The sequence below is a fragment of the Pseudomonas sp. TH41 genome, from assembly GCF_016650695.1.
GTDB lineage: Bacteria > Pseudomonadota > Gammaproteobacteria > Pseudomonadales > Pseudomonadaceae > Aquipseudomonas.
In genome coordinates this window covers 1-230686 of sequence record NZ_JAEKFH010000007.1, presented here as the reverse complement: position 1 = coordinate 230686, position 230686 = coordinate 1, and the positions used below count along the sequence as shown (strand labels likewise).

General features: G+C 58.6%; 204 protein-coding genes, 7 tRNA genes, 3 rRNA genes, 6 pseudogenes and 1 riboswitch (1 of these 221 cut by a window edge). Of the genes and pseudogenes, 136 read left to right on the top strand and 84 right to left on the bottom strand.

The genetic code is table 11. From position 1 onward, the window contains the following. A protein-coding gene (mltF, locus tag JFU37_RS28075; RefSeq protein WP_201120382.1) for a membrane-bound lytic murein transglycosylase MltF crosses the window boundary here: on the bottom strand, positions 1 to 307 show its beginning. Its footprint begins 1154 nt before the window's first position; 307 of the gene's 1461 nt are visible here — the first part of the coding sequence; the start codon lies at positions 305 to 307; the stop codon falls past the left edge of the window. Between the two features lie 273 nt (positions 308 to 580). Between mltF and purL the strand changes: the two genes are divergently transcribed. Together purL and JFU37_RS28065 are read left to right on the top strand one after the other, a co-directional pair. Beyond that, positions 581 to 4477 (top strand): phosphoribosylformylglycinamidine synthase, encoded by a 3897-nt coding sequence (purL, locus tag JFU37_RS28070; protein ID WP_201120381.1) that lies wholly within the window; start codon positions 581 to 583, stop codon positions 4475 to 4477. Between the two features lie 5 nt (positions 4478 to 4482). Continuing rightward, positions 4483 to 4794 (top strand): YqfO family protein, encoded by a 312-nt coding sequence (locus tag JFU37_RS28065; protein ID WP_201120379.1) that lies wholly within the window; start codon positions 4483 to 4485, stop codon positions 4792 to 4794. Positions 4795 to 4959: 165 nt separating this feature from the next. Here the strand turns inward: JFU37_RS28065 and JFU37_RS28060 are convergent, their stop codons facing one another. From JFU37_RS28060 to JFU37_RS28050, 3 genes are all read right to left on the bottom strand, one after another. Next, complete coding sequence (locus JFU37_RS28060) at positions 4960 to 5556, bottom strand: superoxide dismutase (RefSeq protein ID WP_201120378.1); 597 nt, start codon at positions 5554 to 5556, stop codon at positions 4960 to 4962. 176 nt (positions 5557 to 5732) lie between these two features. Next, a complete protein-coding gene (locus JFU37_RS28055; protein ID WP_201120376.1) occupies positions 5733 to 6335 on the bottom strand; it encodes a LysE/ArgO family amino acid transporter in 603 nt (200 codons plus the stop codon). A 7-nt stretch (positions 6336 to 6342) separates the two neighbouring features. Then, positions 6343 to 6744 carry an ACT domain-containing protein gene (locus JFU37_RS28050; RefSeq protein ID WP_201120374.1) on the bottom strand — a complete coding sequence of 134 codons (402 nt, stop codon included), beginning with the start codon at positions 6742 to 6744 and terminating at the stop codon, positions 6343 to 6345. Positions 6745 to 6840: 96 nt separating this feature from the next. Here JFU37_RS28050 and JFU37_RS28045 point away from each other — a divergent pair, with 96 nt between their 5' ends. The 4 genes and pseudogenes from JFU37_RS28045 to JFU37_RS31415 form a co-directional block, all read left to right on the top strand. Then, positions 6841 to 7734: a LysR family transcriptional regulator ArgP gene (locus tag JFU37_RS28045; protein ID WP_201120372.1), complete on the top strand. Its 894-nt coding sequence runs from the start codon at positions 6841 to 6843 to the stop codon at positions 7732 to 7734. 54 nt (positions 7735 to 7788) lie between these two features. Beyond that, the gene (locus tag JFU37_RS28040) at positions 7789 to 8781 is read left to right on the top strand and encodes an NAD-dependent epimerase/dehydratase family protein (protein WP_201120368.1); all 993 of its coding nucleotides are present in this window, start codon (positions 7789 to 7791) and stop codon (positions 8779 to 8781) included. A gap of 107 nt (positions 8782 to 8888) precedes the next feature. Beyond that, complete coding sequence (locus tag JFU37_RS28035; protein WP_201120366.1) at positions 8889 to 9758, top strand: ATPase; 870 nt, start codon at positions 8889 to 8891, stop codon at positions 9756 to 9758. 151 nt (positions 9759 to 9909) lie between these two features. Next, positions 9910 to 10023, top strand: a pseudogene (locus tag JFU37_RS31415) (cache domain-containing protein); the annotation flags it as partial. 170 nt (positions 10024 to 10193) lie between these two features. Here the strand turns inward: JFU37_RS31415 and JFU37_RS28030 are convergent. Further along, entirely contained in the window at positions 10194 to 11711 is a 1518-nt protein-coding gene (locus tag JFU37_RS28030; RefSeq protein WP_201120364.1) for a DHA2 family efflux MFS transporter permease subunit, read from the bottom strand. A 79-nt stretch (positions 11712 to 11790) separates the two neighbouring features. Further along, entirely contained in the window at positions 11791 to 12984 is a 1194-nt protein-coding gene (gene pobA, locus JFU37_RS28025) for a 4-hydroxybenzoate 3-monooxygenase (RefSeq protein ID WP_201120362.1), read from the bottom strand. 180 nt (positions 12985 to 13164) lie between these two features. Here pobA and JFU37_RS28020 point away from each other — a divergent pair, with 180 nt between their 5' ends. Continuing rightward, entirely contained in the window at positions 13165 to 14061 is an 897-nt protein-coding gene (locus tag JFU37_RS28020) for a helix-turn-helix domain-containing protein (protein WP_201120360.1), read from the top strand. A gap of 9 nt (positions 14062 to 14070) precedes the next feature. Here the strand turns inward: JFU37_RS28020 and JFU37_RS28015 are convergent, their stop codons facing one another. Together JFU37_RS28015 and JFU37_RS28010 are read right to left on the bottom strand one after the other, a co-directional pair. After that, positions 14071 to 14247, bottom strand: coding sequence for a hypothetical protein (locus JFU37_RS28015; protein ID WP_201120358.1), 177 nt, complete (start codon positions 14245 to 14247; stop codon positions 14071 to 14073). Between the two features lie 206 nt (positions 14248 to 14453). Continuing rightward, complete coding sequence (locus tag JFU37_RS28010) at positions 14454 to 15359, bottom strand: LysR family transcriptional regulator (protein ID WP_207201754.1); 906 nt, start codon at positions 15357 to 15359, stop codon at positions 14454 to 14456. Between the two features lie 211 nt (positions 15360 to 15570). On the opposite strand from JFU37_RS28010, the gene JFU37_RS28005 reads away from it, so the two are divergent. Continuing rightward, positions 15571 to 16452, top strand: a complete 882-nt coding sequence (locus tag JFU37_RS28005; protein ID WP_201120356.1) for an MBL fold metallo-hydrolase — start codon at positions 15571 to 15573, stop codon at positions 16450 to 16452. Between the two features lie 160 nt (positions 16453 to 16612). Beyond that, positions 16613 to 17227 carry an NAD(P)-dependent oxidoreductase gene (locus tag JFU37_RS28000; RefSeq protein WP_201120354.1) on the top strand — a complete coding sequence of 205 codons (615 nt, stop codon included), beginning with the start codon at positions 16613 to 16615 and terminating at the stop codon, positions 17225 to 17227. Positions 17228 to 17344: 117 nt separating this feature from the next. On the opposite strand, the gene JFU37_RS27995 is transcribed toward JFU37_RS28000, so the two are convergent. Beyond that, positions 17345 to 18226 carry a LysR substrate-binding domain-containing protein gene (locus JFU37_RS27995; protein WP_201120352.1) on the bottom strand — a complete coding sequence of 294 codons (882 nt, stop codon included), beginning with the start codon at positions 18224 to 18226 and terminating at the stop codon, positions 17345 to 17347. Positions 18227 to 18385: 159 nt separating this feature from the next. On the opposite strand from JFU37_RS27995, the gene JFU37_RS27990 reads away from it, so the two are divergent. The 6 genes from JFU37_RS27990 (at position 18386) to JFU37_RS27965 (ending at position 25760) form a co-directional block, all read left to right on the top strand. Continuing rightward, a complete protein-coding gene (locus JFU37_RS27990) occupies positions 18386 to 20023 on the top strand; it encodes a 5-guanidino-2-oxopentanoate decarboxylase (RefSeq protein WP_201120350.1) in 1638 nt (545 codons plus the stop codon). Then, positions 20020 to 21468, top strand: a complete 1449-nt coding sequence (locus JFU37_RS27985) for an aldehyde dehydrogenase family protein (protein ID WP_201120348.1) — start codon at positions 20020 to 20022, stop codon at positions 21466 to 21468. The genes JFU37_RS27990 and JFU37_RS27985 overlap by 4 nt, the downstream gene beginning before the upstream one ends. Positions 21469 to 21686: 218 nt before the next feature. Continuing rightward, positions 21687 to 22790, top strand: coding sequence for an extracellular solute-binding protein (locus JFU37_RS27980; protein WP_201120346.1), 1104 nt, complete (start codon positions 21687 to 21689; stop codon positions 22788 to 22790). 145 nt (positions 22791 to 22935) lie between these two features. After that, entirely contained in the window at positions 22936 to 23844 is a 909-nt protein-coding gene (locus tag JFU37_RS27975) for an ABC transporter permease (protein WP_201120345.1), read from the top strand. Continuing rightward, positions 23841 to 24689, top strand: coding sequence for an ABC transporter permease (locus JFU37_RS27970; RefSeq protein ID WP_201120343.1), 849 nt, complete (start codon positions 23841 to 23843; stop codon positions 24687 to 24689). Before JFU37_RS27975 ends, JFU37_RS27970 begins: the two co-directional genes overlap by 4 nt. 15 nt (positions 24690 to 24704) lie before the next feature. Next, positions 24705 to 25760 (top strand): ABC transporter ATP-binding protein, encoded by a 1056-nt coding sequence (locus tag JFU37_RS27965; protein ID WP_201120341.1) that lies wholly within the window; start codon positions 24705 to 24707, stop codon positions 25758 to 25760. Positions 25761 to 25913: 153 nt separating this feature from the next. Here the strand turns inward: JFU37_RS27965 and JFU37_RS27960 are convergent, their stop codons facing one another. Then, positions 25914 to 26843: an AraC family transcriptional regulator gene (locus tag JFU37_RS27960; protein WP_201120340.1), complete on the bottom strand. Its 930-nt coding sequence runs from the start codon at positions 26841 to 26843 to the stop codon at positions 25914 to 25916. Between the two features lie 333 nt (positions 26844 to 27176). Between JFU37_RS27960 and JFU37_RS27955 the strand changes: the two genes are divergently transcribed. Both JFU37_RS27955 and JFU37_RS27950 read left to right on the top strand, forming a co-directional pair. Continuing rightward, positions 27177 to 27530 (top strand): putative quinol monooxygenase, encoded by a 354-nt coding sequence (locus JFU37_RS27955; RefSeq protein WP_201120339.1) that lies wholly within the window; start codon positions 27177 to 27179, stop codon positions 27528 to 27530. Between the two features lie 41 nt (positions 27531 to 27571). After that, positions 27572 to 27802, top strand: a complete 231-nt coding sequence (locus JFU37_RS27950) for a hypothetical protein (protein WP_201120338.1) — start codon at positions 27572 to 27574, stop codon at positions 27800 to 27802. Position 27803: 1 nt separating this feature from the next. On the opposite strand, the gene JFU37_RS27945 is transcribed toward JFU37_RS27950, so the two are convergent. Then, complete coding sequence (locus tag JFU37_RS27945) at positions 27804 to 28433, bottom strand: flavin reductase family protein (RefSeq protein WP_201120337.1); 630 nt, start codon at positions 28431 to 28433, stop codon at positions 27804 to 27806. A gap of 208 nt (positions 28434 to 28641) precedes the next feature. On the opposite strand from JFU37_RS27945, the gene JFU37_RS27940 reads away from it, so the two are divergent. Beyond that, positions 28642 to 29397: a COG4705 family protein gene (locus JFU37_RS27940; RefSeq protein WP_201120336.1), complete on the top strand. Its 756-nt coding sequence runs from the start codon at positions 28642 to 28644 to the stop codon at positions 29395 to 29397. Positions 29398 to 29619: 222 nt separating this feature from the next. Here the strand turns inward: JFU37_RS27940 and JFU37_RS27935 are convergent, their stop codons facing one another. From JFU37_RS27935 to JFU37_RS27915, 5 genes are all read right to left on the bottom strand, one after another. Beyond that, the gene (locus JFU37_RS27935; protein ID WP_201120331.1) at positions 29620 to 29811 is read right to left on the bottom strand and encodes a hypothetical protein; all 192 of its coding nucleotides are present in this window, start codon (positions 29809 to 29811) and stop codon (positions 29620 to 29622) included. Between the two features lie 314 nt (positions 29812 to 30125). Beyond that, complete coding sequence (locus tag JFU37_RS27930) at positions 30126 to 31445, bottom strand: MFS transporter (RefSeq protein ID WP_201120329.1); 1320 nt, start codon at positions 31443 to 31445, stop codon at positions 30126 to 30128. A gap of 317 nt (positions 31446 to 31762) precedes the next feature. Then, positions 31763 to 33097 (bottom strand): sigma-54-dependent transcriptional regulator, encoded by a 1335-nt coding sequence (locus tag JFU37_RS27925; protein WP_201120327.1) that lies wholly within the window; start codon positions 33095 to 33097, stop codon positions 31763 to 31765. After that, positions 33091 to 34857 carry a sensor histidine kinase gene (locus JFU37_RS27920; protein ID WP_201120326.1) on the bottom strand — a complete coding sequence of 589 codons (1767 nt, stop codon included), beginning with the start codon at positions 34855 to 34857 and terminating at the stop codon, positions 33091 to 33093. Before JFU37_RS27920 ends, JFU37_RS27925 begins: the two co-directional genes overlap by 7 nt. A 251-nt stretch (positions 34858 to 35108) precedes the next feature. Next, positions 35109 to 36632, bottom strand: coding sequence for a fumarate hydratase (locus tag JFU37_RS27915; protein ID WP_057960547.1), 1524 nt, complete (start codon positions 36630 to 36632; stop codon positions 35109 to 35111). A 450-nt stretch (positions 36633 to 37082) separates the two neighbouring features. Between JFU37_RS27915 and JFU37_RS27910 the strand changes: the two genes are divergently transcribed. Together JFU37_RS27910 and JFU37_RS27905 are read left to right on the top strand one after the other, a co-directional pair. Beyond that, on the top strand, positions 37083 to 38189 hold the full coding sequence (locus JFU37_RS27910) for a GGDEF domain-containing protein (RefSeq protein ID WP_201120324.1): 1107 nt from the start codon (positions 37083 to 37085) through the stop codon (positions 38187 to 38189). Continuing rightward, a complete protein-coding gene (locus tag JFU37_RS27905; RefSeq protein WP_201120319.1) occupies positions 38182 to 39117 on the top strand; it encodes an iron-sulfur-binding ferredoxin reductase in 936 nt (311 codons plus the stop codon). The genes JFU37_RS27910 and JFU37_RS27905 overlap by 8 nt, the downstream gene beginning before the upstream one ends. Positions 39118 to 39318: 201 nt before the next feature. Here JFU37_RS27905 and pyk read toward each other — a convergent pair whose 3' ends face one another. After that, complete coding sequence (gene pyk, locus JFU37_RS27900; protein ID WP_201120318.1) at positions 39319 to 40770, bottom strand: pyruvate kinase; 1452 nt, start codon at positions 40768 to 40770, stop codon at positions 39319 to 39321. Between the two features lie 157 nt (positions 40771 to 40927). On the opposite strand from pyk, the gene JFU37_RS27895 reads away from it, so the two are divergent. From JFU37_RS27895 to sbcB, 3 genes are all read left to right on the top strand, one after another. Then, positions 40928 to 41302, top strand: coding sequence for a tetratricopeptide repeat protein (locus tag JFU37_RS27895; RefSeq protein WP_201120317.1), 375 nt, complete (start codon positions 40928 to 40930; stop codon positions 41300 to 41302). A 237-nt stretch (positions 41303 to 41539) separates the two neighbouring features. Beyond that, on the top strand, positions 41540 to 41899 hold the full coding sequence (locus tag JFU37_RS27890) for a PilZ domain-containing protein (RefSeq protein WP_201120316.1): 360 nt from the start codon (positions 41540 to 41542) through the stop codon (positions 41897 to 41899). 248 nt (positions 41900 to 42147) lie between these two features. Further along, a complete protein-coding gene (sbcB, locus tag JFU37_RS27885) occupies positions 42148 to 43578 on the top strand; it encodes an exodeoxyribonuclease I (RefSeq protein ID WP_201120314.1) in 1431 nt (476 codons plus the stop codon). Between the two features lie 99 nt (positions 43579 to 43677). On the opposite strand, the gene mvaT is transcribed toward sbcB, so the two are convergent. Continuing rightward, on the bottom strand, positions 43678 to 44055 hold the full coding sequence (gene mvaT / locus JFU37_RS27880) for a histone-like nucleoid-structuring protein MvaT (RefSeq protein WP_008058684.1): 378 nt from the start codon (positions 44053 to 44055) through the stop codon (positions 43678 to 43680). Between the two features lie 338 nt (positions 44056 to 44393). On the opposite strand from mvaT, the gene purU reads away from it, so the two are divergent. Both purU and JFU37_RS27870 read left to right on the top strand, forming a co-directional pair. After that, positions 44394 to 45242, top strand: coding sequence for a formyltetrahydrofolate deformylase (gene purU / locus JFU37_RS27875; protein ID WP_201120312.1), 849 nt, complete (start codon positions 44394 to 44396; stop codon positions 45240 to 45242). An 86-nt stretch (positions 45243 to 45328) separates the two neighbouring features. Next, positions 45329 to 45526 carry a hypothetical protein gene (locus JFU37_RS27870; protein WP_201120311.1) on the top strand — a complete coding sequence of 66 codons (198 nt, stop codon included), beginning with the start codon at positions 45329 to 45331 and terminating at the stop codon, positions 45524 to 45526. A gap of 824 nt (positions 45527 to 46350) precedes the next feature. Here JFU37_RS27870 and JFU37_RS27865 read toward each other — a convergent pair. The 4 genes from JFU37_RS27865 to JFU37_RS27850 all read right to left on the bottom strand — a co-directional run bounded on the left by JFU37_RS27865 (position 46351) and on the right by JFU37_RS27850 (position 51292). Beyond that, on the bottom strand, positions 46351 to 47346 hold the full coding sequence (locus tag JFU37_RS27865) for a lysylphosphatidylglycerol synthase transmembrane domain-containing protein (protein ID WP_201120309.1): 996 nt from the start codon (positions 47344 to 47346) through the stop codon (positions 46351 to 46353). Further along, on the bottom strand, positions 47343 to 48119 hold the full coding sequence (locus JFU37_RS27860; protein ID WP_201120307.1) for a DUF2334 domain-containing protein: 777 nt from the start codon (positions 48117 to 48119) through the stop codon (positions 47343 to 47345). The genes JFU37_RS27865 and JFU37_RS27860 overlap by 4 nt, the downstream gene beginning before the upstream one ends. Further along, complete coding sequence (locus tag JFU37_RS27855; protein WP_201120306.1) at positions 48112 to 49236, bottom strand: glycosyltransferase family 4 protein; 1125 nt, start codon at positions 49234 to 49236, stop codon at positions 48112 to 48114. Before JFU37_RS27855 ends, JFU37_RS27860 begins: the two co-directional genes overlap by 8 nt. A gap of 166 nt (positions 49237 to 49402) precedes the next feature. Next, entirely contained in the window at positions 49403 to 51292 is a 1890-nt protein-coding gene (locus JFU37_RS27850) for a methyl-accepting chemotaxis protein (protein WP_201120304.1), read from the bottom strand. 185 nt (positions 51293 to 51477) lie between these two features. Between JFU37_RS27850 and JFU37_RS27845 the strand changes: the two genes are divergently transcribed. Next, complete coding sequence (locus JFU37_RS27845) at positions 51478 to 52965, top strand: helicase HerA-like domain-containing protein (RefSeq protein WP_201120302.1); 1488 nt, start codon at positions 51478 to 51480, stop codon at positions 52963 to 52965. A gap of 104 nt (positions 52966 to 53069) precedes the next feature. Here the strand turns inward: JFU37_RS27845 and JFU37_RS27840 are convergent, their stop codons facing one another. Further along, complete coding sequence (locus tag JFU37_RS27840; protein WP_201120301.1) at positions 53070 to 53525, bottom strand: DUF721 domain-containing protein; 456 nt, start codon at positions 53523 to 53525, stop codon at positions 53070 to 53072. 307 nt (positions 53526 to 53832) lie between these two features. Here JFU37_RS27840 and secA point away from each other — a divergent pair, with 307 nt between their 5' ends. The 4 genes from secA (at position 53833) to JFU37_RS27820 (ending at position 59643) form a co-directional block, all read left to right on the top strand. Then, positions 53833 to 56568: a preprotein translocase subunit SecA gene (gene secA / locus JFU37_RS27835; protein ID WP_201120299.1), complete on the top strand. Its 2736-nt coding sequence runs from the start codon at positions 53833 to 53835 to the stop codon at positions 56566 to 56568. Between the two features lie 120 nt (positions 56569 to 56688). Then, positions 56689 to 57906 carry a bifunctional glutamate N-acetyltransferase/amino-acid acetyltransferase ArgJ gene (gene argJ, locus JFU37_RS27830; RefSeq protein WP_201120297.1) on the top strand — a complete coding sequence of 406 codons (1218 nt, stop codon included), beginning with the start codon at positions 56689 to 56691 and terminating at the stop codon, positions 57904 to 57906. Positions 57907 to 58069: 163 nt separating this feature from the next. Further along, positions 58070 to 58702: a glutathione S-transferase family protein gene (locus JFU37_RS27825; RefSeq protein ID WP_201120295.1), complete on the top strand. Its 633-nt coding sequence runs from the start codon at positions 58070 to 58072 to the stop codon at positions 58700 to 58702. Next, positions 58699 to 59643, top strand: coding sequence for a Nudix family hydrolase (locus JFU37_RS27820; RefSeq protein WP_201120293.1), 945 nt, complete (start codon positions 58699 to 58701; stop codon positions 59641 to 59643). Before JFU37_RS27825 ends, JFU37_RS27820 begins: the two co-directional genes overlap by 4 nt. Positions 59644 to 59776: 133 nt before the next feature. Here JFU37_RS27820 and JFU37_RS27815 read toward each other — a convergent pair whose 3' ends face one another. The 3 genes from JFU37_RS27815 to JFU37_RS27805 are packed head-to-tail and all read right to left on the bottom strand — an operon-like array spanning position 59777 to position 63360. Continuing rightward, positions 59777 to 60358: a cob(I)yrinic acid a,c-diamide adenosyltransferase gene (locus tag JFU37_RS27815; protein WP_201120291.1), complete on the bottom strand. Its 582-nt coding sequence runs from the start codon at positions 60356 to 60358 to the stop codon at positions 59777 to 59779. A 2-nt stretch (positions 60359 to 60360) separates the two neighbouring features. Beyond that, positions 60361 to 62397, bottom strand: coding sequence for a sensor histidine kinase (locus tag JFU37_RS27810; protein ID WP_201120289.1), 2037 nt, complete (start codon positions 62395 to 62397; stop codon positions 60361 to 60363). Positions 62398 to 62442: 45 nt separating this feature from the next. Then, positions 62443 to 63360, bottom strand: coding sequence for a putative 2-dehydropantoate 2-reductase (locus JFU37_RS27805; protein WP_201120281.1), 918 nt, complete (start codon positions 63358 to 63360; stop codon positions 62443 to 62445). Between the two features lie 141 nt (positions 63361 to 63501). Here JFU37_RS27805 and JFU37_RS27800 point away from each other — a divergent pair, with 141 nt between their 5' ends. Together JFU37_RS27800 and JFU37_RS27795 are read left to right on the top strand one after the other, a co-directional pair. Next, on the top strand, positions 63502 to 63987 hold the full coding sequence (locus JFU37_RS27800; RefSeq protein WP_060539637.1) for a YajQ family cyclic di-GMP-binding protein: 486 nt from the start codon (positions 63502 to 63504) through the stop codon (positions 63985 to 63987). A 151-nt stretch (positions 63988 to 64138) separates the two neighbouring features. After that, a complete protein-coding gene (locus tag JFU37_RS27795; RefSeq protein ID WP_201120280.1) occupies positions 64139 to 64981 on the top strand; it encodes a mechanosensitive ion channel family protein in 843 nt (280 codons plus the stop codon). A gap of 63 nt (positions 64982 to 65044) precedes the next feature. On the opposite strand, the gene JFU37_RS27790 is transcribed toward JFU37_RS27795, so the two are convergent. Beyond that, complete coding sequence (locus JFU37_RS27790; protein WP_201120278.1) at positions 65045 to 66376, bottom strand: OprD family porin; 1332 nt, start codon at positions 66374 to 66376, stop codon at positions 65045 to 65047. 915 nt (positions 66377 to 67291) lie between these two features. On the opposite strand from JFU37_RS27790, the gene JFU37_RS27785 reads away from it, so the two are divergent. Both JFU37_RS27785 and JFU37_RS27780 read left to right on the top strand, forming a co-directional pair. After that, positions 67292 to 67717, top strand: coding sequence for an HIT domain-containing protein (locus tag JFU37_RS27785; RefSeq protein WP_201120268.1), 426 nt, complete (start codon positions 67292 to 67294; stop codon positions 67715 to 67717). 3 nt (positions 67718 to 67720) lie between these two features. Beyond that, positions 67721 to 67927 carry a SlyX family protein gene (locus JFU37_RS27780; protein ID WP_201120259.1) on the top strand — a complete coding sequence of 69 codons (207 nt, stop codon included), beginning with the start codon at positions 67721 to 67723 and terminating at the stop codon, positions 67925 to 67927. 74 nt (positions 67928 to 68001) lie between these two features. Here the strand turns inward: JFU37_RS27780 and JFU37_RS31090 are convergent, their stop codons facing one another. Beyond that, complete coding sequence (locus tag JFU37_RS31090; protein ID WP_201120257.1) at positions 68002 to 68604, bottom strand: cold-shock protein; 603 nt, start codon at positions 68602 to 68604, stop codon at positions 68002 to 68004. A gap of 353 nt (positions 68605 to 68957) precedes the next feature. Here JFU37_RS31090 and JFU37_RS27770 point away from each other — a divergent pair, with 353 nt between their 5' ends. The 18 genes from JFU37_RS27770 to nadA all read left to right on the top strand — a co-directional run bounded on the left by JFU37_RS27770 (position 68958) and on the right by nadA (position 83386). After that, a complete protein-coding gene (locus tag JFU37_RS27770) occupies positions 68958 to 69296 on the top strand; it encodes a ribbon-helix-helix domain-containing protein (protein ID WP_201120255.1) in 339 nt (112 codons plus the stop codon). A gap of 136 nt (positions 69297 to 69432) precedes the next feature. Continuing rightward, positions 69433 to 69654, top strand: coding sequence for an FmdB family zinc ribbon protein (locus JFU37_RS27765; protein WP_010457489.1), 222 nt, complete (start codon positions 69433 to 69435; stop codon positions 69652 to 69654). Between the two features lie 120 nt (positions 69655 to 69774). Continuing rightward, the gene (gene aspS, locus JFU37_RS27760; RefSeq protein ID WP_201120253.1) at positions 69775 to 71550 is read left to right on the top strand and encodes an aspartate--tRNA ligase; all 1776 of its coding nucleotides are present in this window, start codon (positions 69775 to 69777) and stop codon (positions 71548 to 71550) included. A 120-nt stretch (positions 71551 to 71670) separates the two neighbouring features. Next, complete coding sequence (locus JFU37_RS27755; protein ID WP_201120251.1) at positions 71671 to 72417, top strand: YebC/PmpR family DNA-binding transcriptional regulator; 747 nt, start codon at positions 71671 to 71673, stop codon at positions 72415 to 72417. 127 nt (positions 72418 to 72544) lie between these two features. Continuing rightward, a complete protein-coding gene (gene ruvC, locus JFU37_RS27750; protein WP_201120249.1) occupies positions 72545 to 73069 on the top strand; it encodes a crossover junction endodeoxyribonuclease RuvC in 525 nt (174 codons plus the stop codon). 116 nt (positions 73070 to 73185) lie between these two features. Beyond that, the gene (gene ruvA, locus JFU37_RS27745) at positions 73186 to 73803 is read left to right on the top strand and encodes a Holliday junction branch migration protein RuvA (RefSeq protein ID WP_201120248.1); all 618 of its coding nucleotides are present in this window, start codon (positions 73186 to 73188) and stop codon (positions 73801 to 73803) included. Then, positions 73804 to 74865 (top strand): Holliday junction branch migration DNA helicase RuvB, encoded by a 1062-nt coding sequence (gene ruvB / locus JFU37_RS27740; protein ID WP_201120247.1) that lies wholly within the window; start codon positions 73804 to 73806, stop codon positions 74863 to 74865. Positions 74866 to 74992: 127 nt separating this feature from the next. Next, positions 74993 to 75460 (top strand): tol-pal system-associated acyl-CoA thioesterase, encoded by a 468-nt coding sequence (ybgC, locus tag JFU37_RS27735; protein WP_131059803.1) that lies wholly within the window; start codon positions 74993 to 74995, stop codon positions 75458 to 75460. Next, positions 75450 to 76145: a protein TolQ gene (gene tolQ, locus JFU37_RS27730; protein ID WP_201120246.1), complete on the top strand. Its 696-nt coding sequence runs from the start codon at positions 75450 to 75452 to the stop codon at positions 76143 to 76145. The genes ybgC and tolQ overlap by 11 nt, the downstream gene beginning before the upstream one ends. 23 nt (positions 76146 to 76168) lie before the next feature. Then, a complete protein-coding gene (gene tolR / locus JFU37_RS27725) occupies positions 76169 to 76621 on the top strand; it encodes a protein TolR (protein ID WP_161807482.1) in 453 nt (150 codons plus the stop codon). After that, complete coding sequence (tolA, locus tag JFU37_RS27720; RefSeq protein ID WP_201120244.1) at positions 76621 to 77700, top strand: cell envelope integrity protein TolA; 1080 nt, start codon at positions 76621 to 76623, stop codon at positions 77698 to 77700. Before tolR ends, tolA begins: the two co-directional genes overlap by 1 nt. Further along, the gene (gene tolB / locus JFU37_RS27715; RefSeq protein ID WP_446739613.1) at positions 77697 to 78998 is read left to right on the top strand and encodes a Tol-Pal system beta propeller repeat protein TolB; all 1302 of its coding nucleotides are present in this window, start codon (positions 77697 to 77699) and stop codon (positions 78996 to 78998) included. Before tolA ends, tolB begins: the two co-directional genes overlap by 4 nt. 53 nt (positions 78999 to 79051) lie before the next feature. Next, entirely contained in the window at positions 79052 to 79549 is a 498-nt protein-coding gene (gene pal / locus JFU37_RS27710; RefSeq protein ID WP_003178634.1) for a peptidoglycan-associated lipoprotein Pal, read from the top strand. Positions 79550 to 79555: 6 nt separating this feature from the next. After that, positions 79556 to 80407, top strand: a complete 852-nt coding sequence (gene ybgF / locus JFU37_RS27705) for a tol-pal system protein YbgF (protein ID WP_201120241.1) — start codon at positions 79556 to 79558, stop codon at positions 80405 to 80407. A gap of 166 nt (positions 80408 to 80573) precedes the next feature. Further along, entirely contained in the window at positions 80574 to 81221 is a 648-nt protein-coding gene (gene queE / locus JFU37_RS27700; protein WP_201120239.1) for a 7-carboxy-7-deazaguanine synthase QueE, read from the top strand. 1 nt (position 81222) lies between these two features. Then, on the top strand, positions 81223 to 81915 hold the full coding sequence (gene queC, locus JFU37_RS27695) for a 7-cyano-7-deazaguanine synthase QueC (RefSeq protein WP_201120237.1): 693 nt from the start codon (positions 81223 to 81225) through the stop codon (positions 81913 to 81915). A gap of 63 nt (positions 81916 to 81978) precedes the next feature. Continuing rightward, positions 81979 to 82054 (top strand) — tRNA-Lys (locus JFU37_RS27690). A gap of 273 nt (positions 82055 to 82327) precedes the next feature. After that, entirely contained in the window at positions 82328 to 83386 is a 1059-nt protein-coding gene (gene nadA, locus JFU37_RS27685; RefSeq protein WP_201120232.1) for a quinolinate synthase NadA, read from the top strand. A gap of 97 nt (positions 83387 to 83483) precedes the next feature. Here nadA and JFU37_RS27680 read toward each other — a convergent pair whose 3' ends face one another. The 12 genes from JFU37_RS27680 to arcD (JFU37_RS27625) form a co-directional block, all read right to left on the bottom strand. Beyond that, entirely contained in the window at positions 83484 to 83972 is a 489-nt protein-coding gene (locus tag JFU37_RS27680; RefSeq protein WP_201120231.1) for an RDD family protein, read from the bottom strand. 94 nt (positions 83973 to 84066) lie between these two features. Further along, positions 84067 to 84279 carry a cold-shock protein gene (locus JFU37_RS27675; RefSeq protein WP_003175786.1) on the bottom strand — a complete coding sequence of 71 codons (213 nt, stop codon included), beginning with the start codon at positions 84277 to 84279 and terminating at the stop codon, positions 84067 to 84069. Positions 84280 to 84669: 390 nt separating this feature from the next. After that, a complete protein-coding gene (gene gcvT, locus JFU37_RS27670) occupies positions 84670 to 85794 on the bottom strand; it encodes a glycine cleavage system aminomethyltransferase GcvT (RefSeq protein ID WP_201120230.1) in 1125 nt (374 codons plus the stop codon). Between the two features lie 39 nt (positions 85795 to 85833). Next, a complete protein-coding gene (locus tag JFU37_RS27665) occupies positions 85834 to 87210 on the bottom strand; it encodes an L-serine ammonia-lyase (RefSeq protein ID WP_201120229.1) in 1377 nt (458 codons plus the stop codon). Positions 87211 to 87453: 243 nt separating this feature from the next. Then, complete coding sequence (gene gcvP / locus JFU37_RS27660) at positions 87454 to 90306, bottom strand: aminomethyl-transferring glycine dehydrogenase (protein WP_201120227.1); 2853 nt, start codon at positions 90304 to 90306, stop codon at positions 87454 to 87456. Positions 90307 to 90318: 12 nt separating this feature from the next. Then, positions 90319 to 90702 carry a glycine cleavage system protein GcvH gene (gene gcvH / locus JFU37_RS27655; protein WP_201120225.1) on the bottom strand — a complete coding sequence of 128 codons (384 nt, stop codon included), beginning with the start codon at positions 90700 to 90702 and terminating at the stop codon, positions 90319 to 90321. A gap of 852 nt (positions 90703 to 91554) precedes the next feature. Then, the gene (locus JFU37_RS27650) at positions 91555 to 93063 is read right to left on the bottom strand and encodes a sigma-54-dependent transcriptional regulator (protein ID WP_201120223.1); all 1509 of its coding nucleotides are present in this window, start codon (positions 93061 to 93063) and stop codon (positions 91555 to 91557) included. 214 nt (positions 93064 to 93277) lie between these two features. Beyond that, positions 93278 to 93640, bottom strand: coding sequence for a DUF5064 family protein (locus JFU37_RS27645; RefSeq protein ID WP_201120221.1), 363 nt, complete (start codon positions 93638 to 93640; stop codon positions 93278 to 93280). A 12-nt stretch (positions 93641 to 93652) separates the two neighbouring features. Beyond that, positions 93653 to 94582, bottom strand: coding sequence for a carbamate kinase (gene arcC, locus JFU37_RS27640; RefSeq protein ID WP_201120219.1), 930 nt, complete (start codon positions 94580 to 94582; stop codon positions 93653 to 93655). A 160-nt stretch (positions 94583 to 94742) separates the two neighbouring features. Then, a complete protein-coding gene (locus JFU37_RS27635) occupies positions 94743 to 95753 on the bottom strand; it encodes an ornithine carbamoyltransferase (RefSeq protein ID WP_201120212.1) in 1011 nt (336 codons plus the stop codon). An 82-nt stretch (positions 95754 to 95835) separates the two neighbouring features. Beyond that, the gene (arcA, locus tag JFU37_RS27630) at positions 95836 to 97092 is read right to left on the bottom strand and encodes an arginine deiminase (protein ID WP_201120210.1); all 1257 of its coding nucleotides are present in this window, start codon (positions 97090 to 97092) and stop codon (positions 95836 to 95838) included. Between the two features lie 36 nt (positions 97093 to 97128). Further along, positions 97129 to 98556 carry an arginine-ornithine antiporter gene (gene arcD, locus JFU37_RS27625; RefSeq protein WP_201120207.1) on the bottom strand — a complete coding sequence of 476 codons (1428 nt, stop codon included), beginning with the start codon at positions 98554 to 98556 and terminating at the stop codon, positions 97129 to 97131. Positions 98557 to 99019: 463 nt separating this feature from the next. Here arcD (JFU37_RS27625) and arcD (JFU37_RS27620) point away from each other — a divergent pair, with 463 nt between their 5' ends. Together arcD (JFU37_RS27620) and JFU37_RS27615 are read left to right on the top strand one after the other, a co-directional pair. Continuing rightward, positions 99020 to 100447 (top strand): arginine-ornithine antiporter, encoded by a 1428-nt coding sequence (arcD, locus tag JFU37_RS27620; RefSeq protein ID WP_201120205.1) that lies wholly within the window; start codon positions 99020 to 99022, stop codon positions 100445 to 100447. Further along, positions 100444 to 101307: an AlkA N-terminal domain-containing protein gene (locus JFU37_RS27615; RefSeq protein ID WP_201120203.1), complete on the top strand. Its 864-nt coding sequence runs from the start codon at positions 100444 to 100446 to the stop codon at positions 101305 to 101307. The genes arcD (JFU37_RS27620) and JFU37_RS27615 overlap by 4 nt, the downstream gene beginning before the upstream one ends. Positions 101308 to 101437: 130 nt before the next feature. Here the strand turns inward: JFU37_RS27615 and JFU37_RS27610 are convergent, their stop codons facing one another. The 5 genes and pseudogenes from JFU37_RS27610 to JFU37_RS27595 form a co-directional block, all read right to left on the bottom strand. Further along, positions 101438 to 102769, bottom strand: coding sequence for a CoA transferase (locus tag JFU37_RS27610; RefSeq protein WP_201120201.1), 1332 nt, complete (start codon positions 102767 to 102769; stop codon positions 101438 to 101440). A gap of 169 nt (positions 102770 to 102938) precedes the next feature. Further along, the gene (locus tag JFU37_RS31410; protein WP_446739615.1) at positions 102939 to 103694 is read right to left on the bottom strand and encodes a methyl-accepting chemotaxis protein; all 756 of its coding nucleotides are present in this window, start codon (positions 103692 to 103694) and stop codon (positions 102939 to 102941) included. 102 nt (positions 103695 to 103796) lie between these two features. Beyond that, positions 103797 to 104804 (bottom strand): annotated as a pseudogene (locus JFU37_RS31405) (PDC sensor domain-containing protein); the annotation flags it as partial. A 452-nt stretch (positions 104805 to 105256) separates the two neighbouring features. Then, on the bottom strand, positions 105257 to 105640 hold the full coding sequence (locus tag JFU37_RS27600) for a YbaN family protein (protein ID WP_201120197.1): 384 nt from the start codon (positions 105638 to 105640) through the stop codon (positions 105257 to 105259). Between the two features lie 121 nt (positions 105641 to 105761). Further along, a pseudogene (locus tag JFU37_RS27595) lies at positions 105762 to 106181 on the bottom strand (biliverdin-producing heme oxygenase); the annotation flags it as partial. 206 nt (positions 106182 to 106387) lie between these two features. On the opposite strand from JFU37_RS27595, the gene JFU37_RS27590 reads away from it, so the two are divergent. The 5 genes and pseudogenes from JFU37_RS27590 to JFU37_RS27575 all read left to right on the top strand — a co-directional run bounded on the left by JFU37_RS27590 (position 106388) and on the right by JFU37_RS27575 (position 112338). Continuing rightward, positions 106388 to 107233, top strand: a complete 846-nt coding sequence (locus JFU37_RS27590; protein ID WP_201120195.1) for a hypothetical protein — start codon at positions 106388 to 106390, stop codon at positions 107231 to 107233. 11 nt (positions 107234 to 107244) lie between these two features. After that, positions 107245 to 108569 (top strand): annotated as a pseudogene (locus tag JFU37_RS31185) (lipase family protein); the annotation flags it as partial. A gap of 21 nt (positions 108570 to 108590) precedes the next feature. After that, the gene (locus JFU37_RS31175) at positions 108591 to 109403 is read left to right on the top strand and encodes a lipase family protein (protein WP_342214996.1); all 813 of its coding nucleotides are present in this window, start codon (positions 108591 to 108593) and stop codon (positions 109401 to 109403) included. Between the two features lie 32 nt (positions 109404 to 109435). After that, positions 109436 to 111493, top strand: a complete 2058-nt coding sequence (locus tag JFU37_RS27580) for a type VI secretion system Vgr family protein (RefSeq protein WP_201120193.1) — start codon at positions 109436 to 109438, stop codon at positions 111491 to 111493. After that, complete coding sequence (locus tag JFU37_RS27575; protein WP_201120191.1) at positions 111490 to 112338, top strand: DUF4123 domain-containing protein; 849 nt, start codon at positions 111490 to 111492, stop codon at positions 112336 to 112338. The genes JFU37_RS27580 and JFU37_RS27575 overlap by 4 nt, the downstream gene beginning before the upstream one ends. Before the next feature lie 14 nt (positions 112339 to 112352). On the opposite strand, the gene JFU37_RS27570 is transcribed toward JFU37_RS27575, so the two are convergent. Both JFU37_RS27570 and gap read right to left on the bottom strand, forming a co-directional pair. Further along, positions 112353 to 112817 (bottom strand): methylglyoxal synthase, encoded by a 465-nt coding sequence (locus JFU37_RS27570; RefSeq protein WP_201120189.1) that lies wholly within the window; start codon positions 112815 to 112817, stop codon positions 112353 to 112355. Between the two features lie 172 nt (positions 112818 to 112989). Then, positions 112990 to 113991, bottom strand: coding sequence for a type I glyceraldehyde-3-phosphate dehydrogenase (gene gap, locus JFU37_RS27565; RefSeq protein WP_201120187.1), 1002 nt, complete (start codon positions 113989 to 113991; stop codon positions 112990 to 112992). 220 nt (positions 113992 to 114211) lie between these two features. On the opposite strand from gap, the gene edd reads away from it, so the two are divergent. From edd to JFU37_RS27510, 11 genes are all read left to right on the top strand, one after another. Further along, positions 114212 to 116038 carry a phosphogluconate dehydratase gene (edd, locus tag JFU37_RS27560; RefSeq protein ID WP_201120182.1) on the top strand — a complete coding sequence of 609 codons (1827 nt, stop codon included), beginning with the start codon at positions 114212 to 114214 and terminating at the stop codon, positions 116036 to 116038. Further along, a complete protein-coding gene (locus JFU37_RS27555) occupies positions 116035 to 116985 on the top strand; it encodes a glucokinase (RefSeq protein WP_201120181.1) in 951 nt (316 codons plus the stop codon). The genes edd and JFU37_RS27555 overlap by 4 nt, the downstream gene beginning before the upstream one ends. 176 nt (positions 116986 to 117161) lie before the next feature. Further along, on the top strand, positions 117162 to 117893 hold the full coding sequence (locus tag JFU37_RS27550; protein ID WP_201120180.1) for a response regulator: 732 nt from the start codon (positions 117162 to 117164) through the stop codon (positions 117891 to 117893). Then, positions 117883 to 119352, top strand: a complete 1470-nt coding sequence (locus JFU37_RS27545) for an ATP-binding protein (protein ID WP_201120179.1) — start codon at positions 117883 to 117885, stop codon at positions 119350 to 119352. The genes JFU37_RS27550 and JFU37_RS27545 overlap by 11 nt, the downstream gene beginning before the upstream one ends. A 222-nt stretch (positions 119353 to 119574) precedes the next feature. After that, on the top strand, positions 119575 to 120834 hold the full coding sequence (locus JFU37_RS27540) for a D-mannose isomerase (protein ID WP_201120178.1): 1260 nt from the start codon (positions 119575 to 119577) through the stop codon (positions 120832 to 120834). Between the two features lie 117 nt (positions 120835 to 120951). Further along, a complete protein-coding gene (locus JFU37_RS27535) occupies positions 120952 to 122259 on the top strand; it encodes an ABC transporter substrate-binding protein (RefSeq protein ID WP_201120177.1) in 1308 nt (435 codons plus the stop codon). 133 nt (positions 122260 to 122392) lie between these two features. Further along, positions 122393 to 123301, top strand: a complete 909-nt coding sequence (locus JFU37_RS27530; RefSeq protein ID WP_007934720.1) for a carbohydrate ABC transporter permease — start codon at positions 122393 to 122395, stop codon at positions 123299 to 123301. Then, positions 123294 to 124139, top strand: coding sequence for a carbohydrate ABC transporter permease (locus tag JFU37_RS27525; protein ID WP_201120176.1), 846 nt, complete (start codon positions 123294 to 123296; stop codon positions 124137 to 124139). Before JFU37_RS27530 ends, JFU37_RS27525 begins: the two co-directional genes overlap by 8 nt. 4 nt (positions 124140 to 124143) lie before the next feature. Then, positions 124144 to 125304 carry an ABC transporter ATP-binding protein gene (locus JFU37_RS27520; protein ID WP_201120175.1) on the top strand — a complete coding sequence of 387 codons (1161 nt, stop codon included), beginning with the start codon at positions 124144 to 124146 and terminating at the stop codon, positions 125302 to 125304. 161 nt (positions 125305 to 125465) lie between these two features. Then, positions 125466 to 126812, top strand: a complete 1347-nt coding sequence (locus JFU37_RS27515) for a carbohydrate porin (RefSeq protein ID WP_201120174.1) — start codon at positions 125466 to 125468, stop codon at positions 126810 to 126812. A 305-nt stretch (positions 126813 to 127117) separates the two neighbouring features. Next, a complete protein-coding gene (locus JFU37_RS27510) occupies positions 127118 to 127972 on the top strand; it encodes a D-hexose-6-phosphate mutarotase (RefSeq protein WP_201120173.1) in 855 nt (284 codons plus the stop codon). A 127-nt stretch (positions 127973 to 128099) separates the two neighbouring features. Here JFU37_RS27510 and JFU37_RS27505 read toward each other — a convergent pair whose 3' ends face one another. Next, positions 128100 to 128960 carry a MurR/RpiR family transcriptional regulator gene (locus JFU37_RS27505; protein WP_177318169.1) on the bottom strand — a complete coding sequence of 287 codons (861 nt, stop codon included), beginning with the start codon at positions 128958 to 128960 and terminating at the stop codon, positions 128100 to 128102. Positions 128961 to 129187: 227 nt separating this feature from the next. Here JFU37_RS27505 and zwf point away from each other — a divergent pair, with 227 nt between their 5' ends. From zwf to JFU37_RS27485, 4 genes are all read left to right on the top strand, one after another. Further along, positions 129188 to 130657, top strand: coding sequence for a glucose-6-phosphate dehydrogenase (zwf, locus tag JFU37_RS27500; RefSeq protein WP_201120172.1), 1470 nt, complete (start codon positions 129188 to 129190; stop codon positions 130655 to 130657). Beyond that, complete coding sequence (gene pgl, locus JFU37_RS27495) at positions 130644 to 131357, top strand: 6-phosphogluconolactonase (protein WP_201120171.1); 714 nt, start codon at positions 130644 to 130646, stop codon at positions 131355 to 131357. Before zwf ends, pgl begins: the two co-directional genes overlap by 14 nt. A gap of 17 nt (positions 131358 to 131374) precedes the next feature. Next, entirely contained in the window at positions 131375 to 132040 is a 666-nt protein-coding gene (locus tag JFU37_RS27490) for a bifunctional 4-hydroxy-2-oxoglutarate aldolase/2-dehydro-3-deoxy-phosphogluconate aldolase (protein WP_201120170.1), read from the top strand. Positions 132041 to 132310: 270 nt separating this feature from the next. Continuing rightward, the gene (locus JFU37_RS27485; RefSeq protein WP_201120169.1) at positions 132311 to 133036 is read left to right on the top strand and encodes an intradiol ring-cleavage dioxygenase; all 726 of its coding nucleotides are present in this window, start codon (positions 132311 to 132313) and stop codon (positions 133034 to 133036) included. Positions 133037 to 133038: 2 nt separating this feature from the next. Here the strand turns inward: JFU37_RS27485 and JFU37_RS27480 are convergent, their stop codons facing one another. Both JFU37_RS27480 and JFU37_RS27475 read right to left on the bottom strand, forming a co-directional pair. Then, positions 133039 to 134220, bottom strand: coding sequence for an aminotransferase class V-fold PLP-dependent enzyme (locus tag JFU37_RS27480; RefSeq protein ID WP_201120168.1), 1182 nt, complete (start codon positions 134218 to 134220; stop codon positions 133039 to 133041). Positions 134221 to 134238: 18 nt separating this feature from the next. Continuing rightward, positions 134239 to 134475 (bottom strand): DUF3820 family protein, encoded by a 237-nt coding sequence (locus tag JFU37_RS27475; RefSeq protein ID WP_003213031.1) that lies wholly within the window; start codon positions 134473 to 134475, stop codon positions 134239 to 134241. A gap of 2 nt (positions 134476 to 134477) precedes the next feature. Between JFU37_RS27475 and JFU37_RS31085 the strand changes: the two genes are divergently transcribed. The 5 genes from JFU37_RS31085 (at position 134478) to JFU37_RS27455 (ending at position 138440) form a co-directional block, all read left to right on the top strand. Beyond that, positions 134478 to 134606, top strand: a complete 129-nt coding sequence (locus JFU37_RS31085) for a hypothetical protein (protein ID WP_274609967.1) — start codon at positions 134478 to 134480, stop codon at positions 134604 to 134606. A 73-nt stretch (positions 134607 to 134679) separates the two neighbouring features. Next, complete coding sequence (locus tag JFU37_RS27470) at positions 134680 to 135147, top strand: ferritin-like domain-containing protein (RefSeq protein ID WP_201120167.1); 468 nt, start codon at positions 134680 to 134682, stop codon at positions 135145 to 135147. 239 nt (positions 135148 to 135386) lie between these two features. Continuing rightward, entirely contained in the window at positions 135387 to 137375 is a 1989-nt protein-coding gene (locus JFU37_RS27465; protein ID WP_201120166.1) for an FUSC family protein, read from the top strand. Further along, positions 137362 to 137568, top strand: coding sequence for a DUF1656 domain-containing protein (locus JFU37_RS27460; RefSeq protein WP_201120165.1), 207 nt, complete (start codon positions 137362 to 137364; stop codon positions 137566 to 137568). The genes JFU37_RS27465 and JFU37_RS27460 overlap by 14 nt, the downstream gene beginning before the upstream one ends. Before the next feature lie 11 nt (positions 137569 to 137579). Further along, positions 137580 to 138440 carry an efflux RND transporter periplasmic adaptor subunit gene (locus JFU37_RS27455; protein ID WP_201120164.1) on the top strand — a complete coding sequence of 287 codons (861 nt, stop codon included), beginning with the start codon at positions 137580 to 137582 and terminating at the stop codon, positions 138438 to 138440. 146 nt (positions 138441 to 138586) lie between these two features. Here JFU37_RS27455 and JFU37_RS27450 read toward each other — a convergent pair whose 3' ends face one another. Together JFU37_RS27450 and JFU37_RS27445 are read right to left on the bottom strand one after the other, a co-directional pair. Beyond that, a complete protein-coding gene (locus tag JFU37_RS27450; protein ID WP_201120163.1) occupies positions 138587 to 139057 on the bottom strand; it encodes a MaoC family dehydratase in 471 nt (156 codons plus the stop codon). A gap of 42 nt (positions 139058 to 139099) precedes the next feature. Continuing rightward, positions 139100 to 140044: an alpha/beta hydrolase gene (locus JFU37_RS27445; RefSeq protein WP_201120162.1), complete on the bottom strand. Its 945-nt coding sequence runs from the start codon at positions 140042 to 140044 to the stop codon at positions 139100 to 139102. Between the two features lie 246 nt (positions 140045 to 140290). On the opposite strand from JFU37_RS27445, the gene fadD2 reads away from it, so the two are divergent. After that, entirely contained in the window at positions 140291 to 141979 is a 1689-nt protein-coding gene (gene fadD2 / locus JFU37_RS27440; protein ID WP_201120161.1) for a long-chain-fatty-acid--CoA ligase FadD2, read from the top strand. A gap of 383 nt (positions 141980 to 142362) precedes the next feature. Next, complete coding sequence (fadD1, locus tag JFU37_RS27435) at positions 142363 to 144063, top strand: long-chain-fatty-acid--CoA ligase FadD1 (protein ID WP_201120160.1); 1701 nt, start codon at positions 142363 to 142365, stop codon at positions 144061 to 144063. 122 nt (positions 144064 to 144185) lie between these two features. Here the strand turns inward: fadD1 and JFU37_RS27430 are convergent, their stop codons facing one another. Continuing rightward, positions 144186 to 144563, bottom strand: a complete 378-nt coding sequence (locus tag JFU37_RS27430; protein WP_109634211.1) for a hypothetical protein — start codon at positions 144561 to 144563, stop codon at positions 144186 to 144188. A 200-nt stretch (positions 144564 to 144763) separates the two neighbouring features. On the opposite strand from JFU37_RS27430, the gene JFU37_RS27425 reads away from it, so the two are divergent. The 3 genes from JFU37_RS27425 (at position 144764) to def (ending at position 146617) form a co-directional block, all read left to right on the top strand. Continuing rightward, positions 144764 to 144955, top strand: a complete 192-nt coding sequence (locus JFU37_RS27425; RefSeq protein ID WP_201120159.1) for a CsbD family protein — start codon at positions 144764 to 144766, stop codon at positions 144953 to 144955. A gap of 169 nt (positions 144956 to 145124) precedes the next feature. Next, positions 145125 to 146075 carry a YihY/virulence factor BrkB family protein gene (locus tag JFU37_RS27420; RefSeq protein WP_201120158.1) on the top strand — a complete coding sequence of 317 codons (951 nt, stop codon included), beginning with the start codon at positions 145125 to 145127 and terminating at the stop codon, positions 146073 to 146075. A gap of 2 nt (positions 146076 to 146077) precedes the next feature. Then, positions 146078 to 146617 (top strand): peptide deformylase, encoded by a 540-nt coding sequence (gene def, locus JFU37_RS27415; RefSeq protein WP_201120157.1) that lies wholly within the window; start codon positions 146078 to 146080, stop codon positions 146615 to 146617. A gap of 135 nt (positions 146618 to 146752) precedes the next feature. Here def and JFU37_RS27410 read toward each other — a convergent pair whose 3' ends face one another. Next, complete coding sequence (locus tag JFU37_RS27410) at positions 146753 to 147178, bottom strand: GNAT family N-acetyltransferase (RefSeq protein WP_201120156.1); 426 nt, start codon at positions 147176 to 147178, stop codon at positions 146753 to 146755. Positions 147179 to 147591: 413 nt separating this feature from the next. Between JFU37_RS27410 and JFU37_RS27405 the strand changes: the two genes are divergently transcribed. The 6 genes and pseudogenes from JFU37_RS27405 (at position 147592) to JFU37_RS31395 (ending at position 153194) form a co-directional block, all read left to right on the top strand. Then, a complete protein-coding gene (locus JFU37_RS27405) occupies positions 147592 to 148533 on the top strand; it encodes a fatty acid desaturase (protein WP_201120155.1) in 942 nt (313 codons plus the stop codon). Between the two features lie 128 nt (positions 148534 to 148661). Continuing rightward, positions 148662 to 149453 carry a phosphate/phosphite/phosphonate ABC transporter substrate-binding protein gene (locus tag JFU37_RS27400; RefSeq protein WP_201120154.1) on the top strand — a complete coding sequence of 264 codons (792 nt, stop codon included), beginning with the start codon at positions 148662 to 148664 and terminating at the stop codon, positions 149451 to 149453. A 239-nt stretch (positions 149454 to 149692) separates the two neighbouring features. Further along, positions 149693 to 150235, top strand: coding sequence for a sigma-70 family RNA polymerase sigma factor (locus JFU37_RS27395; RefSeq protein WP_201120153.1), 543 nt, complete (start codon positions 149693 to 149695; stop codon positions 150233 to 150235). Then, on the top strand, positions 150232 to 151245 hold the full coding sequence (locus JFU37_RS27390) for an ABC transporter substrate-binding protein (protein WP_201120152.1): 1014 nt from the start codon (positions 150232 to 150234) through the stop codon (positions 151243 to 151245). Before JFU37_RS27395 ends, JFU37_RS27390 begins: the two co-directional genes overlap by 4 nt. 623 nt (positions 151246 to 151868) lie before the next feature. Beyond that, positions 151869 to 152651, top strand: a pseudogene (locus JFU37_RS31400) (PAS domain-containing protein); the annotation flags it as partial. Continuing rightward, positions 152625 to 153194: a methyl-accepting chemotaxis protein gene (locus JFU37_RS31395; protein ID WP_446739614.1), complete on the top strand. Its 570-nt coding sequence runs from the start codon at positions 152625 to 152627 to the stop codon at positions 153192 to 153194. The pseudogene JFU37_RS31400 and the gene JFU37_RS31395, both read left to right, overlap by 27 nt. Before the next feature lie 128 nt (positions 153195 to 153322). Here JFU37_RS31395 and JFU37_RS27380 read toward each other — a convergent pair whose 3' ends face one another. The 5 genes from JFU37_RS27380 to JFU37_RS27360 all read right to left on the bottom strand — a co-directional run bounded on the left by JFU37_RS27380 (position 153323) and on the right by JFU37_RS27360 (position 158148). Continuing rightward, complete coding sequence (locus JFU37_RS27380) at positions 153323 to 153862, bottom strand: hypothetical protein (RefSeq protein WP_201120150.1); 540 nt, start codon at positions 153860 to 153862, stop codon at positions 153323 to 153325. A 153-nt stretch (positions 153863 to 154015) separates the two neighbouring features. Further along, complete coding sequence (locus JFU37_RS27375) at positions 154016 to 155440, bottom strand: MFS transporter (protein ID WP_201120149.1); 1425 nt, start codon at positions 155438 to 155440, stop codon at positions 154016 to 154018. A gap of 143 nt (positions 155441 to 155583) precedes the next feature. Then, positions 155584 to 156216, bottom strand: a complete 633-nt coding sequence (locus tag JFU37_RS27370) for a glutathione S-transferase family protein (RefSeq protein WP_201120148.1) — start codon at positions 156214 to 156216, stop codon at positions 155584 to 155586. A gap of 74 nt (positions 156217 to 156290) precedes the next feature. Beyond that, the gene (locus tag JFU37_RS27365) at positions 156291 to 156791 is read right to left on the bottom strand and encodes a hypothetical protein (RefSeq protein ID WP_201120147.1); all 501 of its coding nucleotides are present in this window, start codon (positions 156789 to 156791) and stop codon (positions 156291 to 156293) included. 325 nt (positions 156792 to 157116) lie between these two features. Then, the gene (locus tag JFU37_RS27360; RefSeq protein ID WP_201120146.1) at positions 157117 to 158148 is read right to left on the bottom strand and encodes a LacI family DNA-binding transcriptional regulator; all 1032 of its coding nucleotides are present in this window, start codon (positions 158146 to 158148) and stop codon (positions 157117 to 157119) included. A gap of 215 nt (positions 158149 to 158363) precedes the next feature. Here JFU37_RS27360 and JFU37_RS27355 point away from each other — a divergent pair, with 215 nt between their 5' ends. Both JFU37_RS27355 and JFU37_RS27350 read left to right on the top strand, forming a co-directional pair. Beyond that, a complete protein-coding gene (locus tag JFU37_RS27355; RefSeq protein WP_201120145.1) occupies positions 158364 to 158897 on the top strand; it encodes a gluconokinase in 534 nt (177 codons plus the stop codon). A gap of 82 nt (positions 158898 to 158979) precedes the next feature. Further along, positions 158980 to 160332, top strand: coding sequence for a GntP family permease (locus JFU37_RS27350; RefSeq protein WP_201120144.1), 1353 nt, complete (start codon positions 158980 to 158982; stop codon positions 160330 to 160332). 283 nt (positions 160333 to 160615) lie between these two features. Here the strand turns inward: JFU37_RS27350 and alaC are convergent, their stop codons facing one another. Beyond that, the gene (gene alaC / locus JFU37_RS27345) at positions 160616 to 161833 is read right to left on the bottom strand and encodes an alanine transaminase (protein WP_201120143.1); all 1218 of its coding nucleotides are present in this window, start codon (positions 161831 to 161833) and stop codon (positions 160616 to 160618) included. 139 nt (positions 161834 to 161972) lie between these two features. On the opposite strand from alaC, the gene JFU37_RS27340 reads away from it, so the two are divergent. From JFU37_RS27340 to JFU37_RS27330, 3 genes are all read left to right on the top strand, one after another. After that, the gene (locus JFU37_RS27340; RefSeq protein WP_201120142.1) at positions 161973 to 162635 is read left to right on the top strand and encodes a LysE family translocator; all 663 of its coding nucleotides are present in this window, start codon (positions 161973 to 161975) and stop codon (positions 162633 to 162635) included. A gap of 66 nt (positions 162636 to 162701) precedes the next feature. Continuing rightward, entirely contained in the window at positions 162702 to 163190 is a 489-nt protein-coding gene (locus JFU37_RS27335; RefSeq protein ID WP_201120141.1) for a GyrI-like domain-containing protein, read from the top strand. A 41-nt stretch (positions 163191 to 163231) separates the two neighbouring features. Continuing rightward, a complete protein-coding gene (locus tag JFU37_RS27330) occupies positions 163232 to 163720 on the top strand; it encodes a GNAT family N-acetyltransferase (RefSeq protein ID WP_201120140.1) in 489 nt (162 codons plus the stop codon). A 138-nt stretch (positions 163721 to 163858) separates the two neighbouring features. Here the strand turns inward: JFU37_RS27330 and JFU37_RS27325 are convergent, their stop codons facing one another. Further along, a complete protein-coding gene (locus JFU37_RS27325; protein WP_201120139.1) occupies positions 163859 to 164344 on the bottom strand; it encodes a GNAT family N-acetyltransferase in 486 nt (161 codons plus the stop codon). Positions 164345 to 164483: 139 nt separating this feature from the next. On the opposite strand from JFU37_RS27325, the gene JFU37_RS27320 reads away from it, so the two are divergent. From JFU37_RS27320 to JFU37_RS27305, 4 genes are all read left to right on the top strand, one after another. Further along, on the top strand, positions 164484 to 164918 hold the full coding sequence (locus tag JFU37_RS27320) for a YybH family protein (protein WP_201120138.1): 435 nt from the start codon (positions 164484 to 164486) through the stop codon (positions 164916 to 164918). 80 nt (positions 164919 to 164998) lie between these two features. Beyond that, a complete protein-coding gene (locus JFU37_RS27315) occupies positions 164999 to 165343 on the top strand; it encodes a YciI family protein (RefSeq protein ID WP_201120137.1) in 345 nt (114 codons plus the stop codon). A 27-nt stretch (positions 165344 to 165370) separates the two neighbouring features. Next, positions 165371 to 165862: an SRPBCC family protein gene (locus JFU37_RS27310; RefSeq protein WP_201120136.1), complete on the top strand. Its 492-nt coding sequence runs from the start codon at positions 165371 to 165373 to the stop codon at positions 165860 to 165862. Continuing rightward, positions 165862 to 167097 carry an RNA polymerase sigma factor gene (locus tag JFU37_RS27305; RefSeq protein ID WP_201120135.1) on the top strand — a complete coding sequence of 412 codons (1236 nt, stop codon included), beginning with the start codon at positions 165862 to 165864 and terminating at the stop codon, positions 167095 to 167097. Before JFU37_RS27310 ends, JFU37_RS27305 begins: the two co-directional genes overlap by 1 nt. Positions 167098 to 167201: 104 nt before the next feature. Here the strand turns inward: JFU37_RS27305 and JFU37_RS27300 are convergent, their stop codons facing one another. Further along, positions 167202 to 168056 carry a LysR family transcriptional regulator gene (locus tag JFU37_RS27300; RefSeq protein WP_201120134.1) on the bottom strand — a complete coding sequence of 285 codons (855 nt, stop codon included), beginning with the start codon at positions 168054 to 168056 and terminating at the stop codon, positions 167202 to 167204. Between the two features lie 90 nt (positions 168057 to 168146). Between JFU37_RS27300 and JFU37_RS27295 the strand changes: the two genes are divergently transcribed. Then, positions 168147 to 168584: a multidrug/biocide efflux PACE transporter gene (locus JFU37_RS27295; RefSeq protein WP_201120133.1), complete on the top strand. Its 438-nt coding sequence runs from the start codon at positions 168147 to 168149 to the stop codon at positions 168582 to 168584. 186 nt (positions 168585 to 168770) lie between these two features. Here the strand turns inward: JFU37_RS27295 and JFU37_RS27290 are convergent, their stop codons facing one another. The 4 genes from JFU37_RS27290 to JFU37_RS27275 form a co-directional block, all read right to left on the bottom strand. Then, on the bottom strand, positions 168771 to 169493 hold the full coding sequence (locus JFU37_RS27290) for a TylF/MycF/NovP-related O-methyltransferase (protein WP_046049529.1): 723 nt from the start codon (positions 169491 to 169493) through the stop codon (positions 168771 to 168773). Beyond that, complete coding sequence (locus tag JFU37_RS27285; protein WP_201120132.1) at positions 169490 to 170356, bottom strand: hypothetical protein; 867 nt, start codon at positions 170354 to 170356, stop codon at positions 169490 to 169492. The genes JFU37_RS27290 and JFU37_RS27285 overlap by 4 nt, the downstream gene beginning before the upstream one ends. Positions 170357 to 170615: 259 nt before the next feature. Beyond that, positions 170616 to 172232 carry an inorganic phosphate transporter gene (locus JFU37_RS27280; protein ID WP_201120131.1) on the bottom strand — a complete coding sequence of 539 codons (1617 nt, stop codon included), beginning with the start codon at positions 172230 to 172232 and terminating at the stop codon, positions 170616 to 170618. Between the two features lie 240 nt (positions 172233 to 172472). Next, on the bottom strand, positions 172473 to 173495 hold the full coding sequence (locus tag JFU37_RS27275) for a transporter (protein WP_201120130.1): 1023 nt from the start codon (positions 173493 to 173495) through the stop codon (positions 172473 to 172475). A gap of 384 nt (positions 173496 to 173879) precedes the next feature. Between JFU37_RS27275 and JFU37_RS27270 the strand changes: the two genes are divergently transcribed. Beyond that, on the top strand, positions 173880 to 175502 hold the full coding sequence (locus JFU37_RS27270; RefSeq protein ID WP_201120129.1) for a methyl-accepting chemotaxis protein: 1623 nt from the start codon (positions 173880 to 173882) through the stop codon (positions 175500 to 175502). A 112-nt stretch (positions 175503 to 175614) separates the two neighbouring features. Further along, the gene (locus tag JFU37_RS27265) at positions 175615 to 176049 is read left to right on the top strand and encodes a hypothetical protein (RefSeq protein ID WP_201120128.1); all 435 of its coding nucleotides are present in this window, start codon (positions 175615 to 175617) and stop codon (positions 176047 to 176049) included. A 69-nt stretch (positions 176050 to 176118) separates the two neighbouring features. On the opposite strand, the gene JFU37_RS27260 is transcribed toward JFU37_RS27265, so the two are convergent. Both JFU37_RS27260 and JFU37_RS27255 read right to left on the bottom strand, forming a co-directional pair. Continuing rightward, complete coding sequence (locus JFU37_RS27260; RefSeq protein ID WP_201120127.1) at positions 176119 to 176427, bottom strand: PepSY domain-containing protein; 309 nt, start codon at positions 176425 to 176427, stop codon at positions 176119 to 176121. A 195-nt stretch (positions 176428 to 176622) separates the two neighbouring features. Further along, on the bottom strand, positions 176623 to 177750 hold the full coding sequence (locus tag JFU37_RS27255; RefSeq protein ID WP_201120126.1) for a glycerophosphodiester phosphodiesterase: 1128 nt from the start codon (positions 177748 to 177750) through the stop codon (positions 176623 to 176625). Between the two features lie 235 nt (positions 177751 to 177985). Between JFU37_RS27255 and JFU37_RS27250 the strand changes: the two genes are divergently transcribed. Further along, entirely contained in the window at positions 177986 to 178312 is a 327-nt protein-coding gene (locus JFU37_RS27250) for a DUF2025 family protein (protein WP_201120125.1), read from the top strand. 125 nt (positions 178313 to 178437) lie between these two features. On the opposite strand, the gene JFU37_RS27245 is transcribed toward JFU37_RS27250, so the two are convergent. Both JFU37_RS27245 and JFU37_RS27240 read right to left on the bottom strand, forming a co-directional pair. Beyond that, the gene (locus tag JFU37_RS27245) at positions 178438 to 178761 is read right to left on the bottom strand and encodes an antibiotic biosynthesis monooxygenase family protein (protein ID WP_201120124.1); all 324 of its coding nucleotides are present in this window, start codon (positions 178759 to 178761) and stop codon (positions 178438 to 178440) included. Then, positions 178758 to 179465: a CTP synthase C-terminal region-related (seleno)protein gene (locus tag JFU37_RS27240; protein ID WP_201120123.1), complete on the bottom strand. Its 708-nt coding sequence runs from the start codon at positions 179463 to 179465 to the stop codon at positions 178758 to 178760. The genes JFU37_RS27245 and JFU37_RS27240 overlap by 4 nt, the downstream gene beginning before the upstream one ends. Before the next feature lie 15 nt (positions 179466 to 179480). Between JFU37_RS27240 and JFU37_RS27235 the strand changes: the two genes are divergently transcribed. Beyond that, complete coding sequence (locus JFU37_RS27235) at positions 179481 to 180422, top strand: LysR family transcriptional regulator (protein WP_201120122.1); 942 nt, start codon at positions 179481 to 179483, stop codon at positions 180420 to 180422. 6 nt (positions 180423 to 180428) lie between these two features. Here JFU37_RS27235 and JFU37_RS27230 read toward each other — a convergent pair whose 3' ends face one another. Continuing rightward, entirely contained in the window at positions 180429 to 180968 is a 540-nt protein-coding gene (locus tag JFU37_RS27230) for a DUF1003 domain-containing protein (RefSeq protein ID WP_201120121.1), read from the bottom strand. 126 nt (positions 180969 to 181094) lie between these two features. After that, entirely contained in the window at positions 181095 to 181706 is a 612-nt protein-coding gene (locus tag JFU37_RS27225) for a TetR/AcrR family transcriptional regulator (protein ID WP_201120120.1), read from the bottom strand. A gap of 214 nt (positions 181707 to 181920) precedes the next feature. Here JFU37_RS27225 and JFU37_RS27220 point away from each other — a divergent pair, with 214 nt between their 5' ends. Then, a complete protein-coding gene (locus JFU37_RS27220; RefSeq protein WP_201120119.1) occupies positions 181921 to 182961 on the top strand; it encodes an MBL fold metallo-hydrolase in 1041 nt (346 codons plus the stop codon). A gap of 160 nt (positions 182962 to 183121) precedes the next feature. Then, entirely contained in the window at positions 183122 to 184576 is a 1455-nt protein-coding gene (locus tag JFU37_RS27215) for an amidase family protein (protein ID WP_342214995.1), read from the top strand. A 67-nt stretch (positions 184577 to 184643) separates the two neighbouring features. On the opposite strand, the gene JFU37_RS27210 is transcribed toward JFU37_RS27215, so the two are convergent. Both JFU37_RS27210 and JFU37_RS27205 read right to left on the bottom strand, forming a co-directional pair. Continuing rightward, on the bottom strand, positions 184644 to 184961 hold the full coding sequence (locus JFU37_RS27210) for a helix-turn-helix domain-containing protein (RefSeq protein ID WP_201120118.1): 318 nt from the start codon (positions 184959 to 184961) through the stop codon (positions 184644 to 184646). 93 nt (positions 184962 to 185054) lie between these two features. Next, positions 185055 to 185822, bottom strand: coding sequence for an AraC family transcriptional regulator (locus tag JFU37_RS27205; RefSeq protein ID WP_201120117.1), 768 nt, complete (start codon positions 185820 to 185822; stop codon positions 185055 to 185057). A 112-nt stretch (positions 185823 to 185934) separates the two neighbouring features. On the opposite strand from JFU37_RS27205, the gene JFU37_RS27200 reads away from it, so the two are divergent. Further along, complete coding sequence (locus tag JFU37_RS27200) at positions 185935 to 186750, top strand: sulfite exporter TauE/SafE family protein (protein ID WP_201120116.1); 816 nt, start codon at positions 185935 to 185937, stop codon at positions 186748 to 186750. Positions 186751 to 186756: 6 nt separating this feature from the next. Here the strand turns inward: JFU37_RS27200 and JFU37_RS27195 are convergent, their stop codons facing one another. From JFU37_RS27195 to JFU37_RS27170, 6 genes and pseudogenes are all read right to left on the bottom strand, one after another. Further along, positions 186757 to 187731: a hypothetical protein gene (locus JFU37_RS27195; protein WP_201120115.1), complete on the bottom strand. Its 975-nt coding sequence runs from the start codon at positions 187729 to 187731 to the stop codon at positions 186757 to 186759. Between the two features lie 370 nt (positions 187732 to 188101). Beyond that, positions 188102 to 188818, bottom strand: coding sequence for an HNH endonuclease (locus JFU37_RS27190; protein WP_201120114.1), 717 nt, complete (start codon positions 188816 to 188818; stop codon positions 188102 to 188104). A 120-nt stretch (positions 188819 to 188938) separates the two neighbouring features. Continuing rightward, positions 188939 to 189472, bottom strand: a pseudogene (locus JFU37_RS27185) (BRO-N domain-containing protein). Between the two features lie 408 nt (positions 189473 to 189880). Then, the gene (locus tag JFU37_RS27180) at positions 189881 to 191131 is read right to left on the bottom strand and encodes a ribonucleotide-diphosphate reductase subunit beta (protein WP_201120113.1); all 1251 of its coding nucleotides are present in this window, start codon (positions 191129 to 191131) and stop codon (positions 189881 to 189883) included. Between the two features lie 526 nt (positions 191132 to 191657). Then, positions 191658 to 191972, bottom strand: coding sequence for a hypothetical protein (locus JFU37_RS27175; RefSeq protein ID WP_201120112.1), 315 nt, complete (start codon positions 191970 to 191972; stop codon positions 191658 to 191660). A 188-nt stretch (positions 191973 to 192160) separates the two neighbouring features. Next, positions 192161 to 192424, bottom strand: a complete 264-nt coding sequence (locus JFU37_RS27170; protein ID WP_201120111.1) for a DUF2790 domain-containing protein — start codon at positions 192422 to 192424, stop codon at positions 192161 to 192163. Positions 192425 to 192887: 463 nt separating this feature from the next. Between JFU37_RS27170 and acs the strand changes: the two genes are divergently transcribed. From acs to argR, 7 genes are all read left to right on the top strand, one after another. Then, the gene (acs, locus tag JFU37_RS27165) at positions 192888 to 194843 is read left to right on the top strand and encodes an acetate--CoA ligase (protein ID WP_201120110.1); all 1956 of its coding nucleotides are present in this window, start codon (positions 192888 to 192890) and stop codon (positions 194841 to 194843) included. Between the two features lie 645 nt (positions 194844 to 195488). Continuing rightward, positions 195489 to 196262 (top strand): ABC transporter substrate-binding protein, encoded by a 774-nt coding sequence (locus JFU37_RS27160; protein ID WP_201120109.1) that lies wholly within the window; start codon positions 195489 to 195491, stop codon positions 196260 to 196262. Between the two features lie 90 nt (positions 196263 to 196352). After that, positions 196353 to 197042 (top strand): ABC transporter permease, encoded by a 690-nt coding sequence (locus tag JFU37_RS27155; RefSeq protein ID WP_090187128.1) that lies wholly within the window; start codon positions 196353 to 196355, stop codon positions 197040 to 197042. After that, positions 197039 to 197737 (top strand): ABC transporter permease, encoded by a 699-nt coding sequence (locus JFU37_RS27150; protein ID WP_201120108.1) that lies wholly within the window; start codon positions 197039 to 197041, stop codon positions 197735 to 197737. Before JFU37_RS27155 ends, JFU37_RS27150 begins: the two co-directional genes overlap by 4 nt. Position 197738: 1 nt before the next feature. Beyond that, positions 197739 to 198863 carry a M14 family metallopeptidase gene (locus tag JFU37_RS27145; RefSeq protein ID WP_201120107.1) on the top strand — a complete coding sequence of 375 codons (1125 nt, stop codon included), beginning with the start codon at positions 197739 to 197741 and terminating at the stop codon, positions 198861 to 198863. Between the two features lie 27 nt (positions 198864 to 198890). Then, positions 198891 to 199655 carry an ABC transporter ATP-binding protein gene (locus JFU37_RS27140; protein ID WP_201120106.1) on the top strand — a complete coding sequence of 255 codons (765 nt, stop codon included), beginning with the start codon at positions 198891 to 198893 and terminating at the stop codon, positions 199653 to 199655. Positions 199656 to 199923: 268 nt separating this feature from the next. Beyond that, positions 199924 to 200904 (top strand): transcriptional regulator ArgR, encoded by a 981-nt coding sequence (gene argR, locus JFU37_RS27135; protein ID WP_201120105.1) that lies wholly within the window; start codon positions 199924 to 199926, stop codon positions 200902 to 200904. A gap of 8 nt (positions 200905 to 200912) precedes the next feature. Here argR and JFU37_RS27130 read toward each other — a convergent pair whose 3' ends face one another. Further along, positions 200913 to 205628, bottom strand: a complete 4716-nt coding sequence (locus JFU37_RS27130) for a leucine-rich repeat domain-containing protein (protein ID WP_201120104.1) — start codon at positions 205626 to 205628, stop codon at positions 200913 to 200915. 286 nt (positions 205629 to 205914) lie between these two features. On the opposite strand from JFU37_RS27130, the gene JFU37_RS27125 reads away from it, so the two are divergent. The 7 genes from JFU37_RS27125 to astE all read left to right on the top strand — a co-directional run bounded on the left by JFU37_RS27125 (position 205915) and on the right by astE (position 213755). Further along, on the top strand, positions 205915 to 207135 hold the full coding sequence (locus tag JFU37_RS27125; RefSeq protein WP_201120103.1) for an aspartate aminotransferase family protein: 1221 nt from the start codon (positions 205915 to 205917) through the stop codon (positions 207133 to 207135). A gap of 198 nt (positions 207136 to 207333) precedes the next feature. Then, positions 207334 to 208353 carry an arginine/ornithine succinyltransferase subunit alpha gene (aruF, locus tag JFU37_RS27120; RefSeq protein ID WP_201120102.1) on the top strand — a complete coding sequence of 340 codons (1020 nt, stop codon included), beginning with the start codon at positions 207334 to 207336 and terminating at the stop codon, positions 208351 to 208353. 54 nt (positions 208354 to 208407) lie between these two features. Further along, a complete protein-coding gene (gene astA / locus JFU37_RS27115; RefSeq protein ID WP_201120101.1) occupies positions 208408 to 209433 on the top strand; it encodes an arginine N-succinyltransferase in 1026 nt (341 codons plus the stop codon). Continuing rightward, entirely contained in the window at positions 209430 to 210899 is a 1470-nt protein-coding gene (gene astD, locus JFU37_RS27110) for a succinylglutamate-semialdehyde dehydrogenase (RefSeq protein ID WP_201120492.1), read from the top strand. The genes astA and astD overlap by 4 nt, the downstream gene beginning before the upstream one ends. A 140-nt stretch (positions 210900 to 211039) precedes the next feature. After that, positions 211040 to 212386, top strand: a complete 1347-nt coding sequence (astB, locus tag JFU37_RS27105) for an N-succinylarginine dihydrolase (RefSeq protein WP_201120100.1) — start codon at positions 211040 to 211042, stop codon at positions 212384 to 212386. Between the two features lie 58 nt (positions 212387 to 212444). Continuing rightward, on the top strand, positions 212445 to 212732 hold the full coding sequence (locus JFU37_RS27100) for a hypothetical protein (protein ID WP_033056735.1): 288 nt from the start codon (positions 212445 to 212447) through the stop codon (positions 212730 to 212732). Between the two features lie 12 nt (positions 212733 to 212744). Next, positions 212745 to 213755 (top strand): succinylglutamate desuccinylase, encoded by a 1011-nt coding sequence (astE, locus tag JFU37_RS27095; RefSeq protein WP_201120099.1) that lies wholly within the window; start codon positions 212745 to 212747, stop codon positions 213753 to 213755. 130 nt (positions 213756 to 213885) lie between these two features. On the opposite strand, the gene JFU37_RS27090 is transcribed toward astE, so the two are convergent. Further along, positions 213886 to 214395, bottom strand: coding sequence for a 6,7-dimethyl-8-ribityllumazine synthase (locus JFU37_RS27090; protein ID WP_007943897.1), 510 nt, complete (start codon positions 214393 to 214395; stop codon positions 213886 to 213888). Between the two features lie 102 nt (positions 214396 to 214497). After that, positions 214498 to 214669: riboswitch (FMN riboswitch) on the bottom strand. A 196-nt stretch (positions 214670 to 214865) separates the two neighbouring features. Between JFU37_RS27090 and ltaE the strand changes: the two genes are divergently transcribed. From ltaE to JFU37_RS27055, 7 genes are all read left to right on the top strand, one after another. Further along, positions 214866 to 215870 carry a low-specificity L-threonine aldolase gene (ltaE, locus tag JFU37_RS27085; protein ID WP_201120098.1) on the top strand — a complete coding sequence of 335 codons (1005 nt, stop codon included), beginning with the start codon at positions 214866 to 214868 and terminating at the stop codon, positions 215868 to 215870. Between the two features lie 146 nt (positions 215871 to 216016). Continuing rightward, the gene (gene alaS, locus JFU37_RS27080; RefSeq protein ID WP_201120097.1) at positions 216017 to 218641 is read left to right on the top strand and encodes an alanine--tRNA ligase; all 2625 of its coding nucleotides are present in this window, start codon (positions 216017 to 216019) and stop codon (positions 218639 to 218641) included. 91 nt (positions 218642 to 218732) lie between these two features. Beyond that, on the top strand, positions 218733 to 219974 hold the full coding sequence (locus tag JFU37_RS27075) for an aspartate kinase (protein WP_031319071.1): 1242 nt from the start codon (positions 218733 to 218735) through the stop codon (positions 219972 to 219974). Positions 219975 to 220161: 187 nt separating this feature from the next. Further along, a complete protein-coding gene (gene csrA, locus JFU37_RS27070) occupies positions 220162 to 220350 on the top strand; it encodes a carbon storage regulator CsrA (RefSeq protein WP_002554426.1) in 189 nt (62 codons plus the stop codon). A 62-nt stretch (positions 220351 to 220412) separates the two neighbouring features. Further along, positions 220413 to 220503, top strand: a tRNA-Ser gene (locus JFU37_RS27065). Positions 220504 to 220610: 107 nt separating this feature from the next. Continuing rightward, positions 220611 to 220687: transfer RNA gene (locus JFU37_RS27060), tRNA-Arg, on the top strand. 71 nt (positions 220688 to 220758) lie between these two features. Beyond that, positions 220759 to 220835: transfer RNA gene (locus JFU37_RS27055), tRNA-Arg, on the top strand. Positions 220836 to 220854: 19 nt separating this feature from the next. Here JFU37_RS27055 and JFU37_RS27050 read toward each other — a convergent pair. Then, complete coding sequence (locus JFU37_RS27050; protein WP_201120096.1) at positions 220855 to 221370, bottom strand: cell envelope protein SmpA; 516 nt, start codon at positions 221368 to 221370, stop codon at positions 220855 to 220857. Between the two features lie 320 nt (positions 221371 to 221690). On the opposite strand from JFU37_RS27050, the gene mgtE reads away from it, so the two are divergent. Continuing rightward, a complete protein-coding gene (gene mgtE / locus JFU37_RS27045; protein ID WP_201120095.1) occupies positions 221691 to 223133 on the top strand; it encodes a magnesium transporter in 1443 nt (480 codons plus the stop codon). A gap of 106 nt (positions 223134 to 223239) precedes the next feature. Here the strand turns inward: mgtE and JFU37_RS27040 are convergent, their stop codons facing one another. After that, entirely contained in the window at positions 223240 to 223566 is a 327-nt protein-coding gene (locus JFU37_RS27040) for an Arc family DNA-binding protein (protein ID WP_003178899.1), read from the bottom strand. A 384-nt stretch (positions 223567 to 223950) separates the two neighbouring features. Between JFU37_RS27040 and phnN the strand changes: the two genes are divergently transcribed. The 7 genes from phnN to rrf all read left to right on the top strand — a co-directional run. Then, on the top strand, positions 223951 to 224523 hold the full coding sequence (gene phnN, locus JFU37_RS27035) for a phosphonate metabolism protein/1,5-bisphosphokinase (PRPP-forming) PhnN (protein WP_201120094.1): 573 nt from the start codon (positions 223951 to 223953) through the stop codon (positions 224521 to 224523). A gap of 239 nt (positions 224524 to 224762) precedes the next feature. Next, positions 224763 to 224839 (top strand) — tRNA-Arg (locus tag JFU37_RS27030). Between the two features lie 682 nt (positions 224840 to 225521). Beyond that, positions 225522 to 227060, top strand: a 16S ribosomal RNA gene (locus JFU37_RS27025). Positions 227061 to 227142: 82 nt separating this feature from the next. Continuing rightward, positions 227143 to 227219: transfer RNA gene (locus JFU37_RS27020), tRNA-Ile, on the top strand. Positions 227220 to 227249: 30 nt separating this feature from the next. Next, positions 227250 to 227325: transfer RNA gene (locus JFU37_RS27015), tRNA-Ala, on the top strand. A gap of 235 nt (positions 227326 to 227560) precedes the next feature. Beyond that, positions 227561 to 230452 (top strand): 23S ribosomal RNA (locus JFU37_RS27010). Positions 230453 to 230613: 161 nt separating this feature from the next. Continuing rightward, positions 230614 to 230686 (top strand): 5S ribosomal RNA (gene rrf, locus JFU37_RS27005); the annotation flags it as partial.

Sequence of the window (230686 nt, the reverse complement as noted above, 5' to 3'; positions counted from 1 at the left end):
GTACCGGGCCGTTGGGTTTGCCCACCTGACTGAACAGGTCGTCGAGGTTGTCGGCGGTTTCGATTTTGAGTTCGACCCCCAGATCTTCGGCGAAGCGCTTCACCAGCTCGTATTCGAAGCCGGTTTCACCGTTGCGATCCTGAAAGTAGGTGGCGGGGCTGTTACGGGTAACCACCCGCAGCACGCCATCCTCCTTTACGCGCTCCAGCGTGTTGGGTTTATCAACACAGCCACTGAGCATCAGGAAGAGTCCGGTTGCGATCAGCCATTTGGCGTACCGCGGACGCAAAGCCGTTGGGGAAAACATCTGCGCAGTATACGCAAAGGACCACGAGCGCCATATCTCGACAGCGAAGGGCTTGTCTGCTAGAGAGCTGGAAACCCGCTTGGAGCCCGCAGGAATGGGCTCAAATGGCAATTTATGAGCGTAAAAATAACCCCCGGCGAACCGTTGATTAGCGCCCAAATCCCCGGCCCGACGTTCGGGTACAGCCTCGCGTACCGTTTCGGGTGATGTCGCGGGCGGTTTAGGCTAGAATGCACGGCCTCAAAGCACACCCCTCCCGAGGCTGTCCCGAAGATGTTGATCCTGCGCGGCGCTCCTGCCCTTTCTGCCTTTCGCCACAGCAAACTCCTTGAGCAACTGAGCCAGAAGGTCCCGGCTGTCAGCGGCCTGTATGCTGAGTTCGCTCACTTCGCCGAAGTTACCGGCGTCCTGACCGGCGACGAACAGCAGGTGCTTGCGCGCCTTCTGAAGTACGGCCCAAGTGTTCCGGTTCAAGAACCGACCGGTCGTCTGTTCCTGGTGTTGCCACGGTTTGGCACTATCTCTCCATGGTCCAGTAAAGCCAGCGACATCGCTCGCAACTGCGGCCTGAGCAAGATCCAGCGCCTGGAGCGCGGCATCGCGTTCTACGTGGCCGGCCAGTTCAGCGACGCCGAAGCACAGCTGATTTCCGATGCCTTGCACGACCGCATGACCCAGATCGTCCTCGGTAACCTTGAACAGGCTGCCGGTCTGTTCAGCCACGCCGAACCCAAGCCGCTGACCGCGATCGACGTGCTGGGTGGCGGCCGCGCCGCGCTGGAAAAAGCCAACACCGAGCTGGGCCTGGCCCTGGCCGAAGACGAGATCGACTACCTGGTCAATGCCTTCGTCGGCTTGAAACGCAACCCGCATGACATCGAACTGATGATGTTCGCCCAGGCGAACTCCGAGCACTGCCGTCACAAGATCTTCAACGCCAGTTGGGACATCGACGGTCAGAGCCAGGAAAAAAGCTTGTTCGGCATGATCAAGAACACCTACGTGATGCACAGCGAAGGCGTTCTGTCGGCTTACAAGGACAACGCCTCGGTGATCGTCGGCAACGTTGCCGGCCGTTTCTTCCCGGACCCTGAAACCCGCCAGTACGGCGCGGTGCAGGAACCGGTGCACATCCTGATGAAAGTCGAAACGCACAACCACCCGACCGCGATTGCCCCGTTCCCGGGCGCATCCACCGGTTCCGGTGGCGAGATTCGCGACGAAGGCGCTACCGGTCGCGGCGCCAAGCCGAAGGCTGGCCTGACCGGTTTCACCGTGTCCAACCTGCAAATCCCGGGCTTCGAACAGCCGTGGGAAGTGCCGTACGGCAAGCCGGAGCGCATCGTCACCGCGCTGGACATCATGATCGAAGGCCCACTGGGTGGCGCCGCGTTCAACAACGAATTCGGTCGTCCGGCCCTGACCGGTTATTTCCGTACCTTCGAACAGTCGATCACCACTCCGCGTGGCGACGAAGTTCGCGGTTACCACAAGCCGATCATGCTGGCCGGCGGCATGGGTAACATCCGTGCCGAACACGTACAGAAAGGCGAGATCACCGTTGGCTCCAAGCTGATCGTGCTCGGCGGCCCGGCGATGCTGATCGGTCTGGGCGGCGGCGCGGCTTCCTCCATGGCCACCGGCACCAGCTCGGCGGACCTGGACTTCGCATCGGTACAGCGCGAAAACCCTGAGATGGAACGTCGCTGCCAGGAAGTCATCGACCGTTGCTGGCAATTGGGTGACAAAAACCCGATCAGCTTCATCCACGACGTCGGCGCGGGCGGTCTGTCCAACGCCTTCCCGGAGCTGGTCAACGACGGCAACCGTGGCGGTCGCTTCGAGCTGCGCAACATTCCAAACGACGAGCCGGGCATGGCCCCGCACGAAATCTGGAGTAACGAATCCCAGGAACGTTACGTTCTGGCGGTGGGCCCGGCCGACTTCGACCGCTTCCAGGCGATCTGCGAACGTGAGCGTTGCCCGTTTGCTGTCGTCGGTGAAGCCACTGCCGAACCGCAACTGACCGTCACCGATAGCCACTTCGGCAACAGCCCGGTGGACATGCCACTCGAAGTGCTGCTGGGCAAAGCGCCACGCATGCATCGTTCGGCCGTTCGTGAAAACGAACTGGGCGACGACTTCGATCCAAGCACGCTGGAAATTGCCGACTGCGTCGAGCGCGTCCTGCATCACCCGGCCGTGGCCAGCAAAAGCTTCCTGATCACCATCGGCGACCGCACCATCACCGGCCTCGTGGCCCGTGACCAAATGGTCGGCCCGTGGCAGGTTCCGGTGGCTGACGTTGCCGTCACCGCCACCAGCTTCGACGTTTACACCGGTGAAGCCATGGCCATGGGCGAGCGGACTCCGCTGGCACTGCTGGACGCTCCGGCGTCGGGCCGCATGGCCATCGGCGAAACCCTGACCAACATCGCCGCTTCGCGTATCAACAAGATCTCCGACATCAAACTGTCGGCCAACTGGATGTCCGCTGCCGGTCACCCGGGCGAAGATGCGCGTCTGTATGACACCGTGAAAGCGGTCGGCATGGAACTGTGTCCTGACCTGGGCATCACCATTCCAGTGGGCAAGGACTCGATGTCCATGGCCACGCGCTGGAATGACGAAGGCGTCGACAAGACCGTGACGTCGCCGATGTCCCTGATCGTGACCGGTTTCGCGCCAGTGGCTGACATTCGTCAAACCCTGACGCCGGAATTGCGCATGAACAAAGGCACCACCGACCTGATCCTGATCGATCTGGGCCGTGGCCAGAACCGCATGGGCGCCTCGATTCTCGCTCAGGTTCACGGCAAGCTTGGCTCGCAAGCGCCGGACGTCGATGACGCCGAAGACCTGAAAGCCTTCTTCGCGGTGATCCAGGGCCTCAACGCCGATGGTCACCTGCTGGCTTACCACGACCGTTCCGACGGCGGTCTGCTGACCAGCGTGGTGGAAATGGCGTTCGCCGGCCACTGCGGTCTGAGCCTGAACCTCGACGGTCTGGCAGAAACGTCCGCCGACATCGCTGCCATCCTGTTCAACGAAGAACTGGGTGCGGTGATTCAGGTTCGTCAGGACGCCACACCGGACATCCTCGCGCAGTTCAGTGCTGCCGGTTTGGGCGACTGTGTGTCGGTGATCGGTCAGCCGATGAACAACGGCCAGATCAACATCACCTTCAACGGCGAAACCGTGTTCGAAGGTCAGCGCCGTCTGCTGCAACGTCAGTGGGCCGAGACCAGCTACCAGATCCAGCGTCTGCGTGATAACGCCGACTGCGCCGAGCAAGAGTTCGACGTGCTGCTGGAAGAAGACAACCCGGGCTTGAGCGTCAAGCTGAGCTTCGACGTCAACCAGGACGTCGCCGCGCCTTACATCAAGAAAGGCATCCGCCCACAAGTTGCCGTGCTGCGTGAGCAGGGCGTCAACGGTCAGGTGGAAATGGCGGCCGCGTTCGACCGCGCCGGTTTCAACGCGATCGACGTGCACATGAGCGACATTCTGGCCGGCCGTGTCGACCTGAACGAGTTCAAAGGTCTGGTGGCGTGCGGCGGTTTCTCCTACGGCGACGTTTTGGGTGCCGGTGAAGGCTGGGCCAAGTCCGCGCTGTTCAACAGCCGTGCTCGCGATGCGTTCCAGGGCTTCTTCGAACGTAACGACAGCTTCACCCTCGGCGTGTGCAACGGTTGCCAGATGATGTCCAACCTGCATGAACTGATCCCGGGCAGCGAGTTCTGGCCGCACTTCGTGCGTAACCGTTCCGAACAGTTCGAAGCACGCGTGGCGATGGTTCAGGTTCAGGAATCGAATTCGATCTTCCTGCAGGGCATGGCCGGTTCGCGCATGCCGATCGCCATCGCTCACGGCGAAGGTCATGCCGAGTTCGCCAGCGAAGAAGCGTTGCTGGAAGCTGATCTGTCGGGTTGCGTGGCCATGCGTTTCGTCGACAACCATGGCAAGGTCACCGAGCAATACCCGGCCAACCCGAACGGCTCGCCACGCGGGATCACCGGGCTGACCAGCCGTGACGGTCGCGTGACCATCATGATGCCGCACCCGGAGCGTGTGTTCCGCGCAGTGCAGAACTCGTGGCGTTCGGAAGACTGGAACGAAGACGCACCTTGGATGCGTATGTTCCGTAATGCTCGCGTGTGGGTGAACTAAGCGCCGTGTACAAGCTCAGCTTTTTTGTTCCGGACAGTCATGTAGAGCTGGTCAAAAGTGCCGTGTTCGCTGCCGGTGGTGGGCGAATCGGGGCTTATGATCACTGCGCGTGGCAGGTGCTTGGGCAAGGTCAGTTTCGGCCATTGGACGGCAGTCAGCCGTTCATTGGCGAAGCGGGGCAGGTCGAGCACGTTGAGGAATGGAAAGTTGAGCTGGTGGTGGCGGATGAGTTGATTCGTTCGGTGGTGATGGCTCTGAAAGCGAGTCATCCCTACGAGACACCGGCTTACGAGGTGTGGCGGTTGGAGGATTTCTGATCCTGCAACAGGCAATAAAAAACCCGCTGATTCGTCAGCGGGTTTTTTTATGGCCTGTTGTAGGAGCGAGCTTGCTCGCGATGGACTCAAGAACGCCGCGTTTAGCCAGTAAACACGCGTTATCGTTAACGTCTATCGCGAGCAAGCTCGCTCCTACAGTCGATCTTAAGCGGTGAAGGTTTTGCCCTCGAACTGCTCAGCCACGAATTTCCAGTTGACCAGGTTCCAGAACGCTTCGACATACTTTGGACGAACGTTGCGGTAGTCGATGTAGTAAGCGTGTTCCCAGACGTCGCAGGTCAGCAGCGGGGTGTCGCCGCTGGTCAGCGGGTTGCCGGCGCCGATGGTGCTGGCCAGGGCCAGGGAACCGTCAGCCTTTTTCACCAGCCAGCCCCAACCGGAACCGAAGGTGCCGATGGACGTCTTGCTGAACTCTTCCTTGAACTTGTCGAACGAACCGAAGGCTGCGTTGATGGCTTCAGCCAGCGCGCCGGTTGGTTGACCGCCGGCGTTTGGCGCCATGCAGTTCCAGTAGAAAGTGTGGTTCCAGACTTGAGCAGCGTTGTTGAAGATGCCACCCGAGGAAGTCTTGACGATTTGTTCCAGAGTCTTGCCTTCGAACTCGGTGCCTGGCACCAGGTTGTTCAGGTTCACGACGTAGGTGTTGTGGTGCTTGTCGTGGTGGTATTCCAGAGTTTCCTTGGAAATGTGCGGCTGCAGGGCATCGTGTGCGTAAGGCAGCGGCGGCAATTCGAAAGCCATGATGATTCTCCTAATCAGGTCAGTTGCGGTGAGCGCAAGGCCGATCACGGGCGGCCAGACAAGCGCCGGGGAGTTTGTACTCTTTGCGGCGCAGCGAACCGGATCATAGCACCGGGGGGACGGCATAACCACGCAACAACTGTGTGGGATAGAGGTTCCAGAGCCTTTTGGAATAATCAGGGCGTGGTGATTAATTGAAAGGCCACAGTGAACATCATCACCGCCACCAGCAAATCGAGGATTCGCCAGGTACTCGGCCGCGCCAGCCAGGGTGCCAACCAGGCCGCACCCAGCGCCAGTGTGAAAAACCACAGCAACGATGCGCTGGCCGCGCCGACGACATAAGCGCCGGGCTCAGTCTGTTGAGCGCCGAGGGAGCCGATCAGCAGCACCGTGTCCAGATAGACGTGCGGGTTGAGCAGCGTCACGGCCAGGGCGCTGAGCATCACCGCTCGCAGTGAGCGTACGGTCTGGTGCTCACCCTGCTGTAAACTTTGTTTCGAACAGGCCCGACGCAGCGCCTGACTGCCATACCAGATCAGAAATACGGCGCCCCCCCAACGGGCAACGGCCAGCAAGGTCGGGTTTTGCGCCAGCACCGTCGCCAGGCCGAATACGCCGGCGGCGACCAATAATGCATCGCACGTCACACAGAGCGCTGCCACCGGCAGGTGATGTTCGCGCCGAAGGCTTTGAGCGAGCACAAAGGCGTTCTGAGTGCCGATCGCCATGATCAGCCCGGCGGCCACTAACAGGCCGTTTACATAACTTTGCCACATAAGCTGTTTACTCCCCGTTGGCTGCCAGATCGCGCAGCACTTGCATCGCGCGTTGGGCATGGGACTGACCGACGAATAAGTGGTCGTGGTAGTAACCGGCGATCACATTGCAGCTGATGCCGGCGTTGCCCAGTGCCGTCGCGAACGCGGCGGTCAGGCCGACGGCTTCGAGGGCCGAATGCACGTTCAAGGTGATCCACGCGGCGATGTAATCGAAACTGAAACCGGCCTTCTCGGCATGGGAGCGCTCGAGAATCACCGTCAGACCTTCCTGTTCGCGAAAGCTGCCGATGATCTCAAGGTCCGCCGGTAGCTTGCCGTCGCGCAGGGTGCAGAACACGTAATCGCCAGCGTTGAGTTGCGGGCTCATGCTGCGCAAAAGAGTGGCCAATGACGTTTCGCCAGCCATGTCGGTATTCCTTGTTCAAGAGTTCTTGTCGGGCATTCTCCGCTGCTAACCTGTATAAGAAAAACCAATCATGCTGATCGCTCATTAGGAAAACTGATGTTCGACTATAAATTGCTGTCTGCCTTGGCCGCCGTGGTCGAGCAGGCTGGTTTCGAACGTGCCGCGCAGGTGCTCGGCTTGTCGCAATCGGCGATCTCCCAACGCATCAAATTGCTGGAGGCGCGGGTCGGTCAACCGGTGCTGGTGCGGGTCACTCCGCCCGCGCCAACGGAAATTGGCCGACGGCTGCTCAACCATGTGCAGCAGGTGCGGTTGCTCGAACGGGATTTGCAAACGCTGGTGCCGGCGCTCGACGAAGAAGGCCTGCCGGAACGTCTGCGTATCGCACTGAACGCCGACAGCCTCGCCACCTGGTGGGCAGAGGCGGTGGGGGCATTTTGCGCGGAGCAACACCTGCTGCTCGATCTGGTGGTGGAGGATCAGACCGTCGGCCTCAAACGCATGCGCGCCGGTGAAGTGGCGGCTTGCGTCTGTGCCAGCGAACGTCCGGTGGCCGGTGCGCGCAGCGTGTTGCTGGGCGCGATGCGCTATCGAGCGCTGGCCAGTCCCGCCTTTATTGCCCGGCATTTCCCGGAAGGTGTTCGCGCCGATCAGTTGTCGAAAACCCCGGCGCTGGTCTTCGGTCCCGACGACTTCCTGCAACATCGCTACCTTGCGTCCCTCGGTGTGGATGGCGGTTTCGAACACCATTTATGCCCGTCGTCCGAAGGCTTTATCCGCCTCACGGAAGCAGGACTTGGCTGGGGGCTGGTGCCTGAATTACAGGTGCGCGAGCAACTGGAACGGGGCCTATTGGTAGAGCTTTTGCCAGATAAGCCCATCGATGTGCCGCTGTACTGGCATCATTGGCGCAATGGCGGCCAGTTATTGGGGTTACTGACCGACCAATTGGTGCGCTCGTCGAAGCAATGGCTGGTGCCGTTGGACTGATGGGCAGCGTCAAGACTCACGCATTACGCAAAACGAAAGACATCGGAGCTCTACATGAAAATTCTGGTTACCGGCGCAAGCGGCTTCATCGGCGGACGCTTTGCGCGTTTTGCCCTGGAGCAGGGCCTGGACGTGCGGGTCAATGGTCGCCGGGCCGAAAGCGTCGAACACCTGGTGCGCCGTGGCGCCGAGTTCATTCAGGGCGACTTGAGCGATCCGGAACTGGCGCGTGAGCTGTGCTCAGACGTTGAGGCCGTGGTGCATTGCGCCGGCGCGGTGGGTGTGTGGGGGCGTTATCAGGACTTCCATCAAGGCAACGTGCAAGTCACCGAAAACGTGGTCGAGGCCTGCCTGAAACAAAGGGTGCGCCGCCTGGTGCATTTGTCGTCGCCCTCGATCTATTTCGATGGTCGCGATCATCTCGGGTTGACTGAAGAACAAGTCCCCAAGCGGTTCAAGCATCCCTACGCCGCCACCAAGTACCTGGCCGAGCAAAAAGTCTTCGGTGCCCAGGAGTTCGGCCTCGAAACCCTGGCCCTGCGCCCGCGCTTCGTGACCGGCGCCGGTGACATGAGCATCTTTCCGCGGCTGCTGAAGATGCAGCGCAAGGGGCGCCTGGCGATTGTCGGCAATGGCCTGAACAAGGTTGATTTCACCAGCGTGCAAAACCTCAATGAAGCGTTGCTCAGCAGTTTGCTGGCCAGCGGTTCGGCGTTGGGCAAGGCGTACAACATCAGCAATGGCACGCCGATTCCGTTGTGGGATGTGGTCAATTACGTCATGCGCAAAATGGAAGTCCCACAAGTAACCCGCTATCGTTCCTACGGTTTGGCCTACACCGTCGGGGCGCTCAATGAGGGCGTGTGCAAGCTGTGGCCCGGTCGTCCCGAGCCGACGTTGTCGCGACTGGGCATGCAAGTCATGAACAAAAATTTCACCCTGGACATCAGCCGCGCCCGGCATTATCTGGATTACGATCCGAAGGTCAGTCTCTGGACGGCCCTGGATGAATTCTGTGGCTGGTGGAAGGCCCAGGACCTCCACTGACAATCCCGGTAATGAACCGAGTTCGGGGTTGAGGGTCAATCGGTGCGGCAGTGGGGTTTATACTGCGCCGCATCAAGCCATCACCGCGTTCCACAAAGGTTGACTCAATGTCCATGCGTAACGATGCCAACGACGATTTCGACAATGTACCCAGCCTGCGCGCCGACAGCCTCGACGACGATGATTTTGTACCCACCGCTCGCACCTCCGTGCATTCGCGGCCGGCACCGGTCGTCAAGGTCAAAGGGCCGAGCACCGGGCCGTTGTGGGCGCTGGTCGGCGCTTTGTTCTTTGCGTTCGCCGGCCTTGCCTGGTGGAGCTTTCAGCAGCTCTCGCTGATGGAGCAGCAATTGGTGGCGACCCAGGAAAGTTTCGCGCGCATCAGTGAGGATGCGGCGGGGCGCTTGCAGGACATTTCCGGCAAGGTGGTGGCCAGCCAGACCAACGTCACCAGCGACAGCGAAGCGCTGAAACTGCAAATCAAACAACTGGAAAGCAAACTCCAGGATCAGAGCCAGCAACAGCAAGGCGTTGCAGGCCAGACTTCGGATCTGGACAAGCGTCTGGCACAGATGACGGCGCAAACCACTGATCTGGATAAGCGCCTGGCGCAGGCAACCGCTCAGAACACCGAGTACCAGACCGCCAACACGCAATTGCAGGCGCAGGTCAAAGCCTTGAGCAGTGACCTGGCCGCATTGAAAAGCGCCCCGGCCGATACCGGCAAAGTCGATGCGGAGCTTAAAAGTCTCAACGCCGACATCGCCGCATTGAAGAAGCAAGGCAACCCGAGCGCTGCCATCGAGCGTCTGGAACAAGACATGATTGTGCTGAAAAGCCAGCAGGACAACCGCCCCCAAGGCGCGACCAACACCGCCGAGTTCGACGCTTTCCGCGCGCAGGTCACCCGCACCATCAACACCCTTCAAGCGCAGATCCAGAACCTGCAGCAACAACTTCGCGCCCGGCCACAATAATCCGGCCCCCCTGTAGGAGCTGCCGAAGGCTGCGATCTTTTGATCTTGATTTTGATCTTTTCGAGACCGCCGAAGATCAAGATCAAAAGATCGCAGCCTGCGGCAGCTCCTACAGGGCGACGCAGGCTACACCAGCGGCTACAAAGGATATTCGTTCAGCCGCCAGGGCGATTTTGTCGACAAGGATCGTTATGTCTTTGTGGTCGATACCAAGGGCGTGATGCTCGCCAGCGGCGGGCCGTCCTCGGCGTTGATCGGACGTGAGCATTTTCTGGTGGCTGTCGGGTATTACAGCCCTTGATGATGCGGTGTCTGTTATGACGCTTTCGCGAGCAGGCTCGCTCCCACATTGGATCTCCAGCAGCCACACATTTTGTGTACGACACCAATCACTGTGGGAGCGAGCTTGCTCGCGATGGCTGCGACTCGGTCTTCCTATCGGACCTTATCCTCACGCCCACGCAACACCATGTTCGGCATGGCAATCGCCGCCGCCAATCCCAACAACGATACCGCCGTGCTGACCATCAGCAAATGCCGGAAGGTCAGCAGCAGCTCGGCGCGCAACGCGTTCTGCGCATCCCCCGGCGCGGCGTTCAAGCCGTCCAGCAAGACACTCCCCGAACTGCCCTCGGCAATCATCGACGAACCGGCCAGGTGGGCGAAGCTCGAATCCTGCAACAACGCCAGCAGCAGCGCCGACATCAACGCCACGCCCACTGCGCCGCCCAACGAACGGAACAGGTTGGTGGTGCTGGTGGCGACACCGATGTCCCGTTGTGCCACCGAATTCTGCGTCCCGACCAATGACGTCGGGAACTGCATGCCCGAGGCAATCCCGCTGAGCAGCATGAACACGCTGCTCAGCAGCACAGCCTGCGGCGGGCTGAACGCCATGCCGATGATCGAGATTGGCATGAGTATGGCGCCGCTCAGGATCATCGGTTTGTAGCGCCCGGTCACCGAGGTCCGGCGGCCGGCGAAATACGCGCCAATCGGTAAACCAATGGCCAGCGGCAACAGATGCAGGGCGGCGCTGTCAGCCCCGGCACCAGTGACGCTCTGGAAGCGCAGCGGCATCAGCACAATCAACGAGATCGCCTGGAAACTGGTGAAGAAAATCGTGCACCAGCACAGGATCGCATTGCGATTGGCGAACAGGTGCATCGGCAGCAACGGTTCCCGTGCCCGGCGCTCGTGCCAGACGAACAATGCCAGAACGACTACCGCGCAGACGAGCAAGCCCAACACGTCGGCACTGCGCCACGAATGGCCCTGACCGACCTGGGTGATGCCCAGCAACAAGGCCGTCAAACCGATGATCATCAGCAAGGTGCCGAGGTAATCGATGACGGGTTTGCGTTGCGGTATAGGCAGTCCCACCAACGTGCGATTGGCCACCAGCCAGGCGCCAAGGCCCAGCGGCAGATTGATCAGGAACACCCAGCGCCAGGACAGGTATTCGGTCATGTAACCGCCAAGCACCGGGCCGGCCACACTGGCCACCGCGTACATGCTGCTGAAGTAACCTTGATAGCGGCCGCGTTCCCGAGGCGGCACGATGTCGCCGATGATCGCCTGGCTCACCGAAACCATCCCGCCGGCACCAATGCCCTGGATAATCCGCGCCAGCACCAGTTGCTCCATGCTCTGGGCCATGCCACAGAACAACGAAGCGAGCGTGAACACGCCCAAACCGAACAGCATCAACTTGCGGCGGCCGTACAGATCGCCGAGTTTGCCGTAGATCGGCACGGCCACCGTCATCGCCACCATGTAGCCGGAAATCACCCAGGCCAGCAGATTGACGTCCTTGAACTGCGCGGAAATGGCCGGCATCGACACGGCGACGATGGTCTGGTCCAGCGCGGCGAGAAAGATCGCCAGCATCAGCGCCATTAGCACACTGCGAATGGCTGATTTTGGCGTTTCAGGCTGGTTGAGATTGGTCACGGGTAAAACCTGCAGGCAGTGATTGACCCGCAAGGAGCAAGGCGAGCGGGGATGCTCGCCAGTGTAAGTCGGTAGCAGGCTATTCGATAGCCTCGTATGGAAGACCGACGTAATTTTCTGCAATGGTCTTTCGACCGGCCTCAGAGTCGACAAAGTAGGCCAACTCCGACTCGGTGATCCGCTGGCTGAAGGCGTCGTGATCGTCGAAGCGGTGCAGCATCGACGTCATCCACCAGGAAAAGCGCTCGGCTTTCCACACCCGGCGCAGGCACACCTCGGAGTATTTCTCCAGCAAGTCGACACGGCCTTCGCGGTAAACCTTCAGCAGGATATTGAACAACGTACTGACGTCGCTGGCCGCCAGGTTAAGGCCTTTGGCACCCGTCGGCGGGACAATGTGTGCGGCGTCACCGACCAGGAACATTCGCCCGTATTGCATCGGTTCGGCCACAAAACTGCGCAGCGGCGCGATGCTTTTTTCGATGGACGGTCCGGTCACCAATGACTCGGCCAACGCGCCAGGCAGGCGGCATTTGAGTTCATCCCAGAAGCGCTGATCGGACCAGTTTTCCACCTGTTCATCGGCTGGCACCTGTAGGTAATAACGAGTGCGCGTCGCCGAACGCATGCTGCACAGGGCAAAGCCGCGTTCGTGGCGGGCGTAGACCAACTCGTCATGGACCGGAGGGGTGTCGGCGAGAATCCCGAGCCAGCCAAACGGGTAGACCCGCTCGAACACCTTCAGGCTCTCGGCGGGAATCGACTGCCGTGCCACGCCATGGAAGCCGTCGCAACCGGCGATATAGTCGCAATCGAGCCGATACGTCTCACCGTCCTTTTCGAACGTGACAAACGCTTCATCGGTTTTCATGCCGTGAGGCACGACGTTTTGCGCCTCGTAGATCGTCATCGCCCCGGCGATCTGACGAGCGGCCATCAGGTCGCGCGTGACGTCGGTCTGGCCGTAGATCATCACGGTTTTGCCACCGGTCATGGCGCGCAGATCGATGTGCACCCGACGCCCCTCGAGGGCCAGTTCAAACCCGCCATGCACCAGCCCTTCGGCGTCCATGCGCTGCCCCACGCCGGCCTGGCGCAGCAGCTCTACCATGCCTTGTTCGAGAACACCGGCACGGATTCGACCGCGCACATAATCCGGCGTTTGGCGTTCGAGGATGAGGGTGTCGATGCCGGCGTTGTGCAGCAATTGGCCGAGCAGCAAGCCGGAAGGGCCAGCACCGATAATGGCAACTTGGGTTTTCAGGGTTTTCATTGTTTTTATGACTCGCAAGTTCCACGCGACCAAGGCCGGTGAATGATTTTTATGGATCGAGTGCTTGCATTTTTCACTTGCGAGTCTGTCAATTGAAGGTGAAAACTGAGCCGATACCTGGACATTCTGCCAATCGGTGCGATTATCGCCCGCCACATCCCCGAGGCCTGGATTGAAGTGATGAACAAGCCTGCCCTGCCTTCGATTCCGGTGTTCAAGCTCTATGGTGAAAGCCTCGACTGGCCGACCCCGGACTTGCTGCACTGTGAAACCATTTCCAAACGCAGCCGCGAACATCAATGGGAAATCAAACCCCATCGCCACGCCGATTTGTGTCAACTGCTCTTCGTTTTCAAAGGTCAGGCAGAGCTTGAAATCGAAGGCAAACGCACGCAATTGAGCGAACCGGCGATCCTGGTTTTGCCGCCGTTATCGGTGCATGGCTATCGTTTTTCCGAAGATGTCGAAGGGTTTGTCGTCACCCTGGCCACGCCGCTGATTGCGCATCTTCAAGCGCAACTGGGTCACTCGGTGAATGCCCTGGCCCACGCCGAAAGTTATCCGGCGGGCAAGGACAGCGACTACTTGAATAGCCTGTTTTCGGCGCTGCAAAGCGAATACACCGGCCATCAACCCGCGCGGGAAATGCTCATGCATTCGCTGGTCAGCGTGATCATGGTGTGGGTCAGCCGCCAGGTGCTTCAGCGCCGCTCGGCCACTCAGCGTCCGCAGCGTGCCCGGGAATACCTCAACGGTTTTATTCAATTGGTGGAGGAGACTTATCGCCAGCACGTCAAGGTCGAGGACCTGGCCCATCGATTGGGGATTTCCGTGTCGCACCTCAACGGCACCTGCCGTGAATTGGCGGGACAACCGGCGTTGCAGATCATGCACGAGCGTCAATTGCTGGAGGCCAAGCGTTTGCTGACCTACACCAGCATGACCATTTACGAAATGTCCGACGTGTTGGGGTTCTCTGATCCGACCAACTTCACGCGTCTTTTCCGGCGCCGAGTGGGGATCTCGCCCAAGGCTTTTCGCGACCGCTTGAAGGCCGATCAGGACAACCAAGCCTGATCCCCTGCGTTACCGGAGGGCGTTGAGGGTCGCGTTGTGGGGGATGCAGCGTTCAAAGTTGCAGCTCGCGTATTCACGGGGCAAGTTGCGTAGCTGTTCGACGCGCCAGGCGGCAGCGCCATACAGCCCGAGCGTGACGGCGCAGGTGACAAAAATCGCGAGGTATCTTCTTGTTTTGATGTTCATGGCGCTGACCTCTGAACGAATACCCTTCGGTATTACTTTAAGCATAGGTCAAGCCGGTAATATGTGTAGGAGCTGCCGAAGGCTGCGATCTTTTGATCTTGATTCTGATCTTCAGCGGTGCCGAGAAAGGCAAGATCAAAAGATCGCAGCCTTCGGCGGCTCCTACAAGGTGTATGCATTCCAAATCCAGGAGTTGGCGGGGTCTCTTAAAGACCCACATCCCACGCGGGTTCTTCGGGGAACCTCAACACCAGAAAATCCAGCAGGCTGCGCAACGCCGCCGGCATGTGTTTGCGTGAGGCATACACCGCGTACACGTTCATCTGTCTTGGTTCAGCCAGGGGCAGCAAGCGGATCAGTTCGCCGCTGTGGATATGCACGCCGGCCTGATAACTGGGGAGCATGGCCACGCCGGCACCGGCCATTGTCGCGCGCAGCAGGGTGCTGGCCTCGTTGGCGCTGATATTGCCCTGCACCGGCACCGAGACCGGTTCGCCGTCCTGCTCGAAATGCCAGAGGCTTTTGCCGAAATAGGAATGGGTCAGGCAATTGTGCAGGCTCAAATCCTCCACCCGCTGCGGTGTCGGGTGTTCGCGCAAGTAAGCGGGGGAGGCGCAGATCACCGAGCGGCAGACCGTCAGTCGCCGGGCGATCAGGTTCGGGTCGAGGTCGTTGCTGGTGCGAATCGCCAGGTCGATGCGCTCATCCACCAGGTTCACCGTGCGGTCGAGCATCTGCATGTCGATGCTGACGCCAGGGTAGCGCTTGACGTAAGCCGCCATGGCGTCCGCCAGTTGCGCCTGGCCGAACGAGGTGCTGACGCTGATGCGCAGCAGGCCACGCGGGGCATCATCCGGTTCGCTGACGGCGGCTTGCATGTCTGTGGATAAGTCGAGCATTTGTCGGCATCGGGGCAGGATTTCGTTGCCGGCAGCGGTCAGGCTCAATTTGCGGGTGGTGCGGTGCATCAGGCGCGCGCCGACCCAGTCCTCCAGTTCCGCCAGATACCGGGACACTACCGGGCGTGACAGGTCCAGATGATCGGCGGCGGCCGACTGGCTGCCGAGGTCAACGACCGTGACGAACACGCGCATTGCTTGTAGACGATCCATGATTTGCCCGCTTTTAGAAACAAACTATGTTCCAGCTTCGCATTTTTTGTACTGAGTCAGGCAACTAAGCTCTGTTCCTCTGTAGGAGCGAGCTTGCTCGCGATGGTCGCAAGAGCACCGCATTTACCCGGTTAAGCACGCGTTATCGTTAACGACCATCGCGAGCAAGCTCGCTCCTACAAAGGGTACTCATCAACCTACGGAGCAACACATGATCGGCTTCACTTCTCTCAAACGCCTATTGCTGGCCACCGCCATTCTCGGCTTCGCGGCCCACGCCGCGGCGGCCTCGACGCTGACGCTGGACGTGTACAACCCGGGCGAAAAAGCGATTTTCCCGGTGACCTCGGTATTGGTCAGCGGTGAGAAGGACGCAATCCTGGTCGACGCGCAATTAGGCAAATCCCAGGCCGAGCAGGTGGTGGAGAAGATCCGCGCCAGTGGCAAGCACCTGACCACCATTTACATCAGTCACGGCGACCCGGATTACTACTTCGGCCTCGACACCCTGACCCGCGCATTCCCGCAAGCCAAGGTGCTGGCCTCGCAGCCGACAGTTGATCACATCAAACAAACCGTCGACGGCAAACTGGCGTTCTGGGGACCGAAAATGGGGGCTGACGTGCCGACCAAGACTATCGTCCCGGACGTCCTTCAAGGTGACAGCCTGATCCTCGAAGGGCAGAAACTGCAGGTGGTGGGACTGGAAGGCAAGCAGCCAGATCGGACGTTCGTGTGGATCCCGTCGATCAAGGCCGTGGTCGGTGGCGTGGTCGTCGCAGAAAACATCCACGTCTGGATGGCCGACACCCAAACGGCGCAGTCCCATACCGACTGGTTGGCTACGCTGCACTCAATCGAGACCTTGAAACCGAAAACCATCGTGCCGGGCCATTACCTCGGTGACAGCGCCCGTTCGCTGACCGCTGTGCAGTTCACCGCCGATTACATCAAAGCCTTCGACGAAGAAACCATCCAGGCAAAAGATTCCGCCGCGTTAATCGCCGCGATGAAAAAACGTTACCCGGCACTGGGCGAAGAGAGCTCGCTGGTGCTGAGCGCCAAAGTCGCCAAGGGCGAGATGAAGTGGTAATTCGCGATAGCAGATGTTTTACGTCAAGCGCTTGACCCTGTAGGAGCTGGCGAAGCCTGCGATCTTTTGATCTTGCCGTTGCCGCAGCTGCCTAAAGATCAAAAGATCGCAGGCTTCGCCAGCTCCTACATAGGCACACCCAATTTCACTGGAGAATGTCATGAGTAAAATCGCAATCATCGGGGCCACCGGTCGTGCCGGTAGCCAGCTAGTGGAAGAGGCCCTGCGTCGTGGCCATAGCGTCACCGCCATCGCTCGCGATACTTCTAAAATCGGCGAACGTGTTGACATGGTCTGCAAAAACGTCGATGCGCTCGACCCACAAGCCTTGCAAGCGGCAATCGCGGGCAATGATGTGGTGATCAGCGCGGTGCATTTCTCGACGCTGGCGGCCAGCGCCGTGATCGGGCCGGTGAAGGCGGCCGGGGTGAAACGTCTGCTGGTGGTGGGCGGAGCCGGCTCGCTGTTGCTGCCGGACGGAACCCGCGTTATCGACAGCAAGGGCTTCCCGCAGGCGTACAAGGCTGAGGCGAGTGCCGGCACGGTATTTCTTGAAAACCTGCGTCAGGAAAAGGATCTGGACTGGTCCTTCCTGTCGCCGTCGGCGGAGTTTGTCGAAGGCGAACGCACCGGCAAGTTCCGGATCGGTAACGATGATTTGCTGGTGAGCAGTGCAGGGCGAAGCTGGATTACGTTCGCCGATTTTGCGATTGCAATGATCGACGAAGTGGAAGCGCCGAAGCATTCACGGCAACGGTTTACAGTCGGGTACTGAATCCCGCAACACCGCAACCCTGTTGTAGGAGCGAGCTTGCTCGCGATGGAGTGTCAGACACATTGATGTCGACTGACACACCATCGCGAGCAAGCTCGCTCCTACAGGGTGCTTGGTTTACCTGGATTGCGCTTGTGCCACCAACCACCCCAACAATTCCTGCAACTTCGGCGAAGGTGCTGGCTTCTGCGGAAGCACCAGGTAATACGCCAACCCTGTTTTTACCTTCAATTCGAACGGCATCACCAGGCGCCCGGCGCTCAGGTCATCGCCAATCAACGACCAATCCCCAATCGCCACGCCCGTCCCTTGTGAGGCCATCGACATCGCCAGGTCCAGCGTTTCGAAATGCTGACCTTTACTGACATTGCTCAAACGAACATCAGCGGTGGCCAGCCACGCCTTCCAGTCCCGTTCATCCCGGGTCGGGTGCAGCAGCATGTGCTGCTCCAGGTCCTTCGGCGTCTGCAGCGGCACCGGGCCTTCGAGCAGAGGCTTGGAACAGACGGGGGTCAGTTGTTCATCGAACAGAAGTTGGGACGCCATTGAATGGTCCGGCGGTGCGCCGTACATCACCGCAGCATCGAATTGTTCACGATGAAAATCCACGCCGTGTTTGACCGTGGTGGTCAATTCCACCGGCACGTCCGGGCGCTCCCTTTGCCACTGCAACAGACGCGGCAACAGCCAGCGCATGACACAGGTCGGGGCCTTGAGTTGCAGGGTTTCGCGCTTCTCGCCGATCTGTTCTACAGCGTCGTCGATCAGCTCGAAAATCTGCTGGACCCGTGGCAGCCATTCCCGTCCCTCAGCGGTCAGGTCAAGGCCTCGGGCCTGACGAATAAACAACTCATAACCCAGATGATCTTCCAGCCCTGCAATCTGCCGACTCACCGCGCCTTGGGTGATGTGCAGTTGCTCGGCGGCGCGCGTGAAGTTGCAGCACTGCGCGGTGATCAGAAAGGTGTGCAGCGCCGGCAGGGGAGGGAGTCGTTTCATTGGGATCCAAGGTATGACGTGAGGACATGGCTAGTATGACTTTTTATCCATTGTTGCGGCTACCTGTCGCCCGTTCCAATGAGGCCATCCCTGGACCTGCGAATCCATCATAAACACTGCGCAGGCCCGGCGTCTCAAACGAACAAGAAGGGCAATGACATGGCGACGTGCGGCGAAGTATTGGTCAAGTTACTCGAAGATTACGGGGTTGAGCAGGTATTCGGCATTCCCGGGGTTCACACCGTGGAGCTGTACCGCGGGCTGGCCCGTTCGAGTATCAACCACGTCACTCCGCGTCACGAACAAGGCGCCGGTTTCATGGCCGACGGTTATGCTCGCACCAGCGGCAAGCCGGGTGTCTGCTTCATCATCACCGGCCCAGGCATGACCAACATCACCACAGCGATGGGTCAGGCGTACGCCGATTCGATCCCGATGCTGGTGATCTCCAGCGTACAGTCCCGCAGCCAATTGGGCGGTGGTCGCGGCAAGCTCCACGAGCTGCCGAACCAAAGCGCATTGGTCGGCGGCGTGGCGGCGTTCTCCCACACCCTGATGTCGGCGTCCGAACTGCCGGGCGTTTTGGCCCGTGCTTTCGCGCTGTTCCAGGCAGGCCGTCCGCGTCCGGTGCACATTGAAATTCCTCTGGACGTGCTGGTGGAAGAAGCCGATGACCTGCTCGCCAGCCTTCCGGTCACCATCGACCGTGCCGGTGCTTCGCCGAGCGCGATCAGCCGCATGACCGAATGGCTGGCCGGCGCCAAACGCCCGCTGATTCTTGCCGGTGGCGGCGCCATTGATGCGGCTGCGGAGCTGACTGAGCTGGCCGAATTGCTGGACGCGCCAGTGGCCCTGACCATCAATGCCAAAGGCATGCTGGAATCCGCCCACCCATTGCTGATCGGCTCAACCCAGAGCCTGGTCGCCACCCGCGCCCTGGTGGCCGAGGCCGACGTGGTGTTGGCCATCGGCACCGAACTGGCCGAGACCGACTACGACGTCACCTTCGCCGGTGGTTTCGAGATTCCCGGTGTGCTGCTGCGTGTGGACATCGACCCAGACCAAACCGTGCGCAACTACCCGCCGAAGGTCGCGCTGGTGGCTGACTCGCGCAACGCCGCTCAAGCGTTGCTGAGCGAACTGTCCCGTCACTCGCTGGCCGAACGCCGCAACGATTGGGGTCAGGTCCGCGCCGCACGTTTGCGTGAAGAGCTGGCCGCCACATGGGACGCTCCGACACTGGCCCAGACCCGTTTCCTTGAAACCGTTCTGCACGAATTGCCGGACGCGGTTTTCGTCGGCGATTCGACCCAACCGGTGTACACCGGCAACCTGACGTTCAACCCGGAGCGCCCGCGCCGCTGGTTCAACTCATCGACCGGTTACGGCACCCTCGGCTACGCATTGCCGGCGGCGATCGGCGCCTGGCTCGGCGGTAGCGCCGAAGAGGGAACACGTCCACCCGTGGTGTGCCTGATCGGCGACGGCGGCCTGCAATTCACCCTGCCAGAACTGGCCAGCGCCGTTGAAGCGCGCACCCCGGTCATCGTCCTGCTGTGGAATAACCAGGGCTACGAAGAAATCAAAAAGTACATGGTCAACCGCGCCATCGAGCCAGTCGGCGTGGACATCTACACCCCGGACTTCATCGGCGTGGCCAAGGCCCTGGGCTGCGCGGCCGAGGCCGTCAACGGTGTAGAGCAACTGCGTATCGCACTGCGTGCCGCTGCCGATCGTCAGGGCCCGACCCTGATTGAAATCGATCAGACCCACTGGATGACGGCGGTGTCGAAATGAGTTTCCCAATCACTCTGGACGGCCTGTATATCGACGGCCAATGGTCGGCGGGCGACGAACACTTGCGCGTGATCAACCCGGCGACCGAAGCCTTGTTGACCACCGTTAACGGCGGCGATGCACAGGCCGTCGATCAAGCCGTGAATGCGGCGACCGAAGCCTTCAAGGGCTGGTCGCAAACCACCGGCGCCGAGCGCGGCGCGATCCTGCGCAACATCGCCGCAGGCGTGCAGGCCCGTCGCGAGCAGTTGATGCACGTACAGTCGAGCAACAACGGCAAACCGTTGTTCGAAGCGGCCATCGATGTCGATGACGTGATCGCCACGTTCGAGTATTACGCCGGTCTGGCCGAAGGCCTGGACGCGAAACAGGACAGCAACGTCGAGCTGCCAACCGACGACTTCAGTGCTCGTGTGCGCCGCGAACCGTGCGGCGTAGTAGGCCTGATCGTGCCGTGGAACTTCCCGATGGTCACCACGGCCTGGAAACTGGCCCCGGCCCTGGCCGCCGGTTGCTGCGTGGTGCTCAAACCTTCGGAAGTCACGCCACTGCCGGAGCTGGAGCTGGCGGCGATCATCGCCGAGGCCGGCCTGCCCAAGGGTGTGTTCAACCTGGTCTGCGGCACCGGCCTGGCGGTCGGCGCGCCGATGTCGGCTGACCCGCGCATCGCCAAGATTTCTTTCACCGGCAGCAACGCTGTGGGCGTGCAGGTCATGCAACGCGCAGCAGAAACCGTCAAAGGTGTGAGCCTGGAACTGGGCGGCAAATCCTCGCTGCTGGTGCTGGCTGATGCCGACATTGAACTGGCGGTGGAAGTGGCCTGCGGCGGTGGTTTCTTCAACGCCGGGCAGATGTGCTCCGCCACCAGCCGCGTGCTGGTCGCCGATGAACTGGCCGAGGAATTCCTCCTGCGTTTGAAGGCCCGCGCCGAAGCCATTCGTGTGGCTGACCCGTTCGACCCGAACGTGGAAATGGGGGCGCTGGTCAATCAGGCGCAATACCAGCGCGTGCTGGGTCATATCGATCGTGGTTTGAGTGCCGGGGCGAAGCTGGTTTGCGGCGGTAATCGTCCAGCGGACCTGCCGCGCGGTTATTTTTTGCAGCCGACGATTTTCACCGACGTGCCCTCAGGCAGTGCGCTGTGGTGTGAAGAAGTTTTTGGCCCGGTGATCTGCGTGCGCAGTTTTGCCTCCGAAGCCGAGGCGATTGCCCTGGCTAACGACAGCCAGTTCGGCTTGGTGGCCAGCGTGGTCACGCGTGACGCCGAAGCGGCCGATCGGGTCGCCAACGCTTTGCAGGCGGGGCTTGTGTGGATCAATGCGCCGCAAGTGATCTTCCCGCAGACCGCCTGGGGTGGCTACAAACAGAGCAGCATCGGCCGCGAATTAGGGCCGTGGGGCCTGCAGGCTTTCCAGGAAATCAAACATGTGATTCGGGCCGTCTGACGGCACGAAAATGGTCAGTGCATGCCTCGAAAGGAGGCATGCACTGACGTCATGGCTTCGATGAGTTTTTATCGATAGTCAGGTGTTTTACACGACCTCAGGATGAACCCGCAGGCGTAGCTCAAACCCCCGTGAATACGGGGCTTGAAGCTGATTTTGCCGCGAGGATGCAACGGTTGCGACCAGCCTCATACCTACAAAAACAAAGGGAGTCCGTAATGGGCGAGCATGATCTGAATAGACGTCAATTTATCAAAACCGTGGGCGTAGCCTCGGTGGCAGCAGCGGCCATGAGCATGCCGTTCATGAAAGCCAATGCCAGCGACACACGTTTTGCGGGCAAGACCCTGCGTTTGCTGACCTGGTCCGATGACACCGGCCTGGCAGCCCTGCGCAACATCGCCGCGACCTTCGAAGACAAGTACGGCTGCAAGGTCATCGCTGACCGCACCGGCAGTACCTCGGAAATGGTTGCCAAGCTCAAGGCTGGCGGTGATCGTCCGCAGTACGACGTCATCACCCTGGCAGGCGTCGGCGCCGAAGGTCTGGCCGCCGCCGGGTTGCTGGAAAAACCCGACCTCAATCGCATTCCCAACCTGGTGGATGTACCCGAGAAGTACCGCACCGGCGCCAATGGCCACGGTATCGGTTATCTGCTCTGGTGCAACAGCCTCGTCTACAGCACTCGCACCCAGAAAGAAGCCCCGAACAGTTACGCCTCGTTGTGGGACGCTGACGCGGCGCCAAACATCTTCCTGCCGCCGCCAAACTGGACCGAGGCCATGGACCTGATCATCATCGCCGCCAAACTGGCCGGTGGTGACGAACACAACATTGAGCCGGGCTTCAAGAAACTCGCCGAGCTGAAATCTCGTGTGGTGACCCTGGGTGAAAACCCGAACCAGATCGCCGAGCTGTTCCGCACCGGTTCCCTGGACATGGGCGGCCTGTACGCGCCTGCGTTCTTCCCGAAACAGATCCGCGATCCGGCCTACGGCCTGAGTGCAACCTTTGGCATGAAGGAAGGTTTCTACACCGACTTGATGCAATCGGTTATGCCGAAAAACCGTCCGGGCGACGCCGACATGGCATACGCGTTCATCAACCACTCTCTGGACCCGTTGGTGCAGGGCAAGATGGCTGAAGACATCTACAACGGCCCGGTCAACGCCAAGGCGATCATCTCCGCCGAAGCGCGCAAGAGCCCGTACATCCTCACGCCTGAGCAGATTGCCGAGAAGGCGATCATGCACGACAACGCCTTCCTGGCCACCGTGCATGACCAATGGATTCGTCGCTACACGGAAATCTTTTCTTCCTGATCCGTAGGCGCTGCCGGAGGCTGCGATCTTTTGATCCTGGTCTTCGGTGGCTCTGAAAAAGATCAAAAGATCGCAGCCTCCGGCAGCTCCTACAGGGGCTCCGGGCGCGAGATATTCCTGATCTGCCATTGACGAGACCCTTGCTATGGAACACCAACCTCTGACTCATCCGGTCGTCGCCGCACCCGCGCGTGCCAACCGGGGTGTTTCGCCCACGACGCGTGCCTGGATTTTCCTCTCGCCGTCGATGTTGTTTCTCGGCGTGCTGATTGCCGCCAGCCTTCTGGTACTGCGCATGAGCGTCGGCACCAAAGGCGCGGAATGGACCGGGTTCAGCCTGGCCAGTTACGCCCAATTGCTGGAACCGTATTACCTCAAATCCTTGCTGCTGACCCTGCGCCTGGCCTTGATCAGCGCAGTGATCGCCGTTGTGCTGGCGATCCCGGTGGCGTACACCATGTCGCGGCTGACCTCGCCGTTTGTGCGACGGATCTTTCTCGCGGCGGTGCTGTTGCCGTTGCTGGTCAACCTGTTGCTGCAAAGCTACGGCTGGCTGGTGATTCTCGGCCCGGGCGGGATGCTCAATCAGGCGCTGATGGGCCTGGGCCTGATCACGCGGCCGATCATGCTGCTGTACAACCAGAACGGCGTCTTGATGGGCCTGGTGCAAACCGCGTTTCCGTTGGCCGTGCTGCCGATTGCCAGCGCCATGCGCGGCGTCGCCCGTACCTACGAAGAAGCCGCTGCCACCCTGGGCGCCAGTCGCATGCAAGTGTTCCGTCAGGTGGTTCTGCCGATGAGTTTTCCGGGGATCATCACCGGTGCGACGTTGGTGTTCGCTTATAACGCCAGCAGCTTCGTGGTGCCTTTGCTCCTCGGTGGCCGCCGTGTGCCGATGCTGGCAGTGATGGTCCATGACCAGATCGCGCCGCTGATGAACTGGCCCGCCGCGTCCGCTGCCGGTGTGGTGCTGATTGTCACCACCCTCGCGATCATGACTTTGTCTGAATACATCACTGGCCGTCGTCGGCGCATGCTGGAGGCTTCCCAATGAGCACCCTGATCAAGAAGCGTCACTCGCTGCTGCCGGGCGAAACCGGCAAATTTGCCGGTGTGTTGTCGGGCTTCATCCTGCTGCTGGCGGTATTGCCGATCCTCACCATGATCGTGATGTCGTTCAGCGGTTCGTCGAACCTCGACTTCCCGCCGAGCAGCTACAGCCTGCAATGGTACAAGGCCGCCTGGCACACCTTCGTGTCGCCGGATTCCAGCGATGTGCTGAGCCTCGGCAAAGCCATGACCACCAGCCTGATGGTGGCGTGCCTGACCATGGTCTTCGCCACGATCATCGCGGTACCGGCGGCCTATGCGCTGACCCGTTGCGAGTTCCGCGGCAAAGCCGTGGCGCTGCAACTGATGTCGCTGCCGTTGGTGTTTCCGATGGTGGTACTGGGGCTGGCGTTGCTGCTGGTGTTCGACAGTCTGCCGTTCCAGATGACCACCTCGCGCTTGGTGATTGCCCACGTGATTCTGGCGCTGCCCTTCGTGGTGAAGAACTGCACCGCGGCGATGCTCTCCATCGGCAGCGAAGTCGAAGAGGCCGCGCAGATGCTCGGTGCTTCGCCGACACGGGCGATTGTTGATGTGGTGGTACCGCTGATGAAATCGGGGATCCTGGCGGGCATGCTGCTGGCGTTCATCGTTTCTTTCAACGAATTCACCGTGACCTATTTCCTCTACACCATCGACGTCATGACCGTGCCGATCTGGATGTACAGCCGCACCGTGTCTTCGCTCGACCCAACCGTATTCTCGTTCGCCGTGCTGATCGTGCTGATCGACTTCGTCCTGATCTGGGCGTTGGAGAAGCTGGTTGGTGAAGGTGGCGTTTCGTTCTGATTCTTGAGGTGCAACATGACTGGTCTGATTCTGGAAAACGTCGAGAAACGCTACGGCTCGGCTTGCGCGGTAAAAGATGTAAACCTGCATTTGCCGGAAGGCAAACTGGTGTGTTTCCTCGGCCCTTCGGGCTGCGGTAAAACCACCTTGCTGCGGATGATCGCAGGGCTCGAAACCCTGTCCGGCGGTGAGATTCGCCTGGACGGTGAAGACATTGGCCACACCCCGGCGCACGAGCGCAATTTCGGCATGGTGTTTCAATCCCTGGCACTGTTCCCGCACATGACGGTGGGCGAGAACATCGCGTATCCGCTGAAACTGCGCGGGGTCAGCAAGGCTGATCAGCAGGCGCGGGTGGTGGAGTTGCTGGAACTGATTCAGCTGCAGGAAATGATTGATCGCCCGGTGGCGAAACTCTCTGGCGGGCAGCGTCAGCGTGTGGCGATTGCCCGGGCGATTGCCTCGCGTCCGAAAATCCTCCTGCTCGACGAACCGTTGTCGGCGCTGGATGCCAAGTTGCGTGAGTCGATGCAGGTGGAAATCCGCCAACTGCAACAGCGCTTGAACATCACCACCATCTTGGTGACCCACGACCAGCGTGAAGCCATGACCATGGCTGACATCGTCGTGGTGCTGGGTGAGCATCGGGTGCAACAGGTGGGCACGCCGATCGAGATTTACCGGCACCCGGCCAACGAGTTCGTCGCGGACTTCATCGGCTCGGGCAACATCTTCCCGGCCACGGCGCTGGGTAACGGCAAGGTAGGCTTGCCGGGTGGCGATGCGCTCGAAGTGCCGATCTGCAGCAGCATTGTGGTCGGCGAGAAAGTGAAGATGCTGATTCGCCCTGAGGACCTGCAACTGTCGCATCCGCAGGCAACGGCGGGGAATCGGTTGCTGGGCAAGGTGACGTTCGTGCGCGATATCGGTGCGACGATTGAAACGACGGTGGAATGTTCCGGGGTTTCGTTTACAGCATTGAGTACGCCGAGTCAGGGTTTTGGGTTGAACATTGGCAATCCGGTGTCGGTGACATTGCCGGCAGAGGCGTGCCGCGTTCTCAGCGCCTGACTATAAAGATAGAGTGCCTGTGCTGGCCTCTTCGCGGGCAAGCCCGCTCCCACAGTTGATCTGAGGTGTTCACATGTTCTGTGTTCACTGGAGAGCCAATGTGGGAGCGGGCTTGCCCGCGAAGGGGCCATTAGTCACACAACAAAATTCGGGCTAAACCGACAACCGCAACCGCGCCAAATCCCGCAACGGCGGCGCCCCGAACAATCGGCTGTACTCCCGGCTGAACTGCGAAGGGCTTTCATAGCCGACGCGATACCCCGCCGCCGAAGCTTCCAGCCCCTCCGCCAGCATCAACCGCCGTGCTTCCTGCAAACGCAGCTGCTTCTGATATTGCAACGGACTCATGGCCGTCATCGCCTTGAACCGGTGATGCAGCGTCGACACGCTCAGGTTCACTTCCTTCGCCAGGTCATCGATACGCAACGGTTGCTCATAGTTGCCGTTGAGCCATTTGATTGCCTGGCTGATGCGATGGCTTTGGCTGTTGGCGATGGCAATTTCGTACAGCCGATAGCCCTGCTTGCTGCGCAACAGTCGATAGAGAATCTCCCGGCGAATCAGCGGCGCAAGCATGGCGATGTCTTTCGGCGTCTGCAGCAAGCGGGCCAGGCGCAGCACCGCGTCGAGCAGGGCGGTGTCGATCCGTTCGACGTACAGGCCGCGCCCGGTTGGCCGTGCGGGCACACCGAGGGGGCCGGCGTCGGCAATCAGCGCGGTGATTTCCGCCGGGTCGATGTCCAGTCGCACGGCCAGGATCGGTTCTTGCGGCGAAACATTGACCACCCGCCCGCTCAAAGGCATCGAGACCGAGACCACCAGGTAATTCAGTGGGTCGTAATTGAATAGCTCATCGGCGAGCCGAACTTCCTTGCGACCTTGGGCCATGATGCACAACGCCGGTTGCGCCAACACCGGGGCGAATTCGTGGGACTGGGTGTGACGCGACATGAACAGCGAGCCGACGGCAGTGGCATAAGTGCCATCCTCCGCAGTATTGCTGCGGATAATGGCGGCCAGTTCCGCGCGCTGTTTCTCCATGTCGGCATCCAGCGGGGCTTGGAAATGATCGAGCGACGACATGCAGGGCATCCTCGGTGAGGCGTGGGTAATGAGCCGAGCTTAAATTTGTGCAAGGAACAGCGATAGACACATCCTGCCAAAAGCTTGCCTGATTCTGCACGGGGTTGCAGGGCGGCGCTGCCATGGCAGCCTGTTGCAGGGAAAACTTGCTTGAAACTCGTGTTTCAGTCCCGTGACAGGATTTGCACGGTTTACAGGTGCGGCCAGCAGCCTCGCAGGATTGTGCAACAAGCCGGCAGGAATCGACTAACGGGACGGCGTGCGGGTGATTAACCTGTGAACCTGTCGCAGCCCGTCCCACGGCTGCCACTCGAGTACCTGGGAGGGTTGAACATGTCTACGCAAATTCCCGTCAGTCATATGGCCTTTGTCCGCGCCCGCGCCGGGCGTTCAGCCGAACTCGGTGCGCGCCTCAGTGCCCTGATCGAACCGTCCCGCAGCGCACCGGGCTGCCTGAATTTTGCCTTGCAACACTCGCAATGCGATCCGGAGTTGTGGCTGGTGTCCGGTTCCTGGACCCATCAAACGGCCATGACGGCCTACTTCAATACGCCGGCCATGGAGATTTTTGCCGAGCTGGTGCAGGAGATGGTAGTCAATAGCCTGGATTTTCATACCTTCAAGGACGTGTCGGCCGCCCAGGCGCTCGGGCAGTCCCAGTCGTGGGTACACAAAATGGCGGGTTGAGGGTTTAATGGCTCAACTTTCCATTAGCCAGGATCCGCGATATGGCACGCAAAGCCTTTGAACACTTCGAAGCCGTTTCAGCCGTAATACCGGGCGAGGGTGGTTACCACGCCGCGATCGCCGTCAAAGCCCTGGGTGGGGCAGGTGCACCGAGCTTTCACAAAGTCCTCGAAGGCCAGACCTTCAAGACCGCGCACGCCGCCGATGAAGCCGCCGCCAAAGAGCTGACTCGCCTCAAGGACGTCAAAGAAGACAGCGACCTGCTTTGGTAACCTACCTTTTCGCCCCTGGGCGATACATCTTGAACAATGCGTCTGGCCCGAGCTGGAAGTAATCCGCGGGCCCTCCGCCGCGCAGAATCGGTTCTGCCGCGGCGGTGTCGTACACCCCATCCTTCAATAGCCACTTGGCGATATGCACGGCGACCACCTCGCCAAGAATCAGCCAGCTCGGCACCACGTTCCCGTCAGCGCGCTGCAACTGAATGATCTGTGTCACCTTGCACTCAAAGGACACCGGACTTTCGGCAACCCGTGGCACCTGAATGATTTTCGACGCAACGGGCGTCAGCCCCGACAGTTCGAACTCATCGACCTCAGGCACGACCATGGCGCTGCTCTGGTTCATCTGCTCGGCCAGTGGCCGGGTCGCCAGGTTCCAGGCGAATTCGCCGGTCTGTTCGATGTTGTTCAGGCTGTCTTTGCGCCCGACGCTGGAAAAACCAATGATCGGTGGAATGTAGTTGAAGGCATTGAAGAAGCTGTAGGGCGCCAGGTTCAGGCGGCCTTCGGCATCCTGTGAAGAAATCCAGCCGATGGGGCGCGGGCCGACGATCGCGTTGAACGGGTCATGGGGCAGGCCGTGGCCGTTGGCGGGTTCGTAGAAATGGATGTCGTCAGCCATGGCGCGGGGTTCCTGAAATCGGTTCGTAGCGAAGGGGGCCATAGTGCAAGCGGTGGCCGGCAATTTCCAGTGTCGCAAATGCGGTGCATTGGCTTGTGTGACAGATTTTTCATAAAGCACCTACCTAATTTTCACGGCCTCACCTTCAGTCTGCGCGGCGTCCAAAGCCTGAGAAACGGCTGCCCTGACTATTGGAGCTTTACCCTCGATGAACAAACTGCCTCAAATCACCTTGGCGTTCTGGGTGATGAAAATCTGCGCGACGACCCTGGGGGAAACCGCGGGGGATTTGCTGTCGATGACCCTTAACGTCGGTTACGCCGTCAGCTCGCTGATTTTGATCAGCGTATTCGTGCTGACGCTCATCACGCAGTTGATGGCAAAAACCTACAAGCCGGTGCTGTACTGGATCGTGATTTTGTCGACCAGCACGGCCGGCACCACGATGTCCGATTTCATGGACCGCACCCTGGGCCTGGGCTATGCCACAGGGTCGATGATCCTGATTGCGATTCTGATAGGCATTTTTGCGGCATGGCGCCTGAGCGGTGATTCGCTGAACGTGACCAAGGTCCAGACCTTTCGCGGCGAGATGTTCTATTGGATGGCGATTCTGTTTTCCAACACCCTGGGCACGGCGCTCGGCGATTACCTGGCCGACGATTCGGGTCTGGGTTTTGCCGGTGGTGCGTTGTTGATCGGCTCGACCATTGCGTTGGTGGTGCTGTTGAAGTACTTCACGCGGATTTCGTCGGTGCTGCTGTTCTGGGTGGCGTTTGTACTGACCCGGCCCTTCGGCGCGACGTTGGGTGATTTCCTGACCAAACCGCATGAAAAGGGCGGTCTGGATTTCGGCACTATTGGTTCGTCGCTGGTATTGGCGGGGGTTCTGGTGGTGATGATTGCGGGGGCTTCGTATGCGCAGAACGCGTATGGGAAGCGGGCGGTTGTCGAGTTGACTTGATACCGAGTCGCGGCCTTCGCGAGCAAGCCCGCTCCCACAAGGGGCTGGTGTACACCAATTCAATGTGGGAGCGAGCCTGCTCGCGAAGGCGGTGTAACAGGTGACTTCTATGTTGAATGCTAGTCAGCTATCGCGAGCAGGCTCGCTCCCACAGGGTTTTGGGTTGATGCCGGCATTTATGTAAGCCCGGCCGAAGCCGGGCTGTGGACCTTCATCCAGCTATCAGCCGATAGCTTCTGCTGTGCCGGTTTTGTCGAAACCGTCAGCAGCATAGGTATCTGAGTGGGCGCGTTCGACAGAAGCGCTGGCTTCGGAGGCAAAAGAGGCCGAGCCGGTTTTGTCGTAACCATCGGCCGCGAAGGTGTTGGCGCCCAGCACGGAAAGGGTCAGGGCGAGGATCAGTTGGATTTTCATGGTGTTTACTCCAGGTTCGTTCGCAGTGAATACGTTCAGGCGCTGATTCAGGGCCTGTAACCGATATACGTGCGTCAGGCTGATGTGGATGCGGTCAACTGCAGAATGCTGCTGGAGCGTTAACCGATCGTTATCTGCTGGAGGGATTTGCCGAGGGTGTTGGCGGGGGGTGGAGCAGATTGTGATCGACGCGAAACCGCGGCGCGGCCTTCGCGAGCAAGCCCGCTCCCACATTTGACCGAGTTCTGTCAGAAGAATGCGGTCAAGTGTGGGAGCGAGCTTGCTCGCGAAGAGGCCGGTACAGACGACCTGGATTAGTCCGTCTCGATCCGCGAATGCTTGCGGGTGTCTTTCATGGTCACGTAGACCAGCAACGACACCGCAATGCACGCCGTCACATACCAGTAGTAACCGGTTTCCATGCCAATGCTCTTGAACCACAGCGCGATGTATTCAGCGGTGCCGCCAAAGATCGACACGGTCAGCGCGTACGGCAAACCAACGCCCAGCGCACGAATCTCGGTCGGGAACAGTTCGGCTTTGACCACCGCGTTGATCGAGGTGTAGCCGCTGACAATGATCAGCGCCGCCATGATCAGGAAGAACGCGCCCCACCAGGATTGAACGGTGTGCAGGGTGGTCAGGATCGGCACGGTGAACAGTGTCCCCAGGATGCCGAAGGCAATCAGGATCGGCCGACGACCGACCTTATCCGACAACCCGCCCACCAGCGGTTGCAAACACATGAACAGGAACAACGTGGCCGCCGAAATCGTGGTGGAGTCGGAGATGCTCATGCCGACCGTGTTCACCAGGTATTTCTGCATGTACGTGGTGTAGGTGTAGAACGCCAGGGTGCCGCCCATGGTCAGGCCGACCACGGTCATCAATTCCTTTGGATGGCGCAGCAAGGTGCGCATCGCGCTTTCCTTGGCCTTCTCTTTCTTGGTGAACGACTCGGTTTCTTCCATGCCCCGACGCAGGTAAAGCGCGACCACGGCACACAGCGCGCCGATGGCGAACGGGATGCGCCAGCCCCAATCGTAGAGTTGCTCGGTGGTCAGGGTCTGTTGCAGCACGATCAACACCGCCAGGGCGATGAGCTGACCAGAGATCAGGGTCACGTACTGGAAGCTGGAGTAGAAGCCGCGACGTTCCTTGGTCGCCATCTCGCTGAGGTAAGTCGCCGAGGTGCCGTACTCGCCACCGACCGACAGGCCTTGCAGCAAGCGCGCGAACACCAGCAGGATCGGCGCGCCGATGCCGATGGTTTCGTAACCCGGGCTCAGGGCGATCAGCAGGGAGCCGAAGCACATCAGATAGACCGAGGCCATCAACGCGCGTTTGCGACCGGCGCGGTCCGCGTAGAGGCCCATGAGCCAGCCACCGATCGGGCGCATCAGGAAACCCACGGCGAAAATCGCGGCGGTGTTCAGCAGTTGTGCGGTGGTGTCGCCTTTGGGGAAAAAGGCTTTGGCGAAGTACAGGGAGAAGGCGGCGTAGACGTACCAGTCGTACCACTCGACCATGTTGCCGACCGAGCCGCTGAAGATCGATTTGATGCGGCTGGACGTGGTTCGTTCTTTGGCGGGCACGGCAGCCGACCCAAGGGGCAGGGCGTTGGAGTTATCCATTGAAGGATCCTTCGTTTAATTGTTTTTGTGGAGCGCGTTTAAACGCAGCCTGCGAGGGCTATAGCAGGAGGTGTGCCAAGGGGGAGAGGGGCGGTTTAGAGGGGTTTTGAAGTTTGAGTGAGCGGAAATCCGCTTATTGGAAGTTGGGTGTAAGCGGAAAATTGCTTATATGGCTCTTGGGTTTGTGCCGTCTGTGCCGGCCTCTTCGCGGGCAAGCCCGCTCCCACAGGTTTTGTGGCGATCACATAATGTATGGACACCCCGGACACTGTGGGAGCGGGCTTGCCCGCGAAGAAGCCAGTCCAGACACCAAAGATTTAGTTGCCTTGCACAAACATCTCACGGGTCAAGCCATGCCGCTGCATCTTTTCATTGAACGTGCGGCGCGGCAGTTGCAGCTCTTCAAGCACCGCTTTCACATCCCCCTTGTGCCGGGTCAATGCCGCGCGCAAGCAATGTGCTTCAAACGCTTCCTGCTGCGCCGCCAGCGATTGCCCCGGATCGATGCCCGCAGGTGTAGGCTCGCCCAGTCCCAACACCTGGCGCTCGGCAACGTTCGCCAGTTCGCGCACATTGCCCGGCCAGTCGTGGCTCAGCAGATGGCTCAACTGCGGACCGGTCAACGGTGGAAAGGTCCGGCCCAAGCGCTCGGCGGCCTGTTGGGCAAATGATTCGAACAGCATCGGAATATCTTCTCGACGTTCGCGCAACGGCGGCAGACGCAACTCGGCCACGTTCAATCGATAGGCCAAATCTTCGCGAAAGCGTCCGGCGCGAGCCTCATCCAGCAGGTCGGGCTTGGTCGCGGCAATGATCCGCAAGTCCACGCGAATGCTCTGGTTCGAACCCAGACGCTCGAGCTTTTGCTCCTGCAATACCCGCAGCAATTTCACCTGCTGGGCCAGCGGCATGCTTTCGATTTCATCGAGAAACAGCGTGCCGCCATCGGCGTATTCGAGCTTGCCGATGCGTTTGCCCTGGGCGCCGGTGAAGGCGCCGCTCTCGTGACCGAACAGCTCGGCTTCGAACAACTGCTCCGGAATCGCCGCACAATTGAGGGCCACAAATGGCTGGCTGGCGCGCGGACCGAAGTCATGCAGGCAGCGGGCAACCAATTCCTTGCCGCTGCCGGTTTCACCGCGGATCAACACGTTGACCGGCAACGCCGCGAGGTCCAGCACCTGCCGACGCAAGGTCTGCAAACCACGGGACACCCCGAGCAATGTCGCATCGAGTTTTGCGCGGTTGTCCGCTAGCTGGTGCAAGGCGCGGTTTTCCAGTACCAGCCGGCGCTTGTCCAACGCGCGGCGCAAGCTGCCGAGCAGGGTTTCGGGGCTGAAGGGTTTTTCCAGAAAGTCGTAGGCGCCATCGCGCATCGCATCGACGGCCATCGGCACATCGCCGTGGCCGGTCAGCAAAATGACCGGCAAGTCGGCATCACGGCGCTGCACTTCGGCCAGCAATTGCAGACCGGTCATGCCGGGCATGCGCACGTCACTGAGAATCACGCCGGGGAAGTGCTCGGGCAACTGCGCCAGGCATTCATCGGCGCGGCTGAACAGCTGCACCTCGAACCCCGACAGGCTCAGCCACTGTTCGACGGCACTGCGGATGCTGCTTTCGTCGTCGACCACCATCACTGAATTCAGCATGCGCCAGGCACCTCCGGATCGATCGGCAGCGTCAGGGTGAACACGGCGCCGTTGCCCTGATTGCCCGCACTCAGGCGGCCGCCCGATTCGTGAACGATGGCAAACGATACCGCCAGGCCAATGCCCAGACCATCGCCCACCGCTTTGGTGGTGAAAAACGGATCGAACACTTTCGGCAGATGGTCTTCGGCGATGCCGCCACCGTTGTCGGCGACGGTCAGGCGCCAGAGTTGTTCGTCGGCTTCGAGGCGGATTTCCAGGCGCTTGCAGGGTTTGTCCTGCATCGCATCCAGGGCGTTGCGCAGCAGATTGATCAACACCTGTTCCAGACGAATCGCATCGCCGCGCACCCAGGCCGGGCGCGTCAGGTGCAAGACGGTGCTGACCTGTTCATCGCGCAACCTTGTGTCGAGCAGGTGCAACGATTGGTCGACCACGGCGGCAAGATCAAGACGTTCGCGCAAGCCGCTGGGGCTTTTGCGGGCGAAGGTTTTCAGGTGGCCGGTGAGAGCCGCCATGCGCGTCAGCATGTCATCCACTGGTTTGAGCGCCTTGTAGGCGTCGTCGACCCGGCCGTGATCGAGCAGCAGGCGCAGCGTCGCGAGTTGCATGCGCTGCGCGGTCAGCGGCTGGTTGATCTCATGGGCCAGCGCAGCAGACATCTGGCCAAGAGCAGCGAGTTTGGCCGATTGCACCAGCCCATCTTGCGCGGTGCGCAAGTCGCGGGTGCGTTCTTCCACCAGTTGTTCGAGTTCTTCGCGACTGCGCTGGCGCATTTTCGCCAGGCGCCAGCGCTGGTTGAGAAACAGCAGCAGGAACACCAGCGTCAGCCACAATCCGGCAGCGGCGAGCGCGGCGTTGCGGCTGTCTTCGAAGGCGACTTGCGGGCGGCGCAACAGGTGCAGCGTCCAGCCTTCGGTGGCCAGCGGCAGGGATTCCCACAGGTAATCCTTCTTTCCGTCGGGGCCATCGACCCGTGCCAGGTCACTGTTGTCGTCGAAGCGTCGCAGCGATTGATAGTCAAGCAGCGTCAGCGGCTGCTTGTCGTATTGGCGGGTGGCCTTGAGTTCGGCGTGATCACTGTCGTTCAACGGTTTCAGCGAGCGATAGCGCCAGCCCGGCTGGTTGGCGATGAAGATGATCCCCCGTGCGTCGCTGACCAACAGCGTGTCGCTGCCCTGGCTCCATTCGCGCTCCAGTTCCGGAAACTCGAGTTTCACCACCATCGCGCCGAGAAACCCGCCGTCGTCATCAGTGACGGCGCTGGACAGGAAGTAACCCGGAATCCCGCTGGTCACGCCCACCGCATAAAAACGCCCGGTGCCCTGGGTGCGGGTCTGGCTGAAGTAGGGACGAAAACCGTAGTTGTGGCCGACATAACTACTGGGCAAGCGCCAGTTGCTCGCCGCCACGGCCAGGCCGGTGTGATCGAGCAGTTCGAGGGTCGAGGACTCGGCGGCCCCGTTGATCTTTTCCAGCTTGCGGTTCAGCGCGTCCTGTTGCCCGGGGCTCACCGACCCCTTGAGCGCCGAACGCAATTCCGGGTCCAGCGCCAGCACGGCGGGCAGGGCGCGGTAACGTTCGATCAGGGTGTGCAGTGACGTGGCGTACAGCGCCAGCTGCTGATTGGCGCGGGCAGCGTCTTCCACCAAGGCCTGACGCTCGGCGTGACGCATGGCCAGGGTGGCTGCGAGGGCGGCGCCGGCGAGGATCACAACGGTGTACAACGTCAGGCGCAGAGGGCGCGAAAACTCAGACATGCGGGGCATTACACACGTATTCGGGAGGGCCCGCACCATAACATGGGCTTCCCCCGTCATCCCACTGTAGGAGCGAGCTTGCTCGTGATGGACGTTAACGATAACGCGTACTTCCTGAATAAACGCATTATCGTTAACGTCCATCGCGAGCAAGCTCGCTCCCACAAGAGCAAGCATGAGCAAAACAATGGGCAATAAAAAAGGCGACAGGAGCATGACCCCTGTCGCCTTTGCTGTGTCAGTCGAAGCGTTTACTGCACTTCTACCGCCAGGCTTTCACTGATCTTTTTCTGCCAGATGGCAGGACCGGTGATGTGTACCGACTCACCCTTGCTATCGACTGCAACGGTGACCGGCATGTCTTTGACGTCGAACTCGTAGATCGCTTCCATGCCCAGTTCGGCGAAAGCCACTACGCGGGATTTCTTGATGGCTTGCGCCACCAGGTAAGCCGCGCCGCCAACTGCCATCAGGTAAACGGCTTTGTGGTCCTTGATCGCTTCGATCGCGGTCGGGCCGCGCTCGGATTTGCCGATCATGCCCAGCAGGCCGGTTTGCTCGAGGATCTGACGGGTGAACTTGTCCATCCGCGTGGCGGTGGTCGGACCGGCAGGGCCTACCACTTCTTCGCGTACCGGATCGACCGGGCCGACGTAGTAGATGAAGCGACCTTTGAGGTCCACCGGCAAGGTTTCACCCTTGTTCAGCATCTCGACCATGCGCTTGTGCGCCGCGTCGCGACCGGTGAGCATCTTGCCGTTGAGCAGGACGGTTTCGCCCGGCTTCCAGCTCTGCACGTCTTCCGGGGTCAGGGTGTCGAGGTTGACGCGACGGGCCGATGGACCGGCTTCCCAGACGATTTCCGGGTAGGCGTCCAGCGGTGGCGCTTCCAGGGACGCAGGCCCCGAACCGTCGAGCACAAAGTGCGCGTGACGGGTGGCGGCGCAGTTGGGGATCATGCACACCGGCAACGAAGCGGCGTGAGTCGGGTAGTCCATGATCTTCACGTCGAGCACGGTGGTCAGGCCACCCAGGCCCTGGGCGCCGATGCCCAGTTGGTTGACCTTCTCGAACAGCTCCAGACGCATCTCTTCGATACGGTTGGACGGGCCGCGCTTTTTCAGCTCGTGAATGTCGATGGATTCCATCAACACTTCCTTGGCCATCACCGCGGCTTTCTCGGCGGTGCCGCCGATGCCGATGCCCAGCATGCCCGGTGGGCACCAGCCGGCGCCCATGGTCGGAACGGTCTTCAGTACCCAGTCGACGATCGAGTCGGACGGATTGAGCATGGCCATTTTCGACTTGTTCTCGGAACCGCCGCCCTTGGCTGCCACGTCCACTTCCACGGTGTTACCCGGAACGATGGAGTAGTGGATAACGGCCGGGGTGTTGTCCTTGGTGTTTTTACGAGCGCCCGCCGGGTCGGCGAGGATCGAAGCACGCAGGACGTTTTCCGGCAGGTTGTAAGCCCGGCGCACGCCTTCGTTGATCATGTCGTCCAGGCCCATGGTGGCGCCATCCCAACGTACGTCCATGCCCACGCGGACGAAGACGGTGACGATGCCGGTGTCCTGGCAAATCGGGCGGTGGCCGGTGGCGCACATACGCGAGTTGATCAGGATTTGCGCCATCGAATCGCGAGCTGCCGGCGATTCTTCACGCAGGTAGGCCTCGTGCATCGCCTGGATGAAATCAACGGGGTGGTAATAGGAAATGAACTGCAGGGCGTCGGCAACGCTCTGAATCAGGTCGTCTTGCTTGATCACGGTCATGAGTCGCGCTCCTCTAAAAGACGGGAACATTCAATAAGGTGCTTGCAGCTTGGGTGCATCGGTCGGTTGCAAGCACCTTTACAAGGCACGCCGGGGTGCTGGCGCGACGCTAAAAAGGCGCGGCAGTATACCGCGCCTCGCGAGTGGGTACACGCGCCGACGGTCAATCTTGTGGCGAGGGGATTTATCCCCGTTGGGTGGCGAAGCCGCCCCAAAAGCTGCACCTCGGTACATCAGGTATACCGCGTGTGTCGGATTGACGACTGCTTCGCAGTCGAACGGGGATAAATCCCCTCGCCACAGGTAATCGGTTCATCGGGCTCATGGCTTTGGCGCCAATTTTTTCAGACCCTAAAATTGAATGGTCATTTATCAGACACGCCACTAAAGTGGCATTCGGCCTGTAGAGTAGCCACTCCAACAGCCTCCTTTCGCACGGTGAGTCAACGATTGACCCATAACGCCCTCCAGCGCCTTTTGCTCAAACGCTTTGCCCTCGCAGCCGGCACTTACGCCCTGGCTCTGGTCCTGCTGTGGTTGGCGTTTTTCACTGGCCACTACGATGAGCCATTAGCCAGCGTGGCCGTCGGCAGTGCGCTTGTCGTCATCAGCCAGGCGACGCTTTTCGCGGTGTTTTATTCAGGTTTCAACCTTCGGTTCAACGACCCGAGCCTGACCGAAGCGCAAGTATTGCTGGGGCTGGGTTGGCAAACCTGGCTGATCGCCCATCTGGATGTGGCTCGCGGCGCCTTTCTGGTGTTCTACGTACTGATTCTGCTGTTTGGTCTGTTCCATCTGTCACGCCGGTCCTTGACTCGATGTGCGCTGTTGGTCTTCTTCAGTTTCAGCGCGATCACGCTTTGGGAGGGCTACCACTTCCAGTTAGCCGATCCGGCATTGGCGGTGCTGCAGGTGTGTGTGCTGTTTATTGTGCTGGTCTGGCTGGTGCTGTATGCCCGTCACGTCCAGGCCTCGCGGCAACGCATGCGTCAGCGGCGGTTTGCGTTGCAGGCGCACCAGGACACGCTGCGCGGGATGATGCGCCAGCTCGAAGACCTGGTGGCGACCGATGAGCTGACCGGGCTGTTCAATCGCCGACATTTCCTGCGCCTGGCCTCCCGCGAGTTGAACACCATGGAAGTCGGGGTCGTGCATGGCCTGGCGCTGATCGACCTCGACCATTTCAAACGGATCAACGATTTCCACGGTCACGCCGCCGGCGATCAGGTGCTGCAAGCCTTTGCCGGCGTTGCCACTGCCTGCCTGCGCGAGGGGGATGTGCTGGCCCGCTACGGTGGCGAAGAGTTTGTGGTGTTATTGCCCGATTGCAATGCCGAGCGATTGACCTCGTGTTGCGAACGGCTGCGCATTGCGTTCACCGATGTCGAGTTGATCGGCCTTAATGTGAGCAACCTCAGCCTTAGTGGCGGCATGACGCTGCTGGAACTGGGCGATGATCTCGACGACGCTTTGCAGCGGGCGGATCAGGCACTCTATCGTGCTAAACGTGACGGCCGTAATCGTTGCGCGGCGGCGTGGGAGAACGTTGATGCCTGAATTGCGCGTGGGTGAACGCCAATGGTCGGTGGCGACCGGCAGCAATTTGCTGGATGCGTTGAATCAGAATGGCGTGTCAGTGCCTTACAGCTGTCGCGCCGGCAGTTGCCATGCGTGTCTGGTGCAGTGTGTGCAAGGGCTGCCCAGCGACAGCCGACCTGATGCCTTGAGCGCTGACCAGCGTCAGCAAGGCTGGCGCCTGGCCTGCCAGTGTCAGGTGACCGAAGATTTACAGGTGCACACCTTTGACCCGGAGCGGGACGGATGCCCGGCCGAGGTCGCGGCCGTCGATTGGTTGAGTGCCAGCGTGCTGCGTTTGCGCCTGACCCCACAACGACCTTTGCGCTACGGCGCCGGGCAGCATCTGGTGTTGTGGGCCGGTAACGTGGCGAGGCCGTATTCTTTGGCCAGCCTGCCGGAAGAAGACCGCTTTCTGGAGTTCCATATCGATTGTCGTCAGCCGGGAGCCTTCAGCGATGCCGCGCGCCAGCTGCGGATCGGTGATTCGATCAACCTCGGTGAGTTGCGCGGCGGCGCCTTGCATTATGACGCTGACTGGCACAATCGACCGCTTTGGCTGATGGCCTCCGGCACCGGTCTGGGGCCTTTGTTCGGCGTCTTGCGCGAAGCGTTGCGTCAGGATCATCAGGGCGTCATCCGCGTCATTCACTTGGCCCATGATGCCAGTGAGCACTATCTGACCAAGCCCCTGCAAGCCATGGCCGCCAGTCGCCCGAACCTCAGCATCGAGCTCTGGACCCCCGCCGGGTTGCCAGAAGCATTAGCGCAACTGCGCCTGGTTTCACGGCAAACCCTGGCGCTGGTCTGCGGGTCTCCCGACAGCGTCGACGCCTTTTCCCGACGTTTGTACCTGGCGGGACTGCCGCGCAATCAACTGCTGGCCGATGTTTTCCTGACGCGTGGTTGAGCGCTGATTTTCTTCGGTGCCTGTGCGGGCCCCTTCGCGAGCAGGCTCGCTCCCACATTTAATCTCCAGTGTTTGTGAGGTCAGTGTGGGAGCGAGCCTGCTCGCGAAGGGGGGTTGTCCAGGCAACACACCTTCAGGCCCAGAAACGCAAAAGCCCCGCCATTCACAGGGCGGGGCTTTTGTTTTTCAGCGGTCGATCACTCAGACCATCGGGTCGCCAACGTGCAGGATTTTCATCCCGTTGGTGCCGCCGATGGTGTGGTAGCTGTCGCCCTTGGTCAGGATGACCCAGTCGCCTTTCTCGACAACACCGCGCTTGAGCAACTCGTCGATCGCAGCCTGGCTGACTTGCTCAGGCGGCAGGGACGCCGGGTCGAACGGTACGGTGTAGACGCCACGGAACATGGCTGCGCGAGCCTGGGTTTCGCGGTGCGGGGAGAACGCGTAGATCGGCACCGAAGAGCGGATGCGCGACATGATCAACGGCGTGTAGCCACTTTCGGTCAACGCGATGATCGCTTTCACGCCCGGGAAGTGGTTGGCCGTGTACATGGCCGCCAGGGCGATGCTCTGGTCGCAGCTTTCGAAGACCTTGCCGATACGGTGGCTTGAGGTCTTGCTGGTCGGGTGCTTTTCAGCGCCGACGCAGATGCGCGCCATGGCTTGCACCGCTTCCAGCGGGTACAGGCCCGCGGCACTTTCAGCCGAGAGCATCACGGCGTCGGTGTAGTCGAGCACGGCGTTGGCCACGTCGGACACTTCGGCGCGGGTCGGCATCGGGTTCTGGATCATCGACTCCATCATCTGGGTCGCAACAATCACAGCCTTGTTGTGGCGGCGTGCATGCAGAATGATTTTCTTCTGAATGCCTACCAGCTCGGCGTCGCCGATTTCCACGCCCAGGTCACCACGGGCAACCATCACCGCGTCGGAGGCATTGATCAGCGCATCGAGGGTGTCGTCGTCGGCTACGGCTTCGGCGCGTTCGATCTTCGCCACCAGCCAGGCAGTACCGCCGGCCTCGTCGCGCAGTTGACGGGCGTATTCCATGTCGGCCGCATCACGCGGGAAGGACACGGCGAGGTAGTCGACTTGCATCTCGGCGGCGAGCTTGATGTCGGCCTTGTCTTTTTCAGTCAGGGCCGGAGCCGTCAGACCGCCGCCGCGACGGTTGATGCCTTTATGGTCGGACAGCGGGCCGCCGATCAGTACAGTGCAATTCAGTTCGGTGGCGTTGGCAGTATCAACGCGCATGACCACGCGACCATCGTCGAGCAGCAGCTCGTCGCCTACGCCGCAGTCCTTGACCAGATCCGGGTAGTCGATGCCGACCACTTGCTGGTTGCCTTCGGTCAACGGATGGCTGGTGGAGAAGGTGAATTGATCACCGATCTTCAGCTCGATCTTCTTGTTGGCGAATTTGGCGATACGGATTTTCGGGCCTTGCAGATCGCCCAGCAGGGCGACGAAGCGCCCGTGCTTGGCAGCGAGGTCACGCACCAGCTTCGCGCGAGCCTTGTGCTCGTCGGGGGTGCCGTGGGAGAAGTTCAGGCGGGCGACGTCCAGGCCAGCCAGAATCAGCTGTTCGAGAACTTCCGGCGAGTTACTGGCCGGGCCAAGGGTAGCGACGATTTTGGTACGACGGACGGACATGCAAAGACTCCTGAGTTCAAGCGCTGAGTGAGGCTACTATGCTCTCCGGTTGTAGTCATTGTTCGTGTGCACTACTTATTCGCTTGTTTCTTTAAATGAACATTCCTGAAGATTTTCGCCAACGGGTCGATACAGAGCTCAAGACAGGAGAACCCCCATGCGATTCGTGCTCATAGCCGCCCTTGCCCTCAGTGTAGTGGGCTGCACCCGTTGGTCGATGAACCATCATTTGAATAACGCCTACAGCGCCTATGACCGGGGCAATTGCGAGCAAGTGATGCTTGAACTGTCCAAGGTCGACCGCGCCAGCCGCGAGCGGCGCTATGTGCAACCGGAAGTGTCGATGATGCGCGGCCAATGCCTGGAGCGTCAGAAGATGTTTATCGATGCGGCCCAGACTTACCAGTACATCATCGCGTCGTATCCGCAAAGCGAGTACGCCTATCGCGCGCGCGCACGGCTGGAAACCTTGCAGAGCCTGGGTCATTACCCGACGCGTTCCGCCGCGGCCGTGCGCCCGACCCAGTTCTGATTGCCGCTGTCATGTAAAGGCTGGCCGACTGATGGAGGGTGGTGAGCTATAGTTGAAGGAACCGGTTTTGCAGTCGTGCCGCTAAACCGGCGTAACACCTGTGATCGGCAGACGTAAGCGGCAGCGGCTCCCTGGGCTGTCGTACCGGGATCGGGGAGAGCGCGTTTGCTTGCCATGCAGACCCGTTCCGAAGCATTAGTGCGGCCCTGCTTAAGGGTCTTGCGTAGCGAATTCAGTATGTTCACTGACCGCCGGATCGAGCGGCATCAACTGCCGTATTTTCTGAGAGTGTTCAATAGCATCACCGACAAACCCATTGGCTTCCTGGGCAACGTGAGCGAAGACGGGCTGATGCTCATCAGTCAGTTGCCGATGATGATCGGCGCCGATTTCGATCTGCGCCTGAAAATCCCCGCGAGTGGCGGCCTTCTGCAGGTCATTGATGTGCGGGCGTGTTGTTTGTGGTGCCATGAAGATGCTAACCCCCATCACTATGACGCCGGTTTTAGCCTGCAACGGGCACCGCCGGAATATGGGCAACTGGTCAGTGCGCTGCGCCAGTACTTCAGTTTTCAGCCGTTGCCGGCGTCTGCCTGATAACCGTAGGAGCGAGCTGCTCGCGAAGGACTTGAGAGCAACGCGTTTGTTCAGCAAGAACGCGTTATCGTTAACGTCCTTCGCGAGCAAGCTCGCTCCTACAGGTGTGCCCAATCCTACGCGACAACACCTCGGCTCCAATTCAAATAGAGCGTCACCAACGCCGGCCCCAGCCTTTTTGCGAGACTACTGGCCGGGGCGGGATGTGAACGCCTAGACTTCGCCGATCTTCAGTTCAGGAATCGCCCGTGACCTCGATCTTCTGGTACGACTATGAAACCACTGGCATCAACCCCCGTTGCGACCGCCCGCTACAAATGGCGGGGATTCGCACCGACGTCGATCTCAATGAAATCGACGAGCCGGTCAATCTCTACTGCCAGCCCAGCGACGACATCCTGCCGCACCCTGCCGCCTGCGCGATCACCGGTATTACGCCCGGCCGGCTGGCCGAGCAAGGACTGAGCGAAGCCGATTTCATGACCCGAGTGCATGCTCAACTCGCCATGCCCGGCACCTGTGGAGCGGGGTACAACACGCTGCGTTTCGACGACGAAATGACCCGATACAGCTTGTACCGAAACTTTTTCGACCCTTACGCGCGCGAGTGGCAGGGCGGTAACAGCCGCTGGGACCTGATCGATGTGGTGCGGGCGGCGTATGCCTTGCGCCCTGATGGCCTTGTTTGGCCGAAAGACGACGAGGGGCGGATTACGCTCAAACTTGAGCGCCTGACCGCCGCCAACGGTATTGATCACGGGAATGCCCACGAAGCGCTGTCGGACGTTCGCGCTACCATCGCCCTTGCACGCTTGATACGGGAAAAACAGCCAAAACTATATGACTGGCTGTTTCAGTTACGCGGCAAACAACGGGTAATGGATCAGGTTCGACTCTTGCAGCCGATGGTGCATGTTTCCGGGCGTTTTTCGGCAGCACGCAACTATGTCGGTGTGGTGCTGCCACTGGCGTGGCATCCCCGTAACCGTAACGCCCTGATTGTCTGTGACCTGCACCTGGATCCTCAAAACCTGCTTGATCTGGATGCCGAAGCATTGCGCCAGCGGTTGTATACCCGCCGCGATGAACTGGTCGAGGGCGAGTTGCCGGTGCCACTCAAGCTTATCCACATCAATAAATGTCCGGTGGTGGCGCCGTTGTCGGTACTTCGTCCTGTCGATCAGCAGCGTCTTGAGCTGGACATGGCGCTCTATCAGGCGCGGGCGCTGCGACTAAGTGACGCACAAAAAGTGTGGCACGATAAAGTTTTGGCGATTTATGCGAGCGAAGACTTTTCCTCGAGCCAAGATCCTGAGCAACAGTTATACGATGGTTTTATCGGTGATCGGGATCGGCGTTTATGTGAGCAAGTCAGAACGGCCGATCCCGTGCAATTGGCGCAACAGCAATGGCCTTTCGATGATGAACGTTTGCCGGAATTATTGTTTCGATATCGCGCACGTAACTTCCCCGATACGTTGAATTTTGAAGAGCAAGAACGTTGGCGAATATTCTGTCAGCAACGTTTGTCAGACCTTGAGTGGGGGGCACCCAATACACTGGAAACTTTCGTAGAGGCCGCAGCGCAATTGAACATTACGGCTACATCGTTTCAGCGACAGGTGCTGAATGAATGGCAGGATTATGTGCAGGGATTACGCAAACGTTTGAATGTTTGAAAACGAATATGTCCATGGCTCGACAATCGGGCATAAAAAAACGCCAGCATCAGCTGGCGTTCTTTTCATCGCGGATCAGTCCGCGACAAGCTCTGCGGCTTAGCCCAGCAGAGTAGCCCAGCCTTCAACCACGTCACCGCCCCACTTGGCTTTCCACTCTTTCAGAGTTTTGTGGTTGCCACCTTTGGTTTCGATGACTTCGCCGTTGTGCGGGTTTTTGTATTGTTTAACTTTGCGGGCACGTTTGGTGCCGGTAGTTTTTACTGCGCCGCCACGTGGAGCCTTGGTTTTGGCTTCCGGGTCCAGCAGCGCGATGATGTCACGCAGGGACTTGGAGTATTCGCCCATCAGGGTGCGCAGTTTGCCTTCGAATTCCAGCTCGGTTTGCAGTTTGTCGTCTTGGGACAGATTTTTCAAACGGGCTTGCAGCTCTTTGATAGCTTCTTCGGTGGCACGATATTCGTTGATCAAGGACATGAGGATTACCTTATGTAGGGCGCTGGATGGCAGGAGACAGTGAGGCAATAATAGTCAGGGTGTTTCATCAAGTAAACATTTAACCGGTGTTTATTTAATTTAGTTCCGGTGAATAGCGCATAAATTGGAATGCACTTAATTAGCCTGATGCAGTCGTCACAGATATTCACAAATGAGCTCTTGAAGATTGGCTACAAGAGCACCATCGCGCGGGATGAGGGTAATGCCAGAACCTGTGTCACCGGACCAACGCGCAAGGCAAGGCATCATCAATACTGCAGTTTTGCTGCGCAATGGCTAGAATGACGGCCTTTGCGAAGTTCTGGAGTTTCCCCCTCATGCGCACTTTTCGGCTGGTGATCTCTTGCCCGGACCGCGTCGGCATCGTTGCTAAAGTCAGTAACTTTCTGGCGTCACATAACGGCTGGATCACTGAAGCGAGCCATCACTCGGACAATCTCAGTGACTGGTTCTTCATGCGTCACGAAATTCGTGCCGACTCGCTGCCTTTTGGTATCGAAGCATTGCGCGAAGCATTTGCACCGATTGCGCAAGAGTTCTCGATGGACTGGCGCATCACTGATACGGCGCAGAAGAAGCGCGTGGTGTTGATGGCCAGCCGCGAGTCCCACTGCCTGGCCGACTTGCTGCATCGCTGGCACAGTGATGAACTGGACTGCGAAATTTCCTGCGTGATTTCCAACCATGATGACCTGCGCAGCATGGTTGAGTGGCACGGTATTCCTTATTACCACGTACCGGTCAACTCGCAGGACAAAGAGCCGGCGTTTGCCGAAGTCTCGCGCCTGGTTAAACAGCACGATGCCGAAGTGGTCGTACTTGCCCGTTACATGCAAATCCTGCCACCGGAGTTGTGCCGCGAATATGCCCACAAGGTCATCAACATTCACCACAGCTTCCTGCCGTCGTTCGTCGGTGCCAAGCCGTATCATCAAGCCTCCTTGCGCGGCGTGAAGTTGATTGGTGCTACTTGCCACTACGTGACCGAAGAGCTGGACGCTGGTCCGATCATCGAACAGGACGTGGTGCGTGTGAGCCACAGCGACAGTATCGAAGACATGGTGCGTTTCGGTCGTGACGTCGAGAAGATGGTGCTGGCTCGCGGTCTGCGTTATCACCTGGAAGACCGGGTGTTGGTGCATGGCAACAAAACCGTAGTGTTCTGATAGCAATACGGCACGGTTGAAATTCGAAGGGCCTGGGCGTTCAATCGCTCCAGGCCCTTCGCCGTTTCTGCACTGAGGACATGATCATGGCCGATCCACTGGACAAAGCCACTTCCAAGGCCCCCGCCACAGTGGGCGAGGGATGTTTGAGCCGCTACGACCCGGATGACATGAGCCCGGAAGATGGCACGGAGTTTCCCGGTGCTGCCGAGTTGTGGGAGGCGTTGAATCCTGAGTCTGAACTTGTATCTGCTGGCGATGGGGTACTGTTGCAGAGGCTGTGAAGTCTGGTTGGGGTCTTTGATTGTGTGTATATCCGTTTTTTGGGTAGCCGCCGCTATTGGTTTCGCTTTTACAGCGAGTCACTTTCGAAAAGCGCGAAAGTAACCAAAGCGCTCATGCCCCTTTCGTTCGGTGCCTCGCTGTGGCTCGGCATGCCCTCGCTCCGGTCCTGCTCCGTGGGCCCGCCGCGATCGGCCATCCATGGCCGTGCGCGGCTAACCCGGCATCCATGCCGGGTTGCCCACTACGCAGAACCTCCACTCGGCCTCTCGAGGGGGCGGTGCATCGAGATCAAAAGCTGAAGGCGAGCTAACGCTCGGCCTGATGAGTGGTGAGGATCAAAAGCGGTACGCCGCCCCAATATCCAATGTAGGAGCGAGCTTGCTCGCGATGGACGTGAACGATAACGCGTGCTGTCTGGAAAAATGCGTTGCCTTCGAATTCATCGCGAGCAAGCTCGCTCCTACATTGCTCGCGAAGCTCTTGATCTTGCCCTTGCCCTTGCCCTTGCCCTTGCCCTTGCTTTGGCTTTTGATCTACCTGCCCCTTTCCCAGAGGCCGAACGCAGGCGTTGCGCAGGGGGCACCGCGGCAAGGATGGCGGCGGGCCCCCGGAGCAATGCCGGAGTGAGGGCATGCCGAGCCTTAGCGAGGCACCGAATGGAGGGGCAAGACTTTTTGGTTACTTTTGACTGGGCCGGCACTCCGGGCGTTTGTCAAAAGTGACTCGCTGTAAGAGCGAAACCGCCAGCCGCAGCAATCAAAAAAACGGATATGTACACATTCAAAAAATCCTCAGCCATAGCAAGACCAAGCCCCCCAGGCTCCTAAGCCTGCTTAACCTTCATCAACTTCTTCAGCAGCGGCCGCCCCAGCATCAGCAAAAATACTGGGCCACCGACCACCAGGTAGAAGTAATAGGTCACCGCCCGCCAAATCAAAATCGCCGCCGCCGCGGTGGATTTTCCGACCATGGGCGCCAACAGCGCCGCCGACGTCAGCTCTGCCGCCCCTGCACCGCCCGGCAACAGGCTGAACTGCCCGGCGCTCAGAGAAAGCATCTGGATCAGAAAACACCAGGCCCACTGCAAGTCCGCCCCGAGCCCGCGCAACGCCAGATACAGCACGCTGTAGCGTAAGACCCAATGCAGGCAGGTGAGGGCAAAGACCTTGATCAGCGTCTGAAAAGGCAATTTCAACGTTTCTGTAAACGCCGCCAGGAAGTGCAGGAGTTTGCGTGCCCAGCGCAGGCGCGTGGTGGCTTTGACATTCAAGCGAGCGAGCAAACGGCCGCCAAGACGAATCAGCAACCGGTGGTAGTGGGCGATCAGCCCACAACTGATCAACCCGCCGAACAAGGAAATGGCGCTCACGGTCAGCAGCCATTCCATGCGCTGGCTAAGGTGCTGGAACAGTGCATAAATCAGGATCCCGCTCAGCGCACAGAGGAAAAACAGCAAATCGCTCAGCTGATCCATGGCGAACACGGCACTACCCCTGGCCGGGCGCACGCCATTGCGTGCCAACAACGCCATGATCGTCAGCGGTCCACCGCTGCCGCCGGGCGTGGCGCAATAGGCGAACTCGGCGGCCATTACCACGCCGAGGCTTTTGAACCGACTCACCTTGTCGCGCTGGTCCCCCAGCAACAAGCGCAAGCGCATTGTGTTTACCACCCAGCACAGCAGAATCATGCCGAACATGATCAACAGCCAGGTCAGCGGAAAGCTTTGCAGGCGCGACGCTGTCTGATTACCGCCAAGCAACAGTGGAATCAGCACTGCAGCGAGCAGGGCGACGAGCAGCAGAATCCCGCGACTCATGCGGCGCGACCGATGCGGTCGCTGTGCGATGCCAGCCACCCGGCCTTGGTCATCGGCACACGGCCCTCGTCGAGCAAACGCTTGAGGGTTTGCAGCCAGTAAGTGCGGGAGAACTCATGGCGCATGTCCACCGGATGCAGGCCGAGGCGAATCACCGGCGCCTGGCGCCAGCGCTGTTCGCGATGATCGCTGACGAGTTTTGACAGGCCTCGGCGCCAGGCGCTGCGTGCACTCCAGACCAGGCCCGGGGCATCGATCGCGGTGAAATCCGGCAAACGATAGAGATGTTGCGGGTCGCTGGTGTAGTTCAGCGGTAACTGGCGCAAGGCCTCGCGGGTGCCGTCGCTCATCAGCCAGGCCGGGGCGACGAAACCCTCCAGCGGCCAGTCAAATCGCCGGAACACTTCGATGCCGGCGCGCAGGCGGGTCCATACCGCTTCCCGGGACAAGCTGTAGAACTCACCTTCGTGGGTGTAGACGCGCCGCATGAACCAGTCGCGGGGATTGTTCGCAGAGGGGGCATCATCGCAATGGAAGTAACCGTGCAACGCCAATTCGTCACCCCGGGCAACCCGCCGGGTGAGTAGGCGTCGAAATCCCGGATGGGCATCCAGGCCGTTGTGCTTGTGAAAATTCGGCACCACCAGCCAAGTCAGCGGCACCTCGCCCAGCGCGTCGACGGCTTCAACGAAGGGTTGGTAATCGGCCCAGGTTGGCGGTGCAACATCATGCAGCACCACTAAAAGGCTGCGTGCGTTCATGAGCTCAACCATTGGCGGCCAGCGGCCATTGGTGGCTGCCGAGCACGGCGTGATAGTGCCCCAGCAGGCTGTTGACCACGGTGTCCCACGAGTAATGCCGCTCAACATGGCTGCGGGCGTGCTTGCCGAGAACAGCGCTGCCTGAGGTGAATAACTCGCGTACTGCGTTGGCCATTGCCAACGGATTGTTCGGCGTGCAGAGCAGGCCGCATTGATCGGTGACAATCTCTTGAAAAGCCCCGGCCGCCACGGCCACGACCGGAATGCCACTGGCCATGGCTTCCAGAATCACCAGGCCGAACGTTTCCTGATCGCCTGCGTGCAGCAGCGCATCGGCACTGGCCATCAATCGCGCAACGTGCGTCGCCGGGCAGAAATCATCAATCACGGTGACGTTGTCCGGTACCACGGCCGGCATCGATGAACCGACCAGCAGCAGGTGATAACGTCGGCCCAGCCGACTCATGCAGTCGAGCAGCACCGGCAGGTTTTTTTCCTTGGAGCCACGCCCGGCGAAGATCAGCAGGTGGGTATTTTCATCGATGCCCAATTCGGCCCGCAGACCGGAATCGCGTAAGCCGGGGTTGAAGGTTTGCAAGTCCACGCCCAAGGGCTGCACGAAAACGTTTTTCACCCCCAGGCCGATCAGTTTGTCGGCCATGACCCGGCTCGGCGCCAGAACCCGGTCGAAGTTGCCATAAAGCTTGCTGACATAAGCTTCGACATTCCCGGTGACCCAATTGCCCATGCGGTTGCTGACCAGCAGTGGCAGGTCCGAGTGATAAAAGCCGATCACTGGCACGTCGAGTTGGCGCTTAGCATCCAGAGCCGCCCACGCGGTGAGGTAAGGATCGCCGACCTCAATCAGGTCGGGCTGCAAGTCCTGCAGAACATTGCGCCAGGGCGCGAGGCGGAGGGGAAAGCGATACCCCTTGCCGAAGGGCAGGGCGGGGGCCGGAACTGTGTAGACGCCATCCTGTTCACTTAAGGAAGGACCCGGAATCAGCAGGCTATGGCGAATGCCCGGTTTGATGCCCAGGCGACGGTGTTTTGCATCCAGATAAGTGCGCACGCCACCGCTGGCAGGGGCGTAGAACATGGTTATGTCAGCGATATGCACGATGAGCATCCCTCCGGTCCGTTGTTCTCCCTTGGTTGACCTTTATGAAGGATAGATGTTCGGTTGGGGTTTTGCGTTGACGGGGGAGGGCGCGTTCGCGAGCAAGCCCGCTCCCACATGGGTTCGCGCTGAACCTGTGGGAGCGGGCTTGCCCGCGAAGGGGCCAGATCAGACGCTAGATACGGAAACTGCCTACCAACTGTTTAAGGCGCGCCGCCTGCTGCTCCAGGTCTGAGCATGCCCGCAACGTCGATTGCAGGTTTTCCACCCCTTCCTGGTTCAGTGTGTTGATCTCGGTGATGTCGACGTTGATCGACTCGACCACCGCCGTCTGCTCCTCGGTCGCCGTCGCTACCGACTGGTTCATCCCGTCGATTTCGCCGATGCGCAAAGTCACGCTGTTGAGGCGTTCGCCGGCCAGGTTGGCGATTTCGACGCTTTCCTGACTGTGGCGCTGACTGTCGCTCATGGTACTGACGGATTCACGAGCGCCGATTTGCAGCTCCTCGATCATGGTCTGTACCTGTTGCGCCGATTCCTGGGTGCGGTGCGCGAGGTTGCGAACTTCGTCGGCCACCACGGCAAAACCGCGCCCGGCTTCACCGGCACGCGCAGCTTCAATGGCCGCGTTGAGCGCCAGCAGGTTGGTTTGCTGGGAAATGCTGGTAATCACTTCGAGAATCTGCCCGATGTTCACGGTTTTGCTGTTCAGCGATTCGATGTTGGTACTGGAGGCGCTAAGCATGTTCGATAGCTGATTCATCGCGACAATGCTGCGATCCACCACTTGCTGGCCGTCTTCGGCGAGGCTGCGGGCATCGCTGGCCTGGCTGGATGCTTGCGCGGCGTTGCGGGCGATTTCCTGGGCGGCGGCACCGAGCTGATTGATCGCCGCGGCAACGCTGCTGGTGCGTGAAGCTTGTTGGTCGGAGTTGTACATCGACGAGTTCGAGGCGGCCACGACGCGCAAGGCCACTTCGTTGACTTGCCCGGTCGCCGAGGACACTTCGCGGATCGAACCGTGAATACGCTCCACGAAACGGTTGAACGCGGTGCCGAGGAGGCCGAACTCGTCGTTGTTCTGAATGGTCAGGCGTTTGGTCAGGTCGCCTTCACCGTCAGCGATGTCGGCCATGGCGCGGGTCATGACGTTCAATGGCTGGATCAGGATACGGATCAGCATACCCAGCAGCGCAATGATGATCGCCACGGCAATGAGGGTTGCGATGATCGCTGAAGTACGGAACTCGCTGAGCATGGAAAAGGCTTTGTCCTTGTCCACGGACAAACCGATGTACCAGTTCACCGACGACAGCCCTTTGATCGGGGTGAAGGTCATGATGCGGGTTTTGCCATCCACCTGGATTTCGCTCAGGTCGCTGCTGATGACAGGCGTGTCCTGCGGGTAAACCTCCTTGAGCGATTTCATCGCCAGCGCTTTGTCGGGGTGTACCAGGATTTTGCCGTCCGAGCTGACCAGAAAGGCATACCCCATGCCGTCGAAGTCCAGTGCCTTGAGGCTGTCTGCAATCACTTGCAAACTCAAGTCGCCACCGACCACACCCATGTTCTGTCCATCCTTGACCACGCTGTCAACGATGGAAATCACCAGTTGGCCAGAGGCCAGATCAATGTACGGTTCCGTCAATGCAGGACCGCTGGCGCTCTGCGCACTCTTGTACCAAGGACGAGCGCGAGGGTCATAGCCATCGGGCATCTTGCTATCTGGACGGATGATGAAAGAACCATCCTTATTGCCCAAGTAGGCGCCCATGAAGGTCGACGTTACGGCCTTCTGCACAAGCAGTTTGGCAACGTTGTCGGTATCGGGGTTCATTGCAACGGTTTGCGACAGATTTTCGATCAGCAAGCTACGACCGGCCAGCCAGGTCTGGATGTTGTTGGCAGTGACTCTGCCCATCTCCTGCAGGTAGTGGTCCAGGTTCTTTCGAATGGCGTTTCGCTGTAAATAGTCGTTGTACAGAGTGAACGAGGCGAACGCGGCGATGACGATGAGCGCGGCGGCAAGCAGGATTTTATGGCTGAAACGCAGATTTTTGTTCATAGCTTGGAGTGTCCGCTAAGGTCTTATTTGGGGCGTGTTGCTGTTAACTCGCGCAAAGTGGGTACGCGTAGGCGCGAATTGTGTATTCCAGGCCTCCATGCGGAACGTCAGACCTTGTTATCCGTTGGGTCTCTTGCTTTGCTCTATCGGCCGTGAAGGATCAAAGATTAACCATAGGTGACCAAATGCCTGATTCATTGCAACTCGTTATCGGTGCCGATCTCGCGGGGCAGCCGATTGCTCAGGCCATGCGCCTGGCGAACCGTCACGGTCTGGTCGCGGGCGCCACCGGGACGGGTAAAACCGTGACCTTGCAACGCATGGCCGAAGCGTTCAGCGATGCTGGCGTGGCAGTGTTTGCCGCCGATATCAAAGGCGACCTGTGCGGTCTGGGCGCCGCCGGCAACCCTCAAGGCAAGATCGCCGAGCGCATCGCCGGGATGCCGTGGCTGAACTACAAGCCTCAGGCGTATCCGGTGACTCTGTGGGATGTTCACGGTCAGTCCGGTCATCCATTGCGCACAACCTTGAGTGAAATGGGCCCCTTGTTGCTGGGCAGCCTGCTGGAATTGACCGACAGCCAGCAATCGGCGCTGTACGCCGCCTTCAAGGTGGCGGACCGCGAAGGGTTGCTGCTGCTGGACCTGAAGGATTTGAAGGCGCTGCTCAATCACCTGCGTGACCACCCCGAATTGCTCGGTGACGACGCCGCGCTGATGACCACCGGTTCCAGCCAGGCGCTGCTGCGGCGTCTGGCGACCCTGGAACAGCAAGGTGCCGAAGCACTGTTCGGCGAACCGGCCTTGCAACTCGAAGACATTCTGCAACCGACCGCCGATGGCCGTGGGCGCATTCACTTGCTCGACGCCAGTCGTCTGGTCCACGAAGCGCCGAAGGTCTACGCGACGTTCTTGCTGTGGTTGCTGGCCGAACTCTTCGAGCAACTGCCGGAACGCGGCGATGCCGACAAACCGTTGCTGGCGCTGTTTTTCGATGAGGCACACTTGTTGTTCGCGGGGACGCCCAAGGCGTTGCAGGATCGCCTGGAACAAGTCGTGCGGCTGATTCGTTCAAAAGGCGTGGGCGTGTATTTCGTCACCCAATCGCCCGGCGATTTGCCGGATGACGTGCTGGCGCAATTGGGCCTGCGTATCCAGCATGGCTTGCGCGCGTTTACCGCAAAAGAGCAGAAGTCCCTGCGAGCGGTGGCCGAGGGCTTCCGTCCCAACCCGGCGTTCGACGCGTTGTCGGTGCTGACCGAACTGGGGATCGGCGAGGCGCTGGTCGGCACCTTGCAAGACAAGGGCACACCGGAAATGGTCCAGCGCGTCCTGGTCGCGCCGCCGCAATCGCGGATCGGGCCCTTGAGCGAAGCCGAGCGTGCGGCGTTAATCGCCAGTTCACCGTTGCAGGGGCGGTATGACAAGCCGATCGATCGTGAGTCGGCTTATGAAGTGCTGATGGGGCGCAAAGGTCTGGCGCCAGAGCCTGAAGCGGCGCCGGGCAAGCCCGCCGCTGAAGAGCCAAGCTTCACCGACAAGGCTGGGGAGTTCCTCGGTACGGCGGCAGGGCAGGCGCTGAAATCGGCGATGCGACAGGCGGCTAATCAGTTGGGCCGACAATTGGTACGCGGCTTGATGGGCTCATTGCTCGGTGGCAGCAAGCGCCGCTAAAGCAAAAGATCGTCCGAACGCGGCCCGAACCTTCGGCAGCTCCTACATTGGATTGCGTTCACCCTGTAGGAGCTGCCGAAGGCTGCGATCTTTTGATCTTGCTTCTATTCCTTGGGTTTCGCATGAGCCGCGAGTCGCTCCAGCGCCGCTCTAAGATTCGGATCGCTAATCCCCTCAGCCGTAGCCTGAATGGTCGCACCCGCATCGCTGGACAAACTGATGGTATGCCCCGCCGCCCCTTGCTGAACCGTGGGTGGCTGCACCTTGAACAGAATCCGCGTCAAACTGGCGAATTCGTCGAACATCTGTAATTGCCGTTGCAGACGTTTTTGCTGGTAACGCAGGCGGGTAGCCCAATGACCGTCGGTGACAATCAGCAATAAACTGCCTTCGCGCCATGAAGCCACATGGCAGTGCTCGCGCGCGGCGGGCTGCAATTGGCTTTCCAGCAGACGTTGTAAATGACCCAGGCGTTGAGCATGGCCAAAGATGGCTTTCAGCGGTTTGGCTTCGCGAAGCAGAACGGCGGGTGCTCTGGCCGTAAGAGGGCGAAATGCCATGATCAGACACCTGAAGTAACAGAGCTGCCATGGTAGCAGAAAGCACCCGATTCGCCCGACCCATTGCTTTGCGAGCGCTTTACCCATTAAATCAACAAGTAACTTATGCCGTGAATGGCTTGAAGTTCAGTAAAAAGCCCTTATTTTAAGTGAGCCCCGTCACAGCGCTGTGCCAGCATCGTGGAATAACGCCACTTTCCTCACCATCGTTTCCGGGTAGAATGCTCGTTCGCATGCGGCCATGAGGGCTGCACGGGCGACTCACGGGGCCGCCCTCCATCCCTTTAGTGTGGAAGATCCTGCCGATATGTTTGCGCCTTTGTTAAAGAAACTTTTTGGAAGCAAGAACGAGCGTGAAGTCAAACGCATGCTCAAGACGGTGCAACTCGTCAATGCCTTCGAAGAGCAAATGGTGGCCCTTTCGGACGATCAATTGCGTGCCAAGACAGATGAGTTCAAGGCCCGCATCGCCAAAGGGGAAGACCTCGACAAGCTGCTGCCAGAAGCCTTTGCGGTCGCCCGCGAAGCCGGTAAGCGCGTCATGGGTATGCGCCACTTCGATGTCCAGCTGATCGGCGGCATGACCTTGCATGAAGGCATGATCGCGGAAATGCGTACCGGTGAAGGCAAGACCCTGGTGGCGACACTGGGTGTTTACCTGAACGCGTTGTCCGGCAAAGGCGTGCACGTTGTTACCGTGAACGACTACCTGGCCCGTCGTGACGCCAACTGGATGCGTCCGCTCTACGAATTCCTCGGCATGACGGTAGGCGTGGTTACGCCGTTCCAGCCGCCGGAAGAGAAACGTCTGGCTTACGCCGCCGACATTACCTACGGCACCAACAACGAATTCGGTTTCGACTACCTGCGCGACAACATGGCGTTCAGCATGGAAGAAAAATTCCAGCGCGAACTCAATTTTGCCGTGATCGACGAAGTCGACTCGATCCTCATCGACGAAGCCCGTACCCCGCTGATCATTTCCGGTCAGGCCGAGGACAGCTCCAAGCTGTACATCGAGATCAACAAACTGATCCCGCAGCTCGAGTTGCACATCGAAGAAGTGGAAGGCGAAGTGACCAAGGCTGGGCACTACACCGTCGACGAGAAGACCCGCCAGGTCGAACTCAATGAAGCCGGTCACCAGTACGTCGAAGAAACGCTTACCCGCATCGGCCTGCTGGCTGAAGGCGAGAGCCTGTATTCGGCGCACAACCTGGGCCTGCTGACTCACGTTTATGCCGGTCTGCGCGCGCATAAACTGTTCCATCGCAACATCGAGTACATCGTGCAGGACGGTCAGGTTGTCCTGGTCGACGAACACACCGGTCGTACCATGCCGGGTCGTCGTCTGTCCGAAGGTCTGCACCAGGCCATCGAAGCCAAGGAAGAGCTGAACATCCAGGCCGAAAGCCAGACGCTGGCGTCGACCACGTTCCAGAACTACTTCCGTCTGTACAACAAGCTGTCCGGCATGACCGGTACCGCTGACACTGAAGCGTTCGAATTCCACCAGATCTACGGTCTGTCGGTGATGGTTATCCCGCCGAACAAGCCACTGGCGCGTAAAGACTACAACGACCTGGTGTTCCTGACCGCCGAAGAGAAATACGCGGCGATCATCAACGACATCAAGGAATGCATGACCCACGGCCGTCCGGTGCTGGTGGGTACTGCAACCATCGAAACTTCCGAGCACATGTCCAGCCTGCTCAACAAGGAAGGCATCGAACACAAGGTTCTGAACGCCAAGTTCCACGAAAAAGAAGCCGAGATCATTGCCCAGGCCGGTCGCCCAGGCGCACTGACCATCGCCACCAACATGGCCGGTCGTGGTACCGACATCCTGTTGGGCGGCAACTGGGAAGTGGAAGTTGCTTCGCTGGAAGACCCGACCCCTGAGCAAATCGCCCAGATCAAGGCCGACTGGCAGAAACGTCACCAGCAAGTGCTCGAGTCGGGCGGCTTGCAGGTCATCGCTTCCGAACGTCACGAATCGCGCCGTATCGACAACCAGCTGCGTGGTCGTGCCGGTCGTCAGGGTGACGCCGGTTCCAGCCGTTTCTACCTGTCGCTGGAAGACAGCCTGATGCGCATCTTCGCCTCTGACCGGGTGAAGAACTTCATGAAAGCCCTGGGCATGCAGCCTGGCGAAGCGATTGAACACCGCATGGTGACCAACGCCATCGAGAAGGCTCAGCGCAAGGTTGAAGGCCGCAACTTCGACATTCGTAAGCAGCTGCTTGAGTTCGACGACGTCAACAACGAACAGCGTAAAGTGATCTATCACATGCGTAACAGTTTGTTGGCTGCTGACAACATCGGCGAAACCATTGCCGACTTCCGTCAGGACGTGCTCAACGCCACCGTCAGCGCACACATTCCACCGCAGTCGCTGCCTGAGCAGTGGGATGTGGCGGGCCTGGAAGCCGCGCTGCAGAGCGATTTCGGTGTGGCGCTGCCGATCCAGCAATGGCTCGACGAAGACGACCACCTGTACGAAGAAACCCTGCGCGAGAAGCTGCTGAACGAATTGCTGGCTGCGTACAACGAGAAAGAAGAGCAGGCGAGCGCCGAAGCGCTGCGCACCTTCGAGAAGCAAATTGTACTGCGCGTGCTCGACGACCTGTGGAAAGACCACCTGTCGACCATGGATCACCTGCGTCACGGCATCCATTTGCGTGGTTATGCGCAGAAGAACCCGAAGCAGGAGTACAAGCGCGAGTCCTACACGCTGTTCTCCGAGCTGCTGGATTCGATCAAGCGCGACTCGATCCGTGTGCTGTCGCACGTTCAGGTTCGCCGCGAAGATCCAATCGAAGAAGAGCAACGCCTGCGCCAGGAAGCCGAAGCGCTGGCGGCACGCATGCAGTTCCAGCACGACGAAGCACCGGGTCTTGAACAACCGGAGCTGCTGGGTGAAGAGGTTGATGTTGCCCTCGCCACCGCGCCAGTACGCAACGAACAGAAGCTGGGCCGTAACGAACTGTGCTACTGCGGTTCGGGCAAGAAATTCAAGCATTGTCACGGGCAGATCCAGTAAAACCCGTTTCATACGCTGAAATACCCGCGCCGCGACCGGCATAAGCCGTCGCGGCGTTTTGCCATTTAAACCACCGTTCTTCCTGACGACGGTGCTGACATCTTTTTAAGGAGCGCTTTCATGGCTGTTGGTCTTGGTCCTTTGCCAACGTTGCACCCGGTTGCCGGTTTTGAACTCGGTATCGCCTCGGCCGGCATCAAGCGCCCGGGGCGCAAGGATGTGGTGGTCATGCGCTGTGCCGAAGGTTCTACCGTGGCAGGCGTGTTCACCCTAAACGCCTTTTGCGCAGCGCCGGTGATCCTGGCCAAGCAACGCGTGCAAGGTCCGGTGCGTTACCTGCTGACCAATACCGGCAATGCCAACGCGGGTACCGGTGAGCCTGGCCTCGCCGCCGCCGAGCGCACCTGCGCCAAACTGGCTGAGCTGACCGGTGTCGATGCCAGCCTGGTGCTGCCGTACTCCACCGGTGTGATCGGCGAACCGCTGCCGGTCGAGAAGATTGAAGGCGCGCTGCAAGCCGCCCTCGACGATCTGTCGGTCAACAACTGGGAAGCGGCCGCCACTGGCATCATGACCACCGACACCCTGCCGAAGGGCGCCAGCCGCCAGTTCCAGCATGACGGCGTGACCATCACCGTCACCGGGATCAGCAAAGGTGCGGGCATGATTCGTCCGAACATGGCAACCATGCTCGGCTACATCGCCACCGACGCCAAAGTCTCCCGCGACGTCTTGCAAAACCTGCTGCTGGACGGTGCCAACAAGTCGTTCAACCGGATCACCATCGATGGTGACACGTCGACCAACGACTGCTGCATGCTGATCGCCACCGGTCAGGCAGCACTGCCGGAAATCACCGAAGCGAGCGGTCCGCTGTTCGCCCTGCTGAAGCAAGCCGTGTTCGAAGTCTGCATGGACGTGGCCCAAGCCATCGTTCGCGACGGCGAAGGCGCGACCAAATTTGTCACCGTAGAAGTCAACGGCGGCGGCAATCACCAGGAATGCCTGGACGTTGGATACACCGTGGCTCACTCGCCGCTGATCAAGACCGCACTGTTCGCCTCCGATCCGAACTGGGGTCGTATCCTGGCCGCCGTCGGCCGTGCCGGTGTGCCGAACCTGGACGTGAGCAAGATCGACGTGTTCCTCGGCGACGTGTGCATCGCCAGCCGTGGCGCGCGTGCCGCGACTTACACCGAAGCCCAAGGCGCGGCGGTGATGCAGCAGGAAGAAATCACCATCCGTATCGAACTGGGTCGCGGTGATTGCAGCGAAACAATCTGGACCACCGACTTGTCCCACGAATACGTGAAGATCAACGCCGAGTACCGTACGTAATCTCCAAACCGAGTCGCCTTATTCGCGAGCAAGCCCGCTCCCACATTTGACTGAGTGCTTCCAGTAGAAATGCGATCAAATGTGGGAGCGGGCTTGCTCGCGAAGGCGGACTTCCAGTCACCACCCAGACTGGCTTGTTTCCCTTCATCAAAAGGTCCCGAACATGAGCCTCCACCTGATCATCGGCGACAAACTGCTTTCCTCCTGGTCCTTGCGCGGCGCACTGGCCCTCGACCTGGTCGGCGCTCCTTACACCGAAGAATTGATCAAGCTGAACCAGCCGGACACCCGTGAACGTCTGCTCAGGCATTCGCCAACCGGCAAAGTCCCGCTGTTGAAAACCGAACACGGCACCATCGCCGATTCCCTGGCGATTGCAGAATACCTGGCCGAACAATTCCCCGACGCAGGCCTCTGGCCCAAAGACATTGCCGCCCGCGCCCAGGCGCGTTCGGCCTGCGCGCAGATGCACGCCGGATTTTTCGCCATGCGCGGCAGCATGCCGTTCGACCTGAGCCGTGACACACCGCTGTCGCTGACGCCGGCCGACGTGCAGGCAGACATTGAACGCATGCTGGCGTTGTGGGCCGAGTGCCGCGCCGCCGCGACCGAACCTGGTCCATTCCTGTTTGGCGGCGCGACCCTGGCCGATGCGTTTTTCGCACCGATTGCCGTGCGCTTGCGTACCTATCAGGTGAAATTGCCGGCGGCGGACGAGGCTTACGTCAACACGATCTATCAATGGCCAGCCTTCAAGGCTTGGCAGAAAGCGGGGCTGGAGGAGGTCGCACAGTGAAACGAGTACACGTAGCCGCCGCCGTCATTCGTGATGTCAGTGGCAAGATTCTCATCGCTCGCCGTGCCGATACCCAGCACCAGGGCGGTCTGTGGGAGTTTCCCGGTGGCAAGGTCGAAGCCGATGAGTCCGTCGAAACCGCGCTGGCTCGCGAACTCCATGAAGAGCTGGGCATTGTGGTCAACGCGGCGCGCCCGCTGATCAAGGTTCACCATGACTACCCGGACAAACAGGTGTTGCTGGATGTGTGGGAAGTCTCGGGCTTTTCCGGGGAGCCTCACGGTGCAGAAGGTCAACCATTGGAATGGGTGGCGCCGCGTGATCTGTTGAATTATGAATTTCCGGCGGCCAATCAGCCTATCGTTGCGGCCGCGCGCCTCTCTTCGCAGTACCTGATAACCCCGGAAGACCTGGAAACCCCGGCCCTGCTGCGTGGAATTCAGAAAGCCATCGCGGGCGGTATCAAGTTGATCCAGCTCCGGGCGCCCAATGGCTACGACCCGAAATACCGCGATCTGGCGGTAGATGCGGCGGGGCTGTGTGCCGGCAAGGCGCAGTTGATGATCAAGGGCCCGTTCGAATGGCTGGGCGATTTCCCGTCAGCCGGTTGGCACATCACGGCAGCACAGTTGCGCAAGTACGCGGCGGCGGGTCGACCGCTACCGGCGTCGCGCTGGTTGGCGGCGTCCTGCCACAACGCTGAAGAACTGACGCTGGCCGAGCAGATGGGCGTGGACTTCGTAACGTTGTCGCCGGTGCAGCCGACCCAGACTCATCCGGACGCTCAGCCGTTGGGTTGGGCGCAGGCTTCGAGCTTGATCGAGGGGTTCAGCAAGCCGGTGTTCTTGCTCGGTGGCGTTGGCCCGGCGGATCTTCAGAAAGCCTGGGAAGCGGGTGCCCAGGGTGTGGCGGGGATTCGGGCATTCTGGCCCGAGGCATGATTTTGCGGTGAGGCTGCCGGCCTCATCGCGGGCAAGCCCGCTCCCACAGGGATCAACGTCGTACACAAATCTGTGCACACCACTGAACCTGTGGGAGCGGGCTTGCCCGCGAAGGCGGCCTTGAGGACGCCGACTAAATCTGGGGTTTCGCCGCCGGCTGCCACAAAATCTCGGCAATCCCCTGACGCTTGGCAATCAGCCGCGCCGCCACAAACAACAAATCCGACAACCGATTGATGTAGGCCAGCCCAACGCCGGCCAATGGTTCGATCGCATTCAGTTGCTGGCAACGTCGTTCCGCACTGCGCGCCAGGCTTCTGCACACATGGGCCTGGGCAATCAGCGCCGAACCGCCGGGCAGGATAAAATTCTCCAGTGGGCCCAGCTCTTCATTCCACAAATCAATCGCCGCTTCCAGACGCTCGATTTCTGCTGTGTTCAGCGCTTGATACACCGGCATTGCCAACTCGCCGCCCAGGTCGAATAACCGATGCTGGCAGGGCGCCAACACCTCGATCACTTCGTTCAGTCCCGTAAACCTGTGACTTTCCGCTTCCAGCCCGGCCAACAGTACGCCGACCTGACTGTTCAGCGTATCGACTTCGCCGATGGCTTCGATACGTGGATGGTCCTTGGGCACGCGGCGACCGTCGCCCAGGCCGGTTTCCCCTTTGTCGCCGGTGCGGGTGTAAATTTTCGACAAGCGAAAGCCCATGGTTACCTCGATAGCTGATTGAGTTCTTGGGAGACGACCGGGGTGCCCGCCAAGGGCAAGCGCAAGGTGAAACACGTGCCCTGGCCCAGAGTCGATTGCACTTCCATCTGGCCCTTGTGGTTATTGGTGATGATGAAATACGAGACCGACAGGCCCAGGCCGGTGCCCTGGCCGATTTCCTTGGTGGTGAAGAATGGTTCGAAGGTGCGTTTGCGTACGCTCTCGCTCATGCCGACGCCGTTGTCCTCGACCTGGATTTCCGCCCACGGCGGGTTCAGCTTGGTGCGCAGGATGATCCGCCCCGGTTCGCGGTCATCCTCGCGCTGGTGAATGGCTTGCGCGGCATTTTTCAGCAGATTGAGCAACACCTGCTCCAGCTCGTTGGCGGTGCCTGGAACCGGGCCCAACGCCGGATCGAACTGGCGAATGATCGCCTGCCCCTTGAAGTCGAAGCCGATGGCCAGATCGAAGTCGTTGCTGGCGATTTCCACGGCCTGATCGATCAGCGCCGGCAAGTCGCAGGGGGCCATTTGCCGGGTGCTCCGACGGCTGAAGCTGAGCATGTGGGTCACAATCTTTGCCGCCCGGGCGCCGGCCTGTTGGATGCCATCCAGCAACTGCGGCACTTCGCGCGCTTGCAGGTACTGGTTGACCGTCGACAGTTCGATGCCGGATTGCTCGGCCTGTTCGAGGTTTTTGGGCAAGTCGGGGGAAAGGCGCCGACGGATATTCTGAACGTTGTGCAGGATGGCGCCCAGCGGGTTATTGATCTCGTGGGCCATCCCGGCGGCGAGACCACCGACCGAGAGCATTTTTTCTGACTGCACCATCATTTCTTCCAGCGACAGGCGCTGGGTGATGTCGTCGATCCGAATCACCACGCCACGCCCGGCCCCCCCCATTAACGGGTAGAAAGTCAGGGCGTAGTGCTTGGGTTCTTCGTCCTTTAACCACGTCACGCGCTCGATCTTGGCCACGGTGTGCTGCTCGACGGTCTGCTTGAGTTGCGGCAGAAATGGCTTCAGCGGTTCGAAGGCGAGGAAAATCGGCTGGTTCAGGGCTTCGTCGAGACGGGTGCCGGACAGGGCGCTGGCCTCCTGATTCCATTGCGTCACGTAGAGCTGCTCGTCGAGGGCGATCAACGCCGAGGGCATGGAGTCGATGATGCTGTTGAGGTAATTCTGGAAGCCGGTGAGTTTCTTCTCGATCTTGCTGCGCACCTGGACTTCGAGTTCCAGTTTGCGGTTGGTGTGGCGGGTTTCTTCGGCCAACCCCTGGGCCTGATCATAAGCGGCCTGAGAATCATCCCGGGCCCGTTTGAGTTGCTGTTCGCGCGCCTCGATGCGCGAGAGCATGGTGTTGAACGCCTCGGCAAGGCTACCGATTTCATCGTGGTTGCCGCGGGAGGCACGCAGGGCGTAGTTCTCTTCCCGGGTTACTTGCCGGGACAATTCTTCGAGCTGATGAATCGGTCGCGTGATCAGGCGTTTTATCTGCCGGGCAATGACCAGCCACAACAGTACGCTGAAGATCAAAATCCCCAGGCTGGCAGTCAGCGTGCCGGTGTAGAACGCCATCGGCAGTTCGCTGCTGGCAACCAGTAGCAGGTGGCCGGGCGCGGTGCCGGGGCGGGGCAGGGTGATGATTTGGTTGCTGCGGAATTCAGTGGCTTGCCAGGATTCGATGTGCCGGTAACGCTCCGGCAGATTCAACTTGTCGCCATGCTGCAATTGCGCCAGGCGTTCGCCCTTGCCGTCATAAAGGGCCGCCGCACGCAGCGGGGAATAACTGTTGAGCTCATTGAGCAGGCGTTCGGCACTTTGCGGTGACTGCAAAGCCTCTGATACCAGGCTCGGGTTGGATACCAGACGGCCGATGGTCTGCAACGCCTGAGGCGCCATGCTTTCCTGGGAGATGTAATACGCGGCGCTGATAAAGGTCAGGTTGGCGACCAGCAGAACGGTGGTCAACAGCACCAGCAGGGCGGCCAGCAGTTTCTGGCCGACCGGAAGGTTATCGAGGCGCTGGCGCAATGGCATCAGGTTTATCGCTGAATAGGAACAAGTGGCCAGCGTAGCCGCTGCTCAGTCGCTGGGCAATCCAAGGCTGTGCAGATGGGTGATCAACCTTGCCTCAAGCTGATTGAGGTGCGGCAGGTTCAGCTGGTGCCTCGCCGCGACTTTGCAGGCATGGCCCAACAGGTAGCTGATTTCGGTTCGGCGCCGATTACTGACGTCCTGGTGCATCGAGGAGTAGTTGGCGGCCGTCGCGTGGATCACCCGTTCGACTTCCTGTTGAAGGTCCTCGGCGGCTGCCGGCTGACCGCAACGTTCCAGCAATTCCGTCAGTTCGACGCAGAGGGTGGCCACTTCGCAATGATGTTCCTGCAAGCCACCGTTACGACAATCGTGCAGCACCGTCAGCGGATTGATCGCGCAGTTGAGCGCCAGTTTTCGCCACAGTCGGGTCAGAATCTCGGTGCTCCACTCGTGGGGAATACCAGCGGCGCTCACGTCATCCAGCCAGATGGGGGCCACGGGGTGACCGGCATCCCCCAGCCAGGTGTAACCGTGACCGGCAAATACCACACGCCAGTCACCCTCGCGGAAGGCACCTTCGGTGCTTGACGCATAAATGCAGCGTGCCTGTGGCACCTGGGCCGCCACGGCGTCCTGACTGCCGAGACCGTTTTGTAACAGAATCAGCTCCGCGCCAGGGGCCAGGCGCGGCGCCAGTCGGGCCACGGCTTTTTCGGCGTCGTACGCTTTGCAGGCCACCAGCAGACGGTTGATCGGCTCGTTGCTGTCCGGTGTCTCACCGGAGATGTCGTAGGTGGTGGCTTTCCCGTGCTCGACCAGCGTCAGCCCACCCGCCGCCTCATACGCCTGCAAGCGCGCCGCGTCCCGCACGATCAGTCTGACCGGTGCACCGGCCCGTGCCAGGCGAGCGGCCCATAAAGTGCCGAGGCTGCCGGCGCCCAGAACATGCCAGGTGGTGGACATCAGCTTTTTGCTCTGTTTGAGGCGTGCATGGGAGGCTCGCAGTGAATGATGGGAAAGACCCGTTATAATCAGCGCGGATTTTAACCGCAAGCCAGGCGTGCTCTATCGTGATTGAACGCGCCCTTTTATTGGAGAGATTACATGCCGTCGTTCGACGTGGTATCCGAACTGGACAAACACGAAGTCACCAACGCGGTCGAGAACGCCGTCAAGGAACTCGATCGTCGTTATGACCTGAAAGGTAAAGGCAGCTTCGAGTTCAAGGAAAAGGACCTGACCGTCAACCTGACCGCTGAAGCCGATTTCCAGCTCGAAGCAATGATTGAGATCCTCAAGCTGGCCCTGGTCAAGCGCAAAATCGACGTGCAGTGCCTTGAGGTCAAGGATGCTTTTGCCTCGGGCAAGCTGATGAAACAGGAAGCGGTCCTCAAAGAGGGCATCGACAAAGAGATGGCGAAGAAAATCGTCGCTCACGTCAAAGACGCCAAGCTCAAGGTTCAGGCGGCCATTCAGGGCGAGCAGGTGCGCATTACCGGCAAGAAGCGTGACGACTTGCAGGAAGCCATTGCGGCGCTGCGGGCCAAGGAATTCGGGATGCCGCTGCAGTTCAACAACTTCCGCGACTGACCTTCGAAGCGGGAACCTGTGGGAGCGGCGGTGCGACGATTCGACTTGCTCGCGAAGAGGGCGTGTCAGTGGACATCACTGTTGGATGACACACCGCTTTCGCGAGCAAGCCCGCTCCCACCCGGATTGTGCTTAACCCAGGAGAAAAAAGATGGATTTGAATACCGAAGTAGACAACTTGGTCAAGGCGTCACAAGCCTGGATCCCGATGATCATGGAGTACGGCAGTCGCGTGCTCCTGGCGGTCATCACCCTGGCCGTCGGCTGGTGGCTGATCAACAAGGTGACACAAAAGCTCGGCGGCCTGTTGGCGCTGCGCAACGCCGACCTGGCGCTGCAAGGGTTCATCAGCAGCCTGGCAAACATCATTCTCAAGGTGCTGCTGATTGTCAGCGTCGCGTCGATGATTGGTGTTGAAACCACGTCGTTCGTTGCGGCAATCGGTGCGGCGGGTCTGGCCATCGGTCTGGCCTTGCAGGGTAGCCTGGCCAACTTCGCCGGCGGCGTGCTGATTCTGTTGTTCCGTCCGTTCCGTATTGGTGACTGGATCGAAGCCCAAGGTGTTGCCGGTACTGTCGACAGCATCCAGATCTTCCATACCGTACTGCGTACCGGCGATAACAAAACCATCATCGTGCCTAACGGCAATCTGTCGAACGGCATTATCACCAATACCAACCGTCAACCGACCCGTAAAGTCGTGTTTGATGTGGGCGTTGATTACGAGGCGGACTTGCAGAAGGCCCGTGAAGTGTTACTGGAACTGGCCAAAGATTCGCGCGTATTGGCTGATCCGGCGCCTCAAGCGGTGGTTTCTACTCTGGGTGACAGTTCGATCACTCTTTCGCTTCGAGTTTGGGTAAAGACGGCGGATTATTGGGACGTGATGTTCATGTTCAACGAACAATCCCGTGATCGTTTGAAAACAGCCGGTGTTGAAGTCCCGTTCCCACAGCGGATGATTCGAGTGGTTCAGGAGTCTGCGGTGCAGTAAGCAACAAAAAAGGCCCATCCGAAGATGGGCCTTTTTTTATTACCGCAAACTAACTTTCGGCAATTACAGAACCGACAGCGGGTAGTCGACGATCAGACGGAACTCGTCAACGCTACCTTCAAACGCGTCGTCATGGTTGGCGCGATGCCATGCTTGACGAATACGGAAGGACAGATCCTTGGCCGGGCCGGTTTGAACGACGTACTTGGCTTCGACGTTGGTTTCGTGGTGTTTGCCATCTTCACCGTAGAAGCCGGTGTAGGCACTGCCCGCCGGTGTGTTGGTACCGTCGATGTCCCAACCTTTCACGTAACGGGTCATGAAGCTCAGACCAGGTACGCCGTATTCGGCCATTTTCAGGTCATAACGGACTTGTACCGATTTCTCGCCAGGGGCGTTGAAGTCAGAGTACTGGATGGAGTTGGCGAGGAAGATCGAGTCGCCACCGCGGTTGTTTTTACCCACGCCGACATAGTCGAACGGAGTATCGCCATTCACTTTCTGGAAGCCCAGGGTGACGGTGTGTGCTTTCAGGAACGAGTAAGCAGCGGCCAGCGAGTAGGCGGTGTTGTTGATTTCGCCTGCTTTAGCGCTACCGGTGTCCCGGGTGTTGTAGATGTTACCGTCGAAGTTGATCGAGTTGTCGCCACCCAGTGCGAGGGTGTAGTTCGCGTTGGCGTAGTACTGGTTCCAGATGTCTTCCAGTTTAGCGCCGTACAGCGAAACGCTCAGGTCTGGGGTAATGCCGTACTTGCCACCGAGGTAGTCGATGGAGTTGGCTTGCACGCCAGCGTAGTTAGCCCACAGATCGCCATCACGGGCGTTGCTGTCCTGGCTGGTCGCCGAGTAGAAGTGACCGCCTTCGAGGTCAAGATCTTTGACTTCGCTGCTCTGCAGTTGGAAACCGCTGGCAGTTTGATGAAGGATACGGGAACCGCCAACAGCGAATACCGGGGAGGTGCTAGGCTGCAGGTCGCCGGCTTTCAGCTCGGTCTTGGAAATGCGTACCTTGACGGCAGCGCCGGCTTTACCCTGGCTGTTGTTGACTTCGCCATCATTGCCCACGGTCATGTTACCGGAGCCTGCATATTTGTCGGAACCGTCCAGCTTAATGGCCAGTTGACCCCAAGCTTCAACGCCAACACCGATCAGACCTTGGGTGTAGCCAGAGCTGAACATGCCCTGGATGCCCTGGGTCCAGTCTTTGTCGTCGGTTGCGCCGTCTTTCTTGTTACGGTTGTAGTAGTAGTTGCGAACCAGCAAGTCGAGCTTGCTATCTTCAACAAAACCTTTGGCTTCTGCCTGGTCGCTTACGAAAGGTGCGGCTACTGCCAACTGAGTACTGGCTGCTGCTGCAACTGCCAGTGCGATCATGCTCCACTTCATCACGCGCATCGTGATTTGCTCCTTTGGTTTTATAAGAGTACTGCCGTCCCACCTGATTTATTATCTGGGCGGCTCTTTCTTTTTGTGTCGGCGCAAACTTATATCACGCCGACCATGTTGGCGATACTTGCGTACCTAACCTTTCAGCTTCTTTACGACCTAGTCGCAAACTGATTGGTAGATGTCGCAAATTTACAGCCCCGACGCAAGCGGACTGACAACTTTAACGTTGTTTTCCAGGGCCTGAACATCGGTAAAAAGAGTCCCTGGTGAAACGTTTGAATCTCCATCGGGCAACCCTGCCACTATTTTTATTTCCCTTGAGGCGTCCACTTCCAGCGGCTGCCTCAAAGGCGATGTGAGTGTGAATGCAACAAGCGTGCACAAAACAGCTATTTGCTGTTTTTTTTTCTGAACACCTGGCCGACGCTGTAAAAACCCCATAAAACCGGGGGGCTCAAGCACCTACCACTTGGGCTTGACGCCATGATTTACATCGTGCTGCACCATCCTGGAACACTGCGCGACCTTCAAAAACGTTACCGGTTCACCCCACACGTGAGTAAATGGCGGATACCCGACGGAATCAGCGTAGACGCTCTGTACGATTTTGGTGCAAAAAATTTTTATCGCTGTACTGAATTCATACAGTTAGGGCTCATTGTTAAGTGTGGACGCATCATCACTTTCCGGTCACTTCGGCGTTTTCTCGGCGATTGCTGGTTCTGTAGTGGTGCGTTCCAGCGGAAAATGTCTCATGTCGGGGCGTACGTCCGGCTGATCCAGGGGGATCGGGCGGACCATGACCATGGTTCGTCGTGAAGCAGCCGACGTTCGCAGGTATGCTGCCGTCCAGTCGCTTGGTGCGCCGTCTCTCGGGATGGGCGCTAAGCTAAAAATGATGACCCGGCGGGAGTGCGCACAGTGTTCGCTTTAGATCCACGACTTCAACAAGACACGTTACCGATCGGGGACTTCCCGCTCTGCCGTCTGCTCTTGTCCAATGATTCGAACTACCCCTGGTTCATCCTGGTGCCACGTCGCGACGATATCAGTGAGATATTTCAGTTGGGTGTCGCAGATCAACAGTTGCTGTGGCAGGAAACAACCGCACTGGCGCAAATGCTCAAAGGCTCGTTCGACGCCGACAAGATGAATGTTGCAACCTTGGGTAACGTTGTCAGTCAGTTGCATATGCACGTGATTGTGCGCAAACGCGAGGACGCCGCCTGGCCAGCCCCGGTTTGGGGTAAGCATCCGGCAAAGCCGTACAGTGCAGAGCAGATCGCGTCGATTCGCGAACGGCTGCGCCTGGTATTGACCGACAACTTTACGTTTCTGGAGGGTTGAGTAATGAGCCTGGAAGAACGCGTTACCGATCTGGAGAGCCAGTTGGCGTTTCAGGATGACACTATCCAGGCATTGAGTGATGTGCTGGCGGTGCAGCAGCGTGCTGTTGAGCGTTTGCAACTGCAAATGACGGCGTTGCTCAAGCGCCAGGAAGAAATGGCCGGCCAGTTCGAAACGTTTGAAGAAGAAGCGCCACCGCCGCATTACTGAGCTGTTTTTAACAAAGCACAGGCAATAAAAAACCGCGAACAGCCTGGCTGCTCGCGGTTTTTTTCAGCCTTGAATCAGCGTCGCGGCAATGCGGCGATCACGTCTTCGGCTTGCAGGCCCTTGTCACGATTCATCACGGAGAACTCCACGCGCTGGCCTTCGACCAGGACGCGGTGGCCTTCGCCGCGAATAGCGCGGAAATGCACGAAAATATCATCGCCGGAATCACGGGAAATAAAGCCAAAGCCTTTGGAGGTGTTGAACCACTTGACGGTGCCGGTATCGCGATTGCTCATGTCATAGCTTGGCGAAGCGGCGGCGGGTGAAGATTTGTAGAAGCTGATGGCCAGGTGCAGAAGAACGGCGATCAGGGCAGCAATCAGGCTGAACAGAACGGCAGGTTGACCAGCGATGACAGGCATCGGCGCGATCAGCGTCAAGGTTTGCAGGACGACAGCCAGCACGAGCAGGGCACTGACCAGGTTTTGCAGTTGATGACGCGGACCTTTGTTCCAATACGGGATGACCGGAGCCAGGGTGAGGTTAAGCAGGCCGAAAAAGGCCAGGTACAGCGCATCAGGTTGTTGCAGGTAAGGAGCAGCTTCGGATCGCAGGCTAGGGATGAAGGACAGCAGCAAGGCTGCTGCGCCCATTAGCAGGTGGACGATTTTCAACATTTTGATTAACTCACGTTAAGACGGATCACAAGGAAGAGCTGATGAGGCACGGTTCGCTTCAGAACAATAAGAGGCGTTGGGCACGTACCTGGTATCAGCCTATGCGCAGCACCCGGAAAAAATAGGTACCGGCGACACACTGCCTATTTAACAGTAAAGCTTGCGGCTACTCAAATCAGGGAGTCCGGCGGTACGCCGAGGGCGTAGGACGCTCTCCGCAATCTCCCAACAGTTGTTGGCTTATCCTACGTTGATGGTCATAAAGTCATCTGGATATACCTTTGCGCCTGCGCTTTTATAAGACATGGCTTTGTTCTTATAGAAGGCAAGGATGGCAAAGGAGTGTCAAGGATATGGATTACGAAGACAGGCGAAGCGAGGAGAGGGCCAGTCCGGTCAAGGAGATAAGGATTGATCCATTTGTTAGCGAATTCGATATGGGGCTGGCCCAGCCTTTGTCCCGATCAGTACGATTGAATGGCTTTGCCACCTGTTTGCGGCTTGAGCAGGTCTACTGGGATATTTTGGGCCAAATGGCCAAAGTCAATTGCTGCTCCGTCAGTGCGCTGTTGTCCCATGTGGACCGCGAAGTGCATTTGCGCCACGGCGGCGTGAAGAACTTCAGCGGGCTGGTGCGGGTGGTCTGTGTTGTGCACAGCTTGAAGGAAGGGAGTTGTGTCGTCACAGGCTAGTGATGGCGATGGAATGGGCAGAGTGTCGGTCTGTGCAGTCTTACGGCTGCACAGGCTGCATTTAATGGATATAATCCCGCTCTTTGCCGCAAAACCCAGCGTGTGCGGTAGCAATCTGATCGCCGAGACAACCCCCATGCCGATGTACGACTATCAATGTGCTTCCTGTGGTCATCAGTTGGAAGCCATTCAAAAGATCAGCGCAGCACCGCTGGTCGACTGCCCTGCCTGCCAGGCGCCAGAGCTTAAAAAGATGCTGTCCATGCCAGGCTTCCGCCTCAGCGGCACCGGCTGGTACGAAACCGATTTCAAGACCGGTTCAAAGAAGAACCTGGCCGGCGGCGACAAAGCTGACTAGGGTCTAGAGCCTGTTGAACGACACGAGTGAGCGCTTGCAGCATCCAGCACCTTTCTTAAGGGCGAGTCTGCTGCAGGAGCTCCAACCGAATTTCGAATTACGAGAAGTGAAACCACGACCATGATGCGCAGCCATTATTGCGGCCAACTGAACGAAGCCCTGGAAGGCCAGGAAATTACCCTTTGCGGATGGGTTCACCGTCGCCGTGACCACGGTGGGGTGATTTTCCTCGATATCCGTGATCGTGATGGTCTGGCCCAGGTGGTGTTCGACCCGGACCGCGCTGAAACCTTCGCCGTCGCCGACCGCGTGCGCAGCGAGTACGTGGTCAAGGTCACCGGCAAGGTGCGCCTGCGTCCGGCCGGTGCCACCAACGCCAACATGGCGTCGGGCATGATCGAAGTGCTGGGTTACGAACTGGAAGTACTGAACGAATCGGAAACCCCGCCGTTCCCGCTCAACGAGTTCTCCGACGTCGGCGAAGAAACCCGCCTGCGCTATCGCTTCCTCGACCTGCGTCGCCCGGAAATGCTCGAGAAGCTGCGTCTGCGTTCGCGTATGACCACCAGCATCCGTCGCTACCTGGACGAGAACGGCTTCCTCGACGTCGAGACGCCGATCCTGACCCGTGCTACCCCGGAAGGCGCTCGCGACTACCTGGTGCCGAGCCGTACCCACGCCGGTTCCTTCTTCGCCTTGCCGCAATCGCCACAGCTGTTCAAGCAACTGCTGATGGTGGCTGGCTTCGATCGTTACTACCAGATCGCCAAGTGCTTCCGCGACGAAGACCTGCGTGCAGACCGTCAGCCTGAGTTCACTCAGATCGATATCGAGACCAGCTTCCTCGATGAAAAAGACATCATCGCCATCACCGAAGGCATGATCCGCAACCTGTTCAAGGAAGTGCTGGATCTGGAATTCGGCGAATTCCCGCACATGACCTTCGAAGAGGCCATGCGTCGTTACGGTTCCGACAAGCCGGACCTGCGTAACCCGCTGGAACTGGTTGACGTCGCCGACCAACTGAAAGAAGTCGACTTCAAAGTCTTCAGCGGCCCGGCCAACGACCCGAAATGCCGCATTGCCGCCTTGCGCGTACCTGGCGGGGCGAGCATGCCGCGCAAGCAAATCGACGACTACACCAAGTTCGTCGGCATCTACGGTGCCAAGGGCCTGGCGTACATCAAGGTCAACGAGCGCGCGAAGGGCGTCGAGGGGCTGCAATCGCCTATTGTCAAAAATATCCCTGAAGCCAACCTCAATGTGATCCTCGATCGTGTTGGCGCAGTCGATGGCGACATCGTGTTCTTCGGTGCCGACAAGGCCAAGATCGTCAGCGAAGCCTTGGGTGCACTGCGGATCAAGGTCGGCAACGACCTGGACCTGCTGACCTGCAAGTGGGCGCCAATGTGGGTTGTCGACTTCCCGATGTTCGAAGAGAACGACGACGGCAGCTTCACCGCCTTGCACCACCCGTTCACCGCGCCGAAGTGCACGCCGGAAGAACTGGAAGCCAACCCGGCGACCGCTCTGTCCCGTGCCTACGACATGGTCCTGAACGGCACCGAGCTGGGTGGCGGTTCGATCCGTATCCACCGCAAGGAAATGCAGCAGACGGTGTTCCGCCTGTTGGGTATCAATGAAGCGGAACAGGAAGAGAAATTCGGCTTCCTGCTCGACGCCCTGAAATATGGCGCGCCGCCGCACGGTGGCCTGGCCTTCGGCCTGGACCGTCTGGTCATGCTGATGACCGGCGCCCAGTCGATCCGTGAAGTGATCGCTTTCCCGAAAACCCAGAGCGCGGCTGACGTCATGACTCAAGCTCCGGGGGCCGTAGATGCCAAGGCGCTGCGCGAATTGCACATTCGTCTGCGCGAAACACCAAAGGCTGAGTAAGGCTGACCGAAAAGGCGCATCCTTTTGGGATGCGCCTTTTCTTTAGGTCGAGATTTTTTGTTGCTGGCCGTCGTATCGTGCGAGGCGAGCAATTGTTTCAAAGAGAATTCGGAGCGAGTTATGGCGGGTCATTCCAAGTGGGCGAACATCAAGCACCGCAAAGAACGTCAGGATGCCAAGAAAGGCAAGATTTTCACCAAGTGGATTCGTGAGCTGACCGTTGCGGCCCGTCAGGGCGGCGGTGACCCGGGTTCCAACCCGCGTTTGCGCCTGGCGCTGGACAAGGCCCTTGGTGCAAACATGAGTCGCGATATCATTGATCGCGCGGTGGCCCGCGGTGCCGGTGCTGCCGACACCGACGACATGGTCGAGCTCAGCTACGAAGGCTACGGCCCGGGCGGCGTGGCGGTGATGGTCGAGTGCATGACCGACAACCGTAACCGCACCGCAGCGGCTGTTCGCCATGCCTTCAGCAAATGCGGCGGCAATCTGGGTACCGACGGTTCGGTGGCTTATTTGTTCGAGCGCAAGGGGCAGATTTTCTTCGCGCCGGGCGTTGATGAAGATGCGCTGATGGAAGCGGCCATGGAAGCCGATGCCGATGACGTGGTCACCCACGAAGACGGCTCGATCGACGTGTTCACCTCGTTTGCCGGATTCTATTCCGTGCGTAACGCCCTCGAAGCAGCTGGTTTCAAAGGCGATGACGCGGAAATCGTCATGCTGCCGACCACCAGTGCCGAGCTGGACCTGGAAGGCGCCGAGAAGGTCCTCAAGCTGATCGACATGCTCGAAGACCTGGATGATGTGCAGAACGTCTACTCCAACGCGGACATTCCGGAGTCGGTGGCCGCTCAGCTCGGTTGATGTGCCCCTTGTAGGAGCGAGCTCGCTCGCGAAGAACCTGAGAACGGCGCGTTAATTCAGGTTGTCCGAGTTATCGTTAACGTCCATCGCGAGCAAGCTCGCTCCTACCTATAAGCCCGCAGGCGTTATGACTTTAATTCTTGGTATCGATCCCGGTTCGCGCATTACCGGTTATGGCGTGGTACGCGATACCGGGCGTGGCTGCGTTTACGTGGCGTCGGGCTGTATTCGCACGGGGTCCGGCGAGTTGCACGAGCGTCTGCAAATCGTCTATCGCGGTGTGCGGGAAGTCATCCAGACGTACGGCCCGGTGACCATGGGCATCGAAAAGGTCTTTATGGCGCGCAACGCCGACTCAGCGCTCAAGCTCGGCCAGGCCCGTGGCGCAGCCATCGTCGCTGGCGCCGAGGAAAGCCTGGAAATTGCCGAGTACACCGCGACCCAGGTCAAACAAGCAGTGACCGGCACCGGCTCTGCCAATAAAGAGCAGGTGCAGATGATGGTCATGCACATGCTGAAATTGACCAGCAAGCCGCAAATCGATGCTTCAGACGCCCTTGCCATCGCCATTTGTCATGCTCACACGCGTTCCAGCCTGTTGCCGCATGGCCTTGGCTCGGCACGCAGTCGTGGCGGGCGCTTGCGTCTCTGATAGCATCAGCAATCATTTTTTATGGAATGAGGGCTTTGCGCCTGTGTTGCCGGCGCAAAGCCCTCGTTCTGTCAGTCGCTAGCCATTGAGCTGGCCAACGCTCAAGGATCTGAAACGTGATTGGACGCTTGCGCGGCACACTGGCTGAGAAACAGCCGCCGCACCTGATTCTGGATGTAAATGGTCTGGGGTATGAGCTGGAAGTGCCCATGACCACGCTTTATCGCTTGCCGTCGGTCGGTGAACCGCTGACCTTGCACACCCATTTGGTCGTACGCGAAGACGCGCAGTTACTCTATGGTTTTTTCGGCAAGCGCGAGCGAGACTTTTTCCGCGAATTGATTCGCCTCAATGGCGTGGGACCGAAATTGGCCTTGGCCTTGATGTCGAGCCTGGAAGTCGACGAGCTGGTCCGCTGCGTGCAGTCCCAGGACACCTCCGCCCTGACCAAGGTGCCTGGCGTGGGCAAGAAAACCGCCGAACGTTTGCTGGTGGAACTCAAGGATCGCTTCAAGGCTTGGGAAGCCGTACCGGCAATGTTCGCCCTGGTACCCAACCAGCCGGGTGGGCCGGATGCGCCGGCTCCGGTCGCCACCGCCGAAAATGACGCTGTCAGCGCACTGATTTCCCTGGGCTATAAGCCACAGGAAGCCAGCAAGGCGATTTCCGCGATCAAGGAGAAAGGTTTGAGCAGTGAAGACATGATCCGTCGCGCCCTGAAGGGAATGATCTAAGTGATTGAAGCTGATCGTCTGATTACCGCCACGCCGGGCCCTCGCGACCGCGAGGAAGTCCAGGACCGGGCGATTCGTCCTGTCAGCCTGGCCGAATACATCGGCCAGCCGACCGTTCGCGAGCAAATGGAGTTGTTTATCCAGGCCGCCCGTGGGCGTAACGAATCACTGGATCACACGTTGATTTTCGGTCCGCCGGGTCTGGGTAAAACCACCCTGGCCAACATCATCGCCCAGGAAATGGGGGTGTCGATCAAAAGCACCTCCGGCCCCGTTCTGGAGCGTCCCGGTGACCTTGCCGCGTTGTTGACCAATCTTGAGCCCCACGACGTGTTGTTCATCGATGAAATCCATCGACTGTCGCCGATCGTCGAAGAAGTGCTGTACCCAGCCATGGAAGACTTCCAGCTCGACATTATGATTGGCGAAGGGCCGGCAGCGCGCTCGATCAAGCTCGATCTGCCCCCGTTCACTCTGGTAGGGGCCACGACACGAGCCGGGATGCTGACCAATCCGTTGCGCGACCGTTTCGGTATCGTCCAGCGTCTGGAGTTCTATAACACCGCCGATCTGGCGACCATCGTCAGCCGTTCGGCAACGATCCTCGGCTTGCCGCTGGACCCGGAAGGCGCCTTCGAAATCGCCCGCCGCGCCCGAGGCACCCCGCGGATAGCCAACCGATTGCTGCGCCGGGTTCGGGATTTCGCCGAAGTTCGCGCCAAGGGCCACATCACCAAACCGATCGCCGACCTGGCGTTAAATCTGTTGGATGTCGACGAACGTGGCTTCGATCATCAGGACCGGCGTCTGCTGTTGACCATGATCGAGAAGTTCGACGGTGGGCCGGTCGGGGTGGACAGTCTCGCGGCCGCCATCAGTGAAGAGCGCCATACCATTGAAGACGTGCTGGAACCTTACCTGATCCAGCAGGGCTACATCATGCGTACGCCACGGGGGCGGGTGGTCACCCGGCACGCGTACCTGCACTTCGGTTTAAATATTCCTTCACGATTGGGCGAGATGCCCGTGGTAGACGAATTCCTCGGTGCTGTGGACGATTAATTAACCTTTGCGCGCTGAATTTTCGGGCATTGTGCTGTCCTAGGACCGTACTTTTGCGAGAAAGCCGCAGAACAATGAAAAACAGTTGCCTGGCCGGATTGGCAACCTGAGGAGTAAGCACTAGAGTATGCGCGCGCAAAACGGGCTTGAGCCTTTCGCACTTCGTTGTCGCGTTTATTACGAGGACACCGATGCGGGCGGCATCGTGTATTACGTTAATTACCTCAAGTTTATGGAACGGGCTCGAACCGAGCGGCTCCGGGAGCTGGGCTTTGCCCAATCGGCGCTTGCAGGGGAGGACCTGTTGTTCGTCGTGCATTCCAGCGAAGCGCGTTACCACGCGCCGGCGCGACTGGACGACGAGCTTCTGGTAAGCGCTGAAGTAATCGAATTGAACCGTGTCAGCCTGCGCTTTAAACAGCAGGTCAGGCGGGCTACGGATAATGTGCTGCTCTGCGAAGGGCAGTTTTTGGTGGCCTGTGTGCGCACTAACAGTTTGAAACCCCGGGCCATTCCCGAAGCTCTACGTGCGGCCTTTGCCGACGTGAGCGGCGCGGGTACACACTCAAAGCAGGAGATAAAGCGTGGAAGCTAACGTCGTCGACCATTCCTCCATGTGGAGCCTGGTCAGCAATGCCAGCGTCGTGGTGCAGTTGGTAATGCTGATTCTGGTAGCCGCATCGGTGACCTCATGGATCATGATCTTTCAGCGCAGCAACTTGCTGCGTGCCGGTCGACGTGCCCTGGAGAGCTTTGAAGAGCGCTTCTGGTCGGGTATCGACCTGTCCAAGCTCTACCGTCAGGCGGGTAGCAACCCTGATCCGGATTCGGGCGTCGAGCAGATCTTCCGTGCCGGTTTCAAGGAATTCTCCCGCCTGCGTCAGCAGCCTGGCGTCGATCCTGAAGCGGTCATGGAAGGCGTGGCCCGTGCCATGCGCGTCGCCATTTCCCGCGAAGAAGAAAAGCTCGAGCAGAGCCTGCCGTTCCTCGCCACCGTCGGTTCCGTCAGTCCGTACATCGGTCTGTTCGGTACGGTCTGGGGCATCATGAACTCCTTCCGTGGTCTGGCAGCTGCCCAGCAAGCGACCCTGGCCACTGTGGCACCGGGTATTGCCGAAGCACTGATTGCCACCGCAATTGGTCTGTTCGCTGCCATTCCGGCCGTTATCGCTTACAACCGCTTTGCTGCCCGCAGCGAAACGCTGATCAGCCGTTACTACACCTTCGCCGATGAATTCCAGGCGATCCTGCACCGCAAAGTGCACACCAGCGAAGAATAAGCAGGTAATTTCCAATGGCTTTAATCGCTCGAGCTCGTAAAAAGCGCAAGCCGGTTGCCGAGATGAACGTGGTGCCTTACATCGACGTGATGCTGGTACTGCTGGTCATCTTCATGGTGACCGCTCCGATGCTCAATCAGGGCGTGAAAGTTGATCTGCCCAAGGTTTCCAGTGAAGCCTTGCCGCAGGACAACAACACCCAGGTCCTGACCATTTCGATCAAGGCTGACAAGACCTATTACTGGAACCTTGGCAGCGAAGTCGACACCGAAAAGCAGCAGGACAAGGCCATGACCTTGCCGCAGATGACCGACGCCGTGACCAAAATCATTCGTGCCGGGACTGAAGGCGGCAAGCGTACCCAGGTGTTCATCCGCGGCGACAAGACCGTCGACTACGGTTCCGTCATGGGCGCCATGGGCGGATTGCAGAAAGCCGGGGTCGGTAATGTTGGCTTGATTACCGAGGCGCCCTGATGCAGCAACAGCGAGAGCCGTCCGCCTCGGAAAGCTACTTCTGGCCCAGTGTCCTGGCGATTGTCCTGCACGTGCTGGTGTTCGGCATGCTGTTCGTCAGTTTCGCCTTTACACCTGAGCTGCCGCCGGCCAAACCGATTGTCCAGGCGACCTTGTACCAGCTGAAATCGAAGAGTCGGGCGACTACCCAGACCAATCAGAAGATTGCCGGTGAGGCGCAGAAATCTGCTGCCCGCCAGACTGAAGTCGAACAGATGGAACAGAAGAAGGTCGAGCAGGAAGCGGTAAAGGCTGCGGAACAAAAGAAAGAAGAAGCGGCTCAAAAGGCCGAGGAAGCCAAGAAGGCCGACGAGTCGAAGAAAGCGGATGAGGCTAAAAAGGCTGATGAAGCCAAGAAAGCCGATGAAGCGAAGAAGACCGCCGAAGCCAAGAAGGCCGAAGAGAAACAATTGGCTGATATAGCCAAGAAGAAATCTGAAGAAGAGGCCAAGAAGGCTGCTGAAGAAGAGGCCAAGAAAGAGGCCGCTGAAGAAGCGAAGAAAAAGATCGTCGAAGACGCGAAGAAGAAAGCTGCGGAAGACGCCAAGAAGAAAGCTGAAGCTGAAGAGGCGAAGAAGAAAGTCGCCGAAGACGCGAAGAAGAAAGCTGCTGCCGATGCTGCGAAGAAGAAATCGCAGGATGCGGCACGTAAATCTACCGAAGACAAAAAGGCTCAGGCCCTGGCAGATTTGCTTTCCGACACGCCGAAGCGCCAGCAGGCCTTGGCCGATGAGCAGGGTGACGAAGTCGCCGGCAGTTTCGATGATCTGATTCGTGCACGCGCAGCGGAAGGTTGGGCTCGTCCTCCTTCGGCACGCAAAGGTATGACGGTCGTGTTGCAAATCGGCATGTTGCCGGACGGTACGGTGACTTCGGTCAGTGTGGCCAAGTCCAGTGGCGACGGTCCGTATGATGCTTCGGCGGTAGCGGCGGTCAAGAATATTGGACGTTTGACAGAAATGCAGGGAATGAAGCCGAGCGATTTCGCTCCGTATCGTTCATTCAAGATGACATTCACACCTGAGGATCTAGCCTTGTGAGAAACCTTCTTCGAGGAATGCTTGTCGTTATCTGCTGCCTGGCAGGGATAGCGGCAGCGGATGAAAAAAACATTCTGGTCACCAGCGGCAGTGATCGGGCAACCCCAATCGCGGTAGTGCCGTTCGGTTTCCAGGGCGGCACCGTATTGCCGGATGACATGGCCGAAATCGTCGGTAATGACCTGCGTAACTCGGGTTACTACTCGCCGATTCCCAAGCAGAACATGATCAGCCAGCCGAGCCAGGCCAGCGAAATCATTTTCCGTGACTGGAAGGCTGTTGGCGCCCAGTACATCATGGTCGGCAGCATTGTTCCGGCGGGCGGTCGCCTGCAGGTTCAGTACGCATTGTTCAACGTCGCCACCGAGCAGCAAGTGCTGACCGGCAGCGTGTCGGGCAGTGTCGAGCAACTGCGCGACATGGCGCATTACATCGCTGACCAGTCGTTCGAAAAACTCACCGGTATCAAAGGTGCGTTCTCGACGCGTCTGCTGTACGTGACGGCCGAGCGTTTCTCCGAGAAGAACACTCGTTACACGTTGCAGCGTTCGGACTATGACGGTGCCCGCGCTGTCACTCTGCTGCAATCGCGTGAGCCGATCCTGTCGCCGCGTTTCGCACCGGATGGCAAGCGCATCGCTTATGTCTCGTTCGAGCAGAAGCGTCCGCGTATCTTCATGCAGAACATCGACACCGGTCGCCGTGAGCAGATCACCAACTTCGAAGGCCTCAACGGTGCGCCAGCCTGGTCGCCGGATGGCAATCGCCTGGCATTCGTGCTGTCCAAGGACGGTAACCCGGACATCTACGTGATGAACCTGGGGTCGCGTCAGATCTCGCGTGTTACCAACGGTCCCGGCATCAACACTGAGCCGTTCTGGGGTAAGGATGGTTCGACCATCTACTTCACTTCCGACCGTGGCGGCAAGCCACAGATCTACAAAACCAGCGTCAGCGGTGGCGGTGCGGAACGTGTGACCTTTATTGGTAACTACAACGCCAACCCTAAGCTTTCGGCTGATGAAAAGACCCTGGTGATGATCCACCGCCAGGATGGTTTCACTAATTTCAAGGTTGCGGCCCAGGATTTGCAGCGAGGAAGTGTAAAAATCCTCACTGATAGCACTCTGGACGAGTCGCCTACTGTCGCGCCCAACGGCACCATGGTAATCTACGCCACCCGCCAGCAGGGCCGGGGAGTCTTGATGCTCGTGTCCATCAATGGACGCGTAAGGCTCCCGCTTCCTACCGCTCAAGGCGAAGTCAGAGAACCTTCCTGGTCCCCTTACCTGAACTGACGCGGCGCTACACGTTTCACTTAACACAATTGGGGTTCATTAGGAGTTTCACGATGGAAATGCTGAAGTTTGGTAAATTTGCTGCGCTGGCTCTGGCCATGGCTGTAGCTGTAGGTTGCTCGTCCAAAGGCGGCGACAATGCCGGTGAAGGCGCTGTAGATCCAAACGCTGGTTACGGCGCAAACACTGGTGCAGTTGACGGCTCCCTGAGCGAAGAAGCTGCTCTGCGCGCAATCACCACTTTCTACTTCGAATACGACAGCTCGGACCTGAAGCCAGAAGCCATGCGCGCTCTGGACGTTCACGCCAAAGACCTGAAAGCAAACGGCGCTCGCGTTGTTCTGGAAGGCAACACCGACGAACGTGGTACTCGTGAGTACAACATGGCACTGGGCGAGCGTCGTGCGAAAGCCGTTCAGCGTTACCTGGTACTGCAAGGTGTTTCCCCAGCTCAGCTGGAACTGGTTTCCTACGGCGAAGAGCGTCCAGTTGCTACCGGCAACGACGAGCAGTCCTGGGCTCAAAACCGTCGCGTCGAACTGCGTAAGTAATTCGTCATGCGAACGTGCCGTCGTGCTGTAACTGTTCTGGCTCTCAGTCTCGCACCGCTTGCGGTGTGGGCTGCGGTTCCTGTGGTCGATAACGACTCCGGCTATAACAATAGCGGGACCAGTTATCCGCCTGCGGGTTACGGTACGAACGGCGCCTATGCCGGGGGAGGGGTTTCGGCCCCTGTCTCGGCACAGGGCGAGCTGTTCAACCAGCTGCAATCGATGCAGGAGCAGATCTCACGCCAACAGGGTGTGATTGAAGTTCTGCAAAATGAAGTAGCGCGCATGAAGCAAGAGAACCTGGAGCGATATCAGGATCTTGATCGGCGCATAGGAACCGGCGTTGCACCAGCCGCGACTCCTGATAATTCTTCCACCGGTGGCAATTTGAACGCCCCCGGTGCAGCGGCAGGCGCAAGTGCAGGAGCGGCAGCCGCAGCCGCAGCCGCTCAAGCGCCCGCCGCGGGTAGCGAGCCGGCTGATCCGGCGAAGGAAAAACTGTACTACGATGCAGCCTTCGACCTGATCAAGGCCAAGGATTTCGACAAGGCCAGCCAGGCTTTTTCCGCATTCCTGCGTAAATACCCGAACAGCCAATATGCGGGCAATGCCCAGTACTGGTTGGGCGAAGTCAATCTGGCCAAGGGCGATCTGCAAGGTGCAGGCCAAGCATTTGCCAAGGTCTCGCAGCTGTACCCAAAGCACCCCAAAGTGCCTGATTCGCTGTACAAGCTGGCTGATGTAGAGCGCCGCCTCGGTCATACCGACAAGGTAAAAGGCATTTTGCAGCAGGTGGTGTCCCAATATCCGGGTACTTCCGCCGCTCAGTTGGCTCAACGCGATTTGCAACGCATGTAAGCCTGTGTGACTCGTTTTGAAGAAACCCGCACTTGTTGCGGGTTTTTTCGTTAGAATTCACGCCCTTTTTATGAAATACGCTTTTTGGGATCTGCGCGATGGCGGGGTTCCTTGAAGTGCCTGACGGAGGCGGACAGCCTGTTTAGCTGTTATGCCCGTGGCGACTATGCAAGACACATTGAGAATCACTGAAGTTTTTTACTCGTTGCAGGGTGAAACGCGGACTGCCGGGCTGCCCACCGTTTTTGTGCGCCTGACCGGTTGCCCATTGCGATGCCAATACTGCGACAGCGCCTACGCGTTCACAGGGGGCACCATTCGCACGCTCGATGACATCCTCGAGCAAGTGGCCGGTTTCCGCCCCCGTTACGTCTGTGTTACCGGTGGCGAGCCGCTGGCGCAACCCAACGCCATTCCATTGCTCAAGCAGTTGTGTGATGCCGGTTACGAAGTGTCACTGGAAACCAGTGGTGCTCTTGATATATCGGCAGTAGATTCTCGGGTCAGTCGCGTCGTCGACCTGAAAACTCCGGGTTCGAAAGAAGCGCACCGCAACCGCTACGAGAACATCGAACTGCTCACGCCCAACGATCAGGTGAAGTTTGTCATCTGTTCGCGGGAAGACTACGACTGGGCTGTGTCCAAGCTGATTCAATACGGTCTGGACCGGCGCGCCGGCGAAGTTCTGTTCTCGCCAAGTCACCATGACCTGAATGCTCGGGACCTGGCGGACTGGGTGGTGGCGGACAACCTGCCAGTGCGTCTGCAATTGCAGCTGCATAAATATCTTTGGAATGACGAGCCGGGGCGCTGAAATGACGGAACCACTGAACACTGCTGAAAAACGTGCGGTCATCTTGCTGTCAGGTGGCCTGGACTCGGCGACGGTCGTGGCCATGGCTCGTGCGCAAGGCTACAGCTGCTACACCATGAGTTTCGACTACGGTCAGCGGTCTCACGCAGAATTGCACGCCGCTGAACGTGTCGCCCGCGACTTGGGTGTGGTCGAGCACAAGGTGATCGGTTTAAACCTGAACGGCATTGGCGGTTCGGCGCTGACTGACAGCCGCATCGACGTGCCGGAAGTGCCGGGGGAAGGTATTCCGGTGACTTACGTGCCAGCGCGCAACACGGTGTTTCTGTCCCTGGCGCTGGGCTGGGCTGAAGTGCTCGGCGCGCGTGACATCTTCATCGGCGTGAACGCCGTCGACTACTCCGGTTATCCGGATTGCCGTCCCGAGTTCATCGAGTCTTTCGAGCGCATGGCCAATCTGGCGACCAAGGCCGGCGTAGAAGGGAACGGTTTCCGCATCCAGGCCCCACTGCAGAACCTGAGCAAGGCACAAATCGTCCAGGCAGGCGTGAAGCTTGGCGTCGATTACGGGCTGACCGTTTCGTGCTATCAGGCCGACGATAACGGCCGTGCGTGCGGCAAATGCGACAGCTGCCGTCTGCGTGCAGAAGGCTTCGCAGCCGCCGGAATCAGCGACCCAACCCCTTATTTTTGATTTATTTCAAATTAGGTGTTGAATAGTCCTTAAAAATCAGTATTATACGCGCCACCACACAGCGGGTCGTTAGCTCAGTTGGTAGAGCAGTTGGCTTTTAACCAATTGGTCGTAGGTTCGAATCCCACACGACCCACCATTTTTGTAGCAGTTTTAAAAGTCTGGAAGGCCCACGCAAGTGAGGATTTCCGGATTTTTTTTTGCCCGCGATTTTACGTTGCCTCCGTGCGGTGCCGCATCGTATGACGCAGGTCAGAATCATCTTTTGCATCCTCCGGATATTCTGTAGCCTTGCGCAGCTCCAACGCTGTCCATGCCTGATGAATACTCACTTTCCCGGCGGTACCCTGAAGGGGCCGGAGCCGGGTGTATACTCGACTTTCGCGCGAACGCGCCTGCAGGTCTTGCGAACATGACGCAGATTTCCGAACGCCTTCTGGTTCAAGCCCACCTCGACGCCAAGCAGCCAAAGCCGCTGACGGTTGAGGAAGAGGCTTATTACCGTGCCGCCATCGCTGCCGAGCTCAAGGCTCAGGACGCGGTGCTGGTTGCTCACTTCTATTGCGATCCGGTCATTCAGGCCCTGGCTGAAGAAACCGGTGGTTGCGTCTCCGACTCACTGGAGATGGCCCGTTTCGGCAATGCCCATCCGGCCAAGACCGTCGTGGTCGCCGGTGTGAAGTTCATGGGCGAAACCGCGAAAATCCTCAACCCTGAAAAACGCGTGCTGATGCCGACACTGGAAGCGACGTGTTCGCTGGACCTGGGTTGCCCCGTCGACGAGTTCTCGGCGTTCTGCGATCAGCACCCGGAGCGCACGGTGGTGGTGTATGCCAACACCTCGGCGGCAGTCAAAGCCCGGGCGGACTGGGTGGTGACATCGAGCTGCGCACTGGAGATCGTTGAAAGCCTGATGGATAACGGCGAAACGATCATCTGGGGGCCGGACAAGCATTTGGGTACCTATATTCAGCGCAAGACCGGTGCCGACATGCTGCTGTGGGATGGTGCCTGCATCGTTCACGAAGAGTTCAAATCCAAGCAGCTCGAAGACATGAAGGCGCTGTACCCGGACGCCGCGATTCTGGTACACCCGGAGTCGCCGACGTCGGTGATCGAGTTGGCGGATGCCGTCGGTTCCACCAGTCAATTGATCGCGGCGGCACAAAGCCTGCCGAACAAGACGTTCATCGTTGCTACAGACCGCGGCATCTTCTACAAGATGCAGCAGCTGTGTCCGGACAAGGTCTTCATCGAAGCGCCAACGGCGGGTAACGGCGCATCCTGCCGTAGTTGCGCACACTGCCCATGGATGGCGATGAACACCCTTGAGCGCACGCTGAAGAGCTTGAAGGAGGGGGCGAACGAGATCTTCGTTGATCCTGCGTTGATTCCTCAGGCGATTCGCCCGTTGAAGCGGATGCTCGACTTCACCCAGGCGGCACGGATGAAGCTGGCTGGTAACGCTTAAGAGCAGGATCAAAAGATCGCAGCCTTCGGCAGCTCCTACACAGGTTTATGTAAACCCCTGTAGGAGCTGCCGAAGGCTGCGATCTTTTTTGTGGCCGTTACTTGGTCTTCTTCGGAACCCGCACCAACTGCGTGTTGGAATACATGTCATGCCAGCTGCGTTGCTGTTTGTCGAACAGTGACCAGAAGAACCCAAGCCCAACACATAGCAACGACGCAATCGACACCACAAACCGCAACAGCGCCTGCCACAGGCTGATGGATGAACCATCGGCATTCTGCACACGGATGCACCACACCTGCATGCCTAGCGTCTGGCCAGACCACGTCCAGAACTTGGCAAAGAAGCCGAACAGGACAAACAGCAGCACCGTCGACAGCAACGGATCGCCGTCCAGCGCGCCGGCCTCGGTCAGCGCGCGCATTTTGTCTTCACCGATGATTGCCATCTGGATCATCTTGTAAAGGCCGCTGGTGACAATCAGCAAGGCGGTGCATAACAGAAAGTCATAGAACATCGCTGCCAGACGACGACCCAAGCCAGCGGCAGGAAAATTGCCCTGGGGAGTAAGCAGGTGTTTCGACATGGCAGGCTCTCGGCGCAAAAGAAGCCATTTTACGGATTTACGTGCACAAAAAAGCCCCTGATGTCAGCATCAGGGGCTTTTTCGTTACAGAAGATTAAGCTTCTGCTTGTACTTCGTCAGCCTGCATGCCTTTCTGGCCTTGCACAGCAACGAAAGTCACTTTTTGGCCTTCTTTCAGGCTCTTGAAGCCGTTGCCCTGAATAGCGCGGAAATGCACGAACAGATCCGGACCGCTTTCTGGAGTGATAAAACCAAAACCTTTCTCGTCGTTAAACCACTTGACGGTACCGCTCTGACGTTGGGACATTTCTTATTTCCTTTGACGCTAAAATTAATGACAGTCTCCTTCTTGTGAAAGAGTACTGGGGCTGGTTGCAGGAGAGTAAGAAGACGCCGAACGGGATGTAGCTAACATGTAGGCTACTGCCCAGGTCACGATTCCAAGCGACCCATGCAAACACAGTGAACAAACTCTACGCCAACTATGGGAGAAAAAACAAGCCCCGTGAAGGGCCCGGTTTGCTTGGCTTGGCGGCAGTAGTGCGTGCACTAGTACGGGCTTATTCGATTGAGGTGTTCAATTGTTTTCGATCGTTATAAGGCAAGTTCGTAATCGAAACCCTGCACTGTTTTATGGCGATTGCGTTACACATTAGTGCACTGTTAACGCAATCGCGTTACTTATAGAAACAGTCAATCAGCCGCGATAGTAGCGTTGCGGAACAAATGGCATTTTGCTTACAAGCAATGGCACCTTTTTCCCACGAACAATCGCCCATACCGGTGTATCGATCGCGATGTAGGCGCTGTCGAGGTAACCCATGGCCAACGGACCGCCCAGGGTCGGGCCGAAACCACCGCTGCAAACAGCGCCGATGATGTCGCCGGCATCGTTGACGATCTCTGCACCTTCGCGCACCGGGGTACGTTCCTGAGGCAGCAGGCCAACGCGTTTGCGGCTGACACCCGCTTGCTGTTGGGCGAACACTGTTTCAGCGCCAGGGAAGCCGCCAGGCCGTGCGCCATCAGCGCGACGAGGTTTGGACATAGCCCACAGCAGACTGGCTTCGATGGGCGTGGTGTCGGTGTTCATGTCGTGGCCGTAGAGGCACAGGCCGGCTTCCAGGCGCAGGGAGTCGCGTGCGCCAAGGCCGATGGCCGCTACTTCCGGTTCGGCCAGCAAGGCGCGAGCCAGGGCTTCGGCATGGGCGGCCGGCACCGAGATTTCGAAACCGTCTTCACCGGTGTAGCCAGAACGGCTGACAAAACAGTCGACGCCGAGCAATTTCACGCGGGCGAACTGCATGAAGGTCATCTTCGACACTTCAGGCGCCAGGCGTGCAAGCACGGTGACGGCGGCCGGGCCTTGCAGCGCCAGCAGCGCGCGTTCTTCGAACAGCGGCTCGATGGTGCACTGGTCACCGATGTGCTTGCGCAGATGCGCCAGGTCCTGATCCTTGCAGGCTGCGTTGACCACCAGGAACAGTTCGTCATTGCCCAGGTTGGCGACCATCAGGTCGTCGAGGATGCCGCCGGTCTCGTTAGTGAACATGGCGTAGCGTTGCATGCCCACCGGCAAGTCGATGATGTCCACCGGTACCAGGGTTTCCAGGGCCTTGGCGGCGTTGGCGCCGGTCAGGCGGATCTGACCCATGTGCGAAACATCGAACAGCCCGGCCTGATCACGGGTGTGCTGGTGTTCTTTCATCACGCCCAGTGGGTATTGCACGGGCATGTCGTAGCCTGCGAACGGCACCATGCGGGCGCCGAGTTCGATGTGCAGTGCGTGCAATGGAGTTTTCAACAGTTGTTCGGTGGACATATTCAGCTCCTGAAAAAGTCTGATGCAAGTGAGCGCGCATCAGCACTCGATAATGTTGACCGCCAAACCGCCACGGGCGGTTTCCTTGTATTTGCTTTTCATGTCGGCGCCGGTCTGGCGCATGGTGCGGATGACTTTGTCGAGGGAGACGAAGTGCTGACCATCTCCTCGCAAAGCCATGCGCACCGCATTGATTGCCTTGACCGAACCCATCGCGTTGCGCTCGATGCAAGGCACTTGCACCAGCCCGCCAATCGGGTCGCAGGTCAGGCCGAGGTTGTGCTCCATGCCGATTTCAGCGGCGTTTTCCACTTGTTGCACACTGCCGCCAAGGACTTCGCACAAGGCGCCAGCCGCCATGGAACACGCCACGCCGACTTCACCCTGACAGCCGACTTCGGCGCCGGAGATCGAAGCGTTTTCCTTGTACAAAATACCAATCGCCGCCGCCGTCAGCAGAAAGCGCACGACGCCGTCTTCGCTGGCACCGGGAATGAAGCGCATGTAGTAATGCAACACGGCCGGAACGATCCCCGCTGCACCGTTTGTGGGCGCAGTTACCACGCGCCCGCCGTTGGCGTTTTCTTCGTTGACCGCCAACGCGTAGAGGTTGACCCAGTCCAGTACGGACAACGGATCGCGCAGTGACGATTCCGGGTTCTTGCACAGCTGCCGATGCAGTGCCGCGGCCCGACGTTTGACCTTCAAGCCGCCGGGCAGGATGCCTTCGTTACGGCAACCCGCGGCAACGCAGTCCTGCATCACTTGCCAGATTTTCAGCAATCCGGCGCGGGTTTCCGCTTCCGGGCGCCAGGCACTTTCATTGGTCAGCATCACCTGGCTGATGGACAAGCCGTAGGTGGTGCAGTGACTGAGCAGGTCCTTTGCGCTTTTGAAGGGGAAGGTCAGCGGTGTGGCGTCTTCGACGATGCGGTCGGCGCCAGCGGCGTCTTCATCGACCACAAAACCACCGCCGACGGAGTAATACTCGCGACTGCGGATCTGGATGCCGGCGGCGTCGAAGGCGCGAAAAATCATGCCATTGGGGTGATAGGCCAACGGTTTGCGAATCATCGCCAAATGTTCTTTTTCGTTGAACGCAATGCTGTGTTCGCCGAGCAGGTTCAAGCGGCCGTTGCCACGAATTTCTTGTAGACGAGCGGCGACGGTTTCGGTGTTCACGGTGTCCGGGTGTTCACCTTCCAGGCCCAGTAACACCGCTTTATCGCTGCCGTGGCCCTTGCCGGTGGCGCCGAGTGAGCCGTAAAGCTCGACTCTGATGCTGGTGGTTGCCGACAACAGCCCTTCACGACGCAAACCTTCGGCGAAACGCGCTGCTGCGCGCATCGGGCCGACGGTGTGGGAGCTGGAGGGGCCGATGCCAATTTTGAACAGGTCGAACACGCTTAACGACATGGTTGTTCTCCGGTTTCTTGTTATAGGCGCAGATATCACGAGAGATGCACCCCTGTCCCCTGTCCCCTGTAGGAGCTGTCGAGTGAAACGAGGCTGCGATCTATTGATTGTTTAGAAACCAAGATCAAAAGATCGCAGCCTCGTTTCACTCGACAGCTCCTACAGGTCCTACAGGTCCTACAGCTCCTACAGGGGGATGCGGTGTTCTTGAAGGAGGCGAGCGAACCCGCCCCTTTCATTGGTTTAAGCGTAGCTTTCGATCGACGGGCAGGCGCAAACCAGGTTGCGATCACCAAACACGTTGTCGACCCGGCCGACCGGCGGCCAGTACTTGCCCTCGATCAGCGACGCAACCGGGTACACCGCTTGTTCACGGCTGTACGGATGCGTCCATTCGCCAACGATTTCCGCTGCAGTGTGCGGCGCGTTTTTCAATGGGTTGTCGTCCTTGTCCAGGGTGCCGTTTTCCACCGCGCGGATTTCTTCGCGGATGCGGATCATGGCGTCGCAGAAGCGGTCCAGTTCTTCCTTGGATTCGCTTTCGGTCGGCTCGATCATCAGCGTGCCGGCGACCGGGAACGACATGGTCGGGGCGTGGAAACCGAAGTCGATCAGGCGCTTGGCGACGTCGTCGACGCTGATGCCGCTGCTGTCTTTCAACGGACGCAGGTCGAGGATGCATTCGTGCGCCACCAGGCCGTTACTGCCGGTGTAGAGCACCGGGTAATGCTCTTCGAGGCGACGGGAAATGTAGTTGGCATTGAGGATCGCCAGTTGCGACGCACGCTTGAGGCCGGCGCCACCCATCATCCGAATGTACATCCAGGTGATGGGCAGAATGCTCGCGCTGCCGAACGGTGCCGCGCAGACGGCGCCTTCCTTGCGTGCCATCTGCGCGTGCCCCGGCAGGAACGGGGTCAGGTGCGATTTTACGCCAATCGGGCCGACGCCCGGGCCGCCACCGCCATGCGGGATGCAGAAGGTTTTGTGCAGGTTCAGGTGCGACACGTCGCCGCCGAACTTGCCCGGTGCGCAGAGGCCGACCATCGCGTTCATGTTGGCGCCGTCGATGTACACCTGGCCGCCGTGGTCATGAATGATGCCGCAGATTTCGCGGATGCCTTCTTCGAACACGCCGTGGGTCGACGGGTAGGTGATCATCAAGGCCGCGAGGTGTTCGCGGTGCTCGATGGCCTTGGCGCGCAGGTCTTCGATGTCGACGTTGCCACGTGCGTCGCACGCGGTCACCACCACGCGCATACCGGCCATGTTGGCGGTGGCCGGGTTGGTGCCGTGGGCCGACGACGGGATCAGGCAGATGTCGCGACGGTCTTCGCCACGGCTCTGGTGATAAGCGCGGATGGCCAGCAGACCGGCGTATTCGCCTTGCGAACCGGCGTTCGGTTGCAGGGAGATCGAGTCGTAACCGGTGGCGGCGCAGAGCATCGCTTCCAGTTCATCGGTCAGCTGCTGATAACCGGCGCTTTGCTCGGCGGGGGCGAACGGGTGCAGAGCACCGAATTCAGCCCACGTCACCGGGATCATTTCGCTGGCGGCGTTGAGTTTCATGGTGCAGGAGCCCAGCGGGATCATGGTGCGATCCAGGGCCAGGTCCTTGTCGGCGAGCTTGCGCAGGTAGCGCATCAGCTCGGTTTCCGAGTGATAACGATTGAACACCGGGTGGCTGAGGATCGGCGATTGGCGCACCAGTGTGGCTGGAATAGTGCTGATCACCGAAGCGGCGAGGGCGGCGAAGTCTGGCAGGGCTTTGCCGTCGGCCAGCAGGCTCCACAGGGTTTCAACGTCGGCCTGGCTGGTGGTTTCGTCGAGGGACAGGCCCAGACGTTCGCCGTCGACCACACGCAGGTTGATCTTCTGCGCATGCGCCTTGTCGTGCAGGGCGGCGGTTTGCGCGCCGGTCTTGATCGTCAGGGTGTCGAAGAAGTTGGCTTGCTCGACGCCCAGGCCCAGTGCGCTGAGGCCTTGGGCAAGAATGGCGGTCAGGTGATGCACGCGATTGGCGATCTGCGCCAGGCCTTTCGGGCCGTGGTACACGGCGTACATGCTGGCGATGTTGGCCAACAGCACCTGCGCAGTGCAGATGTTGCTGGTGGCTTTTTCGCGGCGGATATGTTGCTCACGGGTCTGCATCGCCAGACGCAGGGCCGGCTTGCCAAAGCGGTCGACGGAGACACCGACCAGACGGCCCGGCATGTCACGCTTGAACGCATCTTTGGTGGAGAAGTAAGCCGCATGTGGACCACCAAAGCCCAACGGCACGCCGAAGCGTTGTGCGCTGCCGATGGCCACGTCGGCGCCGAACTCGCCCGGCGGGGTGAGTACAGTCAGGGCCAGCAGGTCGGCGGCGACCGCGACCAGCGCGTTGGCGGCGTGGAAGCGTTCAGTCAGTTCGCGGTAGTCGAACACATCACCGTTGCTCGCCGGGTATTGCAGCAGGGCGCCGAAGAACGGCGTCACGTCGCTCAGTTCACGCTCGTCGCCGACCACTACGTCGATGCCCAACGGTTCGGCACGGGTGCGCAGCACGTCGAGGGTTTGCGGGTGGCAATGCACGGAGGCGAAGAAAGCGTGGCTGCCCTTGTTCTTGCTCAGGCGTTTGCAGAACGTCATGGCTTCTGCGGCGGCGGTGGCTTCGTCCAGCAACGAGGCGTTGGCGATCGGCAGGCCGGTGAGGTCGCTGATCAGGGTCTGGAAGTTCAGCAGCGCTTCGAGACGGCCCTGGGAAATTTCTGGCTGGTACGGGGTGTACGCGGTGTACCAGGCCGGGTTTTCCAACAGGTTGCGCAGGATCGGCGACGGTGTGTGGGTGCCGTAGTAACCCTGGCCGATGTAATTCTTGAACAGCTGGTTTTTGCTGGCGATGGATTTGATCAAGGCCAAGGCATCGGCTTCGCTCAGGCCGTCTTCGAGGCCGAGGACGCTGGTGCCTTTGATGCTGTCCGGAATGACGCTGGCGCTCAGCGCTTCCAGCGAGTCAAAACCGAGGCTGTTGAGCATGGCTTGCTCGTCGCCTGTACGCGGGCCGATGTGGCGGGCGATGAATTCGTTGGCGGTGGTCAGGTTGACTTGAGTCATGTTCGGCGCTCCTCAGGCTTCGGCGTTGGCTTTGATCAGGCGGTCGTAGGCGTCTTGATCCAGCAGTTTGGCGACGGCAGAAGTGTCGGCAGGCTGGAAGCGGAAGAACCAGCCTTCGCCCAATGGATCTTCGTTGACCAGCTCAGGGCTGCTGTCGAGTGCCGGGTTCACTTCCAGCACTTCACCGTCCAGCGGCATGTACACGCCGCTGGCGGCTTTTACCGATTCCACGGTGGCGGCTTCGGCGCCTTTTTCGTAGGACTGCAGCTCAGGCAGTTGAACGAAAACCACGTCGCCCAAGGCGTTCTGTGCGAAAGCGGTGATACCGACTGTGACGGTGCCGTCAGCTTCGGTGCGCAGCCATTCGTGATCTTCAGTAAAACGCAACTCGCTCATGGAAACTCCTAAGGGGGCCAGACTCGTCTGGTGGACGCGATTGAATGCTCGGCAATGCCGTACTTTATAAGCGGTCACTAAGCAAAAACACGGCCAATGTTTTTTTATTGTTATAAATCAATAAGTTAGTTTGTTTTTAGGCATGCGTCTGATCGAAATGTGTAGCGAAATCGCTACAGCGCAAGGCGAAGAAAAAAGCGTAGGTGGATCAAAGCCTTGCACAGCGGTGATCAGGAGGGTGTGTAGCGATATCGTTCCGCTGTAGCGCTTTCAGTACAGATAGAGGTCGCTTTTAAAACAGGTTAGACACTCTTGAATTGTGAACCGGGCCCGTAGGAGCTGCCGAAGGCTGCGATCTTGTCGCAGGCAGTACAAGGTCAAAGTCAAAAGATCGCAGCCTTCGGCAGCTCCTACAGGGGAAGCGTGCATCTGTGGGTTGCGATCTTCGCAGGCAGCACAAGGTCAAAGTCAAAAGATCGCAGCCTTCGGCAGCTCCTACAGGGGAAGCGTGCATCTGTGGGTTGCGATCTTGTCGCAGGCAGCCCAAGGTCAAAGTCAAAAGATCGCAGCCTTCGGCAGCTCCTACAGGGGAAGCGTGCATCTGTGGGTTGCGATCTTGTCGCAGGCAGCCCAAGGTCAAAGTCAAAAGATCGCAGCCTTCGGCAGCTCCTACAGGGGAAGCGTGCATCTGTGGGTTGCGATCTTGTCGCAGGCAGCACAAGGTCAAAGTCAAAAGATCGCAGCCTTCGGCAGCTCCTACAGGGAAAGCGTGCATCTGTGGGTCGTCCGAACGCGGCCCGAGCCTTCGGCAGCTCCTACAAAGGTAAGCGTGAGGCCGAAGGTGAGGCAGGCTTACGGCTTATTGGGAATGCCGTACTTGCGCAATCGATGAGCAATCGCGGTGTGGGAAGTTTGCAAACGGCTGGCCAGTTGCCGCGTCGACGGATAGCTGACGTAGAGTTTTTCCAGCAAGGTTTTCTCGAACTCTTCCATGGCTTGTTCAAGGCTGTCGACGTCGCTGTCGCTTTGGCGCGCCACTGAGGTGCCGGCGATGTCGAGGTCACCAATGTCCACCAGCGTGCTCTCGCAAATGGCCGCGGCGCGGAAGATCACGTTCTGCAATTGCCGCACGTTGCCCGGCCAGCGATTGCCCAGCAGCGCCGGATAAGTCCCGGGTGCCAACCGGCAGACCGGGCGCTGAATCTGTGCACAGGCCTGCTGCATGAAATAGCGCGCCAGCAGCAGAATGTCCTGGCCGCGCTCGCGCAGGGGCGGGACTTCGACGTTCAGGACATTGAGGCGATAGAACAGGTCTTCACGGAAGCTGCCTTCGCTGACCATTTTCTCCAGATCGCGGTGCGTCGCACTGAGGATCCGCACGTTGACCTTGACCTCACGATCACCACCGACCCGGCGGAAGCTGCCGTCGTTGAGAAAGCGCAGCAGCTTCGCCTGCAAGTACGGCGACATTTCGCCGATCTCGTCGAGAAACACCGTGCCCTGGTTGGCCAGTTCCATCAGCCCCGGTTTACCGCCCCGTTGCGCACCGGTGAACGCGCCAGGGGCGTAGCCGAACAGTTCGCTTTCGGCGAGGTTCTCCGGCAATGCCGCGCAATTCAACGCCAGGAACGGCGAAGTGTGGCGAGCGCTGATGGCGTGGCAGGCCCGGGCCACCAACTCTTTGCCGGTGCCGGTTTCGCCCTGGATTAACAGCGGCGCATCGAGGGCCGCGACCCGTTGGGCGCGAGCCTTGAGGGTACGGATGACCGGCGACTCGCCGAGCAACGCATCGAAACCTTCGGCGTGATCGTGGTGCAGCGCGGAAAGGCGCTCACCGATGCGGTTGGGTTGATACAGGGTCAGCAGGGCGCCGGCATCGGTAATTGGCGTGGCGTCCAGCAGCAAGGTCTGGCCGTTGACCGTGATCTCGCGCAGCGGCAGGCGGAAACCGTGTTCCAGCAGAGCGTCGAGCAACGCCGGATCGGCAAACAATTCGGTGATACTTTCACCGGCCGGTTCGCGGCCGTACAGGGCAATCAATGCCGGGTTGGCCAGCAACACCTTGCCGGCACTGTCCAGCGCCAGCACCGGGTCGGTCATGGCCGCGAGCAAGGCATCGAGCTGCAAGTGCCGACGCTGGCCGGGAAGGATGTCAACCACTGTCACCGCTTGCACGCCACGCACACTGAACAGGGCATCGCGCAACTCTTCCAGGACTTCCGGACTCAGGGTCGGGGCGTCGATGTAGACGTTGGGTGGAACCATTTCCACCGCATCGAGATTGAGATTGCGCCCACCGAGCAAGGCCAGGACTTCCTGGGTAATGCCGACGCGGTCGATGAAGCTGACGTGGATACGCATGGTGCGGTTTGGTTCTGGAATGCGGAGGGTGGCAAGTATGCCTTGGGGCGGGCGAATGGTGAAATCCTGCGCAGGATTTCAGGGCTATTACGCAGAACCCCTGTAGGAGCGAGCTTGCTCGCGAAGGACTTGAGAACACCGCGGTTATTCAGTAAGCCCGCGGTTATCGTTAACGTCCTTCGCGAGCAAGCTCGCTCCTACAGGGGTGGTGGGGTTATTCGAAGTGTTCGGGGTTTACCGGGTCGCCGGATTTCATATCCAACTGCTTCCGGATGTCTTCGAACATCAGGTCGTAGTGCTTGTGGACCGAGCCAATCTGGCTGTGCGTCTTTGGGATTCCGTACTTCTCGGCGATTTTCGTCACGTTGTTGGCGAAGTTGTAAGCCTCCTCCTTGGGCAGAAAGAAGGTCTCTGTCATGTCCTTTCCCTGAATGCTGCCATGCATGGTGAATTGGATGCCTTTTACCCCTTTGGGGTTCGTGCTGAGTTCATAGTCGAGGTGCACGTTGTAGCTGACATCATCCTTGTTCAGCGCGTGACGCTCGATGTGCAAGTGGCCTGGCTCAAACATTGCCATAGACGTCTCTCCTTACAAGTAAGTAATGCCAGGTTTCGCCGTGCTGATGCGCGTACCGGCCTTGCCCTGGACGATCGCTTCAATGTCCGAGAGTGAGCCGATCACCGCAGTTTTTCCAGTATGGCGCGCGAACTCGCAGGCCGCCTGGACCTTTGGTCCCATGGAGCCGGCCGCGAAGCCGAGTTTTTCCATTTCGTCCGGGTGGGCCTGGGCGATGGCTTTCTGGGTTGGCTTGCCGAAGTCGATGAACGCGGCGTTGACGTCGGTCGCAATCACCAGCAAATCGCTGTCCAGCTGTTCGGCCAGCAGCGCCGAACACAGGTCTTTGTCGATCACCGCTTCCACGCCTTGCAGCTTGCCATCGGCACCGTACATCGTCGGAATGCCGCCACCACCGGCACAAATCACGATGCTGCCTTTTTCCAGTAGCCACTTGATCGGGCGGATTTCAAAGATGCGTTTGGGTCTGGGACTGGCGACCACGCGGCGATATTTGTCGCCGTCCGGGGCAATCGACCAACCTTTCTCGGCGGCGAGTTTTTCCGCTTCGGCTTTGGCATAGACCGGACCGATGGGTTTGGTCGGGTTCTGGAAGGCCGGGTCGTTGGCGTCGACTTCAACCTGGGTCAACAGAGTGGCGAACGGCACTTCGAAATCCAGCAGGTTGCCCAGTTCCTGTTCGATGATATAGCCGATCATGCCTTCGGTTTCGGCACCGAGCACGTCCAGCGGGTAAGGGGACACCGAGGTGTAGGCCGCGGCCTGCAACGACAGCAGGCCAACTTGCGGACCATTGCCATGGGCGATCACCAGTTGGTTGCCGGGATAGGCCTTGGCGATCTGTTCGGTGGCGATCCGGATGTTGGCGCGTTGGTTGTCCGCGGTCATGGGTTCACCACGGCGGAGCAGGGCGTTACCGCCCAGAGCGACGACGATACGCATAATGCAGTCCTTTCAGAATTCGGTGATCCCTGTAGGAGCTGCCGAAGGCTGCGATCTTTTGATCCTGATTTTGATCTTTGCCGAGCCCATAAAGATCAACAGCAAGATCAAAAGATCGCAGCCTTCGGCAGCTCCTACAGGGGTTAGTGGTGGGTCACACCTAGATATCCGCCAACGCCGACACCAGGATCGCCTTGATCGTGTGCATGCGGTTTTCCGCTTGCTCGAAGGCGATGTTGGCTGGCGATTCGAAGACCTCTTCGGTGACCTCGACGCCATTGGCCAGGTGCGGATACCGCGCGGCGATGTCCTTGCCGACCTTGGTTTCGCTGTTGTGGAACGCCGGCAGGCAGTGCATGAATTTCACGCGCGGGTTGCCGGCGGCCTTCATCATGTCGGCGTTGACCTGGTACGGCAGCAGTTGCTCGATGCGCTCGTCCCATGCTTCCACCGGTTCACCCATGGACACCCAGATATCGGTATGGATGAAGTCGACGCCCTTGACCGCCGCTTTCGGGTCTTCGGTGATGGTGATGCGTGCGCCGCTTTCTTCGGCGAAGGCTTTGCACTGGGCGATGAAGTCAGCGTGTGGCCACAGGGCTTTCGGTGCGGCAATGCGCACGTCCATGCCGAGTTTGGCGCCGATCATCAGCAGCGAGTTGCCCATGTTGTAGCGGGCGTCGCCGAGGTAGGCGTAGCTGATGTCATGCAGCGGCTTGTCGCTGTGCTCGCGCATGGTCAGGGTGTCGGCGATCATTTGCGTCGGGTGGAATTCAGCGGTCAGGCCGTTGAACACCGGCACGCCGGCGAACTTGGCCAGCTCTTCGACGATTTCCTGTTCGAAGCCACGGTACTCGATGGCATCGAACATCCGCCCCAGCACACGGGCGGTGTCTTTCATGCTTTCTTTGTGGCCGATCTGCGACGACACCGGGTCGATGTAGGTGACATGAGCGCCCTGGTCATGGGCAGCAACTTCGAAGGCGCAACGGGTGCGGGTCGAGGTTTTTTCGAAGATCAGCGCGATGTTTTTGCCTTGCAGGTGTGGGCGTTCGGTGCCGGTGTACTTGGCGCGTTTGAGGTCCCGAGACAGGTCCAGCAGATAGTGCAGCTCGCGAGTGGTGTGGTGCATCAGCGAGAGCAGGCTGCGGTTGCGCATATTGAAAGCCATTTTGGATCTCCTTTGGTATCGGTTATCCCCAGGGCCCGCGCATGCCTTGGTGTAGAAGGCAACGCGAGCCGAGGTGGGCAAATTAATAGTCGATAGGGTCGCGAATGATCGGGCAGGTCATGCAGTGGCCGCCGCCACGGCCGCGACCGAGCTCGCCGGCGCTGATGGTGATGACTTCCACACCGGCCTTGCGCAGCAGGGTGTTGGTGTAGGTATTGCGGTCATAACCGATCACCACACCTGGTTCCACGGCAACCACGTTGTTGCCGTCGTCCCACTGCTCGCGTTCGGCGGCGAAGCTGTTGCCGCCGGTTTCCACTACGCGTAACGCTTTGAGGTTAAGGGCCTTGGCCACGGTGTCGAGGAAGTTGGTTTCTTCGCGGCGAATGTCGATGCCGCCCGGTTTGCTTTCGTCAGGGCGCAGGGTGAAGGCGACGATCTGGTTCACCACTTCCGGGAAGATCGTCACCAGGTCGCGGTCGCAGAAGCTGAACACGGTGTCCAGGTGCATCGCTGCGCGGGATTTCGGCAGGCCGGCGACGATCACGCGTTCAACGGCTTTATTTTTGAACAGGTTCACTGCCAGTTGACCGATGGCCTGACGGGACGAGCGTTCGCCCATGCCGATCAACACCACACCGTTGCCGATCGGCATGACGTCGCCGCCTTCAAGGGTGGAGCTGCCGTGTTCCTTGTCCGGGTCGCCGTACCAGATCTCGAAGTCGGCGTTGGTGAACTGCGGGTGGAATTTGTAGATCGCAGTGGCTAGCAGGGTTTCCTGACGACGCGCCGGCCAGTACATCGGGTTCAGCGTCACACCACCGTAGATCCAGCACGTGGTATCGCGCGTGAACTGAGTGTTGGGCAGCGGCGGTAAAATGAAGCTGGAGTGGCCGAGGAAATCGCGGAACATTTGAATGGTCTTGCCGCCGAAACTGTCCGGCAGGTCATCGGCGGAGACGCCGCCGATCAAGAATTCGGCGATCTTGCGCGGCTCCAGGCTGCGCAGCCACGACCCCACTTCATTGATCAGGCCGAGTCCGACCGTGTTGGCGGTGATCTTGCGCTCCAGAATCCAGTCCAGGGCTTCGGGGATGGCGACGATGTCGGTCAGCAAGTTGTGCATTTCCACGACATCGATATTGCGTTCGCGCATTTTGGTGACGAAATCGAAATGGTCGCGCTTGGCTTGGGCAACCCACAACACATCGTCGAACAGCAGTTCGTCGCAGTTGTTCGGGGTCAACCGCTGGTGGGCCAGGCCGGGGGAGCAAACCATGACTTTGCGCAGTTTGCCGGCTTCGGAATGGACGCCGAACTTAACTTTTTCCGTGGTCATTACAGTGATCCTCCAGATGACAAACGAGTCAGGTATTTACAGGGTCAGGAAGCCGTCATAGAGCCCATAGGCCGCCACCAGGGCGCCCACGATGACTGCGGCGAAAATCAGCTTCTCGACGTTGGTGAAAACCGGTTTGTTGACTTCAAGCTTGGCCTTGGCGAACAGGATCACGCCGGGCGCATAGAGCAGGGCGGAGAGCAGCAGGTACTTGGTGCCCCCCGCGTAGACCAGCCAGACTGCGTAGATCACCGAGATGGCGCCGATGAGCAGGTCCTTCGAGCGTTCGCGGGCATCGTTTTCGTAGCTCTCGCCGCGCACCGCCAGCAGCAGGGCGTAGGCCGCCGACCACAGGTACGGCACCAGGATCATCGAGGTGGCGAGGTAAATCAGCGACAGGTAAGTGCTGGCCGAGAACAGGGTGATGATCAGGAACAGCTGCACCATCGCGTTGGTCAGCCACAAGGCATTGACCGGCACATGGTTGGCGTTTTCCTTGCGCAGGAAGGCCGGCATGGTGTGGTCCTTGGCGGCGGCGAACATGATCTCCGCACACAGCAGCACCCAGGACAGCAGGGCACCCAGCAAGGAGATGATCAGACCGACGCTGATCAGCACCGCGCCCCAGTGCCCGACCACATGTTCCAGCACGGCCGCCATCGACGGGTTCTGCAGTTTGGCCAGTTCCGGCTGGGTCATGATGCCCAGCGACAGCACGTTCACCAGCACCAGGAACAGCAACACAGTGATGAAACCGATCACGGTAGCTTTACCGACGTCGCTGCGTTTTTCCGCGCGGGCCGAGAAAATGCTCGCGCCTTCGATACCGATGAACACCCAGACGGTGACCAGCATCATTTTGCGCACCTGGTTCATCACACTGCCCAGGTCCGGGTTTTTCACACCCCAGATGTCAGCGGTAAAGATGTCCAGTTTGAAGGCGAAAATCGCGATCAGCACAAACAGCAGCAGCGGCACGACCTTGGCTACGGTGGTCACCAGGTTGATGAACGCCGCTTCCTTGATCCCGCGTAGCACGAGAAAGTGCACGGCCCATAGCAGCACCGACGCACCGATCACGGCGGCAACGGTGTTGCCTTCGCCGAAGATTGGAAAGAAGTAACCGAGTGTACTGAACAGCAGAACGAAGTATCCGACGTTGCCCAGCCAGGCACTGATCCAGTAACCCCAGGCGGACGAGAAACCCATGTAGTCGCCGAAACCGGCTTTGGCATAGGCGTAAACACCGCCGTCCAGGTCAGGCTTTCGATTGGCGAGGGTCTGGAATACGAAGGCCAGGGTCAGCATGCCGACCGCTGTAATGGCCCAACCGATCAATACCGCGCCGACATCGGCACTGGCGGCCATGTTCTGGGGCAAAGAAAAGATCCCGCCACCAATCATTGAGCCGACAACCAGCGCAACCAACGCGCCGAGTTTCAGTTTTCCGGGGGATTCAGACATTGCATGACTCCAATGCAGGAGAAAAGAGACAACAGATTAATTCTGTTAACAGTTCAATCAGCTGACTTAGATCAGTGCATGGGTACATTCCTTTGTTAATTAAAGGCTTGCGAACCTTTCACCGGTCATAAAAATATTGCCGGAAAAGCCCTTTCCAGAGGCATCGGCCACAATAAGTAAAAATAATGCGTATCACTTGGAGTTTTTAAACTAGTTCGTTTTTACGTTTCCGCAAATTTTTGACGCTTGTTTTCAGTTCAGTATCGATTAATTAGGATCGACCCACCAAACCGCTCTTTGCCATGGTGTTTATAGATTGATCAGTTATAAATAATCGATGTGATTTGGCGTTATCTAATAAACGTTATTACGCTGTATCTATTTAGTTCAAACCAACACTGTGACGGTTTCACGGTCGTGGTCGACCCCCGACCGCATCGGGAACAAAAGTGGAGACGCAGGAATGTCGCAACCGACGCAGAAGCTTCGCCTGAGCGCGCTGATCGCCCTGGTGGTGGGATCGATGATTGGGGGCGGGATTTTCTCCCTGCCGCAGAACATGGCCGCTCAAGCCGATGTCGGGGCGGTATTGATCGGGTGGGCTATCACGGCGGTGGGGATGCTGACCCTGGCCTTTGTCTTTCAGACGTTGGCCAATCGCAAACCCGAACTGGACTCTGGGGTGTATGCCTACGCCAAGGCCGGGTTTGGCGACTACATGGGATTTTCATCCGCCTGGGGTTACTGGATCAGCGCCTGGCTGGGCAACGTCGGGTATTTTGTCCTGCTGTTCAGTACCCTCGGCTACTTCTTTCCGGTTTTTGGTCACGGCAACACGCCGATCGCCATTGGCTGCGCGTCGGTGTTGCTGTGGGCCGTGCATTTTCTGGTGATGCGCGGGATCAAGGAGGCGGCGTTCATCAATCAACTGACGACCGTGGCCAAGATCATCCCGCTGATCATGTTCATCGTCATCGCGGCCGTAGCGTTCAAGGCCGATATCTTCACCCGGGACATCTGGGGCCGTAGCAACCCGAATTTCGGCGGGGTGATGGATCAAGTGCGCAACATGATGTTGGTGACGGTGTTCGTGTTCATCGGCATCGAAGGCGCCAGTGTGTATTCGGCACGGGCGCAGAAGCGTTCCGATGTCGGACGGGCGACGGTCATCGGTTTTCTCGGCGTGCTGGCGTTGCTGGTGCTGGTGAACGTGTTGTCCCTCGGGATCATGAGCCAACCCGAGTTGGCGAAACTGCAAAACCCTTCTCTGGCGGCGGTGCTGGAACATATCGTCGGCCCTTGGGGCGCGCTGCTGATCAGTGTCGGCCTGGCGATTTCGCTGCTCGGTGCCTTGTTGTCGTGGGCACTGCTCTGCGCCGAAATCCTCTTCGCCACCGCCAAGGACAAGACCATGCCGGCCTTCCTGAAGAAGGAAAACGCCAACCATGTGCCGGTGAACGCGCTGTGGCTGACCAATGTGATGATCCAGATTTTCCTGCTGATCACGCTGTTTTCCGCCGGTACGTATACCAGCCTGATCTATCTCGCTTCATCGATGATCCTGGTGCCTTACTTGTGGTCGGCGGCCTATGCGGTGCTGTTGAGCGGACGCGGCGAAACCTACGAACACGCTTCGGCCGAACGGACCAAAGACTTGATGATCGGCGGCATCGCCCTGTGTTACGCGGTGTGGTTGTTGTACGCCGGTGGGGTGAAGTATTTGCTGCTGTCGGCGTTGCTGTATGCGCCGGGGGTGATTCTGTTTGCCAAGGCCAAGCATGAGCAGGGCGAGCCCTTGTTCACTCATTTCGAGAAGGGGATTTTTACCTGTGTGATGACCGGTGCCGGGTTGGCAGCGTATGGGTTGTACAGCGGCTTGCTGTCGTTGTGAGGTTGTTGCTGGAGCACCAGGCGCCTTATGACTGGCCGGCGATGCTGGGTTTTTTGTCGGCGCGGGCCGTGGCTGGAATGGAAACGGTGGTCGATGGCGTTTACTCGCGCAGCATCGGGTTGAACGGTGTTCAAGGCACGTTTTCGATCAAGCCTGCACAGGTGGACGCGCTGGAAGTCATGCTGGATTTTCCAGATAGCGCGGCGATACCGCAGATTGTTGCGCGACTGCGGCGGATGTTTGATCTGGATGCTGATCTGGCAGCGATTCATCGGCCGTTAGCGGTTGATTCGTTGATGGCGCGGCTGATTGCCGAACATCCGGGGTTGCGAGTGCCGGGGGCTTGGGACGGGCTGGAGTTGGCGATCCGTGCGGTGCTGGGGCAGCAGATTACGGTGGGCGCGGCGATTAAGTTGGCGGGGAAACTGGTGGAGCAGTATGGGCAGCATTTATCGTCTTCGTTGCCCGGTGTGGCTTACGTGTTTCCTGAGGCTGGCGTTTTGGCGCAAGCCGATCTGGCGACGTTGGGAATGCCGAAAAGCCGTGGCCGGACATTGTCTGGCGTGGCTCAGGCGTTGCTGGATGATCCTGTGTTGCTTGAGCCGGCTCGGGCGGGTGGTGTGGCGCGGTTGTTGGCGTTGCACGGGATTGGTGACTGGACGGCGCAGTACATTGCACTGCGGCAGTTGCGGGAGATGGATGCGTTTCCGAGTGGGGATGTGGGGTTGATCAATGCGTTGGCGGCGCTGGAGGGTGGGCCGGTCACTGCGCGGGCGTTGTTGCAGCGGGCTGAAATCTGGAGACCTTATCGAGGGTATGCGGCGCAGCTGCTTTGGACATCGCTGAGCCGGACTGACTGAACTGATCCAAGCAGGATGTTGAATATTATGGCCTCTTCGCGAGCAAGCCCGCTCCCACATTTGACCGAGTTGTCCTGATGGAATGAGGTCAAATGTGGGAGCGGGCTTGCTCGCGAAGGCTATCTGATAGTCACCACCACTGCGGGCGATGGGAACCCAGTTCCGAAGCCGGAAGCGCCCACTGCAGCGGCGTGCCGGTGATTTTCAATGGCACCTGCAGTCGATGCGCCGCCCCCCAAGGCGTCTGTTCAACCAACATCCCCTGATCATTCTCATCCTCCGCCCGCAACGGCTCATGGGTCCCCGGTCCCTGTTCAATCAGCAACTTCGCCGTTCGCGCCAACGACAACCTTGCCGACCCACCTCGTCCCAATAACTTGATCGCCGCAGCCGCCATCAAATACCCGGTTGCATGATCCAGTGCCTGCACCGGCAACGGCGTCGGCTTGTCCGCTTTCTTCCACTGCATGCCCGCCTCGGCAATCCCGCTGCTCATCTGCACCAGGCTGTCGAACCCCCGACGATTCTGCCAGGGACCGCTCCAGCCATAGGCGTTGAGGCACACATCAATCAGGCCCGGTGCCCATTTCTGACGCTCGGCAACACCGTAACCCAAGCGCTCCAACGCATCGGCACGGTAACCATGAAGCAGGATATCGGCGTTCTTGAGCAGGTTTTCGAAGACGGCTCGATCGCTCTTGTCGTGCAGGTCCAGCCGGGCACAGCGTTTGCCCAGAGTGACTTCCGGCACCACGCCCGGCTCGTTCCAGGCCGGCGGGTCGATACGCAGCACGTCGGCGCCGAGGCCAGCGAGAAAACGACTGGCAATAGGCCCGGCGAGAACGCGCGTGAGGTCCAGCACCTTGATCCCGGCCAGCGGTTGCGCCACGGACCCTTGCCACGCTTTCACGTTTTGACCGCTACCATTGCTGAACTGAATAAGCGGTTCGGCGTTCACGGCCTGGCCCTGAGGGTGCGCCTGCCATTGCGCCCAGCTGCGCATTTCGGCGGCGCAACCACCGGCATTCACCACCGCCTGTTCCAGATCACTTTTCGCCCATTGCGCGACCTTGTTGGCCATCGCTGCACGGTCGGCACAGGCGCCGAGTACGCTTTCGGCCGCCGCACGGTGATGTGGCGCGTTGGTGTGCAGGCGGATCCAACCATCCTTGGTCGCGTAATCACCCGCGACCGGATCCCACAGCGGTGGAATGCTCCAGCCGACGGGACGGATCGACGTTGCGAACCAGAACGAGGCGAGTCGACGGTCGACTTCAAGGGCGGGCAGGCGACCGGTGTGTTGCTGCAGCCATTCACTGACCGCCTGACCGGCAGCGCCAATACTGGCGCATGCCAGGTCGGTAACGGCAAACGCCGAAGGCAGGGCGCCACTCGACGTGAAAGGAATCGGGGGTTGGGGCAAGCCGAGTGCGGCTTGAATGGACGTGAGTAAACCAGTCATCGAAGGCCCTCCGGAATGAGAGCCCGATCATAGTTCAAAAACATGTCGCCCGAATGAAATCCCCCCTGTAGGAGCGAGCTTGCTCGCGAAGGTGTGTCAGTCGGCGCCAAGTTAGCTGACACACCATCGCGAGCAAGCTCGCTCCTACAAGGGGGCCATGGTGGGTTCTTTACACCCGGAACTGATCCATCAACTTCATCTGGTGAGTCGTCAGGGAATTCAGCTTGCTGCTGATCTGCGCCGATTCAGTGGCCTGGCCGGTCAGGGTTTCGGTGACGCTACGGATCGCCGACACATTGCGGTTGACCTCTTCGGCCACGGCGCTTTGCTGTTCGGCGGCGCTGGCGATTTGCAGGTTCATGTCACTGATCACGGTGACCGCGTCACTGATTTTGCCAAGGGCCTGGACCGCTTGTTGAATCTGTCCGGCGTTGCTGTGAGCCTGTGTCTGGCTCGAATGCATGGTCGCGACCACGCCGCGCGTGCCGGTCTGGATGCGTTCGATCACGATGCGGATTTCTTCCACTGAGTCCTGGGTCCGTTTGGCCAGGTTGCGCACTTCGTCAGCGACCACCGCAAACCCGCGACCGCTCTCGCCGGCACGGGCCGCTTCAATCGCGGCGTTGAGCGCCAGCAAGTTGGTTTGCTCGGCGATGCTGCGGATCACTTCCAGTACCGAACCGATCTGCTCACTGTTGACCGCCAACGCTTCCACTTCGGTCACTGCTTTGCTGACTTCGTCGGCCAGTTGATTGATGTCGCGGGTACTGCGCTCGATGATCGACATGCCGTCGCGGGCCGACTGGTCGGCCCCTTTGGCGGCATTGGCCGCGTTCGAGGCGCTGTTGGCGACGTCGTGGGCGGTGGCGCTCATTTCATTGGACGCGGTGGCGACCTGGTCGATTTCGCGGAACTGCACCTGCATGCCTTCGCTGGTCTGGCGGGCGATTTCCGAAGACTGGTCAGCCGTACCGCGAGCGTCGGTGATGCTTTGTTTGATCTGCGCGATGGTCGGTTGCAGCTTGTCGAGGAAGCGGTTGAACCAACTGACCAGTTCGCCCAGTTCGTCTTTCTTGCTGTAGTGCAGGCGCTGAGTCAGGTCACCGTCGCCGCTGGCAATCGCTTTGAGCATCTCGGCGACGCTGTTGATCGGCCGGGTCACGCCCGAAGCGGTGAGCCAGATCAGCAGCAAGCCGATCAGACCGGCAATGATCGCCACACCCAGCGCTTTGATCGTGCCGCTTTGCTGAGCGTCATCGAGTACCGCTTGCAGCTTCACCGAATCGGCCAGCAACACTTGTTTCGGCAGGTCGATTACCACGCCCCAGGCCTTGGCGTCGGGAATCGGGCTGACCGGGTACACCGCGCGGATCAGGTCGCCTTGTTGGAGAATTTTTGGTGCGCCATTGCCGAGCAACTGCAGGATGTCTTTGCCTTCCGAGCCAAGGGTGTCGCCGATGCTTTTGCCCACTTTGGCAGCGTCGACGCTGTAGGCAGCCATTACGCCAGTACCGGAGACGATCAACATGTGCCCGGCGCTATTGAACAGGTCACGCTGGGAGTTGACAGCCGCTGCCTGAAGGGCGTCGAGGGCGATGTCGACACCGACCACGCCGATGGACTTGCCATCCACCAGCAGCGGTACGGAAATGGTGGTCATCAACACTTCTTTGCCACCGACGGTATCGGCGTATGGGTCGAGCAGGCAGGTACGCTTGCTGTCCCGAGGGCAGGTGTACCAGACGTTGTACGGTGTGCCGCTGAGGTTCAGGGTGGTCTTGGTCATGTCCTCTTCGACCATGATGGTGTTGAGCGCCTCCCCACCGGCGCGGCTCCAGTACGTGGCAAAACGCCCGGCTTCGTTGGACTGGCGAGGCGCGTCATTGACGAATTCACTGTCCTTGCCGCCCAGGCCATTGGGTTCGAACGCCAGCCAGATCCCCAGCACTTTGCTGTTGCGCTCGAACGCGGATTTCAGGCTCTGGTTCAACTCTTCACGCAAGGCGCCGGGCTCAAGAGAGCGCTTGGCGGCCATATTGCGCATGTCCCCGATTTGATCGGCCAGCGCGGTCACCACCGTCTGGGTTTCGCCAAATGTCTTCTGCACCCGCACCGCTTGCTCGGCAGCCTTGGCCTGGAGCAGGTCCTGCACACTGTCGGTGAGCATCTTGCTGCTGGAGGCACTGACCAGATCATCATTCTGGTTGGTCTGGTAGACGTTCATGCAAACAATCAGCGCAATGACACCCAGCAAACACAGACCGGACAGCAGGACGATTTTCAGGCGGATAGACAGAGAGTCGAACATAGGGCGAACTCGCAAATGAATGAAGTGTTGGCGGTGAGTCGGGGGCGACCCATTTCGCCAAGTCCATTCAGCGCCATTCAATGCACATCGGCGTGGTCAGAGGTTGCATGAACGCGAGTCCGACGAACGGTAACAGGTGAACGTTTGCGCAGGACAATGCCCTGAAAAGGACAGGAAATTCAGGAAAATTTCGGCAACGATTCCGGTCGCGACCACATCCACAGATTGCCCAGACTCATGCCAGCCACCGCCAGATAAATCGGCCAGCCGTGATCGAACATCACCAGCATCAGGGTGGCGCACAGCAGCATGCTGACCGTGGCGCTGACTTTGGCTCGGCGGGCGATGATTTTGCCGTTGCGCCAATTGCAGAGGATCGGCCCGAACAGCCGATGGTTTTCCAGCCGGGCACTCAAGCGCGGCGAACTCTTGGTCGCGGCCCAGGCGGCCAGCAGGATGAACTCGGTGGTCGGCAGGCCCGGCACGACAATGGCGATCAGGCCAATGCCCAGGCTGACGTAGGCCAGCAGACCAAAGAGGATGCGGGTGGGTTTTGGAGGCATAGGGCTCAATCGGCAAATCCCCTTGTAGGAGCGAGCTTGCTCGCGAAGGTGTGTCAGTCGACACCAAGTTAACTGACACACCATCGCGAGCAGGCTCGCTCCCACAGGGAATTGCGTTCAGTCAGGCGAGTTCTGGAGTGGGGGCGTAAGCCTGTTCCAACAGCACAGTAAAGCGGTTGAACGCATCGATGGCGCCTTTATCCAGCTCGGCTTCTTCCGGTGCGTTTAGCACCAGCCCATCGAGAGTTCTGACGAAGCTTTTCCAGCCATCAGCGCGACCACCGGCCGGTTCGCCGAGGTGGCGGGCGCCAAAGGTTTCGCTCAAGCCCAGGCCGACGGCACGCTTGATCAAAAACGCTGCGCCAAGCTTCGAACCTTCGGAGACGAACAGCCAGCCTAGCGCCTCGGCTTGGGTCGGGTTCTTCACGGCGCCAGCCACTGGGGCCGGCACGTCGGTTTCCAGGTCGGCCAGGTCTGCCTTGGCCGCTTCAGCCCGGCAGCGAGCCGGCAGGTCCGGGACGATGGCGGTCAGTTCAGCGTCCCTACACCCCTCGAGACAGTCATGGTCAGACATGAACATTCTGCACACTTTTCAGCGAGTGCAAGGCTGGAGCTGTCAGACGTTTCAGTGACGATTGTAAGTCCGATCCGAAACGTTTTCGGGGCCTTCAGATAGCTCTGGAAGATGGTCATAGCCCTGTTAATACTTCGTTTCTCAACGGAGTTAATTGGCAGGAGCATCAGGTGATGGCACTCCATGGATGGACACCATCCGTTTTCAACAACAGCCGGTCGTTGCGTCTCATACGCCGACAACTGGCTTGCGCACTGGCAATCATTGCTCTGGCGCTTGCCGCTGGCGGTTGTGTGGTTGCGCCAGCGCAGAGCTTTACCTTGCAGACCGAAGTGCCGGCCGATTTCAGGGTCAAGGCTGATGCCTTTTATGTGCCGGCCACCGGCGAAACCTGTGTGGCGCCGCCCCGTGAAAGCGGAAAAGTGGCACCGAATCGTAAGTTCTTCACCAGTGAATATCAGAGCGTTGCGCGCACGGCGGAGTTTCAGGTGCCGCTGACCAAGCGTGCGGGTGGCTGTCCGTTGGTGTTGAGTAGTTTAAAGCTGAATCTGCGAGCGAGATGGGGGCCAGACCGCTCTGATACTGATGGCGACTTTGCCAGCCTTTCCTTTTACGACGAACTTGCAGATGACCGTCCAGGTTTTCCAGCCTCTGGCATTCAGGAGTTTCAAGGGCAATGCCAATGGTTGTTTCGCACCGCAGGCCCAGAACGGTCGATCATAAAAATCCTGCACTGCCGGGCCGTCGATGTGGACGGACAGATAGTGAAACGCATGGCGGGCGGCGTGTTGCAACTCGATCAGTTACCGGGGAGGACGGTGAGGATGGTGTTCAGGATGGCGGAGCAGGAGACGCCTTATTTCGATTTGTATTGGTTTAAAACTCCGAGTGGCTGGAAACCCTGCGGGGGCCGATGGGGACGAGATATAGAAGAACTCTGTCTGGAGCCGCCTCAATTCAAGGATTTCAGAATGCCTGACGGCAGGACTTGCACCATCTACCCCAACTGTACTGAATAAGGAGATCAGTCATGACACTTCAGGAGCGAGAAACGCCCTGTTTTAGCGGAAGAATATTGGCCTGCCCGCTACGGGGGCATTGGACGAGTTTTCGATTAGTTGATGAGCAGGGTGATGGGAAACCCTACGGCGGCTTGCCTTACACCGTTGTGGACAGTGTCGGCCAGGAATATACCGGACGGTTGAATGGTGAGGGGGTTGCCAAAGTAGAGAACCATTACCGTGGGCCTGTCGTACTCAAGTTGGACGCTCCGTATCAAGGCGTGGAGGCAACTTACCGTGACTTGATGATACGGAAGTCTTACCCCCTTCCCATCACCCAACTCCAGTTCCGCGCCGAACAAACCCGCTTCTTCCACGACAACGGATTTCGTCGCGAACACAACCCGGCCATCAAGGAGGCTGACATCTTCGTCCAGGTCGAAGTGCGGGACCTGGTCCGTGAAGGCGCGCATTTGCCACCGGTGGTCAAACGCTTCTACGAACCACAAAGCGCACTGCTTCGGGGCATGAGCGAACTGGGCTTCGGCCCCGAGCATTCATTTGGCATTGCGCTGAGCCCCAACAAACACAATGTGCTGGAAGTGCGGCCGATGCGCGCCTTGCGGCCCATGCTGTCCACCGATGACCAGTTCTGTGCCCTGAACCTTTATCAGCTAGCGTTGATGGCGACCTTGAGTTACACCGATTTCGCCCAAGACCCGCGCGAAAACCCGCTGGATAAAGTGCGCTTTCCGGAGGAACCGAGCATTGGCAATCTATTCGGCGAAGCATTGGCCAGTTACCGGGAAAACTGGCAAGTCGATAGCAAGCAACCCCATCGGTTCTTCCCGTTGTACGAAGACGTGCCCTATTCAAAACGGCTGGAGATCCTGCCGTTCGACCCGACGCTGTATGAGCAGAACCACCCGGACAAAGGCCAGGACCAGGAACACCCGGCCAACCAGCATTTTTTCGATGATCAGGAAGATGGCGGCGATACCCAGGCGTTTATCTGTCATCACGACGAAGTCATTCTGATTGCGGTGCGGGGCACGGCGAGCCTGAAGGATGCGTTACGGGATGTGGATGCGCTGCAGGTTCCGTTCGAGGAAGGCGTGGGGCAGGTTCATAAGGGTTTTTACACCGCGTTTCAGGCGATCAATGAGTTTGTGGAAAGCTATATGAGTCGATTCTGTTCAAACCAAAAGGTAATTATTTGCGGGCATAGCCTGGGGGAGCCATCGCATTACTGCTGGCCGAAGCGCTGCGTCGTAACAAGAAGCAAAAATACAACATCCTCCTCTACACCTACGGCGCCCCACGCGCTGGAGACTCGACTTTCGTTGAAGGTGCCACCGGCCTCGTTCATCACCGCATGGTCAACAACAACGACCCGGTGCCCGGCGTGCCGGCCCCCTGGATGAACGCGAACTGGAAAGTCTGGGTACCGGGCCTGGCGATGACGGCCGCCAGCGGGTACGGCTTGTTGGTGTTCGGCGCGGGTCTGGTGCGCCTCGGCGGTGATCCCTATCAGCATCACGGGCAACAACAGCACTTCATGCCCGTGCATTTCGATGCGAAGGAGTGGTCTGCAGTGTTGTGGGATCCAGCCTGCGAATCCATCGAAGATGCCGCGTGTACCGCGATGCTGGAGAAGACCCGGCGTAACGATATGCCGATGCGCGACGGCCTGCTCGCCCAACTGATCAACTACAAAGACCACATGATGGTGGCCAGTTACATTCCTTTCGCCTGGGCGACCTTGCGCCGCTGGCAGCAAACCCAGGAAACCGGTGCAACGGTGGTCACCGAACGTGAGTACATGATGATCGACAATGCCCTGGCTGTGCTCAAGGAAAAACTTTACGAGCATGCCCGCCAGATGCGTCAAAACGAGGGCCCGCGTGGCGCGACGGCAGATGAAAACGCCGCTGTAACTGCCTTGTTCAGAGAACAGGATCGGCTGACGACAACCCGCCAGCGCTTGAAAGCCTTGCGCACTCGCCGATTAACGCTGGCGGATGTCTACGGCAGCGCGGCGCAGTCGCCGGAGTTCACCGGTAGCGTGGAGCGTTGGGCAAAACACAGTGAAAATCAGCATTCAGTGCAGTACGCGAAGATTCCAAGGCAGTTGGATGATGGATTTCGGCTGGCCCACAAGCCGTTCGATATTAATTCGCTTATCTGAGTACCCCGACCAGGTTATTAAAGGACTAAACAATGCTTGATCCACACTCTCGGCCTCACTTCTATCTCGACATCACCGGGCAGCAATACGACTTTCAAGTGCTGGCCTTCAAGGCTAGCGAGTCGATCAGCGAACCTTATGAAGTCACTCTGCACCTGGTCAGCGAGCGCTCTGATCTCGACCTCGAGTCGTTGCTGCACAAACCGGCATTTCTTGGCTTCGGGCCGCCCGGCGAGGGCATGCATGGGCTGATTTATAACTTTGCGCAACGTGAATCGGGTGAGCGTCTGACGCGCTATGAGCTGACCCTGGTCCCTCGGTTGGCCTATCTGGCGCTGAGTCGCGACCAGCGAATTTTCCAGCAGTGCAGTGTCCAGCAGATCATCACGCAGGTGTTGAAAAAGCACGGCATCCTTGGCGATGCGTTTGCTTTTCAATTGGGCCCAAGCGTTTATTTACCGCGCGAATACTGTGTGCAGTTCAAGGAATCCGATCTTGAATTTATTCAGCGGCTCTGTGAAGAGTCGGGCATTCACTACCATTTTCAGCACAGCCCACACGGGCATTTATTGGTGTTTGGCGATGATCAGACGTGTTTCCGCCGGTTAGCGCCATCAACCTTTCGCCAAGATAATGGTCTGGTTGCTGATCACCCGGTCGTTAACCGCTTCGGCGTGGATGTGGCCACTCGCCCCAGTCAAGTAGCGCTGCGCGACTATGATTTCGAAAAGCCGAACCTGTGCCTTGAAGTAAAGACCAGAAGCCCGGTCGCTCCTGCGCTAGAGGATTATCAGGCGCCGGGGCGTTTCAAATACGGTGACGAGGGCAAGCGTCTGGCTGCCCGCCAGTTGGAGCGGCATCGCAGCGATTACCGGTTGGCCGAAGGCGCCAGCGACCTCGGTAACCTGCACAGCGGACATTTTCTCGAATTGCAGGGGCATCACAGAACCGAATGGAATGACCTTTGGCTACTGACTGGCATGGTGCATGAAGGACAGCAATCCCAAGTGCTGGAAGAGACAATGGCCTGTGAGCTGCATGCCGCGGATTTTCAAGGCTATCGCAATACCTTCACCGCAACGCCATGGGATGCCGTGTATCGACCGCCGATTAAACACATCAAACCCACCATATCCGGCAGTCAGAACGCCAAAGTCACCGGGCCTGCGGGAGAGGAGATCCACTGTGATGAATACGGCCGGGTCAAAGTCAGTTTTTACTGGGACCGTACCGACCCGCAAACCGATAACAGCAGTTGCTGGTTGAGAGTCTTGACCCATTGGGCTGGCGATGGCTACGGCGCGGTCAACATTCCCCGTGTCGGCATGGAAGTCAGTGTCACCTTTATCGATGGCGACCCTGATCACCCTGTGATTTCCGGTTGTTTGCATCACCTGACCAACCCGGTGCCCTATGAGTTGCCGGCGAACAAAACCCGAAGCGTCTTTCGAAGTCGCAGTTCACCCAAGAGCGGAGGGTTCAATGAGTTGCACATCGAAGACCGCGCCGGGCAAGAGCTGATCTACCTTCGAGCGCAGCGGGACCTTGAGCAAAAAATTGAAAACGACAGTCGGCTGGAAATCGGCCGCGAGCGTCGGGAAACCATCAAGGGCACTAGCACCAGTGTGTTCGAGACCGAAGAACATCGCACGACCACAGGCGACCGCAAAACCCACCTGATGGCCAATGATCATCTGCACGTCGCGCAAAACAGCCATACCTATGTGGGTGAGGTGCTGGTCGCAGAGGCGGGTCAGGAAATTCATTTCAAGGGGGGTGTGAAACTGGTGCTCGACGCCGGCGATAACATGACCTTGTGTGCTGGCGATCAGCATTTTGTGATCAGTTCGAGTGGCATTTACAGCAGTTGTGCAATTGAGGTGGGGGGCAAGCCTGCGCAGGGTACGCTGGCTGCGCCGCTGATACCGGGTGCAACACAGGCATTGACGACCCCCATCGAACGAGCGCCGGTCATCGCCCTTGTGCAACGGGCGCTGATGACTCTGGCTGACGAGCAATCCGCAGACTTCTGCCCGATCTGCGAGGCTTGTCGAGAGGGTGTTTGTTCTATCGAAGGAGTTTGCGCATGAGTAACCTGCCTGTTCAGTGGATGGTGCAGCAATCACAACTTGGCCGTAGTCTGTGTTTGATTCTTGACTCGAAGGCGGCGCCCCGGATTCATCAGTCCTTGTTGCACCAGCTGACACCTGAACACTACCGCAGCGTCTACAGGGAGACCGCCGTCGCCGCGCTGGCCGTGGGCGGCCCGTTTATTTTTTTAATCGACAGTCTGAACCCGTCATCGCTCAATGAGTTGTTCGAAGGGCAGCCTCAGGATTGGGGGTGGCTGGCGAGCATCGAAAATCACTCAATCGGAATACTGGTGAAACATTGGCGCGAACGCCTGTTTATCGGGAAACGGCCGCAACAGGCGCTCTACCGTTTCCACGACAATCGGGTGTTGGCGCGGGCTCTGGCTCATCTTCCCGAGTCGGAATATCCCCACTACCTCGGCCCGGTCGTCAGTGTCTGCTACTGGCAGGGCGAGCACTGGACGACAGCCGAGAATTCGGCACCTGGCGAATACCCGGTTCCCGACAATCCGCTATGGCTGGATATCCCGGCGCCGGTCAGCCAGGAACGGGCGATCCTGTTGGCTAATGTTGGTCAGTACCTGTTGGCCGAGCACAGTGAGGACCTTGCCCGATTGCCGGAAGACCTGTCGCCGAGAGCCTGGCTGATAGAACAACTCGACCTGGCACAGCGGTGGGGATGGCAGACGCCGGAGCAGCTGCATTTTTTGGTTGTCGAGCGCCTGCGGGAGATGCACACGCCCGGTATCAAAAACTGGAGTCCGCAACCTGAAGAGCAGGCGCAGGCTCATTTTGAGCGCTTGCGCGGCGAGTTGCTCCCCGAGATAAAAAACTGGCCGTAGATCGCAGGCTTGTACTAACCCCGTCCCGACAAATACGTCGCGTAATCCGGGATGCGGTGTTGGTGAGCCTGATCCATCAACGGACTGCTGAGCAGGTAGTCGGCGCTGCATTCGTTGCACGCCACGGGAATGTTCCACACTGCTGCGACTCTCAGTAACGCCTTGATGTCCGGGTCGTGCGGCTGCGGTTCGAACGGGTCCCAGAAGAACACCAGCATGTCGACCCGTTGCTCGGCGATTCGCGCGCCGAGCTGTTGGTCGCCGCCCAAGGGGCCACTGATCATGCTCTCCACAGGCAGGTCGAGGCGTTGTTGCAACAACAGCCCTGTGGTGCCGGTGGCGACCAGTTCATGTTGCGCGAGCTTGTCTTTCTGCCGCTCGGCCCAGTCCAGCAAAAACACCTTGCAGTGGTCATGGGCGACCAGGGCGATACGCTTGCGCGCTGCCAGGGTCTTTTGCGTAAAGCTGATACCGATCATCGAATGATGCTCCAGACGTGCATGTGCCAGCGACACATCATTTGGCGTTGCAAATACCTGTAGGAGCTGCCGAAGGCTGCGATCTTTTGATCTTGATTTTCAGCGATCCGGAGAAGATCAAGATCAAAAGATCGCAGCCTTCGGCAGCTCCTACAGGTCTGTGAGGCGTTGCTTATTCCGCGTTGCACAGCGCCAGGCAGTTATCGAGCATGCGGTTGGAGAAGCCCCATTCGTTGTCGTACCAGGCCAATACCTTGAGCAGCTTGCCGCTGGATTTGGTGTGGTTGGCGTCGAAGATCGACGACAGCGGGTTATGGTTGAAGTCGCTGGAAACCAGCGGCAGGGTGTTGTAGCCAAGAATTTTCGAGTGCTGGCTGGCTTCTTTTAGCAGCGCGTTCACTTCATCGGCCGATGCTTCGCGCTTGAGTTGCACGGTCAGGTCCACCAGCGACACATTGATCACCGGGACACGCACCGACATACCAGTCAGTTTGCCCGCCAGTTCCGGCAGCACCAGGCCGACCGCTTCAGCGGCGCCGGTCTTGCTCGGGATCATGTTCTGGGTGGCCGAACGTGCACGATACGGGTCGACATGATAGACATCGGTCAGGTGCTGATCGTTGGTGTAGGCGTGAATGGTGGTCATCAGACCGTTTTCGATTCCCAGCTCACGGTGCAGCACTTGGGCGACCGGGGCCAGGCAGTTGGTGGTGCACGACGCGTTGGAAATAATCTGGTGCGACTGGCGCAGAATGTCGTGGTTAACCCCATAAACCACGGTGGCATCGGCGCCTTTCGCCGGAGCCGAGATGATCACTTTGCGTGCGCCGGCCGTAATATGCGCGGCGGCTTTGGCCCGGTCGGTGAATAGGCCGGTGCATTCGAATACCACGTCGATTTGCTCCGCCGCCCAAGGCAAGTCGGCCGGATTGCGGATGGCGCTGACGGCAATGCGATCACCGTTGACGGTCAGGCTTTCCAGATCGTGCTGGACATCGGCATCGAACGTGCCGTGAACGGTGTCGTACTTGAGCAGATGAGCGTTGATCGCGCTGTCGCCCAGATCGTTAATGGCTACGATCTGCAGGTCCTGACGATAGCCTTGGGTATACAGTGCACGAAGGACGTTGCGGCCAATACGGCCAAAACCATTGATTGCGATTCGAAGAGTCATTTAACAGGGCCGCCGTCGTTTTGTTGTTGGAATTACAAGATTATTCGCATAAAAATAGAAAACAAGCCTTTTTAATGGCAATATTTTGTTCAATCTACAACGAGTGACCTGAATCAACTGGTCCGACCGAACAAGAAAACCGTCTGTCATCCCATCGACAACGGCTTTTGTTCAGCATAGACAATCAGGTCGCAATATCCGTTAGCCTGGAGTTCTACACATGCATCCCCGCGTCCTTGAGGTCACCGAACGGCTTATCGCCCGCAGCCGCGCCACGCGTGAGGCTTACCTTGCACTGATTCGCGGAGCAGCCAGCGACGGTCCGATGCGTGGCCAGCTGCAATGCGCCAACTTCGCCCACGGTGTGGCCGGTTGCGGCACCGACGACAAGAACAGCTTGCGGATGATGAACTCCGCGAACATTGCGATTGTGTCGTCCTATAACGACATGCTCTCCGCGCATCAGCCCTACGAAGTCTTTCCTGAACAGATCAAAAAAGCCCTGCGTGAAATAGGCTCCGTCGGTCAGTTCGCGGGCGGTACCCCGGCCATGTGCGACGGCGTGACCCAAGGCGAACCGGGCATGGAATTAAGCCTGCCGAGCCGCGAAGTGATTGCGTTGTCCACCGCTGTGGCGCTGTCCCACAACATGTTCGATGGCGCGCTGATGCTTGGCATCTGCGACAAGATCGTGCCGGGCCTGATGATGGGTGCGTTGCGTTTCGGTCATTTGCCGACGATCTTCGTGCCGGGTGGGCCGATGGTGTCGGGCATTTCCAACAAGCAGAAAGCCGACGTCCGTCAGCGCTACGCCGAAGGCAAAGCCAGCCGCGAAGAGTTGCTGGAATCGGAAATGAACTCCTACCACAGCCCTGGCACGTGCACCTTTTATGGCACCGCCAACACCAACCAGTTGCTGATGGAAGTCATGGGCTTGCACTTGCCGGGCGCCTCTTTCGTCAACCCGAACACGCCGTTGCGCGATGCGCTGACCCGCGAAGCGGCGCATCAAGTTACGCGCCTGACCAAGCAGAGCGGCGATTTCATGCCGATCGGCGAAATCGTCGACGAGCGTTCGCTGGTCAACTCCATCGTGGCGCTGCATGCCACCGGCGGCTCGACCAACCACACCCTGCACATGCCGGCCATCGCCATGGCCGCGGGCATACAACTGACCTGGCAGGACATGGCCGACCTCTCCGAGGTGGTGCCGACCCTGAGCCACGTCTACCCGAACGGCAAAGCCGACATCAACCACTTCCAGGCCGCGGGCGGCATGTCGTTCCTGATCCGCGAACTGCTGGAAGCCGGTCTGCTGCATGAAAACGTCAACACGGTTCTGGGCCATGGCCTGAGCCGCTACACCATGGAGCCGTTCCTCGATAACGGTGAACTGGTCTGGCGCGAAGGCCCGACGGAAAGCCTCGACGAAACCATTCTGCGTCCGGTCGCTCGCGCGTTCTCGCCAGAGGGCGGCTTGCGAGTGATGGAAGGCAACCTCGGTCGTGGTGTGATGAAAGTGTCGGCCGTCGCGTTGGAAAACCAGATCGTCGAAGCGCCGGCCATGGTGTTCCAGGATCAGCAGGACCTGGCCGATGCGTTCAAGGCCGGTTTGCTGGAGAAAGATTTTGTCGCGGTCATGCGCTTCCAGGGCCCGCGCTCCAATGGCATGCCGGAACTGCACAAAATGACGCCGTTCCTCGGCGTGCTGCAGGATCGCGGCTTCAAAGTCGCGCTGGTGACGGACGGCCGCATGTCCGGTGCGTCGGGGAAAATTCCGGCGGCGATTCACGTCAGTCCCGAAGCGTATGTAGGCGGCGCTTTGGCACGGGTGCAAGAGGGCGATATCATCCGCGTCGATGGCGTCAAAGGCACCCTGGAACTTAAGGTGGACGCCGAAGAATTCGCCGCGCGCACGCCGGCCAAGGGCCTGTTGGGCAATAACATTGGCAGCGGTCGCGAACTGTTTGGTTTCATGCGCATGGCCTTCAGCTCCGCAGAGCAAGGCGCCAGCGCCTTTACTTCTGCCCTGGAGACGCTTAATTGAAACTGGCTTTGGTCGGTGACATCGGTGGGACCAACGCACGTTTCGCGTTGTGGAAAAACCATCAGCTGGAATCAGTCCAGGTGCTGGCGACGGCCGACCACGCCAGCCCCGAGGAGGCCATTGCGCTCTACCTGAGCGGGCTCGGTCTGGCGCCGGGTTCTATCGGCTCGGTGTGCCTGTCGGTGGCCGGCCCGGTGAGTGGTGATGAATTCAAGTTCACCAACAATCACTGGCGGCTGAGTCGCAAGGCGTTCTGCCAGACCCTGCAGGTGGATCAACTGCTGCTGGTTAACGACTTCTCGGCGATGGCGTTGGGCATGACCCGTTTGCAGCCGGGCGAGTTTCGGGTGGTCTGCGAAGGCACGCCGGAATCGTTGCGGCCTGCGGTGGTGATCGGTCCGGGCACGGGCTTGGGCGTTGGCACGTTGCTCGACTTGGGCGAAGGCCGTTTCGCCGCAATGCCGGGCGAGGGCGGTCACGTCGATTTACCGCTGAGCAGTCTGAGGGAAACTCAACTGTGGCAACACATCTTCAACGAGATCGGCCATGTCAGTGCTGAAACAGCATTGAGCGGTAGCGGCTTGCCGCGGGTCTATCGGGCGATTTGTGCGGTGGATGGGCATGAGCCGGTTCTCGATACTCCGGAATCGATCACCGCGGCGGGGTTGGCAGGCGATCCGATTGCCCTGGAAGTGCTGGAGCAATTCTGCTGCTGGCTCGGTCGCGTGGCCGGCAATAACGTGCTGACCACCGGCGGGCGCGGTGGCGTGTACATCGTCGGCGGGGTGATTCCGCGGTTTGCCGATTTCTTTATCGAAAGCGGTTTTGCCCGGTGTTTTGCCGACAAGGGCTGCATGAGCGATTACTTCAAAGGCATCCCGGTGTGGCTGGTGACGGCGCCGTATTCCGGCCTGGTGGGGGCGGGTGTGGCACTGGATCAGGCTTGAGACCGAGTCGACTTCATCGCGGGCAAGCCACGCTCCCACAGGATTACCTGCATTTTGAAAATGTGCGCATAACCTTGTGGGAGCGGGCTTGCCCGCGATGAGGCCAGAACAGACAACAAATATCCAACGTCCATCAGGCATAATCCGACCCATTCAAACAACAAGGACGCCGCCCCGTGAGCTCAGTCAACAAGTCGATTTTGTTGGTCGATGACGATCAAGAGATACGCGAGTTGCTGGACACCTACCTGACTCGCGCCGGTTTCCAGGTCCGTACCACGCCCGACGGTGCGGGCTTTCGCCAGGCGATGAACGACGCGCCGAGCGATCTGGTGATCCTCGACGTGATGCTGCCGGACGAAGACGGTTTCAGCCTGTGTCGCTGGATCCGCCAGCACCCGCGTCAGGCTCAGGTGCCGATCATCATGCTCACCGCCAGCTCCGACGAGGCCGACCGCGTTATCGGCCTCGAACTGGGCGCCGACGACTACCTCGGCAAACCCTTCAGCCCACGTGAATTGCAGGCGCGCATCAAAGCCTTGTTGCGCCGCGCGCAGTTCGGTCAGGAACGCTCCGGCAGTGAAGTGCTGGCCTTCGATGACTGGCGGCTGGACATGGTCAGCCATCGGCTGTTCCACCTCGACGGCGAAGAAGTGATTCTCTCGGGCGCCGATTTCGCATTACTCAAACTGTTCCTCGACCACCCCCAGCAAATCCTCGACCGTGACACCATCGGCAATGCCACCCGAGGTCGCGACTTGATGCCGCTGGATCGCATCGTCGACATGGCGGTCAGCCGTTTGCGTCAGCGTTTGCGCGACACTGAAAAGCCGCCACGGCTGATCCGTACCGTGCGTGGCAGCGGCTACCAACTGGCCGCCAATGTGGTTGCCAGCAATGGACACTGAGTTTCTGCGCAAACTCGCCGCACGGGTGCCGGTGCCGCGTTCGCTGCTTGGGCGGATGCTGTTGCTGACGCTGCTGGCGGTGCTGTTCGCCCAGACGTTATCAAGCGTGATCTGGGTGTCGCAACTGCGCGCCACGCAACTTGAAGGCCTGGTCACCAGCGCCCGCAGCCTCGCTCATTCGATGACGGCCAGCGTCAGTTATTTTCGCTCGCTGCCGGTGGCGTTCCGGCCGCTGGTGCTCGACCAATTGCGCAGCATGGGCGGCACCCGTTTCGTGGTGACCCTCAACGACAAACCCTTGGGCATGGAAGTACTGCCAATCACCCCGCGCAAGGAAGCGGTGCTTAAAGCGGTGGACGAAGTGCTGCGCCAGTCGCTGGGGCAGGACACGGATATTTCGGTGACCTTCGTCAGCCCCGGGGACCTGCGGATCTTCAACGGCGGCCTGAAGCTCGACGAGTTACCTCGCTCCTGGGCGCACTACGCATTGACCCTGGAGCCAGTGAATCCGCCGGTGCTGGTCACGCAAATCCAGATGGCACCGGGCGAGTGGCTGTACATCGCCTCGCTGTTGCCCGAGCCCTACACCAGTCTTGAAGAGCAGGGTTTGCCGGCGCAACAAGTCTGGTTCATCGTGCTCACCAGCGGCTTTTTGCTGCTGTTCATCGGCCTGCTGGTGCACTGGCAGAGCCGGCCGCTCAAGCGCTTGGCGCGGGCGGCGCGAGACATGTCCCTTGGTGCGGAAGTCGAGCCCGTGGCGGAGGGCGGTGGCAGTGAAGTGGTCGAAGTGGGGCGCGCCTTCAATGCAATGCGCGAACGCATCAGCCGCTACCTCACTGAACGCAGCCAGTTGTTCAGCGCGATTTCCCATGACCTGCGCACACCGATTACCCGGTTACGGCTGCGGGTCGAACTGCTCGAAGACGAAAAGCTTCAAGCCAAATTCGGTCGCGATCTGGATGAGCTGGAGCTGCTGGTCAAAGGCGCGCTGCAATGCGTGAAGGACACCGACATCCACGAAAATATCGAACCGGTGGACCTCAACCATGTGCTCGATTGTCTGGTGGAACCGTACCTGGCGCCCAACGGCAATGGTCGCGTGACCCAGCAAGGGCGGGCGGTGGCGGCGTATCCGGGCAAGCCGCTGGCGCTCAAGCGCTGCATCGGCAACCTGATCGACAACGCCTTGAAATATGGGCAGAACGCGCACCTGCACATTGATGACGATGACAGCGCGTTCATCCTGCATGTCGACGATGAAGGGCCGGGGGTTCCGGAGCAGCGGCTGGAGCAGGTGTTCGAGCCGCATTTCAGGTTGGCCGGGCAGCAGCAGGGGTATGGATTGGGGTTGGGGATCGCGCGCAATATCGCGCATAGCCATGGCGGGGAAGTCAGCCTGCAAAACCTGCGTGAAGGCGGGTTGCGGGTGACGCTTCAATTGCCTCGGTCTGTCGATTGAGAAGATCAAAAGATCGCAGCCTTCGGCAGCTCCTACATTCGCCGCGTACACATTCCATTGATCGGCGTGTGTAATCCTTGTAGGAGCTGGCGCAGCCTGCGATCTTTTGATCTGGCTTTTGCTTTGTCACAAGCCAGTGACATAACTCGCCCCCTTCGTTACAAGCCCGCCACCGCCGGTTGTTTAGACTGCCTACAGTCATAACAACAAAAAAGGCACCCCATGGACACCTTCCGACCCGCTTTCAGCAGTTGGCTGAACGCACCTGCCCATCAGCAATGGCTCGCCGCTGAAGGCCTGCGCCTGTTGGCGTTTGCCAAGGCCTCAGCACTTGCCGACGGTTTCGGCAATCTTGATGAACAGGGCCGTCTCCCGGCCAATGCCCACGCCGAAACCATGAACACCGCGCGCATGACCCACAGCTTCGCCATGGCTCACATCCAGGGTCTGCCGGGGTTTGCCGAGTTAGTGGATCACGGCGTCAGAGCCCTCAGCGGTCCGTTGCGTGATGCCGAGCACGGTGGCTGGTTCGCCACCGCACATCATCGCGACGACGACACCGGCAAAGCCGCTTACCTGCACGCCTTTGTCGCGCTGGCCGCCAGTTCCGCGGTCGTCGCCCAGCGCCCCGGCGCACAAGCCTTGCTCGATGATGCGATCAACATCATCGACACGCATTTCTGGAGCGAGGAGGAGGGCGCGATGCGCGAGTCCTTCAACCGCGACTTCAGTGACGAGGAAAGCTATCGCGGCGCCAACAGCAACATGCACGCCACCGAAGCCTTCCTCGCATTGGCCGATGTCACCGAAGACACCCGTTGGTTGTGCCGTGCACAGCGCATCGTCGAGCGTGTTATCCATGGTCACGCCGCGGCCAATGACTATCAGGTGGTCGAGCATTTCGATCGCGACTGGCAGCCGTTACGCGAATACAACCACGACAACCCGGCGGACGGTTTCCGCCCCTACGGCACTACGCCGGGTCATGGTTTTGAATGGGCGCGCCTGTTGCTTCACCTCGAAGCAGCGCGGGTTCAGGCCGGAATGCTCACGCCAGGCTGGCTCGCCACCGATGCGCAAAAACTCTTTGAACACAACTGTCGGCACGGCTGGGACGTCGACGGTGCGTCGGGGATTGTCTATACCCTTGATTGGGACAATCGCGCGGTGGTGCGGCATCGCTTGCACTGGACTCATTGCGAAGCCAGTGCCGCTGCCAGCGCGCTGCTTAAACGCACCGGCGATGCGCAGTACGAAAGCTGGTATCGCCTTTTTTGGGAATTCTGTGACAGTCATTTTATCGACCGTTGCGAGGGCAGTTGGCACCATGAACTTGACCCGCAAAACCGCCCGAGTGCCGATATCTGGGCCGGAAAACCCGACCTGTATCACGCCTGGCAAGCCGTATTGGTCCCGCGCCTGCCGCTGGCACCGAGCATGGCCACGGCGCTGGCGCAGTTATCCCAGAGTGCTCCTGTGTAACCATGCGGTGACATTCACGCGTCCCTTCGTTACCTGCGAAGGGAAAACTCCTGTTTAGAATCCTATGCAGCGCAAGCACCAGACTTGCATGCATAACAACAAGAAAGGTACTACACGATGAATGCGATTTCTCGCCTCGCTACGGTCATTTCTCTCGCCTCTCTGCTTCCTCTGTCTGCATTCCCTCTGAGTGCGCTTGCTGCCGATTCCAAAGGTTCGGTGGAAGTCGTTCACTGGTGGACGTCGGGTGGTGAAAAAGCAGCGGTCGATGTCCTCAAGGCCCAAGTCGAAAAAGACGGCTTCACCTGGAAGGACGGGGCAGTCGCCGGGGGTGGCGGTTCCACGGCCATGACCGTTCTCAAAAGTCGCGCAGTCGCCGGAAATCCACCGGGCGTTGCCCAGATCAAAGGCCCGGACATCCAGGAGTGGGGCAGCACTGGCCTGCTCAGCACCGACACGCTGAAAGACGTCGCGAAGTCGGAAAACTGGGATGGCCTGCTGTCGAAAAAAGTCTCCGACACCGTCAAGTACGAAGGTGACTACGTCGCTGTGCCGGTGAACATTCACCGCGTCAACTGGCTGTGGATCAACCCGGAAGTCTTCAAGAAAGCCGGGATCGATAAAGCCCCGACCACCCTCGAAGAATTCTATGCCGCTGGCGACAAGCTCAAGGCCGCCGGTTTCATCGCGCTCGCCCACGGTGGCCAGCCTTGGCAGGACAGCACCGTGTTTGAAGACGTGGTGCTCTCGGTCATGGGGGCCGACGGTTACAAGAAGGCCCTGGTAGACCTGGATCAGAAAACCCTCTCCGGGCCTGAAATGACCAAGTCGTTCACCGAGCTGAAAAAACTCACGGGCTACATGGACCCGAACCGCGCCGGTCGTGACTGGAACATCGCTGCCGCCGACGTCATCAATGGCAAGGCCGGCATGCAGATGATGGGTGACTGGGCCAAGAGTGAATGGACCGCCGCGAAAAAAGTAGCCGGTAAAGACTACCAATGCGTGCCGTTCCCGGGCACCGAAAAAGCCTTCACCTACAACATCGATTCCCTGGCGGTGTTCAAGCTCAAGGCTGATCGCAAAGGTGACATCGCCGCCCAGCAAGACCTGGCCAAGGTCGCTCTGGGTAAAGACTTCCAGAAGATCTTCAGCATCAACAAAGGCTCGATCCCGGTGCGTACCGACATGCTTAACGACATGAGCGGCCTGGGTTTCGATGCCTGTGCTCAAGCGTCGGCCAAGGACTTCCTGGCGGATGAAAAGACCGGCGGCCTGCAACCGAGCATGGCGCACAACATGGCCACTTCCCTGGCCGTGCAGGGCGCGATCTTCGATGTCGTGACCAACTTCATGAACGACAAGGATGCTGACCCGGCCAAGGCCAGCGCGCAACTGGCATCGGCTGTCAAAGCCGCCCAGTAAACCCTGTGTAGGAGCGAGCTTGCTCGCGATGGAGTGTCAGTTAACACCTGTCTAGCTGACACACCATCGCGAGCAAGCTCGCTCCTACAGTGGATCGCACTCCAATTCTTATATCTAAAACTGGATTATCCCGATGAGCTCTGTGGCGGTTTTCAGCAAAGCCTCACCGTTCGATGCGCTGCAACGCTGGTTACCCAAGTTGGTACTCGCGCCGAGCATGCTGATCGTGTTGGTTGGCTTCTACGGTTACATCATCTGGACATTCGTACTGTCCTTTACCAACTCCAGCTTCATGCCGAGCTACAAGTGGGTCGGCCTGCAGCAATACATCCGTCTGATGGACAACGATCGCTGGTGGGTCGCGAGCAAAAACCTCGCGGTGTTCGGCGGCATGTTCATCGGTATCAGCCTGGTATTAGGCGTGTTCCTCGCCGTGCTGCTGGATCAGCGCATTCGCAAGGAAGGTTTCATTCGCACCATTTACCTGTACCCGATGGCGCTCTCGATGATCGTCACCGGTACCGCATGGAAATGGTTGCTCAACCCCGGTCTGGGCCTGGACAAAATGCTGCGTGACTGGGGCTGGGAAGGCTTCCGTCTCGACTGGCTGGTGGATCAGGATCGCGTGGTTTACTGCCTGGTGATCGCGGCTGTGTGGCAAGCCTCCGGGTTTGTGATGGCGATGTTCCTGGCCGGCCTTCGTGGTGTCGATCAATCGATCATCCGTGCTGCGCAAGTCGACGGTGCAAGCCTGCCGACCATCTATTTGAAAATCGTCCTGCCGAGCCTGCGTCCGGTGTTTTTCAGCGCCTTCATGATCCTCGCGCACATCGCGATCAAGAGCTTCGACCTGGTGGCGGCGATGACCGCGGGCGGTCCTGGCTACTCGTCCGACCTGCCGGCGATGTTCATGTATTCCTTCACCTTCAGCCGTGGCCAGATGGGCATTGGTTCGGCCAGCGCCATGATGATGCTCGGCGCGATCCTGGCGATTCTGGTGCCGTACCTGTATTCCGAATTGCGAGGCAAACGCCATGAGTAATCTACCTGGCAAGCCGGCGTTGAGCTTCAGCCGTATCGCGATCTACGCCACGTTGTTGCTGGCCGCTGCGATCTACCTGATCCCGCTGGTGGTGATGCTGTTGACCAGTTTCAAATCCCCGGAAGACATCCGCACCGGCAACCTGCTGAGCTGGCCGCAAGTGATTGACGGCATCGGCTGGATCAAGGCCTGGGACGTCGTCGGCGGCTACTTCTGGAACTCGGTGAAAATCACCGTGCCAGCGGTTTTGATCTCGACGTTTATTGGTGCGATGAACGGCTACGTGTTGTCGATGTGGCGCTTCCGCGGTTCGCAGTTGTTCTTCGGTCTGTTGCTGTTCGGCTGCTTCCTGCCGTTCCAGACCGTGCTGCTGCCGGCCTCGTTCACTGTCGGCAAACTCGGCCTGGCCAACACCACCACCGGTCTGGTGCTGGTGCACATCGTCTACGGCCTGGCGTTCACCACACTGTTCTTCCGCAACTACTACGTGAGCATTCCGGATGCGCTGGTCAAGGCTGCACGCCTTGATGGCGCGGGCTTCTTCACGATTTTCTGGAAGATCCTGTTGCCGATGTCGATCCCGATCGTGATGGTCTGCCTGATCTGGCAGTTCACTCAAATCTGGAATGACTTCCTGTTCGGCGTGGTCTTCGCCAGTGGCGATGCCCAGCCAATTACCGTGGCCCTGAACAACCTGGTCAACACCAGCACCGGGGCCAAGGAATACAACGTTGATATGGCCGCCGCGATGATCGCCGGGCTGCCGACACTGCTGGTCTACATTTTCGCTGGCAAGTATTTCCTGCGTGGGCTGACGTCCGGCGCGGTCAAGGGGTAGAAACATGGCAACTCTCGAATTACGCAACGTCAACAAAACCTACGGTGCCGGGTTGCCGGACACCCTGAAAAACATTGAACTGAAGATCGATGACGGTGAGTTCCTGATCCTGGTCGGTCCGTCCGGTTGCGGCAAATCCACCTTGATGAACTGCATCGCCGGCCTGGAAAACATCAGTGGCGGCGCGATTCTGGTGGACGATGCCGACATCAGCGGCATGAGCCCGAAAGATCGCGACATCGCCATGGTGTTCCAGTCCTACGCGCTGTACCCGACCATGAGCGTGCGCGACAACATCGCGTTCGGTCTGAAGATTCGCAAAATGCCCGCCGCCGAAATCGACGAAGAAGTCGCTCGCGTCGCCAAGCTGTTGCAGATCGAACACCTGCTCAGCCGCAAGCCCGGCCAACTCTCCGGTGGTCAGCAACAGCGCGTGGCGATGGGCCGTGCCCTGGCGCGGCGGCCGAAGATTTACCTGTTTGACGAACCGCTGTCCAACCTCGACGCCAAGCTGCGGGTCGAGATGCGCACCGAAATGAAACTGATGCACCAGCGCCTGAAAACCACCACGGTCTACGTGACTCACGACCAGATCGAAGCCATGACCCTGGGCGACAAGGTGGCGGTGATGAAGGACGGAATCATCCAGCAGTTCGGCACGCCGAAGCAGATCTACAACGATCCGGCCAACCTGTTCGTGGCGAGTTTTATCGGTTCGCCGCCGATGAACTTCATCCCCCTGCGTTTGCAACGCAAGGAAGGTCGGCTGGTGGCGCTGCTCGACAGCGGTCAGGCGCGTTGCGAATTGCCGTTGGGCATGCAGGACGCCGGCCTCGAAGATCGCGAAGTGATCCTCGGCATGCGTCCGGAGCAGATCGTGCTGGCCAACGGCGAAGCGAACGGTTTGCCAACCATCCGCGCCGAAGTCCAGGTCACCGAGCCGACCGGTCCCGACACCCTGGTGTTCGTCAATCTCAACGACACCAAAGTCTGCTGCCGTCTGGCTCCGGACGTCGCGCCTGACGTCGGCGAGACCCTGACCCTGCAATTCGATCCATCGAAAGTGCTGCTGTTTGATGCCAAGACCGGTGAGCGCCTGGGGGTGGCCGGTCTGCCGCAAACCGAGACACGAGCTGCCAACGTGACCCAATTCAAAGGCCGCTGAAGACCAAAAATGTGGGAGCGAGCCTGCTCGCGATGGAGTGTCAGTCGACATCAATGCAGCTGACACACCTTCGTCGGAACGCCGCCCGGAGCAAGCTCGCTCCTACAAGGGATGTAACCGCGTTAGATAACAGTTAATAACAATAAAACGAGGATGTAGGGATGAAGAAGAAGAACAACGCTCAGCTTATCTGTCAGTTGTCAGCTATTGCGGTGATGACGATGGCCGGTAACGTTCACGCGGCTGACGCGTTCAGCGCCGATTCCAAGTGGATGACGGGGGACTGGGGTGGCGAGCGGACCAAGCTGATCGAGCAAGGGATCGACATCAAGGCAGATTACGTCGGTGAAGTGGGCGGCAATCTCCACGGTGGCTTCAACGACGACAAGACCGCGCGTTACGCCGACCAGTTTGGTCTGGGCGTGGCACTGGACCTGCAAAAGCTGTGGGGCTGGGATAACACCCAGGCCAAGATCCAGCTCACCAACCGTAACGGTCAGAACATCTCCAATGACCGTGTCGGCGACCCGCGTGCCGGCACCTTGAGTTCCTCGCAGGAAGTCTACGGCCGTGGCCATATGGTCCGTCTGACCCAGCTGTGGGTCCAACACCAGTTCCTCGACAATAAACTGGACGTCAAAGCCGGTTACTTCGGTGAAGGTGAAGACTTCAACACCTTCCCGTGCGAATTCCAGAACCTGGCGTTCTGCGGTTCCCAAGTGGGTAACTGGGCCACCAACGTCTGGTACAACTGGCCGGTCAGCCAGGCGGCGATCCGCGTGAAGTACAACATCACGCCTGAGTTGTATGCGCAGATCGGCGCGTACAACCAGAACCCGACGCAACTGGAGCACGGCAACGGCTTCAAGCTCAGCGGCAGTGGTACCGAAGGCACCGTGTTGCCGGTCGAGCTGGTCTGGTCGCCGAAGGTCAACAGCCTGCCGGGCGAATACCGTGTGGGTTACTACAAGAGCACCGCCGATGCCAATGACGTGCTCAAAGACGACAATGGCCAGGACGCTGCGACCACGGGTAACAGCTACCGCGTTCACGATAGCAAGCACGGCTACTGGTTCGTTGCGCAGCAACAACTCACCAGCCATAACGGTGACGCTTCTCGCGGTCTGAACATCGCGGCCAACGCCACCTTTCACGACAAGGACACCAACGTCGTCGACAACTACCAGTCGCTGATGTTTGTGTACAAGGGCCCGTTCGATGCACGTCCAAAAGATGATGTCGGCATCGGTTTCGCCCGTATCCATGTCAACGATGACGTGAAGACAAACGCCGAGTTGGTCAACGCCTCCAATGGAGTCACCGACTACGACAATCCACTGTTTTCGCCGCTGCGAACCACTGAGTACAACTACGAGATCAACTACGGTTTCCACGTGACCAACTGGCTGACGGTGCGGCCTAACCTGCAATACGTGACTCACCCGGGCGGTGTCGATGAAGTCGACAACGCGCTGGTGGCCGGCCTGAAAATTCAGTCGGTGTTCTAACGCTGTTGCGATAAGCTCCTCTCTATGTGCGCATATTTGCGGATGGCCAAGGCTGTCCGCTTTTTTTTGGGGGGCTTACAAGGAATGTCATGTCTGGCGCATTGTGGCGAGGGGATTTATCCCCGTTCGGCTGCGAAGCAGTCGTAAACCATTGCATACGGTGTTTCTGGCACACCGCGGTGTCAGATCTGGGGGCCGCTTCGCAGCCCAACGGGGCGGTGCGGCGTTCCGATAAATCCCCTCGCCACAGTGGTTCACTGGGCACAAAAGTATGAATACACCCATGATTTTCAGGACCGTGGCACATGCATGAGCATCCGCTACAACGCTTCTTCAAATCCTTGCGCGAACGTCCTGTGTTTGCGTGGGAGCGCTATCAGATGCGCGATGTGCTGGTGATTGATCATCCACTGTGTCAGGCGGTGTTCAGTCGGCAGGGCGCGCAGCTGCTGCACTTCCAGCCCAAAGGGCAGAAACCCTGGCTCTGGTGCGCGGCGAAGTGGCCACAGGTCGGCGCCATTCGTGGCGGCGTGCCGGTGTGCTGGCCGTGGTATGGCCGTCATCCGAGTGAAAACGCCTGGCCGTCCCATGGCTGGGCGCGGCTGATCGACTGGAAGTTGCTCGACAGCAGCAGTGACGAGGAGGGTGTGCGCCTGCATTGGCAGCTTCAGTTGTGCGACTGGCAAGTGGACCTGCATGCGCACCTGGGCGAGCGGATGGATTTGCGCCTGAGCACCGAGCATAAGGACAGCCTGCCGTGCCAATTGAGCCAGGCGTTGCACGCGTATTGGCGTATTGGTGACATCGGCGAGGTAGCGCTGTCTGGGCTCGACGGCGCACAGGGTTACGATCAGTTGAGCCGGCAGGTTTGTCATCAGGAAGGTGAGTTGCGGGTCGATGGCGGTTGCCAGCGAGTGTTCCAGCATGAGGGCGAATTGCAGCTCAACGACCACGCCTGGCAGCGAGCGTTGTGTATCGATACCGGTGACGATGCGGATACCGTGGTGTGGCACCCTGGCTCACGACCGTTATTGGGGGTGAGCTGGAATGAAATTTCCGAGTTTGTCTGTGTTGAGGCGGCCAGCGGCGGGACCGATAGCCTGAGATTGGCGCCGGGGGAGAGGGCGCATTTGAGTTTGCAGGCTAGGGTTGGGGTTTAGACAGATCAAAAGATCGCAGCCTCGCTTCGCTCGACAGCTCCTACAGGTCCACAGGTCCACAGGTCTACGCGATCCCTTGTAGGAGCTGTCGAGTGAAACGAGGCTGCGATCTTTTACGCGAAGCGTCCTAGTTAAACTCATCCCCAATCGGATACCGACTGGCATTCAAGCTTTCCTTGATCTTGCGCAAATGCGGCTGGAAATCCACGCCCCGGCGTAAGGTCATGCCGGTGGCGAGCACGTCCAGCACGGTCAGCTGAATGATCCGCGACGTCATCGGCATATAGATGTCGGTGTCTTCCGGCAGTGGAATGTTCAGGCTCAAGGTGCTGGCCTTGGCCAGTGGCGAGCCTTCGGCGGTCAAGCCCAGTACCGAAGCCCCGTTTTCTCGAGCGATGCGCGCCACTTCTACCAGCTCGCGGGTGCGGCCGGTGTAGGAAATGATCACGAACAACTCACCCGTGTGAGCCACCGACGCGATCATGCGCTGCATCAGCACGTCGGCATGGGCCGTCACGGCCAGGTTGAAGCGGAAGAATTTGTGCTGCGCGTCCAGCGCCACCGGAGCCGAGGCGCCGAGGCCAAAGAAGTGGATCTGTCGGGCCTGGATCAACAGGTCGACGGCGCGGCTGATCAGGTTCGGGTCCAATGCCTGCAAGGCACTGTCCAACGACGCAATGGCGCTGCCGAAAATCTTCTTGGTATACGCTTCCGGATTGTCGTCCGCCTCGACCGCACGGCTGACATACGCCGCACCACTGGCCAGGCTCTGAGCCAGTTGAAGCTTGAGTTCGGGATAACCGCTGACGCCAAACGAACGGCAGAAACGGTTGACCGTCGGCTCGCTGACCTTTGAGGCCTGGGCGAGGGCGGCGATGCTGAACCGGGTGGCCTGCTGTGGGTTGAGCAGGATCACTTCGGCGACTTTGCGTTCGGCCTTGTTCAGGTCTTCAAGGCGATTCTGGATCTGTTCCAGTAAATTTCGCACGCGGTCCATAAATGTTCCTTAAGTCAGCAGCGCAAAAAAAGCGCGCTGCTATGCAAAAAGGGCCTTTGATGCGGCCCGTAACGGTGGCCTATCCTACTGATGGCTCCGACCGACCACCACTCGGAATCTGTATTTTGCGAAAATGTTGTGGTTATTACTACATTTTCCCTTGAGTGATGCCTTGAAAAAAGGTATTTGTAGCTTAACTTGATAAAAGAACAAACATCATGCCTTCGATTACGGTTGAACCGTGCACCTTTGCCTTGTTCGGCGCCCTCGGCGATCTGGCCTTGCGCAAGCTGTTTCCTGCCCTTTATCAACTGGATGGCGCAGGCCTGCTGCATGAGGACACGCGGATTATCGCGCTGGCCCGTGAATCCGGCAGCGAGCAAGAGCATCTGGCGTTCATCGCCTCTGAGCTGCGTCGTTACGTCGGTGCCAAAGAGCTGGACGAAGCCGTGGTCGAACGTTTCCTGGCTCGCCTGAGTTACCTGCACGTCGACTTCCTCAAGGCTGACGATTATGTCGCCCTGGCTGAATTGGCCGGCAGCGCTCAGCGTGTGATTGCCTACTTCGCCACGCCGGCCGCTGTTTATGGCTCGATTTGCGAGAATCTGGCGAAGGTCGGTCTGGCCGAAAACACGCGTGTGGTGCTGGAAAAACCCATCGGTTCCGATCTGGAATCCTCGCGCAAGGTCAACGACGCCGTGGCGCAGTTCTTCCCGGAGAACCGCACTTACCGCATCGACCACTACCTGGGCAAAGAGACCGTTCAAAACCTGATCGCCCTGCGTTTCGCCAACAGCCTGTTCGAAACCCAGTGGAACCAGAATTACATTTCCCACGTGGAAATCACCGTGGCCGAGAAGGTCGGGATCGAAGGCCGCTGGGGCTACTTCGACAAGGCCGGTCAGCTGCGGGACATGATCCAGAATCACCTGCTGCAACTGCTCTGCCTGATCGCCATGGACCCGCCGGCCGACTTGTCCGCCGACAGCATCCGTGACGAGAAGGTCAAAGTGCTCAAGGCGCTGGCGCCGATCAGCCCGGAAGGCCTGACCACTCAAGTGGTGCGCGGCCAGTACATTGCCGGTTACAGCGAAGGTAAACCGGTTCCCGGTTACCTGGAAGAACCGAACTCCAATACCCAGAGCGACACCGAAACCTTCGTCGCCCTGCGTGCCGATATCCGCAACTGGCGCTGGGCCGGTGTGCCGTTTTACCTGCGTACCGGCAAGCGCATGCCGCAGAAGCTGTCGCAGATCGTCATCCACTTCAAGGAACCGTCGCACTACATCTTCGCTCCCGAGCAGCGCCTGCAGATCAGCAACAAACTGATTATCCGCCTGCAACCGGACGAAGGCATTTCCTTGCGCGTGATGACTAAAGAGCAAGGCCTGGACAAGGGCATGCAGCTGCGCAGCGGTCCGTTGCAGTTGAATTTTTCCGACACCTGGCGCAGCGCACGGATTCCCGATGCGTATGAGCGGTTGTTGCTGGAAGTGATGCGCGGCAATCAGAACCTGTTTGTCCGTAAAGATGAAATCGAAGCCGCGTGGAAGTGGTGTGACCAGTTGATCGCCGGGTGGAAAAAATCCGGTGATGCGCCCAAGCCGTACGCGGCCGGGTCCTGGGGGCCGATGAGCTCCATTGCACTGATCACGCGGGATGGGAGGTCGTGGTATGGCGATATCTGAATTGAAACTGCCTCAGGGCGTCAGCGCCCATGAGTTCAAAAGCCCGGTGTTGCTGGCCGATGGTTTGGCGCTGAATGTGGCCAAGCAACTGAGTGACGCCATCGACGCTCGCGGCTCCGCGACGCTGGTGGTATCAGGTGGACGCAGCCCGGTGGCGTTTTTCCAGCACCTGGCCAAGCAGAAGCTGGACTGGTCCAAGGTGGTCGTCACCCTGGCCGACGAGCGCTGGGTGCCGGTAGAGCATGCCGACAGCAATGCCGGTCTACTTAAGCGCTACCTGTTGCAAGGCCCGGTGGCGAAGGCTCAGTTCCTGAGTCTGTACAGCGCCACCGCGAACCTTGAGCTGGCAGCCGAGCAAGCCGACCGTTTGCTCGCCGAGTTGCCGCCGATCGACGTGCTGATACTCGGCATGGGCGATGACGGTCACACCGCTTCGCTGTTCCCGAATAGCCCGAACCTGGCCGATGCCTTGAAAATCGACGGCACACGTCGCTGCTGGCCGATGCTGGCACCGACCGTTCCGCATCAGCGCCTGACCATGAGTCGCGCGCTGCTGGCCTCGGCCAAGAACACCGTTTTATCGATTTCCGGTCAGTCCAAGCTGACCACCCTGAGTGCCGCATTGGCCGGTGACGATGTCGCCGCCATGCCGATTCGCGCGTTTCTGCAACCTACGTTAGAGATTTACTGGTGCCCATGAGCCAAGGATCAGCCGCTATGAAAAACACATCCCCGACCGTTTCCATGGCGGACAAAATTGCCCTGATCGACAGCCTCTGCGCTAAAGCGCGGATCCTGCCGGTGATCACCATTGCTCGCGAACAGGACATTCTGCCGTTGGCCGACGCCCTCGCCGCCGGTGGCCTGACGGCCCTGGAAGTGACGCTGCGTTCGCAGTTCGGCCTCAAGGCCATCCAGATTCTGCGCGAGCAGCGTCCGGAACTGGTGACCGGCGCTGGCACAGTGCTGGATCGCACCATGCTCGCCGCTGCGGAAGCCGCCGGTTCGCAGTTCATCGTCACACCGGGTATCACCCGTGACCTGCTGGAAGCCAGCGTCGACAGCCCGATTCCGCTGTTGCCGGGCATCAGCAATGCCTCGGGCATCATGGAAGGCTACGGTCTGGGCTATCGCCGCTTCAAGCTGTTCCCGGCGGAAGTCAGCGGTGGTGTCGCCGCTATCAAGGCCCTGGGTGGCCCGTTCGGCGAAGTGAAATTCTGCCCGACCGGCGGCGTCGGCCCGGCCAACATCAAGAGCTACATGGCGTTGAAAAATGTCATGTGCGTGGGCGGTAGCTGGATGCTTGACCCTGAGTGGATCAAGAACGGCGACTGGGCGCGCATTCAGGAATGCACCGCTGAGGCATTGGCGCTGCTGGACTGATCGGATTCACCAGACACTTCGTTGTGTGTTCTACGGCTTTACGGTGCGCTTGGTCGGTGCACCGTTTTTTTTTGCCCGCGAAAAACGGTGGGAGCGAGCCTGCTCGCGATGGACGATAACGATAACGCGTGCTGTCTGAATGATCGCGATCTCCCGAAGTTTTTCGCGAGCAAGCTCGCTCCTACATGAGACATCGTGCGATACATAGTTACCGCATCTCGCCGCTCGTCCGACGCTAACCTGAGTTCATCTTATGGAAGAGCGAACATCATGGACGACAACACCTCAGCTACATCGGTACAACCGGTTTACCAGCTGTCACCCGAGCAGATCGCCGGCCCTTATTTCCGCAACCCGAAACTGATCAGACGAAACATCAGCGAAGGCACCGAGGGTATTCCCTTGGTGCTACGGCTGACGATCGTCGATGCCATGACCGGGCAGCCGGTGACAGACGCCGTGGTCGATATCTGGCATTGCAACGCACGCGGGGCCTATTCGGGCTGGAGCCTGGTGAACCCGGACAAGGAAGTCGACGTCGGGGATATTGGTGCGATCCCGCGAACTGACGACGACACCTATTTACGTGGAGGGCAATGCACGGACAAAAGGGGCATCGTGCGGTTTACCACCACGTATCCGGGGTTCTACGCGGGCCGCGCCTTGCACATCCACGTAGCCGTACGCGTGACGGCCGGTAACCATTGCATGGACGCGCGGCACGTCGCCTGGGTCGGCCAGCTTTATTTTCCCGAGGTGGCCTCGCGTTCGGTACTTAACGCCAGGGCGTACAGCGGTCGAGCCGTCCCGTCGCTGACCAATGCACAGGATTTTTTTTATAAGACCATGGGGGGCGAAGCCTCAACGTTGAATGTTCACGCCATAGGTCGAGACTCACATGAAGACGGTTTTTTCGGGCACCTCACCATCGGTATCGACACGTTTGCGGTGTCGACACACATCAAGCCCGAAGACTTCGACAAGTACACCGTGTGACGTCAACGCAGCTCGTTCAGTGCCTTGGTCAGTAACGTCATGTGCGCTGCCGTTGTAGTAAGCCCTGGGGTAATGCGAATACACGGCCCACACGCCGCGCCGCTGCGCACTACGGTAAACAGGTTGTAGTCATTGAGCAGCCGGTCAACCATCGTCTGCTGATCGGCATGCCGAGTGAAGCGCATCGACGTGATGCAGCAATAAAGGCGCGGGTCATCCGGGGTCATGACTTCGATCCCCGGCAGCTCCCGCACTGCTCTCACCCACAGGTTGCGCAGGTAATTGAGCCGTGCGCCTTTGGCTGCGGAACCGCCCATCGCGTGATGCTCTTCGAACACCAGCGGCAGGGTCAGCAGTGCCGGAATATTCGGCGTGCTATACGGCGTGCGGGCGCGAATGTCATCGAGTGGAAAGTGCATCTCGCCCATGTCCGGGTCGATGTCGGCCAGGCGCTCGGGGGCGATATAGATGAAACCCAGGGTCAGCGGCGCACCGATCCATTTGTGCAGGTTGTAGCCGGCGAATTCGATACCCAAATCATCGAGATTAAACTCGATCTGGCCGAGCGCATGAGCGCCGTCGAGGATCACGTCGATCCCATGTTCCCGAGCCGCTGCGGCGATCGCCTTGACCGGCATGACCAGCCCCGTGCGGTGGGTGACATGGGTCAGGGCCAGCAGTTTCAGTCGCGGATAACGCTCGAAGGCTTCGCGGTAAGTGTTCAACAAACTGTCGAAGCTCGCAGGGTGAGTGTGCTCGATCTCGATCACTTCGACACCGCGATTGCGCGCCAGCCAGCGCATTGCGCCTTTTACCGTGTCGTATTCCAGATCACTTATCAGCACCTGATCGCCCGGCTTCAGGCCGTTGTAGTTGCGGATCAGTGATTGCAAACCCTCTGTAGCGTTGCGAGTGAGGGCGACCGTTTCGGCGGGGACGCCAACCAGCTCGGCGAGCTGCGCGCGAATGTCCAGGCTGTCGCCCTGTTCGAAACGCTGGCGCACGTAAACCGAGTTACTACGGTTGATCAGTTCGATGTTGCGCTGATACTCCTCGACCACTGTGCGCGACAGGCGCCCGAAGTAGCCGTTTTCCAGATTCACTGGGCCGGGTTCGACGGTGTAACGGTCGGCAAATATCTGCCAGAAGGCTTCATCACGGGCGCGGCGGGTGTTATCGGGCATGAGGTACAAGGTCCAGGATCAATGGCGGGGTGCGGGTTTGCCATGTTTGGCGCGCAGTGGTTCGAGCAATTCCGACAAGCCGTTGTGATCGATTTCCTGCATCAGGGCCAACAAGCCGCCGAGTTCGCCATGGGGGAAACCTTCCCGGGCGAACCAGTTCAGGTAGGGGCCGGGCAGGTCGGCAATGATTCGGCCTTTGTATTTGCCGAAGGGCATTTCACGGGTAATCAGCAGTTCGAGCTTTTCAGGGTTCATCAATGAGTCGTCGTGATTCAAACAGTCAGGAAAATACAGGCATTCTGCATGCAGGCCAAATGACAGATCATGCAAAAAAAGCGGATACAGATTCGGTTATAAAAATTAAGTCATTGAATAATAACGATTAGTTAACAAATTCGAAGCTGGCATGCAGGGTGCAACGGTTATTGCATCTTTCATCAACCCGCAAGGAATTGAAAAATGACCGACATGAATAAAGAAGCGATTTCTGTACTCAACGACCTGATTGAAACCAGTAAAGACGGTCAGGAAGGGTTCAAGACTTGCGCTGAAGACATCAAACACCCTGAACTCAAAACCCTGTTCGTGCAACGCTCGGCCGATTGTGCAACCGCTGCGGCGGAACTGCAGAGCACGGTACGTTCGATGGGCGGCGATCCCGAAACCTCCACTAGCGTCAGCGGTGACTTGCACCGTCGTTGGGTTGACGTGAAAGCGATGTTCACCGGTAAAGGTGAAGAGGCCGTGTTGAACGAAGCCGAGCGCGGTGAAGACCACGCGTTGAAGGCGTACAAGGACGCCCTCGAAAAAATCAACAAACACAACCTGGTAGGCATTCGTGACCTGGTTGAACGTCAGTATCACGGCGTGCAACGTAATCACGATCAGGTAAAAGCCCTGCGTAACCAGGCTCGCGCACGCTCGTAAGCGTTCGTTGTCTGTCAAAAACGCCAGCCAGTCTGGCGTTTTTTTGTGCCTGGCGATTAACACTGACATCGGCCCTTGTAGGAGCTGCCGAAGGCTGCGATCTTTTGATCTTGCTTTTGGGCGACCTCAATGCCGCCAAAAGATCGCAGCCTTCGGCAGCTCCTACATAAGCTGCGATCTTTTGATGTCTTCGCATCGAAGCCGTCTACCGTTAAATCGTCCTTTCAAGAGAGTTTTACGTGCCGATCACTTTCCAGGCTTTGTTTGCGCCTGACCGCCGCGCCATTCAGTTCGCGATCAAGACGTTGATCGGCGGCGGCCTGTCGCTGTGGCTGGCGTTGCGCTGGGGGCTGGAGCAGCCGGCCTGGGCCTTGATGACGGCATTCATCGTCGCTCAGCCGTTGTCTGGAATGGTGGTGCAAAAAGGCTTGGCGCGGCTGTTGGGTACGCTGGTCGGGACGCTCATGTCGGTGGTGTTCATGGGGTTGTTCGCCCAGACACCGTGGCTGTTTCTGTTGGCGTTGGCGTTGTGGCTCGGGCTGTGTACGGCGAGTTCGACCTTGCTGCGCAGTGCCTGGTCCTATTCCTTCGTGCTGGCCGGTTACACAGTGGCGATCATCGCATTGCCCGCCATTGCCCATCCGCTCACGGTGTTTGATCAAGCGGTGGCTCGCTGTACGGAAATCTGCCTGGGCATTCTCTGCGCCACAGCGACCAGTGCGCTGCTGTGGCCGATGCGGGTCGAACGGCAACTGTCGGATCAGGCCCGGGCGGCGTGGGAAAGTGGCACGAAGGCCGCGCGCGCGACCCTGGCCGGCGATAGCCAGGCGCGTAAAGGTCTACTGGAAATTCTCGGCAGGATCGTCGCCGTGGATGCCCAGCGCGAGCACGCCTGGTTTGAAGGCGGACTTGGTCGACAACGCGCGCGGGCCATCAGCGGGTTGAGCCAGAAACTGTTGATGTTGCTGCGCATCGCGCGTTCGGTACGCCGTCAGTGGAAGCAGTTGGAACCGCAGGAAGCCGAGCACCTGTCGCCGTGGATGACCGAGGTGCAGGAGGCGCTCAAGGGTTCCGATACGCCGACCCTGCAAGCCTTGCGACCGCAACTGCTCGACGCGTCCCATGACCCCCACATCAGCTCCGCGCAGAGTTACTGCCTGGCCCGTTTCACGTTGTTGCTCGATACCGCTATGGCCGCGACCGCAGCGTTGAAAGCGGTGGAGGAGGGCAAGGAAACGGTCGATCCGCCGCGAACCCTGACGCCGCATCGCGACCTGCCATTGGCCCTGGTTTTCGGTGCCCGCAGTGCCTTGGCGTTTCTGGTGGTCTCGTGCTTCTGGCTGGCGACTGCGTGGCCCGCCGCGTCGGGTGCGCTGGTGCTGACCTGTGTGGTGTGCAGCCTGTTTGCCAGCCGTGAAAACGGTGCCCAGATCGGCATGAGTTTCCTGCGCGGCATCCTGTTGGCGGTCCCGTCGGCGTTTATCGTCGGTCAGATTCTGCTGCCGCAGTGGAGTGGTTTTGCGTTGCTCTGCATGGGCATGGGTGTGCCACTGTTTCTCGGGGCGCTGGGCATGGCCAAGCCGCAGATCGGCGCCACGGCCACGTCGTTCTGTCTGCACTTCATCGTGTTGGTCTCGCCGCTCAACACCATGAAATTCGATGTCGCGAATTTCTTCAACAGTGCTCAGGCCATGATCATTGGTGTCGGCGCCGCCGTGCTGGCGTTCCACTTGCTGATCCTGCGCAACCCGGCGTGGCATGGCCGACGGTTGTTGGCGGCGACCCTCGACGATCTGGGGCGCCTGACCCGACGCAACCTGCGCGGTGCCGAAAGCTGGTTCGGCGGACGAATGGCCGACCGCTTGCTGCAACTGGCGCGGCACTACCCTGAATTGCCGGAACAGGCGCGCAGTCGTTGGGATGACGGTTTGCTGGGCTTGGACATCGGCGACGAATTGCTGCATCTGCGTTTGAGCCTGGCGGTCGCGCAAGTGCCGGTCAGTGCGCCGCAACGGCGTTATCTCGAACAGCTGGAAAAAGCCCTGGTGCAAGGTCCGGCCGGCAACCATGCCGATGCGCTGGAGCAACCCAGCGAAGAGTTCTTGAAGACGTTGTACGCGTTGCCCCCCAGCGATGCCGTAAAACTGGCCCAGGGCGCAGTGCTGCAGTTGCAGAACAGCTGGCGTGCCTGGTGTCGTCAACAGGAGCAAAGTCATGGGCTTGCGTGAATGGTCGGTGGGCGGTGTGCTGCTCAGTCCGTTTCTGATTTATGTGGTGCTGGCGCTGCTGGTCACCGGGGCCTTGCGCATGCTGTTGCGCCTGACGCCCGTGGGCCGCTGGATCTGGCACGAAGCACTCTTCGATTGCGCCTTGTACGTCTGTGTATTGACCCTGATCACCGTCGTGCTCGGACCTTTATAAAGGAGTTGAACATGCGTACACCCGTACGTGTCGCGGTAACCCTGTGCCTGGTGGCGGTGGCGATCTTCGCCGGATTTCATTTGTGGCAGTACTACATGCTGACACCCTGGACCCGCGATGCGCGGATCCGCGCTGACGTGGTGGTCATCGCCCCCGACGTGTCGGGTTGGGTGCGTGAACTCAAAGCGTTCGATAACCAGCAGGTCAAGGCAGGCGACTTGTTGATGAGCATCGACCGCGACCGTTTCGAAGCCGCGCTGGAGAAAGCTCAAGCGGTGGTGCAGACCCGCCAGCAGCAACTCAATCTGCGTGAACGCGAAGCCGGCCGGCGTGCCAGCCTCGGACCGCAAGCGATCAGTGCCGAGCTACGCGAGAATGCGCAAATCAATGCCGGCATCGCCCGTGGAGAACTGCGTGAGGCCCAGGCCGAAGCCAAAGTCGCCGAACTCAACCTGGCCCGCAGCCAGGTCCACGCGCCGCGTAACGGCCACATCACCAACCTGCGTCTGGCGGAAGGTAACTACGTGAATGCCGGGCAGTCAGTGATGGCGTTGATCGATGATTCGACTTTTTATGTGCAGGCGTATTTTGAAGAAACCAAACTGCCGAGGATTCGTGTGGGCGATCCGGTGAAGGTGTGGTTGATGAGTGCGGGGGAGGCACTGGACGGGCAGGTGGAAAGCATCAGTCGCGGGATCACCGACCGCAACACCACGCCGGATGGGCAGTTACTGGCGGAAGTGGAACCGACGTTTAACTGGGTCAGGCTGGCGCAGCGCATTCCAGTGCGGATCAAACTGGACAAGGTGCCCGATGGGATCAACTTGAGTTCGGGGATGACGGCGAGTGTGCAGGTGCAGGAGAGGCCCTAAGATCAAAAGATCGTCCGAACGCGGCCCGAGCCACCTGTAGGAGCGAGCTTGCTCGCGAAGGACTTGAGAGCCACGCGTTTATTCAGGACGAACGCGTTATCGTTAACGTCTTTCGCGAGCAAGCTCGCTCCTACAGGTGTACGGCATCAACCGATGCTGATCGCCGGCAGAGTCGGTAATGTCACGGTCTGCTGCTTGCGCGGTGCCAGAATCTCCGCTTCGCCATCCACCACCAACTCATCGCGCTGGTTGAATACCCGAGTGGCAATACGCACGCGAAACTTTGGCAGCTTCTCGAGAATCTCCAGGCGCACGGTCAGCGTGTCACCAATCTTCACCGGCTTCTGAAAGCTCATCTGCTGACCGATATAAATAGTCCCCGGCCCAGGCAGCTCGCAGGCAACGGCTGCACTGATCAGCGCGCCGCTGAACATGCCGTGTGCGATGCGCTCCTTGAACATGGTGCCGGCGGCGAATTCAGCGTCCAGGTGCACCGGATTGTGGTCACCGGACATGGCGGCGAACAACTGAATGTCACGCTCTTCGACCGTCTTGCTGTAGCTGGCGGTCTGACCGATTTCAAGGGCTTCGTAGGGGGTGTTGGTAACCTGGGTCATGTGTCTCAATTCCTGTCACGAATAAAAAAAATCACAAAAAAACTATTCGGTTCTGTGCGGTCGGCCAGTACTCAGCGTCTGGGCGATCCAGTTCAACACGTCGGCGATCACTTCATCACGATTACTCTCGTTGAACAGTTCGTGCCGTGCCTGCGGGTAAATAGTCAGTTGCAGATGGCGGCTGCCAGCCTCCCGCAGCGCGTGGGCCAGACTTTTCAGACGTTTGCCTTCACTCACCGGATCACATTCGCCGCCTATCACCAATAGCGGCAGGCCCGGATCGATCTGGGCGAGATTGGACGCTTTGCTGATTTGCTGCAACCCGCCAAGCAAATCGATCCACAGCTGATTGGTGCAGCGAAAGCCGCAAAGCGGGTCATTGGCGTACAGATCGACCTCTGCCGGATCGCGGCTGAGCCAGTCGAATTGGGTACGCACCGGCTTGAATGACTTGTTGAACGAGCCGAACGACAACCATTCGATCAAGGCGCTGCGACCTTTGGGGCCCTGGCGCAGCTTTTCGAGACGGGCGATTTGCCGCGCCGCACGATAAAGCGCGATGGGTTGAAAGTTTGATCCGCTGAGAATGGCACCGTACAGGCTGGCGCTGTGATGCAGCAGATAGGCCTGAGCGATGTAGCTGCCCATGCTATGACCGAGCAGCACGATCGGCACGCCGGAATGCTGTTGGCCGATGTGCTGATTCAGGCTCGCCAGGTCACCGACGACCTTGCACCACCCGTCATCGTCGGCGAAATGGCCCAGCGTCCCGTTTTCGGCAGTTTTGCCATGTCCACGCAGGTCCATTGCATAAACACCGTAGCCCTGTTCGCAGAGTTTTTCTGCCAGACGGGCGTAGCGACCACTGTGTTCAGCCATGCCATGGGCCAGCAGGATGACTGCCTTGAGTGGGCCAGCAGGTAGCCACTGGTTGACGAAAAGGCGACTGCGGTCACTCGCGGTCAGCCAGAAAGTATCGTGGATCATGGCGATTCCTTTTGCATAGGGCTACAGGTGGCATAGGCGTCGTTGCATTGTATAGCGCATCCCACACGTGTCGTCTGATCAGGCCACGCCACGGCGGGAAGATTCACACGATCAATGACGCCCGTTGGCATATTTGCCTGATTCGTCATAGCTGCTAGTGTCCGTGAAGCTCCGCTTTTCGCTTGGCTTTTCAGAAACGACAGAAAAGCGGCCCCCGGATAGGTTCAGGTAACGAGGACAAGAACAATGCAACCTGATTTCTGGAATGACAAACGCCCGGCCGGCGTGCCCCTGGACATTGACCAAGGGGCCTATAAGTCGGTGATTGAGGTGTTCGAGCGTTCCTGCAAGAAATTTGCTGACCGCCCGGCCTTCAGCAACATGGGCGTCACCCTGACCTACGCCGAACTGGAACGCTACAGCGCGGCATTCGCCGGTTACCTGCAAACCCACACCGACCTGGTGCCGGGGGATCGCATCGCGGTGCAAATGCCCAACGTCCTGCATTATCCGATTGCCGTGTTTGGCGCCTTGCGCGCCGGACTGATCGTGGTCAACACCAACCCGCTGTACACCGCGCGGGAGATGCGTCATCAGTTCAAGGATTCCGGTGCCCGGGCATTGGTTTACCTGAATGTGTTCGGCCAGAAGGTCCAGGAAGTGCTGCCCGACACCGACATCCAGTACCTGATCGAAGCGAAGATGGGCGACCTGATGCCCAGCGCCAAGGGCTGGCTGGTCAATACCATGGTGAGCAAGGTCAAGAAAATGGTCCCGGCGTATTCCTTGCCGCAGGCCATCTCTTTCAAGAGCGCGCTGCGCCTGGGCCGGGGTCTGGGCATCAAACCACTGAAAGTCAGCCTCGACGACATCGCTGTGTTGCAATACACCGGGGGCACCACCGGCCTGGCCAAGGGCGCGATGCTGACCCATGGCAATCTGGTGGCAAACATGCAGCAGGCCCGGGCTTGCCTCGGCCAGTTCGGCAAAGACGGTCAGCCGTTGCTGCGCGAAGGGCAGGAGGTGATGATCGCGCCGTTGCCGCTGTACCATATCTATGCCTTCACGGCGAACTGCATGTGCATGATGGTGACCGGCAACCACAATGTGCTGATCACCAATCCGCGAGACATCGGCGGCTTTATCAAGGAGCTGAAAAACTGGCGGTTCTCGGCGTTGCTGGGGCTCAACACGCTGTTCGTCGCGCTGATGGACCATCCGGATTTCAAGTCCCTGGACTTCTCCAGCCTCAAACTCACCAATTCTGGCGGCACCGCACTGGTCAAGGCCACCGCCGAGCGTTGGGAAGAACTCACCGGCTGTCGCATCACTGAAGGTTACGGCCTGACTGAAACCTCACCGGTGGCCTGCACCAACCCTTATGGCGATAAATCGCGGATCGGCACGGTCGGCTTGCCGGTACCGGGCACTACGCTCAAAGTCATCAACGATGAAGGCGTCGAGCAACCGTTGGGCGAGCGCGGCGAGCTGTGCATCAAGGGCCCGCAGATTATGAAAGGCTACTGGCAGAAACCTGAGGCGACCGCCGAAGTGCTGGATGCCGAGGGCTGGTTCAAGTCCGGCGACATCGCCGTGATCGACCCGGACGGTTTTGTACGCATCGTCGACCGCAAGAAGGACATGATCATCGTCTCGGGTTTCAACGTGTACCCGAACGAGATTGAAGACGTGGTGATGGCGCACCCGAAAGTCGCCAACTGCGCAGTGATCGGCGTGCCGGACGAGCGTTCGGGGGAAGCGGTGAAGTTGTTCGTGGTGGCCCGCGAATCGGGTGTCAGCCTTGAAGAACTGAAGGCCTACTGCAAGGAAAACTTCACGGCGTACAAAGTGCCCAAGCACATCGTATTGCGTGAGTCGTTGCCGATGACGCCGGTGGGCAAGATTTTGCGGCGGGAGTTGCGTGATATTGCTTGATCGCTGAATGGCCGCGCTTCGCGCGGATCGCGGGCAAGCCACGCTCCCACAGGTTTCGCGTCGTTCACCCTTTTGTGAACAACATCGAACCTGTGGGAGCGGGCTTGCCCGCGAAGCTTTTAAGGGGCCTAAAGCCCCGATTTCAGAGGCTTTCAAGGCTCTATAGAATCTTTGCTCTAAAAGTGACTATTAAGTTGTCACTAGTCACAAATGTGACCGTAGAGGCCGCTTTTGGCTCTAGTCGACCCTTGGCAAAGCTGCTACTCTCGGCCCGCTTGTGACTTCTCGGCCTTCTGTAAAAGCCAGACTCACCAATAATCAAACACCAATAATAATCGCATCAAATGCGGTATTGAATTCGCGTTGCTGAGGAGTGGGCTTCCATGATCGAAGACTTTTGGAAGGATAAGTACCCTGCCGGGATTGCTGCCGACATCAATCCAGACGAGTATCCGAATATTCAGGCAGTGTTGAAGCAGTCATGCCAACGCTTCGCCGACAAACCGGCATTCAGCAACCTGGGCAAGACGCTTACCTACGGTGAGCTGTACGAATTGTCCGGCGCTTTTGCCGCGTACTTGCAACAGCATACCGACTTGCAGCCGGGCGATCGAATCGCCGTGCAATTGCCTAACGTGTTGCAGTACCCGGTCGCCGTCTTCGGTGCCATCCGCGCCGGGTTGATCGTGGTCAACACCAACCCGCTGTACACCGCGCGGGAAATGGAACACCAATTCAACGACTCCGGCGCCAAAGCCCTGGTCTGCCTGGCCAACATGGCGCATCTGGCCGAGATTGTCGTGCCGAAAACCGGCGTCAAGCACGTCATTGTCACCGAAGTGGCCGACCTGCTGCCGCCGCTCAAACGACTGCTGATCAACAGCGTCATCAAATACGTGAAGAAGATGGTCCCGGCGTATCACTTGCCTAAAGCCATCAAGTTCAACGACGTGTTGAGCAAAGGTCACGGCCAGCCCGTCGCTGAAGCCAACCCGACCAGCAGCGATGTCGCGGTGCTGCAATACACCGGTGGCACCACTGGCGTGGCCAAAGGCGCGATGCTGACTCACCGCAACCTCGTGGCGAACATGTTGCAGTGCAAGGCGCTGATGGGCTCCAACCTCCACGAAGGCTGCGAGATCCTGATCACACCGCTGCCGCTGTACCACATCTATGCCTTCACCTTTCATTGCATGGCGATGATGCTGATCGGCAACCACAACATCCTGATCAGCAACCCGCGCGACCTGCCGGCAATGGTCAAGGAACTGTCGAAGTGGAAGTTCAGCGGTTTCGTCGGTCTCAACACCCTGTTCGTGGCCCTGTGCAACAACGAAGGCTTCCGCAAGCTGGATTTCTCGGCGCTGAAAATTACCCTGTCCGGCGGCATGGCCTTGCAACTGGCGGCGGCCGAGCGCTGGAAAGCGGTCACCGGTTGCGCGATTTGCGAAGGTTACGGCATGACCGAAACCAGCCCGGTGGCTACCGTGAACCCGATCCAGAATATTCAGATCGGTACTATCGGTATCCCGGTGCCATCGACCCAATGCAAAGTCATCGACGATGCCGGCGTTGAACAGCCGTTGGGCGAAATTGGCGAGTTGTGTGTGAAAGGTCCGCAAGTGATGAAGGGCTATTGGAAGCGCCAGGACGCCACCGATGAAATCCTCGACAGCGAAGGCTGGTTGAAGACCGGTGACATCGCGCTGATCCAGCCTGATGGCTACATGCGCATCGTCGATCGCAAGAAAGACATGATTCTGGTCTCCGGTTTCAACGTGTACCCGAACGAGCTGGAAGACGTGCTGGCGACCCTGCCGGGCGTGCTGCAATGCGCGGCTATCGGTGTTCCGGACGAGAAGTCGGGTGAGGCGATCAAGATCTTCATCGTCGTCAAACCGGGCGTGACGTTGACCAAGGAACAGGTGATGGAGCATATGCGCGCCAACGTCACCGGCTACAAGGTTCCACGGGCTGTGGAGTTCCGCGATGCGTTGCCGACCACCAACGTTGGCAAGATCTTGCGCCGAGAGCTGCGGGACGAAGAGCTGAAGAAAATCGCTGCCAAGAAGGTCGGCGCGTAACCCACAAAAAGCCCCGCAGATGCGGGGCTTTTTGTTGAAGATCAAAAGATCGCAGCCTTCGGCAGCTCCTACAGGGAACGCATTCTCATGTAGGAGCTGCCGCAGGCTGCGATCTTTTGCTTTTAAAGGCGGAACGGCGCGAAGTTCACGTTCGTCCCGGCAGGCCGCATGTCCTGCAAGTACGAATCTTTATCCGCGCTCAGTTCCAGGCTCAAGGCGGCTTTGCGCTTGCCTTCATTGCGCACCACCAGGCCTTCGAGCTTCTCGCGCAGGAACACCGTCGGCACTTTCAGGTGCAGCAGTTCGTCGGTATCCGGCGTGTGCATCAGCAGGTGAACCCATTCGTACTGACCAATGGCCAGGCGGGCCACCGGAATATCGAACCACCAGATGTTACGGTTGCGGTTCAATTCGGTGAAATGGCAGTTGTTGACGCCAAGCACAGCACCGCCGAGTTCCTGGTTTCTGCGGGCAATGGCCTGCTTTTTATCGAGTTTCATAACATTCCTACGGGATTGGATCTTCAGCGCCAAGGCCTGAACACGTTGCGCATTCTCGGGGGTTAGCCTGCAAACATAAAGCCTAACCTGCTTCGATCGATGAAATGTGCGGCCGAAAATAAATGAAACTCCCTGCAAACGCCTCCGGTCAATCTTTGTGTAACTACTTTCCCCGTTGAATTGTTCACAGGAGAAACACCATGAGCAGCACAGGCGATAAAGTAAAAGGCATGGCTAACGAAGCCGTCGGCAACGTCAAGCAGGGTGTCGGCAAGGCCACTGACAACACCCGGCTGCAGGCCGAAGGTAAAGTGCAGGAAAAAAAAGGTGAAGTACAAGAAGCCATTGGCAAGGCCAAAGACGCTATCAAAAAAGGTGTCGACAAGGCGTGATCCCGCCTTTGACGCGTATCGGAAACGGCCATCCGCGGATGGCCGTTTTTGTGTCAGCCTGAACTTGAACAAGGAAATTGTTTCAAAGTCGCCAAGTAGGCTACTTTGATGTAGAAAACGGCCCCTGAGTCGCTACGACTTCAACCCTTTGCGGCGAAAGGAGACGCTAATGATTTTCCCGGACATGAAAGGTCTGCCCATCCACCGTGTAATGGTGCGTACGGTGACCGAGTTTATCGCCGACGAGATGTCGACCTATGCCTCGGCGCTGGCCTATCAGATGCTGTTTTCGCTGTTTCCTTTCATTCTATTCCTCATCGCCCTGATCGGTTTTCTGCACCTGCCGGACTTTTTCTCCTGGCTGCGCTTGCAATCGGAACTGGTCCTGCCGCCACAGGCGCTGGAACAGGTAAACCCGGTGATCGACCAGCTCCAGCAATCCAAGGGTGGCTTGCTGTCGGTCGGTATTGTCATCGCGCTGTACACGGCCTCCGCCGGTGTGCGGCTGATGATGAACGCGATGAATGCCGCGTATGACGTGGTCGAAGGCCGTCCGTTATGGAAGCGTTTTCCGCTGTCGGTTTTCTACACCGTGGGCATCGCCGGCATGTTGCTCATCGCCGCGGCGCTGATGGTGCTCGGGCCGCAAGTGATGAGCTGGATCGCCTCTCAGGTCGGTCTGGAGGATTTCATTGTCACAGTCTGGACCATCGCGCGCTGGCCGGTGATCGTGATCCTGATGATGGTCGCGGTGGCATTGATTTATTACGTCATGCCTGACGTCAAACAAGAGTTTCGCTTCATCACCCCCGGCTCTGTGCTGGCGGTGGTGGTGTGGATCATTGCGTCCCTGGGCTTCGCGTTTTACGTCAAGACCTTCGCCAACTACAACGCCATGTATGGCAGTATCGGCGCGATCATTGTGCTGTTGCTGTACTTCTATATTTCCGCGGCGGTGCTGTTGCTCGGCGCGGAGATGAATGCGGTGATCGAGCACATGTCGACCGAAGGCAAGGACCCTGGCGAAAAAGTCCCCGGCGAGCACCATCACGAAAACAAACACCATGTTTCGGGGTTGGGCCGGGATCATTCGCTCAACCCGAACACTGACGAAGCCTGACCATGATCCGTGAAATTTTGAAAATGGGCGATGAGCGCCTGCTGTGCATTGCTCCGCCGGTCCCGGCCGACATGTTCGACAGCCCTGAGTTGTGGCAGCTGATCGATGACATGTTCCAGACCATGGAAAGCGTCGGAGGGGTTGGCCTGGCCGCTCCGCAGATCGGTGTCGATCTGCAACTGGTGATCTTCGGTTTCGAGCACAGCGAGCGCTATCCGGACGCTGAAGCGGTGCCGCAGACGATTCTGATCAACCCGTTGATCACGCCGTTGAGCCCGGTGCTGGAAGAGGGGTTTGAAGGGTGTTTGTCGGTGCCCGGCCTGCGGGGCGCGGTGGAGCGTTATCAGCAGATTCGCTACGAAGGTTTTGATCCGAAGGGCTTGCCGATCGTGCGCATCGCCTCGGGGTTTCATGCGCGTGTGGTGCAGCATGAATGCGATCACCTGATCGGGCGGTTGTATCCGTCGCGGATTACCGACTTCAGCAAATTCGGCTTTACCGAGGTCATGTTCCCGGATCTGGATCCCAACGCAGACGATTGAACGGCAAAAAGATCGTCCGAACGCGGCCCGAGCCTTCGGCAGCTCCTACAGGGGAGTGTGAACACCTGTAGGAGCTGCCGAAGGCTGCGATCTTTTGATCTTGTTTTTTCTTGGCAGGTTTAACGAATCGCAACATCATCCGGTCAAGCTCTCCGGTTCCAGGCCCATGGCGATCATCGGTTTGCTGCGTGCATAACGGGTCAGGCGTTCGACCATGGCGTAAGGCATTTGCGGATCGAAGGAAAACCCGCGGCGTTCGTAAAAGCCACGCAAGTCCGGATGGCAGAACAACCAGACCGGGTGTTCGAGACCTTTCACCGCTTGCGCAATCAACGCCGCCGCGATCCCTTGTTCACGACAGGCCGGATCGACGAACAAGCCGGTTAGCCAATGTCCGCCAGAGACTGGGCGCAAACACAGCGCACCAATGATTTCATCACGACGAGCGACCCACAATTGAGCGTCGCGGACCGCTTTCATCGATGACTGGTGGGCGCGATAAAACTTGTTCATCAGGGGCCACAAAGGCTCGTCGAGCAAGGTGTATTGGGTGTTGGGCATGGTGGTGGGCTGTCGGTGTGCAAAGCGGGCGATTATAAAAGAACGCGCGCGCGGGGATAGGTGTATACCTGATCTCACATCCCGTATGAGTGGAGTAAGTATCATGGCCAAAGGCATGGATTCAAAGAAAGCAGCGAAGAAAAAACCGGCGAAAACCGCTGATGAAAAGCGCGCGGACAAAAAAGCCAAGAAGGTGGATGTGTTCGGTCATTAAGATCTAAGCCCCCCTGTAGGAGCGAGCTTGCTCGCGAAGGACGTTAACGATAATGCGTTCTTCCTGAATAAACGCGTTGCTCTCAAGTTCTTCGCGAGCAAGCTCGCTCCTACAGGGGGCGTTGAAGTCATCAAATAATCTGCAAGATTTCCCTGCGCCGTTGCACAGAAGGGGATTGGTCCCCGATCTGAGCAACGCCATGCCCCATTACTTCGATAATGCCCACCAAGAAGAAATCGAAACCCTGCGCCAACGCCTGACGGCCCGCACCGAGTGGCCGACCTGGTTGTTGTTGATAGGCGTATACATCAGCTGGTTCAGCCTCGTGCTGGCCAGCGCCCGGTTGGGCCTGTGGTGGAGCACTTTGATGTTGATTCCGTTGGTGGTGCTTTGGTTGTCGGTGCAGCACGAATTGCTGCATGGTCATCCGACTCGCTGGCCAACACTGAACAAAATCCTCGGCTACGCGCCGTTCGCTGTCTGGTATCCCTATACCCTGTATCGCGACAGCCATTTGCGGCATCACCGTGATGAAGACCTGACCCTCCCCGGTATCGATCCGGAAAGCCGTTACCTGAGCGCCGAGCAATGGCAGGGCAGTTCACTGTTCGAACAAGGCCTGCACTGGCTGAACAAAACCGTGCTCGGTCGCGTCATTCTCGGTGCGCCACTGGCGCTGCTGGGGTTGGCTCGGGAAGAGCTTGATCGCCTGAAAGCGGGGTCGCGCCAGGCCTGGCTGATGTGGCTGAGCCACGGCGCGCTGACGCTGTTGATGCTGCTGTTCATCGCGCACTACAGCGTGCTACCGGTCTGGCATTACCTGTTGCTGATCAGTGTGCCGGCCCTGTCGATTGCCATGATTCGCTCTTACTATGAACACCGTCCCCATGCGCAGCCCGAGCAACGGACGGTCATCAACGAAGCGGCCTGGCCGTGGCGCTGGTTGTTCCTGAACCTCAATTTTCACCTTGTGCATCACGACCTGCCGGGGCTGCCCTGGTACGACTTGCCCCGGGCCTACCGCGCCCGTCGCGAGCAATGGCTGGCACGCAGTGGCGGGTTCCTGGTACAGGGTTATGGCCAGTTGTGGCGTCAGCACGGGGTGAAGGCCGTGGACAGTCCACAGCATCCGTTTCACTGATTGCGAACGCGTTCTCTTTGTAGGAGCGAGCTTGCTCGCGATGGTGTGTCAGTCGACATAGATGTATCTGATACACCATCGCGAGCAAGCTCGCTCCTACAAGAATTTTTGTTGTTTGGGGTATTTTGATGACACAACACTTCGCTGAATTACTGATGTATGTCGCCCCAGAACCCATCCGCCGGGCGAACGAGCGTTGGCTGGCGCGGATTCTGGAGCGACTGGGTGCGTTCCGCCGTAACGCCGAACACCTCTCGTTGATGGACCTGTGGCTGTCCCCGCACTTGCTGCTGACCCAAACCTGCGGCTATCCGCTGATGACAGCGTTGCGCGGCCAGGTCCGGGTCGTCGGCCGTCCGCGCTACGAACTCCCCGACAGCAACGGCGGCAGTCATTGCAGCCTGCTGCTGAGTCGCGCCGATGATCCTCGGCGGACCTTGGCGGCGTTTCGCGACAGCCGCGGTGTGATCAATGGCGAGGACTCCAACAGCGGTATGAACCTGCTGCGCCATCGTCTGGCGCCGCTGCATCACGACGGACAGTTCTTTTCCAGTGTCGGTATCAGCGGCAGCCACCGCGAAAGCCTGCGCTGGTTACGCGAAGCGCTTGCTGACCTGGCGGCCATCGACAGCGTGACCTTCGCTTACCTGGCGCGGCATGCCAAAGACGAGGTGGCCGGTCTGCGCGTCGTCGCGCGAAGCGCGTTCAGTCCGACCTTGCCCTACATCACCGCCGCGACGGTGACAGATGAACACGTTGAGGCGCTGCGGCAAGTGATGAACGAGACATTGCGGGAGTTGCCCGATGTCGCTGAAATCCTCGGTTTGCACGAGGTTCTGCCGGCCAGCGAGAGCGACTATCAAATCGTTCTCGACTATCAGCAGGAAGCTGAGGACCTGGGGCTCGGACGATTGCGTTGAGATTCAAGTATTGCGTCGACAGTTCTATTAATCGCGGGCAAGCCACGCTCCCACAGGAATTCCGTATACCTGTGGGAGCGTGGCTTGCCCGCGATAGCTATCTGCCAAGCGCCGCCTACTTAAATTCCATAATCGAATATAAAAATTCGTTTTAAGTATTATTAAAGAATAAGGCTCCTTGCTAGGATCGCATCACCGGACGACCGGACATTCAGCGACCCCTCACCCTTGGAGCCTCTATGTCCGGCACCGACCTATCCCATCGCAACGACGTGGGTGGATTGTTCCGCGCCCATTACCCCTGGCTGTGCGCTCGGTTGCACCGCTATCTGGGGGCCAGTAGCAGCGTTGAAGACATCGCCGCCGAAGCCTTCATGCAACTGCTCGAATCGCCGGGACTGACGCCTATCCGCGATCCGCGCGCCTTGCTCACCACCATCGCCCAGCGGTTGATTTATCAGCTCTGGCGCCGCCGCGATCTGGAGCGCCGACACCTCGATCAGTTGCAACACGTCGATGCGCAGCAAGCGAAGTCGCCCGAGGAACTGGCGCAAGTGAGCCAGGCCCTGCATGGCCTCCACCGCACGCTTGAACGCTTGCCTGGAAAAGTCAGGGCAACGTTCCTGCTGTCGCGAATCGATGGCCTGACCTACCCACAGATCGCCGCCGAACTGGGCATTTCCCAACGTTCGGTGAGCGTCTACATGACCCGTTCCCAGACGTTGTGCGCCCAGCACAGTGCCAATGAACCCTTGAATCGCCTGACCCGGAGGTCTGCATGAGATCGATCAAAACCCTGCTCGGCAGTTCGCTGCTGGCCCTGAGCCTTGTGGCTACCCACGTCCCCGCAGCGGAAAAAACCGCCCCCATTCACTTCGGCGACATCACTTGGGAAAGCGGCAGCCTCATCACTGAGATCCTGCGATTGATCGTCGAGAAAGGTTACGGCTACCCGACCGATACGCTGCCAGGCAGCACCGTCAGCCTCGAAGCGGCGCTGGCCAAGAATGATATTCAAGTGATTGGAGAAGAGTGGGCCGGTCGCAGCCCTGCGTGGGTCAAAGCCGCCTCGGAAGGCAAAGTGTTTGGCTTGGGCGATACCGTCAAAGGGGCCACCGAAGGCTGGTGGGTGCCGGAATACGTGATCAAGGGCGACCCGGAACGTGGCATCAAACCCTTGGCCCCGGAACTGAAATCCGTCGCCGACCTGGCGCGCTACAAGGACGTGTTCCGCGATCCGGAAGACCCGAGCCGCGGACGCTTCCTCAACAGCCCGACCGGCTGGACCTCGGAGATCGTCAACAGCCAGAAGCTCAAGGCTTATGACCTGACCGCCAGCTACGTCAACTTCCGCACGGGCTCCGGTGCGGCGCTGGATGCAGAAGTCGCTTCATCGATCCGTCGTGGCAAACCGGTGCTGTTTTACTACTGGTCGCCGACCCCGCTGTTGGGTCGCTTCAAACTGGTCAAGCTCGAAGAACCTGCTTTCGACGCCGACGCCTGGAAAACCCTGGCCGATGCCAGCAACCCCCATCCCAAAGGCACCCGCTCGATGCCGGCCAGCTTGGCCATCGGTGTCTCTGCGCCGTTCAAAACCCAGTATCCAGACCTGGTGGCGTTCTTCGAAAAGGTTGATTTGCCGATCGATCTGCTGAACCAGACCCTGGCGCAAATGAGTGAAAAACGCCAGCAACCGCGTCAGGTGGCCGAAGCGTTTTTGCGCGATCAGCCGCAGGTGTGGAAGGGTTGGGTGCCGGGTGAGGTAGCCACCAAAGTGACAACGAATTTGTAAGTTTTTCAGCGCCTGTTCTACCGTCATCGTCGGAACGCCGCCCGGAGCCGGCTCGCTCCCACATTTGATCTATGCCACACCGAAGATCAAATGTAGGAGCGAGCCTGCTCGCGATGGTCTCAAGACCTATACCCACTGCGTGGACAACACCGCTTCCACACCCGGTCTTGAGCAGCTTCTCCTTCATCAGTGTCCTCTCCTTATCCCCCAGCCGCCTCGTCACGAGCGGCCACCGTCGGTGGCCGTTCAGGCGGGAGCATGCTCGCTGAACCGATTTTGTCCTGCATAGTGGCCGACTAGTGGCCTTGCGTACTCAAAGAGGCTGTCTATGCTGACTTGTGACCAGCGATATCGCTCCCGAGGCACCTGCACCGGGCCGCTGGGAGTCGTCCGGTAAAGAGAGTTACTTATAAGAAAACGTTAGGGCTGGCCTGAACCTGGGCTATCAAGAGAAGGATGTCTTGATAAGAGCGTCGCTGCATGGACTCTCCGATTGAACATCATTTATCACCTGACAATTCCTCCTGTGGAGGAACGCGTGTGCCTGTTCCGTGGAACGTAGTGGTGGATAAGTTGAAAGACCGAAGTACTTTCATCAATCAAAAGATCGCGCTTAAGGTGATATGACTATGTTTAACCTACATCGCAAGTCTGACCTGCAGGAAATCGAACGCTTCAGCTGCGCGCTGACAGAGGCGAACGCCAAGTTGGCCGCCGTGAGCCGTTCGATGGCGATGATTGAATTCACTCCCGAGGGCATCGTGCTCGATGCCAACGAAAATTTTTGCCGCGCCATGGGTTACGGCGCTGAGGAAGTGCGGGGCAAACATCACCGCATCTTCTGCGAAGAAGCGTTTTACCGGAGTGAGGATTACGCAAAGCTATGGCGTGACCTGGCCCGTGGTGAACCGGTCAGCGGCACCTTTCTTCGGTTGAACAAGCAAGGCAAGGAGGTTTGGCTCGAAGCCAGTTACATGCCGGTATTGGGTTCCGATCGCCAAGTCAAAAGCGTGATCAAGGTGGCGGCGGACATCACCGACAGAGTCAACAAAGAGAACGAAAACGATAGCCTGCTCGCTGCCATCGGTCGCTCTATGGCCGTGATCGAATTTACGCCGGAAGGCAAGGTCATTACGGCCAATGAAAACTTCCTGAAAACCCTGCATTACTCGCTGAACGAAGTGGTTGGGCAGCACCACAGCCTGTTTTGCCACCGCGCCGAAGCTGAGTCACACACCTATAAGGCGTTTTGGGCGTCACTCAATCGCGGCGAATATCACTCGCGCCGGTTCGAACGCAAAGATAAGTACGGTCATACAGTGTTTCTAGAAGCGTCCTACAACCCATTGTTCGATGCCAAGGGCCGACTGTTCAAAGTGGTGAAGTTCGCCAGTGACATTACGAATCAGGTGACCACGCTGCAAACCGCTGCGGAATCGGCCCACAGCACCTCGGTACAAAACGACGTCTGTGCACGCAAAGGTTCCGAAGTGGTGCAACAAACGGTGCAAATCATCCAGGACATTTCCAAGGACTTGAACGAAGCAGCGTTGAGCATTGATGCGGTCAGCAAACAGTCCGACATCATCGGCACCATCGTTCAGACCATTCGCGGGATTGCCGATCAGACCAATCTACTGGCGCTGAACGCCGCCATCGAAGCGGCCCGGGCCGGGGAGCATGGGCGGGGGTTTGCGGTGGTGGCGGATGAAGTGCGCAGCCTCGCGGCACGCACGAGCCAGGCGACGCTGGAAATTGTTGACGTGGTGCGCAAGAACCACGATTTGTCGCTCAGTGCGGTGTCGAGCATGCAGTCGAGTTTGAGTCGAACCGGTCTAGGGGTGGAGCTGGCGAACGAGGCGGGCGAGGTGATTCTGGAAATCCAGCAGGGCTCGCGGCATGTGGTGGACGCGATCAGTCAGTTCAACTCGACGTTGCAGTTGAACTGATTCACGCTGGACGCATTTCCTGTAGGAGCGAGCTTGCTCGCGAAGGACTTGAGCGCAACGCGTTTATTCAGGAAGAACGCGTTATCGTTAACGTTCATCGCGAGCGAGCTCGCTCCTACAGGGCTTGGTTAAAGCGAGGCCAGGAACTTGTCCACAACCTGGCTGCTACTGTTGCTGTCTTCGCTCCCGGTCTTCGCCAGCTTCAACTTGTCTTCCATGCGTTGGGCGATCTCTTTGGCGATGGCCTGCTGTTGTGCCGGCGGCATTGCTTTCACATCGTCTTCCGTCAGCCCCATCTCTTTAAGAATGCTGTCGTGCACGCGCTGCTCGGGCGATTTGCTCATGTAGTCCTTGAAGTCGGCCATGGCCGTGCTATCGCCGGACGTTGGCACACTAGAAGTATCTGTCGATTGCAGCGCCACGCGGGTTTTTGCGAATGCCTCATTGACGTTGTCGCTGATTGTGTTGGCCGCGGTGACTTGCTGGGTGGCGGACGTCAGGCCGGAGGCCTGGACGCTGGCGCTGTTCTGCACCGATTGCACAACCGCATTGTTTTGCACGTTCGGGATCAACCCGCTGTACAACGCACTGGCGGCAGCGGTGGTCGGGTCCATGTCCGTACGTTGCGGTGGCTGAACGACGGGTGTTTGTTTTGCATTGACCAACATGATGAGTAGACCTGTGGGTAATTGCTGTCCGGACTGTAGGAGCAATTAACATGCCGTCGCTGTCGCCCAGTGCTTTCAAAGGGCGCAAGCCGGGAATCGCACCGGAGGCGGTCAAATCTTGCCGCTTGGCGGCAGTGGTCGACCGCACTGTTGTCAACGGTGCGCAATATTCTCCAGTGCCAGGTTGCGGGTGCGTGGGCCGAACCCACCGATGGTCAACATCACGATCAGCATGCTGCTGACAATAAACGCCAACACCCCCGGCGTGCCGAAGTGTTCTAGGAAAATCCCGATCAGCAAACTGCTGAACACCGTCGACAATCGACTGAAGGAATAACAGAAGCCCACCGCCCGGGCACGGATGTTGGTGGGGAACAATTCGCTTTGGTAGGAGTGATAGCTGAAGCTCAGCCAGGCATTGCAGAAGGTGATCATCACCCCGCAGAAGATCAGGCCGAACGCGCTGGTCTGCAACGCGAACAGTGTGCCGAAGGTCATCGCGCCCAATGCCGAGCCGACAATTTGCCACTTGTTCTCGAAGCGGTTGGCGAACTTCACGAACAGCAGCGGCCCGAGCGGGTAGGCGAGGGTGATGATGAACGCGTACATCAAACTATGGGTCACGCTCACGCCCTGGCCAGAGAGCAGCGCCGGCAACCAGTTGCCGAAACCAAAGAAACCGATGGCCTGGAACACGTGAAACACAATCAGCATAAAGGCCCGACGCCGATAGGGCGGCTGCCAGATATCGGCGAAACGGCCCGAGCCCTGAATATCCAGCGCTGCCAGTTCCGGTTCATCCAGCGGCTTGCCCTGATCCTTCACGCAGCGGGCTTCAATGCCATCGAGAATCTTGCTGGCCTCCTCGAACCGCCCATGCTGGGCCAGCCAGCGCGGCGACTCCGGCAAGCGCTTGCGCAACCACCAGATGAACAACGCAAACACCGCGCTCGCCAACACCACCCAGCGCCAACCGGACACACCGAACGGCGCTTGCGGCACCAGCCACCATGACATCAGCGCCACCGCCGGCACGGACAAAAACTGCACAAAAAACGCAAAGGCAAACGCCGAACTGCGCATGCGTTTGGGCACCAGTTCCGAGAGGTAGGCGTCGATGGTCACCAGTTCGATGCCTAGCCCGATGCCCACCAGAAAACGCATGCAGATGATGCCCAGTGCTGAACTCTGGACGCCCATTGCCACGGTCGCGACGGTGTACCACACCAGCGCGAACGTGAAGATCGCGCGCCGGCCGAAACGATCGGCCAACGGGCTCAGGACGCTCGCGCCGAGGAACAGCCCAAGAAACGTGGCGGAGGCGAAGGCGGCCTGGTCGGAGAAACCGAACACGCCCTGGCTACCGGTGGCGAAGATGCCGTCGCGGATCAGGCCCGGACTGATGTAGGCGGTCTGGAACAGGTCATAGAGCTCGAAAAAACCACCGATCGACAGCAGCGCCACCAACCGCCAAATCGTTGAAACAGCGGGAAGTCGGTCAATGCGGGCGGAGATCTGCGCGGCACGAACAGGGTCGATGCCATCGGATTGAGCGGTGATGGGGGACTGAGCAGGCATGGGCGGATCCAAATTCTTGTTGAAGAGGAAGCTTAGCCTGCTATCGGAAATCAATGCGTGTGAATCTCGGCGCCTTTGCATCGAGATTCGCCTGGTTATTGCAAGGAAGGTTCACATTTTGCTGGTTTATAGCGCGGGGCCGCTCAAGGCAGGCCGTTACAGCCGTGTTTCAAGAACCCAGGGCGTTGCGCCAACCGTTGAAAATACTCATCGATGGCCGGGTAGTCGGGGCGCTCCATGGGGGTCATCAGCCAGCGGTTGACGGAGAGCCCGAGGACAATGTCGGCCAGCGTGAAGTGTGGCCCGGTGACATAGGCTTTGGTGGCCGCGAGTTGATGCTCGAGGATCGCCATTTTCTGGTTCCAGCCACGGATGCCGACCTCAATGCGATGCGCATCCTGGAATTCCGGGTCTTTGCGCACCAGCGCCGTGAATGCATAGCTCCAGGAAGGATTGAGCTCGGTGGCTTGCCAATCCATCCACTGTTCCACCCGGGCGCGCGCCGCCGGTTCGTGCGGCAGCAACTCGGTGTTTTGGTGTTTGCCGGCCAGATAACGGCAGATGGTATTGGATTCCCACAGCACACCGGCCTCGTCGATGATCACCGGCACCAGTGCGTTGGGGTTGAGCCTCAGAAACTCCGGAATGTGAGTCGAGGTGAAACCGCTGCCCCAATCCTCGCGTTCGTAGGTAACGCCCAACTCCTCGCAAGTCCACAGGACTTTTCGGACGTTGATGGACGAAGCTTTACCTAGAATTTTCAGTGCGTGTTCCATTTGGCTACTCCGTTAGCGGATCGAGGCTTCGGGAATTTAATAGTGTGCCCGCCAGCGGGCGACATCAAGCCTGCTTAAACCGGATCCGGTCGCGTGGGGAACAATTCGCTCCAGATCGGCGTCGAGCAGGCGCTGGGAACATGCTCAAGAAGTATCGGTTGCCTGACGATCCAGCCCTGCAGTTGGTGGTCGATGAAAACCGGGGTCGATTCAATGCACGTGCCTTTGGGGGCCGCCTTGACTTGATCCACTGACACAAACAGCGGCCCCGGCGGATCGAACACCGTCCTGGATAGGCTCTCCAGACCCGTATCCTTGCGGGCATAACATGAGTTTCTGCGCCCGCTCAGGTCGGTTGTCATGACGCCGACTTCTTCCAGATTTGCGTGCCCGACATACATAACAACGGCCATCCCCTGATCTTTGGGGTGCGCGGCGAGACAGCTTTTGATCGCCGGCATGAAGCGAGGATCGCTTAAAAAAACAGTCCAGTCGTCCGGCGCTGAAGCCTGCACCTGAATCGTCTGTCCGAGCGAGAGCGTTAGCAGGGAGGCCAGGATGATGATTTTGCGCATGGGAGTGTCCGCCGGGAATGAAGATTGCGGATTCTGCACTCGAGTCGCATGAGAGGGAGGGTAAAAGGTGTTTCGAAATACGGATAAGCAGAGTGCTGGATAACCTGTGTTCGCAGGACTAAACGCTGAGTCTGTGGTGAGAGTGCAAACCGTAACGCGATCTGTAGCAGCTGGCGAAGCCTGCGTCCGGCTGCGCAGCAGTCGTAAAACTTGTGCGCACGGTCTTCCTGAACCACCGCGCAGACTGATTCTACGACTGCTTCGCAGCCGGACGCAGGCTTCGCCAGCTGCTACAAAGAGCGTGTTTCGCGAGTCCCTAGCCGTGTCAGGTACTCTCACGCACCTTCAACTCAAACCCCATGTCCTGCACCGGTTTCGCCACCGTGTTGCCCGCCATCAAGGTCAGCATTTGCTCGGCCGCACGGCGGCCAATCGCCTCGCGTGGGGTGCTGATGCTGCTCAGGCGCGGGACCATGTGGGCGGAGGCCGGCAGGTCGTTGAAGCCAAGGATCGCCACTTGTTCCGGGATCTTGATCCCGCAGCGCATCGCCTCAAGCAGCGCGCCCTGCGCCAGGTCGTCGTTACCGAAGAAGATCGCATCGACCTCTGGATGACTGGCGATCAGTTGTAGAAACAATTCGCCGCCCAAACCGACAGAGGAGGCGCGCGGTGTCAGTACTTCCAGGTCCGGGTCATATAAACCGGCCTTTTGCAGGGCTTTGCGAAAACCTTCCCCTCGCAACAACGTGCGTTGATCCAGTTGCGCGCCGATATAGGCCAGACGCTTGCGACCGCGTGACAGTAAATGCTCCGCCGCTGTTTCACCGGCCGCGAGCTGTGAGAAACCCACGCAATTGAGGCCCGCTGCACTGTCCAGCTCCATCATGTACACGCAAGGAATGTTGCTTGCCTCGATCATCCGCCGCGAGCTTTCGGTGCGATCAAACCCGGTCAGTAGCAAGCCACGCGGCTGATAGGCCATGTAGTTGCGCAGCAGGTTTTCTTCTTCATCGCGCGAGTAATGGAAGTTGCCGATCAGCACTTCGAAGCCCTTGGGGCGCAACACCTGATGAATGGCTTCCAGTGTGTCGATGAACAACAGGTTGGACAGCGAAGGCACCAACACCACCACCGAATGGCTCTGCGCCGAGGCTAGCGCGCGGGCGGCGGGGTTGACCACATAGTTGAGTTCGAGGGCGGCCTTCTGGACTTTTTCCACCAGTTCGGTGGCCACGGTGCTGACGCCGCGCAAGGCGCGGGAGGCGGTGATCGGGCTGACACCGGCCAGGCGTGCCACTTCGTTGAGGGTAGGGCGGCCAGTGGTGCGCGTATTTTTGTCGTTTTTAGGGGAGATCATCGGACGGCTTGCCAAACAAAATTCGAGGCACTAAGGTAGCGCTGTCTCGATGCAGCTGCAAATGCGTGAGCGGGGTTTGCCTGAACCTCGCTTTTCGGCGTTGGGAACGAACATGCTGCAACCCACAAAAATGACAAGAAGGCGTCGGCAACTTCTACTTTTCGTCTAGTGTCATAACTGGCAAAGGTAGCGCTGTCTGCGCGCTGAGGTGTTACATGAATCATCCCATCACAGCCCTGGTCATCATGGGCGTTGCCGGTTGCGGCAAGACGTGCGTCAGTGAGGCCTTGTGCCAACTCAGCGGCGCGACGGCCATTGAAGGCGATACTTTCCACCCGGCCGCCAATATCGAAAAGATGAGCGCGGGTATTCCCCTGAACGACGACGACCGTGCCGGCTGGCTCGACAGCCTGTGCGATGAACTGCGCCGCGTCGACGCCCTCGGCCAACGTCCAGTGCTGACCTGCTCGGCCCTCAAACACAGTTACCGCGAAGTGCTGCGCAGCGCCTTGCCGGGCCTGGGCTTCGTGTTCCTTGAACTGACTCCCGAAGTCGCCGCCGACCGTGTGTCCCATCGTCCTGGCCACTTCATGCCGTCGACGTTGATCGCCAGCCAGTTCGCTACCCTCGAATCCCCCGTGGGCGAGCCCCTGACCCTGGCCCTCGATGCGTCGAACCACAGCGTCGACGAATTGGCCGTTCAGGCGCACCACTGGTGGCTCGAACATGGCTTGAAGCGCGCCGTATGAGTTTTGCTCACAGAGATAGCGCTGTCCTGTTGGCGTGCGAATTACCCGCTTTAATAACAACAACAACCAGGAGACACCCCTAATGTTTGGCATGTCCCACGAGACGTTCCTGCTGCTCGATGCAGTGGTCACGGTGATCGGGCTTATCGTCCTGATCACCCAATTCAAACTGCATCCTTTCATCGCGCTGATCATTGCCGCCGCCTTCCTCGGGCTGACGTCCGGCATGCCGATTGGCACCATCATCAAAGCGTTCCAGGACGGTTTCGGTGGCGTGCTTGGTTTCGTCGGGATCATCCTGGCGCTGGGTACGATGCTCGGCAAAATGATGGCCGAGTCCGGCGGGGCGGATCAAATTGCCCAGACCCTGATTCGTGCGTTCGGCAAGGACAAGGTGCAGTGGGCCATGATGTTCGCGGCCTTCCTGGTCGGCATTCCGCTGTTCTTCGAAATCGGTTTCGTGCTGCTGATCCCGCTGGTGTTCATCGTCGCCCGGCGTACCGGCGTGTCGATCATCAAAATCGGTATCCCGTTGCTCGCCGGTCTGTCCGCCGTGCACGGTCTGGTTCCGCCGCACCCGGGCCCGCTGCTGGCCATCGGCGTGTTCGGTGCCGACATCGGTAAAACCATTCTCTACGGCCTGATCGTTGCGCTGCCGACGGCCATCATCGCCGGCCCGATTTACGGCACCTTCATTGCCAAATACATTCCCGGCCATCCTAATCAGGAACTGGTGGATCAACTGGCTCGCGAGCCTGAGGCGGCAGAGCTGCCGAGCTTCGGCATCACCTTGGTCACCGTGTTGCTGCCGGTGTTCCTGATGTTGCTCAAGACCTTTGCTGACGTAGCGTTGCCGGATGGCAATTTCTTGCGCACCTTCATGGACCTGGTCGGTCACCCGATCTCGGCGCTGTTGCTGGCCTTGCTGCTGTCGCTGTACACCTTCGGCCACCGTCAGGGCATCGACTCCAAACGCATTCTGAAATTGCTCGATGCGAGCCTTGCGCCGACCGCCGCGATTATTCTGATCATCGGTGCCGGTGGTGGCTTCAAGCAGATGCTGGTGACCAGCGGTGTGGGTGATGTGATCGGCCACATGGCGGTGAACGCACAGATCTCGCCGATCCTGCTGGCCTGGCTGGTGGCGGCGGTGATTCGCGTGGCAACCGGTTCGGCGACCGTGGCGACCATTACTGGCGCGGGCATTGTAGTGCCGGTGGTGGGGATGATTCCGGGAGTGAACCGTGAGCTGCTGGTACTGGCGACGGGTGCCGGTTCGTTGATCCTGTCTCATGTCAACGACGCCGGTTTCTGGCTGGTGAAGCAGTACTTCAACATGACCGTGGCGGAAACCTTCAAAACCTGGACGGCGATGGAAACCATCCTGTCCATCGTGGCGCTGGGCTTTATCATGCTGTTGTCGATGTTCGTCTGACACAAACGCCAAACCCAAAAAAACCGCAGCGATGCGGTTTTTTTGTGGGTGAAGAATCGAAATCCCTGTCCCTGTCCCTGTCCCTGTCCCTGTCCCTGTAGGAGCTGTCGAGTGAAACGAGGCTGCGATCTTTTGATCTTGTTTTTTCAGATCAAGATCAAGATCAAAAGATCGCAGCCTCGTTTCACTCGACAGCTCCTACAGTGTTAGGTGTTAGGTGTTAGGTGTTAGGTGTTAGGTGTTAGGTGTTAGGTGTTAGGTGTTAGGTGTTAGGTGTTAGATGTCAGGCGTTGGTTTTGCTGACCAGCCCATCCGCCCGGAACATCGCGCGTATCCCACGCACGGCCTGACGAATCCGGTCCTGGTTTTCGATCAGCGCGAAGCGCACGTGATCATCCCCATATTCCCCGAAACCCACGCCCGGCGAGACGCAGACCTTGGCCTCTGCCAGCAGTTTCTTGGCGAACTCCAGCGAGCCCAGATGCGCATACGCCTCGGGAATCTTGGCCCAGACGTACATCGACGCTTTCGGGTTTTCGACCATCCAGCCCAGTTCATGCAGGCCTTTGACCAGCACGTTGCGACGCTGGCGATACTGTTCGGCGATGTCTTTGACGCACTGTTGATCGCCTTCCAGCGCCGCAATGGCCGCGACCTGCAGCGGGGTGAACGTGCCGTAGTCGTGGTAGCTCTTGATCCGCGCCAGGGCATTGACCAGTTCGGCGTTGCCGACCATGAAGCCGATGCGCCAGCCCGCCATGTTGTAGCTCTTGGATAGAGTGAAAAACTCCACCGCGATGTCCTTGGCGCCGGGTACTTGCATGATCGACGGGGCTTTCCAGCCGTCATAGACGATGTCGGCGTAGGCCAGATCGTGCACTACCAACACGTCGTACTGCTTGGCGAGGGCGATCACGCGCTCGAAGAAGTCCAGCTCCACGCACTGCGCGGTGGGATTGGAGGGGAAACCGAGGATCATCATTTTCGGTTTCGGGATCGAACCGCGAATGGCGCTTTCCAGCTCGGCGAAGAAGTCCACGCCCGGAATCAGCGGCACCGAACGCACCTGGGCGCCTGCAATTACGGCACCGTAGATGTGAATCGGGTAGCTTGGGTTCGGCACCAGGACCGTGTCGCCCTGATCGAGGGTGGCCAGCATCAAATGCGCCAGGCCCTCCTTGGAGCCGATGGTGACAATGGCTTCGGTTTCCGGGTCGATGTCGACCTCGTAGCGATCCTTGTACCAGTTGGAAATCGCCCGACGCAGACGCGGAATACCCTTGGACGTCGAGTAGCCGTGGGTGTCTTCGCGTTGTGCAACGGTGACCAGTTTTTCAACGATGTGTGGCGGTGTCGGGCCGTCGGGGTTGCCCATGCTGAAGTCGATGATGTCTTCGCCACGACGACGGGCGGCCATCTTCAGCTCGGCAGTGATGTTGAAAACGTAAGGGGGGAGTCGATCTATGCGCGCAAAGCGGCGCGGCGAACCTGGGTTAGCCATTGTTGCCTCGGGTAACGTGAGCGCCCGGAACCGTCCGAGCGACGCTGGCCACTGCGGTGGCCTGTTGCGGAAGATAAGGGCTGGTATGGCACACTGTCCAGTGACTATGTAAACAAATTTGTCCGAAGGAAACGGGTTGATGGAATTCACCAGTGGCTTCTTGCTGAGCCTTTCGCTGTGCCTGGACATCGGCGTGGCCAATATCGCGATGATAACGCTGGCGATGCAGCGCGGCTATTTTCAAGGCTTTGCGCTGGGGTTGGGGACGTGTGTCGGCGACCTGATTTACGCGGTGCTGGCGCTGGCCGGCATGACCGTTTTGCTGCAGTACGAAACCGTCCGCTGGGTGCTGTGGATCGGTGGTTCGGCGCTGCTGGTGTATTTCGCGGCGAAGATGATCTATTCCGCGATTCACCACGAAGCGGTGCTGGCGCAGGCCGAGGAAGTGGGGCAGAACTCGCACCGCAAGGAATTTTTTCGCGGGATCTTCCTGGCCATGTCTTCACCGAGCGCCATTCTCTGGTTCGCTGCGGTCGGTGGTACTCTGATCGCGCGTTCAGGCGGGGCAGGGGCGCTCAGCTCGGCGTTGTTCTTGAGCGGGTTCTTCTGCGCCGGACTGCTTTGGTGTGTGGGGTTGTGCTTGGCGGCGAGCCACGGCGGCAAGTTGTTGGGCGATAAACTGTTGCGTTACTCGTACATGACATCGGCGGCGATCTTCTGCTATTTCGCGGTCTACGTGATCCTATCGGGTTACAACGAGTTTGTCGGTGCGGGCGCCGTCGAGCAATTGCACGCACTGTAACTGGGCGAATCGGGTTTGGCTTCTATACTCCCAGCCGAACCCACTTTTTTGATCCAGGAGTCAGTCATGGATGAGCAAACAGGCGTCGAACCGACTGGGCCACGCTTCGAACACGGGCACTTCCTGCTCATTGCAGGGTTTGGCGGACGATTTACCACGGCTACAACGGAAGGTATCCCCAAGCTCTGGGATAAATTCATTCCCGAGATTGGTAAAATTCCCGGTCAAAAAAGCGAAGTCACCTACGGCATCTGCTGCAATCCGGATGGCAAGGGCGGCTTCGAATACATCGCCGGCGTCGAAATCAGCAAGCTCGACGACCTGCCCGACAAATACCGCTGGGTCGAGGTTCAGCCTCAGCAGTACGCGGTGTTCGAACACCAGGGCGCGCTGGACACCTTGCCCCAAACCTTTCAATACATCTGGAAAACCTGGCTGCCGCAGTCCGGACGCCAAGCGGCAGACGCACCGGAGTTCGAACGCTACAGCGAGGACTTCAACCCGAAGCTCAACACCGGTGTGCTGGAAATCTGGCTGCCGATCAAGGCGCAATAATTTATGATCGCCAGCCTTTTTATCGCTGATTCCGAGCTGCCATGAACACCGTCATCCGTCACGTCACGCCTGCTGATCTGGACCGTTGCTACGCCATCGAAACCGTCGCCTACGAAGGCGACGAAGCCGCCACCCGCGAGAAAATCGCCACGCGCATTGCCACCTGGCCCGAGGGCTTTATCGTCGCCGAAGTCGACGGCGTGGTAGCCGGTTTCATCAACTCGGGTGCGGCGTTTCAGGTGGAAATGTCGGACGAGGCGTTCAAGGAGCTGATTGGCCACGACCCGAAGGGCCCGCATGTGGTGATCATGTCGGTGGTGGTGCATCCGGACTATCAGGGGCAGGGTTTGGCGAAACGCTTGATGGGCGAATTCATCGAGCGGATGCGGGCGTTGAACAAAACCAGCATCAACCTCATGTGCAAGGAACGGCATATTCCGCTCTATGCCGGTTTTGGGTTTGCCTACATCAAGCCTTCAGCGTCTGACCATGGCGGCATGGCGTGGCATGAGATGATTTTGAACCTGTAAACACAACCCCCTGTAGGAGCGAGCTTGCTCGCGATGGACGTTAACGATAACGCGTTCTTCCTGAATAAACGCGTTGTTCTCAAGTCCATCGCGAGCAAGCTCGCTCCTACAGGGGTTTATGGTTGTTTCAGTTGATCTTCAGAAAACCAGCCCCATCCGCCGTTCATAGCCTATCCGGCCCTTGTAGGCCTCGCCGCTGTCTGCCCAGCCGAATTTTACGTAGAGCGCGATGGCGGCTGCATTGTCCGCATCCACCGACAACTCCAGCGCTTTTATTTCCGGAAACGCCTGACGCGCCACCTCAGGCAAGGCGCGCAGGCAGGCCTTGCCATACCCTTTGCCCTGGGCCCGGTGATCGACTTGCAGCGCATGCAAGGTGGCGCTGTGTTCATCGGCCCAGGCCGGTAATACCGGTGGGCGTTTGAGCAGCAGGAAGGCGACGGGGACTTCTTCGGCCAGCAGGGCAAATCCTTTGACGCCGGGGCCCGGCTTGGACAGCAAGGTGTGCAACGCCCCGTGGATGTCGCCGGAGAATTTGATTTGTTCTTTGTGAACTTCAATGGCCTCGACCTGCTGGCGCTGGAGCGCGTTCAGGCTTTCGTAAGGCACGAGTCGGGCTGTCACTGGAGTGTCCTTTTTCCAACAGAGATGAGCCACGGATTCTAACGAGTTTGTGTTCATGTTTTTTTTATTTCGGCTGTCGATTTGGCTTTTCGCCAGACGACTAAGGGTGTCTTCACGATAAACCTCTCGGAGAATCGTCATGAATGCGCTCACCGCTCAAACCGAAATCCAGACCCTGGTTGAAACCTATCGCCAAGCTGTCATCGCCAAGGATGTGGAAAAAGTCATGGCGCTGTACGCGGACGACATCGTCTCCTTCGACGCCGTCAAGGCTCTGCAATTCAAGGGCAAGACGGCCTATCGCGCGCACTGGGAAGAATGCATGACGATGTGCCCGGGACCCCATATTTTCGAGTTCCACGAAATGAGCATCGTGCCGTCGCAGGACATCGCCTTCGCCCACTGGCTGGCCCATTGCGGCGGCACCAACGACAAAGGTGAAACCCAGGCCTGCTGGATGCGCGTGACGGCCTGCTATCGGAACATCGCCGGGCAATGGTGCATCGTCCATGAACACTGGTCGGCTCCGTTCGACATGGTGAGCGGCACGGCCTTGTTCGACCTGAAACCCTGACTGTCGGGTTGATTCGTCGGGAATGTCGCGAAAGCACCTATCTGCAGCCATAGTTGATCAGTTCGATTAGGGAGAGCCCTATGAAATATTTATGCCTGGTCTACAGCAACGAGCGCGAATTGCACGCCTCGCCTGAAAGTCCCAAGGACGCCGAGTGCATGGCCTATGCCGAGTCAATCCAGGGCAGCGGCCGGATGGTTGCGGCCGAGGCGCTGGAATCGGTGCAAACCGCGACCACCGTGCGCATGCGCAACGGCAAAATGTCGATCACCGACGGACCGTTCGCCGAAACCAAGGAGCAGTTGGCCGGCTTCTACCTGATCGATGCCAAAGACCTCAACGAAGCCCTCCAGGTCGCCGGCAATATTCCGGCGGCCCGGGTTGGCTGTGTCGAGGTGCGTCCCGTTCGTCAGTTGAATCCCTGAATTAAAATCACAACACAGGAGAGACCCATGAGCCCACAGTCGTCTAAACAACCGCCTGGCGAATTCGGGTTGTCCATCAGCCGTCTGATCGACGCACCCCGCAGCAAAGTCTTCCGTGCCTGGACCGAGCCGGCCTTGCTGGTGCAGTGGTGGGGGCCTCACGGGATGACCACCCCCGAGTGCGAAATGGATCTTTGGGTCGGTGGCCAGTTTCGAACCCTGATGCGCGCCCCGGACGGCGCTGAATACCCGACCATGGGCGTGTTCCTCGAGATCGTCGCGCCTGAGCGGCTGGTGTTCACCGATGCCTTCATCCCGGGCTGGATTCCGTCGGGTAAACCGTTCATGAGCGCCGAAGTGACGCTCGAGGACCGGAACGGCAAAACCCTCTACACCGCCCGCGCCATGCACTGGTCCGAAGAGGATCGCAAGGCTCATGAGGCCATGGGCTTTCACGAGGGCTGGGGGCAGAGCCTCGATCGGCTGGTGACGCTGGTGACCGAAGGCATGCCGGACTGATGCCTGGCGAGTCGGTACGGGCGCGGGTCGAGCAGGTTTACCGCGAAGACTCGAGGCGGGTTCTGGCGACCCTGATCCGTTTGCTGGGGGATTTCGACCTCGCCGAAGAGGCCTTGCACGAGGCATTTTTCGTCGCGATCGAGCGCTGGCAGCGTGACGGCATGCCGGACAACCCGCGCGCCTGGTTGGTGTCCACCGGACGCTTCAAGGCCATTGATGTGTTGCGTCGGCGCGCACGCTTCGCCGCGTCCCGGCCGATGTTGATCGCTCAACTGGAGGCGCTCGAGCAGGCTGACTGGAGTGACGAAGACGTGGAAGACGATCGCCTGCGACTGATCTTCACCTGTTGCCACCCGGCACTCGCGGCGGACGCCCAAGTGCCATTGACGTTGCGAGAAGTCTGCGACCTGACCACAGAAGAAATCGCCCGGGCGTTTCTCTCGGCGCCGACCACCATCGCTCAGCGTATCGTGCGGGCCAAAGCCAAGATTCGTGACGCGAAAATCCCTTATCAAGTGCCAACCCTGGCTGAATTACCAGAACGCCTCGACAGTGTGCTGCGGGTGATCTATCTGGTGTTCAACGAAGGTTACTCGGCGTCCGTCGGCGCGCAATTGACCCGCGAAGACCTGACCCGCGAGGCGATTCGGCTCGGCCGATTGTTGATGGAATTGTTGCCTGAATCGGAGGTGATGGGGCTACTGGCGCTGATGCTGCTGCACGAGTCGCGGCGCCCGGCGCGGACCTCGTCCAGCGGGGAACTGATTCTGCTGGATGAGCAGGACCGTTCGCTGTGGGACGCCGGGATGATGACCGAAGGCTGCGCGCTGGTCGAACAGGCGCTGACGACGCGGCGTTTCGGGCCTTATTGCCTGCAGGCGGCCATTGCGGCGGTGCATGCGGAGGCGCCTTCGGCGGGAGAGACGGACTGGCCGCAGATTGTGGGCCTGTATGAGGTACTGTTGGCCGCCGTGCCTTCGCCAGTGATCGAGTTGAACCGTGCGGCGGCGATCTCCAAACGGGATGGACCGTTAGCGGCGTTGACGCTGGTTGAAGGCATTCTGGCGCGCGGGGAGTTGCTGGATTACCACTTGGCGCATTCGGCGCGGGCGGAGTTTTGCCGGCAATTGGGGCGGGTCGAGGAGGCGAGGGCAGCGTATGAACGGGCGCTGGAATTGACCCGGCAGGTGCCCGAGCGGCGGTTTATCGAGGCGCGGCTCAGGGCGTTGGAGTGAGGTGAATTCGCCGGCCCCTTCGCGAGCAAGCCCGCTCCCACATTGGATCTGTGACGCCATGAAGATCCAATGTGGGAGCGGGCTTGCTCGCGAAGGCCACACCGCTATTCCAGCATCTTGCTCAACAACCAACTCCCCGCCGGCCCCGGCGGGTGCAGGCGCGACCACAGCGCATCGACAAACACCGATTTGGGCCAGCCGCGCACCTCCAGTTCCACCAGCGTCCCGCTATCAAACCGTCCCACCAGCCAGCGCGGCAACGGCGCCCAGCCAAACCCGCCCTGGGCCATTTCCAGCAGCATCAAGTAACTCGGCGCCGACCAGACGCGCCCCTTCGCGCGGTTTTCATACGGGTTGACGATGGTCGCCAGACGCAGCTCCCGATGGTGTTGCAGCACCTCCTGATCGATACCGCTCAGCGCCGCCAGCGGATGCGCGCGGGACACAAACAAGGCGATTTCCGTGCGTTCCTCGACGGTCGAACTGACCAGGTCCGGTGGATAACTGTCCTGCATTTCTGCGAAAGCAACGTGCGCCCGACCCCGTTGCACCAGCGCCACCAGGTCATCGCATTCCGCGATCAAACATTCGAGTTCCAGATCCGGATAACGCTGTTCGAAGGTACTCAGTGCCGCTTCGAACCGGTCGGACTGATAGGTGTCGGAAATCGCCACCGTCAGCTTCGCCTCAACCCCTTGGGACAGTTGGCTGGCGCTCATCTCCAGACGGCTGGTGGCGGCCAGAATCTCTTCGGCCCGTTGCAACATCACATGCCCGGCCGGGGTGAGTGTGGGTTTTCGGCTGCTGCGGTCGAACAGCGTCAGGTTCAGGTCAATCTCCAGGCTGGCGACCGCAGCGCTGATGGTCGACTGACTGCGGCCAAGCTTACGTGCCGCTGCGGAGAACGAGCCTTGAGTCGCCGCTTGCACAAAAGCTTGCAACACTTCCTGAGAGGCCATGAACTATCGCCTTGATCGATGGTTATTGGTTAGGAAGTATCGGTGTGAGGACGGATCATGGCAACCACAGTCACTCAGGGAGTTCTGCTCATGAACGCCAACAAAACCATCACCGAACGTATTTTCCAGGCCATGGGGTTCGAATTGCTGGCCATCCTGATCTGTACGCCGCTGCTCGCCTGGATCATGGACAAGCCGATGCTCGAGATGGGCGTTGTCACCGTCGTGATCGCGGCCCTGGCGCTGGCCTGGAACGTGGTCTTCAATGGCCTGTTCGACCGCGTGCTTGAGCGTTTCAACATCGTGCACAACGCCTGGCTTCGAGTCGTCCATGCGTTGCTGTTTGAGGGCGGCCTGGTCGCGGTCGGTGTGCCGTTGATTGCCTGGTGGCTGAACATCAGCCTGTGGCAAGCGTTCCTGCTGGACATCGGCGTGCTGCTGTTTTTCCTGCCATATACCTACGTTTACCACTGGGTCTATGACGTGGTACGTGAGCGGCTTGTGATGCGCGAGTCTTGCGAAGGGTAAAGCAAAAAGATCGCAGCCTGCGGCAGCTCCTACATTGGAATGCGATCCTCTGTAGGAGCTGCCGAAGGCTGCGATCTTTTGATCTTGTGGGAGCGGGCTTGCTCGCGAAGAGGATTTCACATTCAACATTGATGTTGACTGATCGGTCGCCTTCGCGAGCAGGCTCGCTCCCACAGGGGTTATGCGTTAAACGTGGAAATAACCTACACAGGAGTCGAACGGCAAGCGCTTCAGCTCGATCTTATTCAGGTCGAGCACTTCGCGCAGGGCTTTGGTTTCGCCCGGGAAGTTGCGATAGGCGACTTCGTCCAATACCACGATCGCGCCTTTTGGCATGTACGGCAGGAACGTTTCCAGCGCGACTTTGGTCGATTCGTACAGGTCGGTGTCGAGGATCAGCATGGCCACGACCAGGTCCGGACGGGTCTTCACCCACTCAGGCACGGTTTTGACGATGTCACCTTTGACCAACTCGCAACGCGGGATGCGGTTGACCGGGCGCAGCAGGTCGTTGGCGTCGATCATGTCCTGGATCAGCGATTGGTCGGTGTCGGAGAACATGGTCTCGTTGACGTCCGCCGGATCTTCGTTCTTGTCGATGCTCTGGAAACCTTCGAAGGTGTCGAAGCCGACGATCGAACGGTTGATCGCATACGGTTCAAGAATCATCGACAGGTGCATGTAGAGCATCAGCGAGTTGCCCTTGTACACGCCGCACTCGATGATCGCGCCCGGTACTTCGGCGACTTTCTTGAACAGTTCCATGCGCGACAGGGCAGCGGTCACGCCGATGCGGTTGGCGAAGACGAACGGCGCGTCAGCTACATACTCGGCATCGACCCGTTTCAGGACATTGGCACGGGTTTCGTTGTACTGGGCCTCTGCAGGCGTGATGCGACGCTTGGTCATGCTTCGATTCCTTGGAAATTAGAAAAGTCGTGGGCGTGGAAATAGTCTTTGAAGCCTGCGCCGACGTCCGGGCACGCGCTGTCGACGTTGATGGCGCCGCGCTTGTGCTTGAGGTCGTCGAGGTGCATCAGGCGGAAGTCCACGCTGAAGCGGGTTTGATTGGTGTGGTTGGCAACCGTGCCGTGCAGGTGCGAACCGGAGAAAATCAGCATTTCACCGGTATTGCCGGCGATGCGCATTTCGGACGCGGTATTAATCGCTTCCAGCGGCACCGGGTGCACGCGGACTTCCTCTTTGAGGTTGTCCTTGGCTTTATGCCGCTGGTTGCTGATCCAGTCGTTGAGGCTCCATTCGCTGGAGGTGTTCTTCACCGGCACGTCGAAGTAGCCGCCGTTGATCATCATGGTCTGGTCGGGGCTGATGGTGTGCACCGGCATCCAGGTGTTGATCTGGCAATCGACGCTGCCGTACCAGGTGTCGCGATGAGGTTTGTAGGCGTAGCTGACACCGGCGTGCAGGTATTCGTAGTTCGGCACCACGCGAATGCGCGGCACGTCGAAAATGTATTCGCGAGGGTCGGCACCGATCTCGTCGATGAACGACAGGATCAGGTCCTTGGCGCGTTGGCTGTTGGTGAACTGGCCCTTCAGGCGAGTCACCAGCACCACGAACTCTTCCACCGGCATCAGCGTGTGCAGCGCCTGGTGACGGGTCTCGCCGTCGAAAGCGGCGGTGATGCTTTCCTGGGCGAACGCACACAGCTCTTTGGCGGCGCGTAGCTGAGTGTTCAGGAAAATGTCGCCGGCGTAGATGGCTTCTTTGAAGTCAGCTTTGTGCTGAAGCTGATTGATGTACAGATTCACGATTCCTCTCCTGAATGCATCGAGTCTCTTAAGAATCGGCAACACGTTAACAAACTGAAGTGCGATCCGGCGGGTGATGGATCAATAAAAACGTAATCCCCTGAATTTGCGACGAAATGCGTTGTCCCGCGCAAAAAAATCCCCTGTAGGAGCGAGCTTGCTCGCGAAGGACGTTAACGAAAACGCGTTCTTCCTGACCAAACGCGTTGTTCTCAAGTCCTTCGCGAGCAAGCTCGCTCCTACAGGGGGGGTGTTGAGGCTAGAAAATTTGGGTGAACAACCAATACAAACTGCCCGACAACAGAATCGCTGCCGGCAAGGTCAGCACCCAGGCCATCAGCAAATTGCGGATGGTCTTCATCTGCAACCCGCCACCGTTGGCGACCATGGTCCCGGCCACCCCCGATGACAGCACGTGGGTGGTCGACACCGGCAGACCGAACATGTCAGCGGCGCCGATGGTCAGCATGGCCACGGTTTCCGCCGAGGCGCCTTGGGCGTAGGTCAGGTGGGTCTTGCCGATTTTTTCGCCGACTGTCACCACGATGCGCTTCCAGCCGACCATGGTGCCGAGCCCCAGGGCGATGGCCACGGCGATTTTTACCCACAGGGGAATGAACCGCGTGGCGCTGTCGATTTGCTGTTTGAACAATTGCAGTTTGCTGCTGGTGTCAGCATCGAAGTTGCCGACTTTGTTCTTGTCCATCAGGCGAATGGTTTCGCTGGTCAGGTACATGTCGTTTCGCACGTTACCCATGGCCTCGGCCGGGACTTTCGACAGCGAGCCGTAGCCTTTCACTTCGTTACCGATGTTGCCGGCCAGCGCGGCGAGGGCGGGGATCAGTTGCGGCGTCACTTCCTTGCTGCGCACGTAATCGGACAGCACCGGGCGCGGGTCGGCCGGTGCCGGCAGCGGTGCACTTTTGACCAGGGCTTGCTGAGTGACTTCGGCCACCGCCGCGAACTGCAGGGCTTGGTCCGCCGGCATCGTGCGGTTCAGTGCATACGCCATGGGCAGGGTGCCCACCAGAATCAGCATGATCAGGCCCATGCCTTTCTGACCGTCGTTGGAACCGTGGGCGAAAGACACGCCGGTGCAGGTCAGGATCAACAGGCCGCGAATCCACCACGGTGGCGGGGCGTCGCCCTTCGGTGCCTTGTACAGCGAGCGATTCTTGACGAAAGCACGCAGGGCCAGCAGCAACAGTGCGGCAAAGCCAAAGCCGACCAGCGGCGACAGCAGCAGCGCATACCCGATCTTGGTCGCCTGCGCCCAGTCCACGCCGCTCGTGCCGTCGCGGCCATGCATCAAGGCATTGGCCACGCCGACACCGATGATCGACCCGATCAGCGTGTGCGACGACGACGCTGGCAAACCCAGCCACCACGTGCCGAGGTTCCACAGGATCGCGGCGATCAGCAGGGCGAAGATCATCGCGAAGCCGGCGGAAGAACCGACTTGCAGAATCAGCTCCACCGGCAACAGGGCGATGATGCCGAACGCCACCGCGCCGCTGGACAGCAGCACGCCGAGGAAATTGAAGAACCCCGACCAGACCACCGCGAAATGCGGCGGCAGCGAATTGGTGTAAATCACCGTGGCCACCGCGTTGGCGGTGTCGTGGAAACCGTTGACGAACTCAAAACCCAGCGCAATCAGCAGCGCCACGCCCAACAGCAGAAACGGCGTCCACGTGGTCACCACGGCGCCGAGTTCGTTCATGTCGTGCATCAAGCTGTAGGCCGTGAACAATAGCCCGCAACCCAGCACCGCAAAAAACACCACGATGGTGAGCAGGCCGGGTTTTTTGTCGAGTTGCGGTTGGGTGCCGCTGGCGGGAGCCTGTGGATCGGCGGTAAAGGTAGGAGTAGCCATAACGGACAATCCTGAGCGGGGAGGAGTGTCGGTCATGATCGTTGCTGAATGTTACAGAGAGGCTGCGTCAGATCAGGGTTTGGGGTTTTTTTACCGGGCCGTTGATCTGAATCCAACGCCATCTCTGTAGGAGCGAGCTTGCTCGCGAAAGTCGTGAACGATAATGCATAAAACCAGATACCCAGCGACGCCCTTGGGTTTTTCGCGAGCAAGCTCGCTCCTACAGAGGAGAGTGTTCGTTCAATAATCCTGTCGCTTGCGAAACGCCCAGCGCCCGGCAATCACGGTAAACGTCGCGACCAGCGCCACCAGAATCCAGAACCCTTCCGGATCCCCTGAAAGCGGCACCCCACCCACGTTCATGCCAAAGAAACCGGCGATGATGTTGATCGGCAATGCCAGCACCGTGACCACGGTCAGGGTGAACAGCGTGCGGTTGCTCTGTTCGTTGAGGTTGGCGGCAATTTCTTCCTGCAACAGCTTGATCCGCTCGCCCAGGGCGGTGAGGTCGTTGATGATCAGCGCAAACTCCTCGGTGGACTTGCGCAGTTCCTTCACGTCTTCCTTTTGCAACCACTGTGGCGGGCGATTGAGCAGGCGCAGCAACGAGCCTGGCTCCAGCGCCAGCAGCCGTTGCAAGCGCACCAACACCCGGCGATTGGCGCCCAATTCCGCGCGGTTGGTCGACAGTCGCGAGGACAGCAACTCGTCTTCGATCTGATCGACACTCTGGCTGGTCTTGCGCACGATCTGGGTCAGCACTTCGCCCTGGTCGCGCAGCAAATGCACGAGCAATTCCAGGGGTGAGCGAAAGCATTCACCGGCTTTCACCGACGAACGCAGCTTGTCCACCGAATGCAGCGGTTGCAGGCGTGCGCTGATGATCAGCCGACTGCGGGCGCAGACCCACAGCGTTGAGACATCGGACGACACCATACTGCTGAGGTTGAACACCACGTCGTTGACCACCGCCAGCAACGCCGAATCCACATGCTCGATGCGGGTCGAACGCGAGCCTTCGTGCAGAGCTTCGAAAAACTCGTCCGGCAATTCCAGATTGCTTTTCATCCAGCGCTCGCACGCGGCATGCGCCAGGTTCAGGTGCAGCCAGAGAAATTCGTCGCTGTCGCCCGGTTGTTGCAGGCATTGCAACGCCTTGGCCGAATCGATTTCCCGACCGCGCTCACCGGGACGAAAACTGAAACCGTAAAGCAGGCCGAACAGGTCCGGGTCGCGATGGCTTTGATCGATGCTGTGGTTCATGAAGTCTCGCAAGTGGAGGCACTATCGCCCTGTAGCAGCTGGCGAAGCCTGCGTTCGGCTGCGCAGCAGTCGTGAAATCAGGCAATGCATTGCCATTGAATGACCTCGTGTTCAGGTTGACGACTGCTGCGCAGCCGAACGCAGGCTTCGCCAGCTGCTACAGCCGCATCATCGCAAGGAATTTTGACAGTTTTGTGACCGTTGAATGGCTAAATAGTGGCCACACCGATGGTCGGAATTCATTCAAGAACCGCTCTGGCACGCCGATGACGCTGACGTTAACTTGCACGGTTTTGGCCATGAGCCAAGGTCGCAGACAGGGATGTCCGGACGCCTTCCACGCCTTATTTCGGCGTGCCTCATCCCTGTCATGAGTATCACTCGATGCTGCAAAAATCCCTGAGAGCACAAATCCTCGCCTTGTTGAGTGGCAGCCTGTTGGCCATGTTGCTGATCGCCCTGGCCTGCTTTCATTTCCTGTCCAGCGGCGTACAGAACTACGCCAATCTGATCGATGGCCCGCTGCACACCTCGCAACTGATTGACGAAGCCAACCTGCAATTCAAAGTGCAGGTTCAGGAATGGAAAAACGTCCTGCTGCGCGGCAAGCAACCGGCCGATCTGGACAAATACTGGAAACAGTTCGAAGACCGTCAGCGCGACGTGCAGAGCATCCTTGGCGAACTGGCCACGCAGAAAGGCCTCGAGCCGCAGCTCAAGACCCGCATCGAACGCCTGCGCGACGAACATCGTCAGTTGGGCGCGGCTTACCTGAAGGGCCGCGATGCTTATGTGGCGGCAGGTGCCGACCCCACCGCTGGCGACACCGCCGTCAAAGGCGTGGACCGTGCGGTCAGTGATCAGATGAGCGAACTGGTCAGCGAGTTGCGTAAGCACGGCGCCGAGCAGTCGACGCTGATCAGCGCCAGCGCCGATCGCACAGTGTTGCTGGGGATCATCGTGATGCTCGGTTCAGGTCTGTTGATCGGCCTGTTGAGCCTGTGGCTGGTCAACCGCAACCTGGTCGAGCCGATTCGCAAACTGATCGAATACGTGGCGCAACTCAGCCAAGGCAAATTTGCCGAACGCGTGGCCAGCAGCCGTCAGGACGAGTTGGGTAAGCTGGCGATTGCAGCCAACACCCTGCGCGATTTTCTCGCCGAAACCTTCAGCCGTTTGCAGCGCAGTGCCAAGGATCTGGACAGCGCCAGCGGCGAGCTGAATTCGATCGCCAGCCTCATGGCCTGTGGCACCAACGAACAGTTCAACCGCACCGATCAGGTGGCCACGGCGATGAACGAAATGTCCGCCACCGCTCAGGAAGTCGCGCGTCACGCCGCCGACGCAGCCCGTGCGGCCGACGATGCCGACCAGTCCGCCCAGCAGGGCGAAAAAGTCATGCAGGGCACCATTCACACCATCACTCAAATGCGCGGTGAGATCGCCAATACCGCCACGGTTATCCGTCGTTTGGAAACGGACAGCGGGCGCATCGGCAAGGTGCTGGAAGTGATTCGCGGCATTGCCGAACAGACCAATTTGCTGGCGCTCAACGCGGCCATCGAAGCGGCGCGTGCCGGTGAAGCCGGGCGCGGTTTCGCGGTGGTGGCTGATGAAGTCCGCAGCCTGGCCCAACGCACGGCGGCGTCGATCATCGAAATCAACCAGATCATCCAGACCGTGCAAACCGGTGCGGTGGACGCGGCGCAGGCGATTGAAAGCGGTCAGTCGCGCAGTGAAGAAAGCGTCCAGCAAGTGACCGAGGCGGGCGCCATGCTCGAGCGAATTACCCTCGCGGTGGAAGCGATTCGCGACATGAACCGCCAGATCGCCACCGCCGCTGAAGAGCAGACTTCGGTAGCCGAAGACATCTCGCGCAATCTCACCGAAATCACCAGCATCGCCAGTACCAACCTGGACAATGTGCAACGCACCGAAGCGGCGAGCCACAACCTGCACGGGTTGTCGGGGCAATTGAATGAAGTGACGGCGCGCCTGAGCGCGTAACGCGGCTTACTGTGTACCGGTTTGCTTACCGGGTCGGTACACAGTCGATCTCAAGTCAGTGCACGTGGTGTCGATGATGAGCGTATGCCCATCACTTCAATGGTAAACAGCCATGGTCAGCCTCACGTCGGTTTCAATTGCCCAACCCCTTTCGACCGCTTCGAGCAAAGCCGCAGCCAGCGACAGCGCCGAGAACACTTCCGTATCGACAACGGCTGGCACCTCCAGCGATAGCACCAAGGTGTCAGCCGGTGGCGCTCCGGCGTCGAGCGACAGCAGCTCCAGCAGCGATGAATCCGATTCGGTGAAGGCGCTGCGCAAGCAGATCGCCGAGCTGCAAAAGCAACTGCAGGAACAACAGCAGCAACTGCAAGCAGCCCAGGCTAAACAGGAAAGCGCCGATGCGAAAGCCGCCGACGTGGCGGCCGCCCAGTCGCAGCTAGCGACCACGTCCGGGTCGTTGCAGACGGCCACCGCAGCGTTGTTGCAGGCGTTGCAGGATTCCGGTTCCAGCACCTCGGGTTCGCTGGTCAGTACGTCGGCCTGATCAAACCGACCGCGCGAAACGCAAAAAAACCGCACGATTCGAATATCGTGCGGCTTTGTTGTGCAGGCATCAGTCGTCTTGTTTGTTTTTCAGGACTTCGCCAGTGGCGGCGTTCAAATCCACGTCCCATTCAACGCCTTTGGTATCTTTCAGTTCGACTTCGTACTCGTAGATAGTGGAGTGTTTGTCCAGGTCGCTGTCGGTAATCGTGGCGCCCGGGTGCAACTTCAGTACGATCTGGTTCAGCTCTTCCAGCGGCTTGATCTTGCCGTCTTTGACCAGCTGAGGGATCTGATCGACTGGAACATCAGCCGCCTGAGCCAGGCCAGCGGTGAGGGTCAGGGCGACAGCGGTGAACAGGGCGGTCAGGGTTTTCATGAAGTTCTTCCTTGGGGGAGCTGTTTAAGTGGGGCCAGATTAGCGGTGGCGACTTAATTCAGCCTTAATTCCCGGAACCGCGCCGTTTGTAAAAGCTTCGCGGGCAAGTCGAATCGTCGCACCGCCGCTCCCACAGGTTTGCGCGAACCTTGTGGGAGCGTGGCTTGCCCGCGATGGCCGCACCACGGTCCCGAATCAATACCCATTGTTCTGCAGCAACTGCGCAACACTAGCCGCCGCCGGGCGCTTGTAGAACTTGAGCAATTCGCTGGCGCGATTAGTGAAGATGCCATCGACACCAGCATCCATGACTTTCTGGTAATCCACCGGATCGTCAATGGTGTAGACGTGCACCAGCAAGCCCTGGTCGTGGGTGTACTGGTTCATCCACGGTTTTACCAGGTCCGAGTAGCTCTGATCGCCACCCTGGGTCAGCGCGGCAGAAGGGCCGGTGCCGATCGCGCCCTGGGCCTTGGCGTAGTCGACCCATCGCTGGAATTCGGCGATGTCCTTCGGTTCCTGTTTGGCATAGTAAGTGGCTTTGTCCTTGTCACCTGACTCAGCAAAGATCACTTTGGATTTAGGCTCGATGCTGCCTTCGCCGACCCACAACAACAGGATCTTCGGCACGTGCGGCATTTCCTTTTCAAGCAGTTCGAGGCTGCTCTTCTCGAACGTTTGCAGCACCACCTTGCCTTTGCCCTGGCCGACAGCCAATTCGCTTTTCGCCAGTTTCGAACCGGCCGGACTCAACCAGCCTCGATCCTGCAATTTATCCTTGAGGTCACGCTCGATGCCGGGAAATTGCTTCGGCTCCTTGGTCTCGATGTACAAGCCGGGCTTGTGCAATGGATTGCCTTGGGCGATGTCGATGATTTCGTCCAGCGTCAGAATTTTCAGACCGGCGTAGGAAGGACGTGCGCGATCCGGGTGAGCGGTATTGAACCAGCTGCCGGCATCCAGGGTTTTGAGTTCGGCAAGGGTGAATTCGTTGGCGGGGCTGTCCTTGCGCTCAGGGAACCGGGTGGCCACATCGGTGGTGCGTTGCAGGTTGTTATCGTGCAGGGCAAACAGCACGCCGTCCTTGCTGCGTTGCAGGTCCATTTCCAGGTAGTCGGCGCCCAGATCGCGGGCCAGTTTGTAGGCCGCTGCGCTGGATTCAGGGGCGTCGAATGACGCGCCGCGGTGAGCGATGACCGCTGGGTGCGGGATGCCCATTGTGGTCGCCAACGCAGTGGGGCTGGGCTCAGTGGCAGCCTGTGCCTGGCCGAGAGTGAGCATCAGGCTCAGTAGCAGGGCGCTCTGGGTGAAGGTAGCCGGCATGGTCGAGATCCTTTCGCTAAGTGTTTTCACAGAGGTCTCTTTTAACAACTGAACGCCGTTGGCGCTATCGCCAGACCGACATTAACCTGTTTAAAGCCCATTTTTTCGGCGCTTTTGTGCGGTTCTTTGCAGTACTCTTGGCCCTGGCAGTTTCCCCGGCAGAGGGAAACCCATTCGCTTGCCCTGCGTGTAAACCATCGATCACCGGTCCTTTACGACCTTTTGTGAGGTTTATATGCGCATCACTTCCGAGCTAATCTGCCAGGCCGCCGACCAACTCAAAGGCTTCGTCGGCCTCAATCGCAAGACCGGCCATTACCTTGTTCGTTTCAGTGAAGATGCCTTCGGCATGGACGTGGCGGACGACGGCATTATTCCTGTGAGCGAGTTTGTCTGGGCGCCGGGGCCGGAACAGACCATGACGCTTAAACGTGAGTTGATTCAGCTGCTGCTGGATCAGAATATTGATGAGCGGATCAACATCACCGGGCCGCTGCGGGTGTATATGAGTCGGCGGGAAGTGCCGGAGATTTCGGCGGTGCGCAGCCTTGTTCAGGGCTGAGTTTTGCGGTGGATACATCGGCCTCTTCGCGAGCAAGCCCGCTCCCACATGGGCCTTGTGATCGACACATAACCCATGTGGGAGCGGGCTTGCTCGCGAAGGCGGCCTCAAGAACACCGCATCATTTACTGTTTGAACGCATACGCCCGCTCAACCTTGCACACCCGCGTATGGCACTTCGCATACCACGTCGATCGCCCACGCTCACGAATCGTGCTGTGCTCGGGATGATGCTTCCACGCCAGGATCGCCGCCTCACTGGTCCAATAGGACACCGTAATCCCGAGCCCATCCTCGCCACGGGCCGACTCCACGCCTAGAAACCCCGGCTGCTCACGCGCCAGTTCCACCATGCGTTCGGCCGCCTCGGCGTAACCCTGGTCACCCTCAGTGCGCAGTGAGGTAAAAATCACGGCGTAGTAAGGTGCTGGCGGTGTTTGAGCGATCATGACTTCTGCCTCGCACACGCCTCGATCAATGCGCGAACCAGTGGCGGCAGAATGCCTTTCAGCGCCGCACGTTCAGGCTGAAACAGCGTAGCGACAAAGAACGGATGACCTTTGAGCTCCACTGCCCGCAAATCCCCCCGCGAATCGTGGCCCACGGCGCACAGCTGCCGGGTCAATAACTCACGTTCAAACGCTGGATTAACCCCGTAGCGGCAGCGATAGCCTTCGACAATCTCGGCGCTTTCGTACGCGTTGGCGATCAACGAGCCTTCAACCAGCTGAATGCTGTCGACGGCTTCTACCAGCGAGCAGCTCAGTGGCGAGAGCAGGGCTCGCGTCGCCTCAGGGTTGGTTTCGCCATGTTCGGCATCTTCCCAACCCAACACGTTTCGAGCGAACTCAAGCACCGCGTGTTGAAACCCGCCACAGGTGCCGAGAAACGGTCGTTGCTGCTCCCGGGCGAAACGAATCGCGCGCAACGCGCCGCCCATGTCGCGATACGGACTGGCGGGCACGCACCAAAAACCGTCGAAGTCATGCAGCGCGGTACTGGCGTTGATGTGGTCAGTGGCCAGCCATTTGAACTGCACGTCCATCTCGGCGTGCTTGGCGGCCATGTCGAGGGCGATGGGGATGGCTTGGTGGGCGGTGACTTGCGGGTCGTAATCACCGATCAGGGCGATGTGAATGGCGTTGGCTTCCATGAATGATCTCGCTGCTTGTTGATTCCTGATACCCACTATAGATTGGCGTTCACGCACTCAATATTGGCGTTATCCCAAGTGATCAATGCAGCGGCGCACTATCGGCTGGACTACCCCGACCTGTCCCTGATCCTCGCATTGGTGCGCGGCGGCTCTCTGGCGCGGGCATCGGCGCTGTTGAAGGTCGACGTCTCGACGGTGTTTCGCGCCGTGCGCCGACTCGAAGCCGCGCTGGGCCAGCAGCTGTTCGAAAAGAGCCGTGCCGGTTATTTGCCGACCACCCTGGCGCAAACCTTGGCCGAACAGGCTGAACGGGCCGAGCAAGCGTTGGATGCGGCGCGCATTGGCGTGGAGCAGGGCGGCGAAGTCATCAGCGGTACCGTGCGCCTGACCTGCACCGATTCAGTCCTGCAAGGCTTGCTCTTACCCGCGCTGGCGCAGTTCATGCCCGGTTATCCGGTGCTGACCCTTGAGTTGAGCACGTCCAACGATTTCGCCAACCTCAGCCGCCGGGATGCGGACATCGCCTTGCGCCTGACCCGCACCCCGCCCGAGCATTTGGTGGGCCGACGTCTGGCCGAGGTTTCCTATCGAGTTTGCGCCAGCGCGGCGTATCTGAAGTCGGTCGAATCTGAGGCGCTGGCCGAACTGACCTGGATCGCCCCGGATGACTTCCTTCCCGATCACCCTACCGTCGCGTGGCGCCGGCAAGCATTGCCGGGGGTGACACCGGCTTATCGCTGTAACAGCATGTTGTCGGTGACCGAATTGGTGCGGGCCGGACTGGGTGTCGCGGCATTGCCGGACTTCCTGATCGGTGGCGAACTGCAGCCATTGAGTGCGCCGTTAGACGGTTACGACACCGCGCTGTGGCTGCTGACCCGCCCGGACTGTCGCGCCTTGCGCTCGGTGGTGACGTTGTTCGATGAGCTCGGGCGCGCGCTGAAGTCGCCTTGAGGCGGATCAGACCTTCGGCTGATCCTTGCCCACAAAGTGCTGATGCATTTCCGACGTCAGGTTTTCGATGCGTTCGGTGAGGGTCTTCGTCAGTTCGGTGAGGCGGGTGTTTTGCTCGAGTAGTTCCAGCAGTTGCGCGGAGTTCTGCGCCGCTTGAGCCTGACGTTCGCTGTTGGCCACGGCCAATGCTTCGCGGTGTTGCGCATCGGCCTCGGACTGCGCTTTGTCCCGCGCCGCTTGACGGGTCTGGGCCAGCAGAATCAGCGGCGCGGCGTAAGCCGATTGCAGGCTGAACGCCAGGTTGAGCAGGATGAACGGGTAGAGGTCGAAGTGGGCCACGCCGAACAGATTGAGGCACACCCATAACACCACGATCAGCGTCTGCGCGCCGAGAAAGGTCGGCGTACCGAAGAACCGCGCAAAGGCTTCTGCGCGCAGGGCAAACTTGTCGTTGCCAAACGTCGGCGCCAGATGAGCGTGAGGGCGATGGAAACGCAGGTGGTCGACAGGGGCGGTGGCTTTTGTTTCGGTGGTCGTGGTGGTCATGGTGCTCTCTGCATAGCGCGGGGACTGAGGCCCACTATAGCCTCAGCGCCAGTTTCATTCTGAAACACATTGCTGTGTGTTTTTTTAGAGCGAACCCGTACGCGGTAAAGCGGCGGACATTGTCATTTATGGCAGCTGGTAGCAGGCCAGAAACATGTCCAGCGCCGACTCCACGACGGTGGTCTGCATTTCGGGCGACAGACCGGGGAGCCCCATGGAAATCTGCGGCCAGAACGCAAAGGATTTGAGCATTCCCTGAACCTGTTGTGCGGCAAATTCCGGATCGATCGGTTTCAGTCGGCCATCGGCCTGAGCGGCGCGAATCCACACGGTTAAACCTTCTTCGCGTTCCCCCATTCGAGCGACCATGTTCTGCGCGCGTTCGGGGGAATGGATGGTGGCAGCGATGGCCACCCGTGCCAGGTCGAGAAAATTGTTATCGCCCAGCATCTGCAATTTCGCCGTCAGCATCAGGCGCATTTGCTCACGCAGGGGCAGGTCAGGGCGGTAGGAGGTTTCCTGTTCGCCTGTCACCCGCGCCCATAACTGATTGAGGATTTCGGCGAATAACTCTTCCTTGCTGGGGAAATGGTTGTACACCGTGCGCTTCGACACGCCGGCCGTTGCGGCGATCTTGTCCATGCTGGTGATGTCGAACCCGTTGGCACGGAATTCGGCAATCGCCGCCTGAATGATGGCTTCGCGTTTTCGGTCGGTGAGGCGCTGTGGAGCTGTCATAAATACGCTTCGGCAGGAGGTCGGGAAAGTTACACTCGGTAGTTTACTTGTGATCGGGTTTGATGCAACCTTGAAACTACACTGTGCAGTGTAATGTTTTGTTAATCCTGCCCAGTGAAAAATAGAATCTCCGGCTGATGCGTGCGTGCTTTGGCCATTTATCGTCCCACCGTGAAAAACCGCAATCTTGCGGTTTTTCTGGAGTCATTCATTCATGGCTACTTCAACTTCCCCAACTGAACCTGAAGCTTCCCGCCAGGTAGAAGGGCACTTCAAAAACCATGTGCCGGTGCAGCGCGAAGGCTTTCGCAAAATGCTGCGCATCATGTGGAACATGATCTTCCACAAACCGCGCAACACCCGCCCGACGGCGCCCGTCCCGGTGCAAACCCTGACCCGCGACGCGTTGATCGCCGCACCCAATCACAGCGTCTACCGCCTCGGCCATTCCACGGTCCTGCTGAAGCTGCGGGACAAATTCTGGATCACCGATCCGGTCTTCGCCGAACGCGCTTCGCCGGTGCAATGGGCCGGCCCCAAACGTTTCCATCAGCCGCCCATCAGCCTCGAAGAATTGCCGCCGATTGAAGCCGTCATCCTTTCCCACGATCACTACGACCACCTCGATTATCAGGCCGTGCTCAAGCTGGCAGACAAGGCCAAGTACTTCCTCACACCGCTGGGCGTGGGCGACACCCTGATCAAGTGGGGTATCGATGCCAGCAAAATCCGCCAACTCGATTGGTGGCAAGGCACCGAGGTCGACGGCATCCAATTCATCGCCACACCGTCGCAACACTTTTCCGGGCGCGGCCTGTTCGATGGCAACAGCACGCTCTGGGCTTCCTGGGTAATGATCGACGGCGACACGCGGATCTTCTTCAGCGGCGACAGCGGCTATTTCGATGGCTTCAAACGCATCGGCGAACAGTACGGCCCCTTCGACCTGACGCTCATGGAAACCGGCGCCTACAACGTTGAATGGCCGCATGTTCATATGCAGCCGGAGCAAACCCTGCAAGCGCACATTGACCTGAAAGGCCGGTGGTTACTGCCGATTCACAACGGCACGTTCGACCTGTCGATGCACGCCTGGTACGAACCGTTCGACCGGATTCTGGCCTTGGCCTGGGAACGGAACGTATCGATTACCACGCCGCAAATGGGTGAAGCGTTTAATGTGATGCATCCGCAGCGTGGGAGCGCCTGGTGGTATGAAGTCGAGCAGCAGGTGTACCAACAGAGTGTTGGCTGAGCGGCTACAGATGGGGGCGAATATTCATACGTGATCCAGCGACAAGTGATGACGGACATTTCCGGCGGCGTCTGTAGTCTGGGAAAACGAGTGAGCTCATTCACTCGCTATCAGTCATCACAAGGATCTTTACCACATGGATGTAACGTTAAACGGCTATGTGCAAACGCCGACAGCCGAATCGGCGCTGGAGTATTTAAGTGTCGATGAAATCAGCCAAAGAATGGAACGCAATCAGCTGAGTGCCGCAGCGCTCGTGCGGCACCTGCTACACCGGGTCGAGGCGCTGGATAAACTGGGGCCGGCGATCAACGCGATCATCGAACTCAACCCCGATGCCTTGGCCATTGCCGAGATGCTCGATCAAGAGCGACAACGAGGACACATCCGGGGACCCCTGCACGGCATTCCCGTATTGCTCAAAGACAATATCGATACCTCCGATCAGATGCAGACCAGCGCCGGTTCGTTGGCCATGGTCGGACAGCCCGCCGCGCAGGATGCCTTCATCGTCCAACAGTTAAGAACGGCCGGTGCGGTGATTCTGGGAAAAACCAACCTCAGTGAATGGGCCAATTTTCGCGATCCTGCCATCCCCGATGGTTGGAGCAGCCGAGGTGGGCAAACCAAAAATCCGCACGTGCTGAGCGAATCGCCACTCGGTTCAAGCTCAGGCTCCGGCGCGGCGGTTGCTGCAGGTTTTGCCCCGCTGGCAGTCGGAACGGAATCCGTCGGCTCGATCATCGCCCCCGCGTCCGTCAATGGCGTGGTGGGCCTCAAGCCTACCGTGGGTTTGCTGAGTCGCAGTGGCATCGTCCCGGTGAGTCACAAAGTCGATACCCCCGGGCCTATGGCGCGCACCGTTCGCGAGGTTGCACTGCTATTGAATGCGATGACGGGCAACGACGACGCCGAACTGATCAAACAACCTCACGCCATCAGTGGTGTGGACTACACGGCACTGCTACTTCCGAACTCATTGGTCGGCAGGCGCATTGGTTATCCGGTCAAGTTCGATACAAGCGACGAGGCTGCACAGAGCGACCCTCAGTTCTCGCGGGCATTGGAAGTGATGCAGGCCGCAGGCGCCACATTGATCCCGGTGGAATTCAATGATCCTGAATCGCAAACGCCAGAGTCCGTAGACCAGGCATTTTCGATGGGGATCAAGCGGCATCTTCCCGACTACCTTGCGACGCGAACCGGTCTTGCAATCCAGAGCCTGGAGGATCTCCTGCAATACAACGAGAACGCTCCCTGCGCCGAGGGTTTTGGGCAAACCACGTTGAGCGCGGCCAGCAACATTGATTTTGACGAGCGTACGTACAACGAGTTGTGGCAAACAATTCAACGTGAAAATGCGGCTGTCATCGACGACTTAGTGGTCACACATCAACTGGATGGCCTTGTGTTGGATGTCGGTTCCCCAGGATTGAACGTCATACCACTGGCGGGCTATCCCGGCATCATGATGCCTTCCGGAATCGACGATTACGGCCTGCCCACCTCGGTGTTGTTCTTCGGCACCCGATGGAGTGAGGCGACGCTTTTGGCATTGGCTTATGGTTATGAACAAGCCTCCCAGGCGCGACGAGTACCTGCGTTCAAGCCATAGTCACTGATGGGGCAGGTCAGGTCGTCGCTCAAACGCTCATCAAGCGTTAGAGCTGCGACCTGTCATGTCACTCAACCATCGCATAATCTGTGCGTCCCACCGGATTTGACGTAGACCCTTTCACACTCATCCCCCGCCCCGGCGCAAACCCCGGGAAGAATACCAACCCCTCCGATTCAAACCGATACGCCAACGTCAGCCGGGTAACATCCGGCACATCACGCTTGGCCTCAAACCGCTCGATCGCGTCGACCGAAACGCCAGACTCCCGGGAAAGCTCATCAACACTCCAACCCAACATCGCCCGTGCCTGGGCGCAATGGGCGGGGGTGAATTGGAAGAGGGCGATACGTTCCAGGGTGATTTTCATCGCATAAGAGGCCATGGTGTTCTCCGGGCTCGAGAGTGCTGATTCAAAATGTACTGTGTTTTTGTACAGTTGTTTTGCGCCCGGATCAAACTCAATTTTTGATTTGTTTTATTTCGCCCCTTCCAACCAGACGGACGGTGCCTGCCCCAGCACACGACGAAACATTGTCGAAAAGGCCGCCGGGCTGTCATAGCCAAAATCCAGCGCAATCCGCGTTACCGGTTCCCCCTCCACCAACCGCGCAAGGGCCAGCACCACGCAAGCGCGCTGGCGCCACTGGCTGAAACTCAAGTCGGTCTGTTGGCGAAACAGGCGATTGAACGTGCGCAAACTGATGTGCAACTGATCAGCCCATTGCTGCGGCGACTGATGTGCATCAGGCCGCTGCAAAAAGCCCTGGCACAGCCCGAGTAGTCGCGCATCGACCGGCAACGGTATGTGCAACGGCAAGTGAGCACTGCGCCCGAGTTCGTGTAGCAGCAAATCAATCAACGCCCCATCGCGCCCGCCCTCGTCGTACGCCAGCGGAATCTCCACCGCCTCCATCAGCAAATGCCGCATCAACGGCGAGACGCTGATCACCTGACAACGACTCCCCAGATCAACCGCCGTCGGCTCGATATACAGGCTGCGCGTGCTCACCCCGAGCATCAACACTTCATGTGCCACCCCCGCCGGAATCCACACCGCCCGCTGCGGCGGCACAACCCAATTGCCATCGTGCGTGCTGACCTGCATCACCCCGGTAGCGCCGTACAACAACTGTGCCCGCCGGTGTGTATGACGGGGCAACACGTGACCGTAGGAATAATCCGTACCGATCGCCACCACCGGCCGTGGCGTGTCATCCAGCAGATCAATCGAAACATTGCGCATCAAGCGGCTTCCAGCAGTTGGCGTAAACGCAAACAATATTGGCTGACTTGCTGAGGCAGGCCAAGCCGCATCGCTCTATCGTCGACCGCTCTCAACCAACGGACGACGCGCGATGCTCTATCTCTTACTGGCACTTTTCGGCTGCATGACCGGCGTCACCGCCGTGCTGTTCGGCTTCGGCGGCGGGTTCGTCGTGGTGCCATTGTTGTACCGCATGCTCATGGCCAGCCACGGTGCAGACGACCCGATAGGTCAATCGGCGATGCACATCGCCGTGGCCACCTCGACCTGCGTGATGATCGTCAACGCGCTGGTCGCCACTGGAAAACATCACCGCGCGGGTAATCTCATTCGCCATTACCTGTGGCCGTTGGGTGGGTTCATTGGGTTGGGGGCAGTGGTCGGCGCCGTGGCCGCGATGCGGGTGAGTGGTGAGGTGATTCGGTATGCCTTCATCGCCTACTTGGGCGTGACCATCGTCGACTGTTTGTTCCGACGCGGATTTCTTACGCAGTCCCACAACGAAATCCCACGTCGATTGGGGAGGGCAGAGGTGTCGGGTGGTGGCGTAGGAATTGGTGCTATCGCTACTTTTCTCGGCGTAGGTGGCAGCGTCATGACCGTGCCATTGTTACGTCGATGCGGGTTGAGCATGTCGCAGGCGACGTCCATGGCTAATCCGTTGAGCCTGCCCGTGGCGCTGGCCGGGACGGTGACTTACATGGCGATGGCGGGGTTTACCGAGTTTGATCTGGGCGCGTGGTTTATCGGGTATGTGGATCTGCTGGCGTTTGCCGTTTTGACGATGGGGTCAATGGTGGGGATTCGATTGGCCGCGCCGTGGATCGGACGGATACCGGATCGATTACACGCTTGGGTCTATATTGGATTGCTTGTGTTGGTGATGATCAGCATGTGCCTGAATTGAATGCCGTCACTTTGCCTCCAACCCCGGTGCTTCCCGAATAATGAAGTGATCCAGGTTCTCGATATTCGCACTGAACACCCCGAACGTCTGCTCGGGGTTTTTCTTGCTCGGCACCTGCTTCAACTCCGGCGTCACACCATAAAAGAAGCAATACAACTCCGCTTCACTCTCGATGGCATGCTTGATCTCTTCCAGAAAAGCTTTGCGCTTGCGGTAGTTCTCGATCAGCTTCTTGCTCAGGTAAACGTTGACCGAATAAGGCTTCTTCTTCGCCTCGTCCGCTTGCTTGAACCAGACCTTCTGTTCGAAATCGATGCGAAAGCTCTGGGTGTAATCCTTGATCTCCTTGATTTTGCCCCAGTAAATCAGCCCCTTGTTGTCCTGCAGATACTCGATCTTCTTGAAGAACGACCCATAAGGCGCCGTGTGCTCGCCAATCTTCAGCGGCATGCGCTTGAGCAGCTCCTTGTCCTCGAAGTTCGACACAAAGCACTCCACCGGGTGGGCGAAGACACTGGTCTTGTCCGGTGCTGATTCACGGCTCGGATGCACTATGTTGCTGGCCGCAGAAGGTGGCGTTGGGGCCTCTTGCATAACATCCGCCGCCACTGCAGCACTCGATGGCTTACGCACATACTGACGCCGAGTCAGCAACAACTCCGACGGGAAATGCTCCTCGCGACTGTCATCCGTTTCCGCACCGTCCGCGTGCGCCTTGAGACTGACATAAGGACAATCCGCCACATGCCGGGTGCTGGGCGTGTTTTTGAAGTGCGGGGTGCGAACGTAATTCACGTTTTTTGCGTTGAACGTTGTCAATACATTCAACCCATCGAACGCCAAGCGGCAGGCATCGTTCGGGCACTGGAAGTGTTCCTTGGCGGAGTCGAACTCCATGGTCTCGTCGAAATTCAAATCGCGCACGTCATAGATCGACAACTTGTCGTCGAGGCTGAGGCAGTAGGCGAGGTCGAATTTCATGGTGGATATGGTCCTTGTAGGAGCGAGCTTGCTCGCGATGTTCGTCAACGATAATGCGGCAAGTCTGACTCCCCGCAGCGTTCCCAGGTTTTTCGCGAGCAAGCTCGCTCCTACAAAATCAGAGCAAGCCTTCGTAGCGCTTGTTTGCGCAAACATAGGCCCTTTGCAGGAGCGAGCTTGCCCGCGACTCCCAGCATCACCGCATTAACCAAACCTGGCACCAGCCTGTGGCGAGGGGCCGCCGTTGGGTTGCAAGGCAACCCAAAAACCAGCAAACACGGTACGTCAGACCAAACGAGTTGTTCACTCGGCGACTGCTTCGCAGTCGAACGGGAGCAAGCTTCCTCGCCACGGTTAGTGTTTAGCTCAGCTACTCATCTTCTAGCCGATTCACCCTCTCATAAAGCGAAGCAGTGAACTCATTCCTATCGCTGGAATAGTGACAGCGACGATGACAGTTCGGGCACAGCGCGACAGCGTTGGTCACCAAATCCGCGCCCTCGTTGACCAGGTGTTTAACGTGGTGGACTTCTAGAAAGTGCAATCCATTTGGCAGCTTGAATGGTGCGTCCTGACCGCAACCTTCGCAAACCCCGTTGGCATTCTTAAGTACCCAGGCCTTGACCAGCGGATCTCGTAAAAATGAAGAGGTCGTTCCGCTGACGCGTTGCGGCCTCTCTATACCGCGAGGGATGCCTACCAACTCGCGCTGCTCAAGCTTCAGAACCTTGGCGTTTAACGCTTGATCATCCGCAGTAGGTGCATAGTCGTCAGGGTTGAAAGCACCTTTTGCAATCATTGCTGCGCGTACGCGCTGGGTTACGCCAGCTCCAAGATGTTTAGCAGGCAGGTATCCAACAATGTAAGGGAGGCACAAATCATGGAGTACGGTGGAAATATTACGCATCCGATACTCGATGGAGACTCTGCTGCGATTAATCAGCACCCCTTCGCGCAAAAGGCGATTCTCATGTGCCTTATTGAGCTTCTGGTCACTTTTCTCAATCGCCAACATCTTCAAGTAGCCTTCGACTGCCGCCTCAAGCTCCTCGTCGCTCCAGTCATTCTTATCTTTTTCGATATCCATACAATCGCCGAGGGTTAGAAACCCTCGGACGATACTGAGTGGCCATTACGACTGTCTACGAAAATTCCTACAGGAAAGACCGACGCATCGCTCAATCGATCCTACAAATGCATCGCTGCACTAACCCGCCGAATGCTTCGAAGACTGAAACACTTCCACAACTTTCCGCCACCAAGGCTTAACCACCGGCACCCGCCGCCGCGTGCGATTGAGCAACAGATAAGGCATGTCTCGTAGCCGAATCCAACCTTCATCCTGCCAATGCAGCAGACTCAACGACATCTCCGGCCAATCCAACAAACTCAACATCGGCCGATCTGAATTTTTCGATAGTCCCGAGTCACGCAGGGCCGGCACCACTTGATGGGTCAACTACTCGCGCAACAACCGATGCCCCGGCGCGTAGTGATAGACCAGCAATGCATACGCTCCGGACTCACTAAGCATCAACCGTTTCTCCGGTTGGCCGTGATATTCAATCAACAACGTATGTCGCTGATCCTCGTCCAGCTTACTAACCACACGATCGTTCAGATGGACGCCCATTAAGCGACCGAGATCGCGCGCGCAAAACCAAGGTTGATTTTCCAGGAGGAGGGCATGGAGATGGATATTGTGGCGTGTGAAGAGTTTCGGAATGAACGGATCTGGCATGACCGAAACGGAGGGAGAGTCAAGCAGGCTTTGTGTCGGCATATCCAGTACCTCTACGTGTGAGTTTTGAGAGGGCCAGAACCCGACGTAGAGGATTTAAGAACCCCAACAAGCAGTCTCTTTCAAACACAAGTTTGCGCATATGTCTTTGAGACAAGTGCGATTCTGTGTGAGGAAAGTAGCTTCTACGTTGGGCGTTTCTTAGGCACCTGAAATGGAGCTTAGAGGTGCTTTGAGCAGGCATCAATGCGGAAGCAGCTGTAAGTTTTGTAGGAATTTTGGCGTCGTCGCGTAGGCAAAAAAATGGTTATTCATTCACCAATAAAAAAGCCCCGATCAGATCGGGGCTTTTGCTTTTTTGATTCGTCGATTCAGATTGCAATCGTCAAATCGAGATGAACTCGGGAATCAATCCCAGCTCAACGCCCCACCAGTCTGATACTCAATAACCCGAGTCTCAAAGAAATTCTTCTCTTTCTTCAAGTCCATAATCTCGCTCATCCAAGGGAACGGATTCGTAGTCCCCGGATACTCTTCCTTCAAACCAATCTGGCTCAAACGACGGTTAGCAATAAACTTCAGATAATCCTCCATCATCGCCGCATTCATACCCAACACCCCGCGAGGCATGGTATCCCGAGCGTATTCAATCTCCAGCTGAGTCCCCTGCAGAATCATCTGGCTCGCTTCTTCCTTCATCTCAGCATCCCACAAATGCGGGTTTTCGATTTTGATCTGGTTGATCACGTCGATGCCGAAGTTCAGGTGCATGGATTCGTCGCGCAGGATGTATTGGAACTGCTCGGCGACGCCGGTCATTTTGTTGCGGCGGCCCATGGAGAGGATCTGGGTGAAGCCGCAGTAGAAGAAGATGCCTTCCAGAACGCAGTAGTAGGCGATCAGGTTGCGCAGCAGTTCTTTGTCGGTTTCGACGGTGCCGGTTTCGAACTTCGGATCGGAGATCGAGCGGGTGTATTTGAGGCCCCAGGTGGCTTTTTTCGCGACCGATGGGATCTCGTGGTACATGTTGAAGATCTCGCCTTCATCCATGGCCAACGATTCGATGCAGTACTGGTAGGCGTGGGTGTGGATCGCCTCTTCGAACGCCTGGCGCAGGATGTACTGGCGGCATTCCGGGTTGGTGATCAGGCGGTACACGGCCAGGACCAGGTTGTTGGCAACCAGGGAGTCGGCGGTGGAGAAGAAGCCGAGGTTGCGCATGACGATGCGGCGCTCGTCGTCGGTCAGGCCTTCCGGGTCTTTCCAGAGGGCGATGTCGGCGGTCATGTTGACTTCTTGCGGCATCCAGTGGTTTGCGCAACCGTCCAGGTATTTCTGCCAGGCCCAGTCGTACTTGAACGGTACGAGTTGGTTGAGGTCGGCGCGGCAGTTGATCATGCGCTTTTCGTCGACGGCAACACGGGCGGAGGCGCCTTCGAGTTCGGCGAGGCCTTCGGCGACGTCGAGGGTGTCCAGTGCAGCTTTGGCACGGGCGATAGCAGCGGAGTCGGACGCGGTGACAGCGCGAGCTTCCTGAGCGGCAACACCACCAGCGGTGTCGAGGCGGTCCATGTTGGCTTCAGTAGCGTGGCCGGCGTTGGCGCCTTTTACCACAGCTTCGCCGCTGTCTTCTTTGTCGAATTCGTCCCAGCTCAGCATGACGTGTCGTCTCCTGCGTGAGGGCCAGATGCCCGTGTGAAAATGGATAGTTGGTTTTTCACACGACTGTTCTGGCCGCGTTGGATCTAAAGGAAATCGTTTTTTGCAGCAGTACAACGCAGGCAATAAACAGAATTTTGTACGGGTGTTCCGAAGCCACTGATGGGCGCAGAAAACGTGAACAGCTTCTGCGTGGACTTCAGATTGGCGTGATCCCCTGTAAGGGAATATTGCAGGCCCGATTTACGGCGCATTATAGGGAAAAAAACAGGCGCGTGGTGGGACGAAGTGGCGCTGAGAACAGTCGGCGGGAGAGGTTTTTCGGTTGGAGCGAGGGTTTACAGGGCTTTGGCTGGATATCACGGGGGCAGATTTTTTTTCTTAAATTTTGGCTGGCGATTTTTTTTGTTCAGAAAATAGTCAAAAACCGCGTTTTTCACTACATCTTGTGTTTTGAGTCGGTTTTCCATGGCTCCAGACACAACTACGCCCGACCGAAGTCGGGCCGTAAAGTCACGCTCGATGATCAGCTGAGACGAGCCGCACCGACATGGTCTGCACCATCGGCAGCGACCTTGGCTGCACCGGTGTGATCCGAGCCGTCAGCAGCGACTTTAGCGGCGCCGATACGATCAAAACCGTCAGAAGCGAGTTTGGCAGCGCCCGTGTGATCGGAACCATCGGCAGCGAAGGACGCCGAACCGGTGTGGTCATAACCGTCAGCAGCGACAGCCGCGTCGGAGGTAAAAGCAGCCGAACCCGTGCGGTCGTAACCATCGGCGGCGAAGGTGTTGGCGGCCAGCACAGACAGGGTCAGGGCGAGAATCAGTTGGGTTTTCATGGTAATGCTCCAGGTTCGTTGGCGTTTTTGCTTTGGCGTGGAATTCATATTACGCCGACTAATTCGATTGAAAAGTTCAAATAAACGCTTTAATAAATCGTATTAATCGATATATCTGGTTCGGCGCTTCAACTGCCTGAACAGCGGGCGGATGGGTCGAACCTTTGGGGGGAAGTGAAAGCGGGTGATCAGCCGCTGGAGCAGCCGTTACCCATGACGCTGTAGCGCAGAATGTGGCGTTGACCTTTGGAGTCGTCGTATTCCATTTTCACCGGAACAACTTCGCAAACATTCGGGACTTCGCTCATGGAGACAACTTTGGCGATGTCCAGGTGAGTGGAGTAAGTGTATTCCTCAACTACCGGTTGCTGCTGTGCGACATCAGTCGGGACCTCGTCTGCCATGGCGGTTGCGCACAGGCTGCTGAGGGCCAGAACCAATAAAGCTTTCATTTCAAATTTACCTTTTAGAGGTCGAATGGGGTCACGCAACCTTTTTGGGGTTGCGTGTGGAGCTTTATTAAAGAGTCTTGGATTAACTGCCTTCGTGGGGGCTGCAACTTGGTTAATCACTGTGCCTTGTTGGCGAGGCTGATTTTAGGCGTGGGGTTCGGATTCATATAGGCGTGCTTTTGATAAACACCTTTGACGAATCTTGTAACAATCCCTGAATACCTTTGTAGGAGCGAGCTTGCTCGCGATGATCGTGAACGATAACGCGCCACATCTGACACGCCATGGTGGTCTCAGGTTTATCGCGAGCAAGCTCGCTCCTACAAGGGGGGGCGTGATGTTTGGGACGGGCGTTCCGGACATTTTGTAGGGGCTTGTTACTACCATCGTCGAATGGTTCTATAGGCCCGGCCCGGCTACAACGGGGTTATACAAAAACAACTATTCCACCGAGGTAAGAAAGATGAGTGCGGCTTCTCTGTATCCCGTTCGTCCCGAGGTTCTGGCCAACACGCTGACTGACGAGGCGACCTACAAGGCCATGTACCAGCAGTCCGTCGTCAACCCGGACGGTTTCTGGCGCGAACAAGCCAAGCGCCTCGACTGGATCAAGCCTTTCACCACGGTGAAGCAGACGTCCTTCGACGATCACCATGTCGACATCAAATGGTTCGCCGACGGTACCCTGAACGTTTCCTACAACTGCCTCGACCGTCATCTGGCCGAGCGCGGCGATCAAGTCGCGATCATTTGGGAAGGGGATGACCCTGCCGAGAGCCGCAACATCACCTACCGCGAGCTGCACGAACAAGTCTGCAAGTTCGCCAACGCCTTGCGCGGCCAGGATGTGCACCGCGGCGATGTGGTGACTATCTATATGCCGATGATCCCCGAAGCTGTGGTCGCCATGCTGGCGTGTACCCGGATCGGCGCGATTCACTCGGTGGTGTTTGGTGGTTTCTCGCCGGAAGCCCTGGCGGGCCGGATCATCGACTGCAAATCCAAAGTGGTGATCACTGCTGACGAAGGCCTGCGTGCCGGCAAGAAGATCCCGCTCAAGACCAACGTCGATGACGCGCTGACCAACCCGGAAACCAGCAGCATTCAGAAAGTCATTGTGTGCAAGCGCACCGGTGGCGACATCAAGTGGAACCAGCATCGCGACATCTGGTACGAAGACCTGATGAAAGTGGCGGGCAGTGTCTGCGCGCCGAAAGAGATGGGCGCCGAAGAAGCACTGTTCATCCTTTACACCTCCGGTTCGACCGGAAAGCCAAAGGGCGTGCAGCACACGACTGCCGGTTATCTGCTGTACGCGGCGATGACCCACGAACGCGTGTTCGACTATCGTCCGGGCGAAATCTATTGGTGCACCGCCGACGTCGGCTGGGTCACTGGCCACACCTATATTGTCTATGGCCCGCTGGCCAATGGCGCGACCACCTTGCTGTTCGAAGGCGTGCCGAACTACCCGGATATCACGCGGGTGGCGAAGATCGTCGACAAGCACAAGGTCAACATCCTCTACACCGCTCCGACCGCAATCCGCGCGATGATGGCGTCGGGCAAAGCCGCTGTTGAAGGTGCTGATGGCAGCAGTCTGCGTCTGTTGGGTTCGGTCGGTGAGCCGATCAACCCGGAAGCGTGGGATTGGTACTACAAGAACGTCGGCCAGTCCCGTTGCCCGATCGTCGATACCTGGTGGCAAACCGAGACCGGTGCCACGCTGATGAGCCCGTTGCCGGGTGCTCACGCGCTCAAGCCGGGTTCGGCGGCACGTCCGTTCTTCGGTGTGGTGCCGGCGCTGGTGGATAACCTGGGCAACATCATCGAGGGCGTTGCCGAGGGCAACCTGGTGATTCTCGATTCGTGGCCAGGCCAGGCGCGCACGCTGTATGGCGATCATGACCGCTTCGTTGATACCTACTTCAAGACCTTCCGTGGCATGTACTTCACCGGCGACGGCGCCCGTCGCGACGAAGACGGTTACTACTGGATCACCGGTCGCGTGGACGACGTGCTCAACGTTTCCGGTCACCGCATGGGCACCGCCGAAATCGAAAGTGCGATGGTCGCTCACCCGAAAGTTGCCGAGGCAGCGGTGGTCGGTGTGCCGCACGACATCAAGGGGCAGGGCATTTATGTTTACGTCACCCTGAACGGTGGTGAGGAGCCGACCGAGCAATTGCGCCTGGAATTGAAAAACTGGGTGCGCAAAGAGATCGGCCCGATTGCTTCGCCCGATGTCATTCAATGGGCCCCGGGCTTGCCGAAAACCCGCTCGGGCAAAATCATGCGCCGGATTCTGCGCAAGATTGCGACCGCTGAATACGATGGGTTGGGCGATATCTCCACCCTGGCGGATCCGGGTGTGGTGCAGCATTTGATTGATACGCACAAGACCATGAACGTTGCGTAACTAGCGGTTCTTGAGTCATCGAAGCCCCGCCAGGTGGTGAGCCTGGTGGGGCTTTTTGTTGTTGAAAATCAAAAGATCGCAGCCTTCGGCAGCTCCTACAGGGGAATGCGATCCATGTAGGAGCTGCCGAAGGCTGCGATCTTTTGATGTTGATCTTCAACCAATATTTATCGATCTAGCCTGTAGGCCTTTTCCCACTGTTACCTGCCCCAGCTCAAGTAACTGAATGTGTAACCGCTCGCTCGGATACGGGGCATTGGGAAACGCAACGTCCTGCTTCCGTGCCTCATTAGTCCCTCTAAAAAATAAGACACTACGCTGCGCTTGCCGGATTAGAAGGCTTTGCCAATAATAGGCCCGCAATTTGCAATAGATATCGGTTCACTGTCTTTTGCTCCTGCATGAATTTGCAGGGCTGTCAACGCGCCCAAGCGGCTTTCTCGGTGCTTCTGTAATTAGTTGTCGCATTGAAGAAATATCGGCTTCGGGCCTGTCGTTAGAATGCCGATCACTCGCTCGTTGTTGCTCGCGTTGAAAAAAGCGCGCGATTCCTACGACGCAGCAACCGCTTTTCGGTTCCACTCATTCGCATATTGGGCTGTCGCTCACTCTGCCGTTTTAGCCCTTTACCGATGGAGTCCCAACATGAAGAAACTCGTGCTGCTCGGCGCCCTGGCACTGTCCGTGCTGTCCCTGCCAACGTTCGCCGATGAAAAGCCTCTGAAAATCGGTATCGAAGCGGCTTACCCTCCGTTTGCTTCCAAAGCACCGGACGGCAGCATTGTTGGTTTCGACTACGACATCGGCAACGCCCTGTGCGAGCAGATGAAGGTCAAGTGCGTGTGGGTCGAGCAAGAGTTCGACGGTCTGATCCCGGCACTTAAAGTGCGCAAGATCGACGCGATCCTGTCGTCGATGTCGATCACTGAAGACCGCAAGAAGTCCGTGGACTTCACCAACAAGTACTACAACACCCCGGCCCGCCTGGTCATGAAGGCTGGCACTCCCGTCAGCGACAGCCTGGCTGAACTGAAGGGCAAGAACATCGGCGTGCAACGTGGTTCGATCCACGAGCGTTTCGCCCGCGAAGTCCTGGCCCCACTGGGTGCCGAGATCAAGCCTTACGGTTCGCAGAACGAAATCTACCTTGATGTGGCGGCGGGTCGCCTCGACGGCACCGTGGCAGACGCTACGCTGCTGGATGACGGTTTCCTGAAAACCGACGCTGGCAAAGGTTTCGCCTTCGTCGGCCCGGCCTTCACCGACGTCAAATACTTCGGCGACGGCGTAGGCATCGCGGTTCGCAAGGGTGACGCGCTGAAAGACCAGATCAACACCGCGATCGCTGCCATTCGCGAGAACGGCAAATACAAGCAAATCCAGGACAAGTACTTCGCCTTCGATATCTACGGCAAGTAATCGCCCCGGCGACAAGTCCGAAATGGCGCAAGCAACAGGATCTCTGAGGTTTGCGCCATTTTTTCATCCCAACTTTCGAGGACCTGAATCATGTTGAAAGGCTACGGGGCTGTCATCCTCGATGGCGCATGGCTGACGCTCCAGCTCGCCTTGTCGTCCATGGCCTTGGCCATCGTTCTGGGGCTGATCGGCGTTGCGTTGCGTCTGTCGCCAGTCCGTTGGCTGGCCTGGCTGGGCGATCTGTATTCCACGGTCATCCGCGGGATTCCCGATCTGGTGCTGATCCTACTGATTTTCTACGGCGGTCAGGACTTGCTCAACCGCGTCGCACCGATGCTCGGCTTTAACGACTACATCGACCTGAACCCGTTGGCTGCCGGTATCGGCACCCTGGGCTTCATCTTCGGTGCGTACCTGTCGGAAACCTTCCGTGGTGCGTTCATGGCGATCCCCAAAGGTCAGGCCGAAGCCGGCATGGCGTACGGCATGAGCAGTTTTCAGGTGTTCTTCCGGGTGTTGGTGCCTCAGATGATTCGCCTGGCGATTCCGGGCTTCACCAACAATTGGCTGGTACTGACCAAGGCCACCGCGCTGATTTCGGTGGTGGGTCTGCAAGATATGATGTTCAAGGCCAAGCAGGCGGCAGATGCCACCCGCGAGCCTTTCACCTTCTTCCTCGCAGTGGCGGCGATGTACCTGGTGATCACCAGTGTCTCGTTGCTGGCATTGCGTCACCTTGAGAAGCGCTACTCGGTAGGCGTAAGGGCGGCTGATCTATGATCTTCGACTACAACGTCATTTGGGAGGCCTTGCCGCTGTACTTCGGCGGCCTGGTGACCACCCTGAAATTGCTCGCGCTGTCGCTGTTTTTCGGCCTGCTGTGTGCGTTGCCGCTAGGTCTGATGCGCGTGTCGAAAAACGCTGCCGTCAACATGACGGCCTGGCTGTACACCTACGTGATCCGCGGCACGCCGATGCTGGTGCAGCTGTTTTTGATCTACTACGGTCTGGCGCAGTTCGAAGCCGTACGTGAGAGCTTCTTGTGGCCATGGCTGTCCAGCGCCACGTTCTGTGCGTGCCTGGCCTTTGCGATCAACACCAGCGCCTACACCGCCGAAATCATCGCCGGCAGCCTGCGTGCCACGCCGAACGGCGAGATCGAAGCCGCCAAGGCGATGGGCATGTCGCGCTACAAATTGTACAAGCGCATCCTGTTGCCATCGGCCCTGCGCCGGGCGCTGCCGCAGTACAGCAACGAAGTGATCATGATGCTGCAGACCACCAGTCTGGCGTCCATCGTGACCCTGATCGACATCACCGGTGCCGCGCGCACGGTCAATGCTCAGTTCTACTTGCCGTTCGAAGCCTACATCACCGCCGGCGTGTTCTACCTCTGCATGACCTTCATTCTGGTGAAACTGTTCAAACTGGCCGAGCGCCGCTGGCTGGGCTATCTGGCCCCGCGGAAGCACTGATATGGAACGCATCGATCATTCATTGCCATGGAACCACCTGGGCAGCGAACGCCAGATTTCGGTGTTCTGTTTCGGCAATAGGGAGCGCAGTGGCGGGCGCAAGGCCTACATCCAGGCCAGTCTGCACGCCGATGAATTGCCGGGGATGCGCACGGCCTGGGAGCTGAAAAAGCGCCTGACCGAACTCGAAACCCAAGGCTTGCTCAATGGTGTGATCGAACTGGTGCCAGTGGCTAATCCACTGGGCCTCGGTCAATTGCTGCAAGGTAATCATCAAGGGCGATTCGAGGCGGGCAGCGGCAAGAACTTCAACCGGGATTTCGTCGAGTTGAGCGCGCCAGTGGCCGCTGAGCTGGAAGGGCACCTGGGTGATGATCCGCATGCCAATATCCGTTTGATTCGTCAGGCCATGAGTGATGCGCTTGCCGCATTGCCACCGGCCGCGAGTCAGTTGCAAGGCATGCAGCGCATCTTGCTCAGCCATGCCTGCACCGCCGATGTTGTCCTGGATTTGCATTGCGACGCCGAAGCGGCGCTGCACATGTACGCCTTGCCGCAGCACTGGCCGCAATGGCGTTCGCTCGCCGCGCACCTGAATGTAAAAGTGGGGTTGCTGGCGGAAGACTCGGGCGGCAGCTCCTTCGACGAAGCCTGTTCGCTACCGTGGCTGCGTCTGTCGCGTCAGTTCCCGCAGGCGCAGATTCCACTGGCCTGCCTGGCGACTACTATTGAATTAGGGGGGCAGGCCGATACCGGCCGCGCCGAAGCCTGCGCTTACGCTGAAGGCATTCTGGCGTTCCTCGCCGAGCAAGGTTTGATCGGCGGCGAATGGCCGAAACCTGCGCAAGACCCCTGCGAAGGATTGCCGTTCGAAGGTACCGAGTTGCTGTTCGCGCCGCACCCTGGTGTGATCAGTTTCTTGCGTAAACCCGGTGAATGGATCGAAGCCGGCGATGAGATTTTTGAAGTGATCGATCCGTTATCGGATCGGGTCAGCACGGTGTGTGCTGGTACGTCCGGGGTGCTGTTTGCCATTGAACGGCTGCGTTATGCCCAACCCGGTTTCTGGCTGGCCAAGGTGGCGGGGCGCGAAGCGCTGCGTCACGGGCGCTTGCTCAACGACTGACTGACTGTTTTTGTGAGAACCGACCGCATGTACAAACTTGAAGTCCAAGACCTGCATAAACGCTATGGCAGTCACGAAGTGCTCAAGGGCGTGTCCCTGAAAGCGGCGGCTGGCGATGTGATCAGCATCATCGGCTCCAGTGGCTCCGGCAAAAGTACTTTCCTGCGCTGCATCAACCTGCTGGAGCAGCCGCACGCGGGCAGGATTCTGCTCAACAACGAAGAGCTGAAACTGGTGGCGAACAAGGAAGGCGCGATGAAAGCGGCCGACCCGAAACAGCTGCAACGCATGCGTTCGCGCCTGTCGATGGTGTTCCAGCATTTCAATCTGTGGTCGCACATGACCGCGCTGGAAAACATCATGGAAGCGCCGGTCCACGTGCTCGGCATGTCCAAGGCCGAAGCCCGCGAGAAGGCCGAGCACTACCTGAACAAGGTCGGCGTGGCGCATCGCAAAGATGCTTACCCTGGCCACATGTCCGGCGGCGAGCAACAGCGCGTAGCGATTGCCCGTGCATTGGCCATGGAACCTGAGGTCATGCTGTTCGACGAACCGACCTCCGCGCTCGACCCGGAACTGGTGGGCGATGTGCTGAAAGTCATGCAGGCGCTGGCACTGGAAGGCCGGACCATGGTGGTGGTCACGCACGAAATGGGCTTTGCCCGTGAAGTGTCCAACCAGCTGGTGTTCCTGCACAAAGGTGTTGTCGAAGAATGTGGCAATCCGCGTGAGGTGCTGGTCAATCCACAGTCCGAACGCCTGCAACAATTCCTCTCGGGCAGCCTGAAGTAATCAGGACTGCCGTTGTGCACCGGGATAGTGCATGCTTCGCAATTTAGAAGCTGGCCTCGATCCTCTGTAGGAGCTGCCGAAGGCTGCGATCTTTTGATCTTGATTTTTCAATTCAAAAGATCGCAGCCTCGTTTCACTCGACATCTCCTACAGGGGGTCGGCAAGCCAGCTCCCACATTTGATCTCTGTTGGTTTTGAGATTTGCGTTCATTTACGGGCTAGCATTGGTCCGTGCCTTCATCACTGTTTTCGTTTCGGATTGCCCGCCATGACTGCCCATCGAATTGGTTTCCTGATTTGGCCCAGCACTAAAGCACTGACGCTTGCGCTGGCTGAGGAGGCCTTGCGTGTTGCCCAGCGTGTGCACCCGGACGTTGTCTACGAATTGTCGTTTTTGCAGGCCGAACCGCCGGTCGAAGGCGCCTGGCAATTGCCGGGTGAGCCGTGGGCCGGCAAGCTCGAAAACTTTCAAAAGCTGTTTCTGCTCGCCGATGAGCCGCCGACCGCACTCGCGCCGGCGCTCAGCAGTACGCTGAAACAACTGGTGCGAGCCGGTTGTGTGATTGGTGGTTTGTCGGCCGGTGTTTACCCGTTGGCTCAGCTCGGTTTGCTCGATGGATATCGTGCTGCCGTGCATTGGCGCTGGCAGGACGATTTCGCCGAACGTTTCCCGAAAGTCATCGCCACCAGTCATTTGTTTGACTGGGATCGCGATCGCCTGACGGCATGTGGCGGCCTGTCGGTACTCGACTTGTTATTGGCGGTGTTGGCCCGCGACCACGGTGCCGAACTGGCTGGCGCAGTGTCGGAAGAACTGGTGGTCGAACGCATCCGTGAAGGCGGCGAACGCCAACGTATTCCGTTGCAAAACCGCCTGGGTTCCAGCCATCCGAAGCTCACCCAGGCCGTGTTGCTGATGGAAGCCAACATCGAAGAGCCGCTGACCACCGACGAGATCGCCCAGCATGTGTGCGTGTCCCGTCGGCAACTGGAGCGGATCTTCAAGCAATACCTCAACCGCGTGCCGAGCCAGTACTACCTGGAACTGCGCCTGAACAAGGCCCGGCAGATGTTGATGCAAACCAGCAAGTCGATCATCCAGATTGGCTTGTCGTGCGGTTTCTCCTCGGGGCCGCATTTCTCCAGCGCCTACCGCAATTTCTTCGGCGCCACGCCGCGGGAAGATCGCAACCAGCGGCGCAGCAGCAGCCCGTTTGAGTTGTCGTCGGTGCCGTCAGAACGCGGCTGAGGGCGGCTTTATTCGTCGATTTCGGAACCCTCCGTGGAAGACACTTCCATCTCACCTCGGTTGATCACCTCTTCCACACCGAAATCTACACTCGTGCGTTCGAAGTAGCTGATCAGCCGTAGCAGGCTTTCCTCGGAAAACGGGTTGCCTCTGAAGCTGATGTTCTCTGCGGTCTCGGTGGGTGCTTCCAATACCTCACGGGGCATTTCAGTGATCGCGTTTGTGCTCAGGTCGGCCCAATCCAGTTCCTCCAGCTGGAACAGTCCTTGCGGTATTTCGGTGATGCCGGTGTCATGGAGCAGGACGGTAGCGAGTCCCTTCATTTGGCTTAGATCGGGCGTTTTGCCCAGCGGGTTGCGGCCCAGGTCCAGGTAATCGAGCTGTTCCATCGCGGTGAGTGCAGTGACCGACTCCGCGGTCAACGTGATCCGGCAGTTGGGCAGGGACAGTGACCTCAATCGGCCCATCTTGAATACCGCATCGGGAATGTCGCCCAGATTGCAGCCGCGCAGCCTCAAACTTTTGAGATTGGGAAAGCCGTCCAGAAAACGCCCAATGCGGGTCACGCCATTGGCACTTTGCAGCTCTAGTGCCGACACATGGCTGAAGTCGGCGCTCAGGGTCGGCAACTCGCCATTTATCACGGAGCGAATCACGAGTTCATGGGTGGGCTCAAGCGCGTCATTGAAATCGTCCAGCTCGCTTTCATGCCGCCAGCATTGCTCGACCGCCTGTTTGAATTCATCGCGGTTTGCATGTTCGAGGAGCTGTTGTTGCGCATCGAAGGGTTCGCCCGTCAGCGGGTGTTGGGGCGGCAGATCGGCTGTCCAGGCAGCCAGATCGTTGCCGAGCCGGGTCAACTCCGCTTCCAGGCGCGCCAACTCGATGCGACCGTCGTCCAGGGTGCCGGGCAGCTCATAGACGAAGTCGCTGACCTGCTCGAGCTCCATGTTCGGGTACAGCGCCCTGACTCGATCAGTGTCCACCTTGGGGGCGAAGACACCCAGATCATATGAGTTGTCAAAGTAGTGATGCTTGATAATTTGCCGTGCCGTGTCGATGAGCGGGTTGTGCGAAAGGTGTATTCCGCGTTTTTCGTAGACATGGCTGTCGAACAACCCGGCAGGCAATTCGGTGATCTTGTTGTTCATCAGCATGAGAGTGTCGAGCGAGGAGTGCTTCAAGGCGCTGCCGGGGAATGCAGTCAGGCCCGTGTCACTCAGGTCCAGATGCACGAGTTCGGGAAAAGATTCGATGCCGGGTACCAAGTCAAAGGGATTCTTGTACAGGTCCAGCATCACCATTTTTTTCAAAGACGACAGTTTTGACCATGCGTCAGCGTCAAACCTGATTGCGCAATCGCTGAGTATCAGGGCGTCGAGATTGGCCATCTGGGGGATGGCGTCGGGCAGGGTGGTCAGGGCGAAGCGGCGTAAATCGAGGCGGCGAAGGTCATTGAAGCGTTGCAGAAATGCGTGAATGCCTTGCTCCGCATGGCTGCCTTCAAGGGCAAGCAGTGACACGTGACTGAAGTCGGCGGTCAACACTGGCAGATCGCCCAGGATCGGCTCCTCGAATCGCAGTACATATCGGTCGCTGTCGCCAGGAGCGTCCATGTCTCGGGCCGATTGCCGGCGCCAGCTATTCTGGATTTCCTGGGCCAGCAACCGGCGATTGTTTTTCTGGCCCTGTTGTTCCAGATCACTCAGTGGGAGCCCGGTTTCGGGATGAACGGTGGGCGTGTCGTTTCTCCAGGTATCCAGGTCTCGATGCAGTTCTTCAAGTTCGCGAGCCAGGCGAGAAAGCTCAACGCGAGCGCCATCGGGGTGCTGCTGTAAACGGGCGACGACGGATTGCAGCTCCTCCTGGGTAAGGCTGGGGTAAACCTCGCGAACCCGATCGTTGAGGGTGGGCGACGTGGGGTGACTGCGGCCGTAACCCTCGGTGCCCCCAGGCAAACGCATGGTGGTCGGGTCATAGAAAGGTTTTCGATGGGGATTTTTTGCAAACAGTTTGCGCAATGCCGGTTGTTCCAGCGCCTGCTTCGAGATGCGTTGTCGGAGTGTCGGGCCGTCTTCCACGGAGAGGCCCAGCGCATTGCGATCCGTTTCCGGCAGCGCTTGCAGTAGGGCGGTGTAAAAATCACCGGGCGGTTGACTGCTCTCGTTAACCTGGTACATGCCGTCTTCGGTGCGCACCAGTGTTTTAAGGGTTGGTGCATCGGCCGGGCCAATGCTGTCGCTCAGCGCGCCCTCCCAGGAGTAGTCCCTCACCTCGATGCGCAGGGTATCGGGCCAGCCGGGCAGCGAGTCCAGGCTGTGCAAGGCCAGTCGATGGGTATCCACGGTTTCCAGCGCATCGGAATAAAGCCCCTCGTAGGCGCGACTCGCCCGAACAGCCTCCATGGCTTTCTGCGCTGCATCCTTGAGGCGCCGGGGGACACGTCCGTTGCGCAGTTGCAGCAGTTCGGTGCCTGTTGCGTTGCGCACCAGTTCTTGTGCGACATCGGTCGGCAATCCGGATACCTCACCGAGCAGTAGCTGGGTTTGCCGGTCATTGGTTCTTTCGAGTTCCCGATAGCGGGATTCGAACAGAGATTTGCGGTTGGTCAGGGCCTGATAGTGCTCGGGGTCTGCGCTGCCGATCTGTTCGCTGAGTGTCTGGATGTCCCGATCGATTTTGAAGCGCTTGATAGTGTCGGTCAGCAGTGAAGGTGGTGGCAGGCTGTCGACATGCATCTCGCGCAACACGTTGTCGTGATAGCCGCTGATGCGCAGGATTTGCTCGCGCTCGACAGCATTGAACGACTCGACGCTATGGCCGATTCGACGCATGACGGTATCCCGATCCCAGCTCAGCGGTTGCTCCAGCACGGTCTGCCAGGCGCCGTGGCTGTTATGTCGCAGGGGCGGCTGGTAAGCGTCGGTGCGGTTCGGGTGCTGGATTTGAAATTGACCGGTCTCGCCGTTCCTTGTTACCGCATAGAGCTTGTCGTCGATGGGCAGCAGGGTTTTTCCCTCATGCCGGTACAGGCCGAGTCGGTCGGGTTTGGCCGTTGTCGGCAGGGGCACTGACTGCTCGTAGGGTGAAAGGTCCGGCTTCCAGTAGCGGGATTTTCCACGGGACGCTTTGACCGGGGTGAATTTGTCGAAAAACGCCAGGGTGTCGCGAGACAGCAGAGGTCTTATCTCGCCGACGACGATGGCGCCACCGATGGCGAATGTCCCCAGCTGAACGACCGATTCGATGACGCCCATCAGGTGCCCGAACGCTTCCGTTTTCAATCCTTCGGCCCAATCCAGAATGCTTTCGAAAGTTTCGTCGAGTACTTGATAAGCCATGTAAGCCAGCATCAACTCCCCCAGGAACGGAACAAATGGCAGGGCCACGAACGTCGCCACTTCAAGAATCGTGGACGCGATTTTGCTGAAGGCGTCCCACAACGCCCATCGAGCGGTTCGGTCGGCACTGGCTGTGGAAACGGCGATGGTGCGCGCGTCATTAAGGATCTTGTTGAGTTGCTGTTGATAGAGGTGGGGCCACAGCGCTGTTTTGAAGGGGGTCACTGAAAACTGCAGGTTGGGTTTTTCGATGGGGGTTTCTTGCCAGCTCGGCAACGGGTCGCCGTGCTCGCGTTGATGCCAGGTAACGGCGCTGAGACGACGATTGAGGTCGGCGAAAAAGTATCCCCGTTGCTGATGATCGATGAACCGGCTAAAAAAAGTCTGATAAGCGGGCGAACGCAGTTTGCGGGTCAGCTCCGACATGAATGCCAGAGTGTCCGGGTACTGTTTGAGCGGATGTTCCGGATCATCCGGAATGTAGACAATGATCCGCGTGGCCTGCCGGGCACGCTCAAGCCTGGGTGTAAAAATGACGATGCCGGTCAGCAATGAAGACATCATTGTCAGGTCGTGGCAGTGCAGCAGTTGGCCGTCCAGTCGCACGCCTGCGCGGCCCTCCAGCATGCCGAGAATCGAAAGACAGGCATCGTCCGGCAAATCTTCTCGGACGTAAGCCATTTGCAGCGCGGATCGGAGTGCGGCCTTGTGTGTGGTGATGACGTTTGACTTCAAAACCGCTCCGGCCACCGGATTGGTCAAGCCCAGATTGTCTTTGAGGTAAGCCTCGTACTGGGCGCCAATGTCCAGCTCCCGGCACAAACGCGTAAAGTCCTGGACAGAGAGTTGGCGCTTGATCGCGGGCAGCGTATCGAACTGCCCGGTGGGCGAAGGTTCGGTGATAAACGTCGACGCGGACTCATAGGCGTCAGGCTCCGTCTCCGAGGCCTGAAAGTTATGCAGCGCCGCATCGAGCAATGACACCGTCCACGTGCGAGCCGCCCCGGATTTGATCGCAAACCAGGGAATGGTCTGCGGGATGTACAGGCGCAAGAAGGTCGTTTTGACATCCAGGTCCAGGCCAAACCGTTTTTTTAGCGCAGTGCTCAATAGCGGCGCGGCAAAATCCCGAGCATTTTGCAGATTCGCCAGCATCGCGCCCAGACGATTGCGCTGGTTCCAATGTTCCTGGCTGACGGTTTTCAATGTCTGCTGTTGCTGACGAGTAGCGGTGCCATGCCAGTGAGGTGCTTCAAGGCTGACGTTCTTTAGTGCGCGATGGGTGTCGGCCGAAGCCTCTAATACCCACGTCGGCAAATTCCGGTAAACGTGATGAAAGTGAGTGTCCGGATGAGCGGCGAGCTCAGGTTCGTGTTGATTCATGCGCTAATCCCTTAGCGGGTGGATAAGACGCAAGCAAAACAGACGATGAAGTGTTCCGTGCGGTACATATTTACCGCACCGCTCGACGACGCTGCCTATAACCTGTGCCGGCGGTTTAAACTGCGCCTTTGCGACGCTATATGTCGCATTGCCGTAAACCCGGCTGAAACCGGGGTTTGCGCTATAAGAAGTTGTCGCTTGGCGGCAAGGCCGAGCTGAAAACTGTCCTTACAATCCTCACCAAGCTCGCCAGTTTCAGGCGAGTGTTCCTCTTCAGGAGACTCCGATGTCCGTTGAGCACGCTGCGGTACAACGCGCCGATTTCGACCAGGTAATGGTTCCCAACTACGCGCCTGCCGCTTTCATCCCTGTGCGTGGCGCCGGTTCCCGCGTTTGGGACCAGTCTGGCCGCGAGCTGATCGACTTCGCCGGCGGGATTGCCGTTAACGTATTGGGCCATGCGCATCCGGCGCTGGTCGGTGCTTTGACCGAGCAAGCCAACAAGCTGTGGCACGTGTCCAACGTGTTCACCAATGAGCCGGCCCTGCGCCTGGCGCATAAGCTGATCGACGCTACCTTTGCCGAACGCGTGTTCTTCTGCAATTCCGGCGCCGAAGCCAACGAGGCCGCTTTCAAGCTGGCCCGTCGCGTCGCCTTCGATCGTTTCGGCAGCGAGAAGTACGAAATCATCGCGGCACTGAACAGCTTCCACGGTCGCACCCTGTTCACCGTTAACGTGGGTGGCCAGTCGAAGTACTCCGACGGTTTCGGTCCAAAAATCACCGGCATCACCCATGTGCCTTACAACGACCTGGCAGCTTTGAAAGCCGCCATTTCGGACAAGACCTGCGCGGTCGTTCTGGAGCCGATCCAGGGCGAGGGTGGCGTATTGCCGGCTGAACTGGCTTACCTGCAAGGCGCCCGTGAACTGTGCACCGAGCACAATGCACTGCTGGTGTTCGACGAAGTGCAAACCGGCATGGGCCGCAGCGGCAAGCTGTTCGCCTATCAGCATTACGGCGTCACGCCGGACATCCTGACCAGCGCCAAGAGCCTGGGCGGTGGTTTCCCGATCGCAGCGATGCTGACCACCGAAGACCTGGCGAAGCACTTGGTTGTCGGTACTCACGGCACCACGTACGGCGGCAACCCGCTGGCATGTGCTGTTGCGGAAGCCGTGATCGACGTGATCAACACCCCTGAAGTGCTGGCCGGCGTCAACGCCAAGCACGACAAGTTCAAGGCTCGCCTGGAACAGATCGGCGAGAAGTACGGCCTCTTCACTCAGGTTCGTGGCCTGGGTCTGCTGCTCGGTTGCGTGCTGAGCGATGCCTGGAAAGGCAAAGCCAAAGACATCTTCAACGCCGCCGAGCGTGAAGGCCTGATGATTCTGCAGGCGGGCCCGGATGTGGTGCGTTTTGCGCCGAGCCTGGTGGTTGAAGACGCCGATATCGATGCAGGTCTGGACCGCTTCGAACGCGCCGTGGCGAAATTGACGCAAGCCTGATAGGCCCTTCGACGCCTGATATTTCGGGCGTCGAACCCAAATTTTTATGCCGGGCCCGCTTTTCTGTAGGAGCGAGCTTGCTCGCGATGGTGCGTCAGTCGACATCAATGTTGCTGATCCACCATCGCGAGCAAGCTCGCTCCTGCAAAAGGCCCGGCTTATTTCCCTCAAAGAATTTTTCGAGAAAGGAGTGACACCATGCTGGTGATGCGCCCCGCGCAAATGGCTGATCTGGGCGAGGTACAGCGTCTGGCTGCGGACAGCCCGATTGGTGTCACTTCCTTGCCGGATGACGTTGAACGCCTGAGCGACAAGATCGCGGCAAGCGAAGCTTCATTCGCCGCTGAAGTCAGCTTCAATGGTGAAGAGAGCTATTTCTTCGTCCTCGAAGACACCGCTACCGGAAAACTGGCTGGATGCTCGGCCATCGTTGCGTCGGCGGGTTATTCGGAACCGTTCTACAGTTTCCGCAATGAAACCTTCGTACACGCCTCCCGCGAGCTGAAGATTCACAACAAGATCCACGTGCTCTCCCAGTGCCACGACCTGACCGGCAACAGCTTGCTGACCAGTTTCTACGTGCTGCCAGAGTTGGTGGGGTCGGCCTGGTCGGAGCTCAACTCCCGTGGTCGACTGTTGTTTGTTGCCAGCCATCCCGAGCGCTTTGCCGATTCCGTCGTGACCGAGATCGTCGGTTACAGCGATGAAAATGGCGACTCGCCGTTCTGGGACGCCATCGGTCGCAACTTCTTCGACCTCAACTACGCCGAAGCCGAGCGCCTGTGTGGCCTGAAAAGCCGGACGTTCCTGGCCGAGCTGATGCCGCATTACCCGATCTACGTGCCGCTGCTGCCGGACTCCGCTCAAGAAGCGATGGGCCAGGTGCACCCTCGGGCGCAGATCACCTTTGACATCCTGATGCGCGAAGGCTTCGAGACCGATCATTACATCGATATTTTCGACGGTGGCCCGACCTTGCACGCCCGCGTCTCGGGGATCCGTTCGATCGCCCAGAGCCGTGTGGTCCCGGTAAAAATTGGCGAGCCGGTCAAAGGCGTCGGTCGTCAGTATCTGGTGGCCAACGCCCAGTTGCAGGATTACCGCGCCGTGTTGCTCGAGCTTGATTACGCGCCGGGCAAACCCGTGACCCTGGATCTGGAAGCGGCCGAAGCCTTGGGCGTCGGTGAAGGTGCCAGCGTGCGCCTGGTGGCGGTTTAACGCCTTACAGAAGTGTTTCGCGGGTGGCGCAAGCGGCCCGTTTGAGGAGATAGCATGATCGTTCGTCCCGTACGCAGCAGCGATTTACCCGCTCTGATCGACCTGGCCCGCAGCACTGGCACCGGCCTGACCACCTTGCCGGCCAACGAAGAACGTCTGGCCCATCGGGTCGGCTGGGCCGAGAGGACTTTTCGCGGCGAAGCCGGGCGGGGCGATGCGGACTACCTGTTCGTGCTCGAAGACGACGATGGTCGCGTGGTGGGCATTTCCGCCATCGCTGGCGCCGTCGGCCTGCGCGAGCCTTGGTACAACTTCCGGGTTGGCCTGACCGTCAGCGCCTCGCAAGAGCTGAACATCTACCGCGAAATTCCGACGCTGTTCCTGGCCAACGACCTGACCGGTAACTCTGAGCTGTGCTCGCTGTTCCTGCACGCTGATTACCGCACAGGCCTCAACGGCCGCATGCTGGCCAAGGCGCGGATGCTGTTCATCGCCGAGTTCCCGCAGCTGTTTGGCAACAAGATCATCGCTGAGATGCGCGGCGTGTCCGACGAAGCCGGGCGTTCGCCGTTCTGGGAAAGCCTCGGTCGTCACTTCTTCAAGATGGAATTCAGTCAGGCCGATTACCTGACGGGTGTCGGCAACAAGGCGTTCATCGCGGAACTGATGCCGAAATTCCCGCTGTACACCTGCTTCCTGTCGCCAGACGCGCGCAACGTCATCGGCCAGGTGCACCCGGACACCGAGCCGGCGCTGGCCATGCTCAAAAGCGAAGGTTTCAGCTATCAGGGCTACGTCGATATCTTCGACGCCGGCCCAGCGGTCGAGTGCGAAACCAGCAAGATCCGCGCGGTGCGTGACAGTCAGGCATTGGTGCTGGCTATCGGCACGCCGGGTGACGACGCCACACCTTTCCTGATTCACAACCGCAAGCGCGAAGACTGCCGGATGACTGCCGCTCCCGCACGCTTCGCCGCCGGTACGTTGGTGGTCGATCCACTGACCGCCAAACGTCTTCAACTCAACGCTGGCGATCAAGTGCGCGCCGTTCCGTTGTCCGCTGCTCGGGAGTCGAAATAATGAATTCGTTATACATCGCAGGTGAATGGCTGGCCGGACAGGGAGAAGCTTTCCAATCGCTGAACCCGGTCACGCAACAAGTGCTGTGGACTGGCGAGGGTGCCACCACCGCTCAAGTTGAGTCGGCCGTGCAAGCCGCGCGTCAGGCATTTCCAGGCTGGGCTCGCCGCACGCTGGAAGAGCGCATCACCGTGCTGGAAGCGTTTGCCGCTGCGCTGAAAAATCACGCTGACGAACTGGCTCGCTGCATCGGTGAAGAAACCGGTAAACCGTTGTGGGAATCGGCGACTGAAGTCACCAGCATGGTCAACAAGATTGCGATCTCGGTGCAAAGCTACCGCGAACGTACGGGTGAGAAGAGCGGCCCACTGGGCGACGCCACTGCCGTGTTGCGTCACAAACCACACGGCGTGGTGGCGGTGTTCGGGCCTTACAACTTCCCTGGCCATTTGCCGAACGGCCACATCGTGCCCGCGCTGCTGGCGGGTAACAGCGTGCTGTTCAAACCAAGCGAGCTGACGCCGAAAGTCGCCGAGCTAACGGTCAAGTGCTGGATCGAAGCAGGCCTGCCCGCCGGCGTATTGAACCTGCTGCAAGGCGCTCGTGAGACCGGTATCGCCCTGGCGGCGAACCCTGGCATCGACGGCTTGTTCTTCACTGGGTCGAGCCGCACTGGCAATCACTTGCACCAGCAGTTTGCCGGTCGTCCGGACAAGATCCTCGCGTTGGAAATGGGCGGCAACAACCCGCTGGTCGTCGATCAGGTGGCTGATCTCGATGCCGCGGTTTACACCATTATCCAGTCGGCGTTCATCTCTGCCGGTCAGCGCTGCACGTGTGCACGCCGCTTGCTGGTGCCGCAAGGCGCCTGGGGCGACACGCTGCTGGCGCGTCTGGTGGCGGTCAGTTCGACAATCGAAGTGGGTGCGTTTGATCAACAGCCAGCACCGTTCATGGGCTCGGTGATTTCACTCGGCGCTGCGAAAGCGCTGATGGATGCGCAAGAACATCTGCTGGCCAACGGTGCAGTGGCGCTGCTGGAAATGACTCAGCCTCAGGCTCAGGCGGCCTTGTTGACACCCGGTATTCTGGACGTCACCGCCGTGGCGGATCGCCCGGACGAGGAGCTGTTCGGCCCGCTGCTGCAGGTGATCCGCTACGCTGACTTTGAAGCGGCGATCGCTGAAGCCAACGATACCGACTATGGCCTGGCGGCCGGTTTGCTGTCGGATTCCGAAGCGCGCTATCAGCAGTTCTGGCTGGAAAGCCGTGCCGGTATCGTTAACTGGAACAAGCAGCTGACCGGTGCGGCGAGCAGCGCGCCATTCGGCGGTGTCGGCGCCTCGGGCAACCATCGCGCCAGCGCTTACTACGCCGCAGATTACTGCGCATACCCGGTGGCCTCGCTGGAAACCCCGAGCCTGACCTTGCCGACCGCGCTGACCCCTGGCGTGCGTATGAGCTGAGACCGCATCGCGAGCAAGCTCGCTCCTACAGGGGATTGTGTGAAACCTGTGGGAGCGAGCTTGCTCGCGAAGGCCGCGCCTCGGTCTGAAAGAACAGTTACCAGAAGCCTATAACAACAGATTCTCGTGGAGCCTCGCTGATGAAATCCTATGAAGTCAATTTTGACGGTCTAGTGGGGCCGACCCATAACTACGGCGGCCTTTCCTACGGCAACGTCGCGTCCCAGAGCAATAGCCAGCAATCTTCGAACCCGAAGGAAGCCGCGCTGCAAGGCCTGGCGAAAATGAAAGCACTGATGGAAATGGGCTTTCAGCAGGGCGTTCTTGCGCCTCAGGAACGTCCGGACGTGGCTGCATTGCGTCGCCTGGGTTTCAGCGGCACTGACGCCGAAGTGATCGAGCAAGCGGCCAAAGACGCGATGCCGTTGCTGGTGGCCAGTTGCTCGGCATCGAGCATGTGGGTAGCCAACGCCGCCACGGTCAGCCCGAGTGCCGACACTGCCGACGGCCGTGTGCATTTCACCGCTGCCAACCTGAACTGCAAATACCATCGCAGCATTGAACACCCGACTACCAGTCGCGTACTGGGTGCAATGTTTGCGGATCAGAAACACTTCGCTCACCACGCCGCATTGCCGGCCGTGGCTCAATTCGGTGACGAAGGCGCGGCTAACCACACCCGTTTCTGCCGTGAATACGGTAAAGCCGGCGTCGAGTTCTTCGTGTTCGGTCGCAGCGCATTCGACACCCGTTACCCGGCACCGCAGAAATACCCGGCGCGCCAGACGCTTGAAGCATCCCAAGCCGTTGCCCGCTTGCACGGCTTGAGCGAGGACGGCGTGGTGTATGCCCAGCAGAACCCTTCGGTGATCGATCAGGGCGTGTTCCACAACGACGTGATCGCCGTCGGTAACGGTGAGGTGTTGTTCTATCACGAGGATGCGTTCCTCGACACCGAGCAGATGCTTGCCGAACTTTCAGGAAAGCTCGCAAAAGTCGGTGGGAAATTTCAGTCGATCTGTGTACCGCGTTCCGCCGTAACCGTGGAAGACGCCGTTCGTTCCTACCTGTTCAATAGCCAACTGCTGTCCCGTCCTGATGGCTCCATGCTGTTGATCGTGCCGGAAGAGTGCCGAGGCAACGAGCGTGTCTGGCAGTACCTGCAAGGTTTGACCAGCTCTGGCGGGCTTATCCGCGAAGTGAAAGTCTTCGATCTCAAGCAGAGCATGCAGAACGGCGGTGGCCCGGCTTGCCTGCGGTTGCGCGTCGCACTGAATGAAACCGAACTGGCGGCCGTCAACCCAGGGGTTATCATGACAGCACCGTTGTACGGCACGCTGACCGAATGGGTCGACAAGCACTACCGCGACCGCATGACCGAAAACGATCTCGCGGACCCGCAATTACTGCTTGAGTGCCGGACGGCACTGGATGAACTGACGCAAATCCTTAAACTGGGCGCGGTTTATCCATTCCAGATCAATTGAAAGTCGGCGCACTCTTGAAATGAGTGCGCCGCGCTATCTCCAAATGAGAGCGTAAAACATGAGCGATACCCTGCAGCTGATCCTTGAAGACACCGACGGCACGCAACTGGAAACTTCCTGCACCCGCGTCGCGGTCATGTGGCAAGGCAAAGAGCTGTGGATCCAGCAGGATGGCCGTGGCCAACTGCTGATCGGCGTGGACGTCGAAGAAGGTGACGCTGAATACGCTAACCTGCTGCTGCGCCCATTGGCGACTAATCTGGTAAGTCTGCAACTGGAAATGGAACCGGCTGAAGTCGGTGACGAAGACCACGTGCACGGCCCGGATTGCGCACACGACCACTAAGGAAACCGCTCTATGCTCGCCCTCGGCAAACTGCTTGAACTGACCCTCGCCGGCCGCGAACCGGCGGAGAAGACTCAACTGACTGTCGAAGGCGTGCGGATGCGCTGGTTGAGCGAAGGTGCGCTGGAAGTCCGGCCACCTGAAGCGCGCGACAATGGCCTGGACCTGCTGCTTTCGGCGGGTATCCATGGCAACGAAACAGCACCGATCGAGCTGCTCGATCGCCTGTTGCATGGCATCGCTCGCGGCGACCTGAAGCCGCGCGCACGTATTCTTTTCCTGTTCGGCAACCCCGATGCGATCCGTCGCGGTGAGCGATTCATCGAGCAGGACGTCAATCGGCTGTTCAATGGCCGTCACGAACAAAGCAGCGGTTCCGAAGCCTTGCGCGCTTGTGAGCTGGAGCGGCTAGCGGCGAGTTTCTTCAGCCTGCCGGACCGCAATCGTCTGCACTACGATCTGCATACCGCGATTCGTGGCTCGAAAATCGAGCAGTTCGCGCTGTATCCCTGGAAAGAAGGCCGCCAGCATTCTCGTCTGGAACTGGCTCGCCTGCGCGCTGCTGGCATGGAAGCGGTGCTGTTGCAGAACAAACCGTCCATCGTTTTCAGCTCTTACACCTATGACAAGCTCGGTGCCGAGTCTTTCACGTTGGAGTTGGGTAAGGCGCGGCCGTTTGGGCAGAACGAAGGGGTGAATGTCTCGCGGCTCGAAACCCGCCTGCAGCAGATCATCGAGGGTAACGAGCCACCTCTGGCCGAGGAGGCGCTGGATGGCTTGCAGCTGTTTAGCGTGGCGCGGGAAATCATCAAGCACAGCGATAGCTTCCGCCTGAACCTGCCGGCGGACATCGAGAATTTTTCGGAATTGGAAGTGGGTTATCTGCTGGCCGAAGACATCGCCCAGACCCGCTGGATCATCGAGGAAGAGGGCGCCCGGATCATCTTCCCGAACCCCAAGGTGAAAAATGGCCTGCGCGCCGGCATCCTGATCGTGCCGACCACTGACGAAAACCTGGCCTGAGGCTCACCATATAACCCACTGTAGGAGCGAGCTTGCTCGCGATAAACTTGAGAGCGCCGCGGGGTATCAGGCTCGCAGCGTTATCTTGACGACCATCGCGAGTAAGCTCGCTCCTACAGGGATCCAGTGTTTAGACGGCTACCGCGCGTGGCTCACTACGACGCAGCGCACGCATCTTGTGCAGCGTATCCGCGCAGGTCTTCGCCGCTTCCTGACCCTTGTGCACGAAATGCTCGAAGAAAAACTTTTGATGTTCTTCGCCAGCGTGGAAGTGGTGCGGGGTCAAAACCACCGAGAACACCGGCACTTCGGTTTCCAATTGAACCTGCATCAGGCCGCTGATCACCGATTGGGCAACGAATTCGTGGCGATAGATGCCGCCGTCGACGACCAGACCGGCGGCGACAATGCCGGCATATCGACCGGACTTGGCCAGCAGCTTGGCGTGCAGCGGGATTTCAAAGGCTCCGCCGACTTCGAAGAAATCGATCTCTGATTCCTGATAACCCTGGGCGATCATTTCGGCGACGAAGCCCTTACGGCTCTGGTCGACGATTTCCTTGTGCCAGCAGGCCTGGATGAACGCAACGCGCTCGCCCTGATGGTTTTTGCTTTTGCTATCGATTGCGGTGGGTTGCATGTTCTGATTCCTGTTTGTGTAAAAAACAGGGCTTATGAATCGAATGGGATTTAAGGGTACGCTCGCTCGCATGAATGCCCGCGGACGGCCCTTTGGCGCCAATCCCGTTCTCTCTTCATCCGGACTATGACCGTCGGCCCCGGAATCACACCGGGTCTGCTGACCTTGCCGTCATCCACAGCCATTGCCGTGTCTGTCGCCAAGCGCTCGCGGGCTATGCGCGTTGCGCGCAATTACCGCCGGTGGGGAGTTGCACCCCGCCCTGAGAACGTTTTGCCGCCAGATTGTTTGGCGGCGCAGCGTTTTTAACACATATTTCTCACCTGTGCATCGCTGCTATCTGATGATTGCTATCGACTTTTTCGTCGATTCAAGCAGCCTTTTCCTATTCAAGGGTTGATTATTCGTCGGCATGACCGCAGTAATTCCTACTTGAAAGGGATTTTCCCCTGCTTACCGAGGCCAGATTCATGAGCGTTATCGATCTTCGCAGCGACACAGTCACCCAACCGACCGCCGGGATGCTCGACGCGATGGCCAAAGCGGCCACCGGTGACGACGTTTACGGCGAAGATCCGACGGTCAATCGTCTGGAGGCCGAACTGGCAAAACGCCTGGGTTTTGCCGCCGCGCTGTTTGTCCCGACGGGCACCATGAGCAACCTGCTGGGCCTGATGGCTCACTGCGAACGCGGTGATGAGTACATCGTCGGCCAGCAGGCGCACACCTATAAGTACGAAGGCGGCGGTGCGGCGGTGCTCGGGTCGATTCAGCCTCAGCCGCTGGAAGTGCAGGCCGATGGTTCGCTGGACCTGACTCAGGTGGCCGCTGCGATCAAGCCGGACGACTTCCACTTCGCCCGCACCCGCCTGCTGGCGCTGGAAAACACCATGCAGGGCAAGGTCCTGCCGTTGGATTATCTGGCCAAGGCCCGCAGTTTTACCCGCGAGCATGGCTTGCAGCTGCACCTGGACGGCGCTCGGCTGTACAACGCAGCGGTCAAACTGGGGGTCGATGCCCGGGAAATCACTCAGTATTTCGATTCCGTTTCGGTTTGCCTGTCCAAAGGCTTGGGCGCGCCGATCGGCTCGGTGTTGTGTGGCTCAGTGGAGTTGATCGGCAAGGCGCGGCGTCTGCGCAAGATGGTCGGCGGTGGCATGCGTCAGGCCGGGATTCTGGCGGCGGCAGGTTTGTATGCGTTGGATAACAACGTCCAGCGTCTGGCCGACGATCACGCCAATGCCCAACTTCTGGCCGAAGGCCTGCGAGCGGCGGGGTATGAGGTCGAGCCGGTGCAGACCAACATGGTGTACGTGGCGATGGGTGACAAGGCCGAAGCCATCAAGGCCTTTGCCGCCGAGCGGGGCATCAAGCTCAGCGCTGCCGGTCGCCTGCGAATGGTCACGCACATGGACGTCAGTCGGGCGCAAATCGAGCAGGTCGTCGCTACATTTGTCGACTTTTCTCGCAACTGACCGTGTTAGCGGTCCAATTGACTGTTTGTAACGTACAAACACACTGTACCTAGTCACTAACGCCGATATAATGCGGCCCTTTGCCGTCGCTTCGTCTGTTGACGTTTCGCACAGGCCTTTGGCCGCAGCCTCCGTGGAAGAACCTAATGAAAAGCGCAGAAATCCGTGAAGCCTTCCTTCGCTTCTTCGAAGAGCAAGGCCACACCCGTGTAGCCTCCAGCTCTTTGATTCCGGGCAACGACCCAACCCTGCTGTTCACTAACGCGGGGATGAACCAGTTCAAGGACTGTTTCCTGGGCCAGGAAAAGCGCGCGTACACCCGCGCTGTCAGCAGCCAGAAATGCGTACGCGCCGGCGGCAAGCACAACGACCTGGAAAACGTCGGTTATACCGCTCGTCACCACACTTTCTTCGAAATGCTGGGTAACTTCAGCTTCGGTGATTATTTCAAGCGTGACGCGATCACCTACGCCTGGAACTTCCTGACCTCCGACCAGTGGCTGAACCTGCCGAAGGAAAAGCTCTGGGTCACCGTCTACGCCAGCGATGACGAGGCGTACGACATCTGGACCAAGGAAATCGGCGTTCCGGCCGAGCGCATGGTTCGCATCGGCGACAACAAAGGCGCGCCGTACGCATCCGACAACTTCTGGACCATGGGCGATACCGGCCCGTGTGGTCCGTGCACCGAGATTTTCTACGATCACGGCGCTGACATCTGGGGCGGCCCACCGGGCTCGCCGGAAGAAGATGGCGACCGTTACATCGAAATCTGGAATAACGTGTTCATGCAATTCAACCGCACAGCAGACGGCGTGTTGCACCCGCTGCCTGCTCCGTCGGTCGACACCGGCATGGGCCTGGAACGGATCAGTGCCGTGCTGCAGCACGTACACTCGAACTATGAAATCGACCTGTTCCAAAGCCTGCTGAGCGCATCGGCCAAGGCCATCGGTTGCACCAACGACGCACAGGCATCCCTGAAAGTCGTGGCTGACCACATTCGCTCTTGTGGCTTCCTGATTGCCGACGGTGTATTGCCTTCCAATGAAGGTCGCGGTTACGTACTGCGCCGGATCATTCGTCGTGCGTGCCGTCACGGCAACAAACTGGGCGCCAAGGGCAGCTTCTTCTACCAGATCGTAGGGGCCCTGGTCGCCGAGATGGGTGAGGCCTTCCCTGAGCTGAAATCCCAGCAGGCGCATATCGAACGCGTCCTGAAAGCCGAAGAAGAGCAGTTTGCCAAGACCCTGGAACAAGGTCTGAAGATCCTCGAGCAGGATCTGGCCGACCTCAAAGGCGATGTGGTTCCGGGCGACGTAGTGTTCAAGCTCTACGACACCTACGGATTCCCAATGGACCTGACCGGCGACATCGCTCGTGAGCGCAGCCTGACCATTGACGAAGCGGGCTTCGAGCGCGAAATGGAAGCCCAGCGCGTCCGTGCCCGTTCCGCCAGCTCCTTCGGCATGGACTACAACAGCCTGGTCAAGGTTGATGTGGCCACCGAATTTACTGGCTATGAAGCGACTAAAGGTTCGGCGAAAATTGTTGCCCTCTATAAAGAAGGGCAATCAGTCGACGTATTGAGTGAAGGCGAAGAGGGCGTGGTTGTTCTCAACCAAACGCCGTTCTACGCTGAATCCGGTGGTCAGATTGGTGATTGTGGCTATCTGCAGGCCGGCAACAGCCGTTTCGACGTACGCGATACCACCAAAACCGGCGGTGCGTTCCTGCATCACGGTGTGTTGGCATCGGGCAGTCTGATCGTTGGGGCTCCGGTTGAGGCTCACGTCGAAGCTGACGTGCGTCACGCGACTTCGCTGAACCACTCGGCGACTCACTTGCTGCACGCCGCATTGCGTCAGGTGCTGGGCGATCACGTTCAGCAGAAAGGCTCGTTGGTCGACAGTCAGCGCCTGCGCTTCGACTTCAGCCACTTCGAGGCCATCAAGCCAGAGCAGTTGAAGGCGCTGGAAGACATTGTCAACGCCGAGATTCGCAAGAACTCCGCCGTTGAAACCGAAGAAACCGACATCGAAACCGCCAAGCAAAAAGGCGCCATGGCGCTGTTTGGCGAGAAGTACGGCGACAATGTGCGCGTGCTGAGCATGGGCGGTGATTTTTCCGTCGAGTTGTGCGGTGGTATCCATGCCAACCGTACCGGCGACATTGGCCTGCTGAAAATCATCAGCGAAGGCGGTGTGGCCTCCGGCGTGCGTCGTATTGAAGCGGTCACGGGGGCTGCGGCATTGGCCTACTTGAACGCTGCTGAAGAACAACTCAAGGAAGCGGCCAACCTGGTCAAGGGCAGTCGCGACAACCTGATCGACAAGCTGTCGGCTGTGCTGGAGCGCAACCGCCTGCTGGAGAAACAACTCGAGCAGTTGCAGGCCAAGGCAGCCAGTGCGGCGGGCGACGATCTGTCGGCTTCCGCTCTGGACGTCAAAGGCGTGAAGGTACTGGCCGTGCGTCTGGACGGTCAGGACGGCAAGGCGCTGCTGGCATTGGTCGATCAGCTGAAAAACAAACTCGGCCGCGCAGTGATCCTGCTCGGCAGTGTCCATGAGGAAAAGGTCGTTCTGGTTGCAGGCGTAACCAAAGACCTGACTGGCCAACTCAAAGCCGGTGATTTGATGAAGCAAGCCGCTGCGGCAGTGGGCGGGAAGGGCGGTGGTCGTCCAGACATGGCGCAGGGCGGTGGTACTGACGCTGGCGCACTGGATGCGGCATTGGCCCTGACTGTTCCATTTGTAGAGCAGGGTTTATAAGGCAGTGTGTCCGGCCCGTAGTCTAGTGGCGGGCCGGAACGCTGTTTGAGTGATTATTTGGGCGCCCTTCATGGGCAGAGGCGGCTTTGAAATGGCTTTGATCGTACAGAAATTTGGAGGCACCTCGGTCGGCACTGTCGAGAGAATCGAGCAGGTCGCCGACAAGGTTAAGAAATTCCGCGATGCCGGCGATGACCTGGTGGTTGTGCTGTCTGCAATGAGCGGCGAAACCAACCGTCTGATCGATCTGGCCAAGCAAATCAGTGGCGACGGCCAACCGGTTCCGCGTGAGCTGGACGTGATCGTCTCCACCGGTGAGCAGGTGACGATTGCACTGTTGGCCATGGCGCTGATCAAGCGCGGCGTGCCTGCGGTGTCCTACACCGGCAACCAGGTGCGAATTCTGACGGACAGCGCGCACAATAAAGCGCGTATCTTGCAGATTGATGACCAGAAGATTCGCGGTGATCTGAAGGCAGGCCGTGTGGTGGTTGTCGCCGGGTTCCAGGGCGTCGACGAGCACGGCAACATCACCACCCTCGGTCGTGGCGGTTCCGACACCACCGGCGTGGCGCTGGCGGCAGCCTTGAAGGCTGACGAATGCCAGATCTACACCGATGTCGATGGCGTCTACACCACCGACCCGCGTGTGGTGTCCGTGGCCCAGCGCCTGGACAAGATTACCTTTGAAGAGATGCTGGAAATGGCCAGCCTCGGTTCCAAGGTGTTGCAGATCCGTGCGGTCGAGTTCGCCGGCAAGTACAACGTTCCGCTGCGCGTACTGCACAGCTTCAAGGAGGGTCCGGGTACCCTCATTACTATTGATGAAGAGGAAACCATGGAACAGCCGATCATTTCCGGCATCGCTTTCAACCGCGATGAGGCCAAGCTGACCATCCGTGGCGTGCCAGACACCCCGGGCGTTGCGTTCAAGATTCTCGGCCCGATCAGTGCCGCGAACATCGAAGTCGACATGATCGTGCAGAACGTTGCGCACGATAACACCACCGACTTCACCTTTACCGTGCACCGCAATGACTTCCAGGCCGCGCAAACCGTGCTGGAAAACACCGCTCGCGAGATCGGTGCCCGTGAAGTCGTTGGCGACATCAAGATCGCCAAGGTCTCGATCGTCGGCGTCGGCATGCGCTCTCACGCAGGTGTGGCCAGCCGTATGTTCGAGTCGCTGGCCAAGGAAAGCATCAACATCCAGATGATCTCGACTTCGGAAATCAAAGTCTCCGTAGTGATCGAAGAGAAGTACCTGGAACTGGCTGTGCGCGCTCTGCACACAGCTTTCGAACTGGACGCGCCGGCCCGCCAGGGCGAGTGATGCGTTTGCCAAAGGGCGCGGTCTGACCGCGCCCTTTGTTTTTTTGAATGGCGCGACTCATGAACTGTTCTTTTGCTCGCGCTGGTCAATACTCAGGCATGTAGGGCTGCGATCGCTCCGGTTGTAGGTCGAGTGCCTTTTTTTTGCAGACTGTTGTCCCTGAAATGAAATGCGTGAGGAGAAAGGTATGCTGATTCTGACTCGTCGGTGCGCAGAAAGCCTGATTATTGGTGATGGCGAAATCACCGTGACCGTGCTCGGCGTCAAAGGAAATCAAGTGCGTATCGGTGTCAACGCCCCGAAAGAGGTTGCGGTCCACCGTGAGGAAATCTACCTGCGTATAAAGAAAGAGAAGGACGAAGAACCAAGCCATTAATTTTTATCGTTTTTTATGTTTGCAAACGGGGAAAAGGTTGGTTAAGATACGCCCCGTGTTGCGGAGAGCTGGCCGAGTGGCCGAAGGCGCTCCCCTGCTAAGGGAGTACACCTCAAAAGGGTGTCGGGGGTTCGAATCCCCCGTTCTCCGCCATTATTTGCGTAGTACGTTGTAATCTGGCTTCTTCGGTAAGTTGTTGAAATTACTAGAAAAAGTGTTTGACATAGAGATTAAACGGCCTATAATGCGCGGCAACAAATGCACTCGTAGCTCAGCTGGATAGAGTACTCGGCTACGAACCGAGCGGTCACAGGTTCGAATCCTGTCGAGTGCACCATTTAAGGGTTGTTTGCAGCGATGTGAATGACTTGGCTTCAACCAGTTGTGATCTGGTATAAAAACACAAATGCACTCGTAGCTCAGCTGGATAGAGTACTCGGCTACGAACCGAGCGGTCACAGGTTCGAATCCTGTCGAGTGCACCAAACACCAAAAAGCCCGCGTTTAACGCGGGCTTTTTGCCGTCTGGGATTTGGCTTTTCCTTTCGTGCATCCTCTCTCATCGAATTCGACGTGTGCGCTACGACCTCGCTTGGTGTCGTAACGATAACTTGTGGCTGAATTCCGAATGCTGACCTTGTCGGGTTTGCCAAGAGCACTCTCGACATCCTGTTGGCTCATGCCTGCCACAACCCGTTGATTGATTATGGCCTCGCGGCGTTCCCGGGCACTGATCAGGTTTCCACAGGTGTCCTCACGCTGGCCGACGACAGTCGGATCTCGCCTTCTGATTTTCATGCGTGATGTTTCGCGGATACCGGCTTCCGGCAAGAGAGCCGTCATGTTGCCCGGAGTGAAGGTGCGCACATCCTGAAGCGAAAGGCTTTCTCCAGCGGTACAGCTCAGTGTGGTGAAGGTAATGCGCCCGTTGGCCGCCTCGCATCGGTGAATGGTCGTGGCCAGCGCCCAAGGCGGGCAGAGCAGGGTGATCAGTAAAAAGTATTGTGCATTCGATGGCATCAAACGTCCTCCATGACGGTCTGACTCAAGGGTAGCTGCTACATTTTTCAACGATGGTGTGTTTTCTTTTCAGAATGAGTCGTCGCATTTTGATGGATCAGGACGGTGCTCAGGTTTGTCTCGCAAGCGCTTGTTTCAGCCGCGATTTTTTAACATTTAAAACCTTCGGGCGGTGTATCATTGCGCCCGTCAGCCCCGCCGGGGCTTGTGGAATACCTCCATGGACTTACCCAGTAGTTACTCAGTACCCCGTTTTTCCAATCATGAATTGACTGATTGATCCTTCCGGCGTGCCCCGCTGCTGGGAGTGGAGTTCGCCTATGTCTGAAGTTGAAGTAAAGAAAACGCAAGAAAGCCTGCAGGATCGCCTCGCTCAAGTTATTGAGCTGTTGCAGCGTCAGCGGGTAGTCGAAGACCTGACTCACCGCCAGGAAGGTCCGCATCACGACCGGGTCGAGAACCTGGTTCACCGGCAAAACCTCGTCGAGCTGCAACGCAAGCTCGATGACCTGCACTCCGCCGACGTCGCCTACATCCTCGAAGCCCTGCCGCTGGACGATCGTCTAACGCTCTGGCAATTGGTCAAGGCTGATCGAGACGGCGACATTCTCCTCGAAGTATCCGACTCGGTTCGTGAAACCCTGATCGCCGACATGGACGATCACGAGCTCCTGGCTGCGGCCAAGGACATGGATGCCGACGAACTTGCTGACCTGGCCTCCGAGCTGCCGCGAGACGTCGTTCACGAGCTGATGGAAACCCTCGATGGTCAGCAGCGCGAGCGTGTTCGCTCTGCCTTGTCTTATGACGAGGAGCAGGTCGGTGCGCTGATGGACTTCGAGATGGTGACCATTCGCGAGGATGTCAGTCTCGAAGTGGTTCTGCGCTACCTGCGTCGCCTGAAGGAATTGCCGAGCCACACCGACAAACTGTTCGTGGTCGATTACGACGGCGTGCTCAAGGGCGTCTTGCCAATCAAGCGTTTGCTGGTCAACGACCCGGAAAAACAGGTTTCCGAAGTCATGGCCAGTGATCCGGTGAGTTTTCACCCGGACGAGGACGCGTACGATGCGGCTCAGGCGTTCGAGCGTTATGACTTGATCTCGGCCCCGGTGGTCGACAAGAACGGCAAGTTGATCGGTCGTCTGACCATCGATGAAATGGTCGACCTGATTCGTGAAGAGAGCGAAAACGAAGTTCTCAACATGGCGGGTCTGCGTGAAGAAGAGGATATTTTTGCGTCGGTCTGGAAGTCCCTGCGTAACCGCTGGGCCTGGCTGGCGGTGAACTTGATCACTGCGTTCATTGCGTCCCGCGTGATCGGTCTGTTTGAAGGCTCGATCGAGAAGCTGGTGGCGCTGGCGGCATTGATGCCGATCGTGGCGGGTATTGGTGGCAACTCGGGTAACCAGACGATCACCATGATTGTTCGGGCCATGGCGCTGGATCAGGTCAATACGGGTAATACTTCGCGATTGATGCGTAAGGAGTTGGCGGTAGGCTTGATCAATGGTCTGGTCTGGGGCGGTGTGATTGGCATTGTTGCCTATCTGCTGTATGGCAGTTGGTCTCTGGGCGTGGTGATGACCGCCGCCATGACGCTCAACCTGTTGCTTGCCGCGTTGATGGGCGTTTTGATCCCCATGACTTTGGCGCGGCTTGGGCATGATCCTGCAATGGGCGCGAGTGTGATGATCACCGCCATGACCGACAGCGGTGGGTTCTTCATCTTCCTTGGGCTGGCTACCATCTTCCTGCTCTGACCGATTGAATCCACACTTAAAACCCGCCAATCGGCGGGTTTTTTATGGCCGAATTTCAGGCAAAAAAAAGCCAGCAATTATGCTGGCTTGGGGAGTTTCGGATGAATCAGGAAGCGTCTGCGGCCATTTCGGCGTCATGGGCAATCAGCGAAACAAGTGCGTTCTGCTGTCGGTGGGAGAGTTGGCGAAAGCGTTGCAGCAGTTCACGTTCGTGCAACGATAGCTCAGGGCTGTCCAGGCGCATGCTCAATTCTTCACCCAGCGCGCCTTCCTGAATAAGGCTCTGCTCAAGGCGCGCGATGATTTCGGAGTTCATGCTGCGATGATGATTGCGAGCCACTTCGGCAATGCGTTCACGCATTCCGTCTGGCAGACGTACGACGAACTTGTCAGCCGTACGGCTGGAATAAATTGCCTGTTTCAATGGGCGCATATATTTAACCGGTTAGTTCAGGGGAGCGGTTCTCGGGATTGGCCGCAGGATGTCAGATAGGACAAGCGCTCTGGCCAAATGTTCAACCTGAATTGATAGAGGCTCGCATCATGCCTCAAAATAGCCAGATCATTGGCGTCAATTCTGTGACAAATATTGAACTGGATAAAGGCGTTATGCCAGCACCAATTATCAGAAATGCGGACTGGTTTGAAAAGCGTAACCCGCTCCGCATCACTGACCGCGTCCTCTTGCCCTACAGGGGATGTCTGAAGACACCTGAAGGTGCATGCTATGCGGATTCGATCATTGTTCCTTACCTGTACAGGATAGTGGCAATTGGCCGATTTACTAGCGTAAACGTGGGATGGGGGCGAATTCAGGATGGATGGCAGGCTGATATTTTTGATGGGGCCTTCCGGATCCGGCAAGGACAGTCTCATCGAGGCTGCTAGAGAACCTTTGCGGGCACTAAATTGTGAAGTGGTGCGCCGAGTCATCACTCGATCGGCCGAATCATTAGGTGAAGATGCTATCGGAGTTTCCCGAGAAGAATTTGAGCTGCGCAGGCTTCGCGGGGACTTCGCGCTGTCCTGGAGCGCCAATGGCCTTGATTATGGTATTCCGATCGAAATAGATTTATGGCTCAAGGATGGCTGGCATGTTTTGGTCAACGGCTCCCGTGGCCATTTTGCTGAAGCGCTGCGCCGCTACCCCACGCTGATGCCGGTTCTTTTAACAGTGGAAGTTGACGTCCTGCGAGAGCGCCTGCTGCGACGGGGTCGTGAGAATCAAGCGGAGATTGAATCGAGACTTCTGCGCAATGATTTATTCACTTCAGATGCTTCTATCGGCGATAGGCAGGTTCATCGGCTCGACAACTCGGGCGACCTGGCTAACACGGTGGCTAATCTGTTGCACTTGCTGAGGGTTAACGCGGTACTGGATCGAACTTGATTTTTCGCCCGACGATTAGCCGAGCACGAGCAGTGCTCCGAATGCGCTGCAGGCGATCAGGGTAGGGTGAGCGCCAGTTGAGGGGCTTTTTGTAGCTGCAATTTGCACGATGAGCAAAGGGATGCTGGGCTGGACTTCTGCCTACACTTAATAAGCACAACGGACGACATGACAAACGCAGGGCGGGCCGTTAACATGCAGGCCGTCTGTTTGTACCGCGTTCCTCGCGGGCAGTTTGTGTCTCAGTAGCTCAATTGGATAGAGCATCCCCCTCCTAAGGGGAAGGTTGGCAGTTCGAACCTGCCCTGGGACACCATATTCAAACCTCCAGCGGTATCTGATTCTTCCACTGAACCCTTTCGGGGTGTGATCGATGAGTCAGTAATGCTTCCAACCGCAATAGCTTATCTCAACTCAACTTATCCTCTGGCTGATTGCCCTCATGGTCTGCTGCCGCTTTGGTCGCGCCTATATATAAGCAGTGATTTGGATATCTCGATAGAAAAGCATAATTAGGGGTTGACGGCAGATTCCAGACGTCTATAATTCGCCCCACTTCCGGCGCAGTCGAAACGGAAAACTCCTTGGTAAACAATGAGTTACGCAGTTTTCGGCAGCAAGTTGCTTCAGGTCATCGAAGCGCGAAAGGAGTTGAAAAAGAGGTGTTGACAGCAGCGAGTAACGCTGTAGAATTCGCCTCCCGCTAACGAGAGATCGAAAGCGCAAGTGGTTGAAGTTACAAAGGAAACTTTGAAAGCTTCGGAAAATAACCGCTTGACAGCAACAGAGGCTGCTGTAGAATGCGCGCCTCGGTCGAGACGAAAGACTCAACCAACCGCTCTTTAACAACTGAATCAAGCAATTCGTGTGGGTGCTTGTGGAGTCAGACTGATAGTCAACAAGATTATCAGCATCACAAGTTACTCCGCGAGAAATCAAAGATGTAACCAACGATTGCTGAGCCAAGTTTAGGGTTTCTTAAAAACCCAAAGATGTTTGAACTGAAGAGTTTGATCATGGCTCAGATTGAACGCTGGCGGCAGGCCTAACACATGCAAGTCGAGCGGCAGCACGGGTACTTGTACCTGGTGGCGAGCGGCGGACGGGTGAGTAATGCCTAGGAATCTGCCTGGTAGTGGGGGATAACGCTCGGAAACGGACGCTAATACCGCATACGTCCTACGGGAGAAAGCAGGGGACCTTCGGGCCTTGCGCTATCAGATGAGCCTAGGTCGGATTAGCTAGTTGGTGAGGTAATGGCTCACCAAGGCGACGATCCGTAACTGGTCTGAGAGGATGATCAGTCACACTGGAACTGAGACACGGTCCAGACTCCTACGGGAGGCAGCAGTGGGGAATATTGGACAATGGGCGAAAGCCTGATCCAGCCATGCCGCGTGTGTGAAGAAGGTCTTCGGATTGTAAAGCACTTTAAGTTGGGAGGAAGGGCAGTTACCTAATACGTAATTGTTTTGACGTTACCGACAGAATAAGCACCGGCTAACTCTGTGCCAGCAGCCGCGGTAATACAGAGGGTGCAAGCGTTAATCGGAATTACTGGGCGTAAAGCGCGCGTAGGTGGTTCGTTAAGTTGGATGTGAAATCCCCGGGCTCAACCTGGGAACTGCATTCAAAACTGTCGAGCTAGAGTATGGTAGAGGGTGGTGGAATTTCCTGTGTAGCGGTGAAATGCGTAGATATAGGAAGGAACACCAGTGGCGAAGGCGACCACCTGGACTGATACTGACACTGAGGTGCGAAAGCGTGGGGAGCAAACAGGATTAGATACCCTGGTAGTCCACGCCGTAAACGATGTCAACTAGCCGTTGGGAGCCTTGAGCTCTTAGTGGCGCAGCTAACGCATTAAGTTGACCGCCTGGGGAGTACGGCCGCAAGGTTAAAACTCAAATGAATTGACGGGGGCCCGCACAAGCGGTGGAGCATGTGGTTTAATTCGAAGCAACGCGAAGAACCTTACCAGGCCTTGACATCCAATGAACTTTCCAGAGATGGATTGGTGCCTTCGGGAACATTGAGACAGGTGCTGCATGGCTGTCGTCAGCTCGTGTCGTGAGATGTTGGGTTAAGTCCCGTAACGAGCGCAACCCTTGTCCTTAGTTACCAGCACGTAATGGTGGGCACTCTAAGGAGACTGCCGGTGACAAACCGGAGGAAGGTGGGGATGACGTCAAGTCATCATGGCCCTTACGGCCTGGGCTACACACGTGCTACAATGGTCGGTACAGAGGGTTGCCAAGCCGCGAGGTGGAGCTAATCCCAGAAAACCGATCGTAGTCCGGATCGCAGTCTGCAACTCGACTGCGTGAAGTCGGAATCGCTAGTAATCGCGAATCAGAATGTCGCGGTGAATACGTTCCCGGGCCTTGTACACACCGCCCGTCACACCATGGGAGTGGGTTGCACCAGAAGTAGCTAGTCTAACCTTCGGGAGGACGGTTACCACGGTGTGATTCATGACTGGGGTGAAGTCGTAACAAGGTAGCCGTAGGGGAACCTGCGGCTGGATCACCTCCTTAATCGACGACATCAGCTGTTCCATAAGTTCCCACACGAATTGCTTGATTCATTGAAGAAGACGATAAGAAGCAGCCCGAAATTGGGTCTGTAGCTCAGTTGGTTAGAGCGCACCCCTGATAAGGGTGAGGTCGGCAGTTCGAATCTGCCCAGACCCACCAATTTTGTGTGGGAAACGCCTGTAGAAATACGGGGCCATAGCTCAGCTGGGAGAGCGCCTGCCTTGCACGCAGGAGGTCAACGGTTCGATCCCGTTTGGCTCCACCACTACTGCTTCTGACTTGTAAAGCTTAGAAATGAGCATTCCATCGTGACGATGGTGAATGTTGATTTCTGATCTTTAAGATTAGATCGTTCTTTAAAAATTTGGGTATGTGATAGAAAGATAGACTGAACGTTACTTTCACTGGTAACGGCTCAGGCTAAGGTAAAATTTGTGAGTAATTGCGAATTTTCGGCGAATGTCGTCTTCACAGTATAACCAGATTGCTTGGGGTTATATGGTCAAGTGAAGAAGCGCATACGGTGGATGCCTTGGCAGTCAGAGGCGATGAAAGACGTGGTAGCCTGCGAAAAGCTTCGGGGAGTCGGCAAACAGACTTTGATCCGGAGATGTCTGAATGGGGGAACCCACCTAACATAAGTTAGGTATCTTAAGCTGAATACATAGGCTTAAGAAGCGAACCAGGGGAACTGAAACATCTAAGTACCCTGAGGAAAAGAAATCAACCGAGATTCCCTTAGTAGTGGCGAGCGAACGGGGACTAGCCCTTAAGTGGCTTTGAGATTAGCGGAACGCTCTGGAAAGTGCGGCCATAGTGGGTGATAGCCCTGTACGCGAAAATCTCTTAGTCATGAAATCGAGTAGGACGGAGCACGAGAAACTTTGTCTGAATATGGGGGGACCATCCTCCAAGGCTAAATACTACTGACTGACCGATAGTGAACTAGTACCGTGAGGGAAAGGCGAAAAGAACCCCGGAGAGGGGAGTGAAATAGATCCTGAAACCGTATGCGTACAAGCAGTGGGAGCCCACTTTGTTGGGTGACTGCGTACCTTTTGTATAATGGGTCAGCGACTTATTTTCAGTGGCGAGCTTAACCGAATAGGGGAGGCGTAGCGAAAGCGAGTCTTAATAGGGCGTCTAGTCGCTGGGAATAGACCCGAAACCGGGCGATCTATCCATGGGCAGGTTGAAGGTTGGGTAACACTAACTGGAGGACCGAACCGACTACCGTTGAAAAGTTAGCGGATGACCTGTGGATCGGAGTGAAAGGCTAATCAAGCTCGGAGATAGCTGGTTCTCCTCGAAAGCTATTTAGGTAGCGCCTCATGTATCACTGTAGGGGGTAGAGCACTGTTTCGGCTAGGGGGTCATCCCGACTTACCAAACCGATGCAAACTCCGAATACCTACAAGTGCCGAGCATGGGAGACACACGGCGGGTGCTAACGTCCGTCGTGAAAAGGGAAACAACCCAGACCGTCAGCTAAGGTCCCAAAGTTATGGTTAAGTGGGAAACGATGTGGGAAGGCTTAGACAGCTAGGAGGTTGGCTTAGAAGCAGCCACCCTTTAAAGAAAGCGTAATAGCTCACTAGTCGAGTCGGCCTGCGCGGAAGATGTAACGGGGCTCAAACCATACACCGAAGCTACGGGTATCACTTAGGTGATGCGGTAGAGGAGCGTTCTGTAAGCCTGTGAAGGTGAGTTGAGAAGCTTGCTGGAGGTATCAGAAGTGCGAATGCTGACATGAGTAACGACAATGGGTGTGAAAAACACCCACGCCGAAAGACCAAGGTTTCCTGCGCAACGTTAATCGACGCAGGGTTAGTCGGTCCCTAAGGCGAGGCTGAAAAGCGTAGTCGATGGAAAACAGGTTAATATTCCTGTACTTCTGGTTATTGCGATGGAGGGACGGAGAAGGCTAGGCCAGCTTGGCGTTGGTTGTCCAAGTTTAAGGTGGTAGGCTGGACTCTTAGGTAAATCCGGGAGTCTAAGGCCGAGAGCTGATGACGAGTTACCCTTTGGGTGACGAAGTGGTTGATGCCATGCTTCCAAGAAAAGCTTCTAAGCTTCAGGTAACCAGGAACCGTACCCCAAACCGACACAGGTGGTTGGGTAGAGAATACCAAGGCGCTTGAGAGAACTCGGGTGAAGGAACTAGGCAAAATGGCACCGTAACTTCGGGAGAAGGTGCGCCGGTGAGGGTGAAGCATTTACTGCGTAAGCCCATGCCGGTCGAAGATACCAGGCCGCTGCGACTGTTTATTAAAAACACAGCACTCTGCAAACACGAAAGTGGACGTATAGGGTGTGACGCCTGCCCGGTGCCGGAAGGTTAATTGATGGGGTTAGCTAACGCGAAGCTCTTGATCGAAGCCCCGGTAAACGGCGGCCGTAACTATAACGGTCCTAAGGTAGCGAAATTCCTTGTCGGGTAAGTTCCGACCTGCACGAATGGCGTAACGATGGCGGCGCTGTCTCCACCCGAGACTCAGTGAAATTGAAATCGCTGTGAAGATGCAGTGTATCCGCGGCTAGACGGAAAGACCCCGTGAACCTTTACTATAGCTTTGCACTGGACTTTGAATTTGCTTGTGTAGGATAGGTGGGAGGCTTTGAAGCGTGGACGCCAGTTCGCGTGGAGCCAACCTTGAAATACCACCCTGGCAACTTTGAGGTTCTAACTCAGGTCCGTTATCCGGATCGAGGACAGTGTATGGTGGGTAGTTTGACTGGGGCGGTCTCCTCCTAAAGAGTAACGGAGGAGTACGAAGGTGCGCTCAGACCGGTCGGAAATCGGTCGTAGAGTATAAAGGCAAAAGCGCGCTTGACTGCGAGACAGACACGTCGAGCAGGTACGAAAGTAGGTCTTAGTGATCCGGTGGTTCTGTATGGAAGGGCCATCGCTCAACGGATAAAAGGTACTCCGGGGATAACAGGCTGATACCGCCCAAGAGTTCATATCGACGGCGGTGTTTGGCACCTCGATGTCGGCTCATCACATCCTGGGGCTGAAGCCGGTCCCAAGGGTATGGCTGTTCGCCATTTAAAGTGGTACGCGAGCTGGGTTTAGAACGTCGTGAGACAGTTCGGTCCCTATCTGCCGTGGACGTTTGAGATTTGAGAGGGGCTGCTCCTAGTACGAGAGGACCGGAGTGGACGAACCTCTGGTGTTCCGGTTGTCACGCCAGTGGCATTGCCGGGTAGCTATGTTCGGAATAGATAACCGCTGAAAGCATCTAAGCGGGAAACTAGCCTCAAGATGAGATCTCACTGGGACCTTGAGTCCCCTGAAGGGCCGTCGAAGACTACGACGTTGATAGGTTGGGTGTGTAAGCGCTGTGAGGCGTTGAGCTAACCAATACTAATTGCCCGTGAGGCTTGACCATATAACACCCAAGCAATTTGTAGGCTCGAGAGAGCACCAGATTGCGGTGTGTGAAGACGAAACGAACCGAAAGTTCGAGCTGTTCACAAACACCGAGATCTATCACATACCCATTCGCTGGAGCGTGATCTCGCAAGAGAAAACGACCTGGCTCCCGAATTTCTTGACGACCATAGAGCATTGGAACCACCTGATCCCATCCCGAACTCAGCAGTGAAACGATGCATCGCCGATG

Bases quoted from the DNA above. Each gene is read 5' to 3' on its own strand.
- JFU37_RS28050 (WP_201120374.1), bottom strand. From the start codon at position 6,744: ATGGCTGGCGAAACGTCATTGGCCACTCTTTTGCGCAGCATGAGCCCG.
- JFU37_RS27860 (WP_201120307.1), bottom strand. From the start codon at position 48,119: ATGGTTGAGCTCATGAACGCACGCAGCCTTTTAGTGGTGCTGCATGAT.
- JFU37_RS27265 (WP_201120128.1), top strand. From the start codon at position 175,615: ATGGTCAGCCTCACGTCGGTTTCAATTGCCCAACCCCTTTCGACCGCT.
- ruvC (WP_201120249.1), top strand. From the start codon at position 72,545: ATGACTTTAATTCTTGGTATCGATCCCGGTTCGCGCATTACCGGTTAT.
- JFU37_RS27320 (WP_201120138.1), top strand. From the start codon at position 164,484: ATGAATGCGCTCACCGCTCAAACCGAAATCCAGACCCTGGTTGAAACC.
- JFU37_RS27170 (WP_201120111.1), bottom strand. From the start codon at position 192,424: ATGAAAGCTTTATTGGTTCTGGCCCTCAGCAGCCTGTGCGCAACCGCC.
- JFU37_RS27845 (WP_201120302.1), top strand. From the start codon at position 51,478: ATGCCTGATTCATTGCAACTCGTTATCGGTGCCGATCTCGCGGGGCAG.
- JFU37_RS31175 (WP_342214996.1), top strand. From the start codon at position 108,591: ATGGTCAACAACAACGACCCGGTGCCCGGCGTGCCGGCCCCCTGGATG.
- JFU37_RS27350 (WP_201120144.1), top strand. From the start codon at position 158,980: ATGTTTGGCATGTCCCACGAGACGTTCCTGCTGCTCGATGCAGTGGTC.
- JFU37_RS27225 (WP_201120120.1), bottom strand. From the start codon at position 181,706: ATGACAGCTCCACAGCGCCTCACCGACCGAAAACGCGAAGCCATCATT.
- JFU37_RS27545 (WP_201120179.1), top strand. From the start codon at position 117,883: ATGGACACTGAGTTTCTGCGCAAACTCGCCGCACGGGTGCCGGTGCCG.
- astE (WP_201120099.1), top strand. From the start codon at position 212,745: ATGCTCGCCCTCGGCAAACTGCTTGAACTGACCCTCGCCGGCCGCGAA.
- JFU37_RS27925 (WP_201120327.1), bottom strand. From the start codon at position 33,097: ATGCTGAATTCAGTGATGGTGGTCGACGACGAAAGCAGCATCCGCAGT.
- JFU37_RS27680 (WP_201120231.1), bottom strand. From the start codon at position 83,972: ATGTCGAAACACCTGCTTACTCCCCAGGGCAATTTTCCTGCCGCTGGC.
- JFU37_RS28000 (WP_201120354.1), top strand. From the start codon at position 16,613: ATGAGTAAAATCGCAATCATCGGGGCCACCGGTCGTGCCGGTAGCCAG.
- JFU37_RS28005 (WP_201120356.1), top strand. From the start codon at position 15,571: ATGATCGGCTTCACTTCTCTCAAACGCCTATTGCTGGCCACCGCCATT.
- JFU37_RS27490 (WP_201120170.1), top strand. From the start codon at position 131,375: ATGAAAAACACATCCCCGACCGTTTCCATGGCGGACAAAATTGCCCTG.
- JFU37_RS28020 (WP_201120360.1), top strand. From the start codon at position 13,165: ATGAACAAGCCTGCCCTGCCTTCGATTCCGGTGTTCAAGCTCTATGGT.
- JFU37_RS27195 (WP_201120115.1), bottom strand. From the start codon at position 187,731: ATGAAATTCGACCTCGCCTACTGCCTCAGCCTCGACGACAAGTTGTCG.
- JFU37_RS31085 (WP_274609967.1), top strand. From the start codon at position 134,478: ATGAGTCGTCGTGATTCAAACAGTCAGGAAAATACAGGCATTCTGCAT.
- JFU37_RS27400 (WP_201120154.1), top strand. From the start codon at position 148,662: ATGACACAACACTTCGCTGAATTACTGATGTATGTCGCCCCAGAACCC.
- JFU37_RS27210 (WP_201120118.1), bottom strand. From the start codon at position 184,961: ATGGCCTCTTATGCGATGAAAATCACCCTGGAACGTATCGCCCTCTTC.
- JFU37_RS27475 (WP_003213031.1), bottom strand. From the start codon at position 134,475: ATGAACCCTGAAAAGCTCGAACTGCTGATTACCCGTGAAATGCCCTTC.
- JFU37_RS27940 (WP_201120336.1), top strand. From the start codon at position 28,642: ATGAACAAACTGCCTCAAATCACCTTGGCGTTCTGGGTGATGAAAATC.
- JFU37_RS27955 (WP_201120339.1), top strand. From the start codon at position 27,177: ATGTCTACGCAAATTCCCGTCAGTCATATGGCCTTTGTCCGCGCCCGC.
- JFU37_RS27100 (WP_033056735.1), top strand. From the start codon at position 212,445: ATGAGCGATACCCTGCAGCTGATCCTTGAAGACACCGACGGCACGCAA.
- JFU37_RS27140 (WP_201120106.1), top strand. From the start codon at position 198,891: ATGTACAAACTTGAAGTCCAAGACCTGCATAAACGCTATGGCAGTCAC.
- JFU37_RS31090 (WP_201120257.1), bottom strand. From the start codon at position 68,604: ATGTTGAAAATCGTCCACCTGCTAATGGGCGCAGCAGCCTTGCTGCTG.
- JFU37_RS27635 (WP_201120212.1), bottom strand. From the start codon at position 95,753: ATGGCTTTCAATATGCGCAACCGCAGCCTGCTCTCGCTGATGCACCAC.
- JFU37_RS27810 (WP_201120289.1), bottom strand. From the start codon at position 62,397: ATGCCATTGCGCCAGCGCCTCGATAACCTTCCGGTCGGCCAGAAACTG.
- secA (WP_201120299.1), top strand. From the start codon at position 53,833: ATGTTTGCGCCTTTGTTAAAGAAACTTTTTGGAAGCAAGAACGAGCGT.
- JFU37_RS27980 (WP_201120346.1), top strand. From the start codon at position 21,687: ATGGGCGAGCATGATCTGAATAGACGTCAATTTATCAAAACCGTGGGC.
- JFU37_RS28035 (WP_201120366.1), top strand. From the start codon at position 8,889: ATGTCCATGCGTAACGATGCCAACGACGATTTCGACAATGTACCCAGC.
- csrA (WP_002554426.1), top strand. From the start codon at position 220,162: ATGCTGATTCTGACTCGTCGGTGCGCAGAAAGCCTGATTATTGGTGAT.
- JFU37_RS27455 (WP_201120164.1), top strand. From the start codon at position 137,580: ATGCGTACACCCGTACGTGTCGCGGTAACCCTGTGCCTGGTGGCGGTG.
- JFU37_RS27865 (WP_201120309.1), bottom strand. From the start codon at position 47,346: ATGAGTCGCGGGATTCTGCTGCTCGTCGCCCTGCTCGCTGCAGTGCTG.
- JFU37_RS27590 (WP_201120195.1), top strand. From the start codon at position 106,388: ATGGCACTCCATGGATGGACACCATCCGTTTTCAACAACAGCCGGTCG.
- JFU37_RS27570 (WP_201120189.1), bottom strand. From the start codon at position 112,817: ATGATCGGTATCAGCTTTACGCAAAAGACCCTGGCAGCGCGCAAGCGT.
- JFU37_RS27310 (WP_201120136.1), top strand. From the start codon at position 165,371: ATGAGCCCACAGTCGTCTAAACAACCGCCTGGCGAATTCGGGTTGTCC.
- fadD1 (WP_201120160.1), top strand. From the start codon at position 142,363: ATGATCGAAGACTTTTGGAAGGATAAGTACCCTGCCGGGATTGCTGCC.
- JFU37_RS28015 (WP_201120358.1), bottom strand. From the start codon at position 14,247: ATGAACATCAAAACAAGAAGATACCTCGCGATTTTTGTCACCTGCGCC.
- arcA (WP_201120210.1), bottom strand. From the start codon at position 97,092: ATGACCACGGAAAAAGTTAAGTTCGGCGTCCATTCCGAAGCCGGCAAA.
- JFU37_RS27420 (WP_201120158.1), top strand. From the start codon at position 145,125: ATGATTTTCCCGGACATGAAAGGTCTGCCCATCCACCGTGTAATGGTG.
- JFU37_RS27755 (WP_201120251.1), top strand. From the start codon at position 71,671: ATGGCGGGTCATTCCAAGTGGGCGAACATCAAGCACCGCAAAGAACGT.
- JFU37_RS27335 (WP_201120141.1), top strand. From the start codon at position 162,702: ATGGATGAGCAAACAGGCGTCGAACCGACTGGGCCACGCTTCGAACAC.
- acs (WP_201120110.1), top strand. From the start codon at position 192,888: ATGAGTGCGGCTTCTCTGTATCCCGTTCGTCCCGAGGTTCTGGCCAAC.
- JFU37_RS27340 (WP_201120142.1), top strand. From the start codon at position 161,973: ATGGAATTCACCAGTGGCTTCTTGCTGAGCCTTTCGCTGTGCCTGGAC.
- JFU37_RS27040 (WP_003178899.1), bottom strand. From the start codon at position 223,566: ATGCGCCCATTGAAACAGGCAATTTATTCCAGCCGTACGGCTGACAAG.
- gcvT (WP_201120230.1), bottom strand. From the start codon at position 85,794: ATGTCCACCGAACAACTGTTGAAAACTCCATTGCACGCACTGCACATC.
- JFU37_RS27995 (WP_201120352.1), bottom strand. From the start codon at position 18,226: ATGAAACGACTCCCTCCCCTGCCGGCGCTGCACACCTTTCTGATCACC.
- JFU37_RS27945 (WP_201120337.1), bottom strand. From the start codon at position 28,433: ATGGCTGACGACATCCATTTCTACGAACCCGCCAACGGCCACGGCCTG.
- JFU37_RS27125 (WP_201120103.1), top strand. From the start codon at position 205,915: ATGTCCGTTGAGCACGCTGCGGTACAACGCGCCGATTTCGACCAGGTA.
- JFU37_RS27295 (WP_201120133.1), top strand. From the start codon at position 168,147: ATGAACGCCAACAAAACCATCACCGAACGTATTTTCCAGGCCATGGGG.
- JFU37_RS27200 (WP_201120116.1), top strand. From the start codon at position 185,935: ATGCTCTATCTCTTACTGGCACTTTTCGGCTGCATGACCGGCGTCACC.
- astA (WP_201120101.1), top strand. From the start codon at position 208,408: ATGATCGTTCGTCCCGTACGCAGCAGCGATTTACCCGCTCTGATCGAC.
- JFU37_RS27330 (WP_201120140.1), top strand. From the start codon at position 163,232: ATGAACACCGTCATCCGTCACGTCACGCCTGCTGATCTGGACCGTTGC.
- JFU37_RS27150 (WP_201120108.1), top strand. From the start codon at position 197,039: ATGATCTTCGACTACAACGTCATTTGGGAGGCCTTGCCGCTGTACTTC.
- JFU37_RS27540 (WP_201120178.1), top strand. From the start codon at position 119,575: ATGGACACCTTCCGACCCGCTTTCAGCAGTTGGCTGAACGCACCTGCC.
- arcD (WP_201120205.1), top strand. From the start codon at position 99,020: ATGTCGCAACCGACGCAGAAGCTTCGCCTGAGCGCGCTGATCGCCCTG.
- JFU37_RS27815 (WP_201120291.1), bottom strand. From the start codon at position 60,358: ATGGGCTTTCGCTTGTCGAAAATTTACACCCGCACCGGCGACAAAGGG.
- alaS (WP_201120097.1), top strand. From the start codon at position 216,017: ATGAAAAGCGCAGAAATCCGTGAAGCCTTCCTTCGCTTCTTCGAAGAG.
- JFU37_RS27380 (WP_201120150.1), bottom strand. From the start codon at position 153,862: ATGTTGGTCAATGCAAAACAAACACCCGTCGTTCAGCCACCGCAACGT.
- JFU37_RS27355 (WP_201120145.1), top strand. From the start codon at position 158,364: ATGAATCATCCCATCACAGCCCTGGTCATCATGGGCGTTGCCGGTTGC.
- JFU37_RS27425 (WP_201120159.1), top strand. From the start codon at position 144,764: ATGAGCAGCACAGGCGATAAAGTAAAAGGCATGGCTAACGAAGCCGTC.
- JFU37_RS27950 (WP_201120338.1), top strand. From the start codon at position 27,572: ATGGCACGCAAAGCCTTTGAACACTTCGAAGCCGTTTCAGCCGTAATA.
- JFU37_RS28010 (WP_207201754.1), bottom strand. From the start codon at position 15,359: ATGGATCGTCTACAAGCAATGCGCGTGTTCGTCACGGTCGTTGACCTC.
- JFU37_RS27855 (WP_201120306.1), bottom strand. From the start codon at position 49,236: ATGCTCATCGTGCATATCGCTGACATAACCATGTTCTACGCCCCTGCC.
- JFU37_RS27305 (WP_201120135.1), top strand. From the start codon at position 165,862: ATGCCTGGCGAGTCGGTACGGGCGCGGGTCGAGCAGGTTTACCGCGAA.
- JFU37_RS27535 (WP_201120177.1), top strand. From the start codon at position 120,952: ATGAATGCGATTTCTCGCCTCGCTACGGTCATTTCTCTCGCCTCTCTG.
- JFU37_RS27485 (WP_201120169.1), top strand. From the start codon at position 132,311: ATGGACGACAACACCTCAGCTACATCGGTACAACCGGTTTACCAGCTG.
- JFU37_RS27805 (WP_201120281.1), bottom strand. From the start codon at position 63,360: ATGTCCACCACCTGGCATGTTCTGGGCGCCGGCAGCCTCGGCACTTTA.
- JFU37_RS27375 (WP_201120149.1), bottom strand. From the start codon at position 155,440: ATGCCTGCTCAGTCCCCCATCACCGCTCAATCCGATGGCATCGACCCT.
- JFU37_RS27915 (WP_057960547.1), bottom strand. From the start codon at position 36,632: ATGACCGTGATCAAGCAAGACGACCTGATTCAGAGCGTTGCCGACGCC.
- JFU37_RS27130 (WP_201120104.1), bottom strand. From the start codon at position 205,628: ATGAATCAACACGAACCTGAGCTCGCCGCTCATCCGGACACTCACTTT.
- JFU37_RS27205 (WP_201120117.1), bottom strand. From the start codon at position 185,822: ATGCGCAATGTTTCGATTGATCTGCTGGATGACACGCCACGGCCGGTG.
- mgtE (WP_201120095.1), top strand. From the start codon at position 221,691: ATGTCTGAAGTTGAAGTAAAGAAAACGCAAGAAAGCCTGCAGGATCGC.
- JFU37_RS27990 (WP_201120350.1), top strand. From the start codon at position 18,386: ATGGCGACGTGCGGCGAAGTATTGGTCAAGTTACTCGAAGATTACGGG.
- purU (WP_201120312.1), top strand. From the start codon at position 44,394: ATGCGCACTTTTCGGCTGGTGATCTCTTGCCCGGACCGCGTCGGCATC.
- JFU37_RS27580 (WP_201120193.1), top strand. From the start codon at position 109,436: ATGCTTGATCCACACTCTCGGCCTCACTTCTATCTCGACATCACCGGG.
- JFU37_RS27965 (WP_201120341.1), top strand. From the start codon at position 24,705: ATGACTGGTCTGATTCTGGAAAACGTCGAGAAACGCTACGGCTCGGCT.
- queC (WP_201120237.1), top strand. From the start codon at position 81,223: ATGACGGAACCACTGAACACTGCTGAAAAACGTGCGGTCATCTTGCTG.
- JFU37_RS27930 (WP_201120329.1), bottom strand. From the start codon at position 31,445: ATGGATAACTCCAACGCCCTGCCCCTTGGGTCGGCTGCCGTGCCCGCC.
- JFU37_RS27275 (WP_201120130.1), bottom strand. From the start codon at position 173,495: ATGAACCACAGCATCGATCAAAGCCATCGCGACCCGGACCTGTTCGGC.
- JFU37_RS27790 (WP_201120278.1), bottom strand. From the start codon at position 66,376: ATGCGCGTGATGAAGTGGAGCATGATCGCACTGGCAGTTGCAGCAGCA.
- edd (WP_201120182.1), top strand. From the start codon at position 114,212: ATGCATCCCCGCGTCCTTGAGGTCACCGAACGGCTTATCGCCCGCAGC.
- JFU37_RS27905 (WP_201120319.1), top strand. From the start codon at position 38,182: ATGCCTGAATTGCGCGTGGGTGAACGCCAATGGTCGGTGGCGACCGGC.
- JFU37_RS27405 (WP_201120155.1), top strand. From the start codon at position 147,592: ATGCCCCATTACTTCGATAATGCCCACCAAGAAGAAATCGAAACCCTG.
- JFU37_RS27650 (WP_201120223.1), bottom strand. From the start codon at position 93,063: ATGCGTATCCACGTCAGCTTCATCGACCGCGTCGGCATTACCCAGGAA.
- JFU37_RS27575 (WP_201120191.1), top strand. From the start codon at position 111,490: ATGAGTAACCTGCCTGTTCAGTGGATGGTGCAGCAATCACAACTTGGC.
- JFU37_RS27450 (WP_201120163.1), bottom strand. From the start codon at position 139,057: ATGACCCAGGTTACCAACACCCCCTACGAAGCCCTTGAAATCGGTCAG.
- fadD2 (WP_201120161.1), top strand. From the start codon at position 140,291: ATGCAACCTGATTTCTGGAATGACAAACGCCCGGCCGGCGTGCCCCTG.
- JFU37_RS27280 (WP_201120131.1), bottom strand. From the start codon at position 172,232: ATGGCTACTCCTACCTTTACCGCCGATCCACAGGCTCCCGCCAGCGGC.
- JFU37_RS27795 (WP_201120280.1), top strand. From the start codon at position 64,139: ATGGATTTGAATACCGAAGTAGACAACTTGGTCAAGGCGTCACAAGCC.
- zwf (WP_201120172.1), top strand. From the start codon at position 129,188: ATGCCTTCGATTACGGTTGAACCGTGCACCTTTGCCTTGTTCGGCGCC.
- JFU37_RS31410 (WP_446739615.1), bottom strand. From the start codon at position 103,694: ATGCAGGTGCAGTTCCGCGAAATCGACCAGGTCGCCACCGCGTCCAAT.
- JFU37_RS27960 (WP_201120340.1), bottom strand. From the start codon at position 26,843: ATGTCGTCGCTCGATCATTTCCAAGCCCCGCTGGATGCCGACATGGAG.
- JFU37_RS27090 (WP_007943897.1), bottom strand. From the start codon at position 214,395: ATGCAACCCACCGCAATCGATAGCAAAAGCAAAAACCATCAGGGCGAG.
- JFU37_RS27825 (WP_201120295.1), top strand. From the start codon at position 58,070: ATGAGCCTCCACCTGATCATCGGCGACAAACTGCTTTCCTCCTGGTCC.
- JFU37_RS28060 (WP_201120378.1), bottom strand. From the start codon at position 5,556: ATGGCTTTCGAATTGCCGCCGCTGCCTTACGCACACGATGCCCTGCAG.
- JFU37_RS27800 (WP_060539637.1), top strand. From the start codon at position 63,502: ATGCCGTCGTTCGACGTGGTATCCGAACTGGACAAACACGAAGTCACC.
- JFU37_RS27270 (WP_201120129.1), top strand. From the start codon at position 173,880: ATGCTGCAAAAATCCCTGAGAGCACAAATCCTCGCCTTGTTGAGTGGC.
- aspS (WP_201120253.1), top strand. From the start codon at position 69,775: ATGATGCGCAGCCATTATTGCGGCCAACTGAACGAAGCCCTGGAAGGC.
- pal (WP_003178634.1), top strand. From the start codon at position 79,052: ATGGAAATGCTGAAGTTTGGTAAATTTGCTGCGCTGGCTCTGGCCATG.
- JFU37_RS27530 (WP_007934720.1), top strand. From the start codon at position 122,393: ATGAGCTCTGTGGCGGTTTTCAGCAAAGCCTCACCGTTCGATGCGCTG.
- JFU37_RS27220 (WP_201120119.1), top strand. From the start codon at position 181,921: ATGGCTACTTCAACTTCCCCAACTGAACCTGAAGCTTCCCGCCAGGTA.
- JFU37_RS27470 (WP_201120167.1), top strand. From the start codon at position 134,680: ATGACCGACATGAATAAAGAAGCGATTTCTGTACTCAACGACCTGATT.
- JFU37_RS27765 (WP_010457489.1), top strand. From the start codon at position 69,433: ATGCCGATGTACGACTATCAATGTGCTTCCTGTGGTCATCAGTTGGAA.
- JFU37_RS27075 (WP_031319071.1), top strand. From the start codon at position 218,733: ATGGCTTTGATCGTACAGAAATTTGGAGGCACCTCGGTCGGCACTGTC.
- JFU37_RS27770 (WP_201120255.1), top strand. From the start codon at position 68,958: ATGGATTACGAAGACAGGCGAAGCGAGGAGAGGGCCAGTCCGGTCAAG.
- JFU37_RS27180 (WP_201120113.1), bottom strand. From the start codon at position 191,131: ATGCTGAGCTGGGACGAATTCGACAAAGAAGACAGCGGCGAAGCTGTG.
- JFU37_RS28055 (WP_201120376.1), bottom strand. From the start codon at position 6,335: ATGTGGCAAAGTTATGTAAACGGCCTGTTAGTGGCCGCCGGGCTGATC.
- JFU37_RS27935 (WP_201120331.1), bottom strand. From the start codon at position 29,811: ATGAAAATCCAACTGATCCTCGCCCTGACCCTTTCCGTGCTGGGCGCC.
- JFU37_RS27260 (WP_201120127.1), bottom strand. From the start codon at position 176,427: ATGAAAACCCTGACCGCCCTGTTCACCGCTGTCGCCCTGACCCTCACC.
- JFU37_RS27175 (WP_201120112.1), bottom strand. From the start codon at position 191,972: ATGAAAACCCAACTGATTCTCGCCCTGACCCTGTCTGTGCTGGCCGCC.
- argJ (WP_201120297.1), top strand. From the start codon at position 56,689: ATGGCTGTTGGTCTTGGTCCTTTGCCAACGTTGCACCCGGTTGCCGGT.
- JFU37_RS27050 (WP_201120096.1), bottom strand. From the start codon at position 221,370: ATGCCATCGAATGCACAATACTTTTTACTGATCACCCTGCTCTGCCCG.
- JFU37_RS27890 (WP_201120316.1), top strand. From the start codon at position 41,540: ATGTTCACTGACCGCCGGATCGAGCGGCATCAACTGCCGTATTTTCTG.
- JFU37_RS27155 (WP_090187128.1), top strand. From the start codon at position 196,353: ATGTTGAAAGGCTACGGGGCTGTCATCCTCGATGGCGCATGGCTGACG.
- JFU37_RS27410 (WP_201120156.1), bottom strand. From the start codon at position 147,178: ATGCCCAACACCCAATACACCTTGCTCGACGAGCCTTTGTGGCCCCTG.
- JFU37_RS27430 (WP_109634211.1), bottom strand. From the start codon at position 144,563: ATGAAACTCGATAAAAAGCAGGCCATTGCCCGCAGAAACCAGGAACTC.
- JFU37_RS27975 (WP_201120345.1), top strand. From the start codon at position 22,936: ATGGAACACCAACCTCTGACTCATCCGGTCGTCGCCGCACCCGCGCGT.
- JFU37_RS27230 (WP_201120121.1), bottom strand. From the start codon at position 180,968: ATGACCACCACGACCACCGAAACAAAAGCCACCGCCCCTGTCGACCAC.
- JFU37_RS27515 (WP_201120174.1), top strand. From the start codon at position 125,466: ATGAAGAAGAAGAACAACGCTCAGCTTATCTGTCAGTTGTCAGCTATT.
- JFU37_RS27390 (WP_201120152.1), top strand. From the start codon at position 150,232: ATGAGATCGATCAAAACCCTGCTCGGCAGTTCGCTGCTGGCCCTGAGC.
- purL (WP_201120381.1), top strand. From the start codon at position 581: ATGTTGATCCTGCGCGGCGCTCCTGCCCTTTCTGCCTTTCGCCACAGC.
- JFU37_RS27365 (WP_201120147.1), bottom strand. From the start codon at position 156,791: ATGCGCAAAATCATCATCCTGGCCTCCCTGCTAACGCTCTCGCTCGGA.
- astB (WP_201120100.1), top strand. From the start codon at position 211,040: ATGAAATCCTATGAAGTCAATTTTGACGGTCTAGTGGGGCCGACCCAT.
- JFU37_RS27525 (WP_201120176.1), top strand. From the start codon at position 123,294: ATGAGTAATCTACCTGGCAAGCCGGCGTTGAGCTTCAGCCGTATCGCG.
- JFU37_RS28040 (WP_201120368.1), top strand. From the start codon at position 7,789: ATGAAAATTCTGGTTACCGGCGCAAGCGGCTTCATCGGCGGACGCTTT.
- pyk (WP_201120318.1), bottom strand. From the start codon at position 40,770: ATGTCCGTCCGTCGTACCAAAATCGTCGCTACCCTTGGCCCGGCCAGT.
- pobA (WP_201120362.1), bottom strand. From the start codon at position 12,984: ATGAAAACCCTGAAAACCCAAGTTGCCATTATCGGTGCTGGCCCTTCC.
- JFU37_RS27985 (WP_201120348.1), top strand. From the start codon at position 20,020: ATGAGTTTCCCAATCACTCTGGACGGCCTGTATATCGACGGCCAATGG.
- JFU37_RS27510 (WP_201120173.1), top strand. From the start codon at position 127,118: ATGCATGAGCATCCGCTACAACGCTTCTTCAAATCCTTGCGCGAACGT.
- JFU37_RS27480 (WP_201120168.1), bottom strand. From the start codon at position 134,220: ATGCCCGATAACACCCGCCGCGCCCGTGATGAAGCCTTCTGGCAGATA.
- JFU37_RS27460 (WP_201120165.1), top strand. From the start codon at position 137,362: ATGGGCTTGCGTGAATGGTCGGTGGGCGGTGTGCTGCTCAGTCCGTTT.
- alaC (WP_201120143.1), bottom strand. From the start codon at position 161,833: ATGGCTAACCCAGGTTCGCCGCGCCGCTTTGCGCGCATAGATCGACTC.
- JFU37_RS27395 (WP_201120153.1), top strand. From the start codon at position 149,693: ATGTCCGGCACCGACCTATCCCATCGCAACGACGTGGGTGGATTGTTC.
- pgl (WP_201120171.1), top strand. From the start codon at position 130,644: ATGGCGATATCTGAATTGAAACTGCCTCAGGGCGTCAGCGCCCATGAG.
- phnN (WP_201120094.1), top strand. From the start codon at position 223,951: ATGGATGGCAGGCTGATATTTTTGATGGGGCCTTCCGGATCCGGCAAG.
- JFU37_RS27520 (WP_201120175.1), top strand. From the start codon at position 124,144: ATGGCAACTCTCGAATTACGCAACGTCAACAAAACCTACGGTGCCGGG.
- queE (WP_201120239.1), top strand. From the start codon at position 80,574: ATGCAAGACACATTGAGAATCACTGAAGTTTTTTACTCGTTGCAGGGT.
- JFU37_RS27920 (WP_201120326.1), bottom strand. From the start codon at position 34,857: ATGTCTGAGTTTTCGCGCCCTCTGCGCCTGACGTTGTACACCGTTGTG.
- JFU37_RS27245 (WP_201120124.1), bottom strand. From the start codon at position 178,761: ATGATCGCTCAAACACCGCCAGCACCTTACTACGCCGTGATTTTTACC.
- JFU37_RS27850 (WP_201120304.1), bottom strand. From the start codon at position 51,292: ATGAACAAAAATCTGCGTTTCAGCCATAAAATCCTGCTTGCCGCCGCG.
- JFU37_RS27610 (WP_201120201.1), bottom strand. From the start codon at position 102,769: ATGACTGGTTTACTCACGTCCATTCAAGCCGCACTCGGCTTGCCCCAA.
- JFU37_RS27145 (WP_201120107.1), top strand. From the start codon at position 197,739: ATGGAACGCATCGATCATTCATTGCCATGGAACCACCTGGGCAGCGAA.
- JFU37_RS27250 (WP_201120125.1), top strand. From the start codon at position 177,986: ATGCGCATCACTTCCGAGCTAATCTGCCAGGCCGCCGACCAACTCAAA.
- ybgC (WP_131059803.1), top strand. From the start codon at position 74,993: ATGCGCGCGCAAAACGGGCTTGAGCCTTTCGCACTTCGTTGTCGCGTT.
- nadA (WP_201120232.1), top strand. From the start codon at position 82,328: ATGACGCAGATTTCCGAACGCCTTCTGGTTCAAGCCCACCTCGACGCC.
- JFU37_RS28045 (WP_201120372.1), top strand. From the start codon at position 6,841: ATGTTCGACTATAAATTGCTGTCTGCCTTGGCCGCCGTGGTCGAGCAG.
- JFU37_RS27780 (WP_201120259.1), top strand. From the start codon at position 67,721: ATGAGCCTGGAAGAACGCGTTACCGATCTGGAGAGCCAGTTGGCGTTT.
- def (WP_201120157.1), top strand. From the start codon at position 146,078: ATGATCCGTGAAATTTTGAAAATGGGCGATGAGCGCCTGCTGTGCATT.
- JFU37_RS27600 (WP_201120197.1), bottom strand. From the start codon at position 105,640: ATGCCTCCAAAACCCACCCGCATCCTCTTTGGTCTGCTGGCCTACGTC.
- tolA (WP_201120244.1), top strand. From the start codon at position 76,621: ATGCAGCAACAGCGAGAGCCGTCCGCCTCGGAAAGCTACTTCTGGCCC.
- JFU37_RS27370 (WP_201120148.1), bottom strand. From the start codon at position 156,216: ATGGAACACGCACTGAAAATTCTAGGTAAAGCTTCGTCCATCAACGTC.
- JFU37_RS27315 (WP_201120137.1), top strand. From the start codon at position 164,999: ATGAAATATTTATGCCTGGTCTACAGCAACGAGCGCGAATTGCACGCC.
- argR (WP_201120105.1), top strand. From the start codon at position 199,924: ATGACTGCCCATCGAATTGGTTTCCTGATTTGGCCCAGCACTAAAGCA.
- JFU37_RS27190 (WP_201120114.1), bottom strand. From the start codon at position 188,818: ATGGATATCGAAAAAGATAAGAATGACTGGAGCGACGAGGAGCTTGAG.
- JFU37_RS27675 (WP_003175786.1), bottom strand. From the start codon at position 84,279: ATGTCCCAACGTCAGAGCGGTACCGTCAAGTGGTTTAACGACGAGAAA.
- ybgF (WP_201120241.1), top strand. From the start codon at position 79,556: ATGCGAACGTGCCGTCGTGCTGTAACTGTTCTGGCTCTCAGTCTCGCA.
- arcC (WP_201120219.1), bottom strand. From the start codon at position 94,582: ATGCGTATCGTCGTCGCTCTGGGCGGTAACGCCCTGCTCCGCCGTGGT.
- JFU37_RS27255 (WP_201120126.1), bottom strand. From the start codon at position 177,750: ATGCCGGCTACCTTCACCCAGAGCGCCCTGCTACTGAGCCTGATGCTC.
- gcvH (WP_201120225.1), bottom strand. From the start codon at position 90,702: ATGAGCGAGTTGCGTTTTACTGAAGATCACGAATGGCTGCGCACCGAA.
- JFU37_RS27840 (WP_201120301.1), bottom strand. From the start codon at position 53,525: ATGGCATTTCGCCCTCTTACGGCCAGAGCACCCGCCGTTCTGCTTCGC.
- JFU37_RS27300 (WP_201120134.1), bottom strand. From the start codon at position 168,056: ATGGCCTCTCAGGAAGTGTTGCAAGCTTTTGTGCAAGCGGCGACTCAA.
- JFU37_RS27445 (WP_201120162.1), bottom strand. From the start codon at position 140,044: ATGATCCACGATACTTTCTGGCTGACCGCGAGTGACCGCAGTCGCCTT.
- JFU37_RS27665 (WP_201120229.1), bottom strand. From the start codon at position 87,210: ATGTCGTTAAGCGTGTTCGACCTGTTCAAAATTGGCATCGGCCCCTCC.
- mvaT (WP_008058684.1), bottom strand. From the start codon at position 44,055: ATGTCCTTGATCAACGAATATCGTGCCACCGAAGAAGCTATCAAAGAG.
- JFU37_RS27895 (WP_201120317.1), top strand. From the start codon at position 40,928: ATGCGATTCGTGCTCATAGCCGCCCTTGCCCTCAGTGTAGTGGGCTGC.
- JFU37_RS27290 (WP_046049529.1), bottom strand. From the start codon at position 169,493: ATGACCAAGCGTCGCATCACGCCTGCAGAGGCCCAGTACAACGAAACC.
- JFU37_RS27360 (WP_201120146.1), bottom strand. From the start codon at position 158,148: ATGATCTCCCCTAAAAACGACAAAAATACGCGCACCACTGGCCGCCCT.
- JFU37_RS27645 (WP_201120221.1), bottom strand. From the start codon at position 93,640: ATGGCAATGTTTGAGCCAGGCCACTTGCACATCGAGCGTCACGCGCTG.
- JFU37_RS27870 (WP_201120311.1), top strand. From the start codon at position 45,329: ATGGCCGATCCACTGGACAAAGCCACTTCCAAGGCCCCCGCCACAGTG.
- JFU37_RS27240 (WP_201120123.1), bottom strand. From the start codon at position 179,465: ATGGAAGCCAACGCCATTCACATCGCCCTGATCGGTGATTACGACCCG.
- gcvP (WP_201120227.1), bottom strand. From the start codon at position 90,306: ATGACTCAAGTCAACCTGACCACCGCCAACGAATTCATCGCCCGCCAC.
- ltaE (WP_201120098.1), top strand. From the start codon at position 214,866: ATGAGCGTTATCGATCTTCGCAGCGACACAGTCACCCAACCGACCGCC.
- JFU37_RS27160 (WP_201120109.1), top strand. From the start codon at position 195,489: ATGAAGAAACTCGTGCTGCTCGGCGCCCTGGCACTGTCCGTGCTGTCC.
- JFU37_RS27970 (WP_201120343.1), top strand. From the start codon at position 23,841: ATGAGCACCCTGATCAAGAAGCGTCACTCGCTGCTGCCGGGCGAAACC.
- arcD (WP_201120207.1), bottom strand. From the start codon at position 98,556: ATGTCTGAATCCCCCGGAAAACTGAAACTCGGCGCGTTGGTTGCGCTG.
- gap (WP_201120187.1), bottom strand. From the start codon at position 113,991: ATGACTCTTCGAATCGCAATCAATGGTTTTGGCCGTATTGGCCGCAAC.
- aruF (WP_201120102.1), top strand. From the start codon at position 207,334: ATGCTGGTGATGCGCCCCGCGCAAATGGCTGATCTGGGCGAGGTACAG.